207 protein-coding genes and 2 tRNA genes (1 of these 209 cut by a window edge) are annotated in these 230,686 nt (G+C 46.4%); 111 read left to right on the forward strand and 98 right to left on the reverse strand.

Annotation, left to right across the window (positions count from 1 at the left end; translation table 11 throughout):
- Positions 1-180: 180 nt before the first annotated feature.
- Positions 181-951, reverse strand: coding sequence for a superoxide dismutase (locus L0U89_RS00005; RefSeq protein ID WP_234859641.1), 771 nt, complete (start codon positions 949-951; stop codon positions 181-183).
- A 182-nt stretch (positions 952-1,133) separates the two neighbouring features.
- Between L0U89_RS00005 and dapF the strand changes: the two genes are divergently transcribed.
- The 8 genes from dapF (at position 1,134) to L0U89_RS00045 (ending at position 10,367) form a co-directional block, all read left to right on the forward strand.
- Entirely contained in the window at positions 1,134-1,910 is a 777-nt protein-coding gene (gene dapF / locus L0U89_RS00010; protein ID WP_234859642.1) for a diaminopimelate epimerase, read from the forward strand.
- Positions 1,911-2,054: 144 nt separating this feature from the next.
- The gene (gene secA, locus L0U89_RS00015) at positions 2,055-5,435 is read left to right on the forward strand and encodes a preprotein translocase subunit SecA (protein WP_234859643.1); all 3,381 of its coding nucleotides are present in this window, start codon (positions 2,055-2,057) and stop codon (positions 5,433-5,435) included.
- A 10-nt stretch (positions 5,436-5,445) separates the two neighbouring features.
- Positions 5,446-5,991: a hypothetical protein gene (locus L0U89_RS00020; RefSeq protein WP_234859644.1), complete on the forward strand. Its 546-nt coding sequence runs from the start codon at positions 5,446-5,448 to the stop codon at positions 5,989-5,991.
- Positions 5,978-7,165: a M20 metallopeptidase family protein gene (locus tag L0U89_RS00025; RefSeq protein ID WP_234859645.1), complete on the forward strand. Its 1,188-nt coding sequence runs from the start codon at positions 5,978-5,980 to the stop codon at positions 7,163-7,165. The genes L0U89_RS00020 and L0U89_RS00025 overlap by 14 nt, the downstream gene beginning before the upstream one ends.
- A gap of 33 nt (positions 7,166-7,198) precedes the next feature.
- Positions 7,199-7,978 carry a S1/P1 nuclease gene (locus tag L0U89_RS00030; protein WP_234859646.1) on the forward strand — a complete coding sequence of 260 codons (780 nt, stop codon included), beginning with the start codon at positions 7,199-7,201 and terminating at the stop codon, positions 7,976-7,978.
- 12 nt (positions 7,979-7,990) lie between these two features.
- Positions 7,991-8,845 carry a histidinol-phosphatase gene (locus L0U89_RS00035; RefSeq protein WP_234859647.1) on the forward strand — a complete coding sequence of 285 codons (855 nt, stop codon included), beginning with the start codon at positions 7,991-7,993 and terminating at the stop codon, positions 8,843-8,845.
- Positions 8,846-8,976: 131 nt separating this feature from the next.
- Positions 8,977-9,789, forward strand: coding sequence for a mechanosensitive ion channel family protein (locus L0U89_RS00040; protein WP_234859648.1), 813 nt, complete (start codon positions 8,977-8,979; stop codon positions 9,787-9,789).
- 137 nt (positions 9,790-9,926) lie between these two features.
- Entirely contained in the window at positions 9,927-10,367 is a 441-nt protein-coding gene (locus tag L0U89_RS00045; protein WP_234859649.1) for a hypothetical protein, read from the forward strand.
- 10 nt (positions 10,368-10,377) lie between these two features.
- Here L0U89_RS00045 and L0U89_RS00050 read toward each other — a convergent pair whose 3' ends face one another.
- Positions 10,378-12,192 (reverse strand): serine hydrolase, encoded by a 1,815-nt coding sequence (locus L0U89_RS00050; RefSeq protein WP_234859650.1) that lies wholly within the window; start codon positions 12,190-12,192, stop codon positions 10,378-10,380.
- A 204-nt stretch (positions 12,193-12,396) separates the two neighbouring features.
- On the opposite strand from L0U89_RS00050, the gene recG reads away from it, so the two are divergent.
- Positions 12,397-14,490, forward strand: coding sequence for an ATP-dependent DNA helicase RecG (gene recG / locus L0U89_RS00055; RefSeq protein ID WP_234859651.1), 2,094 nt, complete (start codon positions 12,397-12,399; stop codon positions 14,488-14,490).
- 78 nt (positions 14,491-14,568) lie between these two features.
- On the opposite strand, the gene L0U89_RS00060 is transcribed toward recG, so the two are convergent.
- Genes L0U89_RS00060 through L0U89_RS00070 form a run of 3 tightly spaced genes read right to left on the reverse strand, consistent with a single transcriptional unit; the run spans position 14,569 to position 17,242 of the window.
- Positions 14,569-15,414: a mechanosensitive ion channel family protein gene (locus tag L0U89_RS00060; RefSeq protein WP_234859652.1), complete on the reverse strand. Its 846-nt coding sequence runs from the start codon at positions 15,412-15,414 to the stop codon at positions 14,569-14,571.
- 44 nt (positions 15,415-15,458) lie between these two features.
- The gene (locus L0U89_RS00065; RefSeq protein ID WP_234859653.1) at positions 15,459-16,166 is read right to left on the reverse strand and encodes a methyltransferase domain-containing protein; all 708 of its coding nucleotides are present in this window, start codon (positions 16,164-16,166) and stop codon (positions 15,459-15,461) included.
- Positions 16,166-17,242, reverse strand: a complete 1,077-nt coding sequence (locus L0U89_RS00070) for a type III polyketide synthase (RefSeq protein WP_234859654.1) — start codon at positions 17,240-17,242, stop codon at positions 16,166-16,168. Before L0U89_RS00070 ends, L0U89_RS00065 begins: the two co-directional genes overlap by 1 nt.
- An 85-nt stretch (positions 17,243-17,327) precedes the next feature.
- Between L0U89_RS00070 and L0U89_RS00075 the strand changes: the two genes are divergently transcribed.
- Entirely contained in the window at positions 17,328-18,221 is an 894-nt protein-coding gene (locus L0U89_RS00075; protein ID WP_234859655.1) for a UbiA family prenyltransferase, read from the forward strand.
- 25 nt (positions 18,222-18,246) lie between these two features.
- On the opposite strand, the gene L0U89_RS00080 is transcribed toward L0U89_RS00075, so the two are convergent.
- On the reverse strand, positions 18,247-19,359 hold the full coding sequence (locus tag L0U89_RS00080) for an NAD(P)/FAD-dependent oxidoreductase (protein ID WP_234859656.1): 1,113 nt from the start codon (positions 19,357-19,359) through the stop codon (positions 18,247-18,249).
- Between the two features lie 253 nt (positions 19,360-19,612).
- On the opposite strand from L0U89_RS00080, the gene L0U89_RS00085 reads away from it, so the two are divergent.
- Positions 19,613-20,032 (forward strand): Fur family transcriptional regulator, encoded by a 420-nt coding sequence (locus L0U89_RS00085; protein ID WP_234859657.1) that lies wholly within the window; start codon positions 19,613-19,615, stop codon positions 20,030-20,032.
- Here L0U89_RS00085 and L0U89_RS00090 read toward each other — a convergent pair whose 3' ends face one another.
- Positions 20,033-20,263, reverse strand: a complete 231-nt coding sequence (locus L0U89_RS00090) for a hypothetical protein (protein WP_008624941.1) — start codon at positions 20,261-20,263, stop codon at positions 20,033-20,035. It abuts the gene before it with no gap.
- 168 nt (positions 20,264-20,431) lie between these two features.
- Here L0U89_RS00090 and L0U89_RS00095 point away from each other — a divergent pair, with 168 nt between their 5' ends.
- Positions 20,432-20,905 carry a YcxB family protein gene (locus L0U89_RS00095; protein WP_234859658.1) on the forward strand — a complete coding sequence of 158 codons (474 nt, stop codon included), beginning with the start codon at positions 20,432-20,434 and terminating at the stop codon, positions 20,903-20,905.
- A 53-nt stretch (positions 20,906-20,958) separates the two neighbouring features.
- On the opposite strand, the gene L0U89_RS00100 is transcribed toward L0U89_RS00095, so the two are convergent.
- Entirely contained in the window at positions 20,959-21,459 is a 501-nt protein-coding gene (locus L0U89_RS00100; protein WP_234859659.1) for a fasciclin domain-containing protein, read from the reverse strand.
- Positions 21,460-21,648: 189 nt separating this feature from the next.
- On the opposite strand from L0U89_RS00100, the gene rlmH reads away from it, so the two are divergent.
- The 4 genes from rlmH (at position 21,649) to L0U89_RS00120 (ending at position 28,144) form a co-directional block, all read left to right on the forward strand.
- Positions 21,649-22,122, forward strand: a complete 474-nt coding sequence (gene rlmH / locus L0U89_RS00105) for a 23S rRNA (pseudouridine(1915)-N(3))-methyltransferase RlmH (protein WP_234859660.1) — start codon at positions 21,649-21,651, stop codon at positions 22,120-22,122.
- 817 nt (positions 22,123-22,939) lie between these two features.
- Positions 22,940-24,352 carry a DUF1254 domain-containing protein gene (locus L0U89_RS00110; RefSeq protein ID WP_234859661.1) on the forward strand — a complete coding sequence of 471 codons (1,413 nt, stop codon included), beginning with the start codon at positions 22,940-22,942 and terminating at the stop codon, positions 24,350-24,352.
- A gap of 333 nt (positions 24,353-24,685) precedes the next feature.
- On the forward strand, positions 24,686-26,566 hold the full coding sequence (locus tag L0U89_RS00115) for a T9SS type B sorting domain-containing protein (RefSeq protein WP_234859662.1): 1,881 nt from the start codon (positions 24,686-24,688) through the stop codon (positions 26,564-26,566).
- 48 nt (positions 26,567-26,614) lie between these two features.
- A complete protein-coding gene (locus L0U89_RS00120) occupies positions 26,615-28,144 on the forward strand; it encodes a cryptochrome/photolyase family protein (protein ID WP_234859663.1) in 1,530 nt (509 codons plus the stop codon).
- 78 nt (positions 28,145-28,222) lie between these two features.
- Here the strand turns inward: L0U89_RS00120 and L0U89_RS00125 are convergent, their stop codons facing one another.
- From L0U89_RS00125 to L0U89_RS00135, 3 genes are read right to left on the reverse strand one after another with little or no spacing between them, the layout of a single operon-like run.
- Complete coding sequence (locus L0U89_RS00125; protein ID WP_234859664.1) at positions 28,223-28,642, reverse strand: DUF8192 domain-containing protein; 420 nt, start codon at positions 28,640-28,642, stop codon at positions 28,223-28,225.
- A gap of 35 nt (positions 28,643-28,677) precedes the next feature.
- Entirely contained in the window at positions 28,678-29,775 is a 1,098-nt protein-coding gene (locus L0U89_RS00130) for a DmpA family aminopeptidase (RefSeq protein ID WP_439651526.1), read from the reverse strand.
- A gap of 50 nt (positions 29,776-29,825) precedes the next feature.
- Complete coding sequence (locus tag L0U89_RS00135) at positions 29,826-31,262, reverse strand: aldehyde dehydrogenase family protein (protein ID WP_234859666.1); 1,437 nt, start codon at positions 31,260-31,262, stop codon at positions 29,826-29,828.
- A gap of 473 nt (positions 31,263-31,735) precedes the next feature.
- Between L0U89_RS00135 and L0U89_RS00140 the strand changes: the two genes are divergently transcribed.
- From L0U89_RS00140 to L0U89_RS00155, 4 genes are read left to right on the forward strand one after another with little or no spacing between them, the layout of a single operon-like run.
- Positions 31,736-32,257 carry a hypothetical protein gene (locus L0U89_RS00140; RefSeq protein ID WP_234859667.1) on the forward strand — a complete coding sequence of 174 codons (522 nt, stop codon included), beginning with the start codon at positions 31,736-31,738 and terminating at the stop codon, positions 32,255-32,257.
- A gap of 18 nt (positions 32,258-32,275) precedes the next feature.
- Positions 32,276-36,880, forward strand: coding sequence for a CLIPPER-2 domain-containing protein (locus L0U89_RS00145; RefSeq protein ID WP_234859668.1), 4,605 nt, complete (start codon positions 32,276-32,278; stop codon positions 36,878-36,880).
- Between the two features lie 12 nt (positions 36,881-36,892).
- Positions 36,893-37,867, forward strand: a complete 975-nt coding sequence (locus L0U89_RS00150) for a PorP/SprF family type IX secretion system membrane protein (protein WP_234859669.1) — start codon at positions 36,893-36,895, stop codon at positions 37,865-37,867.
- A 2-nt stretch (positions 37,868-37,869) separates the two neighbouring features.
- Complete coding sequence (locus tag L0U89_RS00155) at positions 37,870-40,224, forward strand: OmpA family protein (protein WP_234859670.1); 2,355 nt, start codon at positions 37,870-37,872, stop codon at positions 40,222-40,224.
- A gap of 246 nt (positions 40,225-40,470) precedes the next feature.
- Here L0U89_RS00155 and L0U89_RS00160 read toward each other — a convergent pair whose 3' ends face one another.
- Positions 40,471-41,751, reverse strand: a complete 1,281-nt coding sequence (locus L0U89_RS00160; protein ID WP_234859671.1) for a peptidoglycan DD-metalloendopeptidase family protein — start codon at positions 41,749-41,751, stop codon at positions 40,471-40,473.
- Positions 41,752-42,047: 296 nt separating this feature from the next.
- Here L0U89_RS00160 and aspS point away from each other — a divergent pair, with 296 nt between their 5' ends.
- From aspS to L0U89_RS00175, 3 genes are all read left to right on the forward strand, one after another.
- Complete coding sequence (aspS, locus tag L0U89_RS00165; protein ID WP_234859672.1) at positions 42,048-43,805, forward strand: aspartate--tRNA ligase; 1,758 nt, start codon at positions 42,048-42,050, stop codon at positions 43,803-43,805.
- A 208-nt stretch (positions 43,806-44,013) separates the two neighbouring features.
- A complete protein-coding gene (locus L0U89_RS00170) occupies positions 44,014-46,911 on the forward strand; it encodes an outer membrane beta-barrel protein (protein WP_234859673.1) in 2,898 nt (965 codons plus the stop codon).
- 327 nt (positions 46,912-47,238) lie between these two features.
- Positions 47,239-47,772: a dihydrofolate reductase family protein gene (locus tag L0U89_RS00175; protein ID WP_234859674.1), complete on the forward strand. Its 534-nt coding sequence runs from the start codon at positions 47,239-47,241 to the stop codon at positions 47,770-47,772.
- Positions 47,773-47,889: 117 nt separating this feature from the next.
- On the opposite strand, the gene L0U89_RS00180 is transcribed toward L0U89_RS00175, so the two are convergent.
- The 4 genes from L0U89_RS00180 to L0U89_RS00195 form a co-directional block, all read right to left on the reverse strand.
- Positions 47,890-49,215 (reverse strand): serine hydrolase domain-containing protein, encoded by a 1,326-nt coding sequence (locus tag L0U89_RS00180; protein ID WP_234859675.1) that lies wholly within the window; start codon positions 49,213-49,215, stop codon positions 47,890-47,892.
- 178 nt (positions 49,216-49,393) lie between these two features.
- Complete coding sequence (locus L0U89_RS00185; RefSeq protein ID WP_234859676.1) at positions 49,394-50,044, reverse strand: hypothetical protein; 651 nt, start codon at positions 50,042-50,044, stop codon at positions 49,394-49,396.
- A 90-nt stretch (positions 50,045-50,134) separates the two neighbouring features.
- Positions 50,135-50,932 carry a hypothetical protein gene (locus tag L0U89_RS00190; protein ID WP_234859677.1) on the reverse strand — a complete coding sequence of 266 codons (798 nt, stop codon included), beginning with the start codon at positions 50,930-50,932 and terminating at the stop codon, positions 50,135-50,137.
- A 77-nt stretch (positions 50,933-51,009) separates the two neighbouring features.
- On the reverse strand, positions 51,010-51,549 hold the full coding sequence (locus tag L0U89_RS00195) for a hypothetical protein (protein WP_234859678.1): 540 nt from the start codon (positions 51,547-51,549) through the stop codon (positions 51,010-51,012).
- Between the two features lie 379 nt (positions 51,550-51,928).
- On the opposite strand from L0U89_RS00195, the gene L0U89_RS00200 reads away from it, so the two are divergent.
- The gene (locus L0U89_RS00200) at positions 51,929-52,480 is read left to right on the forward strand and encodes a DUF2911 domain-containing protein (protein ID WP_234859679.1); all 552 of its coding nucleotides are present in this window, start codon (positions 51,929-51,931) and stop codon (positions 52,478-52,480) included.
- A gap of 224 nt (positions 52,481-52,704) precedes the next feature.
- Positions 52,705-54,429 carry an amidohydrolase gene (locus L0U89_RS00205; RefSeq protein ID WP_234859680.1) on the forward strand — a complete coding sequence of 575 codons (1,725 nt, stop codon included), beginning with the start codon at positions 52,705-52,707 and terminating at the stop codon, positions 54,427-54,429.
- Positions 54,430-54,508: 79 nt separating this feature from the next.
- Here L0U89_RS00205 and lysA read toward each other — a convergent pair whose 3' ends face one another.
- The gene (gene lysA, locus L0U89_RS00210; protein WP_234859681.1) at positions 54,509-55,741 is read right to left on the reverse strand and encodes a diaminopimelate decarboxylase; all 1,233 of its coding nucleotides are present in this window, start codon (positions 55,739-55,741) and stop codon (positions 54,509-54,511) included.
- 231 nt (positions 55,742-55,972) lie between these two features.
- Here lysA and L0U89_RS00215 point away from each other — a divergent pair, with 231 nt between their 5' ends.
- From L0U89_RS00215 to L0U89_RS00235, 5 genes are all read left to right on the forward strand, one after another.
- A complete protein-coding gene (locus tag L0U89_RS00215) occupies positions 55,973-57,682 on the forward strand; it encodes a sensor histidine kinase (protein ID WP_234859682.1) in 1,710 nt (569 codons plus the stop codon).
- Positions 57,679-58,371, forward strand: a complete 693-nt coding sequence (locus L0U89_RS00220) for a response regulator transcription factor (protein WP_008624882.1) — start codon at positions 57,679-57,681, stop codon at positions 58,369-58,371. Before L0U89_RS00215 ends, L0U89_RS00220 begins: the two co-directional genes overlap by 4 nt.
- Positions 58,368-59,606: an exo-alpha-sialidase gene (locus L0U89_RS00225; RefSeq protein ID WP_234859683.1), complete on the forward strand. Its 1,239-nt coding sequence runs from the start codon at positions 58,368-58,370 to the stop codon at positions 59,604-59,606. Before L0U89_RS00220 ends, L0U89_RS00225 begins: the two co-directional genes overlap by 4 nt.
- A 590-nt stretch (positions 59,607-60,196) precedes the next feature.
- Positions 60,197-60,466, forward strand: a complete 270-nt coding sequence (locus tag L0U89_RS00230) for a hypothetical protein (RefSeq protein WP_234859684.1) — start codon at positions 60,197-60,199, stop codon at positions 60,464-60,466.
- A gap of 355 nt (positions 60,467-60,821) precedes the next feature.
- Positions 60,822-61,325 carry a response regulator gene (locus tag L0U89_RS00235; RefSeq protein ID WP_234859685.1) on the forward strand — a complete coding sequence of 168 codons (504 nt, stop codon included), beginning with the start codon at positions 60,822-60,824 and terminating at the stop codon, positions 61,323-61,325.
- Between the two features lie 206 nt (positions 61,326-61,531).
- Here the strand turns inward: L0U89_RS00235 and L0U89_RS00240 are convergent, their stop codons facing one another.
- From L0U89_RS00240 to L0U89_RS00250, 3 genes are all read right to left on the reverse strand, one after another.
- Positions 61,532-63,025, reverse strand: a complete 1,494-nt coding sequence (locus L0U89_RS00240) for a S10 family peptidase (RefSeq protein WP_234859686.1) — start codon at positions 63,023-63,025, stop codon at positions 61,532-61,534.
- A 258-nt stretch (positions 63,026-63,283) separates the two neighbouring features.
- Entirely contained in the window at positions 63,284-64,738 is a 1,455-nt protein-coding gene (locus tag L0U89_RS00245; RefSeq protein ID WP_234859687.1) for an aldo/keto reductase, read from the reverse strand.
- An 11-nt stretch (positions 64,739-64,749) separates the two neighbouring features.
- Positions 64,750-66,240 carry an APC family permease gene (locus L0U89_RS00250; RefSeq protein ID WP_234859688.1) on the reverse strand — a complete coding sequence of 497 codons (1,491 nt, stop codon included), beginning with the start codon at positions 66,238-66,240 and terminating at the stop codon, positions 64,750-64,752.
- A gap of 442 nt (positions 66,241-66,682) precedes the next feature.
- Here L0U89_RS00250 and L0U89_RS00255 point away from each other — a divergent pair, with 442 nt between their 5' ends.
- The 3 genes from L0U89_RS00255 (at position 66,683) to L0U89_RS00265 (ending at position 71,541) form a co-directional block, all read left to right on the forward strand.
- Positions 66,683-69,610 (forward strand): DEAD/DEAH box helicase, encoded by a 2,928-nt coding sequence (locus L0U89_RS00255; RefSeq protein WP_234859689.1) that lies wholly within the window; start codon positions 66,683-66,685, stop codon positions 69,608-69,610.
- Positions 69,611-69,620: 10 nt separating this feature from the next.
- A complete protein-coding gene (gene purU, locus L0U89_RS00260; RefSeq protein WP_234859690.1) occupies positions 69,621-70,475 on the forward strand; it encodes a formyltetrahydrofolate deformylase in 855 nt (284 codons plus the stop codon).
- 457 nt (positions 70,476-70,932) lie between these two features.
- A complete protein-coding gene (locus L0U89_RS00265) occupies positions 70,933-71,541 on the forward strand; it encodes an outer membrane beta-barrel protein (protein WP_234859691.1) in 609 nt (202 codons plus the stop codon).
- Positions 71,542-71,572: 31 nt separating this feature from the next.
- Here L0U89_RS00265 and arsB read toward each other — a convergent pair whose 3' ends face one another.
- From arsB to L0U89_RS00285, 4 genes are all read right to left on the reverse strand, one after another.
- Complete coding sequence (gene arsB / locus L0U89_RS00270) at positions 71,573-72,604, reverse strand: ACR3 family arsenite efflux transporter (protein WP_234859692.1); 1,032 nt, start codon at positions 72,602-72,604, stop codon at positions 71,573-71,575.
- A complete protein-coding gene (locus tag L0U89_RS00275; protein WP_234859693.1) occupies positions 72,604-73,215 on the reverse strand; it encodes a low molecular weight phosphatase family protein in 612 nt (203 codons plus the stop codon). Before L0U89_RS00275 ends, arsB begins: the two co-directional genes overlap by 1 nt.
- A gap of 76 nt (positions 73,216-73,291) precedes the next feature.
- Positions 73,292-73,834: a DUF6428 family protein gene (locus L0U89_RS00280; RefSeq protein ID WP_234859694.1), complete on the reverse strand. Its 543-nt coding sequence runs from the start codon at positions 73,832-73,834 to the stop codon at positions 73,292-73,294.
- Between the two features lie 186 nt (positions 73,835-74,020).
- Positions 74,021-74,350 carry an ArsR/SmtB family transcription factor gene (locus tag L0U89_RS00285; RefSeq protein WP_234859695.1) on the reverse strand — a complete coding sequence of 110 codons (330 nt, stop codon included), beginning with the start codon at positions 74,348-74,350 and terminating at the stop codon, positions 74,021-74,023.
- Positions 74,351-74,401: 51 nt separating this feature from the next.
- Between L0U89_RS00285 and L0U89_RS00290 the strand changes: the two genes are divergently transcribed.
- From L0U89_RS00290 to L0U89_RS00320, 7 genes are all read left to right on the forward strand, one after another.
- On the forward strand, positions 74,402-74,992 hold the full coding sequence (locus L0U89_RS00290) for a DinB family protein (RefSeq protein ID WP_369413230.1): 591 nt from the start codon (positions 74,402-74,404) through the stop codon (positions 74,990-74,992).
- A 220-nt stretch (positions 74,993-75,212) separates the two neighbouring features.
- Positions 75,213-75,587: a DUF8478 family putative metalloprotein gene (locus L0U89_RS00295; protein ID WP_234859696.1), complete on the forward strand. Its 375-nt coding sequence runs from the start codon at positions 75,213-75,215 to the stop codon at positions 75,585-75,587.
- Positions 75,588-75,747: 160 nt separating this feature from the next.
- Positions 75,748-78,114, forward strand: coding sequence for a TonB-dependent receptor (locus L0U89_RS00300; protein WP_234859697.1), 2,367 nt, complete (start codon positions 75,748-75,750; stop codon positions 78,112-78,114).
- On the forward strand, positions 78,111-78,587 hold the full coding sequence (locus L0U89_RS00305) for a thioredoxin family protein (protein WP_234859698.1): 477 nt from the start codon (positions 78,111-78,113) through the stop codon (positions 78,585-78,587). Before L0U89_RS00300 ends, L0U89_RS00305 begins: the two co-directional genes overlap by 4 nt.
- A 175-nt stretch (positions 78,588-78,762) precedes the next feature.
- On the forward strand, positions 78,763-80,937 hold the full coding sequence (locus L0U89_RS00310) for an alpha-galactosidase (RefSeq protein WP_234859699.1): 2,175 nt from the start codon (positions 78,763-78,765) through the stop codon (positions 80,935-80,937).
- A gap of 145 nt (positions 80,938-81,082) precedes the next feature.
- Positions 81,083-81,928 carry a polyphosphate kinase 2 gene (gene ppk2, locus L0U89_RS00315; protein WP_234859700.1) on the forward strand — a complete coding sequence of 282 codons (846 nt, stop codon included), beginning with the start codon at positions 81,083-81,085 and terminating at the stop codon, positions 81,926-81,928.
- Positions 81,925-82,704, forward strand: a complete 780-nt coding sequence (locus L0U89_RS00320) for a polyphosphate kinase 2 family protein (protein WP_234859701.1) — start codon at positions 81,925-81,927, stop codon at positions 82,702-82,704. The genes ppk2 and L0U89_RS00320 overlap by 4 nt, the downstream gene beginning before the upstream one ends.
- 33 nt (positions 82,705-82,737) lie before the next feature.
- On the opposite strand, the gene L0U89_RS00325 is transcribed toward L0U89_RS00320, so the two are convergent.
- Entirely contained in the window at positions 82,738-84,237 is a 1,500-nt protein-coding gene (locus L0U89_RS00325; protein ID WP_234859702.1) for a pyruvate kinase, read from the reverse strand.
- 24 nt (positions 84,238-84,261) lie between these two features.
- Positions 84,262-85,719, reverse strand: coding sequence for a calcineurin-like phosphoesterase C-terminal domain-containing protein (locus tag L0U89_RS00330; protein WP_234859703.1), 1,458 nt, complete (start codon positions 85,717-85,719; stop codon positions 84,262-84,264).
- Between the two features lie 275 nt (positions 85,720-85,994).
- Between L0U89_RS00330 and L0U89_RS00335 the strand changes: the two genes are divergently transcribed.
- On the forward strand, positions 85,995-86,216 hold the full coding sequence (locus tag L0U89_RS00335; protein WP_234859704.1) for an addiction module protein: 222 nt from the start codon (positions 85,995-85,997) through the stop codon (positions 86,214-86,216).
- Positions 86,217-86,634: 418 nt separating this feature from the next.
- Here the strand turns inward: L0U89_RS00335 and L0U89_RS00340 are convergent, their stop codons facing one another.
- The 8 genes from L0U89_RS00340 to L0U89_RS00375 all read right to left on the reverse strand — a co-directional run bounded on the left by L0U89_RS00340 (position 86,635) and on the right by L0U89_RS00375 (position 93,821).
- On the reverse strand, positions 86,635-87,021 hold the full coding sequence (locus L0U89_RS00340; RefSeq protein WP_234859705.1) for a helix-turn-helix domain-containing protein: 387 nt from the start codon (positions 87,019-87,021) through the stop codon (positions 86,635-86,637).
- A gap of 10 nt (positions 87,022-87,031) precedes the next feature.
- On the reverse strand, positions 87,032-87,337 hold the full coding sequence (locus L0U89_RS00345) for a type II toxin-antitoxin system HigB family toxin (protein ID WP_234859706.1): 306 nt from the start codon (positions 87,335-87,337) through the stop codon (positions 87,032-87,034).
- Positions 87,338-87,577: 240 nt separating this feature from the next.
- Positions 87,578-88,105 carry a lipid-binding SYLF domain-containing protein gene (locus L0U89_RS00350; protein WP_234859707.1) on the reverse strand — a complete coding sequence of 176 codons (528 nt, stop codon included), beginning with the start codon at positions 88,103-88,105 and terminating at the stop codon, positions 87,578-87,580.
- 222 nt (positions 88,106-88,327) lie between these two features.
- Positions 88,328-89,464, reverse strand: coding sequence for a glycosyltransferase (locus L0U89_RS00355; protein WP_234859708.1), 1,137 nt, complete (start codon positions 89,462-89,464; stop codon positions 88,328-88,330).
- Entirely contained in the window at positions 89,457-90,596 is a 1,140-nt protein-coding gene (locus tag L0U89_RS00360) for a glycosyltransferase family 4 protein (protein ID WP_234859709.1), read from the reverse strand. Before L0U89_RS00360 ends, L0U89_RS00355 begins: the two co-directional genes overlap by 8 nt.
- A 1-nt stretch (position 90,597) precedes the next feature.
- Positions 90,598-91,314 (reverse strand): acyltransferase, encoded by a 717-nt coding sequence (locus L0U89_RS00365; RefSeq protein ID WP_234859710.1) that lies wholly within the window; start codon positions 91,312-91,314, stop codon positions 90,598-90,600.
- Positions 91,307-92,437, reverse strand: a complete 1,131-nt coding sequence (locus L0U89_RS00370; protein ID WP_234859711.1) for a glycosyltransferase family 4 protein — start codon at positions 92,435-92,437, stop codon at positions 91,307-91,309. The genes L0U89_RS00365 and L0U89_RS00370 overlap by 8 nt, the downstream gene beginning before the upstream one ends.
- The gene (locus tag L0U89_RS00375) at positions 92,424-93,821 is read right to left on the reverse strand and encodes an O-antigen ligase family protein (RefSeq protein WP_234859712.1); all 1,398 of its coding nucleotides are present in this window, start codon (positions 93,819-93,821) and stop codon (positions 92,424-92,426) included. The genes L0U89_RS00370 and L0U89_RS00375 overlap by 14 nt, the downstream gene beginning before the upstream one ends.
- Positions 93,822-94,068: 247 nt before the next feature.
- Between L0U89_RS00375 and L0U89_RS00380 the strand changes: the two genes are divergently transcribed.
- From L0U89_RS00380 to L0U89_RS00405, 6 genes are all read left to right on the forward strand, one after another.
- Entirely contained in the window at positions 94,069-94,614 is a 546-nt protein-coding gene (locus L0U89_RS00380) for a Yip1 family protein (RefSeq protein ID WP_234859713.1), read from the forward strand.
- 334 nt (positions 94,615-94,948) lie between these two features.
- Positions 94,949-95,413 carry a hypothetical protein gene (locus L0U89_RS00385; RefSeq protein ID WP_234859714.1) on the forward strand — a complete coding sequence of 155 codons (465 nt, stop codon included), beginning with the start codon at positions 94,949-94,951 and terminating at the stop codon, positions 95,411-95,413.
- Positions 95,414-95,719: 306 nt separating this feature from the next.
- Positions 95,720-96,157, forward strand: a complete 438-nt coding sequence (locus L0U89_RS00390) for a hypothetical protein (protein ID WP_234859715.1) — start codon at positions 95,720-95,722, stop codon at positions 96,155-96,157.
- A gap of 260 nt (positions 96,158-96,417) precedes the next feature.
- On the forward strand, positions 96,418-97,446 hold the full coding sequence (locus L0U89_RS00395; protein WP_234859716.1) for a phenylalanine--tRNA ligase subunit alpha: 1,029 nt from the start codon (positions 96,418-96,420) through the stop codon (positions 97,444-97,446).
- Between the two features lie 131 nt (positions 97,447-97,577).
- Positions 97,578-97,790 (forward strand): DUF8507 family protein, encoded by a 213-nt coding sequence (locus tag L0U89_RS00400; protein ID WP_008624813.1) that lies wholly within the window; start codon positions 97,578-97,580, stop codon positions 97,788-97,790.
- 6 nt (positions 97,791-97,796) lie between these two features.
- A complete protein-coding gene (locus L0U89_RS00405) occupies positions 97,797-98,213 on the forward strand; it encodes a putative toxin-antitoxin system toxin component, PIN family (RefSeq protein ID WP_040479057.1) in 417 nt (138 codons plus the stop codon).
- 11 nt (positions 98,214-98,224) lie between these two features.
- On the opposite strand, the gene L0U89_RS00410 is transcribed toward L0U89_RS00405, so the two are convergent.
- Genes L0U89_RS00410 through L0U89_RS00425 form a run of 4 tightly spaced genes read right to left on the reverse strand, consistent with a single transcriptional unit; the run spans position 98,225 to position 100,377 of the window.
- Complete coding sequence (locus tag L0U89_RS00410) at positions 98,225-98,995, reverse strand: phosphoglycerol geranylgeranyltransferase (RefSeq protein ID WP_234859717.1); 771 nt, start codon at positions 98,993-98,995, stop codon at positions 98,225-98,227.
- Positions 98,979-99,359, reverse strand: coding sequence for a hypothetical protein (locus L0U89_RS00415; protein ID WP_234859718.1), 381 nt, complete (start codon positions 99,357-99,359; stop codon positions 98,979-98,981). Before L0U89_RS00415 ends, L0U89_RS00410 begins: the two co-directional genes overlap by 17 nt.
- A gap of 5 nt (positions 99,360-99,364) precedes the next feature.
- A complete protein-coding gene (locus L0U89_RS00420) occupies positions 99,365-99,709 on the reverse strand; it encodes a phage holin family protein (protein WP_234859719.1) in 345 nt (114 codons plus the stop codon).
- A 56-nt stretch (positions 99,710-99,765) separates the two neighbouring features.
- A complete protein-coding gene (locus L0U89_RS00425) occupies positions 99,766-100,377 on the reverse strand; it encodes a YkgJ family cysteine cluster protein (RefSeq protein ID WP_234859721.1) in 612 nt (203 codons plus the stop codon).
- Between the two features lie 214 nt (positions 100,378-100,591).
- On the opposite strand from L0U89_RS00425, the gene L0U89_RS00430 reads away from it, so the two are divergent.
- From L0U89_RS00430 to L0U89_RS00455, 6 genes are all read left to right on the forward strand, one after another.
- On the forward strand, positions 100,592-101,539 hold the full coding sequence (locus L0U89_RS00430) for a lytic transglycosylase domain-containing protein (RefSeq protein ID WP_234859722.1): 948 nt from the start codon (positions 100,592-100,594) through the stop codon (positions 101,537-101,539).
- Positions 101,540-101,603: 64 nt separating this feature from the next.
- The gene (locus tag L0U89_RS00435; RefSeq protein ID WP_234859723.1) at positions 101,604-103,403 is read left to right on the forward strand and encodes a hypothetical protein; all 1,800 of its coding nucleotides are present in this window, start codon (positions 101,604-101,606) and stop codon (positions 103,401-103,403) included.
- Between the two features lie 155 nt (positions 103,404-103,558).
- On the forward strand, positions 103,559-106,393 hold the full coding sequence (gene uvrA / locus L0U89_RS00440) for an excinuclease ABC subunit UvrA (protein ID WP_234859724.1): 2,835 nt from the start codon (positions 103,559-103,561) through the stop codon (positions 106,391-106,393).
- Positions 106,394-106,482: 89 nt separating this feature from the next.
- A complete protein-coding gene (locus L0U89_RS00445; RefSeq protein WP_234859725.1) occupies positions 106,483-107,535 on the forward strand; it encodes a sensor histidine kinase in 1,053 nt (350 codons plus the stop codon).
- 11 nt (positions 107,536-107,546) lie between these two features.
- Positions 107,547-108,281, forward strand: a complete 735-nt coding sequence (locus L0U89_RS00450; RefSeq protein ID WP_008624797.1) for a LytR/AlgR family response regulator transcription factor — start codon at positions 107,547-107,549, stop codon at positions 108,279-108,281.
- A 142-nt stretch (positions 108,282-108,423) separates the two neighbouring features.
- Positions 108,424-109,179 carry a LytR/AlgR family response regulator transcription factor gene (locus L0U89_RS00455; RefSeq protein ID WP_008624796.1) on the forward strand — a complete coding sequence of 252 codons (756 nt, stop codon included), beginning with the start codon at positions 108,424-108,426 and terminating at the stop codon, positions 109,177-109,179.
- Between the two features lie 82 nt (positions 109,180-109,261).
- Here the strand turns inward: L0U89_RS00455 and L0U89_RS00460 are convergent, their stop codons facing one another.
- The 4 genes from L0U89_RS00460 to L0U89_RS00475 form a co-directional block, all read right to left on the reverse strand.
- Entirely contained in the window at positions 109,262-109,561 is a 300-nt protein-coding gene (locus tag L0U89_RS00460; protein ID WP_234859726.1) for a hypothetical protein, read from the reverse strand.
- A 463-nt stretch (positions 109,562-110,024) separates the two neighbouring features.
- On the reverse strand, positions 110,025-111,371 hold the full coding sequence (locus tag L0U89_RS00465) for a PhoH family protein (protein ID WP_234859727.1): 1,347 nt from the start codon (positions 111,369-111,371) through the stop codon (positions 110,025-110,027).
- Positions 111,372-111,631: 260 nt separating this feature from the next.
- Positions 111,632-112,261 (reverse strand): NAD(P)H-dependent oxidoreductase, encoded by a 630-nt coding sequence (locus L0U89_RS00470; protein WP_234859729.1) that lies wholly within the window; start codon positions 112,259-112,261, stop codon positions 111,632-111,634.
- A 66-nt stretch (positions 112,262-112,327) separates the two neighbouring features.
- Positions 112,328-112,981 carry a Tll0287-like domain-containing protein gene (locus tag L0U89_RS00475; protein ID WP_234859730.1) on the reverse strand — a complete coding sequence of 218 codons (654 nt, stop codon included), beginning with the start codon at positions 112,979-112,981 and terminating at the stop codon, positions 112,328-112,330.
- 175 nt (positions 112,982-113,156) lie between these two features.
- Between L0U89_RS00475 and L0U89_RS00480 the strand changes: the two genes are divergently transcribed.
- Entirely contained in the window at positions 113,157-115,967 is a 2,811-nt protein-coding gene (locus L0U89_RS00480) for a YCF48-related protein (RefSeq protein ID WP_234859731.1), read from the forward strand.
- Positions 115,968-116,183: 216 nt separating this feature from the next.
- On the forward strand, positions 116,184-117,434 hold the full coding sequence (locus L0U89_RS00485) for a cystathionine gamma-synthase family protein (RefSeq protein ID WP_234859732.1): 1,251 nt from the start codon (positions 116,184-116,186) through the stop codon (positions 117,432-117,434).
- Between the two features lie 111 nt (positions 117,435-117,545).
- On the opposite strand, the gene L0U89_RS00490 is transcribed toward L0U89_RS00485, so the two are convergent.
- Positions 117,546-117,995, reverse strand: a complete 450-nt coding sequence (locus tag L0U89_RS00490) for a hypothetical protein (protein ID WP_234859733.1) — start codon at positions 117,993-117,995, stop codon at positions 117,546-117,548.
- A 251-nt stretch (positions 117,996-118,246) separates the two neighbouring features.
- Between L0U89_RS00490 and L0U89_RS00495 the strand changes: the two genes are divergently transcribed.
- Positions 118,247-118,474 (forward strand): hypothetical protein, encoded by a 228-nt coding sequence (locus L0U89_RS00495; RefSeq protein ID WP_234859734.1) that lies wholly within the window; start codon positions 118,247-118,249, stop codon positions 118,472-118,474.
- Positions 118,464-118,883, forward strand: a complete 420-nt coding sequence (locus L0U89_RS00500; protein WP_234859735.1) for a putative toxin-antitoxin system toxin component, PIN family — start codon at positions 118,464-118,466, stop codon at positions 118,881-118,883. The genes L0U89_RS00495 and L0U89_RS00500 overlap by 11 nt, the downstream gene beginning before the upstream one ends.
- 121 nt (positions 118,884-119,004) lie before the next feature.
- Here the strand turns inward: L0U89_RS00500 and L0U89_RS00505 are convergent, their stop codons facing one another.
- The 6 genes from L0U89_RS00505 to L0U89_RS00530 all read right to left on the reverse strand — a co-directional run bounded on the left by L0U89_RS00505 (position 119,005) and on the right by L0U89_RS00530 (position 126,174).
- A complete protein-coding gene (locus L0U89_RS00505) occupies positions 119,005-120,390 on the reverse strand; it encodes a peptidylprolyl isomerase (RefSeq protein ID WP_439651527.1) in 1,386 nt (461 codons plus the stop codon).
- Positions 120,383-121,276 carry a peptidylprolyl isomerase gene (locus L0U89_RS00510; RefSeq protein WP_040479151.1) on the reverse strand — a complete coding sequence of 298 codons (894 nt, stop codon included), beginning with the start codon at positions 121,274-121,276 and terminating at the stop codon, positions 120,383-120,385. The genes L0U89_RS00505 and L0U89_RS00510 overlap by 8 nt, the downstream gene beginning before the upstream one ends.
- Positions 121,230-123,161, reverse strand: coding sequence for a peptidylprolyl isomerase (locus L0U89_RS00515; protein ID WP_234859737.1), 1,932 nt, complete (start codon positions 123,159-123,161; stop codon positions 121,230-121,232). The genes L0U89_RS00510 and L0U89_RS00515 overlap by 47 nt, the downstream gene beginning before the upstream one ends.
- A 165-nt stretch (positions 123,162-123,326) precedes the next feature.
- Positions 123,327-123,743, reverse strand: a complete 417-nt coding sequence (locus L0U89_RS00520) for an ATP-binding protein (RefSeq protein ID WP_439651528.1) — start codon at positions 123,741-123,743, stop codon at positions 123,327-123,329.
- Between the two features lie 3 nt (positions 123,744-123,746).
- Complete coding sequence (locus L0U89_RS00525) at positions 123,747-124,079, reverse strand: STAS domain-containing protein (RefSeq protein ID WP_234859739.1); 333 nt, start codon at positions 124,077-124,079, stop codon at positions 123,747-123,749.
- Positions 124,080-124,110: 31 nt separating this feature from the next.
- Positions 124,111-126,174, reverse strand: coding sequence for a GAF domain-containing SpoIIE family protein phosphatase (locus L0U89_RS00530; RefSeq protein ID WP_234860109.1), 2,064 nt, complete (start codon positions 126,172-126,174; stop codon positions 124,111-124,113).
- Between the two features lie 90 nt (positions 126,175-126,264).
- Here L0U89_RS00530 and L0U89_RS00535 point away from each other — a divergent pair, with 90 nt between their 5' ends.
- The gene (locus tag L0U89_RS00535) at positions 126,265-126,984 is read left to right on the forward strand and encodes a DUF4197 domain-containing protein (protein WP_234859740.1); all 720 of its coding nucleotides are present in this window, start codon (positions 126,265-126,267) and stop codon (positions 126,982-126,984) included.
- On the opposite strand, the gene L0U89_RS00540 is transcribed toward L0U89_RS00535, so the two are convergent.
- Both L0U89_RS00540 and hemW read right to left on the reverse strand, forming a co-directional pair.
- Positions 126,985-127,293, reverse strand: coding sequence for a DciA family protein (locus tag L0U89_RS00540; RefSeq protein WP_234859741.1), 309 nt, complete (start codon positions 127,291-127,293; stop codon positions 126,985-126,987).
- 19 nt (positions 127,294-127,312) lie between these two features.
- Positions 127,313-128,440, reverse strand: coding sequence for a radical SAM family heme chaperone HemW (gene hemW, locus L0U89_RS00545; protein ID WP_234860110.1), 1,128 nt, complete (start codon positions 128,438-128,440; stop codon positions 127,313-127,315).
- 45 nt (positions 128,441-128,485) lie between these two features.
- Here hemW and L0U89_RS00550 point away from each other — a divergent pair, with 45 nt between their 5' ends.
- From L0U89_RS00550 to porN, 8 genes are all read left to right on the forward strand, one after another.
- Positions 128,486-130,210: a BamA/TamA family outer membrane protein gene (locus L0U89_RS00550; protein WP_234859742.1), complete on the forward strand. Its 1,725-nt coding sequence runs from the start codon at positions 128,486-128,488 to the stop codon at positions 130,208-130,210.
- 9 nt (positions 130,211-130,219) lie between these two features.
- The gene (locus L0U89_RS00555) at positions 130,220-131,347 is read left to right on the forward strand and encodes a DUF4271 domain-containing protein (protein WP_234859743.1); all 1,128 of its coding nucleotides are present in this window, start codon (positions 130,220-130,222) and stop codon (positions 131,345-131,347) included.
- A gap of 33 nt (positions 131,348-131,380) precedes the next feature.
- Positions 131,381-132,154 (forward strand): uroporphyrinogen-III synthase, encoded by a 774-nt coding sequence (locus L0U89_RS00560; RefSeq protein ID WP_234859744.1) that lies wholly within the window; start codon positions 131,381-131,383, stop codon positions 132,152-132,154.
- Between the two features lie 74 nt (positions 132,155-132,228).
- Positions 132,229-133,200 carry a PorP/SprF family type IX secretion system membrane protein gene (locus L0U89_RS00565; RefSeq protein ID WP_234859745.1) on the forward strand — a complete coding sequence of 324 codons (972 nt, stop codon included), beginning with the start codon at positions 132,229-132,231 and terminating at the stop codon, positions 133,198-133,200.
- Positions 133,201-133,319: 119 nt separating this feature from the next.
- Positions 133,320-134,414: a T9SS ring complex lipoprotein PorK/GldK gene (porK, locus tag L0U89_RS00570; protein WP_040479019.1), complete on the forward strand. Its 1,095-nt coding sequence runs from the start codon at positions 133,320-133,322 to the stop codon at positions 134,412-134,414.
- A gap of 49 nt (positions 134,415-134,463) precedes the next feature.
- Positions 134,464-135,264 (forward strand): type IX secretion system motor protein PorL/GldL, encoded by an 801-nt coding sequence (gene porL, locus L0U89_RS00575; protein ID WP_008624752.1) that lies wholly within the window; start codon positions 134,464-134,466, stop codon positions 135,262-135,264.
- Between the two features lie 36 nt (positions 135,265-135,300).
- Positions 135,301-136,902: a type IX secretion system motor protein PorM/GldM gene (porM, locus tag L0U89_RS00580; RefSeq protein WP_234859746.1), complete on the forward strand. Its 1,602-nt coding sequence runs from the start codon at positions 135,301-135,303 to the stop codon at positions 136,900-136,902.
- A 37-nt stretch (positions 136,903-136,939) separates the two neighbouring features.
- Complete coding sequence (porN, locus tag L0U89_RS00585; RefSeq protein ID WP_234859747.1) at positions 136,940-137,746, forward strand: type IX secretion system ring subunit PorN/GldN; 807 nt, start codon at positions 136,940-136,942, stop codon at positions 137,744-137,746.
- Between the two features lie 21 nt (positions 137,747-137,767).
- On the opposite strand, the gene uvrC is transcribed toward porN, so the two are convergent.
- From uvrC to porW, 3 genes are all read right to left on the reverse strand, one after another.
- Entirely contained in the window at positions 137,768-139,579 is a 1,812-nt protein-coding gene (gene uvrC, locus L0U89_RS00590) for an excinuclease ABC subunit UvrC (protein WP_234859748.1), read from the reverse strand.
- Positions 139,580-139,643: 64 nt separating this feature from the next.
- The gene (locus tag L0U89_RS00595; RefSeq protein WP_234859749.1) at positions 139,644-141,929 is read right to left on the reverse strand and encodes a penicillin-binding protein 1A; all 2,286 of its coding nucleotides are present in this window, start codon (positions 141,927-141,929) and stop codon (positions 139,644-139,646) included.
- Between the two features lie 23 nt (positions 141,930-141,952).
- Positions 141,953-144,571, reverse strand: a complete 2,619-nt coding sequence (porW, locus tag L0U89_RS00600; protein ID WP_234859750.1) for a type IX secretion system periplasmic lipoprotein PorW/SprE — start codon at positions 144,569-144,571, stop codon at positions 141,953-141,955.
- Positions 144,572-144,678: 107 nt separating this feature from the next.
- On the opposite strand from porW, the gene L0U89_RS00605 reads away from it, so the two are divergent.
- From L0U89_RS00605 to L0U89_RS00655, 11 genes are all read left to right on the forward strand, one after another.
- Positions 144,679-145,551, forward strand: a complete 873-nt coding sequence (locus L0U89_RS00605) for a M23 family metallopeptidase (RefSeq protein WP_008624743.1) — start codon at positions 144,679-144,681, stop codon at positions 145,549-145,551.
- Between the two features lies 1 nt (position 145,552).
- The gene (locus L0U89_RS00610) at positions 145,553-145,978 is read left to right on the forward strand and encodes a bactofilin family protein (protein WP_008624741.1); all 426 of its coding nucleotides are present in this window, start codon (positions 145,553-145,555) and stop codon (positions 145,976-145,978) included.
- Complete coding sequence (locus tag L0U89_RS00615; protein ID WP_234859751.1) at positions 145,941-146,198, forward strand: AtpZ/AtpI family protein; 258 nt, start codon at positions 145,941-145,943, stop codon at positions 146,196-146,198. Before L0U89_RS00610 ends, L0U89_RS00615 begins: the two co-directional genes overlap by 38 nt.
- A 24-nt stretch (positions 146,199-146,222) precedes the next feature.
- Positions 146,223-146,609, forward strand: coding sequence for a hypothetical protein (locus tag L0U89_RS00620; RefSeq protein WP_008624738.1), 387 nt, complete (start codon positions 146,223-146,225; stop codon positions 146,607-146,609).
- 18 nt (positions 146,610-146,627) lie between these two features.
- Positions 146,628-147,656: a F0F1 ATP synthase subunit A gene (gene atpB / locus L0U89_RS00625; RefSeq protein ID WP_234859752.1), complete on the forward strand. Its 1,029-nt coding sequence runs from the start codon at positions 146,628-146,630 to the stop codon at positions 147,654-147,656.
- A 39-nt stretch (positions 147,657-147,695) separates the two neighbouring features.
- Positions 147,696-147,950: an ATP synthase F0 subunit C gene (gene atpE, locus L0U89_RS00630; protein WP_040479016.1), complete on the forward strand. Its 255-nt coding sequence runs from the start codon at positions 147,696-147,698 to the stop codon at positions 147,948-147,950.
- Positions 147,951-148,026: 76 nt separating this feature from the next.
- Positions 148,027-148,521, forward strand: a complete 495-nt coding sequence (gene atpF, locus L0U89_RS00635; RefSeq protein ID WP_008624731.1) for a F0F1 ATP synthase subunit B — start codon at positions 148,027-148,029, stop codon at positions 148,519-148,521.
- Between the two features lie 2 nt (positions 148,522-148,523).
- The gene (gene atpH, locus L0U89_RS00640; protein WP_040479014.1) at positions 148,524-149,084 is read left to right on the forward strand and encodes an ATP synthase F1 subunit delta; all 561 of its coding nucleotides are present in this window, start codon (positions 148,524-148,526) and stop codon (positions 149,082-149,084) included.
- 27 nt (positions 149,085-149,111) lie between these two features.
- On the forward strand, positions 149,112-150,692 hold the full coding sequence (atpA, locus tag L0U89_RS00645; protein WP_008624721.1) for a F0F1 ATP synthase subunit alpha: 1,581 nt from the start codon (positions 149,112-149,114) through the stop codon (positions 150,690-150,692).
- A gap of 71 nt (positions 150,693-150,763) precedes the next feature.
- A complete protein-coding gene (atpG, locus tag L0U89_RS00650; RefSeq protein WP_008624720.1) occupies positions 150,764-151,636 on the forward strand; it encodes an ATP synthase F1 subunit gamma in 873 nt (290 codons plus the stop codon).
- 189 nt (positions 151,637-151,825) lie between these two features.
- On the forward strand, positions 151,826-153,745 hold the full coding sequence (locus L0U89_RS00655; protein ID WP_234859753.1) for an SMP-30/gluconolactonase/LRE family protein: 1,920 nt from the start codon (positions 151,826-151,828) through the stop codon (positions 153,743-153,745).
- A gap of 73 nt (positions 153,746-153,818) precedes the next feature.
- On the opposite strand, the gene L0U89_RS00660 is transcribed toward L0U89_RS00655, so the two are convergent.
- The 4 genes from L0U89_RS00660 to L0U89_RS00675 form a co-directional block, all read right to left on the reverse strand.
- Complete coding sequence (locus L0U89_RS00660) at positions 153,819-154,739, reverse strand: RraA family protein (protein ID WP_234859754.1); 921 nt, start codon at positions 154,737-154,739, stop codon at positions 153,819-153,821.
- A gap of 30 nt (positions 154,740-154,769) precedes the next feature.
- A complete protein-coding gene (locus tag L0U89_RS00665) occupies positions 154,770-155,984 on the reverse strand; it encodes a cupin domain-containing protein (RefSeq protein ID WP_234859755.1) in 1,215 nt (404 codons plus the stop codon).
- A gap of 99 nt (positions 155,985-156,083) precedes the next feature.
- A complete protein-coding gene (locus L0U89_RS00670) occupies positions 156,084-158,336 on the reverse strand; it encodes an outer membrane protein assembly factor BamB family protein (protein ID WP_234859756.1) in 2,253 nt (750 codons plus the stop codon).
- Between the two features lie 227 nt (positions 158,337-158,563).
- The gene (locus L0U89_RS00675; RefSeq protein WP_234859757.1) at positions 158,564-159,196 is read right to left on the reverse strand and encodes a GDSL-type esterase/lipase family protein; all 633 of its coding nucleotides are present in this window, start codon (positions 159,194-159,196) and stop codon (positions 158,564-158,566) included.
- 89 nt (positions 159,197-159,285) lie between these two features.
- On the opposite strand from L0U89_RS00675, the gene L0U89_RS00680 reads away from it, so the two are divergent.
- On the forward strand, positions 159,286-160,128 hold the full coding sequence (locus L0U89_RS00680; RefSeq protein ID WP_234859758.1) for a UbiA prenyltransferase family protein: 843 nt from the start codon (positions 159,286-159,288) through the stop codon (positions 160,126-160,128).
- 25 nt (positions 160,129-160,153) lie between these two features.
- On the opposite strand, the gene L0U89_RS00685 is transcribed toward L0U89_RS00680, so the two are convergent.
- Both L0U89_RS00685 and L0U89_RS00690 read right to left on the reverse strand, forming a co-directional pair.
- Positions 160,154-161,506 carry a neutral/alkaline non-lysosomal ceramidase N-terminal domain-containing protein gene (locus tag L0U89_RS00685; protein ID WP_234859759.1) on the reverse strand — a complete coding sequence of 451 codons (1,353 nt, stop codon included), beginning with the start codon at positions 161,504-161,506 and terminating at the stop codon, positions 160,154-160,156.
- Positions 161,507-161,578: 72 nt separating this feature from the next.
- Complete coding sequence (locus L0U89_RS00690; protein WP_234859760.1) at positions 161,579-162,745, reverse strand: AIR synthase related protein; 1,167 nt, start codon at positions 162,743-162,745, stop codon at positions 161,579-161,581.
- 208 nt (positions 162,746-162,953) lie between these two features.
- On the opposite strand from L0U89_RS00690, the gene metK reads away from it, so the two are divergent.
- Positions 162,954-164,207, forward strand: coding sequence for a methionine adenosyltransferase (metK, locus tag L0U89_RS00695; RefSeq protein ID WP_234859761.1), 1,254 nt, complete (start codon positions 162,954-162,956; stop codon positions 164,205-164,207).
- A 180-nt stretch (positions 164,208-164,387) separates the two neighbouring features.
- Here the strand turns inward: metK and L0U89_RS00700 are convergent, their stop codons facing one another.
- The gene (locus L0U89_RS00700) at positions 164,388-164,984 is read right to left on the reverse strand and encodes a Crp/Fnr family transcriptional regulator (RefSeq protein ID WP_234859762.1); all 597 of its coding nucleotides are present in this window, start codon (positions 164,982-164,984) and stop codon (positions 164,388-164,390) included.
- A gap of 104 nt (positions 164,985-165,088) precedes the next feature.
- Here L0U89_RS00700 and L0U89_RS00705 point away from each other — a divergent pair, with 104 nt between their 5' ends.
- From L0U89_RS00705 to L0U89_RS00735, 7 genes are all read left to right on the forward strand, one after another.
- Positions 165,089-165,694 (forward strand): flavodoxin family protein, encoded by a 606-nt coding sequence (locus L0U89_RS00705; protein ID WP_234859763.1) that lies wholly within the window; start codon positions 165,089-165,091, stop codon positions 165,692-165,694.
- Between the two features lie 2 nt (positions 165,695-165,696).
- Positions 165,697-166,146: a DoxX family protein gene (locus tag L0U89_RS00710; protein ID WP_234859764.1), complete on the forward strand. Its 450-nt coding sequence runs from the start codon at positions 165,697-165,699 to the stop codon at positions 166,144-166,146.
- Complete coding sequence (locus L0U89_RS00715) at positions 166,143-166,763, forward strand: hypothetical protein (protein WP_234859765.1); 621 nt, start codon at positions 166,143-166,145, stop codon at positions 166,761-166,763. The genes L0U89_RS00710 and L0U89_RS00715 overlap by 4 nt, the downstream gene beginning before the upstream one ends.
- Positions 166,764-167,218: 455 nt before the next feature.
- Positions 167,219-167,662 (forward strand): DMT family transporter, encoded by a 444-nt coding sequence (locus L0U89_RS00720; RefSeq protein ID WP_040479000.1) that lies wholly within the window; start codon positions 167,219-167,221, stop codon positions 167,660-167,662.
- Between the two features lie 89 nt (positions 167,663-167,751).
- The gene (locus L0U89_RS00725; protein WP_234859766.1) at positions 167,752-170,061 is read left to right on the forward strand and encodes a T9SS type A sorting domain-containing protein; all 2,310 of its coding nucleotides are present in this window, start codon (positions 167,752-167,754) and stop codon (positions 170,059-170,061) included.
- Between the two features lie 216 nt (positions 170,062-170,277).
- Positions 170,278-171,855 (forward strand): phage tail sheath family protein, encoded by a 1,578-nt coding sequence (locus L0U89_RS00730; protein WP_234859767.1) that lies wholly within the window; start codon positions 170,278-170,280, stop codon positions 171,853-171,855.
- A 40-nt stretch (positions 171,856-171,895) separates the two neighbouring features.
- Positions 171,896-172,348: a phage tail protein gene (locus L0U89_RS00735; protein WP_234859768.1), complete on the forward strand. Its 453-nt coding sequence runs from the start codon at positions 171,896-171,898 to the stop codon at positions 172,346-172,348.
- 83 nt (positions 172,349-172,431) lie between these two features.
- Here the strand turns inward: L0U89_RS00735 and L0U89_RS00740 are convergent, their stop codons facing one another.
- Positions 172,432-173,427 (reverse strand): D-alanine--D-alanine ligase, encoded by a 996-nt coding sequence (locus L0U89_RS00740; protein ID WP_234859769.1) that lies wholly within the window; start codon positions 173,425-173,427, stop codon positions 172,432-172,434.
- A gap of 210 nt (positions 173,428-173,637) precedes the next feature.
- On the opposite strand from L0U89_RS00740, the gene L0U89_RS00745 reads away from it, so the two are divergent.
- Entirely contained in the window at positions 173,638-174,720 is a 1,083-nt protein-coding gene (locus L0U89_RS00745) for a metallophosphoesterase (RefSeq protein WP_234859770.1), read from the forward strand.
- A gap of 48 nt (positions 174,721-174,768) precedes the next feature.
- Here L0U89_RS00745 and radA read toward each other — a convergent pair whose 3' ends face one another.
- The 4 genes from radA to L0U89_RS00765 all read right to left on the reverse strand — a co-directional run bounded on the left by radA (position 174,769) and on the right by L0U89_RS00765 (position 183,096).
- Positions 174,769-176,145: a DNA repair protein RadA gene (gene radA / locus L0U89_RS00750; RefSeq protein WP_234859771.1), complete on the reverse strand. Its 1,377-nt coding sequence runs from the start codon at positions 176,143-176,145 to the stop codon at positions 174,769-174,771.
- Between the two features lie 546 nt (positions 176,146-176,691).
- Positions 176,692-178,035: an amidohydrolase family protein gene (locus L0U89_RS00755; protein ID WP_234859772.1), complete on the reverse strand. Its 1,344-nt coding sequence runs from the start codon at positions 178,033-178,035 to the stop codon at positions 176,692-176,694.
- Between the two features lie 1,007 nt (positions 178,036-179,042).
- Positions 179,043-181,568, reverse strand: a complete 2,526-nt coding sequence (locus tag L0U89_RS00760; protein ID WP_234859773.1) for a M14 family metallopeptidase — start codon at positions 181,566-181,568, stop codon at positions 179,043-179,045.
- Between the two features lie 820 nt (positions 181,569-182,388).
- The gene (locus tag L0U89_RS00765; RefSeq protein ID WP_008624658.1) at positions 182,389-183,096 is read right to left on the reverse strand and encodes a head GIN domain-containing protein; all 708 of its coding nucleotides are present in this window, start codon (positions 183,094-183,096) and stop codon (positions 182,389-182,391) included.
- Between the two features lie 204 nt (positions 183,097-183,300).
- Here L0U89_RS00765 and L0U89_RS00770 point away from each other — a divergent pair, with 204 nt between their 5' ends.
- The 6 genes from L0U89_RS00770 to L0U89_RS00795 all read left to right on the forward strand — a co-directional run bounded on the left by L0U89_RS00770 (position 183,301) and on the right by L0U89_RS00795 (position 189,067).
- Positions 183,301-184,365 carry an acyloxyacyl hydrolase gene (locus L0U89_RS00770; RefSeq protein ID WP_234859774.1) on the forward strand — a complete coding sequence of 355 codons (1,065 nt, stop codon included), beginning with the start codon at positions 183,301-183,303 and terminating at the stop codon, positions 184,363-184,365.
- Between the two features lie 133 nt (positions 184,366-184,498).
- Positions 184,499-184,780 (forward strand): peptidase associated/transthyretin-like domain-containing protein, encoded by a 282-nt coding sequence (locus L0U89_RS00775; protein WP_234859775.1) that lies wholly within the window; start codon positions 184,499-184,501, stop codon positions 184,778-184,780.
- A 66-nt stretch (positions 184,781-184,846) separates the two neighbouring features.
- Positions 184,847-185,230: a hypothetical protein gene (locus tag L0U89_RS00780; protein ID WP_234859776.1), complete on the forward strand. Its 384-nt coding sequence runs from the start codon at positions 184,847-184,849 to the stop codon at positions 185,228-185,230.
- 61 nt (positions 185,231-185,291) lie between these two features.
- On the forward strand, positions 185,292-186,362 hold the full coding sequence (locus L0U89_RS00785; RefSeq protein ID WP_234859777.1) for an alpha/beta fold hydrolase: 1,071 nt from the start codon (positions 185,292-185,294) through the stop codon (positions 186,360-186,362).
- A gap of 409 nt (positions 186,363-186,771) precedes the next feature.
- The gene (locus tag L0U89_RS00790; RefSeq protein ID WP_234859778.1) at positions 186,772-188,664 is read left to right on the forward strand and encodes a sulfatase-like hydrolase/transferase; all 1,893 of its coding nucleotides are present in this window, start codon (positions 186,772-186,774) and stop codon (positions 188,662-188,664) included.
- A 1-nt stretch (position 188,665) separates the two neighbouring features.
- Complete coding sequence (locus tag L0U89_RS00795; RefSeq protein ID WP_234859779.1) at positions 188,666-189,067, forward strand: hypothetical protein; 402 nt, start codon at positions 188,666-188,668, stop codon at positions 189,065-189,067.
- A 20-nt stretch (positions 189,068-189,087) separates the two neighbouring features.
- Here L0U89_RS00795 and L0U89_RS00800 read toward each other — a convergent pair whose 3' ends face one another.
- Genes L0U89_RS00800 through L0U89_RS00810 form a run of 3 tightly spaced genes read right to left on the reverse strand, consistent with a single transcriptional unit; the run spans position 189,088 to position 189,938 of the window.
- On the reverse strand, positions 189,088-189,495 hold the full coding sequence (locus L0U89_RS00800) for a hypothetical protein (protein ID WP_234859780.1): 408 nt from the start codon (positions 189,493-189,495) through the stop codon (positions 189,088-189,090).
- Positions 189,496-189,522: 27 nt separating this feature from the next.
- Entirely contained in the window at positions 189,523-189,669 is a 147-nt protein-coding gene (locus tag L0U89_RS00805) for a hypothetical protein (RefSeq protein WP_234859781.1), read from the reverse strand.
- Positions 189,670-189,674: 5 nt separating this feature from the next.
- Positions 189,675-189,938, reverse strand: coding sequence for a hypothetical protein (locus L0U89_RS00810; RefSeq protein WP_234859782.1), 264 nt, complete (start codon positions 189,936-189,938; stop codon positions 189,675-189,677).
- A gap of 152 nt (positions 189,939-190,090) precedes the next feature.
- On the opposite strand from L0U89_RS00810, the gene L0U89_RS00815 reads away from it, so the two are divergent.
- On the forward strand, positions 190,091-190,294 hold the full coding sequence (locus L0U89_RS00815) for a helix-turn-helix domain-containing protein (protein ID WP_234859783.1): 204 nt from the start codon (positions 190,091-190,093) through the stop codon (positions 190,292-190,294).
- Positions 190,295-190,565: 271 nt separating this feature from the next.
- Here the strand turns inward: L0U89_RS00815 and L0U89_RS00820 are convergent, their stop codons facing one another.
- The 8 genes from L0U89_RS00820 to L0U89_RS00855 all read right to left on the reverse strand — a co-directional run bounded on the left by L0U89_RS00820 (position 190,566) and on the right by L0U89_RS00855 (position 198,832).
- Positions 190,566-191,303: a DUF6339 family protein gene (locus tag L0U89_RS00820; RefSeq protein WP_234859784.1), complete on the reverse strand. Its 738-nt coding sequence runs from the start codon at positions 191,301-191,303 to the stop codon at positions 190,566-190,568.
- A 5-nt stretch (positions 191,304-191,308) separates the two neighbouring features.
- Entirely contained in the window at positions 191,309-192,172 is an 864-nt protein-coding gene (locus L0U89_RS00825; protein WP_234859785.1) for a hypothetical protein, read from the reverse strand.
- Complete coding sequence (locus L0U89_RS00830) at positions 192,159-194,108, reverse strand: hypothetical protein (protein WP_234859786.1); 1,950 nt, start codon at positions 194,106-194,108, stop codon at positions 192,159-192,161. The genes L0U89_RS00825 and L0U89_RS00830 overlap by 14 nt, the downstream gene beginning before the upstream one ends.
- A 16-nt stretch (positions 194,109-194,124) precedes the next feature.
- The gene (locus L0U89_RS00835; protein WP_234859787.1) at positions 194,125-194,355 is read right to left on the reverse strand and encodes a hypothetical protein; all 231 of its coding nucleotides are present in this window, start codon (positions 194,353-194,355) and stop codon (positions 194,125-194,127) included.
- A gap of 610 nt (positions 194,356-194,965) precedes the next feature.
- Positions 194,966-196,045, reverse strand: coding sequence for an HpaII family restriction endonuclease (locus L0U89_RS00840; protein WP_234859788.1), 1,080 nt, complete (start codon positions 196,043-196,045; stop codon positions 194,966-194,968).
- 9 nt (positions 196,046-196,054) lie between these two features.
- Positions 196,055-196,717: a hypothetical protein gene (locus L0U89_RS00845; protein WP_234859789.1), complete on the reverse strand. Its 663-nt coding sequence runs from the start codon at positions 196,715-196,717 to the stop codon at positions 196,055-196,057.
- A complete protein-coding gene (locus tag L0U89_RS00850) occupies positions 196,708-197,985 on the reverse strand; it encodes a DNA cytosine methyltransferase (protein ID WP_234859790.1) in 1,278 nt (425 codons plus the stop codon). Before L0U89_RS00850 ends, L0U89_RS00845 begins: the two co-directional genes overlap by 10 nt.
- Positions 197,986-198,106: 121 nt before the next feature.
- Positions 198,107-198,832 (reverse strand): hypothetical protein, encoded by a 726-nt coding sequence (locus L0U89_RS00855; RefSeq protein WP_234859791.1) that lies wholly within the window; start codon positions 198,830-198,832, stop codon positions 198,107-198,109.
- A 422-nt stretch (positions 198,833-199,254) separates the two neighbouring features.
- On the opposite strand from L0U89_RS00855, the gene L0U89_RS00860 reads away from it, so the two are divergent.
- On the forward strand, positions 199,255-200,196 hold the full coding sequence (locus tag L0U89_RS00860; protein WP_234859792.1) for a DUF4097 family beta strand repeat-containing protein: 942 nt from the start codon (positions 199,255-199,257) through the stop codon (positions 200,194-200,196).
- Between the two features lie 928 nt (positions 200,197-201,124).
- Here the strand turns inward: L0U89_RS00860 and L0U89_RS00865 are convergent.
- The 3 genes from L0U89_RS00865 to L0U89_RS00875 all read right to left on the reverse strand — a co-directional run bounded on the left by L0U89_RS00865 (position 201,125) and on the right by L0U89_RS00875 (position 202,322).
- Positions 201,125-201,199: transfer RNA gene (locus L0U89_RS00865), tRNA-Val, on the reverse strand.
- Between the two features lie 193 nt (positions 201,200-201,392).
- Positions 201,393-202,016 (reverse strand): recombination mediator RecR, encoded by a 624-nt coding sequence (gene recR, locus L0U89_RS00870; protein ID WP_008624625.1) that lies wholly within the window; start codon positions 202,014-202,016, stop codon positions 201,393-201,395.
- Between the two features lie 12 nt (positions 202,017-202,028).
- Positions 202,029-202,322, reverse strand: coding sequence for an ATP-dependent Clp protease adaptor ClpS (locus tag L0U89_RS00875; RefSeq protein ID WP_040478978.1), 294 nt, complete (start codon positions 202,320-202,322; stop codon positions 202,029-202,031).
- 53 nt (positions 202,323-202,375) lie between these two features.
- Here L0U89_RS00875 and L0U89_RS00880 point away from each other — a divergent pair, with 53 nt between their 5' ends.
- The gene (locus tag L0U89_RS00880; protein WP_234859793.1) at positions 202,376-203,818 is read left to right on the forward strand and encodes a sodium:solute symporter; all 1,443 of its coding nucleotides are present in this window, start codon (positions 202,376-202,378) and stop codon (positions 203,816-203,818) included.
- A 35-nt stretch (positions 203,819-203,853) separates the two neighbouring features.
- Here the strand turns inward: L0U89_RS00880 and L0U89_RS00885 are convergent, their stop codons facing one another.
- The 3 genes from L0U89_RS00885 to L0U89_RS00895 form a co-directional block, all read right to left on the reverse strand.
- Positions 203,854-204,222 carry a helix-turn-helix domain-containing protein gene (locus L0U89_RS00885; protein ID WP_008624622.1) on the reverse strand — a complete coding sequence of 123 codons (369 nt, stop codon included), beginning with the start codon at positions 204,220-204,222 and terminating at the stop codon, positions 203,854-203,856.
- 116 nt (positions 204,223-204,338) lie between these two features.
- Entirely contained in the window at positions 204,339-204,677 is a 339-nt protein-coding gene (locus tag L0U89_RS00890) for an MGMT family protein (protein ID WP_234859794.1), read from the reverse strand.
- On the reverse strand, positions 204,664-205,542 hold the full coding sequence (locus L0U89_RS00895; RefSeq protein WP_234859795.1) for a mechanosensitive ion channel family protein: 879 nt from the start codon (positions 205,540-205,542) through the stop codon (positions 204,664-204,666). The genes L0U89_RS00890 and L0U89_RS00895 overlap by 14 nt, the downstream gene beginning before the upstream one ends.
- Before the next feature lie 60 nt (positions 205,543-205,602).
- On the opposite strand from L0U89_RS00895, the gene L0U89_RS00900 reads away from it, so the two are divergent.
- Genes L0U89_RS00900 through L0U89_RS00910 form a run of 3 tightly spaced genes read left to right on the forward strand, consistent with a single transcriptional unit; the run spans position 205,603 to position 207,437 of the window.
- On the forward strand, positions 205,603-206,280 hold the full coding sequence (locus L0U89_RS00900) for an SDR family NAD(P)-dependent oxidoreductase (RefSeq protein ID WP_234859796.1): 678 nt from the start codon (positions 205,603-205,605) through the stop codon (positions 206,278-206,280).
- Between the two features lie 12 nt (positions 206,281-206,292).
- Positions 206,293-206,982: a head GIN domain-containing protein gene (locus L0U89_RS00905; RefSeq protein WP_234859797.1), complete on the forward strand. Its 690-nt coding sequence runs from the start codon at positions 206,293-206,295 to the stop codon at positions 206,980-206,982.
- Complete coding sequence (locus L0U89_RS00910; RefSeq protein ID WP_234859798.1) at positions 206,979-207,437, forward strand: nuclear transport factor 2 family protein; 459 nt, start codon at positions 206,979-206,981, stop codon at positions 207,435-207,437. Before L0U89_RS00905 ends, L0U89_RS00910 begins: the two co-directional genes overlap by 4 nt.
- A gap of 110 nt (positions 207,438-207,547) precedes the next feature.
- On the opposite strand, the gene L0U89_RS00915 is transcribed toward L0U89_RS00910, so the two are convergent.
- From L0U89_RS00915 to L0U89_RS00930, 4 genes are all read right to left on the reverse strand, one after another.
- Positions 207,548-209,473 carry a CHU_0125 family OmpA-like outer membrane integrity protein gene (locus L0U89_RS00915; RefSeq protein ID WP_234859799.1) on the reverse strand — a complete coding sequence of 642 codons (1,926 nt, stop codon included), beginning with the start codon at positions 209,471-209,473 and terminating at the stop codon, positions 207,548-207,550.
- Positions 209,474-209,516: 43 nt separating this feature from the next.
- Complete coding sequence (locus L0U89_RS00920; protein ID WP_234859800.1) at positions 209,517-210,008, reverse strand: hypothetical protein; 492 nt, start codon at positions 210,006-210,008, stop codon at positions 209,517-209,519.
- A gap of 171 nt (positions 210,009-210,179) precedes the next feature.
- A complete protein-coding gene (locus L0U89_RS00925) occupies positions 210,180-210,971 on the reverse strand; it encodes a (Fe-S)-binding protein (RefSeq protein ID WP_234859801.1) in 792 nt (263 codons plus the stop codon).
- Between the two features lie 126 nt (positions 210,972-211,097).
- On the reverse strand, positions 211,098-212,432 hold the full coding sequence (locus L0U89_RS00930; protein WP_234859802.1) for a 4Fe-4S dicluster domain-containing protein: 1,335 nt from the start codon (positions 212,430-212,432) through the stop codon (positions 211,098-211,100).
- 106 nt (positions 212,433-212,538) lie between these two features.
- On the opposite strand from L0U89_RS00930, the gene L0U89_RS00935 reads away from it, so the two are divergent.
- The 6 genes from L0U89_RS00935 (at position 212,539) to L0U89_RS00960 (ending at position 214,918) form a co-directional block, all read left to right on the forward strand.
- Positions 212,539-212,611: transfer RNA gene (locus L0U89_RS00935), tRNA-Phe, on the forward strand.
- A gap of 352 nt (positions 212,612-212,963) precedes the next feature.
- A complete protein-coding gene (locus L0U89_RS00940) occupies positions 212,964-213,212 on the forward strand; it encodes a DUF6364 family protein (RefSeq protein WP_234859803.1) in 249 nt (82 codons plus the stop codon).
- The gene (locus L0U89_RS00945; RefSeq protein ID WP_234859804.1) at positions 213,209-213,640 is read left to right on the forward strand and encodes a type II toxin-antitoxin system VapC family toxin; all 432 of its coding nucleotides are present in this window, start codon (positions 213,209-213,211) and stop codon (positions 213,638-213,640) included. The genes L0U89_RS00940 and L0U89_RS00945 overlap by 4 nt, the downstream gene beginning before the upstream one ends.
- 98 nt (positions 213,641-213,738) lie before the next feature.
- The gene (locus tag L0U89_RS00950; RefSeq protein WP_234859805.1) at positions 213,739-213,945 is read left to right on the forward strand and encodes a hypothetical protein; all 207 of its coding nucleotides are present in this window, start codon (positions 213,739-213,741) and stop codon (positions 213,943-213,945) included.
- 276 nt (positions 213,946-214,221) lie between these two features.
- Positions 214,222-214,449 (forward strand): UPF0175 family protein, encoded by a 228-nt coding sequence (locus tag L0U89_RS00955; RefSeq protein WP_234859806.1) that lies wholly within the window; start codon positions 214,222-214,224, stop codon positions 214,447-214,449.
- Positions 214,433-214,918 carry a PIN domain-containing protein gene (locus tag L0U89_RS00960; RefSeq protein WP_234859807.1) on the forward strand — a complete coding sequence of 162 codons (486 nt, stop codon included), beginning with the start codon at positions 214,433-214,435 and terminating at the stop codon, positions 214,916-214,918. Before L0U89_RS00955 ends, L0U89_RS00960 begins: the two co-directional genes overlap by 17 nt.
- 48 nt (positions 214,919-214,966) lie before the next feature.
- Here the strand turns inward: L0U89_RS00960 and L0U89_RS00965 are convergent, their stop codons facing one another.
- Positions 214,967-215,515, reverse strand: coding sequence for a tetratricopeptide repeat protein (locus tag L0U89_RS00965; protein WP_234859808.1), 549 nt, complete (start codon positions 215,513-215,515; stop codon positions 214,967-214,969).
- A 128-nt stretch (positions 215,516-215,643) separates the two neighbouring features.
- Positions 215,644-216,225 carry a hypothetical protein gene (locus L0U89_RS00970; protein WP_234859809.1) on the reverse strand — a complete coding sequence of 194 codons (582 nt, stop codon included), beginning with the start codon at positions 216,223-216,225 and terminating at the stop codon, positions 215,644-215,646.
- Between the two features lie 320 nt (positions 216,226-216,545).
- Between L0U89_RS00970 and L0U89_RS00975 the strand changes: the two genes are divergently transcribed.
- The 5 genes from L0U89_RS00975 (at position 216,546) to L0U89_RS00995 (ending at position 219,502) form a co-directional block, all read left to right on the forward strand.
- Positions 216,546-217,034: a GFO_1088 family ECF-type sigma factor gene (locus L0U89_RS00975; RefSeq protein WP_234859810.1), complete on the forward strand. Its 489-nt coding sequence runs from the start codon at positions 216,546-216,548 to the stop codon at positions 217,032-217,034.
- Positions 217,024-217,461: a hypothetical protein gene (locus L0U89_RS00980; protein ID WP_234859811.1), complete on the forward strand. Its 438-nt coding sequence runs from the start codon at positions 217,024-217,026 to the stop codon at positions 217,459-217,461. Before L0U89_RS00975 ends, L0U89_RS00980 begins: the two co-directional genes overlap by 11 nt.
- Complete coding sequence (locus L0U89_RS00985; protein ID WP_008624593.1) at positions 217,458-217,988, forward strand: DUF4252 domain-containing protein; 531 nt, start codon at positions 217,458-217,460, stop codon at positions 217,986-217,988. The genes L0U89_RS00980 and L0U89_RS00985 overlap by 4 nt, the downstream gene beginning before the upstream one ends.
- Before the next feature lie 15 nt (positions 217,989-218,003).
- Positions 218,004-218,483, forward strand: coding sequence for a DUF4252 domain-containing protein (locus L0U89_RS00990; protein ID WP_234859812.1), 480 nt, complete (start codon positions 218,004-218,006; stop codon positions 218,481-218,483).
- A gap of 428 nt (positions 218,484-218,911) precedes the next feature.
- Positions 218,912-219,502 carry a hypothetical protein gene (locus L0U89_RS00995; RefSeq protein ID WP_234859813.1) on the forward strand — a complete coding sequence of 197 codons (591 nt, stop codon included), beginning with the start codon at positions 218,912-218,914 and terminating at the stop codon, positions 219,500-219,502.
- Positions 219,503-219,562: 60 nt separating this feature from the next.
- Here L0U89_RS00995 and L0U89_RS20575 read toward each other — a convergent pair whose 3' ends face one another.
- From L0U89_RS20575 to accD, 7 genes are all read right to left on the reverse strand, one after another.
- Positions 219,563-221,401, reverse strand: coding sequence for a pseudouridine synthase (locus L0U89_RS20575; RefSeq protein WP_369413231.1), 1,839 nt, complete (start codon positions 221,399-221,401; stop codon positions 219,563-219,565).
- Between the two features lie 92 nt (positions 221,402-221,493).
- On the reverse strand, positions 221,494-222,309 hold the full coding sequence (gene murQ, locus L0U89_RS01005) for an N-acetylmuramic acid 6-phosphate etherase (protein WP_234859814.1): 816 nt from the start codon (positions 222,307-222,309) through the stop codon (positions 221,494-221,496).
- A complete protein-coding gene (locus L0U89_RS01010) occupies positions 222,306-223,148 on the reverse strand; it encodes an N-acetylglucosamine kinase (protein ID WP_234859815.1) in 843 nt (280 codons plus the stop codon). Before L0U89_RS01010 ends, murQ begins: the two co-directional genes overlap by 4 nt.
- Positions 223,145-223,378, reverse strand: a complete 234-nt coding sequence (locus L0U89_RS01015; protein ID WP_008624574.1) for a cytochrome b5 domain-containing protein — start codon at positions 223,376-223,378, stop codon at positions 223,145-223,147. The genes L0U89_RS01010 and L0U89_RS01015 overlap by 4 nt, the downstream gene beginning before the upstream one ends.
- Positions 223,379-224,530 (reverse strand): formimidoylglutamase, encoded by a 1,152-nt coding sequence (locus L0U89_RS01020; RefSeq protein WP_234859816.1) that lies wholly within the window; start codon positions 224,528-224,530, stop codon positions 223,379-223,381. It abuts the gene before it with no gap.
- Between the two features lie 91 nt (positions 224,531-224,621).
- Positions 224,622-225,923 (reverse strand): NADH:ubiquinone reductase (Na(+)-transporting) subunit F, encoded by a 1,302-nt coding sequence (gene nqrF / locus L0U89_RS01025; protein WP_008624570.1) that lies wholly within the window; start codon positions 225,921-225,923, stop codon positions 224,622-224,624.
- A gap of 137 nt (positions 225,924-226,060) precedes the next feature.
- On the reverse strand, positions 226,061-226,903 hold the full coding sequence (gene accD, locus L0U89_RS01030; protein ID WP_234859817.1) for an acetyl-CoA carboxylase, carboxyltransferase subunit beta: 843 nt from the start codon (positions 226,901-226,903) through the stop codon (positions 226,061-226,063).
- Between the two features lie 228 nt (positions 226,904-227,131).
- On the opposite strand from accD, the gene L0U89_RS01035 reads away from it, so the two are divergent.
- Positions 227,132-228,763: a carbon starvation CstA family protein gene (locus L0U89_RS01035; RefSeq protein WP_234859818.1), complete on the forward strand. Its 1,632-nt coding sequence runs from the start codon at positions 227,132-227,134 to the stop codon at positions 228,761-228,763.
- A gap of 34 nt (positions 228,764-228,797) precedes the next feature.
- Here the strand turns inward: L0U89_RS01035 and L0U89_RS01040 are convergent, their stop codons facing one another.
- Both L0U89_RS01040 and L0U89_RS01045 read right to left on the reverse strand, forming a co-directional pair.
- On the reverse strand, positions 228,798-229,925 hold the full coding sequence (locus L0U89_RS01040; protein WP_234859819.1) for a DUF3179 domain-containing (seleno)protein: 1,128 nt from the start codon (positions 229,923-229,925) through the stop codon (positions 228,798-228,800).
- 24 nt (positions 229,926-229,949) lie between these two features.
- Positions 229,950-230,686, reverse strand: partial view of a vanadium-dependent haloperoxidase gene (locus L0U89_RS01045; protein ID WP_234859820.1) — the final stretch only. The gene runs 805 nt beyond the window's last position; only the last 737 of its 1,542 coding nucleotides appear in the window; its start codon lies beyond the right edge, outside the window; the stop codon is at positions 229,950-229,952.

A 230,686-nucleotide genomic window follows, 5' to 3' on the forward strand; every position in this document is an offset into this window, starting at 1 on the left:
CCAGTTCCTGAACCTTAATCTTCTTGAATTCCTCAGAAAAACACCTGTGTCTCCTGATCTCCAATTTTGATGCTCGCTTTTTCATACGGTTGACGTTTTTTTGTCAACCTATATCAGGCATGCACACCTCGTACTTTGTACTTCGTACTTGGTACATCGTACATCCAACCCTCGTACTTCCTACTTCACTGCCATCTTATATCTCTCCGCCACCGCGTTCCAATCCACGAGATTCCAAAATGCCGTGATGTAGTCGGGCCTTCTGTTTTGGTATTTGAGGTAGTAGGCATGTTCCCATACGTCCAAGCCCAATATCGGCGTGCCCTTCACGTCGGCCACGTCCATCAGGGGATTGTCTTGGTTGGGTGTAGAGCTCACGACCAGCTTCTTGTTGGCATCGACAGAAAGCCATGCCCATCCTGAACCGAAGCGGGCTTTGGCTGCATCTTCAAACTTTGTCTTGAATGCCGCGAATGAACCGAAATCAGCAGCAATGGCCTTTGCCAAGTCCCCTGTGGGCTCGCCACCACCTTTGGGCGACATGATTTTCCAAAACAACTCGTGGTTGTAATGACCGCCCCCATTGTTCCGCATCTTGACGGAGTATTTGGAAATGTTCTTCATCACGTCCTCCAAAGGCTTGCTGGTATCCACCTTTTCGTCGCGCGCTGCATCTTTCAGGTTGTTGGCGTAGGCTGCGGCATGCTTGGTATAATGAATTTCCATGGTCATGGCATCTATATGCGGCTCAAGGGCATTGTAGGCATATGCCAAAGGCGTCTGCGCAAATCCCGTTTGGGCAAGGAACTTCGGACTTCTCCTTGGCTGATTGGCAATAGCAGAAACCGATGGAAGTCCAATCAATCCCGCACCTATCCCCAAAGCCAAGGTAGCCTTGGCGCCTTGGTCCAAAAATTTCCTTCTATTCGGGTCAAAAGATTTCTTTTTCATGGATTTGTAGTTCTTGTGTTTAAAATGGAAAGAGGCTCAAGTTAACCAAATCGTCCACATTATGAAACGGAAAGTCGGACAGAACGTCCTATTTCCTGACAACTTGGTTATGTTTGCAGAACAGTCAAATTGTTGGTTTGGTTTTTGAAAAAAGAAAAATCCTGCCGCAACAAGGTTTTCACATGGAAATTACTTTCTACAAATACCAAGGAACCGGAAACGATTTTGTCATGATCGACGATCGGTCCGAAGCCTTCCCCGAAAGGGATCTTGCCTTGGTGCAGCGCCTCTGCGACCGGAGGTTTGGCATCGGCGCGGACGGGCTGATCCTGATCCGAAACAAGCAAGACTACGACTTCGAAATGATATATTACAATGCTGACGGCTCGCAAAGCATGTGCGGCAATGGGGCGCGCTGTGCGGTTGCTTTCTCGAAATTTCTTGGGATCATCGATCAGCGTACTTCCTTTTGGGCCATCGATGGCGCCCATGATGCGCGCATGGCCGGAGATTGGGTGGAATTGGGCATGCGGGACGTCCTTAGCCTCAGCAATACAGGTGTCGATTTCTTTGTCAACACAGGCTCTCCGCACCATGTCCGCTATGTCGAGAATGTGGCGGATTATCCTGTGTTTGAAGAAGGCAGGAAAATCCGGTACGCCAGTGAGTATGCCCCGGGTGGCACCAATGTCAATTTCATCACACCGCTTTTGGGAGGCGAGCTGTTTGTCAGGACCTACGAACGGGGTGTGGAAAACGAGACACTTTCCTGTGGAACGGGCGTGACTGCCTGCGCCTTGGTCTATGGCTTCCAAAACCAACTCAATGAAGTCAACATCAAAACCCCCGGGGGAAATCTCCGTGTGAGATTTACAAAAGCGGCGGACGGGAGCTTCACTGATATCCTGCTGATCGGTCCTGCAGAGCAAGTGTTTGAGGGGAAAATCAGCGTGCAGTGATCAGTTGGCAGTTTTCTTAGATTGAATGCAGTATTTAACTCCAGGTTTTCCAGTCAGGATTTGATAGACGGGAAGCCGGGATTCGATTCCTAATTATTCATAAAAAGGGCGTAATTTTAGGCCCGCATTAGCTAGACAGAAATTATGTTAGAATTTGTCGCCAAGGGATTGGCAAAAATATTCGGAACCAAGTCGGAAAGAGATGTCAAGGAATTCAGTCCAAAAGTAGCTTTGATCAATCAGGCTTTCGAGAAACTCAAAAGTCTGAATGACGAGCAACTAAGGGCAAAAACAGCCGAAATCAAGGCTATCATCGACGCGGACCTCAAGTCAATCGACGAGAAAATTGCAGGCATCCGCGCACAGATTGCTGCCCTTGCACCGGAGAAGGTCCATGAAAAGGATGCCCTTTTCACAGAAATAGACAAAACGGAAAAATCCAGAGACGAGGCTTTGGAACTCGCACTTGACAAAGTGATGGTGGATGCCTTTGCCATTGTCAAGGAAACGGCAAGGAGGTTCAAGGAAAACGGCAAATTGGTGGTCAAGGCAACCTTGCGTGACCGCGAACTCGCTGCCAAAAAACCAAATATCGAGATCCAGGGAGAAGATGCCATTTGGCACAACAAGTGGATCGCCGCCGGCAATGAAGTGGTATGGGACATGGTCCACTACGACGTACAGCTTATCGGTGGTATGGTACTCCACAAGGGAAAAATCGCCGAGATGGCGACAGGTGAGGGTAAAACACTCGTTTCCACACTGCCAGCCTACCTCAATGCGCTTTCAGGCCGCGGTGTCCATATCGTCACCGTCAACGATTACCTCGCCAAAAGGGACTCCGAATGGAACGCCCCGCTTTTTGAGTTCCATGGCCTTACTGTCGACTGTATCGACAAGTACCCGCCAAACTCCGATCTCCGCAGGAAAGCTTATGCCTCCGATATCGTCTATGGTACCAACAACGAGTTTGGCTTCGATTACCTCCGGGACAATATGGCCCGTGACGCCAATGACCTTGTACAAGGTAAGCACCACTACGCGATGATTGACGAAGTGGACTCGGTTCTGATTGATGATGCGCGGACGCCTTTGATCATTTCCGGTCCGGTTCCCCGTGGCGACCAACACGAGTTTATGGACATGAAGCCAAGGGTTTCGACCTTGGTCGACGAACAGCGCAAGCTCGTTCAGGGCTACCTCAACACCGCCAAGAAACTCATCCAGGAAGGCAATGAAAAAGAGGCAGGTTTGCCGCTTTTCCGCGCTTACCGCGGTATGCCGAAATACAAGCCATTGATCAAGTACCTTTCCGAGCCTGGCATCAAGGTCATTCTCCAAAAAACAGAGAACTATTACCTCCAAGACAACAAGCGGATGATGCCTGAGGCTGACCAACCCTTGTTGTTTACCATTGACGAAAAAACAAACACCGTCGAGCTTACCGACAACGGCATCGAGGTCATCACCCAGAAAAACGAGAATCCCAACTTCTTCATCCTGCCGGATATCGGTACTGTGGTGGCCGAGTTGGAAAAAGATACCACCATCGATGATACCGAAAAGCTGATCCGCAAAGAGGAAATTATCAAAGACTATGGCGTCAAGGCGCAGCGTATCCATACGGTCAACCAATTGTTGAAGGCTTATTGCATGTTTGAGAAGGACACTGAGTACATCATTGTGGATGGAAAAGTGAAAATCGTCGACGAACAGACAGGCCGGGTGATGGAGGGAAGAAGGTATTCCGATGGTCTCCACCAAGCGATCGAAGCGAAGGAAAACGTTAAAGTCGAAGACGCGACCCAGACCTATGCGACGATTACCTTACAGAACTACTTTAGAATGTACCACAAACTTGCCGGTATGACCGGTACCGCAGAGACCGAAGCGGGTGAGTTTTGGACGATTTACAAGTTGGACGTGGTGGTCATCCCAACCAATAGGCCCATCATCAGAAAGGACAAGGAAGACAAAGTCTACAAAACCGTCCGCGAGAAGTTCAACGCCGTCGCTGACGAAATCAAGGAACTGACGGATGCCGGCAGACCAGTACTAGTAGGTACGACTTCGGTTGAAATATCGGAAGTACTCAGCCGAATGCTAACGTTGAGGAAGATTCCGCATCAAGTATTGAACGCCAAGCAGCATGCCCGTGAAGCCGATATCGTAGCCGAAGCGGGTAAGGCAGGGACGGTCACCATCGCCACCAACATGGCTGGTCGTGGTACGGATATCAAGTTGACGCCCGAATCCAGAAAAGCAGGTGGATTGGCGATTATCGGTACGGAAAGACACGAATCCAGACGTGTGGACAGGCAGCTGAGAGGTCGTTCCGGTCGTCAAGGAGACGTAGGTTCCTCACAGTTCTTTGTTTCCTTGGAAGACAACCTGATGCGTTTGTTTGGCTCCGATAGGATAGCCAAGTTGATGGATAGGATGGGATTGGAAGAGGGCGAAGTGATCCAGCACTCCATGATTACCAAGTCCATCGAACGTGCCCAAAAGAAAGTCGAAGAAAACAACTTCGGTGTCAGGAAGCGTCTCTTGGAGTACGATGACGTGATGAACTCCCAAAGGGAAGTCGTGTACCGCCGTCGTAGAAATGCCCTCAAGGGTGAGCGACTCGAGCTCGACATCCTCAATGTCATGTACGATGTCGCCTTTGACCTGGTCACCATGGGCAAGTCCACCTTGGATGCCGACAACCTCAGGGTCAATATTTACAGTTCCTTGGGTATCGACCATCCATTCACGGAGGATGAATTGAAAACCAAAGAGGCCAACGTGCTGACGCAGCAGTTGTTTGACGCGGCCTATGCGCATTATACCAACAAGAACCAGCGAATCCTCCAAAAAGCGCTCCCTGTACTCAGGGATGTGTATACCCAAAGAGGCGCTACGGTAAAAGAGATCATGGTACCCATTACCGATAATTTCAAGCAAATCGGCGTGGTGATCAACCTCGAATCCACCGTCCAAAACGAAGGCAGGGACTTGATCCGGGCGATTGAGAAGAATGTGACTTTGGCGATTATTGACCAGAACTGGAAGGAACACCTTCGCGATATGGACGACCTGAAGCAGTCGGTTCAAAATGCCGTCTATGAGCAGAAGGATCCGCTGTTGATCTACAAATTCGAAGCCTTCGAGATGTTTAAGCGCTTTGTAGGCAAGCTCAATGAGGACACGATTTCATTCATTTCCAAGGCAGATCTGCCTGCCCAAGATCCAAGCCAAGTAAAGGCAGCGCAGGCACCGAGAAGGGAAGAGCCCAAAATCCAGACTTCCAAGGAAGAAGTCCACAGCACTCTCAATCCAGGTGCAGCAAGGCAGGCGGCAGCCGCGGTCGCAAACAGGACTGCGCCTCCGCAAATCGTGGCACCAAGAAAATCTGAACGCTCATATGGACGCAACGACAAAGTGTCGGTACAGTATCCGGATGGCAAGGTTCTCAAGGACGTGAAGTTTAAAAGCGTCGAGCAAGATGTAGCTGCCGGCAAATGCGTTGTCCTCGAACATTAACAAAAACATCATGAAAGGACCACTTCTTCTATCTTTCATAGCCGTAATTTTATTGGGTTCCTGCAGCCTGCTCAAAAAGCCCGCAGCAACCGCCAATGAGTTTGGTTCCTATTCGGAAAGTTTGGATGAAACGCGAATCACATTTCCTGATTTGGAAGAGCAGCTTGCCAAGGACGTGGAGGAAGAGGTGAAGCCGAGTGGTTCTTTGGCGGTGGATGAGGAATTGGGAATTGCTTTGGATCGCTTGAAGCAAACCAACGAAGCGGAGATGTATTGGAGCGGATTCACGGTTTTGGTATTCAGTGGAGTGGACAGGGATTTGGCATTCAAGACCAGAAACGAGCTTTTCACCTATTTCCCCGAATTCAAGACCGACATGCAATACCAACAGCCCCGCTACTTAATTAAAGTCGGGAAGTTTGCCAACCGGATCGAAGCCCTGTCATTTTACCACCAACTCAAACCCCAATTCCCTTCGGCCAGAATTATCCAGGATAGGTTTGTGAGAGAGGGATATGTTCTACCAGAAGTCAAGCCAATCGATGGTAATCAATAGAATCAAAACCATAGCCCGGCAAATCAAGCAGGAGACGATTGAGTCTAGAAGACACTTACACGCTCACCCTGAGCTTTCATTCCAAGAACATCAGACGGTAGCATTTGTAGAGAAAAAGCTTCGCGCCTTTGGTATCAATCAATTGGAAAAAAAGGCTGAAACCGGTTTGGTGGCCTTGGTCGAGGGAAAAAACCCCGGGAAAAAGACCGTCGCGCTTCGGGCCGACATGGACGCACTTCCCATCATTGAACAAAACGAGGTTCCCTACAAATCCCAAAATCATGGGGTCATGCATGCCTGTGGGCATGATGTGCACACGGCCTCCTTGTTGGGTGCGGCGAAAATCCTTCATGAAATCCGGGATGAATTTGAGGGAACCGTGAAACTCATTTTTCAACCCGGAGAGGAATTGATCCCGGGTGGTGCTTCGCTCATGATCAAAGACAAAGCCTTGGAAAACCCCAAACCCTCGGGTATCATCGGACAGCACGTCATGCCGATGATTCCTGTTGGCAAAGTTGGCTTTAGAAAGGGCATGTACATGGCAAGCGCCGATGAATTGTACATTACGGTAAAGGGAAAAGGTGGACACGGTGCGATGCCAGAGACTTTGGTCGATCCTGTATTGATCGCCTCGCATATGATTGTGGCCCTGCAGCAAGTCGTCAGCAGAAATGCCTCCCCCAAGATCCCTTCTGTGTTGTCCTTTGGCCGCGTCGAAGCGCTCGGTGCTACCAATATCATTCCCAACGAGGTAAAAATCCAAGGCACTTTCCGTACCCTCAATGAAGACTGGCGGGCCAAAGCGCACCAACACATGCTACAAATTGCCCATGGCATTGTGGAAGGCATGGGTGGACAGCTCGATTTCGAAATCCGAAAGGGCTATCCTTTTCTCAAAAATGCCGATGCCTTGACGGAAAAAGCCCAGCAGGCAGCGATCGATTATTTGGGAGAAGACAATGTTTTGGACCTGGACATCTGGATGGCCGCGGAGGATTTTGCCTACTATACCCAAGAAATTGACGGCTGCTTCTACCGCCTCGGCACACGGAACGAATCCAAAGGAATTACCTCCGGAGTACATACGCCGACTTTCGATATCGATGAGGAAGCCTTGGAAATCGGCTCGGGCTTGATGGCCTTCATTGCCGTAAATGAACTCAAAAATTGATGCCTATCTCCTTTTCAAAAAGAAAGAAACACAATGCTCCTTAAAATCAAACAAATCGGATTCACCCTGTTACTGGTGCTCGGCCTTCAGATCAATTCCTTTGCCTGGGGACCTATCGGACACTATGTGATCGGGAAATTGGCGGAATGGCAAATGAAGCCAAAGACCGTGAAAAAAGTGGAGGCCGTCCTGCAGCAGGAGTCCATTTCCGGCGTCGGGGTATGGATGGACAATATCCGCTCGGACAGGAAATATGACTATACCAACACCTGGCATTGGGTCACTACAGCGGATGGAAACTATGATCCTGCGATTCAGGAACCGGCGGGAGATGCCTACAGTGCATTTTTGAAAATCAAGGAGACACTCAAAAAAGGTGGTCTAAGCCCTGAGGAAGAAAGAGACCAACTCCGCATGCTGATCCATATCGTCGGTGATTTGCACCAGCCATTCCACGTAGGCAAGCCGGGAGACCGTGGCGGAAACGACGTCAAGGTGACTTTTTTCAACAAAGAGACCAACATCCACGCGATTTGGGATTCTGACCTGATCGAGGGCAAAAAGATGAGCTACACCGAAATCGCCACAGAACTCCAAAAACGCATCACCCCAGCCAAAATTTCCCAATACCAATCCGCAGGTCCGCCGGAATGGCTGAAGGAAGCCGCAGCAATGAGGCCCGACATGTATGATATTCCAGAAAATGGGCGGATAGGGTATGAGTACATTTACAAGCACTACCACCACGTCGAGGAGCGACTCACTGCGGCGGGCATTCGTCTGGCGCAGGTTTTGGAAGAAATTTACGGTTAGAATCCCACACTTATGCCTTGGACCAATTACCACCACCACTGCAAATACTGCGACGGCGTGGGGGAATTGGAAGAACATGTGCAGGAGGCCATCAGGCAAAACATAGGGAGCCTAGGCTTCACTTCCCACAGTCCGGTGCCGTTTGATACGACGTGGTCGATGAAGGAAGCGGATTTTGCTGCGTATCTCCGGGATTTGGAAGCGGTAAAGTCCAAGTATTCGGACCGCATCGAAATCTACAAGGGACTGGAAGTAGACTTTTTGGAAAAGTGGCCGCGGCAAATCAAATCATGGACAGATAGGGGCAAACTGGATTTTACGGTCGGTTCAGTCCATTTCGTCAAGGAATTTGATGATGGCAAACCTTGGGAAATTGACGGCACCCTCGAGCTGTTCCAAAAAGGCCTCAGGGAGATTTTTGAAGGCAATGTCCAAAAGGCAATCAGTTCTTATTTTGCCCTGACCTGCCAAATGCTGGAGAGAGACAAGCCCACCATCCTTGGGCATGTGGATAAAATCAAGATGCACAACAGCAAGTTTCCATTTTTTAATGAAGCTGATCGATGGTATCGCGACAGACTTACGGAAACGCTTCAGCTGGCGAAGAAATCCGACGTTATCGTCGAAGTCAATACCCGAGGAATCTATAAAAAGCGCACTTCAGAGCCCTATCCCGGAATCATTGGCCTGAAAATCATGCGGGAATTGGATATCCCTGTTTGCCTCAATTCAGACGCCCACCACCCTTCGGAGATCACCAAGGAATTTGAACAGACCGTCAAGCTTCTATTGGAAATTGGATTCCGTGAACTCATGGTTCTGAAGCAAGGCCAATGGTGCTTTGTTCCGCTGAAAGGCCTTGTATGATAGGTTCTTCAAAAGGTTGCTAATTTTTAGCCAATAATTACAGGAGGCCTCCTAACACATGATTTTGTGTTGAAAATTCTTCATAAATTACAAGAATCAAAATTCAACCAAACACGCTAGATATTTTTAATATGGAAGAAGCATCAGGTTTCTTACAGAAGTTTTTGGAATGGGCGGAAGTTTTCGGTCCAAAGTTGATTGGAGCCATTATCGTTTTCGTAGTGGGTCTTTATATTGTCAATTACCTCTCCGGAATGGTTTCAAAAGTCCTCAACAAGCGGGGAATTGACGTCTCATTACAATCATTTTTCAGCAGTCTTGTCGGTGTCGGTCTTAAGGTGCTTTTGCTGATTTCCGTGGCGGGCATGTTGGGCATTCAGACCACCTCCTTTATTGCTGTGATTGGTGCCCTGGGTTTGGCGGTTGGCCTGGCACTGCAGGGTTCTTTGGCAAATTTTGCCGGAGGTGTGCTGATTTTGGTCTTCAAGCCCTTTAAGGTCGGAGACTTGATTGAATCAAACGGGCAAACCGGCGTGGTCACCGAGATTCAGATTTTCAACACCGTGCTACTTACCGCCGAAAACAAAACCGTAATCTTGGCCAACGGTGCGGTTTCCAACAATACAATTGTCAACTTCACCCGTCACGGAAACCTTCGCGTGGACATCACCATGGCTGTGGCACCGGACGCCGACTTGACGGCAGCGAAATCAGTAGCATTGAAAGTCCTGGAGGACCACGAATTTGTCTTGAAGGATCCGGCACCGAGCGTCAATGTCTTGAAGATCGCGGACGGCATGGTAACCTTGGCAATCAGGCCCTACGCAAGCCCAGACCATTATTGGGACGTGTTTTTCTCCATACAGGAACGAGTCAGGGACGCCTTTGCCAACAACAAAATCGCCGGACCTGTACCGACGAGGGTCATCATCAATAAGACTTAGTAGCGTATTTCTTTTGTCCAAGCTTGTTTTAGTTTAAAAACAGGCTTGGATTGTTGCATTTTTTAATTTTCATCATGTAATTCACGAAAAAATAGGGATTTAAAAATCTGAAAATCACCCATTTCCCTCAGAGACGTATGCAAATCAGAAAAGGGCTTTTTTCGATTAGAATGGTCATGGCATATCTGTGCCTTCTTTTTCTACCCGTCATCGCCTACAGCCAAACTGCCCCCGCAGGTATGGCTAAAATCAAGATGGGGCCTACTGAGGATTTTGAAATGTTCTACGCCCAGTTTTTCGCAGACAGTACTTTCCAAGCTTCTCGAATCTATTTTCCCCTCCAAGGTTCCTATATGAAGGGCAGCGACGAATTCCGCTGGAAAGACGACGAATGGACCATGCTAAAAACGCCTAAGGACAGTCTCGACCTGTCCATATACAAATCAAAACGCAAGCAAAAATCCTACACCGTAGACGAGAAGGCCTGGTCCAAAAAGGAGGGCATGCTTTGGGACAGAAGATTCGCACTTCTGGGAAACCGATGGTTTTTGGTCTACGCTTTTGAGCGGCTTGAGTAGGGATTTGCTGTTATTTTTTCTTTGCCCTGAAGGTGCCGTTGGGTTGGACAAACATGGCTTCTTGCGGTGTTCCAGCCTCATTTACCACAAATTCTACTTTGAATCCTTCCAGGTTTTTGATCAGAAACTTGTTTTCTTCGACCGCTACGAGTTCATATTCGGGCTGTCCGGGCACGGTCAAGTATAGAATCGGATTTCCCCCCTTGAGGTAGAATTTGGCCACCATCCCAGCCAATTCATATTCCCCTGCCAGTTTTTCCAAATCCGCTTTCTCCATCGCCATCGCTTTTGGTGTCCGCTTGAATTCGATTGGATCCGTAGTGGGTTCGAATTTGACAATGAGGGACGCAATTTCCCCTTGGTCATTGGTTCGGAAGTTGAAGAAAAGAGGGATGGCTTGGGTCGTATCGGGCTTGCCATCCGCAAACTGGTAGGGCGCAAAGATATCGTAATGGTGATGCCTGAGCCATATTTTCCTCGTTTTCATCTGCGCAAAAAGCGAGTCGTTTTTGGTATAAACGTCCATCTTCCCATAGCCAGGGTTTTCATAATCACCCGTAAATTCCACCAATAGATGAGATGGTTTGGTGCCTTTCTTTTGGCTGGAGGTTTTGGTGGCCAAGGCTTCCTTTTCGGCCGCTTTTGCTTTGTCCGCCCGGTCTTTGTAGTATTTGTTCCAGTCGGTTTTCGACTCCTTCAGCATCCGGTCCGATATGATATTACGGACTAGATTGGGAATGACGGATCCGTTTTGATTGGCCAATACGACAATACCGACACTATCGGTTGGGAAGAAACTGACATTCGCGGAAAAGCCGTCGATATTGCCGCCATGGTCCACGCGATAATGGCCCTTGTAGGAAGATACAAACCATCCATAGCCATAGTTGCCGAATTGGATATCGGGAAACTCAGCGTCAGGAATATCCGAATTGATGATCATTCGCGAGCCCATGGCCTCTTTGACGTAGGATTCAGGAAGGATTTGCTTTCCTTGGAACTTACCTCCGTTGATCCACGTGATCGCCCAGTTTGACATTTCCGTCACGCTACTGTTGATACTTCCGGCAGGGCCCATCGCGGCGATATCGTAGTAGTCCATCTTCTTGATGATGCTGTCACTTAGGACTTGATAGCCAAATGCCGCGTCCTTTCCATTCTTTAGCCCATCTATGACCGTAGTGGATGTAGTCATATTCAAGGGCGTAAAAAAGTGCTCCTTGATGTTCTCATCCCAAGATTTCCCGGTGATCTTCTCCGTAATCACTCCCTGTGCCAAAAACATGAAGTTGTTGTAGTACCACCTTTCCCGCACCTTGGCGAAAGGCTCTTGGTCTGCAATCCGCTGAATCAGGCTGTCCCTGGAATTGCTTGGAAACAGATACCAACTGAAATCATGCCTTGGAAGACCCGTGCTATGGGTCATTAGTTCCTTGATCGTGATGAGGTTGTTCATCTCATTTGTCTTGAACTTCAGTTCGGGAATATATTTTATTGGACTCTCTCCAAATTCAAGTTTCTTCTGTTCCCGCAGTATTCCCAACAGACTCGAAGTAAAGGCCTTGGAGCTTGACCCAATCGCAAAAAGTGTATTCTGCGTTACGGGTAGTCTGTTTTCATAATCCCGGTATCCAAAGCCCTTGGCATAAACAATCTTGTCCTTTTCCACCACAGCCACGGCAAAGCCGGCAGCTTTCCAGGTTTCGAGCAGGACTTGCAGTTCCGCATCCAATCCCTTCAGCCGTGTATCTTCGATGGGCTTGCGCTGGGCGAAGGCTACATGAAAAGAGAGAAAAGCAATGATGGTAAGGAGATGGGCTTTCATTTGGCGTTGGTTTTGGTAGACCATCAATTTACCTGCTTTTTGGCAAAAAAAGATTGAAATCTACTTTTTATCTCTGACAACTAACATCGCCATGTGTGTCCTTCGGAGGAAAACTCGAGGCTTCGAAAATGATGAACCGAAATACCAAAAAAATAGCTTATCAAATCTTCCCTTGTTAATTTGCCTTTTCAAAAAGCAAATTAATTGTCCACGTTTTTCGATACCAGAATTGAGTTTATCCGGGGCGTGGGGCCCCAAAAGGCTGCTTTGATCAACAAGGAGCTCAATATTTTTACCTATGGGGAAATGCTCCAACACTACCCTTTCCGCTACGAGGACCGCACCAAGTTCTACAAAATCCGGGAAATCAACGAGGATTTGGAAAACGTACAACTCATCGCGAAAATCCGCAAAATCGAAACTATCGGGGATGGCAGGAGAAAACGACTCGTCGCCACTATCGAGGACGAAACCGGGGAAATGGAGCTGACTTGGTTCCAAGGATTGCAGTGGGTGGTCAAAAAACTCGTCCCAGGTGTGCCGATGGTCTTTTATGGGAAACCCAACAGATATGGCCGGAAAATGAGCATCGCCCATCCCGAGATGGAACCGCTGAGTTCGCTTCAAGAACAAAGAAGCTTCTTCCAGCCCGTATACAATACCACCGAAAAGCTGCGCGCCAAGTTACTCGACTCACGGGGCATTTCCAAAATCATGGAAGTCCTGGTCCCTGCATCGCTGCCCCAAATCCAGGAAACGCTTCCCCCCGAAATCATCCAGCGGTTCAACCTGCTCGACAAAAAGGCTGCGATCCAACAAATCCATTTCCCATCGGGGCTGGAGCAGTTGAAACGGGCGCGGTTCAGGCTGAAGTTTGAGGAGTTTTTTTTCCTCCAACTGCGTCTGCTAAAGCTGAAGCTTACCCGCACAGAGAAGTCGCAGGGTCAGATACTGGGACAAACGGAATTGGTGAACATATTTTACAAGGAGCATCTGCCCTTTGAACTGACGGGTGCACAGAAACGGGTCATTCGGGAGGCTTTTACGGATATGAAATCCGGCAAACAGATGAACCGACTGATCCAGGGCGACGTGGGCAGCGGCAAGACGATGGTGGCGTTTATCTGTATGCTGATCGCGATCAGTTCGGGTGCACAAACCTGCCTGATGGCACCGACGGAGATTTTGGCCAACCAGCACTTCGAAGGCCTAAAACCTTACGCCAAATTGATGGGTCTTCGCATCGCGCTCCTGACCGGATCTACCAAGAAGTCCGAGCGGAAAATCATCCATGAACTGCTCCTGCAGGGTGAATTGCCCATTTTGATCGGAACGCATGCGCTGTTGGAAGATATAGTCCAGTTCAAAAACCTCGGCCTTGCGATTGTCGATGAACAGCATCGCTTTGGGGTAGCGCAGCGGGCAAAGCTTTGGGCGAAGAACGAGCGCTTTTGGCCGCATGTATTGGTGATGACGGCGACGCCGATTCCGCGAACCTTGGCCATGACGCTCTACGGGGATTTGGATATTTCGGTCATTGATGAGTTACCGGCGGGAAGGAAACCGATCGAGACCGTGCATCGGTATGACAAGGACCGCTTGAAGGTTTTTGGTTTTATGCGCCAGCAGATACTGGCGGGCAGGCAAGTCTACGTGGTCTATCCCCTCATCGAGGAGTCGGAGGTCATGGACCTCAAAAATCTTATGGATGGCTACGAGAGTATTTGTCGGGCTTTTCCGGAATTTCCCGTCAGTATCATCCACGGCAATATGAAGGCGGCGGATAAGGATTTCGAAATGCAGCGATTTGTAAAGGGCGAAACCAAAATCATGGTGGCTACCACGGTGATCGAAGTCGGTGTGAACGTGCCCAACGCCTCGGTGATGATCATCGAAAATGCCGAGCGTTTCGGTCTTTCGCAACTCCATCAGCTTCGTGGTAGGGTAGGTCGGGGCGCAGATCAAAGTTATTGCATCCTGATGTCAAAGTATGAATTGTCCAAAGACAGCCGTCTTCGCTTGGACACAATGGTTCGTACCAACAACGGATTTGAGATTGCCGACGTGGACCTGCGGCTGCGTGGTCCCGGTGACTTGATGGGTACACAGCAAAGTGGGTTGACGGATTTGCTGATCGCAGACCTCAGCAAGGATGCCCCGATACTTACCATGGCGCGGGATGCCGCGCAAAATCTCCTCCAGGAAGACCCGCTTTTTGAAAAACCGGAAAATGCGATGGTGCTCCGCCAAATCCAAGTGCAACGAAAACACGAAATGAACTGGAGCAGGATTTCTTAGGGTTTCAGGACAGATTGTAAAAGAAAATAGCCACCTAACAGGGTGGCTATTCCTGATAAAATGACATGGCAGATTCGTTTACTTTTTTCCCTCGGGATAAAGGTGATGCACCTCGCGCTGCGGAAATGGTATGCTAATTTGATTTTTTTCCAAAGCCTCTTTGATAGCTTCCATGTTTTCCCAATACACTGGCCATAGGTTGGCTGTTTCGGTCCAGCAGCGAATAATGAGGTCAAGTGAGCTTTCCCCGAAGTTGTTGAATAAAACCACTGCTACCGGTTCATGGTGGATACGCTCGTCCTTTTCCAGGATGTCTAGGATTATTTTTCTGACTTTTTTGATATCTGTGCCATAGGCAATGCCCACTTTCATGTCAACCCTTCTTGTTGATTTTTGGGAATAGTTCACAATCAGGTTATTGGCTAAAATCCCATTGGGAAGCGTGACGAGTTTGTTGTCGAAGTTCTTGATTTTGGTGTAGAGAATATCGATGCTCTCGACTTCTCCGGTTGTTCCTTGCGCTTCCACGGTATCGCCTACTTTGAAAGGCTTGAACAAGAGGATTAATACCCCTCCTGCAAAATTTGAAAGTGAGCCCTGCAACGCGAGACCTACGGCCAAGCCGGCAGCACCCAAAATGGCAATAAAAGAGGTCATTTGAACCCCCATTGTGGTCGCGATACTGATCAAAAGCAACACCCATAGCACCACTCGCGAAAAGCTCAGCAGAAAGGTGGCAAGGGAAGGATCGACTTCAGAACGATCAAAAGCCCTCCGCATGATCTTGTTTGCCATGCCTATGAGGTACTTTCCGATAAAAAATATGATCAGGCCCAACACGATTTTCGGCCCAACTTGGAAGGCCAAATCGATCAATTGCTGCTTGATCAAATCCAATGTTTTCAAATCCAAACTGTAATCCATGACTTTTTTACTTAGTTTAAAATTTTGATTTATCCCGCGCTAAATTAAGCAATCCAGGCCACTACCTGCCAACGAAAAGCCCATTTCCAGCGGATTTCGAATTTTTGGAAACCCGATTTTTGGAGCAATTCCTCCCATTCAGGTCTTCGAAATCCACGCAAAACTGAAAGTGGTCCGTCATTTTTGACCATGGGGGATTTGGAGAAAAATCTGGTCAAAATGCGGATGCTATGGTATGCAAACCAATGCCGGTGAAGGTCATTGATGACGATGCCGATGCGGGCTTTTCGCTTGAACGAGGCCAGCATTACGAGAAGCTGTTCGTGCGTAAAATGGTGGGTAAATAGCGTGCAGGTAAGAATGTCTACTTTTTCCTGCGGAAATTCCGGATCAAAGACATTTTGGACTTTGAAGGATACGTTTGATAGAGGTGCTAAATTCTGTGCAGCTCTTCGGATGATATTCGGGTTTGCGTCTACTCCGACAAAATGTGCCTTGATGCGGGTTGCTGTCGTCCATTCGTTCATGATGGCAATCATGTCTCCGCCGCCACAACCGATATCGGCAATAGTGATCCCTGATTGTGTATTATTTCCCAAAAATTTTTTCAACCCTTCTGTAGTGACCGCATTTCCGCCAAGAAGGCGGTTGATGGTTTTGAGTTCGCGCAAGGTCTGCTCCAGCACTTCACCCCCGACCTCCAGATCGTCCATGATCTCTTTTTGGTAGCTGCGCTGCGCAAATTTCCCCATCAGGCTTCCAACAATAAAGTCTCCAAGGTTAGACCGGGGCCAAAACCCATGGCAAGGATGTCTCCCTTTGCGGCGGGATTTTCGAGCCATTTCTTTAGGACAAAAAGAATCGTCGCCGAGGACATGTTGCCAAAGTCCTTCAGCACCTCGTGGGAGTATCGGTTGGATAGGCTTTGTATGCCAAAGGCCTCTTCGACTTTTGCCAGAATCTGCTTGCCTCCCGGATGGATCGCAAAGTTTCTGATCTTTGAAATCCCGAATTTCGATTCCAAGAAAGCCATGATTTCACCCAATCCCTTTTGCAGCAGCTCGGGGACGTATTTGCTGAGCTTCATCTCAAAGCCAAAATCCCCAATTCCCCAAGCCATATCCTGCTCGCCTTCCCGAAAGACGCGGCTGTTGTAATCCTTGATCTTCAAGCCACTTTCTTGGCGACTGACCAAGGCCGCGGCGGCCCCGTCACCAAAAATCGCATTTGCCAACAGGTTGTCTTCGGTATAGTCTTTTTGGAAATGAATGGTGCAGAGCTCCACGGATATGATCAAAACCTTGGCTTTTGGATCGCTGTCGCAAATCCGGTCGGCTAGCCGAATAGCGTTGAACGCCGCATAACAACCCATGAAATGGATCGCATAGCGCTCGACATCGGAAGAAAAGCCCATCTGGTGGATGATCTCCAACTCCAAGCCCGGGGCAAACATACCCGTACAGGAAACAAGCACAATATGGGTCACTTCAGCAGTGGATATACTACCTTTCTCCAGACATTCGCGGATGGCCATCATGGCCAAATCCATCGCCTTCATTTGAAAAAGCCCCATTCTTTTTTTGGTCGAAGGGAAAGGTTCAAAAGAAGGATCCTGTGGGAAAAAGCTGAATTTCTCCACATCCAAATGCCGAAAGTCATCGATTACCGAATACCTATTGTGAATTCCTGTCTGTCGGTAGACAAACTGCAGCTTCCGGTTTTCCTCATGATCCAAGCCATGCGCCAATTTCATAAAAGCCGCAATCTGCTGTTGGGAAACCGGAGGACCCGGATTCGAAGTACCGACACTGAGGATGTGGTTGTTCATCAAGGTAAGTTAATCTAAATTTTCTAACTTCATCGCTGCATTGATAACCAAAGCATCTCCCAAAAGTTACCCATAGACCTTATTTATGTTTGAGTCAGCCAGTTGGAAGCACCTCCGCATTCCGTTTTCTTTTTATCTCCTGCCGGTATTCCTGTTTGCCTTGGCACTTACACCTAATCTGAGTCCGGACCGGTTGCTGATTGTCCTGGTGACGCTGCACTTTTTTCTGTATCCGTCCAGCAATGGCTACAACAGCTATTTTGACAAAGATGAAAAAAGCATCGGTGGCCTCCGAAACCCTCCCAAAGTCACCAAGGGGCTTTATTACCTTTCGCTCGTATTTTTCCTAATTGCCTTGGCGCTTGGATTCCTCGTCAATTGGCAATTCAGCAGCATGCTATTGGTCTACAGCCTCGTGTCGATGGCCTACAGCCATCCAAGCGTCCGTCTCAAAAAGTACCCCTACGGCAGTTGGCTGGTCGCGGGGTTCTTTCAAGGGTGTTTCACCTTTGGAATGGCCTATGCGGGATTGAGCGATTTTGGCTGGGAGGTATTCGCGATGCCGCATGTGCTGGTTCCTGGCATGTTGACCAGTATCATGCTGTGGGGTTCCTATCCGCTGACCCAAATCTACCAGCATGAAGAGGATGCCAAGCGGGGCGATGTGACACTGAGTTTGAAGTTGGGGAAACAGGGCACCTTTCTTTTTTCCAGCGTGTGGTTTTTGTTGACGGGGATTTGCTTTGCTTGGTTTTTCTTGGGGAGAAATCAAGAAATGGCCCTTTTCGGCTTTTTGGCCGCCATGCTTCCCGTGATTTTGTTTTTCTTGATATGGTTTTCCTTTGTGCGCAGAGACGAGGAAAAGTACATCAACTACACTTGGGCGATGTGGATGAACCGTATCTCCGCCACTGCGCTCAATCTTTTCTTCGCTTGGTACTTCTTGGAAAATACACAGGTGATGCAGGTTTTTGAGTAATTGTGAAGTCCTCAATCTTCCAATCTCAAATCTCCTCCCCATGCGTCATCCTAATAATCTGTCTCGCCAGAAAAGGGGATTTTTTGATCAAACCAACCGAAAACTCAGAGACCCATTTGGCACCGAAAAGGGATTGGATTTGGCGTCCTATCCACAGGCGATTCTGGAAATGACTTTTCCATTCCTTTCGGTATTGGGCTTCGATGGCATTTCGGGCATTGTTCTGTAGCATCGCTTCTGTAGCCAATTTCGCGGTATGGATCGCGATGGCCATGCCGTTGCCACAAAGCGGCGTAATCAGCCCTGCCGCATCCCCAAGCATCAGGACGTGGTTTTCTACAGGCGACTTGGGCTCGAAATTGATCTCATTGATCACTTCGGGCTTGTCAAAGAGGAACTCTGAATTTTCGAAGATTTCCTTGAGAAAGGGGTTTTGGTACAGTACGGCCTTTTCCATGGCCGCGATGTTTCCATACTTCCGCAACTGCTTTTGGGAACCAAGGTAACAAAGGTTGTACACGCCGTTTTCCACCCGATTGACGCCACAGTAGCCTCCTTCGAAATTGTGTAAGGCAACAGTATGCGGATCAAAATCCGTTCGGATATGGTATTTGACGCCGATGTATGGACTGCGTCGATGGATAAAATCCCGGTCCAAGGTCTTGTCCAACTTGGACCGTTTGCCAAAGGCACCGAGGACGTATTTGGCACGCATTCGCCTTCCATCTGCCAAAACCGCTTCAAAACCGTCTCGAAGTTTGTCGTAGGCCAGCGATTCGACTTGGGTTTTTTCCAGAATTTGGGCGCCGGCAGCCTTTGCTTTTTCCATCAAAAACAAGTCCATTGCATAGCGGCTAAGCCCGAAGCCACCCATTTCGAGCGGAGTTTCGGCTCGGTTGCCATCCGTGGAAGTCAAGACAAATCGATTGATCTGAGCGGGTACAAGTGATTTTGGAAAAAGTCCGTTTTGCTCCAGAAATCCACGAACCTCATTGGAAACATATTCTCCACAAACCCGGTGAAAGGGATAGGCCTTTTTCTCGATCAGCAAAACCTCCCTTCCCGCCTTGGCCAAAAGATGTGCGGCCACCAATCCAGCCAATCCCCCGCCAACGATCAAAATCTCGGTTTCTTGCATGTTTGTTCAGGCCATAGTTTGGGCATATGCATCGCAAATTGCACAGGATTGGTGAAGTATGCTTATCCGTGGCATATTGCTTCTGAAATTTCTGAATTTAGTGAACACATAAATCCCAAAGAAGTTTATCAGGTGAAATTGCGTTTGTCTGGAAGTATTTCCATCGGCAGGCCATCATTTCCGTTGAGCAGTTTGCCAGTTCGTTCGCGGTTAGAGAATTATATTTATTTTTACACGGTTTCACGTTTAGATCATGGCACAAAACCCAACCCAAATCCTCCAAGAACACAAGCTGCGTATCACCGACTGCCGAAAGGAAGTTTTGAAAATATTCCTGAAAATGCAGGCGGCGCTTTCCCATGCGGATTTGGAGGAAAAACTCAACGCTGACTTTGATCGCGTGACCATCTATCGGACTTTGAAGACTTTTTTGGAAAGTGACCTGATTCACAAAGTGCTTGACGATAGCGGTGCCACGAAGTATGCACTTTGCAGCCATAGCCACACAGGTGGACATTCCCACGATCACGAACATGTGCATTTCAAATGCGAAAAATGCGGCAAGACAATCTGTATCGATGAAGTACAATTGCCAAAAATCGTGCTGCCCGCAGGCTACATCAATAAAGAGGTAAGCCTATTGGTACAGGGAATCTGCGACAAGTGCAATTGATCAAACCTCAACAGGTTTTCTGGGTGTTTTTTTCCTTGGGGCATCAGACGGCCAAATTACGCCCGGCGGCAGGTCGATTTTTGGCGGAGTAAAATCCTCCACACCACCATCTCCATCATCGTTGCTGCCTTTGTTGCGGCTAAGTTTATTCCTGGTCAAGGTGGCGATAAAATAAATCAGCACCACATAGGCCAACCCAACCAAAATAAGATCCACCACCAAGCTACTCATACTGAAACAATTTTCGGATAATTTACTACAAAACCATGTAGAAGTCAATGGATTAACTTTTCAGGGAAAAAATTGATTTGAGAATTTTCGATTTTCTCATTTGCTTTTGGGATTCATTTGTGAAATCAGGCACATAATCGGATATTTGCCCACTGAAATTTTCGACCGATGATTGTTAAGACTAAAAAATACCAACTCGAATCCAAAACCTACATCAAACTTGGGCTTACCAATATCCTCAAGGAACAATGGTGGGTGGCATTGATCGCCTTGGCAATTGCCTGTGGATACTTTTGGATTCCGTCTTGGTGGTGGATCAGCATGGCGATTTTGGCTTACTTGCTGTATTGGCTGTTTTGGCTAATCCAGTTTGCCGGAGTCAGCCAAATGGAGCAGAACAAGGCCATATTTGAAAAGATGTCCTATGAAATTGATAGCCGTCAAATCCTGATGAAACTCAACGCTACCCAAGGAATGCCTATCAAATGGGATATGATCAAAAAGGCCGAAGTCACCAAAGACGCATTTGTATTAACCATTTCCAAGGCACAATTTATACACTTGCCTTTCAAGATCTTCAATACGGAAAATGAAAAGAAATTCGTGGAAGCGATATTGAAACGAAAAGGCTATTTGGCATAAAAAAAAGGGCTCCTTCAACAGAAAGAGCCCTTTTCATTTCCAATTGCCTTGGATTACATCGGAGGAAGGATAACGGCATCAATTACGTGGACTACACCATTGGAAGCTTCGATATCAGCAGTAGTGACGTTGGCTTTGTTCACCATTGCTTTTCCGCCTTGAAGCGTGATCGTCACCTCGGAGCCTTGTACCGTCTTCGCCTTCATACCATTCTTCAAGTCCTTTGAATAAACTTTTCCAGGAACAACGTGGTAGGTCAGCACCTTCACAAGCTGCGCCTTGTTTTCAGGCTTCAGCAGGTTTTCTACGGTTCCAGCAGGCAACTTTGCAAACGCCTCGTTTGTGGGTGCAAATACAGTGAAAGGTCCCTCACCTTTCAAGACACCTGCTAAATCCCCCGCCTTGACAGCGGCTACGAGTGTGGACAGAAATTCGGTCTTCACGGCTAAGTCAACGATGTCAGCATCAGCATGCAAGCTGGCATTCTTGTTGGCTGTGAAAGATGAGGTCACCATTAACATGACCATGGCAAATACAATCGGTAATTTTTTCATGTGGTGTTGAAATTTGGTTTATGGATACAGAATCAATTTATACATGTGTTTGTTTTTCAATTAGTTATAAAAAATTGTTAAAAATTTTTGATACCTATAATGGGGCTTTTCATCTCAAGTATTAATCCGTTGATACGCATTTTTTGGGAAAAAAAATTCAGCTTGCTTCCCATCCATTACCTTCGCAGTATGCAAATCAAACTGATCGCGATCGGAAAGACAGACCATTCTGCCATTCAGCAGCTCTTGGATGAGTACATGAAGCGTTTGGGACATTATATTCGGTTTGAACTGGATATCATTCCCGATATCAAGCAGGCCAAAAATCTGAGTGAGACCGACCAAAAGGAAAAAGAAGGCGAATTGATTCTGAAGAAAGTCCTTCCTGCGGATGAGTTGGTACTGTTGGATGAAAGGGGCAAACAAATAGGTTCGGTGGAGTTTTCCGATTTTCTCCAGAAAAAAATGAATACAGGGCTGAAGCAATTGGTCTTTGTTGTCGGCGGGCCGTACGGGTTTTCTGAAGCCGTGTATCAACGCGCCAATGGAAAGTTATCCCTTTCCAAAATGACCTTTTCCCATCAGATGGTGCGGGTATTTTTTGTCGAGCAGCTCTACAGGGCGTTTACCATCCTCAGGAATGAGCCTTATCATCATGAGTGAGTTTATGAAACTCCAGTGAAATCTGGAAATGGGTATACACAAGCAATTTCATTTCTTCCTACGATCCTGCCTCAAAGACTCTTCCCAACACGCACTCCTCCAAAAAACAGGAAAAAACGCAGAGCTGTCCGAGTCAACAACATGTAAAAACCCCTCGAGGACTGAAGCCAGCTCGTAAATAAGAATCTGCTATACCCCTTTTGTTTACAAGTATCGAACTCAAATTTGGGAAGTTTGCCGGTACTTCTGATGAATTTTCCTACCGTGGCCGACGGCAAACCTACCCGCATTTCCCCGCAATACGGTAACCAGGGGGAAATGAATGGGACTTTTGAACTGGATATCATCTTGACCTTAGAGAATGCATTGTGGGTTTTTCAGCCGTCTTTTTTTGGATTTGCTTTTTCACCAACTCTCCAGCCAGATAAATATGTCGGAAGCGTTTACCGGCTTCAAAGTCCTTAACTTCCACTAGAACCTTTGCAGACACGCTCTGCAGCCGCCCAATTATTGGCCGAATATCCACTGTTATTTTTGGATCTATCGGGACTTTTTCCATTGATTCAAGCCTCTGGTCTAATATTGTACGGTGGCGTTTAGTATCACAGAATTCTTTTTCACAGATTTATAGGTTGGGATGTGATATGTGGCTTGGTAGCCAGCACGATTTGTTTTGGTTCTGCGAATCAGTTGTTGTTTGCGGGTATAAATCGTTGGATTATAATTGCCTTCTGCAAGTATGATAGCCGGAATTGACACCAAGAAAAAGACGGAAATCCAAACATCAATTTCGATCTTTACATTTAAAATATTTCAAATGAAAACCCTGAAAAACAATCCTTTCTTGGCTGCATTTTTGTCACTTTGGCTCCTTGCTCAATGTGCGCCAAAAGAGAAATCAGTCACACCAGAAGAAGCCCGTGCCATCGCCAAGGAAGCCTATATCTATGGCAATCCACTCGTGGACCACTATCGGATATTCTATTCCTACTTTGTGGATGAATCAGATCCGGAATTCAAAGCACATTTCAATCAAATCAAAAACATACCCAAAGTTTACACATCCGAAGACCGTGCAATCCAAACACCGAATTCAGACACGCCTTATTCCATGGGCGCACTTGATCTAAGGGCCGAACCGGTCGTGATTTCGATTCCTGAAATTGAAGAGGGACGTTATTTTTCGGTGCAGATGGTCGATGGATTTACGCATAATTTTCACTACATCGGTAGCCGGACCACCGGCAATAAGGGAGGAAAATTCCTTTTCATAGGCCCGGATTGGAAGGGGGAAAAACCGGAGGGTTTTGATGAGGTCATCCAGACGGAAACCAACCTCGTGTTTGCCTTTTTCAGGACACAGCTTTTTGCGCCGGAAGATTTGGAAAATGTAGCCAAAATCCAGTCTGGCTACCTCATACAGCCGCTTTCCGCCTACCTCGGCCAGCCAACGCCCAGCCAACCTGCAGCCATCGAGTTCCTGAAGCCCCTCGGCAGGGAGGAACAAAGGTCCAGCCTGCTCTTTTTCAACCAGCTGAATTTTTGGCTGCAATTCTGCACAGTGCATGCTTCCGAAAAGGAACTATTCGAACGCTTTGCCAAAATCGGTGTAGTGCCGGGTCAAACCTTTGAGCCTGGAACTCTTTCTCCTGAGATCAAGAAGGCTGTGGCTGCAGGTATCCAAGATGCCTGGAAGGAATTCGAAACATTCAACATTGAGGAGATCAAAACCGGGAAACTCAACAGCGGGGATGTATTTGGTACAAGGGAATACTTGCAAAACAACTACCTGCGCCGATTCGCAGGGGCGGTATTGGGGATTTATGGCAATTCGAAAGAGGAAGCTCTCTATCCCATTTATCAGACCGATGCTGATGGACAGCGCCTGGATGCCACGACCAACAAGTATACCCTAACGATGAAGGCCGATGAATTGCCCCCGGTGAATTCTTTTTGGTCGGTTACTATGTATGAATTGCCAGCCAGCTTGCTGGTTGCCAATCCGCTGAACCGCTATTTGATCAATTCGCCGATGCTGCCAAACCTCAAGCGCAACGCTGACGACAGCATCACGATCTATATCCAACATGAATCTCCCGGTAAAGACAAGGAGTCCAATTGGCTTCCCGCTCCAAAAGGGCCTTTTGTTTTGGTTATGCGTTTGTATTGGCCAAAAGAAGAAGCCATGAACGGCACATGGAAGCCTGCACCATTGGTGCGTGTGCAATAATCCAAGCTGCCTCAATTCAAACCCCCGAGCTTGTAATTCCAGTGATTCTGGGCTCGGGGGATTTTTTTGTGAAAACCGCTCCCGGTAGAAAACCGATTTCCAGATTTTCCAATTTTTCAATCTTTCAATCTTTCTATTTTCCAATCCCCTCTCGCTTGCTTTTTTGGAATAAAATACCTTTTATTAATCAAATCTATCTCTCTTCATTAATATCATTTTGTTTATTTCAAAAAGCATAAAATAATATTTCATTTCACCAAAAACACTTTTTTGTCCTTCAAGGGCAAAAAAACTTGGTGCAAAGAGGTATTCGGCTGCTGAAAATCCATGAAAATGGCCAGGCAAACATATCGGATTCTTGTTGTTGGAATGCTGATTCAGCTTTTTGCCCATTTTTCATTGGCCCAAAGGATCGAAGAGAAAGAAATTTCGGCGCCGGGCTACAGGAACCCATTTTCGGAGTTTGCACACCAGTACCGGGTTTCCAAGACTTTTTCCTACGGTGACGGCGAAACGGGTATGACCCTTATCGTTTCGGGTAAGTTGGCGCTGTGCAGTTCCTCCGACAAAGGCCATATCATCCTCAACGTGCTTGGGGGATTTCCTCCCTATACCTTCAAATGGAACAACCTCCAAACCGTTCAAAATCGCTACAATCTCAACGCCGGTACCTATACCGTTTGGGTAAAAGACAGCAAAGGAAATGGAATCATGGAACGGATTGTGGTGCAGCCGCCCTTTCCGCTTATCGTCGAAATGAAGGACATCCAGCCCGCCTCCTGCGGCAATACACCCAATGGCAAAGCGAGCATCAATATCAAATTCGGCCGCGGAGAGCCCTACACGATCGAGTGGAGCCATGGTTTGAAAAATGCCCTCGAAGCCACAGACCTCGCACCGGGCACATACTCCGTAAAAGTCTCCGATTTTTACCAGTGTTTTCAAACGCTCTCGTTCGAAATACCCGCGGGCGCGGAGGGTATGACGATCAAAGAAGACATCGTGCCGATCTCCTGCAGCCAGGAAAAAGCTTCCATCTCTGTCAGCATAGCTGGGGGAAAAGCGCCATTCTCTTTCCTTTGGTCCAATGGAAAAACCACCGAAAAAATCGAAGGCTTGGAAGCAGGCAGTTATGAACTGACCGTCAAAGACGCCAATGGCTGCACAGTTTCCAAGTCCTATACGATCGATGCATTTGCAGCAATGGAAGTCAGCGCAGAAGCCAGTCTTGATCTTTCCTGTGCCGAGTCGGCTGATGGCTATGTCAATCTGGAGGTGCAGGGTGGAAAAGCCCCTTACACTTTCTCTTGGAGCAATGGCGCAACAACACAGGATTTGGCTGGATTGTCCGCCGGATTGTATGTGGTCACGGTGAACGACGCCGATGGCTGCAGCATCGAAAAGTCCATTGAAATCAGTGCCCCCGAAAAACTACAGGCCCGCATAGAGACGATGCTGGACGTGGATTGCAGCAGTGGCGAGGCCAAAGGTGTAGCCTGGGTCAGTGTCCAAGGCGGTAAGGCCCCCTACACGATCAAATGGCTCAACGGAAAGCAAACCGGCAATGAGATCGAGTTTTTGGAAGAAAATGAAATCAGCGTAGAAATCACAGATGCCAATGGCTGTAAAGTAACCGAAACCAAATCCGTCAACTACGGGCAGGTACTTTCCGCAGATCGTTTGGCATTTGAATACAAAAAACTCCGTAAGGTCAACGGAACTGAAATCGAAGTCTTGGATCCGCTCCAGTTCGAAAGCTTGGCATCCGAGGAATTCATCGCTTGGGAATGGGATTTCGGCGACGGTACGGTTTCTCGTGAAAAAGACCCCATACACGTCTACGAAACTCCGGGACAGTTTGAGATCGTGCTCAAAGGCTATGACATTTTTGGTTGTTCATCTGTGCAGAAAGAGAAAATCAGCGTACAGGAATCCAGCGAAGTTATCTTGATTCCAAATGCCTTCACTCCAAACGGCGACGGTCTCAACGATACCTTTGAGCCCAAGTTGAAAGCTTACTCATTTTTCCGCATGGATATATTCAACACTTGGGGTGAGTTGATTTTTTCGAGTTCCCAATCCGAAAGAATTGGCTGGGACGGCCGTGTGATGGGTCAGGAAGCACCCTCCGGGAGCTATGTATTCAAGATCAGTTTGGTAACGGATGCCGGGGAAACGGTCCAAGAATCCGGTACGCTGACCTTGATACGCTAAACAAATTGGCTTGCAAATGCTTTTCCATGTTGGAAGATCCAATGCAACATGGCCAAAACCCTGCGCCTTATCCTTGGCGACCAACTCAATTCCCGACATTCCTGGTTTTCTGAAAAGAGCGGCGACGTGCTCTATCTCCTGATGGAAATGCGGCAGGAGACCGATTACGTCCGGCACCATATCCAAAAGGTTGTGGGTTTTTTCGCAGCGATGCGGGAGTTTACCAGGGAACTTCGGGAACAGGGCCACATGGTTTTGTATTGGCCACTCGACCATCCCGAACAGCAGGAAAGCCTTACGGCCAACCTGAATTGGATCATTGCTCAGCAGAAAATCGAGCGGTTCGAATACCAACTTCCGGACGAATATCGGTTGGACCAACAGCTTGTCGCATTTTGCAGCCAACTGGAAATTCCATCAAAAGCCTACGATACGGAGCATTTTTTGACTGAGCGGGGATTTCTGGCGGATTTTTTCAAGGGAAAAAAGACCTACCTCATGGAGAGCTTTTACCGGGAAATGCGCAAAAAATACCAAATCCTCATGGACGGTTCGCAGCCGTTGACAGGTCAGTGGAATTATGACCGTGACAACAGGAACAAGCTCAAAGACCCACTTTTGCTCAAGGAAGCCAAGACCTTCCCAAGGGACGTTTCCGATATCCTGACAATGATCGAGCAACAAGGCATAAAAACAATCGGGAAAATCGACCCTACAAACTTCCCCTGGCCTGTCACACGGCAGGAGTGTCTTGTTATGTTGGAATATTTCTGCGAAAAGCTGCTCCCGCATTTTGGGGAATACCAGGACGCGATGCTCAGGCAGGATCCGTTTCTTTTTCACAGCCGGCTGAGTTTTGGACTCAATACGAAGATGATTTCCCCACTCGAAGTCGTAGAATACGTGGAGAAATATTGGTATCGGCACCAGGACAGCATTGGGATAGCGCAGGTGGAGGGATTCATCAGGCAGATTATTGGTTGGAGGGAATACATGCGCGGCGTCTATTGGGCCAAAATGCCGGAGTACAAAGGGCTAAATTACTTTGCGCACGAGCGTCCACTGCCTGATTTTTTCTGGACCGGAAAGACCAAAATGAACTGCCTGCGCCATGCCATTGGGCAATCGCTAAAGCATGCCTATGCGCACCATATCCAACGGCTGATGGTGACGGGAAATTTCGCGTTGTTGGCGGGAATCCACCCCGATGCTGTGGACGAATGGTACTTGGGCATCTACATCGACGCTATCGAATGGGTCGAGATTACCAACACCCGGGGCATGAGCCAATTTGCGGATGGGGGCATCGTTGGTACCAAGCCTTATGTTTCCTCCGCCAACTATATCGACAAAATGGGGGATTACTGCAGCTCCTGTTTCTATAACAAAACCAAGAAAACTGGAGACCGCGCCTGTCCTTTCAACAGCCTCTATTGGCATTTTTACCATCGGCATGCCGATAAGCTTGCCACCAATCCCCGGATTGGAATGATGTACAGGACTTGGGAGAAAATGAAGGACCGACAGGCAATACTCGATCAGGCAGAGAAGTACTTGGGGGAGTTGGATGATTTGTAATTGGGACGATACTTGTTCAAGTCCCCCCTCCGTCAAAGGATGTTACAAATAACTACATCTATAAAAACAGCATTATTCTCAGAATTCAGATTTTGTTTTTACTTGCTCACTTAATAAAGAAATTAATCTCTCTCTATCACTCTTTGTAAAAATCTTCACTGGCGATAATACCACAGCATCAAAGCCACCTGAATTAGATTTTTCGTCAGGGCTAAAAACGATCAAACCTATTATTTTTTTGCCTTCGACTTCAATTATTGGGTTAACGTATCTATCAAAAAAAGGTGTTTTCTCCTCCAGCTGACTACCATGCACTCCACCTGAAAAAGCGACGATTTTCCCATTGAAATCAAAATCTTGTCTTTCCCTAAGAAAAACCGAATTCAACACTGTTGCTTCTTCGGAAGTTAACTTGAATGCAGAATACGAATCCGGATTAGTCTGTGAAGAGACTTTCCCACTTACTAGTCCAAACAGGATGACCAATAATATTCTCATAACTTGTGTTTGTCAGTTGTTTTCAACGATTGAAACTACTCAATCCTCCCATATTTCCGCATGATTTCGAGGACTTTTTCTTTGGGAAGGGCATTGATTTTTCTTCCATCTTTTCCCTCCATATCCTGCGCGGCAAACAGTGAATTGATGATAGCTTCCTCCGTTGCTTCTATGACCGCAAGGAAAAGTGCGCTCATGTCCTCATTCGCCAGCTCTTCATGATGGAGGGCTTTGAGTGTGGGGTTTTGGTGCGGGATACGGTTTTTTCCAAAAGTCGAAAACGCAATGACATAATCACCCGAACCGTTGGATGCGATACCGCCCGTTTTGGCGAGGCCCATCATGGCCCGCTGTGCCATCCGTTTCAGGTTTCTTTCCAATACAGGCGCATCGGTGGCGACGATGATCATGCAAGAACCATCAGCTGAGGTGATGTGCTCTGAAAATGAGTATTGTCCCAATTCGACGCCTACTGGAACCCCATCGATTTGCAGCACACCTCCAAAATTGCTTTGGACCAAGACGCCGACCGTGTAGCCACCTAAGGAGGCAGGGATTTGCCGGGAAGCAGTTCCTATCCCGCCTTTGAATCCGAAGCAGACCGTGCCCGTACCTGCGCCTACATTCCCCTCGGCTATGGGTCCCGACGAAGCGCTATGGATGGCAGTCAAGATATCGGCTTCGGTGATACTTCTTCCGCGGATATCGTTCAGGTATCCGTCATTCGTTTCGCCAACGACTGCGTTGACTGATTGGACGTTTTCATTTCCGGATTGGGAGAGCGTGTAGCTCACTATCCCTGTGATGCCTGCAGCGACGCTCAGTGTATTGGTCAGGATAATGGGAGACTCTAGGTTGCCGAGTTCCTCGATTTGGGTGACACCCGCCAGCTTTCCAAAGCCATTGCCGACGAAGACAGCGGCAGGTAACTTTTCTTGGAAAAGATTCTCTCCGTGCGGAAGAATAGCCGTGACACCGGTTCGGATATTGGTTCCTTCGATTTTTGTCAAATGCCCCACTTTGATGCCTGCGACATCGGTGATGGCGTTTTGGCTGCCCGTTGGCAATATGCCAATGCGGATGCCAAAATCCCTTGTGCGCCCTTGGGCCATAGCCTGGTTAATCATACCCATTGATAGAGTGAGGTACAACAGAATCTTGAAAGGGATGCCGCCTGTTTTCATCAGAACCATTTCAACAATCCCTCGATCATCTTTTTCTTGGCCATATTGTATGGTGGGAAAAGTGGCTTCGCTGCGGTGAAGCCAACCCTTTGTTCCAAGACAGCTTTCTGGTTGGAAAACTCCAGAAATCCGAAAACCCCATGCGATTTACCGATACCGGAATTGTTGACTCCGCCAAAGGGAAGCTCAGGATGCAAGAAATGTAACGCACAATCATTGGCTACGGAAGCGCCTGAGGAGGTCTGTTCAAAGATATGACGAATCGTCCGGGAACTGTCGGCGAATGCATAGAGAGCCAAAGGTTTTGGCATTTCGTTGACCAAGGCCAAGGCTTGTTCCAAGTTTTCGTACACCATTACGGGTAGAATTGGCCCAAAAATTTCCTCCTGCATGACCAGCATATCCGGATTTACGTCAACTAGGACCGTGGGCTCCAAGAAATTCTCCTCGGGAATACTTTTTCCCCCGATTTCAATTTTTCCCCCTTTTCCATTGGCGTCCTGAAGCAGGTGCATGATTCGGTTGAAGTGCCTTTCATTCACAATGCGTGAATAGTCAGGGCTTTTCTCGACGCCCTTTTTGCCACTTTTGAACATCTTATCTATCGCTTCCCGCACATATTGCAGAAAAGGATCACATTTGGAATGGTGAATGAGGGCATAATCCGGCGCAACACAAGTTTGGCCACAATTGAGAAACTTGGTAGCAGCAATTTTCTCCGCAGCATCTTTCAGGTCAGTATCTTCCGCAATAATGGCCGGTGACTTTCCTCCAAGTTCCAAGGTAACGGAAGTCAGGTGCTCGGCGGCGGCTTTCATGACGATTTTGCCGACAGCGGGACTGCCTGTAAAAAATATGTGGTCAAATGGCTTTGACAAAAGAACTTGACTAGCCTCCACGCCGCCTTCTACCACGGTGACCAATCGCTCATCAAACAGTTCGCCCACCATCCTCCTGATCAATGCCGAAGTATGGGGAGTCATTTCGGAAGGTTTGACGATAGCGGTACACCCCGCACCCAGGGCAGCAACGAGCGGACCGATGGCTAGATTGAATGGATAATTCCACGGAGCGATGATAAGACTGGCGCCTTTTGGTTCATAGTGGACTTGTGCCTTGGTACCCAAAAAGGTGAGGGGGGTGGGCATCCGCTTGGACTTCATCCAATGGGCCAAATTGTTGATATAATGTTTGGCTTCAGATAGAACCGGATAAATCTCCGTGATATCGGTCTCGGTGTAAGGCTTGCGATAGTCGGCAAAGAGCGCCTTTTGGATATCCTCCTTGTGGGACACCACCCATTCTCGGAGCCGCTTGATGTGGCCCAAGCGCTCATGAACCGTACTTTTCCGCAATGATATGGAATGCCTTTTCTGTAAATCGAAGAGCTTACCGATTTTGGATTCCAATAAATCGATTTCCTGGTTGAGTAACATGGTTTTTTGGATTTGAAATCAATTTCTAACAATGTGCCGAAATAACCAAATCCACGGAAAAACCGTTTGAGCAGTATCACCTTAATTCAGTAGCATATGCAGTGGAGCTTGGACAGGATTGTTCCTCAACTATTTCTGGGAGACAATCAGCGGCTGCGGGTTATCAAAGAATACCTTCAGCAATTAAAAAAAGAAAAACTTTCAAAAGTTAAAAAGGGCTAAAAAGCCCTTTTTTTATTGCAAAAATATAATTGATTAATCTAATTGTTGACTAAAAATTTAAAGTCAGGATAAATGCAAAAAAATGCATTTCATGAATTTTTTTTTGTAAAACGTTTGGAAATAAAAAACAATTAAGTGTATTTTTGGTGCAAATAAATGCTTAGACAACACCCTTTGTCATCCATTTAAAGTTAACGGCTCTAATCTATCTCAACTAGGCCACCCATTTTGATCCTTAATTACATCAAGTCATGATGAACTCTAACTATCTCGCGGATTCAGTGTCTCTACAAAAAACCCTCCTAAAGATTTTTGTATTGTCTGTGCTGTTCTTGGCAATTCCAGTATTTGTTTTTGCACAGGATGCTGTTGAACTAGGAAAATTTCTTGAGGAAGAAAACTCCAACAACTCTGAAGTCATCAGGGGTTTTGTTTTCGACAATGTGCCCACTGCGACTTGGAAGCAAGGCATGATAGTCGCTGATGCACCTCAAAATGCCCAGAAACTTGTCACCGACGTTGTGTCACTCACAATTCTGAAGGGTGAAAGTTCACAAAACCGTGCGGTGAAATTCCTCCAAATCAATCTTGAAAATGCTGATGAAAAAGGACGGGTAAGGTTAAACCCAAGCACTTTGGCCTCTTTCATAAATTTGCAATATGTTTTCATTCAATCCCAAGTGGACCTGACGCCTTCTGAAGTAAGCGCCATGGTCTCGGGGTATGAAGATGGCGATATCGTTTTATTGTTTCAGGTAGTCTCCAATTTTTAACACTAAACACGAAATCCCATGAAAACGCTTTATACAAATTCCGTCAAAAAATTCGGTTTTTTCGCTATCCTGCTTGTAGCCCAATTTATGCTCGTATCAGGTGCATTTGGCCAACAAGTGAATCGGGTTCCTTTCAAGCATCGTGTTGGCAATCCAGCGCCACAGAATAACATTTTTAAGATCAAGGGTGACTTCACCATCATAGGAAATACCAGCATGACTTTGTTGGACTATGAAAACAGGGTGGACAACTCCAACAATACCATGGTCTACGTAGACGTGGACAATGACGAAAGAACTGTAAACTCATCTTCGTCCACCTTGGTGTTTTCCCGTGAAAACGGCGCCGACCCGAATTGTTCAGAGATTATTTATGCGGGATTGTACTGGTCGGGCCGTGCAAAGCCTGGAATCGGTCAGACGTTTGAAGTGGTAGCGAGCACAAGGGATGGCGAACCCATCCAAGTCGAAAAACAGGACCATGTGGTGTACCACTCGTTCGATTTGCCCAATACCCATTACACATTGGTGATCGATAGAAATGGTGCTGAAGGATCCCGATATCCACGTTATTCTTTTATTTCCAAAAAAGGAGGCGATACCTACCAGTTTCAATTTTCCAATAACAACAACAATCCCGTCAGGTACAGGGTCGGTACTTCAGGTTCCTACACCTCGATTCCCAACCAAACCACAGCGATCAATGGTTCGCTGAGAACTTCAACTTTCGAACCTATTGTGATCCAAGATGGCAGCATGACCATCAAGATTGATCAGTTCCAAAGAAATACCAGGACAGAAGGAGTTACCGCTGATTTTCAGACTGAGGATTTTTCTGCCAGAATCACCGTCGAAGGGATATTTTATCCAATCGTTGAGAACAAAGTCACTTTGGATAAAGCCAAAGTGAAAATCAAAGGCCCAGGAGCCGATTCCTATTCCACAGTTTCAGCTTCAAATAATCAAATTCTTTTCCCGGTCAATGAGCTCCAAGAAATGTACGCAGGCTATGCGGACATTACACAATATGTCAAACTACATGGTATCGGCGAATACACCGTAGCCGACTTAGCCTTGGTGGAAGGCAATGGCGGTGCAGTTGGATACTTCGGTCATTGGGGCATCATCGTGGTTTACGAAAACTCCAAGATGAACTGGAGGGATGTGACCATTTTTGATGGCTATTCTTATATGAGGCCCACTTTCGAAGCCGAACCGGTAAGTCAGGAGTTTGTAATCAGTGGATTTCAGGCAGCAGACAATGGTGCTGTGAACCTTAAGCTTGGTGTGATGGTCGGTGAAGGCGATAGGGGACTGAGCGGGGATTTCTTCGAAGTCAGAAATGCTGCCAATACCGAATGGGTAAGACTACAGCATGCACTTAACAGCCCGAATAACTTTTTCAATTCATCCATTTATACACCCGTGTTGGATGAAAACAACAACTTGGTAGACAATCCACGTAATCCGTTTTTGGACAACAGCACCGGAATCGACATTGCGATGTGGAACGTGCCTAACCCGGATAACTCCATTATCGCCAATGGTCAGACTTCGACAACTTTTAGATACGGTTCCAACGAGGATACCTACAATATCTACACCATTGCTTTTGCTGTAGATGCTTATGTTCCCGAAATCCAAGGATTCAATCAAATAGAAGCCATCAATGGCGAAACTCCAGGTACCGAACTAACAGCTCAGCCTGGCCAAGAGATTGCATATTCCCTGGAGATCAAAAATTTGGGAACGGAGCATGTGCAAGACGGTAAAGTCATCATTCCGATTCCGTTTACCGCCACATTTGTGAGTGCTAGACATGAGATTTACTTTGAACCGACAACTGCCAAAGCTCCTTATTTTGATCCAAACTTGGGAGCAACAGGTGCGATAGTTTGGGAATTGGGAGAGTTGCCTTTGGCCGAAGATCTGAATACAGTTTTGGCCAAGTTGTTCTACACCCTCAAGACAACGGAAGATTGTTTTATACTATCTGAGGTCGATTGCGATCCATTCGTTTCAGTAAATGGCTTGATTTCAGGAAAAGGTGGGGTTTCCCAAACGCCTTTCGACGGAATCTCTTTGACACAAGGATTCTTGGATGGTGCCTGCGCAGGTGAGCCGATTCAGGAGGCCATCGTAGTGAAGATCTCCGGAGCTTCAGAGTGGGTTCTGGAGAACTGCTCAGAAACAGAACTTTTCCGGGACTTTAACTTTTGCAACGTTGATTCCGAAGCTGGTGTGCCCTTGAGTGAAATTAGAAGATCATTCCCTGTGGGCGTTCGGTTCTTTAAAGGACCAGATCGGACCCGTGATCAGGAAATTACAGAGGAAAACCCATTCCCTGCAATCAGCGGCACCTACTATGCGATCCCTGCAAATTCCAGCAACTGTGTGTATGAATTTAGGTTGCACGTGACCAATGTCAATACAGTTCCCAATGTTCCACAAGGATTTGGCTTGACTTTCTGCCAAGGAGCGACCATTCCATCACTCAAGAATCTTATTCACGCAAGTAACGCTGATAGCGAGGAAGCATTCACCGTGTTTTTCTTTGCTTCCGAAACAGGTGGAGAGGCCTTGGAAGACTTCACTGTTGATGGTTCTGTCCTTGGAACAACCCAAGTTTGGGTTGCCGAAGGTCCATCTGCTGACTGCCTTGGAAAAAGGGCTCTCGTGACTATCTCAGTAAATACCTGCGGGCTTGAGTTGGAGAAAAAGGGCTCGCTTGTTGATGTCGATGAAAATGGAAAGACCAACGTCGGGGACAAAATTGCCTACACCTTTATTATCAAAAATACAGGCACTGTACCAGTTGAGAACATCACTTTGACTGACCCTATAGTTACTGTCGTTGGAGGTCCACTCGCGATTCTTGGTCCAGGTGAAACTGACAGCACCACTTTTTCCGCTGAGCATATTTTGACACAGGATGATATTGACGCAGGTTCTTTTACCAACGTGGCAACCATTTCGGGTACCGTGAATGGTGATGAAGTTTCTGCTTCCGATGACGATGTACAGGTTTTTGTTACCAACCCCGGAATCAGCATTGTCAAGGTAGCGGACAAGAGCACAGTGAGCCAAGTCGGTGAGGTGATAACTTATACATTGACTATCACAAATACAGGAGATGTCACACTGTTCGGAATTGTGGTCCGTGATCCTTTGACGGATTTGGATTCTACGATTGTGAGCCTTGCCCCGGGCGCTATTTCCAACATCATAACTTCCTACACCGTCAGCCAAGCTGATATAGATGCCGGCGGCATCCTCAACGTCGCGGTTGCTACAGCAGGAGAGCTCGAGGAAGAAGGAAGTGTGGAAGTTCCAGCTGAATTCAATAGTGCAATTGCGGTGGAGAAAACTGCGAACGTTACCGAATTCACAGCGGTGGGTCAAGTTGTAACCTACACAATTACAGTAACCAATACGGGAAATACGACCCTTACCAACGTTCTCGTCAAAGATCCTTTGACTGGCTTGGAAGAGCCTATCGAAAAATTAACACCTGGACAGTCCGTGACCTTCCAGACTAACTACACAGTCACTTTGGAAGATATCGAAAGGGGTTCAGTTTTGAATACCGTGTTTGTCACCGCTGAAGATTCAAAAGGAGACACAGTCGAAAATACCGACACAGCGACTGTCAATGCAGGTAAAAAAGAAATCATTGCGAATGATGATAATTTCGGTGAATTCCCGGTAGTGTACGGAGGCGTGTTGGGTAATATCCTTGCCAATGACCTATTGGATGGCAAGGCCGTCAATTGGGAAGATGTCAACTTTGAGATCGTTGACTTGGATGGTATCCTCGGATTGATTCTGGATGAAAAGGGCGAGTTGAGCTTGATTCCTGGCCTCAACGAGGCAAGGGAATACCGACTGAGATATGTCCTGTCAGAAGCCTTGAATCCAACCAATACCGACGACGCCATCATAACGTTCCGATTGGTAAGCTCTGATGTGGACTTGAGTGTGACAAAGACTTCCAACGGTGTGGAGATTTTTGAGGGAGATGAGTTTGAATATGAGATCCTGGTCAGAAACGTCGGCGGAACGCCCGCAACCAATGTGGTCGTCGAAGACAAACTACCAGGTGGCGTGACCTATGTCAGCAGCAGGTTTGAAAGCAATCCGAACGGAATTCAGGTCAACCAAGAGCTCTCAGGATCGACATTGAAATACACGATACCTTCAATGCCCGCAAGCGCGATCGTGACAATCTATGTAAAAGTTAAAGCCAATCAGCTTAATGGTTCTGCTTCCAATACAATCGTCAACCGGGTAAATGTAGAGGCAGAAGAAAACGATGTAAATCCGGAAGATAATACCGCTGAAGATGTAAACACCGTGAAACAGTTCTTTATACCAAATGTGATCACGCCAAACAATGATGGTAAAAACGACAGATTTGTTATCCAAGGCTTGAATAAGTTTGCATCCAACGAGATTGTGATCCTCAACAGGTACGGAGACCACGTGTACGAGCAAAGAAACTACGACAACAATTGGACGGCTGATGGATTGGTAGCAGGGACCTATTTCTTCGTGTTACGTGGTACTGACAGCAATGGTCAGGTTCAAGAGTTCAAAGGTTGGATTCAAGTCATCAAAGATTAATCGATAGAGGGGATGAAAAAATCAGCAATTCACATTTACTTCAGCTTGGTTGTGGTGGCGATGACTGCCTTGTCAGCTTCTGCGCAACAATTGCCGCAATTCAGCCAGTATATCTTCAATGGATTGCACATCAACCCAGGATATGCGGGGTACAAAAACCAAGGCTACATACAAAGTACGTTCAGAAAGCAATGGATGAATTTCCCGGGTGCACCACAGACCTTTACGGTCACGGCGGACTTGAGTGCGAATGAGGGAATGATGGGTTTTGGGGCTTCGATCTTGACAGACCAATTGGGCCCGACGAGGACGACGACCGGACTTTTGACTTATTCCTATAGAATACAGACGGGTCACGATTCGTATCTGGCACTCGGTGCGAGTGCGGGGGTTTCGGAATACCAGCTCAACAGTGACAAAATGAATCCAATAGATGAGGGTGATATTTTGATTCCCGAAGGAATTACCAATATGTTTACCCCGAACATGAACATGGGTTTGTTTTTCCACAACAATCGGTTTTATGGTGGATTGAGTGCCTTTAATTTGATCGGCCGTAATACACTCGAGCGGGAGGATATAGCGCTTTCGATGCATGACTTCCATATTTTCTTGACAGCGGGCGGAATTTTCCCCATTACGGACGCAATTCAGATCAAGCCCTCATTTCTGATCAAGGAAGTAAAAGGATCACCAACAAATGTCGACCTGAACGGCATGGTGCTTTTTTCTGAACGAATCTGGGTCGGCGCATCCTACAGGACCAATATGCATGTCGGAAATGATGATTTGGAAAGCTCTTTGAGTAGAAGAAATGCGATCGCCTTTATTGTGGAGGTTTTTGCTACAGAGAGTCTGAGGGTGGGATATGCCTACGACCAAAACCTCAATGTACTCCAAAATGCTAGGAATAATTCCCATGAGTTTTCGGTAGGGTACTATCTAACGCCAAGGAAGGTGACAATGAAAAATCCAAGATGGTTTTAAGCATGAAAAAATACGTTCTGATTTTTTCACTTCTGTGTACTTGGATGGTTTCACCGGTCCTAGGCCAAAACCGCCTGCTCAAATATGCCGACAAGCAGCTTGGACTTGAAAATTACGCCCATGCGGCTGAGGTGTACACCCAGGCATATCAGAGAAAACCAAAATATACCACGGCCAAAAATGCGGCCCAGGCATATACAACGATTCAGGACTACAACAATTCTTTCGAATGGTGGGAAAAAACAGTGGCATTCGCTGAGGCCGAGCGGACCGATTATTCAGCCTACCTTCAAGCTGCTTTGAAGCTCGGCAAACTTTCCGAAGTTGAGGATATCTTGTCCAAATCTGGATTCACTGAGGCGGATTTCCCAGAGTTGGATTTTGATTTGATCAGAAAGCTCCAAGCAGGAACGGCAAGGGTGGCCTTGCTTCCCGTCGATGGAGTAAACTCTGATGGTTCCGATCAAGGGCTGAAATTGGATGAAAGCGGCACGAAGTATTTCTCAAGCGATCGGGGGACCATCACTCCGACCCAGAAAAAGGGCATACGATTAGATGCGAAGAGCAGCTTGCCAAGTGGGGATAAAAGTAACTTCAATGAGCGTCCTTTCTTCCAAATCTATCAACAACGTGAAAATGGTGAAGCAACAACCCTGCAATCAGACTTGGCCGATGCTGCCCATGTGGCTGACTTCGCGCCGATGCCGAGTAAGGGCTTGTTATTCTACACTGTACTAAGAGATGTCAGGAAGATCAAAAAGAAACGGGCATACACAATCCAACCGGAAATCTTTTTCGGAACATTTGGAGACAATGGACAGATTTCGGGAAGCAAGCCGTTTCCCTTCAACAACTTCACGGTACATGGGATACAAAATCCCTTTGTAGACGAGCAAGCAGGCAGAATTTATTTTGCTTCGGATATGGCGGGCGGTGTTGGTGGATTTGACTTATATTACGTAACTTTTGACCAAGACCTGAATTTTGGATCACCTGTCAATTTGGGTCTTGGCGTTAACACCCTGGAAGACGAAAGTCATCCATTTATTAAGGCAGGAAAACTTTACTTTTCCTCAAAAGGTCATCCGGGTGTGGGCGGAATGGATATTTTCAGTGCAGACCAGAGCGGGGGAGTATTTTCAGATGTCCAAAATTTGGGTGTTCCCTTCAATTCTACGCGTGATGATTTCGCTTTCTACGTTGCGTCGGATGGGAAAAGGTATTTGAGTTCAGATCGGGAAGGTGGTTTGGGTATGGATGATATCTATTTCATTCAGGACCTTTACAAAATTTTGTTGGCCAAAGTTTTGGATTGTGACGGGGTGATAGTTGCAGAGGATCTCGATGTTAGGTTAGGTCAGGCAAATACCCGACAAATTGTTGAAACCCGCAGAATGGGAAATGGTGAAATATCCGCGGACTTGGAGCCTGAGCAGGATTTTTGGCTTCAAATTTCCAAGCCCGGATTCTTTTCCATCCAGGATAGTTCTTTGACTACAATCGGACTTGAGGGTGATACGCTTCGGCGGGAGTACCGTTTGACGCGGATTCCTTATGGTTTACAGGTTTGGTCGGACATCGTGTATTACGATCTCGACAAATCTTACCTCAAAACTCAGGCGGAGGATATCTTGGAAAAATTGGCTGACCTGATGTTGAAGCATGATTTTCTGAGTTTGAAAGTGGGATCCCATACGGATGCACGTGCCACGGATGAGTACAACAAAAAATTAAGTGAAAAAAGGGCGAAGGCAGTCAGTGATTTCCTTTTAGCCAAGGGAATTGCACCTGAGCGAATAACGCTTGCTTGGTTTGGTGAAGAGCAGCCGGTGAATGATTGTGGGGATGGTAAGCCATGTCCGGAAAATCTGCACCAACAAAACCGTCGCAGCGAGCTGACTTTGGAGGCTTTCTCGGACAAGAACAAGCAGTACAGTTTGCCTAGTGGATTTGAGTTGGAAGATCCTTGTGATTTAAGCCCCTTGACGGATTTGTTGTCAAAGGAATTGATCACGGTTCCGAATATCTACTTCGATTTCGATAGGGCTGCGATCAGACCGCAGCACCAGACGGACTTGGATCGCGTTAGCTATGTCATGAAAACGAAGGAAAATCTGCAACTTTACCTGGCAGGTCACACGGACCAAAGGGGAAATGAAGCATACAATATGAAGTTGGCGGAAAGGCGTGCAAAAGCAGTGATGGACTATTTGGTCAGGCAGGGAGTGGATGCATCGAGACTGCAATATGAATGGTTTGGAAAGTCGAGACCGATACATGATTGTGGCACAAAAGCCTGTACCGAAGCCATGCATCAGGAAAACAGAAGGACGGAACTGATCCTAAAAGGAAACTAAAGATATGTAAGAGTTTATTTTTTCAACTTGCGAGATAGATAAGTAAAAATGGCCTCCTTCTGGGAGGTCCTTTTTTTATGTCCAAACGAAGATGAATCCAAGTAACAAGTCTGCATCAAAAAAGGATACGCCCAAGTTGGCGCTTGATTATACTATTTCACTGGAAAGGCCGCAGGCTTTGGCTATGGGGGAACAAAAAAAGCATCCCGTTTCCGAAATGCTTTCCTTTTGGTAATGTAAAAACGACTATTGAATCGTGTTCTTTGCCAACAGGGCCCCATCAGCTTTGGAATATGGGATTGCGGCGATTTGCTGCATTTTCTCCATCTTGACCTGGTCAAAAGCCAGACGGTTATCTTTTGAAATCGGATCAGAAGGTGGGATTTTTTCCTTCAACCAGTCCTCCTGCTTCCCATTTTTCCAGAAGCGGAAGCAAAGGTGTGGGCCTGTGGCTAAACCTGTACTGCCGACAAACCCTATTACCTGCCCTTGTTTCACACGAGCACCAGGTTTCATGCCTGAGGCAATTTTGGACATATGGAGGTATTGGGTAGTGTAGGTTCCGTTGTGTTTGATTTTCACAAAGTTTCCATTGGCGCTGGTATACCTTGCTTCGACTACTGTCCCATCTCCCACAGACCTGATTTCAGTTCCGGTCGGAGCAGCGTAGTCTGTACCCAAATGTGCTTTGTAGCGCTTTTGCACTGGATGGAACCGATTGAGGTTGTAGCGGGAACTGATGCGGGTGTACTTTAGAGGATCTCTAAGGAAGGCCTTCTTAAAGCTGTTCCCATTTTGGTCGAAAAACGACTTTTCTCCGTTTTGCTCGAAAGGAATCGCGTGAAATGGTTCGCCCATGTGCTCGAAGTAGGCAGTTTCGATATCACCGATGCCGATGACCTGACCTTCGACCACCTTCTCTGAGAACACCACCTTGAACTTGTCGCCTTTCTGAAGTCTTTGGAAATCTACTACCCAGCCGTATAGATCAGCAAACTGGTCAATCAAATCCGGGCTGATGCCCAATTCCGTCATGTTGACATAGAGATTGCTGGAGATTTCACCACCGAGCTCGACCTTTCTCCACTCCACCGGCCTTTCTTCTTTGTAAACTTCCCCCTCATCCAACTTGAAAACCACAAACTCTGCCGGATTTGGCTCATAGATGAAAAACTGCGCAAGCGAGCTGTCTTTGTCTGTAAGAATGGTGAATTTTTTGTTGAAGGCGATTTTCCTGACATCGAAAATATCTTTGGATTTTCGGGCAATCTCGTCGATGATTTGGTAGGGCACATTGAATGGAGCCAAAATGCTCGCGAGGGTCTGGTTTTTTCCGACCACGCCTTCTACTACGTCCAAACCCTTGACATTGATGCCGTATACCAACTCTTCCTGTTCGACGATTTCGGGGAGCGGTTGTTCGGAAACAATCTCTTGTTCAGAAGACTTTTTTGGGAAAATATAAACTGAAAATACCGCCGCTAGGGAGATCACTGAAGCTGTAAAAATCCAATTCTTTCTAGTCATAATCTGGGTGAAATGAGGTGTTTTTTTCAAAGGAATTCAATTCAAGCCCAAAATCCAAATAAAAATCAAATTTTACAAGGTAAAGAATTTGATATCAGCGTCTTGAAAAAGAGCAATTTTAAACAAGAAAAATTCAAGGGCAAATTTGATGAAACAAGTTGCAAAAATCTGCTTGGGAAATGCATAGACCTTGAAGTACAGCGGCAGAAAAATCTTTTCTCATTGTCAGGGGCATTTTAGAATAGTCCTTTCGCTTTGTTTATCTTTGTCCACTTCAAAAAATACGATTCAAAAACATGTTGAGGACACATACTTGCGGAGAGTTAAGGATTTCAGATGCCAATAAGGAAGTGACGCTTGCCGGTTGGGTGCAGAAGGTGCGAAATAAAGGAGGCCTGATTTGGGTCGACTTGAGGGACAGATACGGTGTTACCCAATTGATTTTGGAGGAAGGCTCTACCGATAAGCAGCTGTTGGATAAAGCGGCTTCGCTCGGCCGGGAATTTGTCATTCAGGCAAAAGGAAAAGTCGTAGAGCGCGCCGCCAAAAACGACAAAATGCCTACCGGCGACATCGAGATCCGTGTGTCGGCTATCGAAATCCTGAATCCTGCCAAGGTTCCTCCATTTATCATTGAAGATGAGACAGACGGCGGGGATGAGCTCCGCATGAAATACCGGTATTTGGATCTCAGAAGAAACGTGGTCCGTGAAAAGCTGCAACTTCGTCACCGCATGATGCAGGAGACGCGGAAGTATATGGATGGGCAAAACTTCATCGAAGTAGAGACTCCCGTCTTGATCAAATCAACACCCGAAGGTGCCCGGGATTTTGTCGTCCCCAGCCGTGTCAATCCAGGTGAATTTTACGCCCTACCCCAATCCCCACAGACTTTCAAGCAGCTGTTGATGGTAAGTGGTTTTGACCGTTACTTTCAGATCGTCAAATGTTTCCGTGACGAAGACCTGCGTGCGGATAGGCAGCCGGAGTTTACTCAGATTGACTGCGAGATGTCCTTTGTGACACAAGAGGATATCCTGAATACTTTCGAAGGCTTGGTAAGGCATTTGTTCAGAAATGTAAAGGGCATCGAGCTCGAGGAGGTAAAACGGATGACCTTCGCAGACGCGATGAAATTTTATGGCAACGACAAACCTGATTTGCGCTTTGATATGAAGTTCGCGGAACTCAATTCTGTGGCAAAAGGCAAAGGATTTTCCATTTTTGACCAAGCGGAACTGATCGTAGGCATTTGTGCCAAAGGTGCGTCCGATTATACCCGCAAGCAATTGGACGAATTGACCGAATGGGTCAAAAGACCGCAGATCGGCGCCAAAGGCTTGGTCTATGTCAAATTCAACACAGATGGATCGCTGAAGTCGACTGTTGACAAGTTTTACTCCCAAGAAGACCTGAAAGCATGGGCAGACGTAATGGGCGCAGAGCCAGGCGACCTGATGTTGGTGCTGAGTGGGGAAGAAAAAGCGACCCGCAAGCAAATGTCCGAACTCAGGCTGAAGATGGGCGAAGACCTCGGCCTGCGTGACAAGTCGGTGTACAAGCCACTTTGGGTGGTTGATTTTCCATTGTTGGAATGGGACGAGGAGACCAAGCGCTTCCATGCCATGCACCATCCATTTACCTCGCCAAAAAGGGAAGACATCCCGATGCTGGAGACTGACCCGGGCGCCGTTAGGGCCAACGCCTACGATATGGTCATCAACGGGGTCGAAATCGGCGGTGGCTCAATTAGGATTCACGATCGGGCCACGCAGCAGTTGATGTTCAAGCATCTCGGTTTCACGGACGAGGAAGCCCAAAAGCAGTTTGGTTTCCTGATGGAGGCTTTTGAATACGGAGCTCCACCGCACGGCGGGATTGCCTTCGGTTTCGATCGTTTATGCGCGATTTTTGGCGGTTCGGATTCCATAAGGGATTATATCGCTTTCCCTAAAAACAACTCGGGAAGGGACGTGATGATCGATTCCCCAAGCACTATTGCCGAGGAGCAATTGAAGGAATTGTCGATTCAAGTTGCGATAGCTACCAAGTAAAGGCTCAAACCACCAATCTTTCTTCCCCCTTTTCATCTCCAATCAGTGGCGCGAAAAGGGGGTTTACTTTTCTGTCTTAGGAGTGAAGGTTTATATCAAGTGCCATCACCATTTAACCTAGTTTTAGTCCACTCACAATAACTGTTAAAATTCCTTAAACTTTTTGGGAGCTGGCTATGTCTAAACATGGATTGAAAAACAAAGAACCATGAGAGTTTCTACCATTAAGTTATTTTTCTTGTTTTTGGCATTTTTCTATGCCGCTGATTTGCAGGCACAAAGAGGAGAGGGCAGACAGCAAAATATTCTATTGAAAGGAAAGGTGGTCGAGGGACCCAACCAGCAGCCGATGATTGGCGCGGTGGTGCAGGTCAAGACAGTCACCGACTCCCTGTTGGTTTCCGCAGTCACGGGTGCTGATGGAACCTTTGAGGTCAGCAGACCATTCATTCCTACCGTAGTTGTAGAGATCACTTTTCTAGGCTATCAGAAGATCAGCAAAACCCACAACCGAGGAAATCCGCTGGATTTGGGAACACTCCTTTTGGTGGAGGACACCAAGTTGCTTGGCGAAGTCGTCATCGAGGGTCAGGTGCCAGTAGGTGAAGTCAAGGGAGACACGACTTCATTCAATGCCAATGCCTTCAAAACCCGTGAAAATGCAGACGCTGAAGACTTGGTCAGAAAATTGCCGGGAGTAACGATCCAAAACGGCGAGATCCAGGCAAAAGGCGAACAGGTGCAACGTGTATTGGTTGATGGCAGGGAGTTCTTCGGAAGCGATCCGTTTATGGCCTTGAGAAATCTGCCTGCTGACGTGGTAGACAGGGTCGAGATTTTGGACCAAAGGTCCGACCAGTCTAGGCTTACGGGCTTTGATGACGGCAATTATTCCCGTACGATCAATATCGTCACCAGACCTGACAAAAACAGCGGGCAGTTTGGAAGGATTTATGGTGGATATGGTACTGACGATAGGTATTCGGCAGGGGGTAACTACAACATCTTCAAAGGTGCCAGACGTATTTCGATAATCGGGATGTTCAACAACATCAACCAGCAGAATTTCTCCAGCCAGGATTTGGTGGGAGTGAATGCAGGAGCTTCCGGTGGAAACCGGGGCCCAGGTGGCGGTGGACCCGGCGGAGGAGGGGGTCGTCCTGGAGGCCAAGGCTGGGGAGGAGGCAACAACAACTTCCTCGTAGGCCAAGACCAAGGTATCATCACCACGAGCGCTTTGGGTCTTAACTATAGCGACAAGATTGGGCAGAAAATGAATCTCACCGGTAGCTATTTTTTCAATTCGACCAGAAACAACTTGAATAAACTTACCAATCGGGAGATTATTCTTTCTGAGACCAACAGGCAGTACTACGAAGAGGACCTCATCAATACGGTCAAAAACAACAACCACCGTGTCAATGCCAGGATTGAATATGACATCACTCCGAAGCATGCCATTATTGTCACGCCGTCTTTGAATTTTCAAAGCAATTCAACTTTCATCGACCGGGCAGGATTTAACTTCAATGTGAATAGGGAACCCTTGAGTTCGACACTTTCGAGGTCTAATGCCACCACCGATGGCTACGCGCTTTCCAACAATTTTGTCTACAGGTACAAATTCGACAAACAAGGCCGGACACTTTCCACGACTGTATTCACATCTTGGAACAAAAGGGACCAACTTTCTGACCTGATCGCTGCAAATAGGGATTATATCCGCGACATCAACGACACGATCAATCAGGAGACATTCGGACTTTCTGACGGATTCAATTACCGGGCAACGCTTCAATTCACGGAAGCTTTGAGCGATAAATCGCTCCTTACGCTTTCCTATCAGGTCGGGAACAACAAAACCTCGGCTGACCAAAGGACATTCAGCTTAATGCCGGAGATGGGTATTATGGTCTTGGATACTGCTCTGAGCAACGTTTTTGACAACAAGTTTATCGTCCAAAGACCGAGTGCTGGTATCAGCTACCGCTTGAAGGATTGGAATTTCAATGCCAACCTAGATTACCAATATGCGGTCCAAAACAATGAGAGCTTTTTCCCCTTGGAGCGGACTTTTAACCAAAGCTTCAGTAATTTTCTTCCCGGACTCAACGCCAATTACCGGAATCAGGAGAAAGGAACTTCCTTCCGCTTGCGGTACAGGACCAACACCCAAGAGCCTAGCGTCAACCAGCTGCAGAATGTGATCAACAACCAAAACCCGCTGCAGTTGTCGGTCGGTAACCCAAACTTGGGGCAGTCATTTAGTCACAACGTGTTCACCAATTTCTCCAAAATCAACCTTGCCAAGTCTAAAACCTTCTTCACCTTCCTGTTTGCAAACTACAACCAGGACTTTATCGGTACCAGTACCTTTGTGGCGCAGAGTGATACGCTGATCAACGGGGAAGTCTTGTTGCGCTCGGGAGGACAAATCAGCAGGCCGGAAAACCTGCAGGGGAACTTCAGATCCAGGTTGTTTGTGACCTACGGTACGCCCATCAAAAAGCTGAAGTCACAGTTCAACCTCAATTCAAGTATCGCCTACAACAGGACGCCGGGTATTATCAACCTGCAGAAAAATTTCAACAACAACATCGACCTCAGCCAAGGAATCACGCTCACGAGCAATATCAGCAAGGATCTGGATTTCACGGTATCAACGACTGGTACTTACACCATCGTGAACAGTACCCTACAGCCGACCTTGGATCAAAACTACTATATCCAAAACTCCAATATCCGCTTGTACTACTCTCCCAACCAAGGGAAGCTATTTATCTCCAATATCGTTAACAACTCACTGTACAGTGGTCTTTCCGCAAACTTAGACCAATCTGTATGGCTTTGGAATATCGAGGCGGGCTACAGGTTTATGAAAGACCGTAAGGGCGAATTGAAGATGACGGTCTTTGATTTGCTCAACCAAAACAACGCCATCGGGAGGACAGTGACCGACGTGGCAATCGAGGATACATTTACAGTCGTGCTGCAGCGCTATGCCATGCTTACATTCACTTATAACATCGGCAACTTCAAGCCCCAAACCCAACAAGAAAACCAAGGGGGTATGCCTTGGCGCGGTGGCGGAGGAAGGACTTGGTAGGTCCCGAAAAAAGGCGTCAATTGACGCTTTTTTGCTTTTTGGCAGCCCTTCTATTTTCTTTTTTCGATTTTTGGAAATCGAGACTTGTGCAATCCTTGATCGCGGATTTCTGCGACAGCTTGATCTTGACAAAGTCGGCATCTGAGAAATGTTTGATAGATAGTGTTTGCGACACGAATACTGGAATAAAGATTAACTACATTGCCACCCAAAAAAGACTTACTTACGGAATTATGTAGACTGTTTTGCTTGCCATTTGATTGAAAACCTTCCATTTACATGGCAATTTTTCGGATCCTTTGTCCGCAATTTGCATTACCGAACACCATGCCCAAACTCATCCTCTATATCGCCATTTCTTTGGATGGGAAGATCGCCCGCAGTGATGGCGGGCTGGATTGGTTGGAAAACCATCCCAACCCAAACGGACTGGACTACGGCTACGCCGATTTTCTCGCGGGTATCGGGACCACGATCATGGGTAGAAGAACCTATGAGGAGATTCTTGGCTTTGGGATCGATTGGCCCTATATCGGCCTGCAGTCCTATGTCGCATCAAGCGACCCGGCCTATCGCTGCACGACGCCTGATACTTTTCCGATCCATTCGGATTTGGGGGAATTGGTGAAAAATCTCAAAACCACGGCTGATAAGGATATTTGGCTGATCGGTGGAGGGAATCTTGTCAGCCATTTTTTGGAACAGGACCTTTTGGACGAGCTCATTTTGACCATTATTCCGACAATTCTCGGGGAGGGGATACCGCTATTTCCTGGAAATCAAATAGAATCCAACTGGCAGCTGAAGGATGCCAAATCCTTTAAAACGGGAGTGGTCAACCTTCATTATGTAAAAGGATAAATCTAAGATGCGGCGAAGATCTGCGGTCTGTTTGCATGCCAGCGACCAAAGGAAACCAAGATGGCCTGAGGGGCAAAAAACTCCCATCAGGCCATTTCTTCGGGCGATCCCGTAGGGTTATTCCTTTTTTCGTTCGAAAACAAACTCACCCCCTGACTGCTTGAATATCATTTTGCCCTCATCTGGAACAAAATCCAAGACTAGGCCTATCAGGTCGAATTTGAAGGTGTGGCCTTCGACATACTCCAAGGCAAACATGTGCCCGCCTCCCTCGGCGACGAGTTCACCGTTTTGCACATTGATGTTGAATTGGAAGGGGAAATTTTCGTTGGCATAGGATCCCGTGAATTTCTTCAAGTCCTTCTCTTCCAATCTGGGAAACAAAGGCAAGGTGTAATCCAAGTCAAACAATATGCGCAGCGCACCCGTGACGATATCAAACATGGGATACAGCACCGCATTTCCCGTAAACGCGAGGGATGTTGCTTCCTCCGGGAAGTAAGTGCCGTAGGCTTGGAAGCCGTCGACCCTGCCGCCGTGGCCAATTCCCTTGTGCCCTTCGAAAACAAATTCCTGGAAACCCAGACTATGTCCGTCCCTGAATGTGCTGATGAGTGGCAGGTATGCCGCATCTACCAGTTGACCGCCAAAAAGCGCCTTGAAAAACAGGTTGATATCTTGGGAAGTAGAAGAGATTGCCCCTGCGCCAAGCGTGACGGAGCTATGGGTTTCCTGATCCAATTCCCAACCTAGCAGTTTCACATAGGAAAATGCTTCGTTTTTATTGGGATCGATTTTTTCACCAATGTAGGTATTCCTCATGTCGGCAGGCTGTAAAACGTACTTTTGGAGTAGTGTCGAATAGTCCATACCAGATACCTCCTCTGCGATGTAGGAGAGCAGTAGGAAATTGGTGTTGGAATATTCGAACCGCTCGTCCGGGGCAAAGTTGCTGGGCAGGGCTTGGATTCTTTCCAGCATTTCAGCTCTTGTCTGGGCGTTGTTTTTCCAAGCACCGTAGTCTGGAAGATCGGTGAAGTTGGGAATTCCACTGCGGTGTGCCAACAACTGTTCAACCGTGATTTGATCTGCATTGGCAACATTTGGGAAGTACTTCCCCAATTTGGTGTCCAAGGATACGCGATTTTCCGCAACTTGATTCAGAATAATTACGCCAGTAAACATTTTGGTCATCGATCCTATGCGGTATTTCGTCTCGCTATTTGGGCGAAGGCTGTCCTTCAGGCTGCGGAAACCATAATAATGAGAGTAGATTTCTTGTCCATTTTTGAAAATCGAAATCCCACCCATGCCTTTGCGATTGGACTCGATAAGCCCAAACAAACTATCCAGTTTTTCTCTCTGCGCTGGATTCAATTCCTGACCGATCGCCACTAGCTGTGCGGAAAACAGGAATAGAAGGAGGAATAATGTACTTTTCATGGTTGGTGGTAGTTGTGGATGTGAGGAATTATTTTGGAAACTCGGGAAAATACGGGCTTGGCGTCAAACCCAATGTAGGATGTGAATGATGAAAGGAAGTTTATGGTATCCGTCAGATTCAACCGCCGACGGATACCTGAAAGGGAAACATTGTTTTCAAGGGAGAAAAAATGTCCCCTCACTGCCTTTGGCCAGCCTTGATAGCTTGATTTGGCTTTGCGTTGAAGGCGTACTCCTGGACAAAAACAGCGTGTGACTCCCTATCTGCGAGGAGTTTCACCCAACCGTAGTGGTATTCGCCATCGACCCTAATGCTGACCCCGGCATAGAAGTCTTTGTCTGGAGCCCAAGGCCCGGACCATTGGTCAGGTTGGTTTTCGGTAACGATCCTTACCATCAGGGCACCTGTGAAGATACTCCACTTGGAGACCTCGGAGGCGGTTTCAGGGCCGATCGCAGTGCCAGATGATAAGGGAGTTATTTCTTCCTCCGACAGCATCACCCGTGCATCCCGATTGGACTGGATCTGGAAGTAGTTTCTTACCCCCCTGTCGAATCCAACAGACATTACATTGATCGAAAAGTCCTGGATTCCATCCTCGTTGAGATCGAGCAGATAAGCGTTCAGGTTCATCACCGGAAACGGTTCCTCCAGCACCTTGTGGTTGATTGATGAAGGAATTGGTTTCAAGTCATCATCCTGTTGGCACGAGAAAAATGCGCTGATAGAGATCACAATTGCGATCATCCATTTCATTCTGGCGGAAAACGCAAATCCCATTTTGGAAGTCGCATCATCCTTTTTGTGGTTTAAAGCAGTTGGTTTCATTTTTTGGCTAGTTTTGATGGATAGTCACGAGAATCTTCATTTCCAATGCCTTTATGGCGAGGTTGCGGTTTTGCCTGTTTTCCTAGCGATTTAGCCGATTACCTCCTGCAGCAGCAAAGCTGTGCAGATATTGGCCATCAGGAATCTTTCCTCCCGATCGAGACCTTGGGCCAGATAGACTTGACCCTTTTCGGCCAAGTTGACCGCGGCAAGCGGGCGACCTGTGGCGTCCCTGATCTCAAGTCCCATCGCGCCAAAAGGCATTTGGAGCGCTTGGCCATTTTTGCCAAGCACACTCGAAACCGGGAAAATCGTGTAGTAATCCCCATTGCTTCTTGAAATCGTGCCCGCACAATCCCGTGGCTGGCGCTGCACCCGATCGTTGTTGAGGATGAGTTGCCATGGCTCAGCAGCAGTAGGTGTGTAGATCTGGGCAAAAAACAGACTCGAGGAATTTCCCTTCTTGAGCTCCAGGAGGTCTATTCCCACGGAAAGAAGCCCGCGATCATCTCCAATAAGCAGGTTTGAAGCTTGGAACTTGGAAACACAGAACACCGAGGACCCCAAGTCAGCGCCATCGGAAAGGTCAAATCGGATCGTCTGTTTCCTGTCAATGTATTCTCGGCCGATGATGTTCAGGTATTCCCCCGTGCCATAGTTCCCAAAACCAATCCCGGAATACCCATTTGGGCCCTTGGTCCAAGACCGACGGACATCCAAGGTTTGGTATTCGCCGAAGGCAAGTTTCTGGTTGACTAGAATTCCCGTGCGCCCGCTTACGGCGAGCATATCGTGTCCTTCCCAATCCTCACCCTGCAGCGCAAGGTTCATGGGACTACAGGCTGCCAAAACGGCAATACAAATGCAAATGAAGAAATTGCGCTTCATGGTCTTCACATTAACAGTTCGTAAGTGATTGATTTTTAAATCCTCAGACTTTGGCTATTGACTGCGGAAACAGTGGATTAAAGCACGATTTCCACTTTTGCCCTCGGAAAGTCCCTGGGGACGATTTCGCTCTCTGCCGCTGCCCAAGTGGTATTGTTGCGATCAAAGTAGCGGGTGCTGTTGGAAAGGCGGAGCGCCTCATGGGCAGCTGCGATGCGCGAAATGTCTTTTTTGATGACCAAAGGGGCATCCGGTGCTGGGAATTCCCTGAGATGGCGGAGACTGAACACCGTGTCCCAAAGAATCGTGTTGCTGCCGTTGCGTAGATCCTCGATCGAAATCGTCAGATTGAGTTCAGCTTTTGCCTCGTCATATATGGATTCGTTGTATTCCTTGGCCTTGGCGATGCTGAATTCGATTCGGTGTTCCATTTTGTCGTTGGCTGGAGGTGCGACGTCTTCATCCGGACTGCAGGCCGATAGCAGCGTAAGCCCCATCAAGGGTAAAGCCAGGAAAAGTCGTCCAAAACGGCGTGCTCCTGCACTTGGCTTGGCGAATGATTCGATCCGGTCTGAAAAAGCACCGGCGTGATGTTGAGGTGAAACAGTTGGTTTCATGGTTTTGATTTGTTTAAGTTGGTTTAGTATCATCATGCCTTCGAAAGAAAGGACTTCAGCACACGTCCAAATTGCGCGCCCATATTTTTAAAGTATTGATTTTCAATACGTTATTTTTCATTTTAAATTGTAAGCGATGTACGAATTTGGACAATTGTGTTTCATGATTGGAAGATGTTGATAGATGTATCCAGGTTGCATCAGTCGGGGAAAATATTTTTGGGACAAGAACGACTTTCTCATTGGCTGTGAATCTATCTACCCGATGACGATTCCAATGTCCATCAAGCCGTTCGTATGGTCTCCACACTATAACTTGGTACGTTGTCACAACCGCTTTTAATTCGTACATTTCCCTACACTTCAAACACAAAACGTCATGTTGAAAAAGGTACTCATTGGACTTGGAATTTTGGTTGTGGCGCTTACAGCCTTGTTTTTTTATGCCAACCATCGCAACCGAACCCTAAGTCCTCCGGGCACAGCGGAATTGGACGTAGATGGATTGCAAATCGCTGTCAGCTACAGCCGTCCTTCGGTCAGGGGTCGGGTGATTTTTGGTACCGAGGAAGAAGAAGCGCTGCAACCTTATGGGAGCTATTGGCGCTTGGGTGCCAATGAGTCTACCGAGATTACCTTTAGCAAAGATGTGACTTTCAATGGTGTACCACTAAAGGCTGGTACCTACAGCATGTATGCGATTCCCGGCGCAGAATCTTTCAAAGTCGGCTTGAATTCCGCATTGGGAAACTGGGGTGCTTGGGAGCCCGACTACAGCAAGGATGTCCTGGTGACGGAAGTCCCCGTTGCCCGGCCAGTGGTTCCCGTGGAGCAGTTTACCACCCGCATCGAAGCTGGACCTGATGGAGGTGCGCTGCTGTATTTTGAATGGAGCAACGTGCAGCTGGTTATCCCAATCGGCGCTAGTTGAGTGTCAAAAACAGTTGCTTACCAAGTTTTTCAAAAACGAGATCTGTTTCCGTGCAGCGTGGATGGGTTGGGATATGTTTTTTTGGAGTATTTGAAAAAGGTGCTCTTCTGGAAGTAATTTTAGAATACTGTTGAAACATTGGGAAGCGGCATTTGCGCTTCGGAGTGGGTTGAATTTGAGTTTTTTTCGCGTAAAGTTTAGCTAGACATTAATTGGCAAATGATATGAAAAATGGCTTAATCAATTTTTTGGCGGTGGTTTCGATGGCAATCGCCGGCTGCAGCAGCCCTTCAGGAACGGAAGGTGAATCAAACATGGCAGATGCAATCTACTTCGGAGGGGACATCCTGACGATGGAAGGAGATACTGCTTCCTATACGGAGGCCATGGCGGTTCGGGATGGTAAAATTATTTTCCTCGGGGAAATGTCGAAGGCAATGGAAATGAAAGGTGACAGTACCGAGATGAAGGATCTGGGCGGGAAAACCTTGCTTCCAGGCTTTTTGGATGCCCACAGCCATTACATCAATTCTCTCTCGATCGCCAACCAGTTGAATCTGTATCCGCCACCCGCAGGACCAGGAAAGGATGTTGAGACAATCATTGAACAACTCAAACGTTTCAAATCGGAGAATAATATTCCTGATGGAGAATTGATCCAAGCCTATGGCTACGACGACTCCGTGATGCCGGAGGGACGCCTGCTGAATAGGGATGACCTGGATCGGGCCTTGCCCAACAATCCGGTGCTGGTCAACCATGTATCCATGCATGGGGGTGTGCTGAATTCGCTTGCTATGGAAAATTGGGGAATCAGCGCAAAAACGGAAACCGCTCCAGGTGGCGTAATCGTACGCAAACCGGGAACAAACGAGCCCTATGGTTTGATCATGGAAACCGCGTTCCTGCCGATTTTCGGGGCGCTTCCTTCTCCAAATGAGTCTCAAGAAATCGAATGGACCATTGCCGCACAGAAGATGTACGCGGCTAACGGCATCACTACCGCACACGATGGTGCGACGCATTTGAAAGACATACGGGTGATATCGCGCGTAACGAAAGCGGATAAAAACATCATCGATGTCATTGTATATCCATTTATCACTGAACTGGACTCGATACTTGCCGAATTCCCGGTCAGTAGCTGGGGAAGCTATTCGAATAAACTCAAAATCGGCGGCGTCAAAGTTACCATTGACGGCTCTCCGCAAGGTCGCACGGCCGCGTTCACTACCCGCTACCTTAAAGGTGGTCCTGCAGGCGAAAAAGATTGGCTTGGCAAGCTGACTTTTCCACAGAAGTTCATCAATGATTTTGTGAAGAAAGTCTATGATCTTGACGTTCCTCTCAACCTGCATGCCAACGGCGACGGTGCGATCGATGCATTCCTAAGGGCACATGAGACAGTGGCAGCGGGAGATCTTACCAAAGACCGGCATATCACGCTCATTCATGGTCAGTTTGCACGCAAGGACCAACTCCCCAAATTTGTGGAATACAAGATCACACCCTCCTTTTACACCTTGCATACCTATTATTTCGCGGATGCACACATTGAAAACCGGGGCTTGGAACAGGCGAGTTACATCAGTCCCATGCGTGACGCTATTGACGCAGGACTGAAGCCGACCAACCATACTGATTTTGTGGTGGCACCGTTGGACCAGATGTTTATGCTTTGGTCTGCGGTGAACAGGGTGTCCCGAAGTGGTGAGGTCATTGGCGCTGGACAAAGGATCAGCCCCTATGAAGCGCTGCAAGCGATGACGATCAATGTCGCCCGCCAGTATCAAGAGGAGGATGCAAAGGGAAGTCTAGCCGTAGGCAAACGCGCCGATTTGGTCATTTTGGACAAAAACCCACTCAAAGTAGCACCCGATTCCATCAAGGATATCCTCATTTTGGAAACGCTCAAAGAAGGCAAAACCATCTTCCAACGGACAGAATAAACAGGATCAAACGGTAAGAATCTGGTCGAATTTGCTTGGAACTCCCGAGTTAAACCTGACGAATTGAAATCGAAGTCACTCAAATCCCCACATCGATCTGGTGCCTCAGGATATCATCGAAGGTTTCACGGTCGCGGATAAGACGGGCCTTGCCATCGAGTATCAATACTTCCGCCGGTCTGAGCCTTGAATTGTAATTGGAGGACATGGTAAAGCCATAGGCGCCCGCGTTTTTGATGGCGAGGATGTCCCCTTCTTCGACTTCCTTCAGTCTACGATCAGCGGCAATGGTATCCGTCTCGCAAATATATCCGACGATCGTGTACACATGCTCAGGGCCTTCGGTTTTGGAGACGTTGACGACACTGTGGTAGGCATCGTACATCATCGGGCGAATCAGGTGGTTGAGACCGGAGTCCACGCCTACAAAAGTGGAAGCTGGTGTGGATTTCACCACATTGGCGCGGACAAGGAGATAACCGCTTTCAGACACGAGGAACTTGCCCGGCTCGAACCAAATCTCCAATTCCCTGCCATACTGTCGACAAAAATCCTTGAATGCCGCTGAGACTTTTTCCCCCACGTCCAATATGTCGGTGGCGATATCGCCGGGTTTGTAAGCCACTTTGAATCCACCTCCAAAGTCCAAAAACTTGAGGTCCTTGAAATCCATCGCGGCTTCAAACAGAATTTCAGCACCCTTCAGAAACACCTCCGCGTCCAGGATATCCGAACCCGTGTGAACGTGGAGGCCTGTCACCTGAATGCCATAGGCTTCGACCACTTTGTGCACACTTTTGAGTTGCAGGATCGAAATCCCAAACTTGCTGTCGATATGTCCTACGGAGATTTTGGCGTTGCCTCCGGCCAAAATGTGGGGATTCAGGCGAATGCAGACGGGCACCTGCCCACCGTAGTAGGCGCCAAACTGCTCCAACATCGGAATGTTGTCGATATTGATCATCACGCCGAAGTCAACTGCCTGCTGGATTTCGGCAAAGGAAACCATATTGGGCGTGTACATGATTTCATGAGGTTGGAAACCAACATGGAGGCAAAGCTTTACTTCCTCGATCGATACGGCGTCGGCGCCAGTGCCTGCTTTTTTGAGCAGCTTGAGGATGTTGATGTTGGAAAGCGCTTTCGTGGCGAACTTGATACGTAAGCTGACACTTGAAAAAGCCTGCTGCAAAAGGGAGACCTTTTGAAGGATTTTTTCCCCATCATATACATACAAAGGAGTGCCATAAGTTGCTGCCAAATCTGTCAGGGCTATTCCCTGAATCCTGTATTGCTCGTGCTGAATTTCCATCTGATCGAAGATTGAGCGGCAAAGATAGGAAATGGTGGCGAAACAGACGCGAGAAGGGAGATTTGAGATTTGAGACCGGGAAATAGTACAAATTATGATGTACCAAGAAACAGTCCACCGCGATATCAGGTCTTGTGTATTGATTCTTGTGTCTCAAATCTCCTGTCTATACTGCCGTTAAAAATTGTTAACCCAACGGGCGGCCTTTTGAATAAGCCGTAAATTTGACCCATGTCAAGCACCCAAATGAAATTGATTATCCTATTGATGTCCATAGCCAGCATTGGCTTATTGGGCTTTCAGTACTATTGGGTGCGCAATGCGCTTCGGATCAATGAGGAGCGCTTTGAGCAAATGGTCTACCAATCCATGGCCAATACCGTGGCGCAGTTGGAAAAGGGAGAAACGAGCGATATTTTTTTGAGCTATTTGGCTACAGATACCCTTTTGCAACAGTCTTTGTTCCAAAGGATCGAACCCATCGTGGTTCAGGTAAGGCAGCGGCCCGCCAATCCAAGAAGGCCTTCGATTCGGGATTCTCTCCTGCAGCAGCAAATCCCCCAAGTTAGCCAACGATTTAGAAGGCTGATAGAGGCAAGGGGCATCGATGTGAGTGTTCTCAACGACTTGGACAACTTCTTTACCAACCTGACCCCGGAGGTGGCTTCGTCGATGTTTACTCCGGACGAAATGGAAATTCTACTTCAAGAGCGCGAGCGGCAGCTCCAATACCTCAGTCAGGCCGAGGGTAGCTTCAGGAGTAGGTATGGGTTTTTCTCTCCTGACATCATAGAGGAATACAATATCCCAAGGGATGCACTGGAGAAAATCCGAAATGCCAATATCAAAATCGAGCTGATGAATCGGGCTTGGGAGGAAATGTTGGAAGGACAGCGGGACATTCTTTCTCGGATGGACACAGGAGTTGTGCGAAAGTTGCTGCAAAATAACCTCAAGGAGAGAGGCATTGTCCAGGATTTTGATTTGGGAGTATTGAGCGATGAAGGACAGATCATACCGATCACGCAGACTGATTTTCCTGAGAAACTGCTGAGTGAAGGTGTACAGGCACGGCTTTTTCCTGGGGATATTTTGGGCAAAGAAAACTTCCTGATGGTACATTTCCCCAATAAAAACGCATTCATCCTCCGCCAAATTTGGCTTCCGGTTTTGAGTTCGCTGTTTTTTATCGGGATTGTGATTTTTTGCTTTGTCTATGCGATCAAAGTCATCATTCGTCAGAAGAATCTCTCGGATATCAAAAACGACTTCATCAACAACATGACGCATGAGTTTAAGACGCCGATTGCAACGGTCAGCCTGGCAGTGGAGGCCCTTCAGGATCCCGATCTGATGAATCAAGAGGCGTTTCGAAAAAGGTATATTTCCGTCATCAAGGATGAGAACAAGCGCTTGGGTTCGCAGGTAGAAAAGGTCCTCCAAGCTGCTACCTTGGATAAAAAGGAATTCAAGCTCAAATTGGAGGAGATAAACTTAGAGGAAATCTTGGACGGGGCCCGCAGGCAGTTTGAATTACAGGTCGAAAACAAGGGTGGGGAAATCACCTTCGAGAGTGAATTGGGATACCCCTTGATTAGGGCTGATGCTTTCCATTTGAGCCATATTTTCAATAATCTTCTTGACAACGCCAATAAGTATTGTAAAGAAAAACCTGTGATCCGCATCAAGGCTTGGGAAGAGGGGGAGCATGCATTTATATCTATTCAAGACAACGGCATCGGTATGAACAAAGATGCCCAAAGAAAGATTTTCGACAAATTTTACCGCGTTCCTACCGGAAACCTACACGATGTGAAGGGATTTGGCTTGGGACTTTCCTATGTAAAAACCATGCTGGAAGCCCACAAGGGTGAAATCAACGTACAGTCCGAACCCGGAAAAGGAAGTATATTTACCATCAAACTCCCCAAAAACTTATGAGCAAAGCAAAACTTTTGGTAGTAGAGGATGATCCCAATTTGGGCGATATCCTGCAGGAATACCTCATCATGAAAGGCTACGAAAGTACGCTCTGCCGGGACGGGGAAGAAGGCTGGGCAAAATTCAAGAAGGACAAGTACGATATGGCCATCCTAGATATTATGATGCCGAAAAAGGATGGATTCACCCTCGGAAAGGAAATCAAGAAGGTGCAGGAAGACCTGCCCATCATCTACCTCACTGCCAAAAACCTCAAAGAAGACATCATCGAGGGTCTCAAAATCGGTGCTGATGACTATATCACTAAGCCATTCAGCATGGAGGAGTTGCTGCTACGCATCGCTGCGATTTTGAAACGCACCCAAAAGTCTGAAGAAGTACAAGCGCTGAAGATTTACAAGTTTGGGTCCTTTGAACTACACTATGACGAGCAGTTTATCAAAGGTCCAAGCGGCGACCATAAATTGACTTCCAAGGAAAATGAATTGATTCGTTTGTTGGCTTCCGAGATCAACAAGCTCGTTAACCGCAGCCATGCTTTGAAGCAGATTTGGGGAGATGATTCTTATTTCAATGCCCGAAGCATGGACGTGTACCTCAGCAAAATCCGCAAAATCCTCAAAGACGACCCGAAGGTACAGATCATCACGGTACACGGTGAAGGCTTCAAAATGGTTGTTTCGGAATGAAAACCAAGGGGAAACGACAGTTTACATTCCAAGTGTTTTGTGTGTTGGTCTCCTGCACAATGCTTTCCTGCAAGGAGAGAGTAAAGAAGAACCTGCCAAGCTTGTCGGAGCCCCGGGAAATAGTCGCCCTTGGAAAGCATATCGAGGAACCCTATCTTTTCACCTCGCCCTCAGGTGAGGTCTTTTTGTCTTGGATCGAAAAGTCCGATAGCCTAAGCACACTTTTTTATGCAAAATGGGAGGAGAATAATTGGACTGGTCCTCAACTGATCGCATCTGGCAAGGATTGGTTTGTGAATTGGGCGGATTATCCCCAAATGGAGATGCTGTCCGATGGCACGCTCGTAGCGGTATTTCTACAGAAAAGTGGTCCCGGGACATTTTCCTATGACGTAATGCTCACATTCTCCAAGGATGGCCGCGAATGGACTGAACCAACCGTTCTGCACGATGATGGCACCCTAACCGAACATGGGTTCGTTTCGATGATTCCTTGGGAAAATGACCTTTTGATCGCATGGCTGGACGGACGAAATACAGGCGGCACAGACCATACCGCGGACACCCACGACCATGGCCACCATGGCCAAATGACTTTGCGCGCCGCTCGGTTGGATTCCAATGGCAACAAACTGGCCGAGTGGGAACTCGACGACCGGGTCTGCGATTGTTGCCAGACAAGTGTGGCAATGGGCTCTGAGGGTCCGATGGTCATATTCCGGGATCGATCGGAAAGCGAGGTCAGGGATATCGGAATCGTCCGATGGACTGGGGAAGCTTGGACGCAGACGATGCCCGTCCATGCGGATTTTTGGGAAATCGCAGCCTGTCCGGTCAATGGGCCGAGAATTGATTCGAGATCGGGGCTAACGGCGGTGGCCTGGTACACAGGTGCCCAGGATAAGCCCAGGGTTCAACTCGTTTTTTCAAATAATGGGGGGAAGGATTTTGGAAAGCCGATTCCCGTGGATTTGGGGAAAACAATCGGGAGGGTAGCTATAGCGCTGGATGACAAAGGCAAAGCTTGGGTTGCATGGATGGAAGAAGGCGCCATCTACCTACGCTGGGTCGGTCAAGATGGCAAAAAAGGTGACCCGATGCTGGTCTCTGTGAGTTCTGGTAAGCGTGGCAGTGGTTTTCCCCAACTTACAGCTATGGCCGAGGGCTTGATGCTTGCTTGGACTGATGATGGGGAATGGAGAAAGATCAAATCTAAATCCGTAGCTTGGGATTGATAGAAATCGTTTTTTTCACTTGGATTTCCTCAATTTTTTCTTTTGAATTAACTGATTAGGGGGCAACCTTTGACTTCATTGGGTAGATGCTGGCTGCATAGCGGTTTTGCCTATTTTTTATTCTTACCCATAGAAAAGAGATGTTTTCATTCCAGATCAGTTAAAAAAATGAGATTTTTTTTTGTTCAATTCATTATTGGAAAAAAACTACATCAGGGGCAATCATTTAATTTTTCTAATAAAAATAGCAAAAAAGCAATATGATGATATAAAATTCGTTTTTTGGTGATTTGACAATTAAAGTATACTGCAAACATTTTAAAAATCTTGAAGTTATTTTGTTTACACAGTTGTTTGGTTTCGTTTAACACAATTTCAGAGTAGCAATGGCGGAAATAAGTGGCCTATCAAGATTGGAGCGTGTTGTATTAATCGGTGAGGACGAGGTGCTCAATTCGGTGAACAAACGGGTGCTCGAGCTTATTGGTTTTGGGGGCGCCATTCACGTCATCCGGAATCTGGACGAAGCCTTCGGATTTTTTTCGCAACTTTTCGCGCAAACAAATAATCCGAGCGAACCCTCGGGCAATTTGGTTTTCATCGATATGAATTTTCCAAGGCAAGGTGTATTTGATTTGCTTGAGTTTCTTTCAATCTCACCTATCCCGTATCGCGAAAGCCTGCTTGCAATATTGATGGTGGAAGATTGCGCAGAAGGTCAATTGATGGCGTATCAAAAACTGGATATAAGGATAGAAGCAGTATCTAAACCAATTACCAGATCTTTGATATCAGATTTATTGGACCGCTGTTTTTTGCGAAAAGGTCCTGACAACCCAGATTTTGGTTTTCTGGATTAGTATTTAGCGATTCAGTCTTGTTAAGTGGTTCATTATCATCGATTTTTTTCCTTTCGCTTGTACCAATTCGACGTATGCCAGACGGTTCTCGATGTTCGAATTTCCCGTTCATGTAAAAACGACTAAAGCGCAGCACATTGGTTTCCTATAGTTTTTTGTTAAAAAAAGACATTTTTGTCGGCTGAGTTACCATTTTATTTTATTAAATGACTAAATAAGTTTTTAAAATTTATCCATAAATATTGTTTATGATTTTTCTGTAAAAATTAGGTTTTCAAAAAGTTAGCGCTGAACGAAATTTGCATTCATACCAGTCCTTGGTTAAATACAATTTCAAACCTATCCTGTCTCGCTTATGTATGCGACTAATCTTTCAAAATGGGACACCACAGTCCTGATTGAGAATGACCCTGTTCTCAATTTTGTCAACAAAAGAGTTTTACAACTCATTGGTTTTAAAGGGGATATCCAGTTGTTTTCGGATGCAAAACAAGCTGCTGATTTTTTGGACCGGCATTTCGACGATTTGGCAAAAGAACCAGAGACGCGTGGGAAGACAATGATTTTTGTGGACAGTGACCTTCCCGATATCGATGCGATGGATCTGTTGGGAAAGATGGATTGCCTAAATCCAGAAAAGCGGAGTAAAGTAATTCCTGTTTTGATGGTGGCGGGACATCCTTGTGACGAGACATGCTCCTGCAGAAAACAAAGAGAAGGCTTAGAGGTGGTCACTAAGCCACTGATCGGTTCTGTCCTGAAAAGATTAATCAAAAACCGGTTGGGAAAGACCTTGCGCCGGGCCAGAAAAACCATTGTTCCAAAGACGAAGGGTTTTTTGAGATTTGGGAAGAATTAGAAAAATCCACCACGGTTGATGGAATCTTCCTCAATCCCTTCGTGTGATGGTGATTGACTTTTCTTTCCTCTCCGAATGCAATAGGAAGACCAAAGAAGAAGTGAAACAAGGCAGTTTTCTTGATCTGGGATAGTCCTCGAATAAATTTCACCCTTGTGTTTGTTTCTGCTGGAATTTGGAACATTAGCATGGATTGCCTGCAGGGGCTATTTGCCAAGAAATTCCCGGATATCCTTGACCAATTTTTCGAAATCCGGTCTGTGGTTGTACATCATATGGCCACCTTCGTAGTATTGCATTTGTATCCTTTCCATCGGGATGTCGTGTCGCGCAAAGGTGTATTCGGCATCCAAAAACGGCGTGATCAGGTCATAGTAGCCATTTGCGACCATTACTTTGAGGTCCTTGTTGCGGCGCATGGATTCGCCAAGGCTGCGGGCCACGTTGACGTAGGAAGGCTCCCAATATGCCCCCTGCGGTACGGGTCTCCAGTTCCATTTCCCACCGATTTTGCCATTGGATGTCAGGTAGGGCCGATCGGATTTGATTTTCAGTTCGCGGGAAAGGTAGTCGTTGAGTGCGGCGGTATAGGCTGCGTCGATCCCATAGTTGGAGGGGTCGCCGAGTGTTGGCCGATCGGCGGTTTGATCGCCTTCAGTGCCGAGATAGCGCCCGTCTAGCGTGCCGATGGTTTTTCCCTCCGCGCGCAGCAATTCCTTTTTGAACCTGCCGGTAAGGATCCGATTGTCGGATAGGAGGATGTAGGATTTCTCCAAACCGAGGAAATAGGCAAGCCGCTCGGCAATTTTTTCCTTTTCGGTTTGGGGCAGTTGGTTGCCTTTGTACAGTGCAGGCAGGTATTCATTGTAGGCAAATTGACGGACTTCTTCCACAAAAGCTGCAAGCGATTTTCCCTGACCAGCCCTTTCATGGTACCAAGCTGTGGCGGCCATGGTGGGCAAATAGGTGAAATAGGAAGCAATATTGTCGTGCACCGAGGTGGACCCTTGGTAGTCCAATGCCTGGGAAATCAGTACTAGGCCGTTGACTGCCATGGCTTGGCCGCCGCCTTCCAAGGCCGCGGTGACAGCAGCGGCACGGGTCGTTCCGAAACTCTCGCCGATAATGTACTTAGGAGACGGCCAGCGTTGGTTTTGGGAAATCCACGTCCGCATAAACTGGGCAATTGAGCGGGCATCCTCGGTCAGACCCCAAAAATCTTCCTCCTTCCCTTTTCCAATCACCCGGCTGTATCCCGTTCCGATGGGATCGACAAAAACCAAGTCAGCAATATCCAAAAGACAGAGCTCATTGTTTTTGACTGCAAATGGTGCTGCGCCATCGTCCTGTTTCGCATCTGAGTCCACTTGGACCACTTTCGGTCCAAACACGCCCATGTGCAGCCAAACCGAAGCGGAGCCGGGTCCGCCATTAAATATGAATAGTACAGGCCGCTTGGATGGGTCTGCCTCATCCTTGATGTAGGCCGTTGACCAAAGCGTTGCCACAGGTTCGCCGGATTCGTTCTTAAGGTGGGTTTCCCCCGAAACCGCCTTGTAGGCAATGTTTTTTCCATGAAAGCTGCCCTGATGCGAGCTCGTGAAAACTACAGGGTCAGGAATTGGGGCTTCTTTTTCTTGGGCGAAAAGCCAAATCGATTGAAGGAACAAAAGGGCAACCAGCGGGATGAATCTTTTCATGGATTTTTTGGTCTTGGAGGATGGGAACAAGATACAAAACAGCAACATCTATTTGCTGCAAATTGGATTTTTGCGTCGTAGAAAGAGTTAACACTACATAAATCCTCTGTGTAAATCTGCGCATTCTGCAATAAAGAAATTCGAACCACAGATTACACCGATGGGCAATGATCTTTTCTTATATTATCAATCAAATACTGTGAGACAGAGGAATGTGGTAACCTTCTAGCCTTCCCAACCTTTTTACTTCCTCACTCCCTACCCTTCCACTATGGCCTCAGCTTCTATTTCGACCTTGTAGCCTTCGCCGACGAGCCGGGCTTCGACGAGGGTATTGGCGGGCTGGATGGAACCAAAGCGCTTGCCATGCGCTCGGGCTACAGGTTCCCAGTCATTGATATTGTTGACAAAAATCCGGGTGCGGACGATATCCTCCAGCTTTCCCCCAAGTGAAGTGACCGCTGCCTCGATCTTGTCGAGTACAAAATGTGCTTGGGCTTCGGCATCTTCTCCGCCTATCATCTTGTCCCCGTGCGTGGCTGTGGTTCCAGAGACATGGATTGTGTTCCTTTTGCGCACTGCCCGGCAGTAGCCTGCCATCCCTTCCCAAGGCGTACCGCTGAACACTTTGAGGCTTCCGTCGGGATATTGTACCGCTTCGTAAGGTTTTGGCATGTTTTCCAAATGGTGGCTCAAGTCACCGGATGCCGTCAGAAATGGCGGCTTGCGGTATTCGTCGCCACAATCTCCAGGGATTTTATGCAAGATCGACAGGGATTTCTGAATGTTGGACAAATCAGAATCGTCTAAGTCAAAACCGTAAAGTTCCAAGGTTTCCTCTACGTGGACGCTTTGTCCCAATCTTGCCCCGATAATCACCCCAGCGACATGCGGCTGCTCCAGGATGTATTTAGTTGCGATATTGGCAATGGAAACGCCATGTTTGATGGCGATTGCATGCAGTGTCTTCAACAATTCCTGAAACACACCCCAGCCACCGGCAACATCGATGAAGCGTTTGTATTTCATTTGGGACCAAGTGGCACCGTTTTCCAGCGAAGGTTCTGCTTGTCCCAGCCATCGATCTGATAGAAATCCCCCCGCCAAGGTGCCAAAGGCCAAAAGCTTGACGCCATATTGCTCGCAAACGTGAAGCATGTCCCCTGCGGCCCTTTGGTCGAGGAGGGAAAAGCAAACCTGATTGGTCAGGATCGGGATTCCGCTCGCACAGGCGATTCGCAGGTGTGCCGCATCAAAATTGGTCAGGCCGATATGTTTGATCCAGCCCTCCTGCTGTAGTTCCTTGAGCCAGTACAACTGGTCCAACCAAACCGGGTCGGGATAATTCCAGGCGTGAAACTGCATCAAATCAATGCTTCCCACCTGCAACCTGTCCATGGCCATTTGGACGGCGGCTTTCGTTTCGGCAAAAGAGGATTTTCCCGGCTTGGGGACCCATTTGGTCAGCATTTGGGACTGGGAGCCAAGAGGATGCGTTTTCCGAAACGTCCCTGCAATCACCTCCGCCGAGCCATAGTGGTCGGCCATATCAAAAGTCGTCAGCCCTGCTTCGACATAAGGGGTCATCGCAGGTGCCGTTTTTAGGGGATTGAGGGTATTTCCATCCCTTTCCATATCGGCTATCTGCCATAGCCCTGTGAGGACCGTAGAAATCCTAAATCCCGGCGCTAGTTCTATATATCTATCTTTCATTTTTTCATCGGTTAGTTGATTTGGGTTTTTCCATTTTCCACAGGCAGACGCTGAAACCTTTTATTGGCATCTATTCCACGCTTTTTCATTTGCTGCATTTGAAAGAAAAATATCAAGGATCCGATTGCCATGACCGCCAGCCAAACCCATGTGGAATGGAAATACCAAGCCTCACGCGTGGCTTGCAGATCCTTGGCGGTATGGATGCCAAGGAAAAACAGCATCACCACAACACCTGTCCACCCGATGAATTTGCGGGATTTTGGGTTGTTGAGAAACTTGATTTCCTTTGCCAATGCAGGGTTTTTCTGCCCGATCACCGCTAGCGTGAGGCAAATCAACAGGAAGTTGACCATCATGGAGGTCACCATAATATCAATCCCGAGAAAGAAATCCCCAGCGAAATGACTTCCCAAAATTCCGATACTCGCAATTAGGCCACTAGCCCATAATGCCACGACCGGGCTTTGGTAGCGAGGATGGATGGTGGAGATTTTTTTGGGAAAAATACCATCCTCTGCCCAAGCAAACATTAACCTTGAGACCGACAGCAGCATGGCAGGCAGGTCATTGAGCAAGGCAACGGCTGCGCCAGTCAAAATCAGTATGGTCCAACCGGCGGGAAGTATGTATCCCATCAGTCCGGGGGCCGTGATGTCAGCCGAGATCGCCTGTTCGGCCACAAAAGCCCATGGTACCGCATGATAGACCGCCGCGGTAAACAGCAGATAAAAAGCACCCACCACCAAGATCGTCAGGCCAATGGCCAAAGGAAGTTTTTTGCTTGGGTTTTTGGCTTCGCCGCCAGCTTGGGCAATGCTATCAAAGCCGATAAAACTCGCAAAAAGAATCGCTCCGGCAGAAAAAAATGTGGACCAGCTAAAAGTTGCCGTAGTATCATTTGTCCAAGACGCTCCATGCCGTTCCTGGTATGCCGCTAGGAAATCCTCTTGGGAACTACCAAATCCCGCCACGATCACGATCGCGCCCAAAGCAAACATCAAAAACATCATGGGCAACACCGCCTTTTCGTAGGATTTGGTGCCCAGGATATTTACCCAAACAAAAAGCCACAGAAACGTCAAAGCCAACACGACCCGTACCCAACCCAAATCAAGTGCCTGTGCCAATTGCTCCCATGCCATGGCAGCAGCGACGTCCCGCAAAAACGGAACCGTCACATAAGCCACCACGCCGATGACGATCGACAGGCCAAACCACTGCGAAAAACTCGCCACAAATCCCCAATAAGGATGCAGGCCGCGACTGGCATACAGGTAGCTTCCACCAGCCCTCGGCATTGCAGTCGCAAGCGAAGCATAAGCCAAGGCCGCCAAGATTGCCGGCAAAGCAGCAAAAACAAAAGCCCAAAGCACATATGGACCAATGCCCGGAACATGCCGCTGAATCATAAAGGGTACGACATGGATGGATGCCCCAATCATGGAACAGACCCCCGTTGCGACGAGACCAGCCAAACCCATTTGTCTGCTTAAAGCCATACTTGCAATGTTAGGAATAAATCCAAAATTCAAGATTCACCAAAATTTGGGGAAATCAAAGGTGGATTTTATTTCATGGAGGCTTTGTCCTTTCGTGCTAAAAATCCCAATACAAAATTGGCTTGGCGAGTGGTTTCCAGGTTCATTGTTCGAAGAGATGAATATTTCGTTTTTGAGTTAAAATCCAACCAATCCGAATCTAGGAGAAGAAGAAAAACACAATAGCTCCAAAAAAAAATTTTTGAATCAAGCAGTTTTTCCCCTACCCGATTTTTTCCTTCAAATATGCTTTTTTTGATTTTGTGACACGGACTAAAAATTGATCGAAAATAGCGCTAAATGAAGTTTTCAAATCCCGATTTTATCTGTATTTTTCGAACTAGTTTATTTAGGAAAAATGTGTTTTGTTGACGGATTTGGTTCGTTTCTTTCAGAATAGCAAATGATTGTATCCCCTGAGCAGCCTTTTCAGATCGTTTATGCCATTTTCAGCCACGAATTTTTGGGGTTGTTGTTTGAATCGTTTGTGATCCAACTTGACGAAAAAGGAAGGCTCTCTTTTGCCCACCAAAACATCTCCCACCTTAACGCCAAGGAGTTTGACGCGGGCTTGGATGAGACTGACTACAAGCTGATCAAATGGATGGATGAAATGCAGCAGGAAGCTGTGATCAAGAAGTACAATCCCAAAAAGCTCAAGCCGAAGGAATTTCTTCGTAAAATCTACGATCCTAAATCCGGGAACAAACCTGTACAGGAACTTTTGGAGACGAGGCTTGAAAATCTACGTGCCAAGATTTTGGAGAACCTCGCTGGCAAGCGATTATTTGAGATGGGTAATGACGGCAATCCAATCTGGCGCGAAATCCACATCATGCCGGAGAAGGCCACGGTTTTGTTTCATTTCAGAAAGAACGAAGACAATACGCACTATTTCCCAACGATCAAATATGGTGGGGAAAAGCTCGAATGGCAATACAAAAACGCCTATCTGATCTGCCATGAGCCTGCTTGGCTGATCGTAGATAGCTGCCTATACAGTTTCACCAAAGGTGTCGACGGCAAAAAGCTCCAACCTTTTCTCAACAAAAAGTTTATTGTTATTCCCCAGAAAGTAGAAAAGGAATACTACAAAAAGTTCGTGACCCAATTGGTGGCCTCTTTTGATGTGTACGCGGTGGGCTTTGATATTAAGGTCGAGCACTCGCAACCGAAGCCGCTTCTTGTATTGACAGAGTTGCCCTCGCAACCGAAGACGGATCTTTTTGGGAATGCTTTGGAGGAAAATGTGGAAGACCAAATGGTGTTTGATCTGCAATTCCAATACGGCGATTACACGTTTAGGGCCGAGAACAGAATTGAAAACAATGTCGAACTTGAGGAACGGGGCGACCAATATGTTTTTCATAAAGTGGTACGCGATCTGTCAAGGGAAAAATTCTACGCAAACTACCTCCAAAATCTTAGGTTGGAGATCTCCAACGGAAAGATTGCCTTGGCCAAGTCCAAGGCTTTTGGCTGGATCAGCAGCTACAAGGAGAATCTTGAAGATATCGGGGTTAAAATAGTGCAGCAGACTTCGAGCAAAGGGAAAAAGTACTTCATCGGCCATGCCGCGATTTCGGTTGAGATCAAGGAAAACATCGACTGGTTTGATGTACATGCGGTGATCCGGTTCGGACCGTATGAAATTTCGTTTCAAAAAATTCGAAAGCTACTTTTACAAGGGAAAAGTGAATTTGAACTTCCCAATGGGGAATTGGCGGTGATACCCAATTCCTGGTTTGTGAATTACTCGGAAATGTTTGCCTTTATGGAGGAGCAGGAATCTGAGGAAAACGCCCTTGTTCTCAAAAAACACCACATCGCGCTCGCCCAAGAGCTCCAATCCAACAACCTCCTGCAACTGACCCTAAGTCGAAAACTCGAAAAGCTGAAGGATTTTAGTCAGATAGATGATTATGCAATGCCGGTTTCCTTCCATGGAACCCTACGTCCCTACCAAAAGGCCGGCTACAATTGGCTGCGGTTTTTGGCGGAATATAAGTTTGGCGGATGCTTGGCGGACGATATGGGTTTGGGAAAAACCGTGCAGACACTCGCGCTGCTGGCCCATGAGAAAGAACAGTTTCCAGAGTCCACTTCGCTTTTGGTCATGCCGACGTCGCTGATCTACAACTGGGAATTGGAGGCGCGGAAGTTTACACCCAAGCTCCGCATACTCGTCTACACAGGCGGTCAACGCATCAAGGAAAGTGCACAGTTTGCCAATTATGATCTGGTGCTCACTTCATATGGGATCACAAGGTTGGACTTGGATGTTTTGAAGGATTTTCGTTTCAATTATGTGATTTTGGACGAATCGCAGGCAATCAAAAATCCAGGTAGCATTATCGCCAAAGCTGTCAACGAGTTGAATTGCAGGCAAAGGCTGATCCTCACAGGCACACCGGTCGAAAACGGAACGATGGACCTTTGGTCCCAAATGAATTTTATCAATCGCGGTCTTTTGGGAAACCAGAATACCTTCAAGCGACAGTTTCTGTTGCCGATAGAAAAGATGAATGACAAGGACAAGGCCGCAAAGCTCCACGCGATGATTAAGCCCTTTATATTGCGTAGGCTTAAGAGTCAAGTGGCCACCGAGCTTCCAGAAAAGGTCATTAATGTGAAGTATTCTACCATGACCGAGGCTCAGGAAAAGGCCTATGAGCAAGTGAAGGGTTATTACCGCGAGAAAATTGTGAGCGAGCTGGGTGTCCCTGGCATGAAAAACCAACAGTTCACCTTGTTGCGTGGTTTGACGCAGCTCCGGCAGATGGCCAACCATCCGAAGCTTACCGATAAAGACTACACAAGCGATTCGGGGAAACTGGAAGATATCACCCATATGATCAAAGCCACTGTCAGCGAAGGGCACAAGGTGTTGGTATTTAGCCAGTTTGTGCGGCATTTGGCGATTGTGAAAGAATTTTTGCAGGAGGAGAATATCCAATATGCCTACCTGGATGGCGCTACCAAAGACAGGCAAGGACAGGTCAAGGCATTTCAGGAGAATCCAGACATCAAATTGTTTCTCATTTCCCTCAAGGCCGGCGGCGTTGGCCTCAACCTGACCCGGGCGGAGTATGTTTTTCTCCTTGATCCGTGGTGGAATCCCGCGGTCGAAGCGCAGGCTATTGACCGTGCACACCGGATTGGTCAGGAAAACAAAGTCATCATTTACAAATTCATCACCCGAAATACCGTCGAAGAGAAAATCATGGCATTGCAAGAACGCAAGATGGCCTTGGCGGGAGAATTGATCAGTACCGAAGAAAGTTTTGTAAAAAGCCTCAGCAAAGAAGATATTGAGGCATTGTTGGAATAAATTTTAGTTTATGAAAAAAGCGATTTTGATTATTCAATGCAAGGATCAGAAAGGGATCGTTGCCAGAGTGTCCGATTTTTTGTTTTCCTATCACGGAAACATCCTTGAGATTGACCAACATGTAGACCAGGAGATAGGTATGTTTTTTATGCGGGTGTCTTGGGAACTCGATTCCTTTGCCCTGAAAAAAGAGGAAATCGAACCTGTCTTCGAGGCCAAGGTAGCCAAGGTATTCGACATGGAGTTTGATTTGTTTTTCAATTATCGGAAACCAAGGATGGCCATCTTTGTGTCCAAGCTTTCCCACTGCCTGATCGATATCCTGAGCAGGTACTATTCAGGGCAGTTTGAAGTCGAGATTCCTTTGGTTATCTCCAACCATCCCGATCACAAAAAGGTGGTTGAAGCTTTTGGGATACCCTTTCATTACCTACCCGTCGAAAAGGCCAACAAAGAAGATGCCGAGGAAAGACAGCTTGAGCTACTCAATGAGCATCGGGTTGACTTTGTCGTTCTTGCACGGTATATGCAGATCCTCAGCGGGGAATTTATCCGTAACTACCCCAATAAGATCATCAACATCCACCATTCCTTTTTGCCAGCATTTGTGGGGGCCAAGCCTTACCATGCGGCCTACGAACGGGGTGTAAAGATCATCGGTGCGACTGCCCACTATGTAACCGAGGAACTGGATGCGGGACCTATCATCGAGCAGGAGGTCGCCCGTGTCCGCCACCACAACTCACCTGCCGACTTGGTCCAAATCGGCCAAGATGTGGAGAAAGTCGTCCTTTCCAAAGCCATCAAGTACCATCTCGAACGGAAGGTATTGGCTTACAGGAACAAGACGGTGATTTTTTATTGATAAGTAGACCTTTTCCAAAGTTTAAAAACTAAGGAAAAGTAAAATAGTATCTTAAAAGGAAATCACTTGAATCTAACTCAATTGCGGTCATTTTTTTTGATTTGATGAAGAACTTTCCCAAAGTCAAAAACTTTGGGAAAGTTTCTGAATTATCAGAAACCCCGAATGAATATTGGCATTTAGACACGAGACCTTTTTCCAATTTTATGTCATGTGTATTTGCTTAATCTACCCAAAAATACCACTAGTCTTCCTATCATACCGAAAACTGGAGACTTTTTTGACCGGGTCATTAAAAAAATGAAGTAACGAATGAGCAAATCGTTTCCTGCCAACTTGATGCCATAGTTTTTAATTCAGCTTATTTAACAAATGCTTAGTTAAAAAATCTAAATTTAGTTTTCCGGATAATTAAGTTTTCTGACATTTGAAATTCAAACTTTAATTGGTACTTATTATGAAAACAAATCTACGGTTTCTCCCCCTTTTCTTTTTGGGTTTTGCGCCTATAGTCTCTTCGGCTCAAACAGAAAAACCAAAATTTCAATACTCGATCGGAGGCGGCGTCTCTGTTGATAGAAGCAACAAGCTTTGGGGTTTGAATATGACCAATGAGGTCAATTATAGATTGGGGAAAAGAACTTCCCTGAATGCCGGAATTTCATTTTATCAATCTCTAGGAAATCTGGAAAACAAAGAAGTCTTCCCTGGCGAAAAAAGTATGGATCAATCTTCTGGTATTTTTATTACTCCCATGCTTAAATATGATATCCTCCAGCGTGATTCCGGTTTTAAATTGGCTTTTGCCGCCGGCCCCTCCCTGCAGTTAGGCGGACAATCAGTTCTTTTCAATTATGATTACACTGATCCTGAAAATCCTGATTCTTTTATTTTACACAATAAATACCAGCGAATAGGCCTGATGATGGAACTTGAAGCTGAGTGGAAAACAAAAAATCCTAACATAAGAAATGCAGCCAGTATTTCAGCTTATGGAGCAGACAATGATTTTCCTTTATTCATCAATGTCAATTATAAATTACGATTCAATTTCGGTAAGAAATGAAAATCTAAAAGGTAGACAATCAAATCTCGATTCAATACCTCCACTTATTCGCCAAAGCCACCAAGCTCAGCATCACTGGCACCTCTACCAAAACTCCGACTACCGTGACCAATGCCGCGGGACTCTGCAATCCAAATAAGGCAATTGCGACTGCAACTGCCAGTTCGAAGAAATTGCTCGCTCCGATCATGGCCGCTGGCGCGCAGATTGGGTGTGCCAGCTTGAGTTTCCTGCCCCCATACCATGCCAAGAAAAAGATGAAGTAGGTTTGGATGATAAGTGGAACTGCAATCAGCACAATGATAAGTGGGTTGTTTAGAATGTTTGGTCCTTGGAAAGCGAATAGTAAAACCAATGTCAATAAAAGGGCAATGATACTGACAGGCTTAAACTTTGGGAGGAATTCGTTTTTGAACCATTCTTCTCCTTTTTGTCGAATCAGCGATTTGTTGGTAATCACGCCGGCCAACAGCGGTATTACTACAAAAATCACCACCGAGGACACCAAGGTTTCATAGGGAATCGTTACGTTGGTAATGCCCAGTAGCAGTCCAACCAATGGCACAAAAGCCACCAAAATGATCAAGTCATTGACCGAAACCTGAACCAAGGTGTAATTCGGATCTCCATCAGTTAGGTAGGACCAGACAAACACCATTGCCGTGCAAGGTGCCACGCCTAGCAGAATTGCACCCGCGATGTATTCCCCGGCCATTTGCGGGTGGATGTAAGCGGAGTACAGTTTTTCAAAAAAAATCCAAGCGAAGAATGCCATCGTGAAGGGCTTGACCAGCCAATTGATAACGACCGTCCACATGAGACCTTTGGGAGCTTTGCCCACGTCCCTGACCGATCCAAAGTCTATTTGAAGCATCATGGGATAGATCATCAGCCAGATCAAAATGGCGATCGGAATATTGACGCTGTAGATTTCCATTTTCGCCAATATGCCCATCGTATCCCCGGCAAAATGGCCGATAGCGACTCCCGCACCGATGCACAAGGCAACCCAAAGTGAGAGGAACCGCTCGAAAAAGGCGATCTGCTTTTTGTTGGTATTCATTACTTTTTGATACGGGAAAAAACATACAACATCTCCGAAGCAATCTGTAAAGACCGCTCGTCGTATTTCTCTGCTTCCAGGGCCGTATCGTCAAATGCTTTTGGGTCCTCATAGCGCACCGGAATTCTGGCCTCGGCACCCGGAATGAAAGGACAGTTTTCGTCGGCATGGGAGCAAGTCATCACGGCGGCAAACCGTGCAGGCGCATTGGCCGGGTCGTCGTATACTTTGCTGAACGCGACGATAGGGTCCTCGTCGTTGGAGTAAAACACAAAATACTTGGGATTGCCTTCTCCTTCTTTGCTCACTTTGAAACCAAAGCGCTGGATGGATGATACGGCCCTTTCATTGAAGGCTGTGACTTCCACACCACCCGAAAATGAATTGACCTCAATGCCATGATAGGCTGCCGCCACTTTTCCCCAAATCTGGGAGAATTGGCTCCGGCGGGAGTTGTGGGTACAAATGAAGTTCAAGTTGATTTCCTTGCCTTTGTCGATTTTTTCTTGGACGTAATCGATTAGGACTTGGAGAATTTCTGTGCGCTCTTCGGGAATCGGAAGGTTTTTGGCCTTCTCAATGCTGGCTGCGAGTTGTGGGTATAGGGTCATGATCGTGTTTTTTTAGGTACCATGTACCAAGTACGAAGTACCAAGATTACACCATTCTTGGTACATGGTACAATGATTAACAGCATCCCGATCCAGGTTCACAGCTGTTCGCTGCCTGGAGGGAAGCAAGGGAAATCCTGATTTTTGGTTTTTCGGTCACAGGCGCACAGCAGGCGGCTGCTTTTTCCTCCGGGGTAGTTGCCCGGTCCTTCGCCTTGCAGGTGGTTTGGTCAGGTACCAATTGGACGATCAAAGCATTGCCGGTATCCTTGATTTGGTGGATGGGCAAAATTGCCGTCGGAAACTTGGAATTGCCGTATTCAAACTTGATTTCGGAGGCTGGATACGTTTCCCGGACGCGGTTGACCACTTCAAATATTTTCAGTGCCTTCGCTGTGTCTACCGCATGGTTGGGCTCCGGGATTTCATTTTCCCACAATTGGACATGTACTTCTGACCATTGGTTACGTACGCCGCCACAGTCCACCGTATCGAAGTTGACATTCTTGATTTCCGTGATGTGAAAGTCCGGCCGCACATACTGGCCAGCTTGGTATTCGAAGAAAAGCGCCTTTTCGGGGTTTTCTTGAAGGATATTGGTGAATTCGTTTGTTTTCATTTTCAATAGATTTTGGATTTTAGACGCAAGACACTAGACTGCTCGAATTTTAGATCTAGACTAATCTGAATAGGTGAACTTATATAAGAATGCTCTCTTTAATTTACTTTCATTTTTAAAGACATAAACCTTAAGACTACAAGGATACTAGTCTTGAATCTTGTGTCTAATGTCTTGCGTCTCAAACTAACAGCAGCCCGGAACCTTCGGAAAGCCCTCAAACAATCCTTGGAAAAGGTTTTGGACCTCGGCCCAGCGGATCGGATCAATGCAATAGTTGACAGAGACTCCTTCAATACTGCCTTTGATGATTCCGATTTCCTTGAGTTCGCGCAGGTGCTGCGAAATGGTCGCCTGTGCCAGCCCAATCTCCTGTACCAAATCCCCATTGATGCAGGAATTTGCTTGAATCAGGTGTTGGAGGATTGCGATTCTGGCAGGATGTCCCAATACCTTGGAGACTTTGGCCAGTTCGTTTTGCTGTTCGGTGAAGAGATCTGTTTTTGTGACACCCATTTTTCAGACTTTAGAGGCGAGAGGTTAGACTGTTTGGAAATTGGTTGGGATATGTTCATCAAACCAAATATTTGGCTCCATCTGAATTTTCCCTGCATGCTGGTTTTTATTTTCTCACGCAGTGAGTATCATTTAAATATATTGCAATATTACGATGAATATCTTTCCGACCAAATTATTCCGGCGGATTTTGTACATTCGGATATGAGACAACTCGTAGAACTCTGGAAAGAAGGGCGTACCCGATTCACCAATCAGCTGGCCAACATCAAGCCTGAAGACCTCCCAAAAAAACTCGGCGGCAGCCCCAATTCGGCGGGTTTCCTCATTCGCCATGTGGCGGAGGTGGAGCTGCTTTTTGCCAAGAATGTATTCGGGAATTTGGAAGTGAAAGTCGATGCCCAGACACTCAAAGCCGGAAGAGATACGGGAGAATGGACCGATTTGGATTCCTTGACCGCCTTGGTACAGGAAGCAGGTATCCAACTTCAAAAGGCGATTGAAAACCAATCCGATTGGGAGTCAATCATCGAAACCAAAGAATTTGGAAAAAAGACCAAAGCCGAAGCACTCGGCAGAATCACCACGCATACCGCTTACCATGCCGGTCAATTGGCCTTGGTCTTGAAGTACGGCGTTTGAGTTGAAAGTAACTTGCGGTTCGTGCTATGTCCCCCCAGGGCAAGGGTGAAGGATTTTTGATCAGATTGCAACTTTGTTTCACTTTTGCAATATTTGCTGCGCTGATTGCCAATCCTTTTGGCAGTGGGAGTCAAATCAACGGTCTGAAGTTGATTTGTTTTCTGTGGGATTGAAAACAAAAGCGGGCATTTCAAGTTACTGAGTCAAAACTGTTTCGGCGTTGGAGAGCATTTTTCAAAAAATCAGGCGGGTTGGCTTCGGCATGTTCATGCTGTTGCACTTGCTTTTGCTTTTCAACAAAATCATCTTTTTTCACTCGCACTGGTACAATGGACATTTGGTCGCCGTACACGCCCACCCTTACGAGTTCAATTCCGAAAGTCCCAGTGGCCAAGACGATGGTTCCCATAGCAAGGAAGAACTGGAACTCTACGATTTGATTTCCAATACCCCCAGGCTGGAATTGGAATTTTTTGAATTCGTATTGAGTCCGTTCCATGCGGAATCAAATGATTCAATCGCCTCGATTCTTTTCAAATACGAAGACAATTCCGGTTCAGCTTGGCACATTCGTGGCCCACCTTCTTTTTCTTGACATTTATGCTTTGCGGAATCAGTTAATGACTACCGCGTCCCGATTCTAATCCAAAGTGAGTTCTGTTAACCCCGAATCCGCGGGATCGTGTGTCTGTGTTGCACATTCACTCAATCCTCATTCGGGTGTATTTATCCTTTTTTATTAAACCCTTGAAAACATGAAAAAGAGCATACTATTGATACATATACTTTTCCTGATTGTCAACCCGCTGATGGGCCAACAAATGGGATCTATACAAGGCAGTTTGACTAGTGTGGACGGCCCTCTGGTGCAGGCGACGGTATTGGTCCAAGGTACAAATCTCGGTGCCGTATCGGATTTTGATGGCAAATTCAGTATACCAAATGTACCCGTCGGAAGCTACAGGCTTCAGGTTCGGGCGGTAGGTTACGCTACTTCTGTATTCGATGTAAACGTCGAGGCGGGCAAAACCACCGAGTTTGCCCAACAAATCAATGAAGACAGGATTGGATTGAACGAGGTCGTAGTCAGTAGCAGCCGCTACGAGCTCAACAGAGAGGATGCGCCGAACCTCGTCTCTGTGGTCGGTTCCAAAATCCTCAACGCCACCCAATCAGTATCGATGGTCGAGGGCTTGAGCTTCCAGCCGGGAATCAGGGTGGAAAATAACTGCCAGAACTGTGGTTTCACCCAATTGCGGATGAATGGCTTGGACGGACCATACTCCCAGATTTTGGTCAACAGCAGGCCGATCTTCAGTTCGCTGACCGGTGTCTATGGCTTGGAAATGATTCCCGCCAATATGATCGAACGCGTTGAAGTAGTCAGGAGTGGGGGTTCCGCGCTTTTTGGCTCCAATGCGATCGCCGGCACAGTGAATATCATCACCAAGGAACCAGTGGAAAACACTTGGCAAATTGGCTCCAACTTTGGACTGATGCGAGGAGATGTTCCTGACAATACCCTCAGCTTCAATGGATCGGTCGTGAGCGAGGACCTGAAGAGTGGGGTGACATTTTATGGAATGAAAAGAGACCGGGGAGGTTTCGATGCTGATGGGGATGGATTTACGGAAATTGTGCAGTTGAATAACCTGACATTTGGTGCGAAGGCATTTTACAAACCGACCGAGCTAAGTAAGATTACCCTCGATCTCAACGCCATCGATGAGTTTCGCCGGGGTGGTGATCAGCTATCCCTGCCGCCGCATATGACCGATATCGCTGAGCAGCTCGACCACAACATCCTGAATGTGGGATTGACCTATGATCAGTTCAGCAAGGATCGAAGGACAAAGGTATCCACCTACGGAAGTTTGCTTTCGGGCGTGAGGCGGAGTTTCTACGGAGGCCTTGGAGGTGGGCGTACCTTGGCGGACAGTGTGGCGGCAGCCAGTGCCTATGGCTTGACCAATGATTTGGCTGGCGTATTGGGGAGCCAGTTTACCCACAATTTCAAAGGAAGAAATGTATTCGTCGGCGGGATCGAGTACCAAGGCAACTCGGTACAGGACGAGATTACAGGTTATGAAAAGTTGATCGACCAACAGGTAAACACCCTCGGATTCTATGGTCAGTTTGAATGGAAAGCAGCGGATAAATTGACGCTCTTCATGGGCACACGCTACGACATCGTCACAGTGGACGGTGTCTATGAACTTGGCGATATCAATCGCGCGGTTGATTTCAACAACGGCGTGCTGAGTCCCCGATTTACACTTCTGTATGACCTCATGCCGGGAGCCCAGCTTCGTGGCGGATATGCGAGGGGCTTCAGGGCACCGCAGGCCTTTGACGAAGATCTACACATTTCTTCTGTAAGTGGGGAGCAAAAGTTTGTCATCCTTGCCGAAGACTTGCAAATGGAAACCTCCGATGCATTCACGGCTTCGCTGAATTTCGGTAAAAACACGGGTATTGTCCAAAGTAACTTCTTGATCGAGGGCTTTTACACCCGGCTCAACAACCAATTCCAACGCGTCAGCATTGGGCAGCAGGAAAACGGCGCTTTTTTGGAAGAAAAGCGCAACGGAAGCGGGGCGACCGTATCTGGAGTCAACCTTGAGTATAATTTCTCGCCCTCGCGGTTTTTCTCCTTCCAAGCCGGGGGAACCATCCAACGTGCCCTTTACAATGAAGACGAGGTGCTCTTCGAACCTGAAGAAGGAACGACGGAATTTCCCCAAATCACTGTCTCGGAATTTATCCGTACGCCAAATACCTACGGTTTCCTTGGCGGTAGCTGGACTCCCAACAAGAAGCTTTCTTTGGACTTGACAGGTTTGTATACCGGGTCCATGGTCGTACCCCTGATTGTCAATGACGTGGAGTTTATCGAGTTGGTCAATACGCCCGCCTTTTACGACGTAAACCTGCGACTTGCTTACCGTGTCGAGACCAAAGGTAAGTTCAACGTGGAATTCAGCGGCGGCGTCCAAAACATTTTTGACAGCTATCAGCGCGAGTTTGACACAGGACCGACGCGGGATGCAGGATTTATTTACGGGCCATTGAGACCCAGGACCTTCTTCATGGGTATCAAGATTGGCCACTTCCACCGATGAAATCAATTGTTGCCCTGGTAATAGTACTTTTCCTGAGCGGGAATTGCCCCGCTCAGGAATCAAACACGGACTTTTGGTTGACGTTTGAGCAGTTGGAAGACTCCTTGCGTGTCAACCCCAAGCCCGTTTTTCTTTATTTTCATACCGATTGGTGCACGTATTGCCGCAAAATGGAGGCCGAGGTGTTTAAAAAACCGCGTGTCGTCGAACAGTTTTCGACGCAATTTTACGCTGTGAAGTTTGATGCAGAATATCCGGGAGACGTTGATTTCGATGGGCGGATTTTTTCCAATGGACAATTGAAAACAAGCAGAAATCCATTGCACGATCTGGCGTTGCTGTTCAATGGCCAAAACAACACATTCGCCCCACCTTTGATGGTGTTTTTGGATGGTGATTTTGTCTTGAAAAAACGCGTCAACCAATACATGGATTCCAAGGCATTGGTTGAGACGCTTGAGTCCCTTTTTTAGGTTATCCAACTTGTTCGCAATGGTCTGGATTTCCGATGTGCCGCCGATAACTTCTTCGCTTCCCGAGCCCGGCATCATCACCCGATGCCAGATTTCGGGGATTTGATCTTTTGTCCTACAATGCCTTTTCCGTGCATTTTTATAAATTGTAGACAGCAAAACATCTGCCCTCTCCATGCACACTTCGACCACATCGCATTTTTCACTGTTTGGAATTGTCTTAACGATCGTCATTTTTTGGGTCTGTGGGTCTGTAGGGGCACAAACCGAAAACGCCGATTGGTTGGTGGACGGCAACAGTAGAAGGGCGGAAATCACCGTTTTGGAGGCGAAGGAAATCCATTTGGACAACGGCCTAATCCGCAGGAGTTTTGTTTTGACACCCAATCTGGCATGTTTTGATTTCACGAACTTGATGACTGGCGAGCAAATGCTCAGGACCGTCATGCCAGAGGCCCGGATTATACTCAATGGGAAAACTTACCGCATTGGAGGGCTCATCGGTCAAGAGGAGCGGGGATATTTTCGCAAAGAATGGTTGGACGACATGAAATCCTCTCCTGAAGATTTCCAATACCAGTCCTACGAAATCGGTGAGATTACCCCACATTTTCCTACCAAAACAGTTTTCTGGACAGGCCATAAAAAGGATGCCACAGGCAAGAAAGTGAGTTTTTCCTATACCCATCCGGATTTCGAAAACCTCCTATTGAAAGTCCATTATGAGCTCTTCGATGACATTCCGCTCATGGGCAAATACCTCACCCTTGAAAACAGGGGTCGGAAAAATATCCGTATTGATCAGGTTGTCAATGAAATTCTTGGAATCGTGGAGGAAGAATCCGCCGTGGTCGGGAGTACGGAGAAGATGAAGAAGCCGTACCAACTGTATATCGAAAACAACTTCGCCTTCAACAACGCCATGCATGCCGAACTCAGCAGTCAGGCCACGCATTGGAAGCCGGATTCCAGCTACACTTCCCAGGTCAATTACGAATTGCGGACACCAAGCATCCTCGAAGTCTACCCCGAAAGAGGAATTGGAATTGACCTAATGCCTGGAGAAAATTTCCAGTCTATCCGTACTTATGAATTGGTTTTGGACAGTTATGACCGGGAACGGAATGGTTTGGCGAGGAGGAAAATGTACCGGGCTTTGGCTCCTTGGACTTTGCAGAATCCCATTTTCATGCATTTGGTGAGCAAAAACGACGCTGAGGTTAGGACGGCCATCGACCAATGTGTGGCCACAGGATATGAAGCCTTGATACTGAGCTTTGGAAGCCATATCAACATGGAGGATATTTCTCCGGAAAATATTGCCCGCTGGAAAGGCCTGGCAGATTATGCCCATCAAAAGGGGATCAAAATCGGGGGTTATTCCCTTTTCAGTTCGAGGAAAATCAGCGACGAGCATGACGTCATCAGTCCGCTCACGCTCAGGCCAGGAGGAGCTTTTTTTGGAAATGCACCCTGTATGGCCAGTCAATGGGGCTTGGAGTATTTGGGCAAGTTGAAGTTTTTCTTCGAAAATACCGGTTTTGATATTTTCGAAAACGACGGGCCCTATCCTGGCGATGTCTGTGCTTCGACTTCCCATCCCGGTCACAAGGGTCTGCACGATTCGCAGTGGGTACAGATCAATCTCCAAAAGGGACTTTACCAATGGATGAATGCACGGGGAATCTATATCAATGCGCCGGATTGGTACTTTTTGGATGGGACACACAAGATCGCTTTGGGCTATCGTGAGGTGAATTTTTCCCTGCCGAGAGAGCGACAAAAAATCTTGAATAGGCAAAACATCCACGACGGTACCTGGGAAAAGACGCCTTCGATGGGTTGGGGATTCGTGCCCTTGACAGCATATCACGGTGGAGGGCCAGAAGCGGTATTGGAGCCGCTGAGCGAGCATTTGGATGATTACAAGCAACTGATGATGCAATACTATGGTGCAGGTGTACAAGCTTGCTACCGGGGACCGAGATTGTATGATACCGAGGAAACCAAAGCAATGGTCATTTCGGTGATCGATTGGTACAAGAAGTACCGTGATATCCTCAATGCCGACATCATCCGACTCCGCCGTGCAGACGGAAGGGATTGGGACGGTTGGATGCACGTGGATCCCCAAGGCAGGGAAAAGGCCTTCGTCATGCTCTTCAACCCTTCAAAGGAACCGATGTCCAAGGATATGGTGATCCCACTATACTATTCGGGACTCAAGAAACAAGCCGAAGTCAGTATTGAGGATAAGGGGTTCCAGGGTTTTCCCCTCAACGAGCGGCAGGAGCTTAGGCTCAGGATCGAAATTCCGGCCGACGGCTACACTTGGATCGTTATCAAGTAAAAAAAGCCAAAATCAAAACAGCCTGTGTTAGGAAAAGGGTATCTCAAGTGACCGAGGCGGCTGCAAGTCGCCGAAAAAGAAGAAAACCTTTGTTAACTGACGGCAAATCATTACCTTTTATTGAAATAGAAAAACAGCACAATCCATGTTTTTAGCAGAACAATTAGTAGGCATAAAAACCCGAAAGCAATTGGTCGAACTGGCCAAGGAGATCGGCGTAGATGTCAAAAAGCCCCTCAAACGTGCCAAATACGAGGAGGAGCTTCTTCTCTTGCAAACAGAGCTCGCACTGCTCACCGAATACATCGCCAAGAAAAAACTCCGTGTTGCCGTCCTTTTCGAGGGCCGTGATGCTGCAGGCAAGGGCGGTTCCATCAAACGCTTCGTCGAGCACCTCAACCCCAACGCCAGTGGAGTGGTAGCGCTCTCCAAACCCACCGAGATCGAGAAAGGACAATGGTATTTTCAGCGGTACATCGAGGTACTTCCCAATCCCGGCCAAATCAAGTTCTTCGATAGAAGCTGGTACAATAGGGCAGTCGTGGAACCAGTGATGGGTTTTTGCAATGACAAACAGTACGAGATATTCATGCGGCAAGTCACCAACTTCGAGCACATGCTCTATGAAGATGGTATCACAGTGATCAAGTTTTGGTTTGATATTACCCGGGAGGAGCAGCAGAAGCGCTTCGATGCGCGCCGGGGAAATCCGCTGAAGGAATGGAAATTCAGTCCAGTTGATCTCAAGGGTCAGGAACTTTGGGATCACTTCACGGACTACAAGGAGGCGATGTTTCTGGAAACACACACCAGTTTCAGCCCTTGGGTAATCGTGGACACCAACAACAAAGAGGAAGCCCGATTGGAAAGCCTTCGCTATGTCCTTTCGCGGTTCAAGTATCCGGGCAAAGGAAAGACAAAAGTCAGTCTGAAGTTTGACCCAAACGTTGTCTTCAAGTATTACAGAAAAAACGAAAAATTTGATTTATGAGCAAAATAGCGCTTACGGCCGAGGATATGGAGGTGTTGAATTCCAAAATTGGTCTCAAACACCTCCTCGCCAACAAAAAAATCAAGTTGGAAAAAGTGCTCAAAAATGCCCGCCATGAATTGAAGTTTCGGGCGATACAAGAGGAACTGGTCAAGTTACAGCTTTGGGTCATTGCCAACAATAAGCGGGTTTTGGTGCTTTTCCACGGCGGGGACTCTTCCGAGAAAAGTACGATTATCCGGAAGATTCTTTCCCACAACAACCCACGTCACTTCCGCATAGAGGTAAACCTTCCCAAGAAGGACGGTGAGGTAAAGGATGACTATTACTTCAGGAAGTTCATCGAAAAACTGCCAAGGGCCGGTGAAATGGTTTTTTGGGATCGGAGTTGGTACAATCGGGCCCTTTTTGAGCCGATTGGTGGGCTATGCACGCAGGAGGAGTATGAGCGGTTTATGGAACAGGTCAATAACTTCGACAAAATGCTCGTCGATTCCGGTATCATTTTGCTCAAGTTTTACTTTACGGTAAGTCCCGACGAACAGGAAGATCGGTTTGAAGAACTGACCAAGTCCCCGCTGCACAGATGGAAGGCCGAGAGGTGGACTTCCGCATCCCCGAAGATGTTCAAAAAATACATGCAGCACAAAGCCGCGATGTTTGAAAAGACAAGTACTGATTTCGCACCTTGGGTAGAAATAGACAAAGACACACGGGAAGAGGAATTGATTGCTGCAGCCGAACACATTCTCAATCATATTCCCTACAAAAAGTAATCATCCCTTGAAAAAAAAAATCAAAAGGCCGAGTTACGCTTGGCCTTTTTCTTTTTCCTGCGACTCAAAAAACCTTTGGGCTATCTGAAGTGGCCGGAATGTATAGCGTTTTTTGATCCTGTGGCTGGCAGTCCGCAAGAGGATATCCTTGAGCGTTTCCATCACTTCGACCGTATGGTCGCCCTTATTGATCATGACGCAGTCGGCTTGGGCTGCGTTGGCGGCGTCGGTGATTTCTGAACGGGTAGCCATGCCCGATTTGTTGAGACTTTCCAATACCTGTGTCGCCCAAACGACGGGAACATGTCCGGCTTCGCAAATCCACAGGATTTCCTCCTGGATTTCACCCATTCTCTCGAATCCTATCTCCACGGCAAGGTCTCCCCGGGCAATCATGACACCGAAATAGGGATCGATCATTCCCTCCATCAGGAGAAATGGGAGGTTTCTGACTGCTTCGGGCGTTTCAATTTTGATGATCATGGAAGGTGGATTCTCGGTAATACCTTTCATGGCCTCTCTCAAGTCCCGGATGTCCTGGGCCGTTTTCACAAATGAATACCCCACCAAGTCGGCATGCTCGCAGATGTAGGGAAGTGAGGCACGATCAAAGGCCGTTAAGGAAGCAATCTGCAAGGGAGTGTCAGGGAAGTTGATGCCTTTGCCGTTTTTGATTTGTTTCTTTTCCGTCGAGATCCGCGTGATCCGGATACCGACACGGTCGGATTTGATTTTTTCCACCAAAGCCCTGATCACCCCGTCGTCCAAATATACCCGATCGCCTTTTTTCAAAGATGGAATAATTCCTTCCACATTTGGGCTGATGACGACATCCTCTTTTTTAAAATCTTTGTCGTTTTCGGCGAGCCAAACCAGCTGTCCCTCTTCCACTTTAACCCTGCCCTTGGTTTTTCCTTTGGCGAGGAGTTTTGTTCGGATTTTTGGTCCTGCAAGATCCATGTAGACCTTGCATTCCAACCCAGTATTGCGGCAGGCTTTTTTGAGCTTGTTGATCATGCGGGACCAAGTAGCTTCGTCGTCGTGGGCGCAATTGATACGGGCCACGTTCATGCCATTTTGGAGCAGACTTTTTATCAAGGCATAATTATCGGCAAAACCCGAATCGAATGTCACCATCAGGGACGGTATCCGCTCCTCTGGTTTCGGACCAAAGAGCTTCTTGCTTTTTTCCTTGATGGACGATTTGCAAAATCTGTAGGTGCAGGTGTCGAGTTGCGATTCGACGTATTTTTTACCAAGGCGTTCTTGAATCGCTTGGATTTGTCTCCTGATATGTCCCTCAGAACTCGCCAATGAGGAGAGCCCATGGATATGAAGCTCATCCTGAAGGTTTCTCAAATCCTCCGCCCGAGTGGTCAAATACTCCAAGAGGTTTTTCCCGGCCTGATATTGCGATGGGTGGAGGGAATTCAGCAGCGTGCTGTTATTCTTTACCTCTCGGTCCATCTTTTTTTCCAAACCCTCCAAAGAATCCCTGATTTCCTGGATTTTCGGGTTTATTCCATCGCTCATGAAAGTTCGAATTTGAATGAAAAGTTAGGAAATAACTTCCTCATAAACATTCCCGAACCTGTCCTTTACGCGAATTTTAATTTTGGTCCTAGGATCGATTTTCTTGAAGGCAAACATGTGTCCATTGACCTGGGGGCTGATCCAAGGGTGGTTTTTGGGTTTGTCGGGGGCATAGATATCCGCTGCCATTGGGTCGACGGTTTCCACGGGGGTCGGCGAACCTGCGACCCGATCGTTTTCGGTCCATTGGATTTCCCAAGCTGGATCCCAATTCCAAACGTTGACCAAATAATGGTCGGGATATTTGTCGCTTTTTCCCGGAGGATAAACCCTCAACTGAAAATCCTTGGTTTTGCCTACACTCTTGTAATGCCAAGACATTTCTCCTGAATTGGATTGGTAGACCCCGTAGCCTTTTGGTGTGCCGTCATAGCAGATTCCCGACCACCAGGCGCCCGAGATGGCGGCGGTATTGTGTTCAAAGATGTTTCCTTCCTCCCGATTTTCGTTCCAATGCACGTGACCGGAGATCAGATGCGCTTTGTAGGGTTTGAGGATTTCATACAAGGCAGCCCGGTTGACGATAGATTCTTTGTTGGCATCCCGGCCGGGATTGAGCCGCACGATATCCGAGAAGGAGGGGATATGTAGAAATACAACGATTTCTGAGCCTTTTTCCACTCCTTCCAAATCCTGCTCCAGCCAACCCAGTTGTGTTTCGGATAGGTAGCCGTAGTATTGCCGATTGCCCATGAAATAGACGTCGCAAAGCACGACATAATGCGTCTTGCCGCGGTTGAAGGAATAGTACGGAGGACCGTATTGCGCCAAATAGGGAGCTTGCGCCGATTCGTTGGAGCGTGCCTGTAGGTCGATGTCGTGGTTTCCCAAGACTTGGAAAAAAGGAATCCCGGTGGATTTCAGCGCGCGGTTATAGGAATCAAACAATTCGAAGCGATCAAAAACCAAATCCCCGCAACCTACGCCAAAGAGGTTTGGATCGGCGATTTCTGATTTGGTTTGGATCATGTCGGCACAAGATTCCGTTCGGAAAAGATCCGCCTCTTCATCGTTTTGCACTTGCGGATCGGCTAGGACGATGAAATGGTGCCGGTCGTCTGACTGTCCCAATGGCAGCAAGTCAAAGTCGAGCGATTGGTTTTGTCGGCTTCTGTCCAGTTTTCTGAAAAAATCCACAGAGCCGTTTTCCAGCAAGTTGAAAGCGTAACCCGCAGGATAGGAGAGGAAAACAAAATCACGATCTGTTTGGAATTCGAAATTACCCTTGCTATCGGTTACAAACACAAACTTGCCATCCGAAATCCGGACACCTGAAAGCCCTTTACCTCCGCTTCTGACACGTCCGGACACGGAAATCCAAGCAGACTCTTTGACTGGCTGCTGCGCTTGTACAAATCCCCATGAACCAAGTGCTGCGGCTGCCAGGGCTGTTCTTTTGACAAAAAGTCTCCTTCCATTCATACTAGTAGCCTATTTGAAATGCGGAAATGTAGCAAAAAATGGGGGTGTTTTGATCAGGATTTCTGCGAAGCTTGCTTGGCGCAAAACTATTGGACTACCCTTTCCCGGTCCAATTCATAGGGTTGGATCAATACGTCCACAGGCAGTCCCAGCAATTCGGATAGATTTCGGATCATGTCTATCGGTGGGATTGTTTGCCTGTCCAAGTCTCACGATGCTATCCGTTGTCTTGTTGGCGTTAAATCCCTAGCTTTAATCATTCATTTCAAAATTCCATGGACATTCACGCAGCAAAGATCGACCTTATCCATTGGCTTACAGAGCTTCAGGATTATAGTACGCTCAAGCAGTTACTCGCTCTCAAAGACCAACATCAAAGCCATTTATCTGAGGCCCATAAGACGCTGTTGGACGACAGAATCGCTTCTTATCATGCGGATCCAACAAAAGCCTTGGATTGGAATGATGTTGTGAAAGAGCTGGAGAAGAATTTATGAACTATAGGCTGAAAGTTCTTCCGGAAGCGAAAATTGACATCTCTGAAGTTATAGAATATGTGTATCCCAATGTTTGCAAGCGGGAAAACATTTTTTTGTGGATTTAGCCAAGCCAACTTTGAATGTATACTTATTGGCAAAATGACCCAAACTTTGAAGAGCAAGTGGCGCAGATTCTTTACTTTCGGCGAAACGGACAGAATAACAGGAACCACAAAAGGTAAAAGAGATAACAAAAGACCTGAATCACCAGCATCCTTTTGTCTCTTTTGTGGTTGAAAAAATTGTCAGCAATGAGACGAGTGATCCAGACCAGTAGAAATCCGAAGATTTGGAAAAACAAGCGATGATTGTCCAGCAAAATCAGCCATGTTTGATTTCAAACTGAGGTCAATTTTGAAATAGATCTATCTGATTTCTATTGCAATACCCGTTCCCGATCCAGTTCATAGGGTTGGATCAATACCTCCACAGGCAGTCCCAGCAATTCGGAGAGATTTCGAATCATGTCGATGGTCAGAGCCCTTTTTTTATTCAGGATGAGGCTTACGGTCGTTTTGCTTCCGATAGCGAGGATAAGGTCTTTATCTTTCAACCCCCTTTTTTCCATTGTTTCTTGTATCGCTATGATGGGATGCGGCAGTGCAATTGGATAGTGTTGCTTTTCATATTTTTCGATGAGCGTGACGAGCAATTCGGCCTCCATTCCCTCCGCACTGCCTGGATGGGTATCAAAAATTTCTGTCAGCCTCGCCAATGCCAAATTGTACTCCGATTCCGTTGTGATGATTTTATCCCATTTCATAGGCTTCGAATTAAAACTGTTCAATTGTATTCGCATCAATCTTGTCGTAGGCGGCATGTGTCCCAATAAACTTGATGAAGACCCATTGTCTCTCATAACTGATCTGGGCGACTAGCCGATACTTGTTTCTTGTGATGTTGAACACTACCCGATTATTTTTCACCGGATCCGCATCGGGGAATGAAGCCACAACATCCGATGGTTTTTGCCATGAGGCGTTTTTGGTGATGGCTAGCCATGTTTCAATGCTCGCCTTGGCATCAGGATGCTTGAGGTAAAACAAGACTAGGTTTCTGACCGCAATGATGTTTTTCAAGTTGTATTTAGTAACGCATAAATTTAGCAAAAAGTTTTCAATTTGAAAACAAAATGCTCCTGCTTTTGACCCAAAAAATAGCCGTCCGGGTTCCCTAGTCCCTTCCATGCAAAAAACGCCAACTGCTATTCCACTACTGGATAGACTTTGTCACTAGGCTGCGGCTCTTCAAAAAGCCGTATGCTTGACGAAATTTTTCATTTCCGAAGATCCCAGATTAAGATCCTGATAAATTCGCGTCTACTTTGCTGTATAGCTGAACTTTTGACCGCCCAGGGAAGCCTCATACATCAGCCCCCCCTTGCTCTGCGTAAATACCAATACGCCGTTCAAGTACTTCGCACCCACCGATGCTTGTGGCTTAATCGCAACCGCCGAGACTTCCGCTCCAAACTCGATCTTATTGCTCGTAAATCTGTCAAAAGCTTCCTTGTTCTGGAAAAATATCACCTCGCTGTACCCTTGGCCACCTGCCTGGAAGCCAAGTGTTAATTGGGTCATTTTCGCATAACCTACTAGTTGGCCTTTCTCCCATACAACCCCGTTGCCTGTGGCTCCTCCCACTCCAAGTCCACCTTTTCCGATATTCGGGAAGATTACATAACCGTGTGAACTCTCGAATAGGGTTTGGAGATGAGGATCGGTTTCAAGAAATGCGGCTTTGGCTTCATTTGCATCTTTGGTTATTTTATCCAGTTTTTTGATCGACTGACCATTGGCAAAAGAGGAAATGAAGAGAAAGAGGAGGAAAATTGATAAGTTTTTCATATCGAATAGTATTTGTGATGATTCCTAGGTGTATTGGCGCGAGAGTGTCTAATGTTCTTAGAAATGTTTTTCCAATGGTTACATATGCCAAAAATGAAGACTATCAGACCACGGTGAACTTGATTCTCTCCGATACATATGTGATTCAAATTATCAAAAATTACTGAGTGTTCTAGGAAGAAGACATGAAAAAGAAATAATTACACCCTGTTATTTTTCAGATTACACTTTTTTGATTCTTTTCCCCAACTCCCTAAAAACCTCCAAATACTGCTCTGCAACGGTATCCCATTGGTAGCGGGATGTCAAGCCTTCGCGGGCGGTGCTGCGGAATCGGGATAGGACATCCGGGGAAGTTTCCGCCCGATGGATGGTATCGGTCACGGATGCCGCGGTCTTGGCGAAGTACCAGCCGTGCTTGCCGTTTTGCAACATCTCTTGGTTGAAGCGGGTATCCAAAGCCAAAATCGCACAGCCATAGCCCAGGGCTTTCAGCATGGCCGGGTTGGTACCACCGTATTCATGTCCATGGAAATAGGCGTAGCAGTGATGGTACAGCGACTTGAGCTCCTCAGGATCTGTGACATAACCCGTAAAGAGCAGCCGTTCATCCTTCATATTTTTTAGCCGGCTGGCATACGCATCCTGAAAAGGCACATCACCCACCACGACCAGCTTGCGCTTGGATTTTGAAGCCAAAAACCCTTCGATGATCAGGTCGGCGTTGTTGTCAGGCACAAGTCGGCCCACAATCAGAAAGTAGCTTTCCCGCTCGAGTCCCCATTTGCGGATTTTTTCGGGATCGGCGCTCAGGGAGATATTGGCGCCATAAGCGATCACCTTGGATGGGGTTTGGAACATTTCGAGGTAGATGTCCCGCATTGCGTCCGAGTCGTTGATGATTTGGTCGTACCACTTGGTAGCCATCCGGGAAGCCCAAAGGAAATACTTCGCACCGAGTCCTTTCCATTTGGGTCGCAGCCATTCCAATCCATCGACGTTGATGGCGGTGGGTTTACGGAAAAGTCGGGAAATGATGCCAAAAGGCCCATTTCCACTGTTGACCACAAAAATCACGTCCACATCCGAGAGGCAGGCATGGACCATCGAAATGAAGGAATGGCTGAGTTGGGTGAGGCTTTTGGTCTCGATCGCAGGAGTGTAAATCAAGCGGACACCGTTCACTTCCTTCGGTTTTTCCTTGAAAAGCGAACGGTGGCAATACACCCTGACCTCGACATCCTTTTTGACGAGGCGTTCGGAGAGCTCTTTGACCAAAGTCTCGTAGCCGCCATAGACATAGGGGTAGCCCTTGCTCCCGAGGATGCAGACTTTCAGCTTTTTTCCTTTATCAATCATCTTCAAAAAACTTGACAAACCTCCTTTCGAAGGCTTCGGTGGAAAATTTTTCCAACACCCGCTCCCTTCCTTTTTCACCCATAAGCGGCAATCTCACTGGGTTTTGAAGCATGGATTGGATCAGCGCTGCGGCTTTTTCGGCATTGTCCCAAGGGATCAAAATGCCCGTTTCGCCGTGCAGCAGCATCTCGCAGGCACCGCCATGGGCTGTAGCCGCGACAGGCTTTCCCGATGCCATCGCTTCCAAAATCACTGTCGGAAATGGATCGGGTAAAATCGAGGGCAACACAAACAAATCCAAGGATTGCATCAGGGCTGCGATATCATTCCTGAAACCCAAATAGCTTACGTTTTCGTCCAAACCCAAATCCCTGATTTTTTGGAGCATTTCCCCGACCAAATTTTCCATGCCGGGAAATGCATCCCCAGCGATGATGAAGTGCAGCTTTGGGTTTTGCTTCAAAAGTTTCGCCGCAATCTCCAAGAAGTATCCTTGGCCTTTCCAGGTATTGATACGGCCAATCATGCCGATTCGGAGGCTTTCTGTGGGGATTTTCAGGTCGCGCAGCACATCAGGATGGTTTTCCAGATAGGCTTCGTAGTCAATGCCGTTGTACAAAAGGTGGATTTTGGAAGGATCTATGAAGGGCTGCCAATGGTCTTTCACCGCTTGGGATACCGCCAGGACCGTATCCGCGGACCTGCCGACAATCTTGCCCATGAGTCTGGCAAACCAAGCGGGTTGGACGAGGATTTCGTGCAGGTGCCAAATATGCTTTGCGCCGATGCGTTTGGCCACCAGTGCGCCGACCAATACGGCCGACGTGTTGGAATATATATGGGTAACCTGCTTTTCCCTCCCCAGTTTTTCCAGAAAAGTCCTGGCTTTTCGCAGCGCCAAGACGCGATTGGCCAGTCCAGGGAGGTTGAAGTATTTTCTGCGAAGGATGCCGAGTCGATGGATATGAACTTCGAGGCCTTTTTGTCTTAGATTTTGTACCAAAGGTCCCTCTTCGGACAGCACAACCGTCACCCGATGGCCTGCGGCTTGGAGGGCGGCGGCGGATTGGAGGAAGATTTTGCTCGCCCCATACAAATCCGAAGAACCATGCAACATCAGGATCGAAGCCATGTCAGGGTTGTGGTTCTGTGCGGAATTTGATCACTTTGGCTGGATTGCCTGCGACGATGGCGTAGGGCGGAACATCCTTGGTCACCACGCTCCCCGCGGCGACAATGGCCCCTTTGCCCACCGTCACACCTGCCAAAATCAGGCTGTTGGCAGCCAGCCAACAATCATCTTCGATTTTGACAAATGAGCGGGTGACGCCCTGTTCGATCATGGGTTGGTCGGTATTGGAAAAATTATGGTTTTCCGAGTAAATGCTCACCCGCGGCGACATCATGACGTTGTTGCCGATTTCGATATAGCCCGAGCAACCGATGTAGCAATACGGGCCAATGCTGCTGTTGTCGCCGACTTTCAATCCCACACCAGCCTCGCCGCCATAAAGATTGGTAGGACGGATGATCGCATAGCTGCCGATGGTGACTTTGTCCCCAAATTCAAGGCCTTTTTGTGAAAGGCCGTTGATCTCGCAGTGGTCTTGGGCGATGAAGTTTCGCCCGACGCGGATGTACGATGCCTGTCGGATGGTGACGCCTTTTCCGATCAGAAACAATCCCTTTGCCTTTCCGAATCGCCAGCGTACGAAAAAGCCCCGCAGCATCCACCAAGCCATTCTCGCCAATGCTCCCAAAGTCGAAACACCATCCCAATCCGAACCAAAACGGTTGCGAAAGTCTTTGCCTGTCAGCTTGGAAATGGTGTTTCCGAGAAAACTACCCATGGAGGATCTTTTTAAAAGTGTGGTCCAAAGATAGGAAAAACTTCTCCGTACCGAATTCCTGCAGGCGCTTTTGGCCTTTTTGCCGCATGTCGCTCATGAGATCGTAATGTCGGTCCAGGTGGACGATCGCAGATTTCAAGGACTTCGGAGTGTCGGATTCCAAAACCCAGGCCGCATCGCCGGCTACTTCTTTGAGTGCGCCTTGGTTGGAAATGATCACTGGAAGCCCAAAGGAAAAAGCCTCCAGCACCGGCAATCCAAATCCTTCATTGGCCGAGGGAAAGACGTAAATCCTGGCTTGGGAAAAATAGGCCGCGAGCATTTGCTCGGAGACGTATCCTGCAAACAGGACTTTTTCCTTCAATCCCAAACTTAAAACCAATGCCTGAAGGCGGTCAAAATCATCCAAGGTCTTTCTGGGGCCGCGCTGTCCGACGAGGATAAGTTTCCAATCTGCATATGCCGGGTCCCGCGCAAGCAACGCAAACGCTTCAATTAGCAGGCTGAGGTTTTTCCTTTTTTCCAATACCCCTACGTGCAGGATGTATGGGAAATCCAAAACCTGCATTTTGTCGGCAGTGTTTGTGCTCAGCGAAATTCCCGATGCCGGATATACGCGATGCACGGGTATCTTTTCAAATCCCGGCAATTGCTGAATCCTGTTTTTGGAAAAGTCAGTAACGGTGATGATTCGGCCGCGACGCCTGAGGCCTTTTTCCAAAAAGTACAGGTAATATTTTCGCCACAGGGGGTGGTAATGCTCGGGATTGTCCCAGAAAAAGGTATCGTGCAGCACGGAGACCTTGATTCCCCGACCCCATAACGGCACCATGATATCCGGGCAAAAAACCACATCCGCCCGGTGAACATAAGAAAGCAGCGGAAGCACGACTTGCTTTCTCCAAAAGTAAAGCACTTGAAAAAGGAGGTTTTTCCATTTGGAAGTCTTGCCCTTGAAGAATGAATTTTCCTTGATCTTCCGAAAATCGGGGGAAATGATGTAGTCGCACTCAGAATTTTCATGCCGCAAGATCTCTTCGCAGACCGTCACCATGTAGGTTTTGATCCCTGTTTGGGCTACGTGCAGGTAATAGGCATCCACCAATATCCTAGGCTTTCCCATCGACGACTTTCGGTTTTTGGTTGAGGGCATAGCCAATCATCCACCAGGATATCCAACTCACGTAGGCGTACATTTCGGCATTGGCAGTAAAGAGTGGCAGCAGCAGTCCGGCTTTGACCGCAGCGCCCGTGAAGGCCACCCGTGCCGTCATGACATTGTCACTGCTGCGAAAGACGCGGATGGAAAGTTTGATGCCGAGGTACAGCATCACGATATAGAGCAGCATGCCAGGAATACCCATCTGCACGCCATAGATCAGAAATTGGTTTTCCCCGCCCACGCGCACATCGTCCGTGACGCTGCCCATATTGCCACTCATGGCGAGGCCGATGCCGAGGGGATTGGCAATCATGGAATCCAGGGCAACCAGCCACTCAATCAGGTGGCCCATACTGGAGGCATTTTCAAAGGTAATCGTGTCCAAGACAAAGAAATAAAAATCCTCCGAGGCAAAGAAGATGACAAACACCACGAACAGCACGCCCATGCTTGCCCCAAAAAGGATGAGTTTGTACAGCCGGAAGATGATCGCCACAAAAAAGAGCATGATGAAAAATGCCCCAAATGCAGCCCGTGAGGAGGCGAGAAACAAACTTGCCAACGCACACAGCATCACGATGAGGTAGGGGACGGAGTCTTCCCTTTTTGTTGTCAGGTACCAAATAAGTCCCGCGGCAAAGCCCAAGAGCACCGAACTCGCCAACTCCAAGGGGTCGGAAAAGAGCGAACCCAAGCGCTTGGTGACCGCCTGCGTTTCAAAGGTCCAAGTCAGGCCAAAATTACCCGAGGGCGCTACGTCGTTGATGGCTTGGTTGAAATTGGCGTAGCCTGTCAGGGTTTGGAAATGGGTGTCCAATGCGATTTCCGCCAGATTGACCAAAAAGGCGGCGATCACGACACCGAAGATGATGCGAAAAACCCACTTGATTTCCCCGTCCGCAAAGCGGGTATTCCGGCCCATCGTGTACACCAAAGCCGGGATGAGGAGTCCCTTCAGATAAAATGCCTTGTTGACAAAGGAAGCTTCTCCCACCGGAAGGAAAAGAAAGACAACGGCCAGGAAAATAAAGGCCAAATAGGCCTTGTCCAGCGCATTGAGCTTGAAGGGATATGCCCAAAAATCCCGCTGGTACAGGACAAATGCCCCGATCGCAAACAGGACGATCAGGTCCTTGTACAACTGTAAGCCCTTGACTACAGGCACCGAAGCCGTCACGCCGTAGGCCACACTTAGGTACACCGTATACACCGGAAAATACAGCAGCAGGATATAGATGCAGTATTCCCATTTTCCAAAAAGCAGGGTCTGCTTCACTGCCCAGTAGCTTACCGTCAGGAACAACAATGACAGGGATGCAAAAAGGATGAGTTGGACCGGAAACATCAGGGGCCAATATTAAGGTATTTTGCGCCGATATCCGAAAAATGGGGGATTTGGGGGGATTTCTGGAAGAGTTGGAAAATGATCAGCTTTACAGAAAAGTGTTTAACCCTTTGATGATGTTTAATAATTCCATAGTTTTAATAAACCCTGATAAATACGGCCAGGGAATAAGGCTTAGCAGCCAAAAATCGGTATCCTAGGCCTGAAAGTCGTCAGGGTTTACAAGTTATAGCGCATATAATAAAACATGGATCTATACAAAAGCATTTGGCTTAAACCTACAGCTACTTTTGAAGAATTAGCAGATAGAGAAAAGCAACCATTATTGGTTTTGCCGATTATAGCAACCGGTTTAATTTTCGGGCTGGATGCATATCCAGATATAGCCTCTATTTTTGATGAAGGAGAAAGAGTGTGGGCTTTCTTTCTAGCATTGCCTTCAGGTATTGGATTATCTTTCTTGATGCTTGGCGTAATTATCCCTGGACTTATTAAGTTATTTGGAAAGATTTGGATGGGAAAATCCACATTAAGAAAAATGGTCAATGTTTGCTCCCTTTCGTTATTCCCGTTATGTCTAGTCCTAATTTATCAAATTTCAATTTTTGTGTTCGGACTTGAACCAAGTCTTGAAAATCTTAATTACGGGATCATTTATTTGCTCTGGCTTTGGTCCTTTTGTCTGCTAATTATCGGAGTAGCTAAAATTCAAAGATTTAAGTATAGCATAGCTTTGTTAAATATTCTGTTAAGTTATTTACCGATTTTAATTTTTGGATTGTTAAGAAATTGAAAACAGGCAAAAGGAGATAAGTATCTACCATAAGAGCAATTAGCGGAATTGGTAGATAACAAGAGAACCTACATTTCAAGAGTTGAAAACAATGGAAGTAATTCAAGACTAAATACCTTTTATGAAATTGTGGGAAAGAGTCTAGGTGGGAAGGCGAAAATCTCCATTCAAATCTGAAAAATGAAATACGCGCTATAACATCACCTTGGAAGACAGCGGGCGGTTTAAGGTAAATTGAAAGTTTGCTATCTTTAAGAAGTTAGGAGTAGGCTTGATTAGAACGGCTCCGAAAGCCCGCCTTCTCCAAGCTGAATCACGTTGATGATAATTTGAAATGAAAAAACACCAAGCCATATATTCTAAGATTAAGGAACTTTTGAAAAACCATTTCGGAAGTGACTTAAGAGAATATGAAGACGGTGACCACCTATCAATTGGTGAAACAGGAATATGGATTTGTTGTGACGAAAGAGAATTGACAGTTGGATATGGTTTGGTACACCAACATTTTGACCCAGAATATGATGACATTCAAAATGCAATTGATAGATTTTTCAATCTGCTGACTAAAAGAAAGCGAATAACTAGATATTACAAGGGCAGCTTTCCATATAAAAGCAAGACTGAACTTATACTAAGCGACTCAGAATTTGAGAATTTAGGAACGGTAATGACTTGGTTGTTTCCCTATTGGAAAAAAACTAAGAAAGAAACAAAATTTGAAGAGAAATTAGTTGATCTTTCGGCAATTGAAAAAGACGTTAAAGAAATAAAGAACTATGCAAAACAACGCATATAGCTAATGGCGGGCAAATGGCTTTCAGCAAGGCTTTCGCTCTGCAGCCAGCTTTGGTTTCGGTGGACAGTAAAGTGCTTCGAATCCGCTACTTTACATACACACATACCGTTGGCAAACATTAACATGAAGACAGTTTTCTACATACTATTTACTTTCATTTCGACCGTCTCGTATGGACAAATCAGTGAAACCGACAGCGACAAAGCCGATTTGCTAATTGACAATTTCCAAAATCATGTCGACTCTACTAACCAATTGACCAATGGAGCCAAGATTTTCTATATCAGTGACACCTTATTCAAAGGAATGATATTGACCCTGAAAAATGGGAACAAAATCGAACTCGACCTTCGATACAAAGACAACTTTCGCGGCTATACAGAATTAGGTGCTGACTTTGAAAACTACGTACTCGTGAAGCATCGTGGCGACGGATCAGGAAACCCTGAGGAACTCCAAGTAATCAACAAAAAGACAGGTAAAGACAAATGGCTTGGAAACTATCCATTCTACATTGACAAGGAAAATGAAATTGGAGTCTACGAAGCTTACACGGATTTATCTTCAAAAATTGTAGTTCACGACTTCTCGAAAGACGAAACAGAAACATATCCGACACCAGACACTAAATGTATATGCTGCGGATGTTTTGAAATTACTCAATTTGACAATGAAAGTTTCACAATAAAATTTGATGACCCTGAGGACAAAGAGACAGAATTGAAAGTGAAAAGAAAAAAATAATGTTTGCCAGCATCGCCTAAAGCAAATGCGGGCTGGCCCCCATTAGCATAGATTGGCGCAGACGCTAAGCTTATTCCGATGTCTTTCGAGGATGTGACTACGCTTTTCTATTTTTTTGGAATTTGTAATTCCACCCAGTCATCGGCGAAAGCTTATACTAAACTGAGAAGTGGAACCCTCTGCCATTCAAATTTCCCCCTGATTTACCTCCATATCCTGCCAATTATTTTAGCTTTGTGGCTTCGAAAAACCAGATTCCCATGCATCAGGAAAAAATCGAAGCCATCAAATCCGCCATTGCCGCAGCCAGTGCTGCCACCGAGGAGGAATTGGAAGCTTACAGGATGAAGTTCATCAGCAAAAAGAGCGTGGTCGGCGAACTCTTCGCTGCCATGAAGGATATCCCCAATGACCAAAAACGTGCCTATGGCCAATTGGTCAATGAGGTGAAGGACTTGGCCGAGGAGAAATTCAAATCCCTGATCGAAACCGTCAACCAATCCAAAAAACAATCCAAGTCCAAGGATTTGGACCTGACGCTGCCTGCTGTCCTGACGCCTGCGGGCGGGATTCACCCCCTGACCGCGACCCGGCAGCGCATCATCGAGATATTTGAGCGCATCGGCTTCAACCTTTCCGAAGGACCCGAAATCGAAGACGATTGGCATAACTTCACGGCCTTGAATTTTCCCGAAAACCATCCTGCGCGCGAGATGCAGGACACTTTCTTTTTGGAAAAAAATCCCGATATCGCCCTGCGCACCCACACTTCATCCGTGCAGGTGCGCGTGATGGAAAACCAAAAACCACCGATTCGCACGCTTTCCCCGGGCCGGGTGTACCGCAACGAGGCCATTTCGGCCCGTGCACATTGCATCTTTCACCAAGTGGAGGGACTGTATGTGGATGAGAATGTCGGTTTTGCGGATTTGAAAAATACGCTGTACCACTTTGCCAAGGAAATGTTTGGCAAGGAAACCAAGGTGCGGTTCAGGCCTTCGTTTTTCCCGTTCACCGAACCGAGTGCCGAGATCGATATTTCCTGCCTGATTTGTGGCGGCAAAGGCTGCAACGTCTGCAAGGGCACAGGTTGGGTGGAAATTGGCGGTTCCGGGATGGTCGACCCGAATGTCTTGGAGAACTGCGGGATAGATTCAAAAAAATATACCGGCTTCGCCTTTGGGATGGGTATCGAGCGTATCGCCATGCTGAAGTACCAAATCCGCGACCTGCGCTTGTTTACCGAAAACGACGTGCGTTTCCTGCGGCAGTTTCGGCCCCTACTGTAGACAAGATTCCAGCGCCTCCAAAATGGGGGCGTTTTTTTTGTCATTCCACCAAGTGCATACACTCGAATCAAGAATCCCGCTAGATTTGCTAAATTAGCGGTGTATTCCGTTACCAGAAATTAATCATTGCCATGCCAAACTCCCTAAATGAAGCTCAACTGGAAATCCTGAGGCTTTTTGGCCACGAACAATCAGAAGAAGATTTACAGGAATTGAAATCATTGCTGATAACTTACCTTGCAGATAAGGTGGTCAGGGAAGCTGACAAGGCTTTCGATAAACAGCATGAGCCGCAGGCTATTTTCGAAAAATGGAAAAAGGAGCATTTTCGAAAACAGGCTTAGCCAGATATGGTCATTGTAATTGACTGCAACATATTGGTGATGTGCTTGACTTCAAGGTCTCCATATCATTTGGTTTTTCAGTCCTTGGTGAAACGTAAATTCGACTTGGCAGTCACTGAAGAGATTTTGCTGGAGTATGAAGAAATCATCCAACTGAAATATGGGGTACGAACATCTGGCAGCTTTATCTCATTGCTTAGGGAGCTCCCAAACGTTCATTATGCCAACACCTATTTCAAATGGAATCTGATAGCGGCGGATCCTGAAGACAATAAGTATGTCGATTGTGCGATCGCGTCACGGGCCGCATTTATTGTTACTGAAGACAGGCATTTTTCAGTATTGGCTTCAATACAATTCCCGAGTGTCTCAGTTTTATCTTTAGATGGGTTTATGAATCTGCTGGAGGAGGGGAATCGATAGTTTTTTCATCCTCAATTCGCCATCACCCGCAGTGATTCCACAAAGGCTTTGGCTTCAGCGAGCAGCTCTGGGTTTTTTCCGATCCCGTTGCCGACCACGACCAAGTCAGCTCCTGCAAAAAATGCGTTTTTGATCTTTTCGAGGCTATTGAGTCCCCCACCGACAATCAGCGGCTCCGTCATTCGCTTCTTGAAAGCCTTGATCAATTCCATCGAAACGGGCTGTGGTGCCCCACTGCCCGCGTCCAAATAAAAATACCTCAGCCCCAGAAACTTCCCAGCCAAGGCAGTCGCCACCGTCAAGTCCGGATGATGGTTGGGCAAAGGGATCGTTTGGCTGATGTAATGCACGCTGGTTTTTTCTCCCCCATCCACGAGCATGTAGCCGGTCGGCAGGATTTCGATATCCGATTTCTCCAGCAAAGGAGCGATTTGAACATGCTGCCCAATGAGAAGGTCCGGATTTCTTCCGGAAATCAGGGACAGAAACAACAGTGCATCTGCCTTTGGAGAAAACTGAAGGGCATTTCCAGGAAAAAGTACGGTGGGGATTTCCGGGCACAGCAAAGCCAAATGGGAAAGAATCTGGTCCACATGATTGCGCTGCAGGATACTGCCGCCCACAAAAAGCAAATCAACTTTTGCCCGTATGGCGGCTTCTGCTGCATTTTCCAAATCCTCGGTCGTCCTGATATCATCTGGGTCGATGAGCCAGGCAATTCCCTTTTTGGCGGAGTTGGCCAGTTCTTCCAAAAAAGTCCCAACTCTATTTTTGCGGTTCATCGGATTTCTTGGTAGCGGATTCCTGCAGTTTGCTGAGTAGTTGCTCTTTGCCATAATTCAAAGCCATCGGGAGCAAAGCTATCCCCACTCTTCCAAGCAATCCAGGTTCTGCTTTTTGAGTCAGTTTTTTCTTAATCTCGGCATCCAGCAGGCCTTCTTTTGCCAGGGTTTCCATGACCTTTTTGGTCTTTTTCTTTTCCTTGTTTTTGCCGAATATTTGGTAAAGTCCAAATGCAAGCAAGCCGCTCGCCAAAGCTACGGCGCCTATCTTGACCCATTCCTCAGATTCTTTTTTGGCTACTTCCAGCTGCATTTGCAGCGTCTGTTCCAACTCTTTGGATTTCCTTTCTAGCTCTTCTTTCATGATCATTAGCTGTTTTTTCCACCAAACAGAAATTGGGTAAGGATAAAGTGGATTCCACCGATCAATCTTTTTGAATTGCGCATCATGTAAAGGCCGACCAATACCAACACGTACAGCAGTGATACCACCAAGAATCCCATGTACGGCGTCCTTGCCCACTCGCTGATCAAGTAGGCCAAGGTGAAGCTGGCAAAAATCAAAATGAGCAACAGCACCAGACCAATGAAAAACAGGAGGAATATCCGTGCCAGGACGGCTGCCAATTGTTGGTTGATTTCCTCTTTGATCATCTGGATGCGGACATCGATGAGCTGTCGGACCGTTTGTATGATTTCGGAAATGTTCAGCATGGTCTTGTTGTTTGGGGAATAAGAATTTACATACAATATACGGCAAAAAGCCTATTTTATAAACTTTCGCTGGGATCTTGCTGCTCCATGTCCCGGTAGTAGCAATAGTTCAAAACCAGCTCAAGGGCCTTGCGAATCGCTTGGTTGATCGGCATTTGGTCATTGGTCAGTTGGAAATCGATATTGTACAATTGCGCATAAGTACCTGAGCTCGAAGGTATCGGCATATCGATATTGACTTGCTCAGCGGCGGTTTCAAAAAGCTCCGGGTTGGCCGATTTGATTTTTTTGCATGTGATGATTTCTTTTCTTCCGGCTTTGTTGGTCCGGTAGGAAGAGCTAAAGAGTCTACAAATCAGTCCCCGGTTTTGATAGTCCGAGCAGAAGCCTTTTTCGCCATCTGCTGAGGTCGCCTTGTAAATGATGCACCAGTCCGAATCGGATTTGGATTCAAGCAATTCGAGGGCTTTTTCCGCTTTTCCTTTTTCGTACAAGTCAAAAGCCAAAGGCAAAAACTCAAGCACCGAGGCGCTTACTTTGGGATTGGAACAGCAGAATCCACAACCCGGAAGGCAGGTGAGTTGGCTGGCTCCCAGGAATGCCTTGATTTCTCGGTCAAGTTCCTGAAACACCCGTCTGACTTCCTTCGATTTTTCCTCCAGATTCATATTGTCTTGCGAAAAGCCAACGAAGGTAAATAGACTTGCGGAGTCCCGCAAATACACTTCATTCGGGACATGGATTGCCCAAAACGGAATTTGGGTTTTGAATACCCAGTTTAAGCCCTATTTTGGGCTTCGTTATGACAGCTGGCGGTAGGCGAGCCAAGATGCCGGTGATTCATGCGCATCAATCGTATTCACATACTTCAGGAAAGGGACATTGAAACAGCTTCATTTGATCGTACTCTATGGATTGGTCGGGATATTGTTGGCCTGGGCAATTTGGAAAGAACTGAAGGGCAATCCAGAAGCCAACCAGGAGGAAATCCTCATCCAAACGGCGGAGGGCGAATCATTGCGTTTTACGATGCCCGAACCGAAGGCCAGGATTTTCGAGATACCCGCAACGTTGACTTTCGCCGGTGAGGAGGTACCCATGAAATTACCGGACGTGAGGGAGCGCTTTGAGCGCGAGCTTTACGTCAATGTATATTGGCAATCCAACATGATTTTGTTGATGAAAAGGTCGGGGAAATACCTGCCGACGATTGAGAAAATATTGGCGGAACAGGGAATCCCGGATGACTTTAAATACTTGGCGATGGCCGAATCGGGTTTGATGAACGTGGTCTCGCCGGCCGATGCACGGGGATTTTGGCAAATTCTGAAGGGAACGGCTAAAGACTATGGCCTTGAAGTCAGTGATGAGGTGGACGAGCGCTACCATTTGGAAAAATCGACCAAGGCCGCTTGCCAATATCTCAAGTCAGCTTATGCAAAGTTTGGGAATTGGACCTCGGTGGCTGCAAGCTACAATGCCGGAATCGCAGGTATCCGTAAGCGAAAAGAAGAGCAGCACAAAAACAATTACTTTGACCTGCATTTGGTGGAAGAGACCAGCCGGTATTTGTTCAGAATTTTGGCATTCAAGGAAATATTCGAAAATCCGGAAAAATACGGTTTTGAATTGGGTGAAAAGGACTTCTACCACATGCCTGTTTTTCGGGAGTTGGCAGTAGACCAGGACATTCCTGATCTTGCTGCTTGGGCGATTCGCCACGGCTCCAATTACAAGGAGCTGAAAATGTACAATCCATGGCTACGTGATAGGAAACTTCCCGTAAGGCGCGGTAGGCGCTACCTCATCAAACTTCCTGTCGAAAATTGAAAAATCCCCCAAACCAAATGGATATGTCCATTTTTTGATAACTTAATCGGGTATTGCCGATTTTATGAAAAAAGTCCTTTATGTTTTTCTGTTTCTTGCTGTCCTGCTTGGATGTTTGGTATTGGGTCTGCCTTTTTTCATCAACAAGTACCTGAATGCCAATGCGTCGAGGATCCTCACTGAACTCATCACCCGGACCAGCAGTTTCAGCGGACATGAGGTGAGTTTTGGCAAAATTGAATTGAACTACGACCACTTTGGCACTTATCTCAGGATCGACAGCATTGTGGTAAGCCCTTCAAATGTATTGGGTGAGGATGATATCAAGATCAATCTTTTTGCGGAAAATCTCCATTTGACTGGATTCAAATGGCGTCCATTGATTTTTGACAATACGATTTCCATGGATTCGGCTTACCTGAACGGGATGGAGATCGTTTCTTCATTTCCGCCTTGGGATTCGCTTTTCACCGGCGCACCCCAACCAAAAAAGGAAAGGCCCAAGAAGGGGAAGGATTATGATCTGATAGAGGTCAAAGACGTCGTTTTGCAGGATTTCTCTGTCAGTGTCAAAAACAATCTCTACGATTCCCTAAGATTGGCTTTGGTGGACATGGATATCTCAGCCGAAGGTTTCCAATTAACAAAAAGTGATATCGATAACGCCAAATCCTTGTTTCACGTCGATGTGGTCCAAGGAAGTATACAGCAAGTCGAGTTTCATTTTGACCGTTTCAGACAATATGCCTTGGTCAACAATGTGATCTTGGATTCATATACCAATAAGCTAAGCGTGGGAAGTTTGAGTTTGCTCAATAAGCAGGGCAAATTGCAATACACCTCGCAGTTTCCACAGCGACAAACGTGGTTGCAAATTCGGGATGCGCAAATGGAGATGGGCGGGGTAAGATTTGGGAGTTATTTCAGAAATGGGGTCGTGGAGATGGATACCTTGAGGGCAAAAAACCTCAAACTTGAAGTATTCGTGGACAAGTTTAAGCCCGAAGACGTTAACAAAAGACCACAGATGGTGCATCAGGCCATCCAAAACTTGAAGCAAATCATCCATATCGAGAATGTGTTTGTTGAAGGAGCCCATGTGATGATCGAGGAAAGACCGGCAAACGCGTCAAATCGATTTGCCCACCTCTTTTTTTCTGATATGAATGCGCATATCACCAACGTGTCCAACTATCTCGAAAGACGGGGTAAAAACAGGACAATTTCAATAGATGCAGACGCCAAACTTATGGGTGAGGGCTTGCTCAAAGCGGCGATTCGCTATGACTTGGAAGATGAACAGGGTAAATTCACCATGAAAGGAACACTTGGCAAAATGGACCTTGGGAAGCTCAATACCATGATCGAACCCGAGGCAAAGGCAAGCATCAAATCCGGCACACTCAATCGGTTGGATTTTAACATCCTTGGCAATGACTACAGCGGTGAGGGAGAGTTGATCATCCGATATGATGACTTGAAGCTGGAATTGCTCAATAAGAACTACGAGCATGACAACAATCTCCTTAGGAAAATTGGGGCCTTTATGGCCAATACCATCGTCATTCGTTCCTCCAATCCCAAAAAGAATGGAAACCTGAACAAAGGAAGCATCTACTTTATCCGGGAAACCCACAAATCCATGTTTGCCTATTGGTGGAAGTTGATTTTTTCAGGTTTGAAGTCGACACTTTCGGGGGATGATTTGGCCGAATTGAAGAAAAAGGAGGCTGACAAACGTTCTGGAAAGGAGGAGGAAAAAAAGGGACTTCACTTGTTCAAAAAGAAGGATCCAAGTGAAAAGCCCACCAAAGAGGAAAAAAAAGCTGCCCGACAAGCAAAAAAGGAGGCAAAAGGTTCTTAATGTCACTTTGGGCTTTTGTAGAGAAAGGTACTGATTCAAATCACTTCACAATTCAAAACCTTCCTGCTGTCAGCCTGTTTTAAGCTCGGGCCTTTCTGGGAATCCCGCTCACAAGTTCGTATTTTTGCAAGCTTCACAAACCTACACCTCCCTCAATGTTGGACGCACAAGTTGATACCAAAGAAGAGACCATCGAAATCTTTGGTGCCAGGGAACACAACCTGAAAAATATCGACATTAGTATTCCCCGCAACAAACTTGTGGTCATCACCGGCTTGAGCGGCAGTGGGAAGAGTTCACTGGCATTTGATACGATCTATGCCGAGGGACAGCGCCGCTACATGGAGAGTTTTTCGGCTTATGCACGGTCTTTTCTGGGTGGCATGGAGCGCCCCGATGTGGACAAGATCAATGGGCTTTCACCCGTGATTTCGATCGAGCAAAAGACCACTTCCAAGAATCCCCGCTCGACGGTAGGTACTGTGACGGAAATTTATGATTTCATGCGTTTGCTTTATGCACGCGCAGGAGAAGCTTATTCCTACTTGAGTGGGCAAAGGATGATAAGGCAGACAGAGGACCAAATCATTGAGCAGCTTTTTGAAAAGTTCAAAGGACAAAAGCTTTATGTCCTTGCACCGATTGTCAAGGGGAGAAAAGGACATTACCGCGAGTTGTTTGAGCAGATCCGGAAAATGGGTTTTTCAAAAGTCCGCATCGACGGCGTGGTAATGGATGTGGTGCCCAAGATGCAGTTGGATCGCTACAAGATACACGATATTGAGATCGTGGTGGACCGGATAGTCGCAGACGAAGAAGACCGCTACCGAATCAGCCAATCCCTCAAGACCGCCCTGCACCACGGAAAAGGTGTCATCATGCTGCGGGATGAGGCTGGTGAAGTCCATCATTTCTCAAAATACCTCATGGATCCCCTGACGGGGCTTTCATACGATGAGCCTGCACCCAATACTTTCTCGTTCAACAGCCCCTACGGTGCCTGCCCGACTTGCAATGGCTTGGGAGTAATCGAGGAAATTACGATTGAAAACATCATTCCCGATCGCAGTCTGAGCATCAGCCGTGGTGGGATTGCGCCTTTGGGAGAGTACCGGGACGTTTGGATTTTTAAGAAGATCGAGGCGATCCTTAAGCATTACAAAGCCAGCATCACCACGCCCATCGAAAACCTTCCCGAGGAAGTCGTGCATGTCCTTTTGTATGGGGACAAGGTCGAAGTGGCCGTGGATTCTGTGAAGTATCCCGGAACGATGTGGAACACCACTTTCGAAGGAATTGTGAATTTTCTCCAAAAGCAACAGGAAGGCGGCACCGATAAGATCCAAGATTGGGTCAATGAATTCACCGAGACAAAAATCTGTCCTGATTGCGATGGATATCGACTGAAGAAAGAGGCGCTCCATTTCAAGATTGACAACCACCATATCGGGGAGCTGGCCATGATGGATATCGCTGCGTTGCGGACTTGGTTCCTTGGATTGGAGGATCGGATGAGTGAGCGACAGAATACGATCGCGCGGGAAGTTTTGAAGGAAATCCGAAAGCGAATCGGTTTCTTGATGGACATTGGTTTGGATTACCTGTCTCTCAATCGTCCCTTGAAAACCCTCTCGGGCGGGGAAGCGCAACGTATCCGCCTCGCTACCCAAATCGGTACCCAACTCGTCGGAGTGCTCTACATTTTGGACGAGCCGAGTATCGGACTGCATCAAAGGGACAATGTCAAGCTGATCAAGGCGCTCCAGGATCTGCGGGATTTGGGCAATTCGGTGCTTGTCGTCGAGCATGACAAGGATATGATGTTGGAGTCTGACTTCGTGGTGGACATTGGTCCGGGCGCAGGACGACATGGCGGTCAAATCGTGGCATTGGGCTCGCCCCAGGATTTTCTAAAAAGGAAAAGCATTACTGCCAAATACCTGGCAGGTGAGTTGAAAATTAAGGTACCAAAGCAAAGAAGAATCGGTAACGGAAAGTTTCTCGAAATAAAGGGTGCCAATGGAAACAACCTGAAGAACGTCGATCTCAAGCTCCCGCTTGGTACGATGATTTGTATCACCGGCGTATCAGGTAGTGGAAAAAGCACGCTGATTCATGAGACGCTTTATCCTATCCTGAACAAGCATTTTTTCAACGCAAAGAAAGAGCCGCTTCCCTACGATGCAGTGGAGGGACTGAAACATCTCGACAAGGTCATCGAAGTGGACCAATCACCGATCGGTCGCACACCACGCTCCAACCCTGCCACTTATACCGGTGTATTTTCGGACATTAGGACGCTATTTACCGAACTTCCAGAGGCTAAAATAAGGGGCTACAAGCCCGGCCGGTTCAGCTTCAACGTAAAAGGTGGCCGCTGTGAGGATTGTGAGGGGGCGGGTATGAAATTGATCGAAATGGATTTTCTCCCCGATGTCCACGTGCCCTGCGAGACCTGCAAGGGGAAGCGCTACAACAGGGAAACTTTGGAAGTGCGGTTCAAGGGCAAGTCGATTGCGGACGTATTGGACATGACCGTCGAGCAAGCAGTCGAGTTTTTCGAGAATCAGCCCAGCATCGTGAGAAAAATCAGAACGCTGAATGACGTCGGCTTGGGCTATGTCACTTTGGGACAGCATGCAACCACGCTTTCAGGCGGCGAAGCCCAGCGTGTGAAATTGGCGACGGAGCTTTCGAAAAAAGACACCGGAAAGACATTTTACATTTTGGATGAACCGACCACAGGGCTACATTTCCAGGATATTGAGCATCTACTGGAGGTTTTGAATCGCTTGGTGGACAAAGGGAATACCGTCCTGATTATTGAACACAACATGGATGTGATCAAAGTGTCGGACCATATTGTGGACCTGGGATTGGAAGGTGGGGACAAAGGCGGTACAATCATCGCGACGGGTATTCCAGAGCAGGTAGCCCTGCACCCAGAAAGCCATACTGCACGGTTTTTGAAGATGGAATTAAGTCTGTAACAGGATATAGCCTCATACGGACGGTAAATTACCCTTCCCAAAAAAAATATCCCCTCATGGAAGCCCCGTAGTATATTTGGCGCCTAACCATGAATAGAAAGCGATTATACTGGGTTTTGCAGATCTTGGGTTGGTCGGGCTATGCCCTTATCAACCTTTTTTTGGTTTCGCTCGACCGCAGGATTACGCTTATTCAAATTGGAGCCTACGTTTCCTTAGCGCTATTTTTCCTGGTTTCTACCCATGGCCTGCGCTTGGTTTTCAAGAAGTACGACTGGTTCAATTTGGGATTCCCCAACTTGTTGGCACGTACGCTACTGGCCTTGATGATTTTGGGTGTGCTCAACACCGGCGCCCAGTTTATCATCAACTGGATCTTCGGAACGCTTAATCCCGAAACAGATTTTCGATGGATTGTCGTCTCCGGCAATATTTTCGTTTCCTTTATATATTACTTACTGTGGGTGATGGTGTATTTCCTTTACCATTTTTTGGATAATTACAACCAATCGCTCAAGTATCAAGCGAAGATCAACGAAATCCAGCTCAATCATCTCAAAAGCCAACTTAACCCGCATTTTATCTTCAATGCACTCAATTCCGTGAGGGCGCTCGTCGACGAAGATCCCGGCAAGGCCAAGCTTGCCATTACGCAGCTCTCCAACATCTTGCGGTTTTCGCTCATGATGGATAGAAAAAGAACGATCGATTTTGAATCCGAAATCAATACGGTGAAGGACTACCTCAATTTGGAGACGATTCGCTTTGAGGAACGCCTGAAGGTCAAGTATGATATCGAGCCTTCAGCATTCGATTTCAAGATCCCTCCCATGATGCTGCAGACAATTGTCGAAAATGCAATCAAACACGGGATTTCAAATAGAGTAAGGGGAGGGCTGATCGAAATCAAATGCAGGGAGGGTCTTGCCGACGACTTGATCGTCCAGGTCAAAAACAGCGGGCAATTGAGAAATAATGCGTTTGGCAGAAAACGGGACGGTGAAGGCCATGGCATAAGCAATACCATCCAAAGGCTGAAACTAATCTACGGAGAAAAGGCTTCCTTTAAAATATACAATTCCGGGAACGATTTTGTAATAACTGAACTTAAAATTCCAAAACAAAACCTTACATTAGGTTAAAATTCATGCACATGAGAGCACTGATAATTGATGACGAAAGACTGGCGAGAAAGGAACTGATCACCTTGTTGTCCCAATACGAACAAGTTGAAATCGTGGGAGAAGCCAATAACGTGGACGATGCCAAAGAGAAAATAGAGGCGTTGGCGCCAGATGTTGTTTTCCTGGATATCCAAATGCCCGAAAAGACGGGCTTTGATCTCCTGGAAGAACTGGACAATGTCCCCCACGTCGTCTTTACCACAGCATATGACGAGTATGCGATCAAGGCCTTCCAGGTAAATGCCTTGGACTATCTGCTCAAGCCCATCGAGCCAAAAAGGCTCGGCGAAGCGGTAGAAAAACTTTCCAAAAAGCTCAATGAGAATCAGGATCGCACTGAGGAAATCGCCAATATGGCAAACAGAAAACTGACATTGGATGATCAGGTTTTTGTCAAGGACGGTGATCGGTGCTGGTTTGTCAAATTGTCCAATGTTCGCCTGTTCGAATCCGACGGGAATTATATCAAGGTATATTTCGACAACTTTAAACCCATGATCCATAAGTCACTCAATGCTTTGGATGAAAGATTGAGCGAAAAATCGTTTTTCCGCGCAAGCAGAAAGCATATCATCAACCTCAGCTGGGTGGAAGCGATCGAACCATGGTTCAATGGAGGACTGGTTGTTACACTCAAAGGGGGCGATCGGATTGAGGTAAGTAGGCGTCAGGCAGCAAGATTTAAGGATATGATGAGCCTGTAGTGAGCGGAATTATCGGCATGGCGAAAAATTGAGATAAATATTGATTCAGAAAACTAAAATTTGTAAATAGCCCAATAATCACTTCACTGCATCAAAAATTTATTTAATTGTCACTAAAACGCAATATTTCCCCATTTAACTTATGAAAGAGGAAAGAATTCTTATTGTTGAGGATGATGTCAACATTGCCGAGAATATAGAGGAGATTTTGGAGCTTTTGGGCTATGTCAATATCGATATTGCCAACTCCGCCAACCAAGCAGTCAAAGTTGTAAAGAAATACAAACCTGACTTGGTGTTCATGGATATCAAGCTCAAAGGTGACAAAGACGGTATTGAATTGGGTGAGATCATCAAGCAAATGGTAGAAGTACCTTTGGTTTACGTGACCTCCTATTCCGATCCTACCATCATCGAAAGGGCAAAAAGAATCAATCCTGCAGGCTTCATCGTAAAGCCTTTCAACACAAATGACATCCATGCGATTGTTGAGATTGTGCTTTACAACAAGCGCACAAAGCCGGCTGCCGAAGCAGTAACGGTCCGTGCAAAAGACGAAAGCCCATATCTCGTCACTGACGCAGTATTTATCAAAGCGGACAACGCGTACGAGCGCGTGCCCTACGAGGATATTTACTATGTGGAGGCAAATGGCAACATGGTGACCATTTATACAAAAGGAAGGAATTTCACCATCCGTAAATCCATGAAAGATATGGAAGAAAAGCTTCCTCCACATCTATTCCTCCGGGTGCAAAAATCATTTATCGTGCAGCTTTCCCAAATCGAAAGCTTCAATACAAAAGACATCAACCTGAGGATGGGTGCAGTTGTCCAAGTAGGGCGACAGTACTATAACAGCTTTCTAGCCAAATTGAACACCATTACGGAAAGTTGATGAGTCTGCTGATGGAGATAATAAAAAAAGGTGGACAAAATCCACCTTTTTGCTTATTCAAAAAACCAAACAATCAACTAAACTATCTTACGAGGTAAAACTCCTGTTTTCCTACTGTCGTCAAGAAATCACCGTTGTCGATTACCTCTTTGAATCTTTTTTCAAGTTCTGTTTTGCTTCCATAGAATTCGGCCACTACCTCTCCATATTTGTTTATCAAAGTAACGGTTGGGAATTCCCTGATGTCAGAAAGGTCCAATTCAAAAGCGGGAACTTCTTCTTTTATCCCTTCTACACGCTCGATGGAATCCATCGGCATGACCACGCTGACAATGTCAGACTTCGCCTCGACCTTAGCGGCCCACAAGATGGTAAGTGCCATGATCAAACTTAAAAAGGCACATACATTTTTCTGAGTTAAAATAGTTGGTTTCATAATCTTATGTAATTAATAATAGTTGGTTTCTTTTTCCGTCCGCCCTGTTCGGCAGATGTATGCTTTATGCCAAATTCTGCTCCAATTTTGTAAATAACTGATAATCAATACAATATAATTTTGAATGCCAAACAAGTGTGTACGATACCGTACATATTGTTGCGTGGATTGATACAGTTTGATAACTCTTTTTGGGGGGTGAAAGGTTACACGGGAACGTTAAAAAAAGGTTAAAATGTCAAAATAATCCGAATTATATTCTGAATTGAATTAAAAAGAAGGAAAAATACAGTAATAAATTTCGTATTGCCCTAAAATGAAAAATTCTCCCGAATCTTTTCTCCAAAACACAGAACAAAATCCTGAATTTGGCGAGAAAACGCAATCGGGAGAATTAATCAGCTTTTGTTTACAACAAATCGTTGGCAAGATTGGCCAATTCGGACCGCTCACCTTTTTCCAACTTGATATGGGCATACAACGGATGGTCCTTTACCCGATCAATAAGGTAGGAGAGACCGTTGCTTTGGCTATCCAAGTACGGCGTATCAATCTGGAAAATATCGCCTGTGAAGATGATTTTGGTATTTTCTCCCGCACGGCTGATGATGGTCTTAATTTCGTGTGGAGTCAGGTTTTGGGCCTCGTCCACGATGAAGAAAATGTTGGAAAGCGAGCGTCCACGGATGTAGGCCAAGGGCTGAATCACCAATTTCTCCTGATTGACCATCTCGGTGATTTTTTGGTATTCCTTGTCGGATTCTTTGAATTGGTTTTGGATGAACTTCAAATTGTCCCAAAGTGGCTCCATGTAAGGATTCAGCTTTGACTTGATATCGCCAGGAAGATAGCCGATATCCTTGTTGCTGAGCGGGACGATTGGCCTAGCCAGGAATATTTGCTTGTAATCCCTACGCTGTTCCAATGCTCCAGCCAAAGCCAACAAGGTTTTTCCGGTACCAGCCACTCCTTGTATCGACACCAATTTTACCCTAGGGTTAAGAATTGCATGCATTGCGAAAGTCTGCTCCGCATTTTTCGGTTTGATGTTGTAAGCCAACTTCTTGTCCACCCTTTCCATGGTGTTGTCCTCAGCGTTGTAGTATGCCAAAACCGAGTTTTTCTCGCTTTTCAGAATGTAGTAAGCGTTTGCCTTTCGTTTCCTTGTACCCAAGACATGCTTGGCCTCGACGGAATTGTATTCATAAATTTGGTTGATGACCTCTTGGCCGATTCCTTCCAGGACATATTTGCCGGTATTTTCGAGCTCCTCGAGGTTTTTGATTTTTCCAGTCTCATAGTCTTCAGCGTGGATATCAAGCGATTTTGCTTTGAGTCGAAGGTTGATGTCTTTGGAGACCAAGATGACCCGTCTGTCTTTCTCCGTTTGTTTCAGATGCAGGGCTGCATTGAGGATCTTATGGTCATTTTTTTCCTCCCCAAAGATCACATTCGCGTTCATCGAATTTTCCGGATTCATCAGCACTTTAAAAAACCCTCGGGTTTTCCCATTGAGCGGTGTCCAGTGGTGGATCATTTGGTCCTTTGACAGAGTATCCAACAATCGGATAAACTCCCGCGCTTCGAAATTCTTGGTATCGTTCCCCTTTTTGAACTGATCGAGCTCTTCCAATACAGTAATCGGGATGACTACATCATGCTCTGCAAAGTTCATGATGGAGTTGTGTGCATATAGGATCACGGAAGTATCCAGCACAAAGATTTTACGGTCTTTATCGGATTTTGCTCTTGGCATAGAATGGAAATTTACTAGGTCTTAATTAGGAAAAAGATAAAGAAATAAAAATTAGATTACCATTTTATATAGGAAAAATCGGGTTCTCTGATGATACTTTCAATGTAGCCGATTGATTGTCAGGAGGAAATATTTCGGATAACGATCAGTCGAATACATCAGGATGAAAAACCAAGTTTCGAGCGAGATGGGGTGCAGTGAAATAAGGTCTCCTGAATAGCAGTTTCCAAGGTTTCTTGTTTCGCCAACCATTCTTTTCATTAAAACCAAGTGTCCACCATCATGTCCACTTCTTGAAGCACCTGCTTGAGTTCCTCATAGCTTTTTCCGGAAACTCCCATCAAAAACTCGTGGTGGACGACCTCCATTCCGCAAAATCCAAAAATGCCGGTAGAGAAAAGTTTCTTTACCGCTTCGTCCATTTCTTCGGATTTGACAAATTCCTCATCCGCCCCCGTGGTTTGTATGATACTGACCTTTTTCCCATTAAGTGGGGAGACTTTTGGGATTCCATTTTCATCAAAAGCGAACGCGAAATTTGGCGTAAACACACGGTCCAAGTAGCCTTTCAAAATCGCAGGCGGAGACCACCACCATGTAGGAAAAACCAACACCAAATGGTCCGCCCAAAGAATTGCCTCCTGTTCGGCCAAGATATCTTGAGCATGTTTAAAATCGCCGTTTTCGTAGTTTTTCAATTCCTCCAAAGACAAAACCGGATCAAAACCCAGTTGGTACAAGTCCCGTGTCTTCACCTCATAGCCTTTATTGGAAAGCCTTCTTGAGACGGTCTTGCTGACTGCATGATTGAAACTCTCGACATTGGGATGTGCCAATATGATGAGTACTTTTCCAGACACAATCACATTGTCTGAAACCGCATAGGACATGGACCCCATTAAAAAGTAGAGGAAACATATCAAAAAGTATTTTTTGAAAGGTTTATTCATAGCGCTCTACATTCTCTTGACTACTTCTTTTTTGGGAATCCTGATGCTCCACATTCCCCGGAGGTCGCCGACCTTGTGGCCTGTCGCTTTGTCCTCAGGATATTTTAGGTCCAGTGCGGCCTGGGTTTCGGGTTTGATATCCTCACCCTTTTTTCCGTGGCAGTTCAGGCAAAGGGCGTTAGGGATTTGGATGGCTTTGGTGTAAAGCAGTACATCACCATTTTCCAATTTCTGAATGTTCGGTTCGTTGGGGATTTGGTTTTCGATATTGTAAGTGTAGGCATCCAAAATGGCTTTTTCAGCTTCATCCGGCATATCAAGTGGGTTACGGTAAGCGAACGATGCTCTTTTTATCTGGACCCCATATTTGTCGGAGACATCTTTCAGGATGGGAAGCGCCTGTGTGTGACAGACCTCGATAGCCGCCGGAACACCCTTTTCTGAAATGGTCGTTTGCAGTACCGTGAGCAACTGCTGCTGGGCTTCAGTACTGATTTCGTCGCCCCATTTCATCGCCTCACGCACGATGTCTGCTTCGCTGATTTTCTTGACTTCCATGCTCTTGGTGGCTTCCTCAAAAACCTCCTTACTGACCCTTTCATTTGAGCCACAGGCCATTAACATGCTGATTGGAATCAAAAATTTTAAGATTTTTTTCATTTTTTTCTGGCTTGGCACTTCTAAAAATAGCAGTAAAAGATGAATTCATGAAATCAATATTGTCGTTTGTGGGTGATGTCGGATAAGGTGTTAGGTAATAGGCGCGGGGGCGATTCCTAAAGTCTTTCATTTTTGGTATTTCCTCCTAATTTTGTATGCTCTCAATCACCAATTCATGAACAGAAGTTTTTTTTTCTCTCTCATTTTTGTGCTATTCCATGTCGCCGTGCAAGCCCAATCCTGGAAAAGGGTCGGAGCCTGGGGCAATCGGCTTACAGGCATTGACTGGGTGACCGAACAGATTGGCTTTGTATCAGGCGATCAAATCATACTCAAGACAATCGACGGTGGCTTAAGTTGGACAGAACAACTGGCGCCGGTCAAAACCCATATGCATGGGCTTGATTTTTTCAATGAGAACCTCGGATTGATGGTGGGAGAAAATGGGCAGGTATTCCGGACTACAAATGGCGGCGAAACCTGGTCTTTGATCAAACTTCCGACAGATAAGACCCTGAAAAGCGTTCAGTTTCTCAACCAAACCCGTGTCTATATTGTCGGCGAATCCGGTGAAGTATATCGTTCGACCAACAGCGGGTCTAGCTGGGCCAAACAATCCGTTGGATCTACGGTAAATCTCAATGGTATGCATTTCGCCAATGCCGATACAGGCTATGTCGCGGCTGCCGATGGCCGAATCCTGAGGACTTTCAATAGTGGTAACAACTGGGCATTTGTAAATACCGGCCAATCCAATGGCTTGAACGATGTGTATTTTACGAATGCAAAAAACGGATACGCCATCGGACAGCTCGGCACGATTTTGCGCAGCACTGATGCCGGGCAGACCTGGACACAAGTCACTTCTGGTACCGAACGAAACCTCAACACAGTTGCGTTCAATCGGACAAATCCTTTGTTGGGAGTTGTTTTGGGTGATACGGGGACGATACTCCGAACGATCAATGGTGGCACCACTTTCGATGGCATCAACATCAACAATACCCAGAGCTTCCTTTCGGTTGATTTTCGGTTTACCTCCAATATAGTGTATGCCGTGGGCACCAATGGGGTAATTGTTTCCTCTACCAATTCGGGGGGGAGTTGGACGGTCAGGCTGAGCGGTTTTGCGAAAGATTACACAGCGACACAATTTCGAACCGGGGTACTCGGGTATATAATAGGTGAAGATGGGTTGGTACTTGTAACATCCAATGGAGGAACCTCGCTGATGGATCGCACAAGACCACTTTCGGCGACGTTCCGGGATATTGCCTTTACCACAAATGCTTTTGGTTACATATCAGGTGATGAGGGCACAATTTTGCGGACTTCCAATTCGGGTGCCAATTGGACCTCGCTCAATCCTGGAACAACGGATCCAATCCTCGGCCTTTTCTTCTTCAACAACACCAACGGATTTGCAGTCGGCAATAATGGTTTTATGGCGAGGACTGTAGATTCTGGAGTGAGCTGGCAAAAGATATCCGTCAACAATACCACCCGCCTACTTCGGGATGTTCATTTCTTCGATCTGAATGAGGGATTTGTTTTTGGGGAAAATGGTTTCATTGCTTGGACAAACGACGGGGGCTTAACTTGGCAGAATGCGGTGAATCCAATCGCCCAAAATCTCAGGGGATTTGCTGTTTTGGATGCCCAAACCGCCATGGTCGTAGGCGACAACGGCACAGTTCTTAAATCAACAGACAGGGGAAAAACCTGGTCGGAGCTCAATATTGGCGAAACCACCAATTTGAGAACAGCACACTTTTTGGACGAGTCCATTGGATTTTTAGCTGGGGAAAATGGGCTGATGATGAATTCCCGCGATGGAGGACAAACTTGGCAAAAGATGCCAACAGGCACTTTCCAACACATCAATCGCATCAGTTTTGGGGATTTGAGCAGCGGATATGCGGTGGGCGACAACGGTACTTTGCTCAATTACAGTTGCCAGGTGCCGGATACGCCGACCTTGATATTCGGGGAATCAAATGTTTGTCTGGGTGAGTATGAATACCAAATCCAGGAACCCATGGTAGCAGATATTGCTTATGAATGGCGTGTGGATGGTGGGACGATTTTGTCTGGACAAGGTACTACCAAAATTCGAGTACGCTGGGATACGCCTGGACGCAACGCTGTTCTCGTGCGTGGCACCAATAATTGTGGAAATGGTGGAACCCAAGGGCTGGAGGTTGTCGTCTCGACCCTTCCGCAGAGTATTTCCCAAGTCGAAGGTGACGGCGTGGTTTGTATCAATGGCAGTATGGATTATTCGGTAAATAGCGTTCCGGGGACAATTTACGTGTGGGAAGTCACCGGCGGCACTATCCTCCAAGGGCAGGGTACGGCAAGCGTTCGGGTGCAGTGGAACGAGCTTGCCAGCCAAAACCTATCAGTGACGCCAAGCAACCCTTGCGGGGAAGGACAAAAATTCAACAGAACGATATCGGTGATTTCTCCACCCGAAAAACCCTCAGATATCTCCGGTCCTAATCGCGTCGCATTGACAGAAGAGACCTATTCTGTGACTGCAGTAGCGGGAGTCAATTTCCAATGGTCTGTTTCCGGAGGTGGAGGAAGGATAATCAGTGGGCAAGGTACCAATAGTGTGAAGATACGCTGGGAACGGGAGGGAGATTTCAAAGTAACCGTTGTTCCAACAAACAGTTGCAATGCAGGCCCTTCGAGCACTTTTGATGTCAATGTCAACATCATCACAAGTTTGGGCAAAGAGATCAATCCCTCCAGAATCAAGCTATATCCAAATCCAAGCAATGGAGAAACCTGGGTAGATTTTGAAGGAATTGTGGGTGTACGTTCGATTCGGGCTGTAGACATGCTCGGCAAAGAGCGGCTCTCGGTATTACCCGAAGAAGGTCAAACCAAAGTCCGGATTGAGGGATTGACTCAGGGGATGTATATAATCTCGGTCAGCAGCCGTGAACAGGAATATTCTCTAAAACTGGTTGTGAAATAAGCGTTTTTGGTTTTTGCCCAATTTACTATTTTGAGAGAACTCCAAAATGCCTAGGCGGCGATATTTCATTTTACCAGAATGCAATTAGCCATATTTAATGTTGGATTCTAAGAATATTATTAATTTTTTATTCAATTTTTCAGAATATTATTTCATTGATTGGCTTGATTATTTCTTGCTTTTTGGTGTCATTTGGGCCAAATAGACCCAAATACCATGCAGAATCGCCAATTTCATCCGGAAAGTCTAATGATGACTTTCGGATACAAGCCGGAGCTTTCCGAAGGGGCCGTAAAATGCCCTATATTCCAAACCAGTACTTTTGTTTTCAAGACCGCGGAGGAAGGGAAAGCGTTTTTCCAAGTAGCCTACGGGCAGCGCGAAAAGCAACCCAACGAGGAACTCGGACTTATCTATAGCCGACTCAACAATCCTGATTTGCAGATTCTGGAGGAGAGGCTTTGTTTGTGGGATGAGGCGGAGGAATGTGCGGTGTTTGAAAGCGGGATGTCTGCAATATCTACCGTGATGTTGGAGTTTTTGAGACCGGGGGATGTGATTTTGTACAGCAAGCCTGTCTATGGAGGCACGGATCATTTTATCAACAAAGTTTTGCCGGAATATGGCATCCATGGGATAGGTTTTACCAATTCGCAGTCGGCAGAAGAAGTCATACAAATGGTGAAAGATGCTGGCTTGGCTTCTAAATTGAAGATGGTCTACGTCGAGACTCCCGCCAATCCCACCAATGCCTTGTTTGATTTTGGAATCTGCCGCGAAGTTGCCGACAATTTTTCTTCGGCGGAAAAGGAAGTCGTCGTCGTAGCTGACAATACCTACATGGGACCGCTTTGGCAGCATCCGCTCAAGCACGGCGTGGACTTGGTGGTCTATTCTGCCACCAAATATATCGGTGGACACTCGGACTTGATCGCAGGAGCGGTGTTGGGAAAATCCAAGCATATGAAAAGGGTCCGCACCCTCAGGACCTTCCTCGGCAATATGGCTGGCCCTTGGACTGGCTGGCTGCTGATGCGGAGCCTGGAGACGCTGAAAGTGCGCATGACCCAACAAGCTCGAAATGCGGTCGAAGTTGCCGGATTTCTGAAGTCACATCCGAAGGTTGGAAAGGTATTTTATCTCGGCCATTTGCAGCCCAGAGACGCGCAGTACGATATATTCAAAAAGCAGTTGAGCTGTGCAGGGGCGATGGTTTCCTTTGAGGTCAAAGGAGGAGAGGCTGAGGCTTTTGTCTTTCTCAATCACCTGCGTCTGATCAAGTTGGCAGTATCCTTGGGCAGTACTGAGTCTTTGGCCGAGCATCCCGCAACGATGACGCATTGTGATGTTTCAGAGGAAGACAGAAAAGAAATGGGTATTTCCGAGAGACTGATCCGGCTATCTATTGGCGTCGAACACCACGAGGATATCATTTGGGATATCTCGCAGGCTTTGGAGAGGGTGTGAGCAAAGGCGCTCATTTATGGTTTTTGAAGTTTGAATTCTAGGTTGGATATCGGTCTTTGATCAACCTGGCTTTTCCATTGTTGGAGAATCTATAGTTGCGAAAAAGTGTCACTATTTATTAACCTTGACCCCAAAAACCTCTAGGAAATCGATTATGTCTTTTAAGCTTTCTTGATTCTTTATTATTCTCAGCGTGTAAGTCTTTTCTTTTGTGTTGATTTTAATAATCGGAACCGATTTCAAGGAACCATAAAGAGAAATTGACCCAATCACTCCTAAAACAAGCACAACGATCAAGCCATGACCGAACAAATTGAAATACCGAATTGGCTTTTCATCAATCGAAAATGTCCCGGTAAGTATTGCCATTATTAGCAACGCAAGCAGTAAAGCGACAATGCCTAAAGAGAAAACAATCACCCAGTTTTTCACCGATTTGCCGATATTCAGACTAGCGCTATCGACTTCTGCATAGGGGATCAAAAAAAAGGTGAATCTGTTTCTGGTAAGGTGAATTCCGCCTGAAGTCAATTTGAAATTCGAATCGATGATTTCTTTCATACTTGGGGTTTTCGCTAAGTTAAAAGCATTTCTGTGATGAACCACGAAGAAGACAACTATTTTATCTTTCAACCCCATGTTTGTTGATATTGAAAGTGCTCGTTTTGGGAAACGGCACAACGATAGGCATCATTGAAAAATGCCAGATAATGCTGATTCATAATTTTTTGAATTTTGATTTGGTTTTCATCATTTAGACTGAACCCGTATATTTATCGTTGTTACTACAAATCTTTTGAATAAAAAACGCCATGGAAAAGATCAACATCAATGTGTCGGATGAATTGGCAAAGAAATGGGCCAAAACCTCAGGTGCGCAAAAAGCCAAAATCGAGAAATTTTTAGAGGCAAGTGTAAGTGACCTGCTGTTCAAAATCAACCAAAAGAATTTCGATGAGCTGCTCGAAAAAGCAAGGGAAGAGGCTGAAAGAAATGGATTGAGCGAAGAAATCCTCGAGAAGATACTGAATGAGGACTGAATTCATCGTTATTGACACGAATACATTGATCAGCGCTTTCTTGCTGGAAAAATCAGTTTCTAGAAGTGTTTATGAGAAAGCGAAAAACACTTTCAACCTGGCGGTAAGCCGCCAAACTTTTGCTGAACTGCAAGATGTATTGCTTCGATCAAAATTCGATAGATACCTTTCTCGGGAAATCAGGTTTGAGATTATCTCTGAATTTTCAAACCTCGTTACTTTTTTTGAGCCGGGCATCAAGATCGAACTTTCTAGGGATCCCGATGACGATAAATTTTTGGAACTTGCTTTGGAAGCGAAAGCCAAATATTTGGTCACAGGTGACAATGATCTTCTCGGGCTTAATCATTCATTTAAATTCTCGATCATCAAACCTGCCGATTTCGCCAACCTAGCTAATTTAAAGTGAATTTCGCCGACGAAATGCTTTATTTCGTTCAATATACAGTTTACCGCCAGTATCGTGAAGGCCACCGAGTAAGCCGCAAACATGAAACTATGAAAAAGTGGGTTTTTTCGATTTCTTTAACCTATTTCCCCTCAAGCACGTTGCAGCGGTCATAAGCTGGATCGACATCGATAAATACGTCTTCCTTTGCTGTGACAAACCACTTGCTCAGCATGCCTTCCTCTTTTCTCCTTCTCGCGGCTGTCTTCAGCTTTTCATAGTCATCTTCCAGATTGGCGCGGTGGGCGGGAAAGCGCTCTTTGTAGTAAAGGATCCTGACTTTGGTCCCTTCTCGCTCATCTTCGAAGCGGATGGGTGGAGTCATCGATCCGACTTTCATACTGTCCAAAGTAAAGTACAATACCGGATCTTCAAGCGTACGCAAAGTGAGTCGGTTCGAATTGGTCTGGGGGTCGGTAAAAAATCCACCATTGTCGGAAGTGGCGCGGTCGTCGGAGTGGTCTTTGGCTGCTTTTGCAAAGTCGATGCGTCCTGCTTGGATTTCTTTGCGCAGACTGTCCAGATACCGTTCCGCGTCGCGGATATCGGCTTCTGTAGCCTCCGGACGGATGAGGATGTGACGTGTGTTAAATGTATTTCCCCTACGCTCCAACAATTGGATCATATGCATCCCAAACATCGTCTCCACGGGATCGGAAATCTCTCCCAATTGCAGGCCCAAGGCTGTCGCTTCGTATTCTGGCGCCAATTCGCCCCTTCTGAAAAATCCCAAATCCCCACCCTGAATAGCCGAACCTGGATCTTGTGAATATTGCTTGGCGAGCCCTGCAAAGTCGGATTTTCCATCTAGGATCAATTGTTTGAATGATTTCAATCGGTTGGCAATAGAATCCTTGACGTGGCGGCTGACTTCCGGCTTTTTGACGATTTGTCCCACAACCACTTCGGCTGAGAAGAATGGAAGTGAATCTTTTGGTATTGAATTGTAGAATTTTCTTACATCCGCAGGTGAAATGGTCAATCCCTCTGTGATTTTTGCCTGCATCCTTTGGGCGATCATCTGCTCCTTCATGACGTCATGGATTTCGGCTTTGAGTTGTTCTGCCGTTTTTCCATATACTTCGACCAAAGTATTTTCATCGCCGCCAAACTGCTGCATCACCATCGCAAAGCGTTGGTCCGCTTGGAACGTCACTTCCACATCGGACACGATCACAGAGTCAATTTCCGCTTTGGCCACCATCAGCTTGTTGATCAAAAGGGATTCGAAAACATCGCATCGTGTCGGCGCTTCAAATCCTTGGCGCGAGCTTGCAATGGCTTCGATATAAGCTTTTTGGACTTCAGATTCCAAGAGAATATAGTTATTAACCTTGGCCACGATTTTGTCGAGGACTTGGCCGCTTGCCTTCGGCGCTTCTTGGGTCGCGGGTGTCTCTTGCGCCATCGTCGCAAAAGATACCATAATGCCGAAGAGGCTCATCCACACAAACTTGTGTTTATTCATAAACTGTAAACTCATTGTTGTCTTTGGCTCTGTTGTAAATTTCTTTTTGTAAATCTTCGACAAGGGAAATTCGCCTCTTGTTGATCAGGATTTTGGATATTTCATCCTTTACGAATTCCAACGGCGGAACTTGGTCCTGCAATTTGTAGTCCAAAATCCTAAAGTAGTAGCGAAAACCTTCATCCTCAGCAGAAATAGAGCGGTTGTTTCTCACCAATTCTACCTTATTGGGATGGGATGAAAGAGGCGTTCCGCCCAGGATTTCATCCAGCCTTACCCATGTGGAATCTTCCAGGAAATAATTGCTTGCATATTTTCCCGCCAGATCTTTCAATTCCTCCAGCCGTCCACTTGCCATTGCCCTTTCTACCTGCCTAATCTGTGGGGAAGATTTTTCCATCTTCAGGTAGTTGGTACGGACAATGATTTCCTTTAGGCTGAAATTTTGTTGGTTTTCCCGATAATAGCCTTCAATTTCCGCCTCGCTGATATCCCTGTCCAGATTTTCCTCAACGTATTTTTTTTCGAATTCGTACACCATCAGGGCATACCTGTAATCGAGAAGTTTCCTGTTGAGTTCAGCCTCATCGATTTCCAGGTTTTGTTCTGCCTCCCGAATCATGAGTTGTTTTCTGATCCAAGATTGGACATATCCCTCCGCAATATTTGTACTATCTTCCTTCGACCCTCCTTGGCTGCTTATAAACGAAAGGTCGGACTGTCTGAGAACCTGATCTCCCACGGAAGCAACAAGTGGATCTTCTCCTTCGCTGTCTAATGACCTGAATTTGAACAAATCACAGGAGCTGAGGAGCAGCGCCGAAACCAAAATCCAAATCCTATTTTCCAACGGCAGTCTGGTAAAGTTTCCTCTTTTCTTCCTCATTGATTTGGACACTGTAGGTTTCCCTTAGCCGGTCCACCAAGGATTTGTCCAAGAATTCCTGGTACTCCTGGATGACTTTTCCACGTGTTTCCTCAAATTTTTTCGGTCCCGGAGGTACCTTATCTCCGAAAACAACAAAATGTGTTTTCCCGTCCTGCGTCAGTTCATGGAAGTTTCTGCCGTTATCCAATTTTTTCAAAATCGGATGCTGCGCCCACTCGTAAACTCCCTCTTCGTAAGTGAAGGCAAGTGGATTGTTGATCAAAAAGGTGTTTTCCAACCTAGATGAAAGGTTTGGCAGGTATTTCTTGTCTGCCAAAAACCGACGAACTGACGGGATGCTCTCCGCTTTGCCCATAGTGATAATCAGAGCTTGGATACGCTCGCTCCACTGATATCTGTCGATATGCTCATTGTAGAACTTAACCTGACCGAGGCTATCCTCGATCGCTTTTTGCCAAACTTGCTCATTCATCAAAGAAAACAACAAGATGCCGTCGCGATATTCCTGAATGAGAAGCTTATATTCCTCATTGTTGGTCATGAGATCGTTGACTTCTGCATCTTGCAGAGTTGTCGATACATAGCGATCAAAAAGATTGGTGAAGCCACTTTTTTGGCTGCCCTTTACGGAAAGTTGCTCTGCATCCAAGAAATCCAGAAAATCCTTCACGGTTTTTGTTTCGCCACTCACCACAAACAGTGCCGATGAACCCAATCCACGCTCTTCGATCAGTTTTCTGGCCTCCGCTTGGGAATTGCCGTTGAAAATCTGATTTACAACCTCGACATTGGGCTCATTTTCTAGGAAACCATACCGTGATTTTTGTATCGCTATGACTTGGGATTGGATCAAGGTGGAGCGGGTGTCACGGAGAACCCGGGATTTGATCATTGGCTCCATCTCTTCATAGCTGGAAAGAGGGCGTCGCTCTTCCAGCCTGATGATATGATAGCCAAACGGCGTTCGCGTCGGGGCGGATATTTCACCTTCTTCTTGCAGGGAAAACGCTGACCTTTCAAATTCTGGAATCACGGTACCCAAGCTGATCCAAGGCAATGACCCACCGGAATTCTTTGTCCCCGGATCTTCGGAATACAGTGCACACAATTCCTCCCAAGAGCTTTCGGGTTTCTGCAGTTCGGTGTATATCTCACTCACTTTTCTCAGGGCTCTTTCCTCGGAAACTGGATCGGTACCCTGTGAGCGGACCAAAATATGGGAAACTTTGATCTCCCCCGGATTTGGCATGCGGTCCTCGAGTTTGATAATATGGTATCCATAATCCGTCAGAATCGGATCCGAGATCTGCCCGATCTGAAGATTGTAGGCTGCATCTTCAAATGCAGAAACCATCTGTAAGGCAGTGAAATAACCCAAACTGCCTCTGTTATCCTTGGCAGACGGGTCGTCAGAATGCTCTACCGCCAATTGGTTGAAGTCAGCTCCCGCCTCTGCTTCTTCTTTGAGCTTCAGCGCCATGCGTAGCACCGAGATCGTATCGGCTTGGGAGGCATTGGGTGGAAACTGTAAGAGAATATGGCTGGCTTTGATGACTTCTTTCATTCGGTTGTAAGCTTTCATCAACTCACCTTCCTGAAGGGAATTCTTAATCAAAAAAGGCTGGGTCAAGTCATCCTTGAACATCTCAAATTCCCGTGAAAACTCTTCCGTTTTGTCAAGTCCAAGATTGACTGCCTCTCGCACCTTTAGCTTGTAATTGATGAAAAGTTCGAGGTTGGTAAAAAAGTCTGCGGAGTCGATTTTTTGTTCCGCCGTCTTGAATTGCCGGTTTTTCGAGAGCATGTACAAAAACTCCTCACCGGGGATTTCCTCGTCTCCTACGGTTAGCAGCGGCTTTTTGATTACTTCCTGAGGTCCCACGGGTTGTATGGTCGTTTTCGGACTACAAGAAATGACTGCTATCAATAGAATTGAAAGAAAACGGTAATGATTGAACATAAATGAATTCCCGAAAATCACTGCAATGTTACAAATTAAATTGAAAAATGTGGGGCGAAGCCGGCAGTTTGATGGTCTTATTAACAATTATTTGGATTTCAGAATTTTATACAATCGGCATATATTTTTGTTTTGGAAAGACTCAAATTCAATTTTGTCCATAATCCTTTTCACCAGTATTATACCCAATCCACCCTTGCGTTTGGATTTTATGACTTCAGTGATATCGGGTTCTTGGTATTCGAGAATATTGAATTTTTCCCCTGAATCGATAATCTCAATCTTTAGGAGTTTTTTATCGCGGCTCACATTGATCTCGATGAATTCCTTGGGGTTGCAGTCGTGGGAATGAATAATCAGGTTGGCGGCCACTTCTTCTACCGCCAGGATGACTTGATGCTGTTCTACCTCAGACATGGTGGTGCCTGAAAGGATTCCCTGCAAGAAATCCCTCAATTCCACAAGTCGACCGGTATCACAATACAGTTTCATCGTCTTTTCCATTTTTCAGGACGCCAAGGCAGCGGATTTATCGGGTTTGATGCGGATCAATTGGTCAAGTCCAAGAATATGAAACACCTGGAACACTTTGTCCTTTAGCCCAAAAATGACCATTCCGATATTTTTTTCCTGAAATTCCTCCAAATAGGACATGAATACCCCCAGGCCCGCCGAGGAAATGTATTCCAGATCGGTACAATCCACCAACAGGTTGTTGGCCCCACTTTTAAGTAGTTCCTGTATGGCTGAATCCACATTCACTGAGTTACTGGCGTCGATTTCACCAGTCAGCTTCAGGATCCAATTGGGACTTTCGTGTGTTTTTTCGATTGTAAGCATGTGTTTAAAATACGCTTTTTCAGGTTAGTGGTTATGAATGAAACTTGATGACCATCATCGTGAAGTCGTCGTCTGGGATTCCCGTCTCCCCGACAAAATCAAATACTTGGCTGATGATGTATTGTTGGATTTCCGCGGCCGCGAGTCGATGCGAATCCTTTAGGACTGATTTCAGTCTTTCATAACCGAATTCCACCCCCATTTTGTTTTTTGCCTCGATGATACCGTCTGTGTACATCAGAAAGATGTCACCCGGTCCATACCCGATAGATGACTCGTGGATATAGCGCCCATATTGACTGTTGCGTAAGATGCCCAAGCCGAGGCCATCCGAACTCAGGTATTCCGCGTTTTCCGATTTGGCATTGTAATATAGCGTTGGGCAGTGGCCGGCACGGCAATACCGGAGTTCCTTCCTGTTGGTATCAAGGTGGCAGTACGTAGTCGTGATAAAATGGTTTTTTTCGAGACATCTGCCCAAAGCGACGTTGGCCTTTTCGATGAATTCAGTCGGATTGGGGTTTGTCTGTACCAAGCTGTGGAAAATACCCTTCATCTGTGACATATTGAATGCCGCTGAAGTACCCTTGCCCGATACATCACCGATGATGATGGCATACTGGCCTTTGTCCAATTCCTTGGTTTCGTAATAGTCTCCGCCGACTTCGTCCGCTGCCTGAGAAAAGCCGCAGATATCAAAAGTTTCGTCGTGATGCAAAACCCGCGGCAAAAGGCTTCGCTGTACCCTTTGGGCGATCTTCAATTCTTCCTTATACCGCTCCGTGCGGATGGCGTCGCTGAGCAAACGATAGTTTTCGACGGAAATACACGCCTGCCCCACGAAGGTGGTGATGATGTTCACCATTTCTTTGTTGAAACCGTCCTTGACTTCTTTGGCAAGAATGAGCCTGCCGATCGTTTGCTGGTTGACCACCAAAGGGACGATGAATGCTGACTGATAGATCGGATGTCGGAGTTTACCCAGGTATTTTTTCGAAAGGTTATCGGAATCCGACCATGAAAAATCCGAGAATGGCTTTGTACGCTCGATGAGTTCGGTGATTTCGGACCTGATTTGTGCATCAATGAAGCGCTCGTGCAGGATTTGTTTTTCATTTCCAGGCGCGACCATTTCCAGCCAGCCGGCATCCGCGTAAGAAGCACTCATGCTGGAATCCACCAAAATATCCAAGACTTGGTTTTCGTCCTGGCCTGGCTTGATTGATTGACTGAGACGCTGGAAATTGATCGCTTCGACGAGCTTCTGCTCAAAGACCGAGGAAGTCGGCAAATTGAACAAGGTGACAAGGAAGCTCGAAAGTGCGTAAAGGAACACAAAGGTGGAAAGCCCCATCAAAAATAGACTGTCCGTCAGGTTGACAAATGCAATATCCGAATCACTATAGGACAAAAGTTCCAAGAGTAGGTAACTCGTACTCGCTATGATGATGGAAAGGAAGAGGATCGATTTCCACTTTTCCTTGAAAGTCAGATAAGGTATCCACTTCAGATTGATGGAAAGCGTTGCCGAGAAAATGCCCAAGAATACCAGCCCGAAAAGGAAGCTGTAATCCATGACGTTGCCATTGATGTACACAAAAAACATACTGACCAACAGCAGCACTTCAAAGGCCTGCCACTGTTGGACGACTTTCTTGGTTTTCTGATAGAGGATCAAGTGACGCCACAGCAGGGCATTCGAAATCAGAAAGATTGAAACCAAAGCAAAAATCACGTGGTAGAAAAAGTTGGAAAGTAAGGGGTCTTGGGCCAGCCTGGTTTCTCCGAGCATTTTGTAAAACATATTGACCCCAAATGCAACTATCAAGGCCAACAGTCCCGTGGATGCGCCACGCCAAATCATGTTCAGGAAATCCGTATTCTCATTTTTCTGTAAGGAATCGTTGTAAAAAACGTAGACAAGGATAAAAAACAGGATCTCCAGTGTGTAGGAAATCTCGGGGGACATGGATGGCGCCATGCCGTTTACGAACTGGAAAATCCTCGTGATGTCCACAAACAGCAGCGACAGCCATGTCAGAATGGCTAGCAACAAACTTACTTTGCCAATATTTAGTCGCGGAAGGTTGAACATCATAGGTCGGAGACACAATAATAATTAAACTAACTTAATTATCGCGACCGCGTAAAATGCCATTTGTCCAATTAACTGTAAAAAGACCTTATGCGAGTTTATAGAATTGCCCTGCTTGCTCTCCTTGTTTTTGCTTCCAGCTGTGCTTCCGCCCAAATCAACAAGCTGCTCAAAGATGTCACTTCAGGTCAGATGTCCCTTTCCCAAGATGAAGTTGCCGCAGGTCTCAAAGAAGCGCTAGAGCAGGGAATCGTCAAGGGGACCGACTTGGCCTCCAAGACAGACGGGTATTTCGAAAATGACCTAATCAAAATATTGCTCCCCGAGGATGCCCAAAAAGTCGAAAAGACGCTGCGGCAAATGGGCTTGGGCGGGGAAGTGGACCGTGCCTTGTTAGCGATTAACCGTGGCGCGGAGCGTGCAGCCGTGGAGGCAAAGCCGATTTTTGTGAATGCAATCAAGCAAATGAATATCCAGGATGCCTTAGCCATATTGAAAGGAGAACCTACAGCTTCCACAGACTTTTTAAAAAGGACCACCAATGCCCAACTGGTAGAACTCTTCAAACCCAAAATCCAAGCTTCTTTGGATGAAGTGGGAGCGACGAAATACTATGGAGATTTGGCCAGCACCTATAACAAAATTCCCCTGACGAGGCAAAAAATCGATCCTGACTTGAATGCTTATGTGACCCAAAAGGCAATAGATGGATTATTTGTATTGATTGCAGAAGAAGAAAAAAATATCAGGCAAAATCCTTTGGGAAGGACGAGCGACTTGATGAAAAAGGTTTTTGCGCAGCAGGATTGATCAAAGGACCACGAAATCCTCTATTACCCCTTTTCCAAACTTGCTCTCAATCAGGGCCATCACCTTGGAGCGGTTCATATTGAGTTCGTTCTTGACCGGGCCAGAGCTGATCTTGACGAACAGCTTTTTGTCTTTGATGAAGATCCCCGAGGTCCGCTTTGCCACGGTCTGCCCCATCAGCTCGGGCCAAGCCTGAATCAGCAGCCTTTCATCGAACTTGTCCTTCAGTCGGTAGGCTTTCAGCAATTCTTCAAATGCCTCCTGAAGGGGTGCAGCGTCTTTTCTTCTACCGCTTCCTCTGTTTTCCATACTTCAAAATTACCTCAAATTATCCGATGAACAGTGACGCAGCGATACTGTCTGCCAAAAACTTTCCTTTTCTGGTCAGAAATAGGTGATTGTCTTTCAAGAGCACCAATTGTTCTGAATAAAGTTTGTCAAGCAGTTTTGCTTTTTTAGCCATAAAATCCACACCGGAAAGCGACGACACAAGATTGATGTCAAGGCCCCAAATCGTCCGAAGCGATGTCAATATATATTCATTGACCCTATCTGCACCAGCCAAAGTCTCTGCGGTATAGGGAGAAGGTCCATTTTCCATCCCTCTGATGTACCGGGCGTTGTTGGCAATGTTAGCACCTCGGTTTTTTCCGTCATAAGAATGCGCACTTGGGCCGATACCGAGGTAGGGGACAGATTTCCAATAGTTGGTATTGTGAAGGGCGAAATTCCCGGGCTTACCAAAATTGGAGATTTCGTATTGGATGTAGCCCGCGCCTTCCAGTCTATCCAGGAGGATTTCGAACTGCTCGGCAGCAAAATCCTCGGTCGCGGATTGGAATTTCCCTTTCATTTCCCAATTGCCCAGCACAGTTTTTGGCTCTACGGTCAGACAATAGCTACTTATATGTCCGGGGTCTTGTTCCAATGCAATGTCAAGGTCTGCAAGAAATATCCCATGGTCCATGGCGGGAAAGCCATAGATCAGATCGATCGACAATTTGCCAAAGCCGGCTGCCTTGGCACGCTGAATAGCGAGGAGAGATTCCTCTCGGGTATGCGCACGGTTATAAAATCGGAGCACATTTTCATCAAACGTTTGGATACCGATACTCAGCCGATCTATTCCGAGAGCCTTCCATTCTTCCAGATTTTTATCCGAAAGGTCGTCCGGATTGGCTTCCAAAGTCACTTCCTCCAAGTCAGTCTCATAGTAGGTGCTGATTTGCTGCATGATCTTTTTCAACAAATCAGTTGGAACCAGAGAGGGCGTCCCCCCGCCAAAGTAGACCGTTTTGATAATTTGGTCTGATCCAAGAAAATCCTTCCTCAACTCCAGTTCCTTGCAGATCGCCGAAACCATCACTTCCATTTGGCTCGAGTTGGTGCTAAAGTGGAAGTCACAGTAGTGACAGGCGCGCTTGCAAAAGGGAATATGGATGTAGATGCCGGACAATTTGTTTACTTTTAGCCCCAAAGATAGGTAAACCCTTCCTCCATTTTGAAAAGAGATTTCCTTCTGCGCTGCTGCCTGATTGTTGCTTGTATCCATTCGGCTTACGCCCAAAACCAAAAATGGCTGCGTTGGGAAGTGACCGGCGCGATGCAGGCAAAAGAGGAGCATTTTTTTAGGGATTCATTGGTTTTGAGCGATTTTGTAAAAAGCAAATACCAAGAATTGCATCAGGCTGGCTTTTTGGTTCCCCGGGAAAAAGTGGTCCGGAGTTCGGCGGATTCCCTTTGGCTTAGGGTGGATTCGGGCGATCGGTTTTCGTGGATAGAGTTGGGTATTGGAAATGTCGATCCTGTGCTCCTTGTAAAAGCAGGCGTGGACCTGAGAAGGTTTTCCAACAAGCCGCTGGATTATCGGCAAGTAGCACGGATGATGGAGTCGATTATTGCCGAATCAGAAAACCGTGGCTATCCTTTTGCAGCCCTGCGCCTTGACAGCCTCCGCAGATCGGGAACTGACTTCGCTGCGAGTCTGCACCTGGAGGAAGGACCCTTCATTAGTTTTGATTCGGTCAAAGTAACCGGAGACTCACGCATCAAACAAAAGTTTCTCTCCAATTTCCTTCAGATCAGATACGGCGAGCCTTTTTCCCAAAAGAAAGTTACGGAAGGGATCTCCCAAATCAAAACGCTGCCTTATTTGCGTTGGGAAGACACGCCGGAGCTCAGCTTTCAAAATGAACAAGCCACACTTTACCTCCCCCTTGCAGACAGAAAGATCAACTCCTTGGACGGTATCATAGGTTTCTTGCCCAACGAATTGGATGGAAACAAATTGCTCATCACGGGGCAGGTCGATATCGCCCTTTACAACGTCGGAGGCAGGGGCCGTAATTATGAGCTCCATTGGCAGCGATTCAACCAGCAGTCCCAATCCTTGCTTGTCTCCGGGTGGGAACCTTTGTTATTGGGAACGCCGATAGACATGGGCTTGAGTTTTTCACTCTTGAAGGAAGACACCACTTTTCTGAATAGGGATTTTAAATTGGAATTTGGATCCCGAATTCTGCGGGATGGGTACCTCAAGTTTTTCACACGAAGACAGGCAGGGGATTTGTTGGCTGTAAATGGACTGGAAAACTTGACGGAATTACCCAATTCGGGGGATTTCAGGTTCAATAATTATGGAGTGAACTACAGGCATCTGTTGCTCGATGATGTGTTTTTCCCCAGAAGGGGAATGGCAGCGGCCTTGGAGTTCTCGATTGGCAACAAAAATATCCTTCAGAACACCGCAATTCCTTCTGAGTTGTATGCCGACATCGAAATGAAGACCCTTCAGTATTATTTGACCGCCATGATTGAGAAACATTTTTATCTCAGGCCGCAATGGGGTATTTGGACAAGGCTATCGGGTGGGGTGGTAGATAACGAGAATCTATTCCTCAACGACCTATTTCGCCTTGGAGGCCTTCGTACGATCAGGGGTTTCAATGAAAACTTCTTTTTTGCGAATCAATACCTTTTCCTCAATGTAGAACCGCGTTTTTATTTTGATACCTATTCATATTTTATGATTTTTGCCGACCTTGGAAGTATGGAGAACGCGGTCTTGTCACTTCCCAGGGACAACACCTTTTCTGCTGGGATGGGTTTGAGTCTGGAGACCGGCAATGGCGTTTTCAATTTTGTGTACGCTCTGGGCAGATCAAATACGCAAGATTTCGCATTCAATCTTTCAAAAATTCACTTTGGATATACTGGCAGGTTTTGATTCATGGCAATGGCGCAAAAAATAGTGGCTGTTTTATGGGTGCTGATGATCGGATGCGGCGGAGCCTTTTCGCAGGTCCTGGAAAATTATGGGCCTAGGATTTTGGAGAACTATTCTGCCACTCGGATAGGTGCCTATGATCAAATCGAAGTCATGGTTGACCTCCGATCTTTTCCAAAATCCGATCTGAAGGTCGGGCTGCCAGAGGGCGCGGTTGTATTTTGGGAGGATCGACTCTGGATCATGGCAAAAAGTGACACGACGATCGTCCTGCCGGTGACGTTGGTTTCTGAATTTGTGGGCGAAAATTTGGCCTCCGAAAATAAGCTCACAATCATTAGCCCCGAAATCAACCCTGGAGCGGTTATTCTGCAAAAGGGGTATTTCTCAAATGAAGAACAGGCGGCGGCACCGGTATTGATCATGCCCCGAAAGGTAGATCCTCTACAGCCTGAGTACAGGATAAAGTCTGCGTTTCCCGATTTCTTTTTCGTTGCCCTGGTGAGTGTGTTGCTGCTCGTGGCCATTTACAAATTGATTTATCCATTCGTATTAGGTATGATTATCACCCCCACTTCGGTGGTGTCTGCGGAGGACTTTTCCGAAAGTACCGGATTACAAAAGTTCTTCTCCTTGGACGTCATATTCTTTTTGTTGATCATCAACATGGCCGCCTTTCTGTTGCTTATGCTGCTAGTCGATGTCACTGATAGGGAAAGTTTGCTTTTTATAGTAAGAGGCGATCTGAACCAGTTGTTCCTATATTGGCTGCTCGGGTCGCTTGTCATTACCGGGTTGGGTGTACTTAAGTTTTCATTTCTGCAGGCATTCGGGTTCCTGTTTGAACTCAAAAAAGTAGTTGTTCCCCATTTCTTTTATTTGCTTCGCATTATTTCCATAACAATATTCGTTATCGCTTTTGTTGTCGCTGTGATACATTTAAATAATTTCATCGATTTAGAAATTACCGTACAATATTCGTTATATGCCTTTTTTTGGATTTATTTGGTTGGTGTTTTTCTCCTGTATTGGATCATGAGCAATAGGGTGCCCTTTAAAAATTACCATTTATTTGTTTACATTTGCACCACCGAATTGGTGCCTCTTTTGGCAATTTCCAAGATTGTCATCGGCTGATTCGATGCAAACGTGTTAAAGGCTTAGTACATTATGACTAAATCTACCAAAGACAGATTGAATCCGGTCAGGAGTATTTTGGTGTCACAGCCGAAGCCAACCGACGAGAAGTCACCTTATTTTCAACTTGCGGAAAAGTACAACCTCAAGATAGATTTTAGGCCATTTATACAGGTCGAGCCGGTTTCCGTAAAGGATTTCCGAAAACAGAAGATCGATATACTCAAGCATACGGCGATTATCTTCACAAGCAGAAATGCGATAGATCATTTTTTCACGATCTGCAAGGAATTGAAGGTTGAGATGCCGCCTGAGATGAAGTACTTCTGTATTTCGGATCAGACAGCACATTATCTTCAGAAGTATATCGTCATCCGCAAGCGCAAGCTGTACGTGGGACAAAAGACTGCTGCGGATTTGTTTGATTATTTCAAAAAGCACAAATCCGAGAAATACCTGTTTCCATGTTCCGACATCAGGAAGGACGAGATTCCGGAATACATGGCAAAAAATAATATCGCCTACACAGAAGCGATCATTTACCATACCGTGGCGGCGGATTTGTCGGATTTGAGGGACATCAAATATGATATTTTGGCGTTCTTCTCTCCGTCGGGTATCAAATCCTTGAAGCAAAACTTCCCCGATTTCAAACAAAACAACACCAGGATCGCTGCCTTCGGCCCTACTACTGCCAACGAAGTGCGCGCCCAAGGATTGATATTGGATATCGAGGCACCCATGCCGAATGCGCCAAGTATGACCGGTGCCTTGGAATTGTATATCAAAAAGGCCAATAATTTGTGAAGTTTTTAATCTTTTCTGGTGAAAATGAGTTTAAATGTGTAGAATAGAGTTTTCACGAAGAGAATTATTCATTCATGAGTAAAATCCACAGTTTTTTGTCCACCGGTTTTTGGTTGCTTTTGGCAACAAATTTTTTGGCGGTTCTCGCACATGGGCAACAGGACGCACAGTTTACCCAATACATGTACAACGGCCTCTATTATAACCCTGCATTTGCGGGGAAGGATGGGGGCTATCGATTTTCGGCATTGCACAGGACCCAATGGTTGAATTATACAGGGACAAATGGTCCGGCGCCAATTACACAACTCCTTACTGGTTCGGCAAGGATCAATGATACCAAGCTGGGCCTTGGGATCAATTTCGTAAACGACAATATCGCAATTTCTACTAACCAAGAGCTCAATGTGTCATTGGCGTATCACATACGTCTACGACGCGGCCAACTCAGTTTTGGAGCTTCTGGAGGGATGTATTCAAGTACGATCAAATTTGATGAGCTTTTCTCGGTCAATCCAGATCCAAAAATCCCGCAAACCGGCAGCGAAACACAGATGAATATCAATTATGGAGCGGGTATATTCTTTGATAAGATAAAATATTACTTCGCCCTGGGTAGCCGACACATCAACCAGCCGGTGTTTGATTTCGCGGGCGGTGAAGTTGACAATCAACTTATGAACCACTCCTATCTATTGGCAGGGTATCGCATCAAGACCTTTGCACAATGGACCTTCGAACCGAGTGTCCTTGTGAAATCTGTCTCCTTCAATAATTTTTCCTATGATTTGAGCGTTATTGCCACGTACAACCAGAAAGTAAGCGCTGGTGTAGCATTCAGGGGAGAGGAATCGGTATCAATGTTGCTAGGTTATAGTATCCTTCGAGACAACTCCCTCCGTTTGGGATATGCCTTCGACTTGGTTGTCAGTGGGCAGCCTGCAAAGGCTCCGACGAGTCACGAGTTCATGTTATCCTATGTGCTTCCCGACGTGACCAGGGATTTCCAACGTACGATACAAAGGACTCCGAGGTTCCGGTTCTAAAAAAAAATCTTGGAAATTTGCCCAACTGATTTGTGTAATTCTAAGATTTTACTTTAATTTTCGCTCTTGTAGCTACTCAAAAAAGTGGTTAAAATTTGGTAAATGGTTTAATGTAATTTATGTCTAAAAAAATGAATTCACGCGTTTTGAGCATAATTTCGGCACTTTTGGTGGTAGGGTTACTACCAAGTTGCGGACTTTTGGGCAAGAAGGGATCTGCCAGTGAAAAAGCTAACCGAAGAGGTGAAGTCACGGGCGTACCAAAGCGAGTTGTGTGGCAACAACTCCTACCTATGGACATGGTGCCTATCAAGGCAGGGACTTTTTGGATGGGCCAAGCCGACGAGGACATTGCGTTTTCGCAGTCGTCTTTGAACAAGCAATTGACCATCTCCGAGTTTTACATGGATAAGTATGAAGTATCCAACAACAAGTACAGGCAATTTGTAGAGGCAGTTCGTGCCGGTGAGTATGCATATGCTACTCCAACGACTTTGAAGGACGCTCCGACCTTCGACCTCAACACCGTGTTGCCTGATACTACTGTATGGAACACGAGCTTCACCTACCACTATGGAGATCCGTTGATGGAGTTCTATTTTGACCATCCGGCATTTGACAACTATCCGGTAGTAGGCGTAAGCTGGGAGCAGGCACAAATGTACTGCCAGTGGAGAACCTATCACCTCAACGCAAACGACAAGTACGAATTTGACTATCCTGCATTCCGCTTGCCTTCAGAAGCCGAATGGGAATATGCGGCCAAAGGCGGAAAAGAAGTTGCCAAGTATCCTTGGGGTGGTCCATACCTGAAAAACAAGCGTGGATGCTTGATGGCAAACTTCAAGCCTGGAAGAGGTAACTACATCGACGATGGGTTTGCTTACACAGCACCTGTAGATGTATTTGCTCCAAATGGCTTTGGTTTGTACAACATGTCAGGAAACGTCGGCGAGTGGGTACTCGATGCCTACAGCCCTGTTGCAGGTGCCTTGACTTGGGATTTGGATCCTAGGTATGACAATGCCAACGAGAAAAGAAAAGTCGTTCGCGGCGGTTCTTGGAAAGACATTGCACACTATTTGGAAACCAGTACCCGTACTTATGAATTCCAAGACGTAAAGACTGCACACATCGGTTTCCGTACTGCCATGACCTATTTGGGCAGATCAGGTTCCATGGATGTAAGCAACAACAGAAGAAGAAAAAGATAAACTCTAAAGATACCTTAATCACTCTATCACCTTTTACTTTTACACAATTATGGCAAACAACAAACACTCCTTCAAACATCAATTCTACACCGTCATCATGCCAAAAATCTACGGTATCGGTGCAGCAGTTGTAATCCTCGGCGCAATGTTCAAAATCCTTGACTGGCCTTTCGCCAGCTTGATGATTGGTGTCGGTCTAACTACAGAAGCTTTGATTTTCTTCCTTTCTGCTTTCGAACCAAGGCACGAAGAGGTAGATTGGACAAAAGTCTATCCAGAGTTGGCTGGTGAAGAGCCCGCCCAACCAAAGGCATCCAAAGCTGCAGCAAAAGATCCACTCGCGGCTAAGTTTGACGAAATGCTCGCCAACGCCAAAGTTGGTCCGGAACTGATCGACAGCCTTGGAAAAGGAATCCAAAACTTAGCTAGCTCAGCTGAAAAAATGGGCACTATTGCAGACGCAGCAGTAGCTACAAATGAATATGCTACAAACGTAAAGACCGCTTCCAAAACCTTGGTTGATATCAATCAGTCTTACGGAAAGACAGCAATGGCATTGACAGAACTTTCATCCGCTTCTCAGGATGCGAAAGAATATCACAATCAAGTGGTCACTGTGACCAAAAACCTTTCTGCATTGAACAATGTGTACGAAATGGAGCTTTTGGATGCCCAAACACACCTCAAGACTTTGAATAAGTTTTATGCCAACGTGGCCACTGCAATGGAAGGCTTGACAGAAGCTGGAAAAGAAACAGAACAGTTTAAGAGCGAGTTGGCCAAATTGAATTCCAACGTGAGCTCTCTCAATAAAATCTATGGTGGCATGTTGACAGCCATGAAAGGCTAAGCCTGATTCATAATTCATCAAACGTATTTAGAAATTATGGCAGGAGGTAAAGAGACACCTAGACAGCGGATGATCGGGATGATGTACCTTGTATTGACAGCGTTGCTGGCATTGCAGGTAAGTAACCAGATTCTCCAGAAGTTTGTGCTTTTGAATGATGGAATGGAAAGGACTTCGAAAAACTTTATTGCGAAGAACGAGTCCACCGTAGCATCCATCGCAGGCGCAGTAGAACAGCAGGGCAACAACGTAAGAGACGTGCCCAAGGTAGAAGCGGCAAGAAAAGTCAGGGAAAAGACTTCAGAGGTCTATAAGTATTTGGAAGATCTGAAAACAGAATTGTTGACAGTGTCCGATGCGAAAAATGATCAAGGTCAATTCAAAAACTCCGCTTTGAAAAACGTGGACATTGCCGGCAACATTTTCAACAACAACCGCAAGGGTTTCGAGATGCAGGAGAAGTTGAATACGTATCCAAAGGAGATATCTGAAATTCTTAAAGGGTTGAATATCGAAATGTCTTTTAATGACATCGCGAAAGACGCCAAGGATATCGACATCTTCAAAAACGACCCTGATGTCAGGAACAAGAATTTCGTGTTCTTGAACTTTGTGAAGTCTCCAGTAGGTGCCGTAATGGCTTTGATTTCCCAATACCAAAATGAAGTTTTGAACATCGAAGCAGAGTCACTGAATGCAATTTTCGGTTCAATCGGTTCGTTCTACTACAAAGCAGATATCGTTGAGGCTAGAATCGCTGCACTCTCCAATGTGGTTGCAGCCGGTACCAAGTTTCAAGGTGACATGTTCATCGCATCTTCATCTTCATCAGCGACTCCAGTTATGCGTGTCAACGGCAGAGATGTTCCTGTAGAAAATGGATTTGGAAAAATTGAATTCACTGTTCCGCCTGCAAGTCAATATGACGACCGTGGATTGGCAAGATCAGTCTTGAAAGGCGAGATTGTGACAAACGTAGGCGGCGAAGACAAGGTATTGCCAATCGAATACGAATATTTCATCGCTCAGCCTGTCATCAAAGTTACTTCTGAAGTGGTAAACCAGCTTTATGCGGACTGCGCCAATGACCTGATGATTGATGTACCCGCTTTGGGAAATACCTACGCACCTGCCTTCACGATTAGCAACGGTACTTTTATCCAAGGAAGCAAACCAGGCCAAGTGACTGTAATTCCTGGAGCCTCCGGAAAAGTTACGATCGGCGTAAGCAGCGGTGGAAACAAAATAGGAAACGTTGACTACGATATCAAGCCAGTTCCTGCACCAACAGTAAGGTTGTTTGACGGCCGTGGACAAATCGACTTGAGCGTGGCTTATCCTGCACCAGGTCCTTCTACATTGATGGTAAGGGCAATCCCAGAAGCCAACTTTGGAAGAACCATGGCGAAAGATGCCAAGTTTGAAGTGACTGGCGGTGAGGTTATCCTATTGAGAAATGAAGTTCCTCGGGAAAAAGTGAACATCACGGGAGAAAACGTAGCGATTCGTAACCTGTTGGCATCTGCAAAAAGTGGTGACAACTTGGTGATAAGGGTAACGGAAGTAACAAGAACCAACTTCCGTGGCAACAAGATCAAGAGCAATCAACCTGAAATCTACAGGATAGCGATCAAATAATCACAGGCCGGAATGATCCGGCCAAAAATTCAGGAATATGAAAATTTATCCTAAAATCATCGGTCTATTTTCCTTGTTGCTCCTTGGTGTCGATGCCATGGGCCAAGGTGCTACCAGCGTGACTCCTTCGAGGGCTGGAGATAGGCAATTCAAGATGGATACTGTTTTTTCAGCCCATCCGATCCGCGAGGACGACAAAATGTACCAAATCTCTGTATGGAGAAGGATCGATCTGAGGGAAAAGTACAACCAGCCGTTGTACGGTTCAGGTGATACGAAAAATGACGGGATCATCAACCAAATCTACAAAGCAATCGTCGAAGACAATGCCTTGGAGGTATTCGCTGATGAAGAGTTTACCCGCCCGCTGTCCATTTCTGAATTCCAAGAGAATTTCTGGATTGCTGCCAATGGAGACAGTATTTTCGTGAAACAACTGTACTACTTGGATTTCATGGAGCATTTTGTTTTCGACAAGCATCATTCCCAAATCAAATTTGATGTCAAACACATCGAATTGGTGATGCCTTCACAGACAAATGCCAATGCTGGTCAGAAAACCATCGGCTTTATCCGGTTCAAGGATTTCTACAACCACTTCCAAGAACATCCGGAAGCTAGGTGGCTGATTTTCCAAAACTCCGCCAAAAACCTAACCTACGATCAGGTATTTGACCAAAGGCTGTTCAGGTCAGTAGTAAGGAGATACACGAATCCAGACAATGCTTACATTGCGGATATGGTCAATCCAAACCATCCGAATCCGGAACTGCAGGCCTATCTCAACTCTCTGGAGTTTGAGCACAAGCTACTCGACTTCGAGAATGGACTATGGGAATGGTAAAAAATCCAAAAGAAGAGCGGGCTAATCCCCGCTCTTTTTTTGTTGTATCGTGTTGAAGACTTTTTCCGCTTTGTCTGTCCCGATCACTGCTGCCAAGCTTTCCACATCGGCTTCTTTGATCTTTTTGACCGATTTGAAATGTTTCAAAAGCTTATTGGCCGTTGCTTCGCCGATCCCTTCGATGTCCGTGAGCGTGGTATTGAAAGCCTTCTTACTGCGTACCTGTCGGTGAAAGGTAATGGCAAAGCGGTGGGCTTCGTCTCGGATTTTTTGCAGGAGCCTGAGTGACTCAGATTTCTTGTCGATGTGAAGAGGATATTGATCTTCAGGGAAATAGATTTCCTCCAGGCGTTTGGCGATACCAATCACGGGCACTTTGCCATAAATCCCCAATTCCTTCATCGCTTCCACTGCTGAAGAGAGCTGTCCTTTTCCTCCGTCGATTACAATCAGGTTGGGCAGGTCTTTTTCCTCCTCCAATAGCCGACGGTAGCGACGACCCACGATTTCCGTCATGCTCGCAAAGTCATTGGGCCCTTCGACGGTCTTTACATGAAAGTGGCGGTATTCTTTTGTCGCGGGTTTTCCGTTGAGAAAGCAGACCATACTGGCTACCGGATTAGTGCCTTGGATATTGGAGTTGTCAAAGCACTCGATATGCCTGGGGATTTCCTTGAGGGAAAGGTCAGCCTGTAGTTGTTTGATGACTCTGTCTTTTTTGTCTTTGACTTCACCCGCGCTGAGGAGTTTTTCGGTTCGGTAATACCGCGCATTCTTTAGAGATAGTTCTACAAGTTTCTTCTTATCGCCAATTTTTGGAACTGTTACATTCATTCCCTCAAACTCCTCTTCCAAGGGGATATTCGCAATGATTTCCTCTGCGTCAGAATTAAACTGGTCTCTGAGTCGGATGATTGCCGTAAGTAAAAGTTCGCCTTCCGTTTCGTCCAGTCGCTTTTTCAGCTCAACGGTTTTGGTGATGATGATGGCTCCATTTTTGACCTTGAGGTAATTCACATAGGCGGATTTCTCATCGGATTCGATCCCAAAAACGTCCAAGTCCTGGATGGATGGGTTTGCTACCAAGGATTTGGCTTGGTATTTTTCGAGGAGGTCAAGTTTGTTTTTGAAATAATGTGCCCGTTCAAATGCCAATGATTCAGCCGCCTCCAGCATGTTTTTTTTGAGGAAGGTTTTCGCTGCGCCTAGGTTTCCTTTCAAAATATGCTTGGCATGCTCGATTTCTTTGAGGTAATCTTCTTCTTTTTGCAATCCCTCGCAAGGGCCGAGGCAGTTGCCAATATGGTATTCCAAACAGATCTTGAATTTTTTTGCTTGGATATTTTCAGCGCTGAGATCCAGTCTACAGGTGCGTATGGTAAAAATACTGCGGATCAGTTCCAATACGTTGTTCATCGCCTTTACGGATGCGAATGGTCCGAAATAGGTTCCGCGATTGGGTATCAGTTTGCGGGTCGGATAGATTCTGGGGAATGGCTCTTTGGTCAGAAGGAGGTATGGATAGGTCTTGTCGTCCTTTAGAAGGATATTGTACCTTGGCTGGGTTTTTTTGATCAGGTTGTTTTCCAACAAAAGCGCATCCAGCTCGTTTTCCACGATCGTGATTTCAATTTTCTGGATTTCCTTGACCATCCGTCTGGTCTTGTAATTCAGACCCGTGCCCTTTACAAAATAGCTACTGACCCTTTTTTTAAGGCTTTTTGCCTTGCCTACATAGATCAGTTCCTGTTCGGCATTGAAGTATTTATAAACCCCAGGCAAATCCGGTAGTGAATTGTAATCTGAAGCTTGGAACGACGAACTGGTCAACATAGCCTACAAATATAGAAAAACAGCCGGGTAGGCTGTTTTTGCAAATTCTTGAGATACGGTAGATTTAGAAATCGGTTTTCTTCGGATCGTAGTCAAAGTCCGTAAAGCCGCGATTTTCCAACTCATACTTAGCGCAGTCAATCTCAATGCTCAATGGTCTCTCCGGCAGTGGAAACGGTCCCCTTGTGTATCCCAAGGTCTCGTCGGCATAGACTTTGGCCATATATTTTACCCAAATAGGTCTCGCAGTTTGGCTACCTTGGCCTGAAATCCAGCTTCTGAAATGTATAGCCCGATCATCGCCGCCAACCCAAGCTCCAGAAACCAAGTCTTTGCTCATCCCGATATACCATCCATCGGAGGCATTTTGGGTTGTTCCAGTTTTTCCTCCCAATTGGTTGCCTTCACGAAGGGTCCAGGGCACTCCTTGGCTTGTCCCTTGGGATTCCTCAAACCCACCCCTCAGCATGTATGTCATCAGGTAAGCATGTTCCTCACTCATTGCGGGTCGTTTTTTCGGCGTAAACTGCTCGAGGACATTGCCATTTTTGTCCTCTATGCGGTCAATATAAAACGGAGTAATATGCTCTCCTTTATTCACAAAGGTGCCCATGGCACCTACCATTTCCAATACTGACACATCGCTTGTACCCAATGCAAGAGCCGGCACCTCTTCCAAGTCACTTGAAATACCCAATCGATGGGCTGTTTCCACAATGACTTTTGGTCCGAGTTTTTTCATCATAAATGCCGTCACGGAATTGATGGATTGGGCCATTGCCAAGCGAATGGTCATTTTTTCATAGGAGAATTTGCCGTCGGCGTTGCTTGGGCTCCAGGTCGGTTGTCCGGGAATATTGATTTCGACGGGTTGGTCAATGACCGTATAGCAAGGGCTGTAGCCATTTTCGATCGCAGCGGCATACACAAAGGCCTTGAAGGTAGAGCCTGGCTGACGCTTGCTGAGCCTGACATGGTCAAATTTGAAGTATTTGTAATTGATACCTCCGACCCAGGCCTTGATGTGACCAGTATGTGGATCCATGGAGACAAATCCCGTCTGGAGGTGTTTTTTGTAATATCTCAGTGAATCCATCGTACTCATCGTGGTATCGATTTCACCTTTTTGCCAGGAGAAAATACGCATCCGTTTTTTCTGGTTAAGAATGATTTGGATGGAATCGGACCCGGCACCGTATTGCTTTACCAAGTTTCTGTAAGCATCGGTACGCTTGACCGCGGTCTCTAAAAAATCGGGAATTACACGTCCGCCGTTGTCAATCCAAGGATCGCGCGTACCCATTTCCTTTTCAAATTTTTTCTGAAGCTCCCGCATATGTTCATCGACAGCTTCCTCGGCATAGCGCTGCATGCGACTGTCGATCGTCGTGTAGATCTTAAGGCCATCTCCAAATAGGTCGTAGGGAGTACCGTCTGGTTTGAGGTTTTCTTTGGTCCATTTGATCAAATCCGCCTTGATTACTTCCCTGAAATAAGTCGCCAAACCTTGGTTTTGGTTGAGGACTTTGTAATCCAACTCAATCGGCAGCTGAGTCAGCGAATCATGCGCTTGTTCAGAAATGAAATCATATTTTTCCATTTGACCCAAAACTGTATTTCTCCTTCGGATGGCATTCTCTGGATTGAAAACAGGACTGAATCGCGTAGGTGCCTGGAGCAGGCCGACCAAAATCGCCGATTCCTGGATATTCAAATCAATGGGTTCTTTGTTGAAAAAGGTTTTGGATGCCGTCTTGATACCATAGGCATTGCTTCCAAATTCTGAGGTGTTGAGGTACAAGGTCAGGATTTCATCCTTGGTATAGGACTTTTCGAGCTTCGCAGCCACGATCCATTCCTTGGTTTTGATGATGAGCATCCTCAGGCCGGGCACTCGGCTGAGAATCCCCTGACTGTCTTGGTTTCTGGTCTTAAAAAGATTTTTTGCAGTCTGTTGGCTGAGCGTACTTCCTCCGCCTGCCCCTTGCTGCAGGATGATGGATTTGAACAATACCCTTCCCATACTTTGGAAGTCAATTCCTGAATGGTCCTGGAAGCGTACGTCCTCGGTGGCTATCAGGGCATTGACCAAATTCGGCGAAAGTTCATAATAACTCACCGGGCTACGGTTTTCGCGGGCATAGTTTCCCAACAAGATTCCGTCGGAAGTGTAGAGCTCGGATGCAAGTTCGCTTTGGGGGTTTTCCAACTCCTTGAAATCGGGCAATTCACCAAAAAGGCCCAGAAAATTGGCGCTCACTGCCCAAACAAAGATGATGAAGCCCAATAATCCTGCTCCAAACGCTATCCAAATGTATTTGATGATTTTTTCGGTGGTGATATTCGCCATTGTAGAAAGTATCGGAAAGGTATTTAGTACGCCTTTTTGTAGAAATTTCTGTATTCGTCCAGGTTTTTCCTTCGGTTGAGTTCTTGGAAGTTCTCTATTGATATGAGAAAGCAGTTACCCTTTTCTTCATCTGAAAGGATGTTGGACTGGAAATCGGACATGAACTTGTCCCTGTAGGTAATCCCTTTTTCGGCATTACTGAAAGGGCTGATAATGAATATAACATTTTCCCTCCCCATGTTCATATTGCCGGTCCGCAGCTTGAAGCTTGCGAAATTTTGGCTGTGGAACAGTTCCAAGTCCCCCAAGAGGTTTTTGGATTCCCGCGCTTTCTCCGGGTCCATTGCGATCACAAATATATGGGTTTGGTTAGGATTATCTTTGTAAGGGCTTTCAGCTTCCTCGGCCTCAGTTTCGACGGGGACTTCTTCCTCGGTAGTTTCCGCAGACTGCTCTTCGGGCTCGCTTTCGCCTGCTTCTTGTTCGGCAGATTCCGGCCCAGTCAATAGTCCAAGCATATTTCTTGCCATATTTACCAAGGGCTCATCCTCCGAGGTTTGGATGAAGTTTTCCAATTTTTCTTGGTAGAGGTCTTTCGAGTCGATTTTGCCCGTGACCATGATATCCAACAGCAGCAGCCGATCGGTGTTTTTTGTCAAAGGAAACTGCTCAAGTGTCGAGCGGATTTTCTGTCTCGATTCGGTGTATTGCTTGTTTTGATAAAGCTCGTAGGCTTCTTTGTAACCACGGGAAGATTCCAGATACGCTTGGTTTCCCGATATTTTTTCGGGATTGTTGATCGAAAGTGTAAAGGGCGAGTTCGGGAATTCCCGATTTAGCCGCTGTGCATAGATGTCTGCATTTCCGCCGGTTTCCTTTTGGGCCAGATACAAGATGTAGTAGGCCTCGGGTTTTTTCACCGAATTTGGATATTTGGTGATCAGGCTTTCGAGGTTTTCGATTGCAATGAGCGGAACATTCAAATCGAAAAACAGGATCTTGCCAAGCTCAAAATAAGCCTCTTCGAGGTCCAGTCGCATTTGGTTGATTTGCTCGGGATTGCTCGGGATCTTGGAAAGCAGCGTCTCCAGTTCCGGAAGTTGGGAAAGAATGGGGTTTTCCGGCTCCGCTCCAAGACTGTCGGTTTGGCCAATCACATTGCCTTGGCTGGAAGTTGGAGTTTGGAAGCTTTGGCTCGCCCGTCGCCAATTGTCTTGCAGCGGCCTGTTGCCCCAGTTTCGCGAAAAATCTATGCTGCCTTGCTGTATGGCAAGGGCGTTTTCAAAATAAAATGACTGTCCAGAACCACGGCCGCTGAAGGCTAACAAATTATCGAAGATGCCGGTTGCCTTGGGCTGGTCTTTCTCCGCTGCCATCTTCAGCAGGCGCTCTTCTTCTGCTTTGATGAAGTCCTGGGCAATTCGTTCCTGCGCTTCGCGGCTGAGTTCGCTCAGCTGGAGAAGGCTGTCGTTTCTGCTGACCGTCAGGTAATTTTCCACATATCTATCCAAGACTTCCTTGCGGGCCATAATGTCCTCATACGGAGGGTCGACTGGGCGGAAATTTGTGGCGGCACTATCCAGGAAATATTTGGAAGTGACGAAATCGTTCCTGATTTCAAATGCAATATCCGCCAGTTTCGAATAGATATAACCTTTTTGTATTGGATTGTTGCCATCTTCCTTTGCAGCACGGATCAAGAGTCTCTCGGCTTCTTCGACATCACCCTGTTTCAATTCAAAAACCGCCTTCTCATAAAGGATCACATCACGCAACTCCTTGTTTTTGGTGTCCTTATAAAGATCGTCATAATAACTCCTGACGCGCTTTACGTCTTTGCCGCGGTTGAGGTCGGCAACCTGCTGCGCATACAACTGGGCAAAAAAGTACCGCTCATAAGGGGGATTTCCACGTAGGGATTTTTGGTAATAATCAAAAGCCAAAGAATTGAGCCCTTCCCGCTGGTAAAGCTGGGCAATGATGAAGTTGGTGCGGGACAACTCTTTCTTGTTCTTCGTGAAAGCAAGTGACCGGTCCAATGCCCCGAGTTTGCCATTGATTTCTCCCCTTTTGTCGTAATAGTATGCCAGGTTCTTGTACAGGTGGAACTTGTTGTCGGAGCTGATCCCTGTTTCCTTGGTGAGATAGTCGATGATATAATTTGCATCTTCGAAATTTCCCAAATCGGTGGAAATTCTAAGGAGTTGGATGAGGCTTCTGTGCCTGATTTTCTTCTTTTTTGAATTGACGTTGAGGTATTTGAATGTATTGGAAGCATCGTCAAATTGTGCCTCGTAATAGTCCGCCATGCCCAGGAGGAAATAGCTTGGATCTACCCATTTGGATATTCTGTGCCAGTCGACGGCCTTGGAAGCAAACCCTCGTGCATCCTTGAGCAGTTCTTTGTTTTCCTTGATAAAAGCACTGTCAATGCGATAGAAAACAGGAAGTACCTGTGTGAAATCCTCACGGTGATTGGCCTGGATGCCAGCCTCAAGTTCCTGGATTTTTGCGTTGGCATAATAATAGGCATTGTATTTTGCCGTTGTATTGTGGAAGGCCCGGTTCAAAAAAGTGTTCCGCTCAGAAGAGCAGGCCATCAAAAAAAGCAGAAATACAAACGGGGAAATCTTTTGCTTCATGGCTTAGCCGTAGACTTTGGGTTTCCAAATTACTGTAAATGGTGTAAATTAGTAAACGCTTCGGCGGAATATAATATTTTTACAGACTTTACCGAAATCTTGCAAGTGTGGGTTTAAGAGAAAAATGGGCCGATAGGCTCAATGAAAAATACTTGGTTGTCGTCCGGAAGAAACAGGATTTTTCTGTCTTGGGATCGGTCAATATATCGATTTTCAGGATTCTGATTTTGGGCGTACTTTCCTTTATCATCGTTTTTGGCCTTTCCCTGATTTTGGCAAGGACCTTTCTCAGGCAGTGGTTTGACCCGATGTTTATGGAAACGGAGAATACAGCCAAAGTACTGATGCTAACAGATATGGTGGATTCGCTGACCATGGCGGTGAGCCAAAAAGACACCTACCTCGCCAACCTCGAAAAGATCATGGAGGGCAACGTAACGGAAATGGAGGATCTTTCAGCCCCCAAAACGGAAGAAAGTTTACAAGTCGAAAAGCCAGAGGGATTGGTATATCAGCCTTCGGCAGGTACACAGAGTATTCTGGACGAGTTTCAGGGATTGCCCCTCGAGTCTACTCCCGTCGTTGGGGTGAGCAATAGCACGTTTATGGAGACTTACTTTTTTCCTCCAATCAAGGGCGTTTTGACGGCAGTTTTTTCCCCGAAAAATGACCACTTTGGAGTTGACGTCGTAGCTAAGGAAAATGAGCCTGTCAAGGCAATTGCAGGCGGAACGGTCATTTGGACATCTTGGACGCTGGAAACCGGGTATGTGATCAGCATCCAACATTCCAATGACTTAATTTCGATTTATAAACATAATTCGGTAATATTGAAACACACTGGTGATGTGGTGAGGGCAGGCGAAATCGTATCCGTGATAGGAAATACGGGCGAACTGACGACCGGGCCGCATCTCCACTTCGAATTGTGGTACAAAGGCACCCCCCTAAATCCAAAGGAGTTCATTACATTCGACTAGTATGTTCAACAAGTTAGAAGAAAAAAAATCGGCAACAGAGATGGTGAGTTCAACCAACGTGATTTCCAAAGAGACCAAAATAGTAGGTGATATCAGGGCAGCTGGGAATATCAGGATTGAAGGTCAATTGGAAGGCTTGGTAGAATCAAAAACCAAGATCGTCATAGGCGATTCGGCCACCATCAAGGGTAACCTCCAATCCCCCGAAATGGAAATCTCCGGCAAAGTGGAAGGCGAAGTCACCTGTTCGGGTACTTTGTACCTTACCAAGACGGCCGTCATCCTTGGAAATATCAGCACCCAAAAGCTGGTCATCGAAAATGGAGCTACCTTCAATGGCGACTGCAGGATGGATGCCAAAGCAGGCATGAATTCCAAATCGGGACCGCATGAAGAAAAATCCCAAAAACAGCTCGTCTCCGCATAGCCCACCTGTTTTTCTGAAGTATTTTGGGCTTTCTTTCCAGCTTTTTGCTGTGATTGGCCTCGGGACTTGGATAGGTTGGAAGATTCAGCAAAAAAGTGGCATGAAGTTTCCACTGTGGATACTTTTATTTTGTCTGCTATTTACGGTGATTGCATTCTACCAACTCTACGTAAGTCTGAAAAATGACGAGCGTGCTGAACAAAAGCACAAAAAAGACTAGCTTTGCGCCTTCACCCAAGCTTTCATGAAGGCAATCAAAATCCTTACCCTCAAATTGATACTTCTTTCACTGTTATTGGGAGGAGTGATTTACGTGATCCAGCAATACATAAAGCCTGCCTGGATCCATGAAAGCATGTGGACCATCATGGCATTTTTTATTATCCTGACTTGGATTACTGGGATGTTTACCCACTACCTTTTACAACTCAGCAAAGAAAATTCTGTGAGCATCCTGTTGGGCGGAATTGGACTGCGCCTCTTATCCAGTATTGGTTTCGTGGCAGTCATGTTAATGCTTGGTGTTGAAAATATTATTTTGTTCATCGTCAATTTCTTTATCGTTTATTTCCTTTACTTATTGTTTGATATATACATGCTTATAGCTAATTTGCGCCCGAATTCGAGATAGGCACTAAAGAATTATCTGATGCTCCGCAAATTTCTTTCAATAAGTCTTTTATTATCAGTCATTTTACTGAACGTTTCTTTTCCGGTTTTGGCCGCGGGGGATGGTGAAAGCAAGACAGGCTTTATCTTGCCCCACGTGATGGACAATTACGAGTGGCATTTTGCAACCATTGGCCACACCCATGTCACCTTGCCGCTTCCGGTGATTGTTTACTCTCCGGACCAAGGATTGGAAGTGTTTATGTCTTCACAGTTTCACGACCACGAGACCCACGAATTCAGCGAAAACGTAGTCGTCAACGGCTACTACATAGACAAGACATACAAGCTAAAAGCAGCAGATTCATCCAGGGTTTTTTATGATTTTTCGATTACCAAAAACGTGGCGATGATGTTCATCATCATGGCAGTGATTCTTTTCTTAATGCTTTCGGCGGCGAAACATTACCGCAACAGTCCTGGAACAGCTCCAAAGGGCATAGCGTCCTTCATTGAACCAATAGTAGTCTTTGTAAGGGATGAAATTGCGCTCCCAAACATCGGCCACAAGAAATACCTGAAATTCACGCCTTATCTGTTGACCTTGTTCTTTTTCATTTGGATAGGCAACCTGTTGGGTCTTTTTCCAGAGGCGGCGAATTTCACGGGCAACATTTCTCTGACGTTTACACTGGCGATCTTTACCTTCATCATCACCAACTTGAATGGTAACAAGGATTATTGGAAGCACGTGTTTGCGACACCTGGCGTACCGGCCCCACTGTTGTTGATCATCGTTCCGGTCGAAATCATTGGTTTGTTTACCAAGCCATTTGCCTTGATGGTCCGTCTTTTTGTGGCCATCACTGCGGGCCACATTGTGATCTTGAGCTTCATTGCGCTGATATTCGTTTTTGAATCTTACGCAGTTGGCGTGGCGAGTACAATCATGGTTGTATTTATCAACTTCATTGAACTATTGGTCGCCACCATTCAAGCATATGTGTTCACCCTTTTCTCTGCCATGTACATTGGATTGGCGGTAGCGGAGCATGAGCACCACCATTAATCAGGAATTTCTTTGTTCAATTTATAAAACCTAACACGTATGTTAACTTCAATCTTACTTACTGCCGGTTTTGCACTTATGGGTGCAGGCATCGGTGCCGGAATTGTCGCGATTGGCGCAGGTCTGGGTATTGGTCGAATCGGTGGGCAAGCTATGGAGGGCATCGCCCGTCAGCCTGAAGCAGCTGGTAAAATCCAGACTGCCATGCTGATCATCGCGGCTCTTATTGAGGTGGTTTCCCTGTTTGCAGTGGTAGTTTGTCTGCTGATTGCATTGGGTAATTACACTTTCTAAGCAAAGAAGCGGGGACTGACGCTAGGTTAGTCCCCTCCTTTCAACTATTGAACAAATCAGCATTAAATAATAAACTATGGGACTAATTACACCTGGCTTAGGTCTGATCTTTTGGTCTGCACTCGGATTTTTGATCGTTTTATTCCTTCTCAGCAAGTATGCTTGGAAGCCAATTTTGGCGGCCTTGGACGAACGTGAGAAGAGCATCGAGTCGGCTTTGAAGTCAGCCGAGCAAGCAAGGAATGAAATGGCTAACCTCAAGGCTGAAAACGAAAAAATTGTCCACGAGGCAAAGATCGAGCGCGACGAGATGCTGCACAGGGCCTCTGAGACAGCCAAGCAGATTATCGAGGAAGCTCGGGTAAAGGCTCAGGCAGATGCAGGGAAAATCCTGGAAAATGCCAAAGCGGCTATTGAAACTGAGAAGAGGGCAGCGCTTGAAGAAATGAAAGTGCAAGTAGGTATGCTTTCCCTTGAAGTCGCTGAAAAGCTCCTGAAGAAAAAGTTTGCCACGGATGCTGCACAGCAGGCCTTGGTGGATGAGTTGTTGAAAGACGTTAAGATGAACTGATTATGACTGCGATTAAAGTAGCGTCTAGATATGCAAAAGCGCTTTTGGAATTGGCAGTCGAGAGAAATGCACTCGAACCGGTTTTGAAGGATGTCAAAAAACTGATCACACTTTCGTCCGAAAATCGAGGCTTGGTGCTCATGTTTGAAAGTCCTATCGTAAATACCGAGAAAAAGGGCAATGTACTAAAGGCACTATTCGAAAAGGACGGACACCAGATCACGATGAATTTTTTTGATATCGTTACCCGGAAAAACAGATCCAATGTACTGTTGGCTACCGCCAAGGAATTTATCCGGCAATACAACCAGCATCTTGGGATCCAGATCGCGGAAGTGACTACCACAGTACCCCTAACTGCCGATCTTCGCTCCAAGTTCGTAGCCGTGGTGAAGGAAATTTCTGGTAAAGCCAAGGTTGAATTGGAGGAGAAAATCGATCCGAACCTGATTGGTGGTTTCGTCCTCAAAGTCGACGACAAAGTCTTGGATGATTCCCTGAGCGGCAAGTTAAGAGACCTGAGATTGGGATTTGCCCAACGGTATTTTGTCAAATTGTATTAATAACAGAAACAAATAATTGAAAATATAATGGCACAAGTAAGACCTGATGAAGTTTCAGCCATATTGAGAGAGCAGCTCTCCAATGTAAATACAGAAGCTGAACTCGAAGAAGTGGGAACCGTCCTTCAAGTTGGTGACGGTGTAGCCCGTATTTTTGGACTTTCCAAGGCACAAGCTGGTGAGTTGTTGGAGTTTTACAACGGCCTCAAGGCGATGGTACTCAACTTGGAAGAAGACAATGTGGGCGCCGTGCTTTTTGGTGACTCCAAACTCGTTAAAGAAGGAGACAACGTCAGAAGGACCAAGAAAATCGCTTCGATTAAAGTTGGCGATGGCATGTTGGGCCGTGTTGTTGATGGATTGGGAAATCCTATCGATGGCAAAGGAAAACTTACAGGAGAGCTTTATGAGATGCCGCTGGAAAGAAAAGCTCCAGGTGTAATCTACCGTCAGCCGGTCAATGAGCCACTTCAAACAGGTATCAAGGCGATCGATTCCATGATTCCGATCGGTAGGGGTCAAAGGGAATTGATCATCGGTGACCGTCAAACAGGCAAGACAGCCGTGGCTATCGATACTATCCTGAACCAGAAAGAATATTACGAGAAAGGCCAACCAGTCTATTGTATTTATGTGGCAATCGGACAGAAAGCTTCTACCGTAGCAGGTATCGTATCAGCTTTGGAAAAAGGTGGAGCCTTGCCATATTCTGTGGTTGTCTCTGCTTCTGCCTCTGACCCTGCACCACTTCAATTCTTTGCCCCGTTCGCAGGAGCATCTATCGGTGAATTCTTCCGTGACACCGGCCGACCTGCATTGATTATTTATGATGACTTGTCCAAGCAGGCCGTTGCATATAGGGAAGTTTCCCTCTTGTTGAGAAGACCTCCGGGACGTGAAGCGTATCCAGGTGACGTGTTCTATTTGCACTCAAGATTGTTGGAGAGAGCGGCTAAAATCAATAACTCCGACAAGATCGCCCAACAAATGAATGATCTTCCTGAGTCTATTCGTCATTTGGTGAAAGGGGGCGGCTCGCTAACGGCCCTCCCTATTATCGAAACGCAGGCAAGTGACGTTTCTGCCTATATTCCGACCAACGTAATTTCCATTACCGACGGACAGATTTTCTTGGAGTCCAACCTGTTCAACTCCGGTATCCGTCCTGCAATCAACGTGGGTATCTCCGTATCCAGGGTAGGTGGTAACGCGCAGATAAAATCAATGAAAAAAGTGGCAGGTACGCTCAAGTTGGACCAAGCGCAATTCCGTGAATTGGAAGCCTTTGCCAAGTTTGGTTCTGATTTGGATGCATCCACAAAGCGGACAATCGAAAGAGGTAGGAGGAACCAAGAGATACTTAAACAAGCTCAGTACTCTCCAGTTCCGGTCGAATACCAAGTAGCCATCATCTACGTATCTACAAAGGGTTTCTTGGATACCATTCCAGTGAATAAAGTTCGTCAGTTTGAAACTGAATTCTATAATCTGTTGAAAAGCAGCTACCCCGAAGCACTGGAATTGTTGCTCAAAAACGATCTCGACGCTGCAGGGAAAATCCTCGAAAAGGCTGCAAAAGATCTGACTGCAAAGTATACAAAACTCTAATTTGAATAAGTAGGTGCTGAAGGCCGGATTTGTTTCGGCTTTCGGTTATCCTTTTCGAACACAATTGAGCTATGGCTAACCTGAAGGAAGTAAAGCAAAGGATCAATTCTGTGGCCTCAACACAGCAGATCACTCGTGCCATGAAAATGGTTGCGGCTGCCAAATTGAGAAGGGCCCAGGAACGTATCCTGAAGATGCGTCCCTATTCCCAAAAACTAACCGCGATCTTGGATGAGGTGGTATCGTCCATGGGTGGAGAATTGGAAATCGCCTATGCCGAAAAGAGGCCGGTCCAAAAGGTCTTGATCGTAGCGATGACCTCGGATAAGGGACTTTGCGGTGCTTTTAATTCCAATATCCTTAAAACCACAAGTGGTTTGGTCAGCAATGAGTACAAGGGAAAAGACGTGACCGTCTTGCCTTTGGGTAAAAAGGCCTTTGAATTTTTCACGAGGAGAGATTTCAGGATCAATGGCGATTTCTTTGAGATTTTCAAGGATGTTTCCTACGAGGAAGTAAGGAAGATCGCCTCCTTCGCGATGGAAGGTTTTATCAAACGTGAATTCGATGAGGTTGTATTGGTTTACAACCACTTCCGCAACGTCGCGACTCAAGATATCACCGTGGAACAGTTTCTTCCCATGGGATCCCTGAATACTTCAGGAACCGAGGCGAAGCCGACGGATTATATCTTGGAACCATCCAAAGAATATGTGGTACAGGACTTGGTTCCTACCGCTTTGAAAACCCAATTCTACAAGGCTGTTTTGGAAAGCAATGCTTCTGAACACGGCGCCAGGATGACTTCGATGGACAAGGCAACCGAAAACGCCGCAGAACTGCTCAAGGAATTGAAGTTGATGTACAACAGAACCCGTCAGGCAGCCATCACAAGTGAAATCCTTGAAATCGTGGCCGGAGCCAACGCGCTTGAAGGCAATTAAGCATATTCAACAGAACAATTAAACCCAAAAAAGCCGCCGTCGAGCGGCTTTTTTCATTTCCAAAGCCTAGATTCGGCATCAAAAGTCCTACGTAAAAAGGAAGTGTTTCACCGCGATTTCGTATAAGTGGTTGATGTTCTGAATTTTTTATTGGTTAATTTTTGAGTGATAAACCTATCCAAATAACCTATGAACCGAAGAATTTGCCATCACCTTGTTGGATTACTAATTGTTGTTTTTTTTGGTTGTTCACCTTCAGGTCCCGAATGGGGAAAAAGAAACGCCGAACTGATCGAAAAGTATGGCCTTACGGTGAGACAGCCCATCGATGTTTCCGATACCAAGATTTCGGCGATGTTGGGAGATGGAAGGATTTCAAGTTTTGATTCAATGGGGGATTTTAGCCTACATCCCGGAGTAACTGGAAAGCTTCTTTGGGGCAAAGGGGCCATGCTGGCCGAACTAAGACTAGATCCAGAGGCAGTGATTCCTGAAAAAACGATTGAATCAGACCTGTTTGTGTTTCTGATCGATGGAGCGGCCACCATTCAGATCAATGGGAATTCAATGACCATGACCTCTAAGAAAAGGGAGGCTCCAACCGGAATCCATAACGGTACTCCTAGGATTGACTTTGTCTACCTGGAAAAGGGCAGCAAATATTCCATTCAAAGTGGCAGTGAAGGGGCGAAGGTTTTCGAGGTATGCAGCCCCTTGCGCTTGGACTACCTACAGCTTGCAGGTATAGAAAACCTTCCCTCAGATATTTCGGATATCGAAAATCCCCTTTCTCCAAATTTGGAACCTAACAAGATTTACGATCTCTACGACATTCAACTGACTGAACTTGCTCCTGGCGCGCATGCAAGGCTGATTTCGGGAAGGAATATGCTCTTGAGCTTTATTTCGATGGATCCGGATTCGAAATTTGGACATCATATCCATCCCGAAGAACAAATCATGTTTGTGCTGAGAGGTGCTGTGGATGAAATCCTTCTGGATGAAACCAAACGCATGGAAGCCCATGATGCGGTTCGGATTCCTGGCAATTTTGTGCATGGGGCCAACATCGGATCCTCTGGTGCGGATGCCTTGGATATTTTTTGGCCTTCCCGACCCGATTATTCGCAAAAGGCAAGCGAAAGCATGTCAAGATTTCGCGAGTTCATCCCTGAAGACGCCACGCTGGAATTGGTTATTGATGGCAAAAAAACAAAGCCCGAACTGTTTTTTTCCGAAGGGCCGAAGTGGATGAATGGCAAGCTTTACTTCTCCAATATGTACTTCGATAAAGATTACAATGGAGATCCGAAAAAAAGCTCCACTGTCGTGATGAATCCCGATGGCAGCTATCGAAATATTGTCCAAGGTCAGATGCAAACAAATGGGCTGTATCCCTACAAGAATGGCAACCTGATCGTGTGTGACATGATGGGCCATAGGGTAGTGGAAATGAATACAAATGGACAGGTGCTGCGCGTGCTTGCAGATCGGTATGAAGGGAAGCCCATTGATGGGCCAAATGACATCATCACTGATACAAAAGGCGGATTCTATTTCACCGATCCTCAATTCACGATGGAAGCTGAAAAATTCCAACCCGGCCGAGCGGTGTATTATGTTTCTCCAAAAGGCGAAATTTCAAGAATCACCAAACCCAACGAATTTGCCATGCCTAATGGAATACTGCTTTCTCCAGATGGCAAGACGCTTTATATAAACAATTGCTTCGACAAAGAAGAATGGTACCCTGTCAAAAGTGAAAAGGACAATTACATTTGGGCTTATGATGTCCAAGCCGATGGCAGCATCAGCAATGGACGGCAGTTTGCAAAGGTGCACCTAACCGAAGATGTGTTGGAAAGAGGGGGCAGATCCTCGGGAGCGGACGGTATGGCGATTGACCAAGAAGGCAACATCTATGTGGCGACCTATTACGGCGTGCAGATATTTGACAAAACAGGAAAATTTGTAGGGATGATCAACATGCCTTCCTTCCCAGTAAGCCTTTGCTTCGGGGATGAGGATATGAAGACCCTTTATATAGTCAGTTACAGCAAGGTGTTTAAAATCAGGACGAATAAGGAGGGATATGTGAATTATTTGTAGTTGGAGGAAAATGAGTAAGGATGGGATTGTTGACGTATTGTGATCTTTCCATCTAAAGGTGTGTGTGATATTCTCACCAGGTCCGCTTACTCATCATTTGGTCCAATTCCTGTCTTGTCATGGTACCGAGGTCGGGGCGTTTTTCCAGCCATTTGAGAAAGGCAGTCTTGATTTCGTCTGTCCATTGGCTGTCTATTTCTCCGGTGCTGTAGATATTGTTCCTCACCATTTCGAAGCCAAATTGGTCTTTCCTGACTACAAATTCGGCCACAGAGACGACCTGTTCTGCCAAATGCGCCGGAACAAAAAGCACACCTTCGACAGTGGCGATCACCAAATCACCAGGCAGCACGATCGCTCCTCCAATGCGTATCGGTGTATTGAGTCCCATCAACACCATCTCTTCCGTAAAGGACGGGTGGAAATCACGCACAAACGCATTGAATCCCTTCATATTCCTGATCTCCTGAAGATCCCTAGCCGCGCCATCGAAAACCACGCCGTTGCCTGATTTGCTGAATATGGAATTGGCCAAGGTAGAGCCCATGATCGGTCCACCCCCAATTTTGCCATAGGCATCCGCTACATACAGGTCCCCTGGCACAAGGGTATCGATGGGCCATGAATTGGTGTTGCCTTTTCTGCCCTGCCTGGCACCTCTCTCTTTGATGTTTCGTTCGACATCAGGCCTGCTTGGGAGATACATGGCGGTGACAGCACGTCCCGTCATCAAGGTTTCATTCACCATTTTCCAGCCACCTTCAAATTGATTGTAGTATCCCTCATTCCGCAAGGCGTTCCAGGCGTCGTCGATCATGATGCGCTTTGCCCTTTCCAACAAATCATCGGGGATTCTAGGTCTACCATCCGGGAAACGCTCTCCTTTCCATTCTGAGGTCAGGAAAATCATCTCTTCCTTCGATATGGTCTGTGCAGATAGCCATCCTGTAATCAGGACAAGATTGAAAAAGAGGATAAATGCTTTTGTATTCATGGTTATGGATATTTGTTTCAAATTCGGTCGTCAACGTTGGTCATCATCGCCCATCACGTCATAGCCTTTCCATTTAAATTCCTTGGCAAGCCCGGATGCCGCAGGCCAGGCAATATCATGTTGTTTGCTGGCGACCCATTTCCTCCTGTTTTCTTCTGTATCAAAAGAAATCATGATCTGGTAATTGTAAGTAGTCGGTTCTGCCTGGATTTCCTTGGATAAATTTTCATGGAATAAACGCAGTAACTTAGAACCCAAATACCCCTGCTGGACGACCATTGCCGGGACATAAATCGAATAATACATTTCCTCAAAGGCTTTGGCGTTTTCCTTATCAACCACAAACTCCATCTGCAGTACCATGGCTTTTGGGGCAATCAGTGGCTTCTCGATAGCAAGGCTCTTTTGCCTGGGTGCCGCAATGCCGATTACCAATAGTTCGAGATCCTCGGGCCCATCGTTTGAAAAACTCAAGCTCTCTCCCAATGCCCCCCAGAAAGCATCATGGGCTTTGTAAGTTCCGGTATCATTTCCGATGCTAACCTTTCCTTTCCCCTTGGTCACATAATATACCTCTTCAAAACCCTCAAGTTTCCGAGTGATTCCCCGCCCGCCCACAGGAATGACTACGTGGTCGACATGATGCCAATCGGTCGTAAATACTTCCGGCCCCAGAATCCTCCGGTACAGGACCCCTTCGCCAGAATAGGCTGGATTATTCGGCTTCAGCTTTTCTTTTTCCAGCCTACCATTGACAAAGGCGGGAACCGGGTCGAGGCTAGCACCCACACGGGTATCCCCAAGGTCAAAGGCATCCGTCTTGCCCTTCGTGCGACTGACGGCGAAGTTGAGCCAGGTCAGGTTTGCATCTGAAGAATTGTATATCGCATGGGAATCTCCCATTTTGCAGGGTACCACTGCGGGCGCTTTGATTTTGGAAGTACGGCCATTGACGGTAAACTCTGCTTCCCCGTCCAGGATGACAAACATTTCTTCTATCGAATGGTGAAAATGATGGCCAATCCCAGATTTTGCCTGGATTTGTCCCGCATGTAAATAGAGGAAATTCGTCGCCAAGTCATTTCGGCCAATCAATTGGGTGAAGCCCATTTTACCGGCACCTTGGTGTACTGCGGACAGTTCCCTGTATTTTGAGGGGTCATTCGGGATGATCCGCTCGCTGAGCTTTTGGGCCGCTGCCTGCAAACTGATACTCAGAAACAGTAAAATCAAGATCTTTTTCATAGGTCCTTTGGGTTTGGTTATATTTTTCAAAATTCCCAAAAACTACCCACTCGGTGCTTTTTGGGAGGTCACGCTCACACCTAACTTGACAAATTTTTATTATTTCTTAGCCGGCAAAGCATAGACTACATATCCCCTAGGCATTGCGCCCGGTTTTTTGGAATGGTTGTAGCTGTCTCTTGTGAAATTTGACGTTGCGTTGATGACAAGGTATTGCTTTCCGTCCAGCATGTACATGCTGGGTTGGGCATTGACTTCATGACTCATCGTTTGTTCCCACAATAACTCACCATTGTCGGCATCGAAAGCATATAATTTCCCCCCTTTTGCGGTAGCAAAGACCACTCCCGTCGAAGTGACGATCATCCCCTTCCTCAGGGTGCCGCCTGGGGCACCTTTGCTTTGGTCACCCTGCACGTAGAGCGAATCCTGACCGACAGGCCTTCTCCAAGCGATCTTACCGGTATTCAGGTCGTAGGCGACGATGGATGACCATGGTGGCGCGGCCAAGCCAGGCCAATCCAAACCGTAGTCAGTCGTGTACCTCTCCGCCGGATGTTCGATATCTTCAGGATAATCAGACATCGGCGCTACTTTGTTTTGATCAGGTTTGATCGTAGCGCCACCAGATGCCACCACTGGACCATCGGGGATTTTTGGCTCCAGGTTTCTCCGAAAATTCATTGTCGCCGGATTGCCGCCGATATACCGGTACATTGCCTTCAACGTTTCTTCATCCACATGGACAAACCCAGGCATTTGCCCCTTTCCGTTGATCACGGTGTTTCTAAAATCATCATAAAACAAATATTGTCCCGCATATCTAATGGCCGGCGCTGACCCCCCTGCCATGTCTTTCCCATGACAGGTCTGACAGGTTGAATTAAATAAAGTCTGAACCCTTTGGAGATCATTTGCAGACAAATCAACCTTGGGTGGTTCTACCTTGTTCAGTTTGTAGATAGACGCATGTTCCTGCGTCAAGATGTACATCATACCATTGGTCGGGTTGGACGCAGTATTGCCATAATTTGCTCCGCCCAACGCACCCGGCATCGCAATATTCTCGTGCTTATCTGACAGCGGGATATAAATTCCCGATTTTGCATTTTCCAACCTTTTTAACCAAACCTGCCGGATGCTGTCCGGGAAGTACGGATTCAAAGTCTCTTTGGTGACTTCCTGTTTGGTAAAAGTAGGTAGAGAGGGAATGGGTTGTGTAGGCCAAGCTTGTTCCCCAAGCATCTCGCTTGGAGGGAATGGCTTTTCTTCGATTGGAAAAAGGGGTTCACCCGTGACTCGGTCAAATACAAATACAAAGCCATGTTTGGTAGCAACTGCCACAGCATCTACATTTTTGCCCTGGTGATTTACTGTCAGCAACTGCGGTGCGGAGGCTATATCGTAGTCCCAAAGATCATGGTGCACGGTTTGGAAGTGCCATAATCTCTTTCCCGTTCTCGCATCCAGCGCCACAAGCGAATTACCAAAGAGGTTGGAGCCAATTCTATCAGCACCGTAGTAATCATAGGTGGGGGACCCAATTGGTAGATAAGCGATACCTCTTTGGGTATCAATAGAAATCTCGCTCCAAACGTTGGTACCTCCTACATATTTGTAGGCATCTTTTGGCCAGGTATCATAGCCAAATTCACCGGGCTGCGGCACGGTATGGAATATCCATTCCAAGTTTCCAGTCACTACATTGTAAGCCCTGACATGCCCAGGAGCGGAGAAGTAATTTTCTCCGGGTGCAGATCCAATGATAAGCAAGTCTTCAAAAATCACCCCCGGCATCATAGGCTGGATTCTTCGGATGGAACTTGGTTCACGTCCCAAGCCTTCCCTTAAATCCACATACCCATCCGTTCCAAAACCCAATATGGACTCTCCCGTTTCGGCGTTGATTGCCTGAATCGTGTTGCTGATCGTGAAGATGAGGCGTTTATCTTTTTTGTCTTTGCTTTCCCAGTAATTCAGGCCTCTCCGGGTAAGTCCATTCAAATTGGCATGGATCCAGATTTCCTTTCCGGTCCGGACATTCACAGCTATAAGAGAGGAGTGTTTTCCCATCACATACATGACTGAATCCACGATAATCGGGCTGAAAAAATAGGGGGTATCGTCTGCCGTAGGATAAAACCATGCGATTTCCAATTGGCTCACATTCTCTTTTGTGATCTCCCCTGCGTCAAAATATTTTGACTGGTCTGGACTTCCTCCATAGTGTGTCCATGTGTTATGGGGATTTTCCGGTTTTTCTTTTTGGCAGGCAGAGAAAAGGACTGCCATGCAACAAGCAACGACAATGTGTGCAACTAGATGTTGTGGTTTTTTTGGGTACTTTGACATGATTGCCTTGGTTCAATAGGTCTGTAGCAATGTAATCTCAAGCAGCAGAAGGACTTCCCGTTCAAGATTTTGATGATTTCAGTATTGAGAATCAGTCTCTTTGAAAAAAGACATCGAATAAAATTATAGCCCAAGCAAATTTTATTCAAGGCGATTGCAGGACAAATCAACCGTCCGTAATTTATTTCACCGCCTTGGCTTGAAAAAAGATCCTCAGATCAAAGAAATCAGTCCTTTATCGCTGCTGCCACTGTCTTGGCCATAATCCCCAGCCCCTCTTTGTTCGGGTGGACACCGTCTGGAAGTAAGGCTGATTTTCCTTCAAATGGCGAATAGAGATCTATGGTTTTGGACTTGGTCTTTTTGGCAATTTCTTGCAGCATGGGACGCATTTCATCCACCAATACACGCTCACGAATGCCAAAGTTGTCTTTGAACACCGGGACTGGAATACAGATATAGACCTTTCCTTTTTTGGGCATGTGCTTTTTGTACTCGGTGATCATGGCCACATAGTCATTGACGAAGTCATCCTTGTACTGCCAGTTTTGGGGCTTGGAGTCATTCGTGCCAAGTTTGATGACCAGAATATCAGGCTGAAAGGTCTTGACTTCTTCAAACTGTGGTTCGTTCCAGTATGGAAAATCGCCCTTCTTGAGCATGGTCCTACCGCTGACGCCAAAGTTTTTGACTTCATAGCCATCTCCCAAAATCGCTTGCATTTGTAGCGGGTAGCTATCTGCATTGTCCCTGCCGGGGCCTTGGGTGATGCTATTGCCGACACAGGCGACTTTTGTCTTGTTTTGGGCAAAAACAATCACCGACAATAAAAGCATGGGAATTAATAGGAGTTTTTTCATAGGTTTGAAAGGGTTTATTTTCTACCAATATAGAGAAAATCGGTTTGATCGGTGATTGGATTTTGCTGATCAGCCAATCAACTTGAACAATGGCATTTCTTCAAAGAACCTGGTTTTTGATCAACATACTTTCCTTGGATGTAGTCTTGGCAGCGATGGGCGGCATGTATTTTTTTGCCAGTTTCTTGGAAGTGGAGGTGCCAATTCCAGTGTACCTTGGACTGGGGCTAGTCGTATGGGGAATCTATATGCTTGATCATCTTTTGGACGCTCGGGCCTTGGACAACACGGATGAGGAGCCGAGAAGGAGCTTTTTCTTACGGCATTACAAAATCATTTGGCTTTCGTTGGGGCTTTGTGCAGCCATGGCATTGATCCTCGTGGGGTTTGACCAAACGCTTCAAGGATTTGTTCCTTACGCCGGCGCACTGGCCGGATTGGTAGCGGGGACCTCGCTTTTGGGCAAATACGCTGGTCGCTTTGGAGCTTGGGCAAAGGAAATCCTCATCGCGCTGGTTTATGTCGCGGGGATTTCAATTTTCCCGGTCTGGAAAAAGGGCTTTGAACTCTTGCCCAGCTTTGTTTCTTTCTACCTTCTTGGATTCTTTTTGTTGGCCTTGATCAATTTGTGGATACTATCGCTCTGGGACCGGGAAGCCGACATACGTCATGGATTTCACTCCATTGCCTCGGTAATTAGGCCTTACTACCTGGCAAGGGCCATCGTAGTATTGGGGATTTTGGTAAACGTTTTATTCTTCGGATTGCTGATGTTCCAACCATCCTTTTACCACATGCATGCGCTGGTCATTTTGCTGATTTCGCATATCCATATGGTGGTCTTTCTGAGATCAAACAGGGATACGCAGCTCAAACGGCAAATTTTGGAAGCTAGCTTTTTGATAACCTGGGTGCTGTTGTTGCTGGGGTGAGGGAAATCCTCTTAAAAAAATTCATTTAATCCTGTGCCATGCGGGAAATAGACTTCCTGATGATCTCATCAAAATAGGCGCCGTTGTAGGGGCCAAACCAGTTCATATCCCTTGTTTCATACAGTTCCATGTCATAATAGTCATCGGGGGTAATGTATCCGATGTACCCTCCGTTGAAACAGGTAACTATCAGATTTAGGCCATTTTCCAAGGCAAATGTCTCCCAGGCTTCCATCATTTCGCCTGAGATTTCCCCCGAGGAGCCGATCATCAGGACATTTCCAAGTAGGACCAAGTCAAAATGCGCGTTGGTTTCACCCAAAAGTTGGTTGAAAATCCAAGGTCTTACCCGGACATTCTTCCCCAACCTGAAGTGGGCTTTGCGCAATTGGACCGGCAGTACCGCCCATTTCATCCGTTGCGAACTTTCCAAAAAGACTTGTCCAGCATTTTCGCTCAACTGCCCGGCAAGTTCATCGGCAAATGCCTGCACATCTTCAGGCTGATCACCGGTAGAAAGTGGCCGCATACTGCCGACCGTTCCCGCGGCAAAGAGCGAGAAGTCGAAGCCAGCTTTTTCCAGACGATCATTGAAGTAATGCGGATAATCGCCCGATAGGCCAATGAACTTTGGGTGCAAAATCGTCGGATGGGCGCTGAAGGTAGTCATCAGGCCCTTGGATCCATTCCTTTTCTCCAAGATCAACTGCCGTGCGTATGGGTCGATCGGATTGCCTTCAATCAATCTGTTGGCCACCAAGCTATCGGTAGAGACTTTTCTAAAATGCACGGAAACGGTATCCATATTGGACAGGGCCATTTGCAGACTGTGCAGCGTCCTGTCTTCCAAAAGCTGTACGACGTTTTTATCAAAACTTCCCAAGGCAAGCTTTCCCATCAGCCCGGGAATAAATCCCCCCAAGCCACTGTGGGTATGTGTGGCGGTGAAATAGACCATGTCGACTGGGAAATGGAGCTCTTCCAGCCGAGACAAAACGCGCTCTTGGAGATAAGGGTGCACAATCATCAACTCATAATTGACAAAGGCGACTTTTTGTCTTCCATTGCCGACTATCAACGATCTGATATAGCTGCTGTCTTGAACAAAATCATAACGTCCCCTTGGTCGATAGCCAAGCAGCTTTGCGGGTGTTTGTGGTGTGGAATTGACTTTGGACCAGCCTGCAAGCCAGGCATTCCCCACGGTCGTATGCAGATTCAAAGTATCGAGATGACCCATCGTATGGAGGTAATATTCCTCCAATCGGTAGTCTTTCCTGTCCACTCTGGTAAAAAACAACAGTGCCAACACCACCAAGACACCCACCACCCAAGCAAAAACTTTGAAGATATTTTTTGGGAGTGAAGTGGTGGTCATGGGATTTATTGAAATTGGACAAACCTAAAGCTACAAAAATTTTCCCAAGCACATCAAGATTCAAACCTGATTTCAGGCATACTCAAACCTGCCATGTTGCCCAAGGATGCTGACCTTTTTGCCGGCATGTGCTTCCACGTGCCCGATGATTTTGGCGTCCACGCCAAATGACTCTGAAATATCGATCACTTCTTGGGCAAAGGCTTCCGGGAGATATACCTCTAGCCGGTGGCCCATATTGAATACCTTGTACATTTCTTTCCAATCGGTATTGCTCTCCTCTTGGATGATCGTAAAAAGCGGCGGTGTGTCAAAGAGGTTATCCTTGACAATATGGACGTTTTCAACAAAATGCAGCACTTTGGTTTGGGCGCCCCCGCTGCAGTGCACCAAGCCGTGGATTTCTTTACGTAGGTTTTTGAAAACCTCTACCATAATCGGCGCATAAGTTCGAGTTGGGGAAAGTACCAGTTTGCCCATATCCACTGCAAGTCCGTGGGCTTTGTCCGTCAAGTTGTATTTCCCGGCATATACCAATGCTTCGGGAACAGCGGGGTCAAAGCTTTCTGGGTATTTGGTTTTCAACACCTTCGCAAAAACATCATGCCTCGCCGAGGTCAGCCCGTTGCTGCCCATGCCGCCATTGTATTCTGTTTCATAATTTGCCTGACCAGAGGAAGCCAATCCGACGACTACATCGCCCGGTTGGATCGTATGGTTGGAAATCACTTCTGCTTGCGGCATTCTGCAGGTGACGGTACTGTCCACGATTACCGTCCGGACCAAGTCCCCCACGTCGGCTGTTTCGCCTCCCGTTAGGGTCACCTGTACGCCATGGTCCCGTAACATTTGGAGCACTTCCTCTGTCCCATTGATGATGGCGGCGATTACTTCACCCGGAATGAGGTTTTTGTTGCGACCAATCGTGGAAGAGACGAGGATATTGTTGATCGCCCCGACACACAGCAGGTCATCAATGTTCATGATGATCGCATCCTGGGCTATTCCCTTCCACACTCCCAAATCCCCGGTTTCTTTCCAATACATGTAGGCCAAGGAGGACTTGGTCCCTGCTCCGTCAGCATGCATGATATTGCAATAGGCGGGGTCATTGCCGAGGTGGTCTTCCACAATTTTGCAGAATGCCTGGGGAAAAAGCCCTTTGTCCAGCTTAGCGATGGCACGGTGAACATCCTCTTTGGCGGCAGAAACACCGCGCTGCATATACCTTTCGTTCATGGTGGGGAAAATCGGGGAATGGGGCAAAGTTAAGGATTCTTGCTGGAATGGGAGGGAGGAGTTTTTCTTCTGTCAAACGATATGTGAAGATTTTGTCAAATGCCTGTCTTAAATCCTATTGAATCAGTAGGGAAACTTGTCTCGTCTCCATTTTTTATTTCGCCCTGAAACCCTAATTTTACGAGCCGAATAAGAAAACTAACAGGATATGCCATATTTATTTACTTCAGAATCAGTATCTGAAGGACATCCGGACAAAATCGCCGACCAGATTTCGGATGCTTTGATCGATAACTTTTTAGCGTTTGATCCTCGTTCCAAAGTAGCCTGTGAGACCTTGGTCACCACAGGACAGGTGATTTTGGCGGGAGAGGTGAAGTCCGATACCTATTTGGACGTCCAATTGATCGCCCGTCAGGTGATCAACCGCATCGGCTACACAAAAGGAGAATACATGTTTGACGGCAATTCCTGTGGTGTGCTCTCCGCCATCCATGAGCAATCTCCCGATATCAACCAAGGTGTCGACCGCGCACATCCCGAGGAACAGGGCGCCGGTGATCAAGGGATGATGTTTGGCTACGCCACCAAAGAAACCGATAACTTCATGCCTTTGGCATTGGAGCTTTCCCACAGGATTTTGATCGAATTGGCCGCGCTGAGGCGTGAAAACAAGCATATCCAATACCTCCGTCCTGATGCCAAGTCGCAGGTAACGATCGAGTATTCTGATGATAATCAGCCACTCCGAATCGATACCATCGTGATTTCGACGCAGCATGATGACTTTGCAGAGGAAACCGCCATGCTTGCGAGAATCAAGGAAGACATGATCAGCATTTTGATCCCAAGATTGAAAGCCAAGCTGAAGCCTGAGATTCAGGCCCTCTTCGACGATAAGATTACCTACCATATCAACCCGACCGGGAAATTTGTAATCGGAGGCCCCCATGGGGATACCGGCTTGACAGGAAGAAAGATCATCGTGGATACCTACGGTGGCAAAGGTGCCCACGGGGGTGGTGCCTTCTCCGGCAAAGACCCCTCCAAAGTGGACCGTTCCGCAGCTTACGCAACCCGTCATATCGCCAAAAACATGGTGGCGGCAGGTGTGGCCGACGAAATGCTCGTGCAGGTTTCCTACGCCATCGGCGTTGCCAAGCCGATGGGCATCTACGTCAATACCTACGGTACTGCCAAGGTCAACATGACCGATGGCGAAATCGCCAAAAAAATCGGAGAGATCTTCGACATGAGGCCCTATGCGATCGAGCAGCGCCTGAAGTTGCGGAATCCCATCTATGAGGAAACCGCCGCCTATGGCCACATGGGACGCAAAAACGAGATTGTCACCAAAACCTTCCGGAATCCCTACGGTTCCACGAAGACCCTCGAAGTCGAACTCTTCACTTGGGAAAAGCTGGACTACGTCGACAAGGTCAAAAAGGAATTTGGATTGTAACAAACCAGTAAAGCGGCTCAGGCCGCTTTTTTGCTTTCTATCCGGCTTGTGTGAAAAATGCGATATACCTAACTACCACCTAGGGCCTATTCGATACCGAGAAGGGGTTTTGTTTTTTTGATGGATGTTGTCTATGGGTATTGCTTCAAGAATTGAAATACAATCAAGACTTACATGCCCCTATTTCAAATTATACTTTGACTCCTTTAGGCGCTTTTTAATTTTACTTAAAAATTCAGGTGAAATACCCAGGTAAGAAGCTACCAACCTCTGCGGAATCCTCACCTCAATTTTGGGATACTTTTTTACAAAGGACAAATACCTATCCTCGGCAGTCATACTGATGTTTTGAATAATCCTTTGCTGGAAAGCCACAAACGCCCTTTGTGTCAGGATCCTGAAATAGCGTTCCAATTTTGGGATTTTTTCATAAAGCAGTTCAAGGTTTTCATATGCCAATTCCAATACCGTGGAATCTTCGATTGCCTGTACATTGAACGTAGCGGGTACCTGCATGATAAAGCTGTTTAGGTCGCTGATCCACCATCCTTCGATAGCAAATTGTACAATATGTTCTTGTCCATTGAGATCAATAAAGTAGGTACGAATACTGCCTTCAATTACAAAGTTGGTGCAACGGCTGATAGCACCCTCATGTGACAAAAATTGGCCTTTCTTGATTTTCCGCTCCCTGACAAGGGAGACAATTAACTCTTTGTCAGTCTCAGAAAGCTTTATCTCTTTTTCTATGCTCTCAAATAGTAAATCTGCCTTCATCTTGAACTAGTTCAACTAAAAACGATAATCCAGTTTATTTCCCAGCCCTTCACCGCACTCTAATTTTGTATGGAACAAAAGGCGGAAAATCCGCACATAGAGACATGAAAGTAGCAATTATTTATCACAGTGGCTTTGGACACACCAAAATAGTGGCCGAGCGAATTGCAGAAGGTGCAAGAAAAAAGTTGAAGGATGTCATTTTGCTTGACAGCAAGATGGCGATACAGCAGCCCAAATTATTATTGGAATCTGACACCTTGGTTTTTGGCAGTCCAACATACTTCGGGAATGTGTCGGCCGAGTTCAAACTCTTTATGGAATCTACCGGTGGGGCCTGGGCCAACCAACTTTGGAAAGACAAATTGGCGGCAGGGTTCACTAATTCCTCCAGTACGAATGGGGATAAGCTCAATACGCTTACCAGTTTATCCATCTTCGCAGCCCAACACGGTATGCTATGGATTCCACTCGGCATAATGCCTAAATACGACAGCGCCGGTAAGCAGCTTCCCGAGCCAAACGGGATGGCCAGTTATTTAGGATTGATGACGCTGTCCAGCAATTCCCATGAGGAATTTTTTGAACCTGAAGACCTGCACACTGCAGAACTTTTTGGGCAACGCATAGCCGAGCTTACCAGGCAACTTAAATCGAAGTCCAAAGAGTACACCGAAAAAAAGAATTTACTCACTACAAAAACAATCTAAAAATGAAAACACAACTTTTGAACACAACTGAAAATTGGGGAGCAACAGCCATTCGTTTTGCTCTCGGAATTGTCCTTTTCTCTCATGGCGCCCAAAGTATGCTAGGGTGGTTTGGAGGGAGTGGATTACAGGCCACTATCAAGTTCCTATCAGACAATATGGGACTTCCGGCATTTATCGCAATTGCTGTCATCTGTATCCAATTCTTCGGGTCATTGATGCTAATTACCGGGGCGCTGACGCGGATTGCCGCATTGGGTGTATTTGGAATTTTTATCGGAATGGCCAGCTACCACTTAGATTACGGATTTCATATGAACTGGTCGGGCACCAATGCCGGCGAAGGATATGAATATCACGTGCTCGTTTTGTCGATGTGCGTGATGTTGTTCATTACTGGGGGAGGAGCACTGTCCTGGGATCGAAAAATGGTTAAAAATCATCCCTTATGATCCGATGGGTAGTCGTCTTGGTTGGGGTGTTCGCTGTTGCTGCCGTAAATGCACAAACCGCCACCATTGAGGCAATGCTGGGAAAACAGAATTTCTTCTACCAGCATACCATTTCAAAAAGTATGGGTAGTTCCCGGTTTGGGTTTATGCATACCTCTTCGCTTCACGCCTTTTATGAAGGGGAGGAGATGAATGAATTGATGAGCCAATCCTATATCACTTATTCTCTGACGGATTTTGTCAAGCTTGGCCTGGGCACATTTTACGCCAGCAAGCCGGGCATCTCGCCGTCTGCCTCCCTTCAATTCCGATATGCTAACCGTGATTTTAGGGCATTCCTAGTTCCAAGGGTTGATCTACAAAAAAGTGGATCAGTGGAAATGATGCTGTTGTTGGAGTATACGCCGGCTATTGCCGAAGGGGTCCGACTTTATTCCCGAGCCCAGCTGATGACCAACTATGGCCCCAATCATCACAACAGAAGTTTCCAAAATTTCCGTGCGGGGATGCTGCTTGGAAAAACAGCGGCGGGCATCGCCTTAAACATTGACGAACGGGGCAGCGAGGTTTCCACACTTTACAACCTTGGCGTCTTCCTCCGCCATGAATTGAATTAAATCGGACTGGGTAAGAAAGACCGTTTCCTGGAAGTGGTACTCTGCACTGCCTTATTGAATTCCTTTCTGTTAAAAATTTACTTCTCCACTATCGAATATTTTAAAACCATTTAAACTAAAAAAATCATGAAAACAATGATCTGCGTATTCCTTATCCTCATTTCTATTGAGACAAATAGCTTGCATGCATCGACTAGCCGTAACCTCCACATGCCTTCAAAGGGTTATTGGGTGGTAGAAAATGATCCTTTTAAGTGTGACCATGTCTTTGTCCACTATTATGACGTCAACGATAACATGCTTCATTCTGAACTCATCGTACTGCGTTCTGAAGATTTCCTTAACAATAGACTCAAAAGAAGATTCAATAAAAAGCTTAAACAAGTCCTATTCGAAGAGGAAATGACGAAAGCATCGGTTCTGGATAATCGATCGTTCTCAAAATCAAGATAGAAATGAACAAAATTTATTTAGTACTGGCCTTGGTAGCCGGGTTTGTCTTGCCGCTTCAAATTGCCTTCAACAATAAGCTGACATCTTTTTCGGGAAATGCCATCACGTCCTCGTTGATATCCTTTTCTGTGGGAACGATCGCCTTGGTTGTATATAGCATATCGAATCCTTCGGCAATGTACAAATCATTTTTGCAGATCGGTCAGTCCCCTCCTTATGCCTGGCTAGGGGGACTGGTCGGTGCATTTTATATCATTTCTACCATTGTTGCTTCACCAAGAATTGGGATCGCCGTGTTTTTGGGTCTCGTTGTTTGCGGTCAAATGGTGACCTCGCTTTTATTGGACCATTACGGCCTATTTGGAATGCCAGTAAAGCCATTCAATTGGGTAAAGGGGATAGGTCTCATTTTGGTGATTGCGGGAATCTTCCTGATCAAAAAATAACCAAGACCAATGGAGTTCTAAGTTGAAAATCGACCCGAATTTCCTTGAGGTTAAGTGAAATAGTGCAATTAGAAAATGGAATCAATATTATGAAGCTACTTTTTTTGACCGCAATCATACCGCTCGTTAGTGCATTTTCCCTGATGGCTCAAGAATTTTGGCATACCACAAGGGATTTTCCTGGTGGGGTCAAGACCTCGTTTGCAGCCAGAGAGGATTCAATATTGGTGGTGGGAACTGCCGATGGCATTTGGCTTTCGCGCAATGAAGGTTTTGAATGGGAGAAAAAATTAGCTTCATCCCACATTTCAAGCTTACTTTTTTCTTCTTCGGGGACTTTGATCGCAGGGGGAAATGGCAAGATCTTTTTTTCTGAAAACGAAGGATCAACTTGGGACTCGGTAGGAGTGGGTACTATTTATCCGATAAGGAAAATCATAGAGAACAAAGACCAAACGTATTTTTTTATTGCCAGTGGATTTACAAATGAGGAAGGATTTGTGGGAGATGGCGTTTTCTACAGTGGGGGTGATATCAAGACTTGGGAACCGCGAAATACAGGTCTGCCTACCGGATTGTTCGCAGCAGAACAACTCGCAGTCGATAAAAATGGCAGAGTCTATGTCAGCTTGCCGGATGAGAATACTTCTGGTAAAGGAGGATTATATTTTTCAGATGATATGGGCATGACATGGAGACAATCCGCTTTGTTGGTTGACAATCTCGGTATCATCAAAGTGTTGAATTCCTTTGGCATAAGCATTACCCCAGAGGATTCTGTAGTTGTAAGTGTGGCGGGGACCAATGTCAATTTTTCAACCAGGTTGAATTTGGTCAAGCATATCAATGATGTTTCTCAAGATTCCCCATGGAAGCCTTGGTCCGTCCGCAAAATTGGTAATTGGTGGGATGACCTCACATTAAATGAAATCCATTTCGCCAAAAACGGTGACTGGTATAGTTCTGTAAGTAGTTCTCGGAGTTCGGGAGGCTCCTTCTATTCCACAGATAAAGGCATGAATTGGGTAAAGAGGACAGAGGGAATGGGAATCAGCCAAACGGATCGGTTTGAGAGGAATTTTCACTATGAATCATCAGCAGGCAAAATATTTTTGGTTCAGCTTTTGGACGAGCGTGTATATTACACCAATCAGTCTCTAATGGCTCCGGTTATTCTTTCAGGAAAAGTCACCGATGATCAAGGCAAAGCATTGACCGGAGTGACTATTCAGGCAAAAAACAACATTGTACGCAGCAATTCAAATGGAGAATACGAGGTAGTGGTTCCCTCCGGTTGGTCCGGCAGGATCACCCCGACCTTGGGAAATTATGAGTTCAGTCCCGCATTTGTATCTATACAGGATGCCCGAAATCCGACCCAAAATATAAACTTTGTCGGCACCTACACGGGCACTTACTTCATTTCGGGCAAGGTAAGCGACGTCAGTAACCAACCTATTGCCCAGATTCCATTGTCAGGTTTTTCTGAGGTCGTGTATACCAATGATTTTGGATACTATGTCGGAGAAGTGCCGGCACGGTGGACAGGTACAATCACTCCCGAATTGACTGGCTACGAATCTAATCCCGGTTCGATGCTATACGTCGATGTGAGGTCTGACTTGGTAGACCAAAACTTCCTGATTCGAAAAATTGGCTCTGTATACATTATAGGGATAGTTAATGATGAAAACGGCCAATCTTTCCCAGGAGTCACATTAACGGGATTCCCTGAAACTACCAGAGTAGACCAGTCCGGAAAGTTTTTTGGTGAAGTACCTAAAGGTTGGACTGGGTCAATTACTCCTGTGGCGGAGGGATATACATTTGTTCCCAATAGTCTTCAGGTTACCAATCTTCAAAGTGATTTGGTCAATCAAGTTTTTGTGGCTATCAAAGAAACGGGGACATACCTTTTGTCAGGATATATCAAAGACGAACGGGAATCACCGGTCCACGATGTTCTGCTTACAGGTCTCCCAAGTGAAGTGAGGACCTTGGAAGACGGAAGTTATCGGATTGAATTACCCAAAGGTTGGACGGGCGTGATTACGCCAAAATCAGAAAAATACACCTTCGAGCCCGTTTCCATACCGATCAATGTACTTTCTGGCCAATTAGACAATCAGAGCTTTGTGGCAAACATTGTCACAGGAATTGAAGATGAAGAATTGGACCTTTTTGATGTTTATCCCAATCCTTCCAGGAGCAGAAGTATTCATATTCGGTCTGAATACATTGGAAATTTAACAGTTTTCGACTCAAGTGGCCGGAGAATATGGTCCGGCAATTCGAAAGATGCAATTGGGGCCGTCATTCATCTAAATTCGTCAGGAGTATTTTTTGTCAGCATGTCTTATATGAATCGCGTGCAGACAAGGAAAATAATAGTCTTTTAGGTTTGTGGAAAACAACAATGTTTGTCAAATAAAATGTTTGATATCATTGCCAGGATCCACCCAACCACCACCAAAGGACGATTCTTTGTCCAAAGGATTCGGGGGACTTTATCGTCCATTTTTATCCCGACCATCACCATCGCCGGAAAGGGAAATAACCTGATTTTAATCGTCTGATTTTTTGTAGCTTTTACAGCATGATTCCCCAAATGCATCATGGCACAAACCCAAAAAATTCCAGGCATTTATATAGAGGAGAAAAATGCTTTCCCGAATGCTGTTATAGAAGTCGCGACGGCGGTACCCGCATTTATCGGGTACACGGAAAAGGCTATGCACAACGGCAAATCCTTGCTTAACCGACCTACAAGAATTACATCTTTGTCGGATTATATGGCTTTTTTTGGGGCTGGATTTCACCCAACTTTCAAACTTGAATCTCCTCAAGAAAATGACAGCAAGAAGGGAATGTTGGGAGAAGCTGAAATGGCAATCAAATTTGCACCGCATAACCAACTTCTCTTTTTTGACAGCATCCGGCTGTTTTATGCCAATGGGGGAGGTTCTTGCTACATTGTCTCAGTCGGTACCTACGAGGGCAAAGACTCCTTGGAAATCCAAAAAGACCAACTTTTGGGTCATGGCAAGGACGAAAAAGGGAACCCTATTGACGGGGGTTTGCGCTCATTGGAAAAGGAACAGGAACCGACCTTGGTTGTTATCCCGGAGGCAGCCTTACTGGGGGAGGATTGCTATGAGGTGTACCGGGAGGTGTTGGCGCATTGTAATCAGATGCAAAACAGGATCGGGATTTTTGACCTCTTTGACGGGTTTAAAAATAAAGGCGGAGACGATCCGATAGATTTGTTCAGAGTGAGAATAGGGGCGGATTTTTTGAGCTACGGGACTGCCTATTATCCATGGTTACATACTACTATAGTCCAACAAGGGGAACTGAGTTTTAAAAACCTTGATCCTGAAATAGATTTGGAATCAATCCTTCAAGAGCCAAATGCCAAAAAATTGCTTAGGGAATTCCCGAAGGATGAAGCCCATTTTAGAACAGTATTTCAAAAAAAACAACCTCATATTTCGCAATCTGCGGAAGTCGATTTCGACGACTATTTAAATAGCAAGAAAGACGAGCTGAACAAGGGCTTGTTGGCAACCAGTCCAACTTATGCCTCCATCTTGGAAGAAATGAGAATCATGATGAATCTATTGCCCGCCGCTGCGGCGTTGGCAGGAATATACACCATGGTAGACAATAGCGTGGGAGTCTGGAAATCCCCAGCCAATATCTCCCTGAATGCCGTAATTCGGCCTGCCGTCGAGATTTCCCAGGAAGAACAAGAGGACCTAAATGTTCATATCTCAGGGATATCGATCAATGCCATCAGGACTTTTGCAGGAATAGGGACGCTGGTTTGGGGTGCAAGAACCCTCGATGGCAACAGCCTCGATTGGAGGTATATCAATGTCCGGCGAACGGTATTGATGTTCGAGCAATCCATCAAGCTTGCACTGGAAGCCTATGTGTTTGAACCCAATGAATCCAATACTTGGACTTCGGTAAAGAGTATGATTGTCAATTTCCTGACAAATAAATGGAAGCAAGGCGCACTTGCCGGCGCCTCGCCCGAGGAGGCTTTTGATGTTCAGATCGGATTGGGTGTTACCATGACGGGATTGGATGTGCTCGAAGGTAGGATGCTGGTTTCTGTCAAATTGGCCATCGTCAAACCTGCGGAATTCATCGTGCTTACTTTTGAACAACAAATGCAAAAACCCTAGAGAAAATGGGTAGCTTAGGCAATATTAATCCTTCGTGATCATGGCAGGAGAAACACAAGACAGCAATTGGCCTTTGCCAAAGTTTTACTTCAAAATAGATTTGGGCAGTTTCAAAGACGTTTCTTTTCAAGAAGTAAGTGGCCTGGAAGCGGAAGCCCAACCCATAGAATACAGAGGTGTAAACAGTCCAGTATTCTCTACGATCAAAATGCCCGGAATCGCCAAAATTGGTAATGTGACCATGAAAAAAGGCATATTCAAAAGCGACAATGCCTTTTGGGAATGGTACGGGGAGATCAAAATGAACACGATCGCACGTCAAAATGTGGTCATCAAATTGTGCGACGAAGGTGGAAACACAACCATGGTGTGGACATTGGCTAACGCATGGCCCACAAAAATCAGTTCCACAGACATAAATGCTGATGCCGGTGAAGTGGCTGTCGAAACCATCGAGTTTTCACATGAGGGGCTGACAATCAGCAACCAATAGATAATGACAGTATCAGGTTTTGTTTTGCCGAAAAAAGTCGCAGCCTGCACATACCCCTTGACAAAAGCGGAGGAACCGCAAGATCACTTCCCAGTCCCCAGCATCTCCTCAATCAACAGCGTATAGAAATCCGAAATCGCCATGCCCGTCGCCTTGACCTGTTGGGTAATCAAACTCGTCTCTGTTTGGCCGGGGACGGTATTGATCTCGATAAAATAGAAATCACCGCTGCCGTGTTCGAGGAAATAATCCACGCGCACCGAACCCTTGCAGTTGAGCTTTTGGTAGATTTTTTCAATAATGCGGTTGACGCGGGCGACTTCCTCGCCTGACATCCTGCCCGGCGTGATTTCCTCGGTAACTCCGGGCACATACTTGGCCTCAAAGTCAAAAAACTCCTTGCTACTGATTATCTCCGTGGCAGGAAGGACGGTAATGCAGCCTTTGGCTTTGTAGACACCAATCGAAAACTCCCGACCGGATACAAACTCTTCCACGAGGACTTGGGAATCTTCATGAAATGCCTTGTCCAATGCCTCCTGCAATGCAGAAGCCTCCTTGACCTTGCTCATTCCAATGCTGCTGCCGCCATTGTTGGGCTTGACGAAAAGGGGGAGTTTGAGGTTTTCCAAGATCTTTTCCGCCTGTCCGACCTGCTTCCCAAAAAGCTGCATGGACTTTGCCACGTGCAGTTCGGGAATGTCCTGCACAATAGCCTTGGTGTAGCCCTTGTTCATGGTAATCGCCGAAGTCAAGGCATCGCAGGTGGTGTAGGGAATTCCCAGCATGTCGAAATATCCCGCCAACTTTCCGTCCTCACCCGGTGAACCGTGGAGGATATTGAAGATCCCGTCAAATTTGATTTTTTCCCCGCCCAATAGGATCGAAAAATCGTTCAGGTCTACCGGGACTTTATCGCCGTTGCTGGTTTCATGATACCAATTCCCCGGATACACCAAAATTTTGAAGATGTCGTATCGGGCATGGTCGAGGTTCTTTTCGACGACGGCAGCACTCTTGAGGGATATCACCGATTCTCCGGTGAAGCCTCCGGTAACAAGGGCAATCTTTTTCTTCATAGCCCGTAAATGTAAAACGATTGCCGCAATCATGCATCGATCCAGCGCCGGGTATTGAAAAATTTTAGGCTTGGTTTGCTAGGTTTTTTCCGAATTTACTAATCCTAATCTACAGCAATACATCCAATTAAATCCATGAAGGAGGTTGATAAGCAAATATTTAGCACTAACTTGATTTCAGGTTGTTTTGGCCCTTAACCCAGTTTAGCCATGAAATTTTTCCCCGTTCCCAGTATTGTTTTCGCTTTCATGTTGGCTGTTCAAAGCCTGCTCGCTCAACAGGCGGATCAGCGTTTTTCCGAAGGGCCCTACCTCTACTTCAAAAACAATAAATTGCACGCCAAGTGGATTGAAGACGGACAGCTGAAATCGGCCGAAAACCTAAGCTCCGACAAACTCAAGACTTTATTCGGATGGGATTCTGGTATCGAAATCATCAAAAAGAAGATGAGGGAAAAACCGGAGCCTCAACAGCATTTTGCCAACGTCCAAAAAGTAGCTGTCATATCGGATGTCCACGGGCAATTTGGCCTCATGGTCAAGCTGCTGCGCCAACATGGCGTCATCGATGGCAATAATCGCTGGGCATTTGGCGAGGGGCATTTGGTGGTCAATGGCGATATCGCCGGGCGCGGCACCCAGGTTACGGAAGCGTTTTGGCTCGTGTATCATTTGGAGATTCAGGCAGCGGCGGCAGGAGGGAAAGTTCATTACCTGGCTGGCAATCACGAACAAATGCTCCTCAGTGGGGACAACCGATTTCTCCATGAAAAATACACCCAAAGTGCCCGCCTGATGGGCATCACCATCCAAGAGATGTATGGGAAAAACTCCGTCTTGGGGGATTGGCTACGCAATCGGCCCGCCATGGTCAAGATTGATGATTACCTGTTTGTCCATGCGGGCATCTCGCCGGAATACCTGGGCAGGGAATTGACGGATGAAAAAACCAACAAGTTGTTTTACAATTATATCCTTGGATCAAAACGACCCGCCCGCCAACTCAGCAACACGATCAGTTTTCTCAATGGGGAAAATGGCCCTATTTGGTACAGGGGCTATTTTGTGGAAGGTCAGGTAGATGGCAGCACGATTGACAGCATGTTGAAATACTTCGATGTACAACGGATCATCGTGGGACATACCTCGCTCCGCAGGGTCACCGCGATGCACCGAGCAAGAATCATTGCCGTGGATTCCAATATCAAGGAAGGAATCGACGGGGAAATATTGCTGATCGAAGGCGATAAATACTTTAGGGGCACGCAAAGCGGCGAGAAAATACCGCTCTAGAGAAAACCCTCCAAGGGTTCGAAACCCTTGGAGGGTTCCTTATCCTACTTACCCAAACATCCGCTGATATACTTCCTCCAGCTTGCTGACTTGCAGGATCTGTATTTTGAATTTTTTGAGATCCAAGCCCTTTACGGCATACTTGGAAACCATGATTTTTTTGAAGCCCAGCTTTTCCGCTTCGGCGATGCGGTTTTCGATACGATGGACGGCCCTGATTTCCCCTCCCAAGCCCACTTCGCCCGCAAAACACAGATCCCCTGGTACAGGGTGATCTTCATAGGAGGAAATCAGCGAGGCACAAACAGCCAAGTCCAAAGCCGGGTCATCTACCCGAAGACCTCCCGCGACATTGAGGAAAACATCCTGCTGTCCCAGGCGCATGCCCCCACGTTTTTCCAAAACGGCCAACAGCATGTTCAGCCTCTTGGAATCAAAACCGGTACTGCTGCGCTGGGGTGTACCGTAGGTCGCCGGACTGACGAGCGATTGGATCTCGATCAGCAGCGGGCGGTTCCCTTCCAACATGGCGCCGATGGCCACGCCATTGAGGATTTCCTCCCTTTGGGTCAGGAGGATTTCCGAGGGATTGGCGACGGGACGCAAGCCATCCGTCCGCATTTCATAAATCCCGAGCTCATTGGTCGAGCCAAAGCGGTTCTTGGAAGTCCTCAAAATCCGGTAGGACAAATGCCTGTCCCCCTCAAATTGCAGCACAGTGTCCACCATATGTTCCAATACCTTGGGCCCCGCAATTGAGCCGTCTTTGGTGATATGTCCAATCAGAAACACCGGCACGCCCGTCTCCTTCGCAAATTTCATCAGCTCCGCGGTACATTCCCGGACTTGGGAGACGGACCCTGCGGCGGATTCCACGTATTGGCTGTGCAGGGTTTGGATGGAATCGATCACCAAGAGGTCCGGTTCCAATAGCTCGATCTGCTGGAAAATCTGCTGGGTATTCGTCTCGGAGAGTACATAACAGTTGTCGGAAAACTGCTGCATCCGATCAGCCCGCATTTTGATTTGGGCCTCGCTTTCCTCGCCGGATACGTAGAGGACCTTCAATTGGGGCAAGGAAAGGGCAATCTGCAGCATCAGCGTAGATTTCCCGATTCCAGGTTCCCCGCCGATCAGCACCAAGGAACCCGGCACAATTCCCCCGCCCAAGACGCGATCCAATTCGGCGTCTTTGGTAACGGTCCTTGGTTGTTCCTCGAAATTGATCTCCTGCAGGCGCTTCGGCACGGCTGCCCTTTTCTCTTTGGCAGGACTCGCTTTCCATGTCCCCCGTCCAACTTCCTCCTTTTGGATCACCTCTTCCACATAGGTATTCCATTCCCCGCAGGAAGGGCATTTCCCGATCCATTTGGGACTCTGTGCTCCGCAGTTTTGACAAAAAAAAGTGGTCTTGATCTTGGCCATGGTAGGCGTTTAGTTAATGGTAATTTGTTATTGAGTTATTGGATAGTCCATAGTCGGCAGTCCATAGACCATAGCGATGGACTCGTTTTTTTTTGGTTATTGGATAGTCCATAGTCGACAGTCCAAAGACCATAGCGATGGACTCGTTTTTTTTTGGTTATTAGTTATTGAGTTATTGGTGTATTAGTGTTCCTGTGTTGGTATTATTCGACATTCATCACTCAGCGTTCGATATTCGTTATTCTTATAGTTGGTCGATAGTCCATAGACCCCGTCCCAGCATTCGTACTTCTAACTTCGTACTTCGTGATTTAGGTTATTAGTGTATTGCTGCTTCCACGGTGGCATCATTCGACATTCATCATTCGGAGTTCGAAGTTCGATATTGGTCCATAGTGGGAATAGTTCATAGCTCGTTATTTCGTATCATTTCCGATTACTCGAATTCAACATTCATCATTATTAATTCATCATCAATTACTTTAGAAGGTCTTCAAGTCCGCCATTTCTTGGTACTTCGTACTTGGTACATCGTACAATACTCTCCTACCTCACCCTCTTTCCATGCTTGATCACCATATCGACATTTTGCAGGAGGACGACATGGCGTAGTACATCTCCCCTGACGGTGATGATATCGGCGTATTTTCCTTCGGAAATAGTCCCATAGTCCTTGTCGACCTTCATGGCAACTGCGGGCCAATAGGTCGCCGCTTTGATTGCGAGCATCGGGTCATAGCCAAACTCGTTGACCCAGACGTCCAACTCGTTCCAGGTGCTTTGGCTGTGGAACTTCATCGGAATGCCGCTATCAGTTCCGATCAGCATAACCACCCCGGATTCTTTGAGTTGGTTGAACTTCTTCTCCAAAGTCGGCTTGCGCACAGGTGTAAGTTGGAAGTAGGGCATCCTGCCCGGGAAACGTAAAGATGCCCGGATATCGCGGATGATGGAATCCGGTAAACCCAAATGCCAAGAAGGATCGTCCAGTTTCTCGGGGTTGTTGCGGGTATACTCGTAGTTGAAAAGGCCCTCGACCGTGGGCGTCCAAAACAACGGCCCCATATTCATCTTGGCGGTCCTTTCCTTGATCATGGCCACGATATCGGCTGGATACTCGGGGGCAGATGCCAAACCCGTATGCTCAAAACAATCCACGCCGATCTTGAGGCCAATGCGGATTTCGTCCGGCCTGTGTGAATGGGCAATCACGGGCTTGCCATATTTGTGCGCTTCATCCACCACGGCCTTGGCTTCCTCAAAAGTCATCTCGTCATGGTCGATCAGTTTGATCACATCCACACCCGCATCCACGAGTTTCTTCACCTTGGCCCGGGCATCTGCGGCGCCGTTGATACCCCAGCGGAAAGCTTCCGTACCGGGATAGGGGGCCTTTTGGATAAATGGCCCAGAAACATAGATCGTCGGGCCGGGGATTTCGCCTTTGTTGATGCGGTCACGGACCTTGATGCTGGCTTCCAAAGGTGCGCCGAGGTCCCGGGCCGAGGTCACTCCCGCCATCAAGAGTTGATGCGCAGAGGAGGGCATAATGACTGATTCAAAAACGCCGATATAGGTACTGTCCCAATGGGTATAATTGCTGTGTCCATTGATCATAAGGTGCACGTGCATGTCCCAAAGCCCAGGCATAACGGACATACCTTCGGTGGAAATGATCTCCGCATTTTTCGGAATCTCGATGGAACCGACTTGGCCGATTTCCTTGATGCGTTCACCTTCGATGATAATGACGGAATTCCGCAACGGCGGCCCGCCGAAGCCGTCAATCAACGTGCCTCCGACGAGCGCTTTGGTGTTTTGCGCATACAAGGGAAAGGAAACCAAGAACAACAGAAAGACGATAGCAGGTAAATATCTGTAAGTTTTCATGGGATTGGTGGTTGGTGCTTGAATTTAGGAATAATAACCTTTCGGTAAATTTCCTTCTGTCAAAAATCAATCTCCCTGCTTTCGGGATTATCCACAACTTGTACGCTGAAAGCCTTCCTTTGTCATTCCGAGGCACGAGGAATCTATCGCAGTTCTTAGCAACCGAATGACCCCTCTCCACGATATCAATCGGGATCGGTGTGACAAAGGAAAGCCTATCCCCTGAACTCTACGCCAGAAAAAGGGTGAAACCTTCCTTTGTCATTCCGAGTTTTTAAAATTTGGCATTTACAGAAAGGAGATGACAACAGACTCAAACCCCCAACGGGGGTTGAACCTTGAATAGCCCCGGGTTTTTCCCGATAATTATCGTGGACCGGGGTAGCGTTTGATGCGAATTTGGATCAACCCCAAAGGGGTTGAACTATTGATGTTGGGATTCTTGTCATTGGTAGGCACGAGGAATCTATTCTGACTGGTGTAATAGCCCCCTCTGCCGATAGCTATCGGCACTAGGGTGACAAATTGAGGCCTGTTTTTAACGTGAGGCCTAACTGGGGCTGAGGTGATCAATTCTTCAAACTGCACAAATTACCTCAATCGATCGCGCGGAGGAATGAAAGTCCACCGGGCCGGCTAGGGCCTTGCGCGATAGCCTAGGATTGGACTTTCTTGTCCTTTTTTGGTTACTTTTTTTGACAAGAAAAAAAGTAACAAGAGAAAGAGAGAATGGTAATCCCGTCCGGATCGGAGAGTGAGTAATGGTATTGAGCCAATTGCAAATTGGCAGAGATAGGATGGCAGGCAATGACAGCTGCGTCCTATCACTCCGTTTCCGAAAACCATTCAAAAAAATCGGGGAAGAATAGGTTCGCCCCATCCTTCCCCGACAATTCTTGTTGATAAAACTTTTGGATATTCGATCCTCAAAATACCTGAAGGCTATCTCTACATCAACTCCAACCCAATAACCTTATAACTTAATAACTTTTTAACCTTCTCATCCCCTACTGCCCTACCAAAAACACGGCATTGGCTACCAGCAATTTTCCATTTTCCCAGAATGCCCGGAAAATCGGATTGTCCGAGAAATAGATCACCTGTCCACGGCCATGGTTTTCCACCCCGAAGGTCATGGATTTTGGCATTTTGGGCTTGAGCTTGTTGCCGATATAGCCGAAGCGATAAGCCTCGGCATCGGGAATGATACCTACGTTGACACCCTTGTCCAAATAAGCAAACCGGCTGCCGTTGTTTTTCAAAGTATAGAATTTATCCCCCAATCCAAATCCAAGCGGATGGGTAGGGTCAATTTTCACTTGGTAAACGGCGCCCGCCGCAGTCGTGGCGATGCCCATGCGTTCACGGTCCTGATAAGGCTCCAACCTTTCCACATTTTGGATATCCTTCTCGGTCTTTTCGGCGGCCTTTTTCTCCTCTTCTGTATCGTACCTGCTGAGGTCAAAGCCTTCCTTGTCGGCAAAGGCGTTCATGGCGTTTTCGAAGGCGATGATGCGACCGCCTGCACGAACCCATTCCATCACCTTTTTCAGGTTGTTGTCGGAAAGTGAACCTCCCCAAGACGAGGGCACAATCAAGACTTGGTACTTGCTAAGGTCTGCACCGCCCAAACTTCCCGCATCCAATACAGTCAAAGGATACTTGAGCTCCTGCTCAAAGAAATACCAAATTTCCCCAAAATTGAGGGAGGAAACCCCTGCACCGGAAAGAAGGGCAACTTTTGGTGCGGTGATCGGCCTGACTTCGGGTGAACCAAAGTCCTTGCCTTTTTCCACATATGCCGATACTGTGCTCTCTAGACTGATTTCAAATTTGTTGGCTATGTCCGTGACTTTCTTGTCGAAGTCGGGCACATATTGGTTGCCATTTCGGTGGATGATCAAGGTACCGGATGGGTAATTCTTGCCATTGATGGTAAATGCCTTCTCGGCATATCTCACGCGTACTTTCGCCTGCAGCAAAGCCGCCAAAAACTTCGCATGTTGGGTGGCATGCCAAGGTGCCAAATAGGCCACGGGTGTTCCGTTCACCTGATTGGGGGTAAACGCGGGTTTTTCAAATTTTTTCCCCGCATCCAGCCTTGTCTCCAAGGCATAGGCTTGTAGGCCGTAGGCATAGGGCAAAGCCCAGCTTGTGATATCGTAGGTAATGCTATCCTGGAGTTTTGCCTCTGGCTCGAAGAGCACCTGGGTCAGGACCGACTTTGCCTGATAGGCGTTGAGCACGATATCCTTGTCGGTGGCGGCAAAAGTGGCGGTCTTGCCTGTATTGTAATCCAATCCTTTGAGACCGGAAGCTGCCTTGGCATAGCCGTATTGGATATGGTTTTTGTCCAAAAGTGCCAAAAGCGCCTTCAGCCTTTCGGGTTTTTGGTCACCTTTGATGACGAAGCTTTTGTACTTGCCACGCGGGTTGCTGCGGTTGGATTGGAAATACTTCGCAAACTCATCTGTAAGCCTCGCTGCATTCAGCGCCGTCACTTCCACGGCGGAGATGCCCGCCGTATGTTGATGGGCAATCCGTTCCTTCAATGTCACTGTGTCGCCAAGGGCATTAAGCATCCCAACACCCGCACGTCCTGAACCGCCTTTTTCGATCGTCATCCCAATTGCGCCATTGTACATGGGATAGGTGTCGCCGTAGGAAGGATACAGCAAGTCAAAGCGCTCCTTGGTGAAATACAGCCAGCCGTTTTGGTCAAAATGCTTGGCGGTGTTTTTACCATAAATATCTTGGAACTCATGCTGGAAAGCCGAAAGCTGCTCGTGCAAAGGCTGCGCCGCCGGGGCAAAATAGAAGGGCTCGTTGATACCTTGCTCGTGGTAGTCCACAAACAAGTGTGGCATCCACTGATGGTAAAGTGCCAAACGCTGTTGGGTCTCCTGTTGCGTCTGCCAAGCCCAATCCCGGTTGAGGTCAAGCAGGTAATGGTTGGGTCTGCCGCCTGGCCAAGGTTCCGCATGTTCCATGGACTGCGGGTCCGGCTGCATAATGCTGTTCTGCTTTTGGTTGTACCACATCGTATACCGGTCCTTGCCGTCAGGGTTGGCACAAGGGTCGATAATGAGAACCTGGTTTTTCAACCATTCCTTTGACTGCGCATTTTTTGGATCTGCGACCTGCCAAAAGGTCGTCATCGCAGCTTCCGTGGCCACAGCCTCATTGCCGTGGACATTGTATTGCATCCAGTTGATGGCAACCTGCGTAGCAGGACTGCCTTCGACCATTCCGGTCCGCTTGAGGTTGTCGAGGCGGATATTTTCCAAATTGGCCATGTTTTCAGGGCTGGAAACAATCGCTACAAAAAGCGGCCGATGCTCGTAGGTCTCTCCATAATAAACCAACTTCACGTTGGGTAGGGTGGCCGCGAGGTGCTCAAAATAGGCCACCACCCGATGGTGCGGCGTGAAGCGATCGCCCATTTTGTAGCCCAAGAATTCCTCAGGGCTCTTCTGTGCCATGGCCGTTCCAGCAAGGAAAAACGCCATTATCAGCAACCATTTGTTTCTCATAAAGTCTTTTCGGATTTAGAAGGCGGCAAGATAAGCGGAATTGAAGAAGCCTGCAAAGGGAGAGCGACCGGGAAAAAGCTAAAAGGTTTGGATGGCGATGGAAGGGGAGGAAAGTCGGCAGTCGCAGAGATCAGTTGGCAGACTTTCAGTTATTGGTGGATTGGACCTTCCCGTCGGAGGTCATTCGATATTCATCATTCGACATTCATTATTCGTTATTCTTATAGTTGGTCCATAGACCATAGTCGATAGTCCATGGACGTGGCTCCCGTACCTTTTCACCCTCCCCAACCCTCCCTTGAGGGAGGGAGAATCCCACAGCTTTTGGGTTCCCCTACTTGGTACTTCGTACTTGGTACATTGTACAAATCCCCTCGTCCTCCCCCGTCATACTTCTAACTTCTACCTTCGTACTTTCCCCTACTTGGTACTTCGTACTTAGTACTTGGTACAACCCCCTCGTACTTCGTTATTTGGTTATTGGTTATTAAGTTATTGGTGTATTGCTGGGTTCTGCTAGGCACTGTTCGACGTTCATCATTCGTTATTCTTATAGTTGGTCCATAGACCATAGTCGATAGTCCATGGATGTGGCTCCCGTACCTTTTCAACCTCCCCAACCCTCCCTTGAGGGAGGGAGAATCCCACAGCTTTTGGGTTCCCCTACTTGGTACTTCGTACTTGGTACATTGTACAAATCCCCTCGTCCTCCCCCGTCGTACTTCTAACTTCTTACCTCGTACTTGGTACTTTGTTCTTGGTACAATTTCATTCGTCCCTCCCCCCTCGTACTTCCAACTTCGTACTTCGTACTTATCCCTCATTTCCTCGTCACCTTCCCAATCCCATCCACCTTTTCGTTGACGGTCTTGGGATTGCCGGAGTATTCCACGGCCCCGATGCCGTTGACTTCGATGGACAGATCCTCTTCGCAATGCACCGAAACCCTTCCGATTCCCGAGCTCTTGAGGCTCAGGGTCTGCGCTATCAGCCCGGAAGCATCCACATTGCCGATGCCCTCATTCACCAAAAGCACGTCCGTGGCTTTGCCTTTGAGCTCCATATTGCCCAGGAGGTTAAACTCCGCATCGATACTTTCTGCCTCGATGTCCAGCTTGATATTGCCCACGCCTTTGCCTCTGATGAGGATATTGTCCAAGGTCAGGGCCTCTTCGGTCTTGATATTGCCGACGCCCTCAAAGGTAAATTCCTCCAAATCAGCCACAGCGAGGTGAACAGTCAGTGATTTGTTCTGGAAAAAACTCGTTTCCCCCTCCTCCATGCTCAGTTCGAGCAGGTCCCCGTTTTGCTTGACCTGAAGTTTATCGGCCATTTCCTTGTCGCCCTCGATACGCAGGGAAGCTTGGTCCGATTGGGAAAGGACGAGGCTAAACACCCCATTGATCTTCAGGCGGGATACCCCATCCAGATCACGGGTTTCACTTATTTGTTCGCCAGTATGTTTGTTGCCCGAATTACAGGAAAACATCCATGCGGCGAGGAGGATACCCAGAAATAGTCTTTTCATAATGCTGTGGTTTGGTCTTTGAATTTAAGGAATTGGCACGAGAATGCGGCAGTTTCCCTGCAAAAAGCACATGATACACAGCCAGCTTTTGGTTTCAGACAAAGCGGGCTAACCACTTGGCCATCCTTTCGTTAGCAATCTCCGACGGTGGTTGAAAAAAAAGAATGAAGCTGCTTTACTTTACGCAAACAAAATTGCCTGATTTTGGATCATAAGGTAGGATTGACAGGTATGGGAAAACGCTTACTATTTCTGGCAGCACTTTTTCTTTGGGCGGAATCAAATGCCCAGAGCGTCAAACGCTTCTCGCTGGAAGGACAATATGGCTTTATCATTCCCCATTCTCCCGAACTGAAGCCCCTATCCGAATCGAATCCCTACGGCTTCAACCTGCATTACCAGGTCCTTAAAACCGACAAAACCAATTGGGATGCCTGCGCTTGTTTCCACTTCCTCGGCGTACAGCTTTCCCATTACAATTTTGCCAATCCCGCTGTTTTGGGTTCCGCTACGAGCATCACGGGGACCTTTGAGCCCATCCTTTGGCAAAACAATCGCCTGCGGATCTCCCTCCTCACCGGGGTCGGCGTGAGCTATCTGACCGAATATTTCGATGCCATCGAAAATCCGGACAACATCTTCTTCTCTTCTCCGATTAGTTTCTTGGGCTTTGTCAGTCCAAAATTGGAATACCGTTTTTCGGACACTTGGTCCGCCCACCTGTCCTTTGCCTACAACCATATCTCCAACGGCGGCCAACGCCAACCCAACAAGGGCATGAATTTTCCCCTCCTGGGCTTAGGAATAAATTCCTATCTCCAAAATCCGGAATTGCCCAGCCATGAAAAAGCACCCATTTCCAAAAATTGGGTAGGCTACATCGACGCGGGTTTTACCACGAGTGAAGTGACGGGTTCTACGGCCAGAAAGCCGGTTTTGGGCTTGGCGCTGGGGGCGTACCGTTCCGTCTCCCGGATCAATGCCCTCGGTGGAGGCTTGGATATCGTGGGGGATTATGCGGTCAGCAACGAATCGCCCGCCCTGATGCCGGCCGTTTTTGTTGCCAACCATTTCCTGTTCGGAAAATTCGACTTCAGCCAGCGCATGGCCCTGTATCTCCACAAACCCGACAACTACCAAACGGCGGCTTTCTACCAACGCTACCTGTTGATGTACCGCGCGTTCCGCAACGTGTCCCTGGGTGTCTCCATGAAAGCCCACGGTCATGTGGCCGAACACATGGACCTGCGGATCGGCTATCGGTTTTGAGCGCAAAGGGGGATAGAAACCTTGCCCGGTTTTGGAATTTAACTGTATTTACCTCACCTAATTGAGAAATTTTATTGGGTGTTTTATGGGTAGAAAAGAACTTCATACTTTTATAAGTTATTTATGAAAAATTATGATTAAAACGATTAAATCCTCTCTTGCCTACCTAGTGTTACTTGGCTTTTTGGTTTCATGCGGTTCCGACACGCTTGATCCAGCTCCGACTTCGGGTACAATCTCAGGCTCAGTTTTGTTGTTTGACGAAGGATCAACCAGACAGGAAGACGCCGGTATGAAAGTCACCGTCGAAAATTCGAGCCCGGCGATTTCGGCTGTAACCGACGCCGCTGGAAAATTCCAGCTCTCCAATGTCCCCTTTGGCAACTATGTCTTGGTGTATGAAAAAACCGGCTAGGGCACGTTCAAGAAAAAGGTAGCCGACCACAAGGCGGCTTCCACACCGATTACCGACACGCCCTCTTTGGGTAAAGTGTCCACCACGACCATCACCGCCGTGGAACTCGGTATCACCGGAGGCAACCTGGTCACGGCCGTCACCACCTCACCTGCAGGCAACAGCAGCAACAGGCGCTATATCCGTTATTTTTTCAGTGATACGCCGGATGTTTCCAATACCAATTACAAGGGCTTTTCCCCTACCTATGTCGTACAGGATGCCCCTTACAGCAAGACATTCACCCCAGCCGAGTTGACCTCGTTTGGCGTCAGCGCCACGGGAACACTCCACGTCCGTGTCTATGGTGACTCCTTTTTCACCAACGACTACGTAGATCCGGTGTCCAACAAAAGGGTTTTCCCCAACCTGAATGCGACGACCGTGGCCTCAAAGTCCGTGACCTTCTAGCCTTTGAAAATAAGCCTCCGATAAAACGGAGGTTTTTTTATTTTAGGAAAAAATGCTACACATGATTCGAATTCTCCCAATAGTCTTTCTTCTTTCAATTTCCACCGCCTTCGCCCAAGTTCTTGACGAGATGTCCCCGGCAAAGGACTTGATCCAAGAACTGCGCCGTATCCATACACCCAAGGGAATCGAGACCCTGGAGCAAATCAACCTCAACGGCAGCCAACAATGGATCAGCATCCGCGGCAAGGACCGCGACAATCCCATCCTACTTTTCCTGCACGGGGGACCCGCCTCTCCGATGATGCCGACGGCTTGGGCATTTCAGGGGCCCTGGGAAGACTATTTCACCGTGGTGCAATGGGACCAGCGTGCTGCTGGGAAGAATTGGGTGGGTACCGATACTACTCTTATCGCAGAACAGCTTAAGTTCGGTACATTGATTCAGGATGCTTACCAACTTGTGGAACACCTGAGGCTTCGCTTTGGGCAGGAGAAAATATTCCTGATGGGCTATTCTTATGGAGCCGGCATTGGGGTCAGGATGGCGGCACGGATTCCCGACAAGCTGCATGCCTATATCGGAATAGGTCAAATGGCTCCGGGAAATCCCGAGGCGGTCATTTACCAAACCCTGCTCCGCTTGGCCCAAGATGCTCAAAACACCGAAGCCCTCGAGGAGTTAAAATCGCTGGCCCCCTATCCGAATCCCAATGGACAGACTCCTGTAGGCAAACTATTGGCCGTACGCAAATGGTCCAGGAAATTTAATGGTGGATGGTATGGAAAATCCGATTTTGAACTTTTATTTGCGCTCCCTTCGCTATCTCCTGAGTATACGATTGAAGATATTGACAACCTCGCCAAAAGTACGCCATGGATAAGCCGGAGGATCCTTTCCAATGGAGGGGCTCCTGATTTTCCACAAAGCTTCGACATACCCATGATCCTCATGATGGGAAGGCATGACCTGCATACACCCTATGAATCCGCCATAAAATACTGGGAGAGTATCGCTGCTCCTTCTAAGCAGGTCATTACTTTTGACTACAGTGGGCATGTTCCTTTTTTGGAAGAACCGGGAAAATTCTTGGTAGAACTGGTCAATAAGGTAAAACCCCTTGCTGATTGATGTAATGGTATTTGCTATTTTTTTTTAAGGTAGTTAAATGGATTTGTTACCTTATAGTAGAATAACCATGTAATGAATTGATTACCGGACTTCAAGCATGTGCCAAAGCATGCAAAAATTGTCAGGAAGCCCATCTGTCCTATCTGAACAATTAAACAATAAATGAATGCCTGACCCTTTATGTGATCAGGCTTGTGTATGTCTTTTTTCGACCCCACAAGTTGAACCAAAACACCCTAAACTGTTTCAAATTCCAAGCCTGACAAACTAAGAAAGGTTTTTATGTTGTCATTTGAGGGCTTAAGTAAAAATTTGCATATTCATTCGTTGTAACCGGTCGATCAAATGAGGATCGAAACATGAAGGCTTGTTTTTGCATTAAGTACCTCGACTTTAACGATAAGGCACCATGAGAATCCTACTTCCTTTTTTTCTTTTAGCTGCGCTGATTTTCTTTTCCTGCAATTCTGAAAGCCAAAAAGATCTCCCCCCGCCCAACATCCTGTGGATCTCCACCGAGGACATTGATCCGGCTTGGGGAGGTTATGGTGATGAATACGCTGCTACACCCAATATCGACGGGCTGGCAGCGGATGGCTTTATCTTTACAAGGGCAAGCGCTAACTCCCCCATCTGTGCCCCGGCCCGCTCTACGCTGATTACCGGCATGTATGCCACTTCCTTGGGAACCCAACACCTACGTTCCGATGTGCCCCTCCCCAATGACCTGAAAATCCTCCCCGAAATCCTCCGGGAACATGGCTATTATACCTCCAACAATGTCAAAACAGACTATAACTTCAGTGCCGAAGGCCGTTGGGATGATAGCAGCAAAGATGCCCATTGGCGAAACAGGAAAGAAGGTCAACCGTTTTTCTCGGTAGTCAATTTTATGATCACCCACGAAGGCCCCACCAACAACGACGACCCGGAATCGGTAAAAAAGGACCTCAAGCTGAGACATGACCCCGCAAAAGCACCTATTCCACCCTATTTTCCCGATACCCCAAAAATGCGGGAAATCATCGCGCATGCCTATGACCTGATCAGCATATTTGACCAAGGAGTAGGGGAGCTTGTCCAACAGCTCAAGGACGACGGGCTGTATGACAATACCATCATTTTTGTCTTTTCCGACCATGGCTTTGGCCTTCCCCGACACAAGCGCTGGCTTACCAACTCTGGATTACACATTCCCCTCGTCCTTCATGTACCGGAAAAATACCGACACCTGGTATCCAATCTGGAAACCCAACAGGTGGATGACCTGGTGGGTTTTGTGGATTTTGCTCCTACTGTCTTGGGCTTGGCAGGCATAGCCCCTTCGTCCTATATGGAAGGCAATAATTTCCTTGGACCAAATGCAGTGAAAAACCAGTACAATTTTGGCTTCCGAAGCCGTGCGGACGATTGTCATGAGATGTCGCGGTCGGTTTCTGATGGGCGATACTTATATATCCGCCATTACCTGCCCCAACTTCCCTACATTCAAAATGCCATCATCTTCACCCAAGGCAAACAGGCCATGGAGGAAATCTACCGGGCAAGAAATGAAAAGACCTTGCCTAATCACATGGAACAATACTTTCATCCCAAAATGACCATTGAATTATATGACCTGGAAGAAGATCCTTATGAATTGAATAACCTGGCGATGAAACCTGAGCATCAGGAACGTATCGGTTTATTCCAAAAAGAACTGGATCAATGGATGGTAAAGCACAGGGATTCTGGAATGCTCAATGAATCTGAATATATGCTCCGGGCAAAAGGAAGTTCCGTCTATGAAATCTTAAGGGATGACACCCAATTTGATCCGGAAAAAACTCTTGAGGCAATGAACCTGGTAGGGCAGATAGATGGCGCTTCAACCCTAAAACGGATGCAGGATCAGGATCCCCTTGTCCGATATTGGGGCTTGATTGCTTTGGAATATGCCGGGTTGAATTCCAGCTTGTTAATTCAGGAACTGGAAAACATGTTGGATGACCCTTCTCCAATCAATGCCATTCAGAGTGCCAAAATGCTCATCCAAATCAAGGAAGATCCCAAAGCCTATCAAACATTGGGGAAATACCTTCAAGCGGAAGAGGAAACCACCGTCCTCCATGCAGCCATTGCCCTAAGACTCCTGGAAGAGAAAGCCCAACCGCTGATCCCTTTGGTCGTAGATGAAATCTATCCTAAATATGCAGGTGAGGTATGGGGCAGGTACAAAAGTTGGAGCTACCCCATGTTTATCGGCATGGCTTTGGACCAAGCCCGCATCAATTGTGGGGAAGAAATTCGAGTGAGGAATTAAGATGCCTAAAAAGCCAATGCCTGCCATCCCCAAACCCTATCCCTTACCCAAAATCTGTGAGGAAAACGGTTTCTATGCCACCAAGCAACGGTCATACAACATGTCCCAAAGCAATGCCCCCGATTTCCCCTACCAATTCGATATCCCGATCTACTTCATGATGGGCGTTTATGACTTGCATTATGGCCCGGCAAAGGAATACCTAGAAGCCTTGAATGCCCCCAAAAAGCAAATTTCAGCTTTGAACACAGTGGTCATTTCCCCATGCTCAAGGAACCGGGACGATTTTTGGTCACCTTGGTCAATGGGGTTTTGGAGGGGACGAAAAAATACCGGAAGGCAAATTTCGGCAGGAACAAAGATCAGTGCCCGAAGAAAGGAAGATATAGGAGAGGAAGTTTAGCATAACCCTTCATGCAAACCTTAAAAGTGAACTTCCAGTCGGCCCTGATGGATCTCGCCATTGTGATCCTTAAGGGTCACATCGATATTGGTGTTCACGCTTGCTTTTTCCTTGCTGAGTTCTACAAAGAGTTTCTGCTTAGCTACATGGATTATTCTTCCGTCGATTTTCTTTCCGGAATCATCTCGGATGGCTGCACGATATCCGATCAAGTCCGAGGTATCCACTTCGGCAAGTTCCAAGTCGTCTAGCAACACTGAATTGATTGGTGGGAAACTCAGACCTGTATTCAAGGCAAGAATCAATGCTTTTGCTGGCCTCCCATCTTCGTAATCCATCACTTCTTCCAGTAGATAAAGCTGTTCGGGGTTTTCATCTGGATAGGGCGTATGAAATCTAACAATTTGCCCTTCTTTGGTTGTTTTCATGGTCGAGTTGGTTTGAGTTATTGCCTGTCACCATTGTGGTTCTGTTGTCAGAATAATGGACCAAGAATTTTTAGTGACCACGACAAGGGTTCCACGATACCGCACTGTGGTAGCTCCCCTGCGCTTTTCTTCTTCCAGCGCTTTGATGACATTATCAATGCTTGTTTCTTTCATGGTATTTAAGTTTGAGGGTTAAGTTTCGAAATCAAGATTTCATACCCGATGGAGTATATCTCGGTACCAGCCTGCTCACAGACCTCGAAGCACCTTTCCATCATTCGGTTTCTGAGTTCCGCTTCTTCCTTTGAGTAGGATGGAAGTCCCGTATCGATATGGATATAGTTTTCAAACCGCTCGTCTGGATGGAAATTCAAGCTTTCGACTTCAACCAAATGTTTGAAGAAGGCGCTGACATCAGCAACGGTGGAAATATTCTCTTTCATAGCACTTTACTTTCGTCGTACGATTTCTGTTCGGATGGTTCAAAACATAAGGTTGATTTGCCACCTGGATTTTCTCTAAATTGTCTCCAAATCAGATAACTAAAGATACGAAAAGTTTTAAAAATGTTTACAATAGTAAACAAAATTATTTCATGGATATCAAGGAAAAATTTGGGCAAAGGGTAAAAACCCTCAGAAAGGAAAAAGGAATGTCACAGGAGGAACTTGCTGAAAAATCCGGCCTCAACCGCCCCTATATTTCCGCCATCGAGCAGGGAAAAAGAAATGTCTCACTCGAGGTGATGGAGAAGTTGGCGGAGGCTCTGCAAATGGATATCAAGAAATTTTTTGAATAATGAACTTTGCACAATTCTCTATTCTAAATGGGACTTACTGAGAGAAAATTAACCGCACAATGCTCTCTACGGTGCCAAGGGGGACAATGCGGCCAAGAAGTTTCACAGGGTTCGCTTTCGATGGACCACGAGTGGGTTTGACTCGTTTGACATCAGGTTTGATGATTCTTGACATTAGCCTAAAATAGAATTGAACAGTCTATCCAAACAGCAATGAAATAGTGACTCTCAAAATTCGCCAGACTTGGATCGAACCTAACAGGTTAAGTTTTTAGATTTCCTCATTAGTGATGGGGAATTTTTTGAATAAAATTGATTTTACTTCATCCCTGCTAAATATCGAAAGGGGTTTTGCTCCTCCTAACCTATTAAGAAATTCAGTAATATCTTGGTGTTCTTTTTCAAAGTTTCCGAAATTGCTTTTCCCTCTTTCCAAACAATATTCCAAAAATCCCATTATTATCTCTTTTTTCCTGGCCAATTGATACGTACCCATTGTTCTGGTTCTTAGAGTCTGATTCCAAAACAAAACCTTAGTTAACCAATATTTGTCCTCAGAATTTTTTTCATCTACTGACAAGTAAACGGACCACCACATGCCTGATAACCAATTTCTTAATAACTGACTGCTTTTTTCCAAAAGGAAATGTTCCATTATATATCCTTCTTCATTCGTCCCCTCTTTCCGTTTATAAACGTTGGGCCATCTTTCTCTCAAATAGGGATATAAATCAATTATTGCGAGATAATTCCAAAATCTAGGGTCTGCTGCTTCAATAGGGGTTAATTTATCGTATGCTTCAAATAGGGCAAATGCAGCCTCAAAATCATTCTCCGCACTCATTCTACCCAATAAGCCCAGCGGCTTTTTCAAATGAGGCATAATAAGTGTGTTTTTATCATCTATTTGAAATTCGCTGTTTCTGAATAAGTGAACCCATTCCCCGGATTTTATTCCTGATATCAGGGTATCCATATATCTTTTTCTTAAGATTCTTTGTAGCTCCATAATTTTCAATCAGTTTGATTTACAATCGACAATTTCTCCAACTGTTCAATCATTCGCTTATTCGGATTTCCCAAGAGTTTCTGAACTAGGTCTGGAATATTATTAGGGTCAACATGGTCAGAACAGTTGTTTAATTCGGGTTCACTTAAAAGTCGATGTTGAATTGAGACAGCCCATACATTTTCTCTTTCAAGATGTTCTTTAAAATTGAACAAGGCTATTGTAAGTGCATTTTGAACAAGAGAGGCGTGGATGATATCAGCAAACTCCCTTTTTTTTCCGATGTAATCTTGTTTGTATTTTTCATAAAGGGCTTTTGGCAATTTGACCTGGATTTTGCTGTCATCCAGAACAAATTTTGTGAATTCTTCATCTCCCTCATTTGGAATAATCTGCAAAAAGGAAGAAGCGGCTTTTAGTTTATGATACTGGACGTCAGCATTAAATCGGAATGCTCCAAAAACACCTAATAAATCTGCTTTTTCAAGCTCAAAAATGAAACCTGAAAAATCTGGATGAGCGGTTGGATTATAATAATTTGGAATGTCTTCCAATGCCAAACAAAAGACTTGAAAATCAACTCTTTTTCGAAGTGATGTTCGGGGAATTTCGAAACCAAATCTAGGGTCTTTTGATGTAAAAATTTCCCTGAAAAGAGTTCCCGCACAATTTACTTCACAACAATATATTGCCTTATTGACTCTTACCAGGTCAGCTATCGTACCGTTATCATGTTCAATTTCAAATTCAATTTGATAGGTGGACTGTTTTATATCAATTGTGGGAGACTCTTTGAATCCAAATGAACTGTTTATGTCATCCGCCTGGCCTAATACTGGATGTGGCAATAATAAATTATTTAGCTTCATATGCGGATAATTTTAAAGTATGTTTTATTCCATCATCAAATCGAACCTTAATAATGTTTTTCCCTTTTGCAAGGCTTAATCCTGAAATACTACTTCCATAATATTTTCCTTGATCTGCTTCTATGATAGCTAGAGGTAAATCATCACCATTATCCGATCCTGATTTGAGATCTAGGACAACTCCTGAATGAGCTTGGTCAGCTTGAATGATCAAGTTATGCACTATGCCTTTTTCATCTTTTGTAGCAGCCGGTCTGAAACGTACAGAAATTGGAGTTTTTCCTTTTCCTATTTCAGAAAAAGCTCCATTTTCCAATTGATTACCTCTTTTTTCGGATGGTTGGGGATTTGGATTAGATTCCTCGTTTGATTCACCCCCTCCGACGAATACAATTTCCTCACCTGAACCCTTTTCTGCACTATCAGCGACAGAACTAGTGGTTGAAGAATAGGCCTTGACTTTTATTTTGGTATTTATTGAAGTAATTAGGGCAGTTTCTTCCAAAGATTTGTTTTCAGACGATATTCCATCCCTGGTACTTTCAGCCATTCCAGGAACAGCTTCTTCCTCGTCTAACAACTCTTCGGGAATAGATAAAAAATCCGCCAAACCAATAACTTCCATTTTGCTCGAATTACCCACCCCCGAAATTGACTTCAGTTTTTCCGTCACGTATTTATTAATTTGATTGTAGGCCTCTTTGTATTTGTGCATTTCTTCGGATGCAACAAATCGAACATTCTCAGGTTTCCATTCATTGTGTGCAGCATTCTCCATCTGTCTCAAAATTTCATTACCCTCCTCATTATCACAAATAAATACTGCAGCATATCCGGAAAGGATATTTCGGGTGGTTTTATAAACAGTCATTGCCGGTTTTCGCATATATGATGTCCTGTTCTGCAATCCTTCATTTCTGTAAACATAAAAACGGACAGGGCCGATAACAGGTAATTCATCCTTGTCAAATAGAATAAAATCATCTGATAACCCTGCATACTTCACTGCCTTGTAATAAGCTTTCGGATTCCATTGATCTAGTTCACTAATAGAGCCATACTCGTTTTCTTCTGGAAAATATTCATTCATGATTTCCTCTAGATTTGTTTCATCAAAATGAACATTCACATCGTCTGTCTTGATTACAACATCAAGTCGGTTCTCATGAATTGCAAGCCAAAAATTATTGAGAACTGATTTCACCATTTCTCTACCGCTATTCGGGTCATTTCTCATTCCCAGAATAAAGACATCCGTGCCACGCTCCTTTCTTCTGAACATCACACCGATATCATTAACATCGGTGATTGGTCCACTCTCTTCAATCTTGAAGACACCGTCTTTTCCTTTGATCTCATCTCCGATTTTGTGAGAAGCCAATCTTGTCCTTCCTTGAAAAAAAACTTGATCTCCTTCGATCATAGTAGAGACCAAAATGGTTCTTAATTCACTCGGTACATAATAGGCTCCTTTCCCGAAACCGAATGATCCGCCTGAACCTGATGATTTGGAACTTATGCCCTCTCCCATAAAGGAGGTAAATGGACATTGATAATTATAAGGATCATAATGCATTCCCTTAGTGTTATAATCGCCCACCTTTAGGATTTTAATGGAATTATTTTCATTAAGGTATTTCAGCATACCTGTATAAAGATCCCTAGCTTGCTTGTTATCCTTGTGGAATTCCAAGCAACTTTCAATATGCTCTCGCAGAGAGAATAACTCGGGATGTTCGGCCTGATTTATTGAAATAATTTCAAATCTTACCTCAACAGGCTTAGAATGGTCTAAACAAACATCCAAGCTATTTTGAATTGATTCACGCACCAGGGAATAATATGGGTTTGCGCGAAATGTTTCGTGAATGGGGTCATTAGCCCCACTAAAAGTATTTTTTGTAGTTTCAAAAAACCATTTAATTTTTTCAGCCATATAAAACTTCGTTCACTTATTTGAATTTGAATTTTCTCTGCTCGTTTCTAACGAATTCACTCTCAAATTTGGATTGAGTGTCTTTCAAAGCTCTACGGATTTCATCAAACATGTAATCCACATCGTCCTTTGTAAATTCATAATTGTTCCTATTGGAGCAATTCCCAAGCAGACGTAAACCATCCAGAATCTTTTCGACTCTGTTTTCCGCCACTTTTTCGAATCTTTTTCGCTTATCGGATTTCATACAATTTTTATATTTTTTGTAAATTAAATAATTATATTACATAAAAGCAAAATATGTAATACAAAAAAATAATGTATTTAAAAATATCTATATAATATATCCATTTAACCTAATAATAAACAAAAAAACCATTTTTGGGAATTATAATGTCAATTTGTGATTAATGGGAAGCTATTTATTTCCCTTTTGAGGGGGAAGTTCTTTTTGATTAAGAAGAGAGAATTTAGAAGGATGATATAAGCTCTGCCAAAGATTGGCTATTTCAAAGTTGTTTTGAAAACTTCAACTTTAAATAGTCACTATGAAGAAGGCGAGAATGAAATAAATGCGGACCGTCAAGGCGATTTTTTTCTTGAAGAGGCTGACCGAATACTAAAAGAAGTCTGCTGTTGTAAAATGGACGTCAGAACTTTCACTTTTTACAAGTTGAAACAACATTTTATTGGAATTTAAGCTATTAAAATCAATATGTTTATGGAATGGGATTAAGTGATTTTCGTTCCCAATGGAGAATTTCTTAGTAATCAACGACAATAGAATGATTTCGGTACATTTTGGGCAGATAACGAGTCTAACCAGGTTATCAAACAGTAGTTCTGGAATCTTTGTCTTATCTCAAAAATCTAATTTGCAAATTCAATTTAAAGAAATTGGCATTTCCTTCAGAGTAAATAGTTCCAAATTCATGTCGTGTACTACTCGCAGTTTCCAGCTTTGTATTGTTAAGTAGATAATCTTCAAACTCGTTTCTGTTGTAAATGTGGTAACAAAGAACTTCCCCATCTTCCTTTACTACTAGATACCCGCCTGTTGCGTCCAGTTCTCCAGTCCAAACTTTTGAGGGCATCATACCAAGCGCAATATCCGTGAGGAACCGCTTCACTTTATACTTATAAAAAGGGTGATTCAGATTTTGATCATATCCTATTGGGTTTCTTTTCGTCAGTTCATCAACCAGGTCTCTCATTTTGGAATAACCGGATGTAAAGAAAAGATACACGATTTCAGCTAAAATCATTGGTAAAGCACTATCGATTAGCGTAAGGTTATTGCCAAAAATCGGGCTTTCTGTTTTCACAAATTTCAAAGCGCCAGACCTAGCCTCAATTTCTTCGATTCTATCCTTTATTTTGCTGGAGGAGTCTATCGCATTGATTACTGCGATTTCGCTATAAGTAAGATTTAGGTTTTCTATTTTGAATACAAAATTTGTGGTTCTTCCAGCATTCAAAAGCGTAGAGGCGTTTCCCAATTGGGACTTGATACTGAACCCAAGTTCAGGAGTAGTACCCGTCCTCAAATCATGAATCACTACCTTGATGTCAGTTTTTGCAGATGATTTTGCCTTTAATGAAACACAATTGAATGACTTCATGAAGGTTTCTGTCTCTTGGATTTGAAACGACGAACTTGAATTCCTTTTGATTGCCGTCAAAAGGCGTTTAGCCTGACTTTGGAATTCGTCAATTGGGATTCGATATTCCTCGCCGTTTCCAGTAACGAAAACCAAGTCATCGAGAACGCCATATTCGAAAGTGCCGTTACTTTGGTCCCTGATAATTTTGATAATTGGGAACAAAAGATTTTCAATCCTTTTCAAATCGCTGTCACCCGCTACTAATGAACGGTCGCTTACAATCTTAAAAAGCGTATAAATTTCACTCCATTCGCCTTTGTTTCCAGTGAGCATAGCTGTAATCTATTTTGGAATTCGATCTATAAGAATTTTTATGTGTTCGGGAGTCAAGAGATATATAGATCCGAAAGATTTTAATGTCGAAAATTCGACATTGAACTCAATTTCATTCACTTCTGTATAATCATGCCTAGTCCTCTTTCTTGCTTTGTAGTATGTCCCACGTGCGGAATCAATAAATAATGAAACAAAATAGTCTTTTTGACTATATCTTACTTTTATATCTAGGCCGTTATAAAAATCCTTATGCATAGAGTACTCCACTTCTTCGAAAAGCCCAGATTCCTCCAAAAGATAAAGAAAGTGCAAATCTCTTAAAAGCGACGGATAAGTTCGCTTCATTCGATAGATTACTGGATCTAAATCATATGTTTCTCCATCAATTACCACCTTTCCATTTAACGATCCGCCAATCAATTCAAGGTAGTAATCACAAAATTCCTTTTCGGTTGGAATTCTTAGACTTTTGAAAAACAAGTAATAAAATGACTGAATGAAAGGGGGAAGAGGGGCATTTTCAACCTGTGGTGTCTTTGGATTTCTTTCTCCTGAAAATTGAAGTTTACTAATTTGATCCTCCAGCTCCCTTGTTGAAATATTTGCCTCCCTGCTAACAGAAATGGTTTTTCGTGAGATTTTGACGTCAATGATTTTTTTCAGAAACATCCCAAAACTTTTAATAGCTGTTCTGCTGTGGCCCTAATTGCGGGTACCGCAACTGAATTCCCAAATTGCTTATATGCTGAAGCATCGGAAACTACATCAATGATATAATTGTCGGGGAAGCCTTGCAATCTTGCCCATTCCCTTGGAGTCATTTTTCTAATTCCGAGCCGGTTCACTTCTCCTTTGATATGGGTGATTGGAGTGAAATCCTCCAATCGATCATCATAGACAAGGTTTCTTTCACGTCCCATTCCCCCACAAACTACGGCGTTTGCAATACCATCATCACGGATCACTTCATATCCAAACCCATTGCCTTTCGATAGATGTCTGTTTTTATGTTCCTCCAGTGTCTTCAAATATTGGGTAGAGAGATAATACTTGACCGATACTGGTTTTTTCTCTTTGACATCTTCAAATGCGACAACCTCTTCAAGTGGTTCAGGATACTCGAAAGCATTTATTCCTAGATCACCTCTAAAGCCAACTATAAAAATCCTTTCCCGATTTTGTGGTACTCCAAAATCTTTCGCGTTCATGATTTTTGGTTCTGGGACAAAATACCCCAAGTCTTCCCTTAGTACATTTAAAATCGTAGCTAGGGTCCGTCCACCGTCGTGGTTGACTAGACCTTTTACATTTTCAAGAAAGAACGCTTTTGGGCGTTTTCTCCTGATAATTTCGGCAACATCAAAAAATAGGGTCCCCCGTGTATCCTCAAAACCGCCCCGTCGTCCTGCAATGGAGAATGCCTGACATGGAAAACCAGCGCAAAGAACATCAAAGCCATCTGGTATAAAACTCTTTGTTTCTTCTTTTGTAATATCACCAAACGGGATTTCCCCAAAATTTGCGAAGTAAGTCTTTTTAGCTTGTTCGTCCCATTCACTGGTGAAAACACATTTTCCACCAAGCTGCTGAAAAGCGAGCCTGAATCCACCGATTCCCGCAAAGAGGTCAATAAACTTGAATTTTGGATTTGGATTTTCAGGAAATGGTATCTTTTCCTTATGCTCAAAAAGTGAATACTGAATAGCCTCAAGTGCATCGTTCCAGGTTATCTCAGACGAGTCCTTTTCCTCCAATAAAGTCTTGTAGAATTTTATGGCACTATTCTCGAAAACCTTTGCTTCGGGGTCATCAATCACATTTAGGTAATGGGTAAATGCAGCCTTTTCCACATCTTCTTCAACCAATTTGATTTTGAACTTCTTTCCAAAAAATTCTTCAATAGAAATTCGTTCCTTCAATTCTAAGTTGTTTTCCATAGCCCAATCCTGATTTTAGCGCAATCTATTAAAGATATCAAAAGTATCCACTCGCTGTTTTTTGAAAACCAAATAAATTCAAGAAAAGACAGTTTTGGACTTGCCGACGAGACAAAGGTTGTCACACTTTCTCCACCACCCTCACCGCTACCCCCTCGGTCAAAGGATAGCTGCCTTGGACCAAGGATTGGAAATACCGCGTACCGAGGACGAGTAGCAGGGGTGTTTCGGCCGGGACAGTGGGAATGGGGATCGCAAGTTGGCCCATCTCGCTGAGGGGTTTGTCCAAGGGCAGCGGCTCGGAAAAATGCCACTCGGGCCAGGAATCGGCTTTTTCTTCCAAGGCGACAAGGCCTCCGACCACCTGCACATACTGTGCCCCCGCCACGCGCTTGACCGTACCCAGACCAGCGAAGTCAAGTTGCACCTCATCCCCAGCGGATACCTTGGGAAGGCCGCGCAGCTGTCCGGTGACATGGTAATCGTCCCCAAACTCAAAATCCCGCAGCAGTTCAAGGTTCCCACTCAGGACTTTCCGTTCGCCCTTGCCGTGGATGGGGTCCGCCAGCAGTACCTGACGGAATTTGGCAGTGAGCCGCCCATTCAGCGACTGACTGCGTATCGGGTACAGGATGGGCCATACCGCCCGCCTTAGCTTCCCAGCATACCGCGAAGCCTCGCCAAACTCCGCCGATGCCCGACGGGAGTTTTCAAACGCTTTCGAATGCTTCACCTGCTGCCGCGAAGGACCGCCCTTTTGTCGGGCCAACATGCCGTCTTTGGTCTTGTAGATAGTAAGATTCCCCACCGTCCCCACAAATAGCGGTATTCCAATCACCTTTGCCATAACCTTGCTCTATTCTAAATCTATGCTTGTCCTAATGATGTCTCTATACCCAGTTAGTGGTATTCCGTGTATCAGCTAAGGATATTCCGTGTATCACCTAACCATATTCCGTGTATACGGAAGGGGTGACCTATTACTAAGGCGTACCATAAGGGGTACCTAGCGGCATTTGACTCGGCACCAACAGGGTGATGACGATAAATATAGTGAATTGATAACTAATTCCAAATTATTCAGGCAGAGTTTTTTGGATTGCGGCGGTTTGTGCAGGCAATTCCCCAACGTCCGCCTGCGGTCAAAAATTGATGGCTTCGAACAGGCGGTGATGGGAAAACAGCCTCAGCAAGCCAATTTGGGGCATAACGTTCTTGGCACCGCTTTGGAATAAGGAACGATGTAACCAACGCTTTTTCGACATTGCCATGAAAACCATCAAGTTTGTACTCGCAGCCTACCTTTTGACCATGCCCCTGATGACCTGGGGATTCGAAGCCTTTGACAAATTCCAAGACCCTTACTTGGCCAAGGAGTTTGCCGGCAAGGGCGTCCAGCAACTCGATATCCAATCCGCTGGCTCCAGCATGAATGTCTCTGCTTGGGAGCAGGATAAAGTCTATGTGGAGGTCTTTGTCCGCCAAAACGGCAAGACAGTTGACCATATGGACGCAACCATTCAGGAAAAGCTCGCCGATTACGAAGTCGATGCGGTCCAAAACGGCGCGACCGTCTACGTCTCCATCAAGTCCAGGAAATCCAACATGGGCAACTGGAAAAACAACCTCCAGTTTGACCTGCAGGTCAAGGTTCCCAAAAACATGTCTACCAGCTTCCAAAGCAGCGGAGGCTCCATCGCCTTGTCCGGAGTGTCGGGCGAACATACCCTCCGAAGCAGCGGCGGCAGTATCAAAATCAGCGACTGCGGCGGTAGCATGACGGCCAAAAGCTCGGGGGGAAGTTTCTCCGCCAGCAATTTTCAGGGAGATTTGACCTTGGACAGCTCCGGTGGGTCCGTAAAGGTGGAGCAAATTTCCGGCAGCCTGCAGGTAAACTCCTCGGGTGGCAGCATCACGCTAACCGAGGTGTCTGGAAAGTTGGTGGCCAATTCAAGTGGGGGGAGTATCAAGGCATCCTTGTTGGCGCTCTCCGATGAGGTTTCGATGAAGGCAAGCGGGGGTAGTATCTCCGTTTCCCTACCAGCAGGCCAAGGCATGCAATTGGAAGTCAAAGGGGGCAGCGTCTCCTCTCAGCTTGCAAATTTTGAGGGAGTCCGTACTGACGGTTCCATTCGTGGCACGGTCAAGGGAGGCGGCGTGCCCGTAACCTTGGAGACTTCCGGCGGATCGATCAAGATAGAGAGTAGATAAGAATTTTAGCGTTTGCACCGCTCGCAAAGAAAAATAAGGGGCAAAGGGTGCTGATGGACTGATGCACGTCAAGTCGCCAAGACGCGAATATCGCCAAGATATCCCTGCCAACTTCTACAGCCAACTGCCATTGCGTGGTTTTAAAATTTGGCATTTACGGAGAGGAGATTAGCCTGCGTCCCGTCATGCTGAACCGTAGCCTGCGGATCCCGACAGCCGTACGGGAGAAGCATCTCCTAAATTGAGGAGACCCTTCGTTCCTCAGGGTGACGAATCACCAGTATATCAATGGTAGAAAAAATAGCCACGGATGCACGAATAAATGTCACCTTGAATGCTTGCCAACTGCTACTGCCAACTGATCGCTGACCCTTTGCGTTCTCTGCCCCTTTGCTGTCTTTGCGAGAAAACTATTGCACGCCAAGTCGCCAAGACGCGAATAATGCCAAGATCTCCCTGCCAACTGCCATTGCGTGGTTTTAAAATTTGGCATTTACGGAGAGGAGATTAGCCTGCGTCCCGTCATGCTGAACCGTAGCCTGCGGATCCCGACAGCCGTACGGGAGAAGCATCTCCTAAATTGAGGAGACCCTTCGTTCCTCAGGGTGACGAATCACCAGTATATCAATGGTAGAAAAAATAGCCACGGATGCACGAATAAATGTCACCTTGAATGCTTGCCAACTGCTACTGCCAACTGATCGCTGACCCTTTGCGTTCTTCGCTCCTTCGCTGTCTTTGCGAGAGAAAAATGATGCACGCGAATGCCGCCAAGCGTTATTTGCCAACTGCTACTTCCAACTGATCGCTGACCCTTTGCGTTCTTTCCGCCTTTGCTGTCTTTGCGAGAAAAAATGTGGGATCTAAGGGATTCGTCCCGATAGCCATCGTGGACCATGATCTCTGCTCTGTCAAAGCAGTAAGAAAGTGGGATCTAAGGGATTCGAACCCATGACCTCTGCTCTGTCAAAGCAGCGCTCTAAACCAACTGAGCTAAGATCCCAATAAAGAAATAAACCCGCAGCGCCCTAAACCTCCCGATAGCTATCGTGGATGAGCTAAGATCCCAATAAAGAAAGAAACCCACAGCGCTCTAAACCTCCCGATAGCTATCGTGGATGAGCTAAGATCCCAATGACTGTTTCCGAATGGGAGTCCAAATATAGAAACCTGTTTTGTTTGCACAAAGGCTTTTTTCAATCCAGGGAATAATTTACCCTAGTCAAAATACTCCTTCCCAAGGTAACCTCATCGGTATACTCCAATTCGCCTCCGACAGGAATCCCACGGGCAATCGTGCTGACCTTGATGCCGGTTTCTTTGAGACGACGGGTGATAAAAAACGCAGTCGTATCGCCTTCCATGGTGGCAGGCAAGGCCAATATCACTTCCTGGACCGCTTCTCCGCTTGATTGGGATTCAAACACCCTTTTGATCAGGGACTCTATCTTGAGATCATCTGGACCAACGCCCTGTATCGGGGAAATCACCCCGCCAAGGATATGGTAAAGGCCTTGAAATTGTCCCGTATTTTCGATTGCCATCACATCCGGGAGGTCTTCCACGACACAAATGATCGACTTGTCACGTCGGTGGCTTTTACAGATATCGCAGATTTCCCCTTCGGCCACATTGTGGCACACCTGGCAATACCTGACCTTGGTCCGCAAAGCGATCAGTGAATCGGCCAACTCAATAGTCGTGTTTTCCTTCTGCTTCAGCAAGTGCAGGACAAGCCGCAGTGCAGTCTTCTTCCCTATACCGGGCAGACGGCTGATTTCATTCACGGCATTTTCGATAAGCTTGGAGGGGAAATTCACTGAGGATAGTCTTTAGATAATCGCAGCCTGAATGCCCGCATCCAGAATAGCCTGGCACATGGGTTTCAATTTGGTCTTGCTGCCTTTTTTCACGGTACACTTGCCTTTGTAGTGGATGATCAATGTGCACTGTTCTGCCTGCTCGGGAGTATGTTGGCAGACCCTGACCAATACCTTGGCGACATGCTCAAAGGTATTGATGTCGTCATTGAATACCACCAACTCGCACTCATCCGTATCGATAAGCTCTTCGAGCAACAACTCGACTTCCTCTAGCATTGGATAGGTTTCAACAGATTGGCTCATTTTGCAAAGTTAATTATTATGGACAATTTAGCGCAATCGACTCCCCGCCCAAAATGGACTCCACAACGGTTTTGATTGTCATTGGCGTGTATTTCGCCATGCTTTTTCTGATTTCGATCCTCACTTCGCGCAATATCTCGAAGGATACCTTCTTTACCGGTGATCGTCAGTCCCCTTGGTTTTTGGTGGCCTTCGGAATGATTGGTGCCTCACTTTCCGGCGTCACATTCATTTCCGTACCCGGGGAAGTCGGCAACACAAGTTTTCACTATTTCCAAATAGTCATCGGCTATACACTCGGCTACTTTGTGATTGCCAAGGTGCTGCTGCCATTGTATTACCGCCTCAACCTGGTCTCGATCTATTCCTATTTGGAAGATAGGTTCGGGTTTTGGTCCTACAAGACGGGTGCTTTTTTCTTCATCCTTTCCCGGACTTTGGGCTCCTCCATCCGGGTATTCCTCGTGGCAGGGGTACTTCAATTGATTCTATTTGACAACTTCGGAATCCCCTTCTGGGTTTCGGTCCTGATCACGGTTTCTTTGATTTGGCTGTATACGCATCGCGGTGGCATCAAGACGGTGGTGTGGACAGATACCCTGCAGACCCTTTTCATGCTCTTGGCGGTAGTCATCAGTATCTATTTGATTGGAAAGGAAATCGGAATTTCCAGCTTTGGCGGGTTTTTGGAGGCTGTTGTATCCGACCCCAGGTCAGAGGTTTTCAACTGGGATTGGCGCTCAAGTACCAACTTCTTCAAGCAGTTTGCATCGGGTGCGTTCATAACGATTGTCATGACCGGTCTCGACCAAGACATGATGCAAAAGAACCTGACTTGCCGCAATATCGGCGATGCACAGAAAAATATGTTTTGGTTTACCGTCATACTGGTGATCGTCAACCTGCTTTTCCTATCGCTTGGCGTACTCTTGTACCAATACGCCGAAGTAAAAGGTATTCCGATCCCCTCTAAGACGGATGATCTGTATCCGATGCTTGCCACCCAGTATTTTTCTGCTTTTGTGGGAATCGTATTTGTCCTGGGCATCATTGCGGCCGCCTATTCCAGTGCGGATTCCACCTTGACAGCCCTGACGACCTCGTTTTGTTTTGATTTTCTCGAGATAGAGAAAAGGTATCCAAAGGAAAAACAGGTTGCCGTGCGCAAGCGGGTGCATATCGGATTTACGGCGCTGATGTTTTTTGCCATCCTATTTTTCCGCTGGATCAATGACCAAAGCGTCATCAACGCGGTATTTGTGATTGCGGGCTATACGTATGGGCCGTTATTGGGTTTGTATGCCTTTGGCTTGTTTACCAAAATGCAGGTGAAGGACAAATGGGTTCCCTACTTGGCGGTTGCTGCACCCCTGATCGCCTACATCATTTCAAAAAACTCCCAAGAATGGCTTTGGGGATACAAATTTGGCTTTGAGGTCCTTATTCTAAATGGCCTTTTGATGTTCTTTGGACTCTATCTCGCGAGAAAGCGATAGCCTACTTTTTCCGGTCGAATTTTCCTCCTCCCTGATCAAATCTCCTGCTTCGCAATCAGGTCATTGATTTTCTTGAGGCGCTGGATATGGCTGTCCAACTTGTCGCTTGTGCCGTCCAAATCCACCAACACCGAAACCATGCCGCTTGGTTTTTTGCCGTTTTCGCCGTTGTGGTGGTTGACCGATGGACTGACGGAGATCAATTCCTGCACATCCACTTCATACAGATCCGCCAACTTGATCGCATCTTCCATCTTGAGGTTGGAGCGGCCCTGCTCGTAGCGGGAATAAGCCGTATAGTCCTTTTTGCCCAAAAATTCGGCGATGTACTCTTGGGTATAACCTCTTAGCACCCGGTGCTTGCGCAGGTTTTCGGCAATATGGCTTTTGAGCGCGTAATCCATAATCAGACTGTTTTTTACGGATTCTTACAAAAAGCATACACTTTTTAAACAATCGGGCCAAAAAGTGTTGAAAAAATCAGGTTTTTATGACCAGGGGCCAAAAAAGGAGGTTTTTTTCAGTCTAACGTCAAAGTATTGGGATCCCAAAAAACCTTTTCAAAATCGAGAATCTTGTCGTTTTCCACTTTCACACCCTCGGCTTCCAAGCTTTCCTGCATTTGGGTGGGAGTAGCAAAATGATGCTTGCCCGTCAAAACGCCCACACGGTTGACGACCCTGTGTGCCGGGACATCCAAATGGGCATGGGCTGCGTTCATCGCGTAGCCCACCATCCTTGCCCCGCTCTTGATACCAAGATAGTTGGCGATGGCGCCGTATGATGTCACGCGCCCCCGGGGAATCAGGCGTACAACTTGGTACACCAAATCGAAGTAGTTTTCCTTAGTACCCGCCATGACTCAGTTTCAATAAAAATTCCTGAAGCTGGCTTTCAACGGATGGATCCTGGTCCATGGGTACTTCCAGGGTGACTTTGATCTTGCTGAAGTCCTTCTGTATTTCCATCAGCTTGGGTTTGATCGTCAATATCTTCCCATCTTTGATCGCCTGTTCAAACCTTTTTTCAAGTAATTCCTGCAGCCGCTCCACTTCCAGTTTTTTGTCATGGGTTATGTCCATGACAAACTCTATGTTTTTGTGGTCGAGTTGGCCCAAATTGGTCACTTGGGTGTTGAGGATAAGGTTGTTGGGTACAATGTGACGCTGTCCGTCGTCTTTCTTGATCACAACGTTAAGTAAAGTGATATCATCGATGATGCCGGTTTGATCGCCGATTTTGATCGTGTCTCCCAGGGAAAACTGGTCGGTAAACATCAGTATCAACCCATTGATGACGTTTGTAAAGTAGTCCTTCGTCAGGATCGCTATCGCCGCCGCGACGATGGTCAGCCCGGTCAGGAACTCCAACGGCTGGATGTCGAAGGCCAGCATGATGGAGATCAAAATGATGACGGAATTCAGTATATTGGAAATCCAGGCGATTCCTAGCAGGAAATTGCCGTGGGTCCGTTCGTCCTTTGCCTTGCGCATGTAGAACCTGACGACGGAAATCCTCGCCAAGGAAATCAGGATATTGCCGCCAAGCAGAAACAGGATAGCGCCGTGGAGGCTGCTGATTCCGGTAAATTTGTCCAAAAGCTCCTGATAGGCGGGGATTGACCTGGCAGCAACCAACAGTGTCAGGTAAAGAATCAGCTTGATAACGAAGTTGCGTTTTTTCCTGGATTCAATCAGTTGAAAAGGTGAACTCGAAATCTGCATCGGAAATTTGAAAATGACTTTGGACTAGGAATGTTAATTTTGGGTAAAAATAAGTGAAATATGGAAAGGAACATCATCATCACAGGGGGTGCAGGTAATCTTGGGAAGGCCGTGGTGCAAAAATTCAAACGTGAAGGTTACAAAGTGATAGCGACGGTACTTCCGGAATCGGAGGATATCGTGGAAGATGCCGACGATACCTACGCGGTAGATGTAAGCGATGAAAGCTCGGTGAGGGATTTTGCCGCCGAATACAATTCCCAATATGGGGAACTCGACGCCGTTGCCTTGTTGGTGGGCGGTTTTGCAATGGGAAAGATCGAGGAAACATCCCAAGCTGACATTGAGAAAATGATCCGCCTCAATTTTTTCTCTGCTTACAATATGGTACGGTTTTTTCTACCCTTGATGAAAAAGGCAGATGCAGGGACATTTCTGTTGGTAGGGGCAAGGCCTGCTTTGGAACCCGCTGCGGGGAAATCCTCAGTGGCCTATTCCTTGAGCAAAGGCCTGGTGATAGAGCTCGCCTCTTTGATAGCGGAAGAAACCAAAGAGAGCAAAATCCGTGTACATGTCTTTGTTCCGAGTATCATCGACACCGAACCCAACAGAAAGGCCATGCCGGATGCGGATTTCAGCAGATGGGTCAGCCCTGCGGAAATTGCGGAAACCATGCACTTTGCGACCAACAATCCTGCGATCAGAAACACAACCTTTAAACTATACGGAGGCGTTTAACCCCAACTAAAAATGAAGACAAAAACCAATCTACTTGCAATCATTCTCTTCCTGATGTCAGGCGTATTCGCTTTGGCACAAACCCAGAAAGACACACGGAACCTTGGCAATTTTGACGCGGTAAAAGTATCCAACTCCATCAAGGTCGAATTGGTCAAAGGGGAAGAAAACAAGGCCGAAGTCAGTGCCTCGGGCATTGATGTCGGCAACGTCGAGACCTCGATCGTGGGTGGGACCTTGGAAGTAAGACTTGCCCGCGGCAACTTCAAGAACTTCAACGTGAGGGTCGTGGTAACTTACAAGGATATCCAAGGAATCGAGTCCCACACTTCTTCTCATGTAGTGGCGAAAAGCAAAATCGTAGCCGAATCAGCGTATCTATTTGCCGCTACGAGTGGGTTTATTGATGCAGAGATCGAAGCAACAGAACTCAGCGTCGAAGCCGCAACCAGCTCAAAAATCATGGTTCGTGGCAGCGTCGACCAAGTCGAGGCAAAATCATTTACCAGTGCGGAAATCGACGGTACACGCTTGGAGGTAAGTGATGCGACCGTTCAAGCCAATACTGCGGCTACGATCCGACTGCACGTGACCGATGCCATCACCGGTTCGGCGGCCACTGCAGCGAAAATCTTCTATGGCGGAGATCCAGGTACCATAGATGTCAAGACCGGAACGGGAGGTACCGTACAAAAGAAATGAGATACCTGAAGACAATCCTCCCAGCATTCTTTTTGGTTTCGCTGGCAGCGCCTGCCTACGCCCAGGAAGAGAAGGAAGTCGAGAAAGTCATTGCTTCGCTGTTTGAGGGGATGAAGACCAAAAACACGGAGCTACTCCAAGCTGCATTCCATCCGGAAGCCAGCATGCAGACAGTTATCGCGGGAGAAGAGGGGGCAAAGCTGGGATCAAATTCTGTCCAGGATTTCGTCAACCGTATTTCAAATACACCCGCAACCACCCAATTGGATGAGCGGATTTTGGAATATCAGGTCAAAATCGACGGGGACATGGCGGCAGCTTGGACGCCGTACAGGTTTTACGTCAACGATAACTTCAGCCATTGCGGCGTCAATTCTTTCCAATTGATCAAGACCGCTGAAGGCTGGAAGATCACTTACATCATCGATACCCGACGTAAACAAGGCTGTGATTAGGGTCTTGTCAATAAAAACATAATAAAAAAGGAGGCCGAAACCTCCTTTTTTTTTATTGCTGAATGCTGGCCAGAAATGAATTCTAGCGAAGTGAATATTTCACATAATCATTACTCTTTGATCTCGATCACCTTGAATTCGGTCCTTCTGTTGACCTGGTGCTCTTCCTCAGTCTGGGCATTTTGTATGATCAACTGGCGTTCGCCATAGCCCTTGGCCACGAGCCTGCTGGCATCTATACCTTGTGACACAATATAGGCGACTGCTGATTCTGCCCTTCTTTGGGAAAGGTTATCGTTATATGCATCGCTCGAGCGTGAATCTGTATGTGAAGAAAGCTCAATGCGGATACTAGGGTTGTCCTTCAGGATTTTGACCAATTTGTCCAACTCAATAGCCGCATCCGGACGGATATCCGCTTTGTCGAGGTCGTAATAGATATTGTCAAGAACGATTGCTTTTTCCAAGATCAACTTGTCCAGCACAATCGTGGTATCCAGCATGACGTTGGTGACGTCCTGAACGAGGTCTTCTACCCGAGGTGTCTTGCCCAAAGTAGAATAGGTGATGCTCTTGGAAAAATATCCGCTCTTGGATGCGATGATCGAGAAGTTCTCATTGGGTGCCAAAGTGAATCGAAGGCGGCCATTTTGGTTGGAGAAATCACCCCCAATGTTCTTGTTGCTGGAGTCATACAACACCACCCTGGTTTGTGGCAAAACCGCTTCTGTCCCGTCTTCCTTTCCTTCCTTGGTAGTCACGTTGAGAAATACGTTGACGATCTTGGGCTTGGGGGATTTGTCTTCAAAGAAGTAGATATCGTCATCGCCCAAGCCCCCCTCACGATTGGAGGATAGGAAGCCTTCAATAGGGTATTTGGTGAAGAAAATTCCAAAATCATCTGCCACGGTATTGATGTTGGGGCCCAGGTTTTTCACTTCCCAGCCTTTGTCCGTGCGCTCCGCGACAAAAAGGTCCATTTTTCCGAATCCGGGATGCCCATCAGACGCGAAAAACAATTTGCCATCGGGTGCCACGTAGGGAAAATGCTCATTGCCAGGTGTATTGATTTGTGCACCCATGTTCACCGCATTGCCGAAATCTCCATTGGCCAACTTAGTAGCCCGGTACAAGTCCAATCCGCCCTGACCATCCGGCCTGATGGAGGCAAAGTAAAGTTCATTGCCATCGGGACTGAAAGCAGCTGTCTGATTGGCATAAAACTCATCTTCGTTGATAGGCATCCAAATCGGCATCGTGAATCCTCCGCCTCTGAAGTAGGAGGCAAATAAGTGTGTATCCGGCAAATCTTTTTTGCTTCCTGAATTGGCCCTGGAATAAATCATCGTATTCCCGTCAGGACTGAGCACCAAGGAGCCCTGGTTAAGGTTTTCCTCATTGCGGAACTCCGGCAGCGGCTGAATGCTTTGTACATCGACCTTGATACCATCGGCTTTGGTTCGGAATAGCTTCATGACCGGAGTGCCAGTTGCATTGTATATCGTGCTTGATTGTCTATTGCTGGTAAAATACAAATAGCCTTTGTGAACGACTGGAGAATATTCTGCAAGTGGCGTGTTGAGTAGTTTGTAGTTTTCTACCTGCATGTAAGGATAATAATCGGTGATTTCGGTGACTTTTTGCATCCCTGCTATTTCCCTTTCCGCCAGTCTGATGTAGCCATCATCCAATGTCAACCCTTTGGCTTTGGTGAATGATTCCTTGGCAGCTGCGTATTCACCTTGACTTTTTTGGGCTTGGCCCAACTTATAGTAGGTATCAAACGTCTCTTCTAATGATGCAGCCTTTTTATAATAATCTAATGATTTTTCAATCCTGTTGCTCAGGCGATAGCTCTCAGCCACATACAAATTAGCCTGCTTATTGTCTGGGTCTTTCTCCAACACCTTGGAAAATGTACCGATAGCAACTTGATATTCGCCCGATTGGAACTGTCCCTGCCCCTTCTGTATCAGACTCGTACAGCCGGCGAGCCAAACGGAAAAGGCAAGCAACAATATCGAAATTCGCTTCATGGTCTACAGAAATCTGAACTTTAAATATAGAACATTAATCAAATTAATTCTGAAAGAATTTCCCAAGCCAGGAATCCTTCGCCTTGGTAATCCAGACGGAGTCCAAATCTGATTTCCTTGCTACGGCTGGATTGAGTACCAAGGATTCCGATTGGATTGCCCCCGCGGCTACCCGAGACTTTATACCTGAAAACGGCAACACCTCAAGTTGGTTGTCGGATTTGAAAAATGAAACCTTCCCTTGGTCGAGCAGATTTAAATGCAGGGTTTGTTCCAAGTCCCTGAGCGTCCGCACGGAGGAGTCGATCGAGCAGCCACTTGCGCCGAGTTGGCTTTCGTCTACTGCCAAGATGAGTATCTGACCAAACCGTATGTCAAAAGAGGTCGGCATTCCTGCGCCATGCGTATTCCACTGTCCGCAGAAACGCTCCAAGGTCCGCTTGACCGTCGTCAACTCATCTTCGTTCAACTTCCGGTCTGCTTGATAAACCCACACGCGGGCATGCGCAGGCATCTGATCAAATGGAATGTACATATTAATTGCTTTTGTCTATCTTCCAAATATCCGAATTGGGCGAAAGGTTCCGAATGGATAACGGAAAATATGCGGAAGTGTATGTAGGAATGTGTGAAAATCTGTTCCAAAAACGGAAAATGTCTCCCAGCATATGGCCAGAAGACATTTTCACCAGCATTGGGTTTACATTCAAATTCCCATATCCTTGGCCAGCAATTCGGCCAAATCCAGGACTTGGACTTCGGATTCTTTTTCTTTGTTTTTCACACCATCCGTCATCATCGTGAGACAGAAAGGACAGCCGACGGCGATGGCTGAGGCACCAGTGGCCAATGCTTCCTCGGTGCGCTCGATGTTGATGTCTTTTTTGCCATGCTCGGGTTCCTTGAACATCTGCGCACCTCCTGCACCGCAGCAGAGGCCTTTGGTTTTGCAGCGCTTCATCTCTACCAACTCCACATCGAGGGCTTTGATGACCTCGCGTGGTGCCTCATAGACGTCGTTGGCGCGGCCCAGGTAGCAGGAATCGTGGAAGGTGATCCTTTTACCTTTGAACCCGCCGCCGCCTTTGAGCACGATCTTGCCTTCGTTGATCAGCTGCTGGAGAAACTGTGAATGGTGGATGACCTCATAGTTGCCGCCTAACTGCGGGTATTCGTTTTTGATCGTATTGAAGCAATGGGGGCAGGCGGTGACGATCTTTTTGACCTCATACCCATTGAGTACCTGGATGTTGTTGATGGCCATCATTTGGAACAAAAACTCATTCCCGGCCCTTCTGGCAGGATCGCCCGTGCAGGACTCTTCAGGTCCGAGGACAGCAAACTTGACGCCGACTTTGTTCAATATCTTGGTAAAAGCGACCGTGACGGCCTTGTACCGTTCGTCAAAAGAACCGGCACAACCAACCCAAAACAATACTTCAGGGCTCTCTCCTTGGGAGAGCATTTCGGCCATGGTAGGGACTGTGTATGTTGACATGTTTGGAGATTTGAGATGGGAGATTTGAGATTTGGGACGGGACGCGAGAGAAATAGCAAAGAACCAAGATATGATAGGCTAGCATGGGCTGTGGTATTCTTGCATCTTGATTCTTTTGTCTTGCGTCTATTTAATTTCTTCATTCTTAACCTTTTCTGCCCAGTTGAAGCGATCCGAAGGGGAAAATTTCCAAGGCGAGAAAGACGTTTCGATATTTTGAAACATGGCATTCCACTGTGCCGGGGTGCCCGATTCCTCCATGGCCACATACCTGCGGAGTTGGAGGATGATGGAAAGCGGGTCGATATTGACCGGGCAGGCTTCAACGCAGGCATTGCAGGAAGTGCAGGCGTTGATCTCTTCCTTGCTGATATAATCGCCCAAAAGCGATTTGCCATCTTCCAAGCCTTTACCTCCAGTATCCAGACTTTTGCCCACTTCCTCGGCACGGTCGCGGACATCCATCATGATTTTTCGGGGGGAAAGTTTCTTGCCCGTCAGGTTGGCAGGACATTCCGAAGTACATCTTCCACACTCGGTGCAGCTGTAGGCATTGAGGATATTGACCCAGGTGAGGTCATTGATGTCCTTGGCACCAAACCTCCCGACTTCGGCAGGTGCCTCGCTGCCGCCATCCGTTGCCAAACCCAACATGAGGTTGACCTCCTTGGTGACGGCAGGCATGTTTTCGATTTCACCTTTGGGCTTCAGGTTGGAATACCAGGTGTTGGGGAACGCGAGGAAAATATGCAAGTGCTTGGAATAGGTCACATAGACCGCGAAGGCGAGAATCCCCACAATATGGAACCACCAGGCGAAACGTTCGATAGCCACCAAAGCCCCGTCGCCCATTCCTTGGAATATTGGCTGAATCAATCCGCTGAAGAAAAGCCCATCCAACAAAACATACTGCGGATGGTTTCTTTGGGCAAGGATTTGGTCGGTGGCGTTCATGCTGAGTATGGCAACCATCAAGATGATCTCTATGACCAAAATCAGGTTGGCATCCATGGCCGGCCATCCCTTCAGTTCGGGCTTCACGAAGCGCTCGACTTTCATGACATTCCTCCGGACCAAAAAGGCCACGCAGGAAACCAATACTGCTACTGCCAAAAACTCAAAGGCATTCATGGCAACGGTGTAGGCTTTGCCTAGCACCGGATGGAAGATGCGGTGGGTGCCAAATATCCCGTCGATGACAAACTCGAGGACTTCCAGATTGATGATGAGGAAGCCCACATAGATCAATAGGTGAAGGAATGCGGGAACCATGCGCTTGAACATTTTCTGCTGTCCAAAAGCCACAAGCAACATGGTTTTCCATCGCTTCTCGGCTTGGTCATTGCGGGTTTCTCCCTTTCCGAGGAGGATATTCCTACGGAGAAATGCGATGCGCTTGGACAAAATGTAGCCTGCAATCCCAAGGACCAGAATAAATGCCAGCTGGGGTAATATGCTCATATTGTTAGAATTAAGCGTTTTTGATGGGTATCGACTTACTTTTTTTGATCAAATACCTTGCATGAATGTTTCAAATATCTACCTTTGCAACACTTTTAACGGAAACGGTGATGTAGCTCAGTTGGTAGAGCATCGGACTGAAAATCCGTGAGTCGGTGGTTCGAGTCCACTCATCACCACAAGTCCCGAGGATCTCGGGACTTTTTTTATGCCCTTTGGTGAACGCTTTGGCGGTATTTCCTTGACCTTTCATCCAATTTTTTTGACAGTGCAAAATATAAAATAGTAGGCATGCATACTATTTTTTCCGATAATTTAGATTGAGTCTAAGGAGGGGGCGCCAGTTCGATATTCGATGTTGGGAGTTTGAAATTCGATATTCAAGTAAATTCAGAATATTGAACGCCGATTAATGAATCGTGAAGTGGGCCTCAGTTCAATATTGGCGTGGGCGGCAATTCGGCATCATGGGTGGGATAGTTTACATTTTTCCAATATATACGTATCTTTATAAACTCAACTACACGTGTTATGACAACTAAATTGACGCTTACAATAGACGATTCCGTGATCGCTACAGCGAAGGAATTTGCAAAGAACAATGGAAAGAGCCTCTCACAAATTGTTGAGAATTACCTGGTAACCTTGACTGCACCAGACAAAATGCAAGAGGAAATCTCTCCTAGGATTTTGAAACTGATGGGCGCGATTGAATTGCCGGAAGATTTCGATTACAAAAAGTCACTTACTGAAGCCCTTTCAAAAAAATATAAATTATGAGGCATTTGTTTTTAGATACCAATGTGCTGATTGACTTTTTGGCAGACAGAAAGCCCTTTTCCATCGATGCGGCAAAACTGTTCAATCATGCGCTCAACAAAAAAGCCACCATTTATCTCGCCACAGTTTCTTACAACAACATTTACTACATCATCAGACAGACCAGTTCGCATGCTGACGCAATAAATATACTTTCTGAACTACAAGACTGGACCGAGGCCATTGACGTTTCAAAAGAAGTAATCAGACAAGCTCTGAAATCCGACTTTAAAGATTTTGAAGATGCGATCCAATATCATTGTGCCAAAGCATTACCAATTATCGACTGTATTGTCACGCGCGACACCAAGGATTTTAGGACAAGCTCAATACCAACAATGACTCCGAGGGAAGCGCTCACATTGATAGATAATACCAGCCAAACGTAGCCTGGCGAGAATTTTTTTGATAGATTACTCCTGAGTATGCGCCTTTGTTAGGCAAGTGTCCACATCACATAAGAATTGACAAACGATCCCAGTAATCAATGAGCAAATACAATCCCCTATGGGAGTTTGTCCAAAAGGAGGGAAAATCCCAAATGAAACTGAGTTTTGATGAAATACGCGAGATCCTCGGGATGGATATCGACCATTCATTTTTGAATTGCAAAAAGGAACTTGCCCAGTTCGGGTATCAAGTCGGAAAAATATCAATGAAGGAGAAGACGGTGATCTTCAAAAAATTTGAATAGGGGTTGAGATCGAAAGACCGATTAGTCTGTCCTCGAAATTCGACCCCAAGGTTTATCATGGATTCGAGGAGCGTAGTCTAAGGGTTGAACATACTTTGTTGTGCGTTCGGTTTTGGACATTCAAAATTCGATATCCAAGTAAATTCAGAATCAAAAATATTGTACGCCGAATAATGAATCGTGAGGTGGGATAACGTTCGACATTTGTTGGAGGATAGAAGTTATTCGTTTTTCAAAAAGAGATCACCGAGGTATTTTTATTAAATTTGACCTATTATGAAACATATGACATTGACAGTGCCGGACCATCTAAACCTCAACGAGACGGAAACCAAGAGATTTCTCGCTGCCAAATTGTATGAATCAGGCAAACTCTCCTTGGGTCAGGCAGCAGAGTTAGCTGGTCTTTCGAAAATTGCTTTTTCAGAAATTTTATCTGATTATGGAGTGTCATTAGTGAATTATCCGCCTACAGATGTGAAAAAAGATGCCGCTCAATTCTGAGATCGTCATTTCCGACACGAGTTGCCTAATCTTATTGGCCAAAATTGGGGAATTGGACCTTTTAAGGAGAATTGGGAAAAGGGTTTTAGTTACACCAGAGATAAAGCAAGAATTTGGCATGAGCTTACCTGATTGGATAATTGTAAAGGAACCAGCAGATAGGCATTTCCAAAATTTGCTTGAACGGGAAGTTGACAAAGGGGAAGCCAGTGCCATTATCCTTGCATTAGAAACATTTGGTTCTGTTCTGCTGATTGATGATCTCAAAGGCAGAAGAGTGGCTTTCGATTTGGGGTTGAAGCATTCAGGAACTTTTGGGTTAATATTAAGGGCAAAACAGGAAGGACTTATAAAAAGTATCCAACCAATAATTGAGAAAATCAGAAATACAAACTTTAGGTTTAGCGAACAGCTACTTCGATCAGTCCTTGACCAAGCGGGTGAATTGAATAGTCGCAGCTCTGAGTAAGTTGGATGTTGACAGGAGTAAATCAGGATTGGGATTATCGCTAAAATCCTAATGGGCAGGTCTTTTTGAAGTAGAATAATAAATCAAATTTGATTGTGCATCCTTTAAATCCTGGTTGTTCGGGTATTGTAAAAGACCTTGGTTAACTACCTGAAGAGCAGATTCTGGATCTTCCATGTCCATATAAACGCCAACCATTTCAATGTATCCATTTACAAAGTCAGGATTTCTACTTAGTAGATCGTTGAGTTTTTCTATGGCCAAACCGTATTTCCTTTGAAGCCGAAAAATGTTTGCGATTCTTAATTCAACGTCCCGGCTGTATTCCTCCATGAGCTTGGGGAATCGGTTTTTCTTCTGATTACAATAGGCTGTCTCCATGTCAGACAGAGCTTCCTGAAAGAATTTGAGCTTGAGATAGCATAGACCTCGGTAGTAATATCCAAAAAAATCATTTTCTATCAATTCAATCATCAGATGGCAGTTGGAAATGCAATTCAGATAGGCCTTGGATGCGTATTGTTTTTGGACAACCCTAAGGATTTGACCGTGTTTGTAGACTTTTTTGAGCTTGCGTATATATTGAATCACTCTCATTTCTTTTCGGTGGTGGATCAACCCCTAGTCCTATCGGCAATTACTGGCAGTTTTGCGGAAATACATATTTTTTAAGCTTCGAATTGATAGTCAAATAAATAATTTCCAAGCCCCCGGGTTGCTTCTACCTAAGTTACACAAACGCTGATTACGACTGTTTTTCCATCGTCCAAGAATCCGATGTACAAATTTTCATCTCCCGATGTATAGCGGACAAACCCTTGTACGATTTGGTCAGTACTAAGCGTGTCCATTGCTGCTGTAAATTCAAATGAACCCAGGTAATCACCCTTTGCCATTTTTGAAAATCGTTGGTCATCACCCAAATCATCCAATAGGTTTCGGTAATCTTCTTCAGTTAGCAGCAAAAGAGCTGCCGAGCAATAATCTCCATGAAAGTCGGGATATGACGCTTCCTTTCTGACTACCACGGCTGATAATGGTGTTTCTCTAAGTGTCACAAGTTCAAATTCATTAAAGAAATAATCGTCTGTAGGATAAATTGCTGTGTAAACTGAATAGAGCAAGAAAACGGTGTAGCCAATTGCCAGTGTCGGCCCAATATGTCGTAAGCCTTTTGATCTTAGCCAATCATGGAGCAGGTAAAGGAGAAAATAGGGTGCGAGAAGCACGAGAAATGCAAAAATCCCCACGAAAAAAAGTAGGAAAAACAATTGAAAATCGATTTTCAGAATGTAGGCTACGTCCATGCGAAAAAACCTTGCCGTATCTCAAGTAACGAGATATAAATATCCAGTTAGTTGAACGAATTTCCTATCATTTATCCTGCTTTTTTGCCTACAACTGGTTCAGGGTTTTTGCGCCTTATAAAATCTCCCTACGAGGCGTTGCAATGTAACCAAACCCGCGAACTGAGCCCCCAACAAGCAATTCTACGCCTTCGCCCAATAACCAATAACTCAATAACGAATCACCAATAACCCAACAACCAATCCCCCAATCACAAATTCCCTCCATTTTTTTCCCAACTTGCTGTAACATTTCGATTTTCCCTGCATCATCTACGCGAATGAAGACATTTTTTGAAGCAAGTATCTGGCCGCTCAAAAACAAGCTGTTCCGCATGGCGTACCTCTGGGTCAAGGACCGGGATGTCGCACAGGACCTGTTGCAGACAGTTTTCGAGAAATCGTGGCGGTACCAAGAGCAGCTTCAAAACATGGAAAACCCGACCGGTTGGCTGGTCCGGAGTCTCAAAAACGAGAGCCTGCAGCATTTCAGAAAAGCCCAGCGCATCGAACCGCTTGGGAATCTGGAACCCGAGGCGATCGAAACCAGAGAAGAAGGGCGATCCGAGGAAGTGAAGCAGGTGTTCGCCTTTTTGGAATCCCTACCCGAAAAGCAACGAGAGATCTTCCAACTCCGGGAAGTGGAGGGACTTACCTACGAGGAGATCGCCGAGTACCTGGAGATTTCCATGGAGCAGGTAAAAGTCAACCTCCACAGGGCCAGGAAATCATTGAGAAACTATTTGAACCAACACGCACATGAGCGATAGATTGGAAAAATTATTGGAAAAGTACTGGGAAGCGGAGACCGACTTGGCAGAAGAAGCTGAGCTCAAAACGCTGCTCCGCAAGGCCGAGGGCTATGCAGAAGAGAAGAAATTCTTCCTCGGGCTCGAGTCCATCGCGGCCATGAAACCTTCCGAAATGACGATGCCGAAGCAGGAAGTTTGGCTCTGGGCCAATTGGAAGAAAATTGCCGCTTCACTCCTTGTCCTGCTCGTGGCCGGGGCGGCCTATCTGCGCTATGAAACCAAAAAGGCAGAGCGTGAAGCCTATGAACAGGTCATGCAGGCCTTGGCCCTGATCCAGGAAAATATGCAGAAGGGGACTTCCTCCATGCAGATCATGCAAGAAATGAAACATCTCAACACCACGCAGGAAATCTTCCAGATTCCTGCCAAAACCGATACCCCATGAAAAAGTACCTGATTTTACTGGCGTTTGTCTTTTCGGTGGGTGCCGCCCACGGACAGGATGATGCGATCGTGAAGTTTTTTTCCAAATACATGGAAGACGACAACTTCTCGCGGGTCTACATCAGCCCCAAAATGATGCAGATGGCCGGGGGATTTCTCAAATCCGCCGCGACCTCGGATAATGACAAGGAAGCCGAGGAACTAGGCGTTCTGATATCCAAGGTGAAAGGAATCAGAATCCTTTCCACGGAAAGTGGCAACGGCAAATCCTTGTACAACGAAGCCATGGGTACGCTAACCAAAAACAAATACGAGGACCTGATGGACGTGGCCGACAAGGGCTCCAATACGAAGTTTATGGTGCGGGAGGAAAACGGCATGGTCAAGGAGCTCCTCATGATTTCGGGTTCGGGCGAGAGCTTCACCCTCCTCAGCATGCTGGGTAATTTTACCTACCAAGACCTGAATATCCTCGCCGAAAAAACCAATATGCCCGGCATGAACGAATACCAAAAAGGAAAAAAATAAACCAACCTCTATACCATGAAAAAGCTCATCCTCATTCTCAGCCTGTCCCTCGTTGGACAATTTGCCTTCGCCCAAAGTAAAAGCGTCGATGCACTATACCAAAAATACAAAGCCAACGATGATTTCTTCCACATGGACATCGGCGGCAACTTTATGAACTTTGCGGAGGGCTTCAACGTGAAGCTTGACGAGGCAAACATGGAGGGAATCGTGAAATCCCTTGAAAAAGTGAAGCTTTTCAAACTTCCGGAGAACGTGGGCTCAGCAGAAACCGAATTCAAAGCCCTTCAGAAATCCTTGGAAAAGGAGCGCTATGAACTTCTGATGGAGACGCGGGACAAAGGCAACAGCGTATTGATTTTCACCAAAGGCAACAATGTCATCAGCGATGTCGTTGTAATGGTCAATGACAAAGAAGGCGATATGATCGTCGTCGAATTGCTCGGGTCTTTTGATTCCAAAACCTTGGCCGATGCCGGAAAGGGTTTGAAGTAACGCAGATATTCCCTAAACCAACTTACCACTTTTAAGAAAAGGACAGGCTTCAGGCCGGGTCCTTTTTTTATTTTCCGGAACTTTGGGAGGCAGGATCAAATACAGCCAGAAGATATTCAAGAAAAAATATTATTTGGCCAGATCCCTCGAAATCAGATGATCCAGTTCTTTGCGATCGATTCCGATAGAATATTTGACAAATGTAAATATGATATCAAAATAGTTATTTTGTTGTATAATTTGTAATAGATATTAATTTTCATTAAAATATTTGCAATAAAGAATCTCGTATTCTATGTTTGTCCCGAAGTCAATCGACTGGCCCACTTGATCCGCCCCCAAATAGCCCCCCGATGATTGTTTGGAAACTCAGTTTCCCAGGGGTTAGCAAAAGTTAGAATTCTCAAACCTATTAACTATTTATTACCATGAAAAAGTTACAAGCTTTTATCCTTGCCCTTGGCGTGTCGGCGACCGCCATGGCAAATGTCTCAGGTTCTGTCGATCCTGATCGTGCGAGTGTTACTGTCAGAAAAGTGGACAACACCAAGGTTCAACTGATCTACAGTATGAATCCTGTGGCACCTGTCACCGTGAAAATCTACGATGCCAACAAGTTTTTGGTACAGAAGGACAAGATTGTCGCGGACAAGCCATTTGCAAAGGCTTATGATTTTGTCAACCTTGTTCCCGGCAAATACGCAGTCGAAATCCTTGAAAACAACCAAGTGATCGATCAGTATGTGCTCGATATGGGCACCCCTGTAAGCAAGCCAATCGCATTCTCCATGGTGGAGAAAGTCGAAAACAACAAGTTCAAATTGTTGTACAACGGGTTGTCAGCGGTCAACCTCGAGATTTTGGTTTTCGAAAACGACAAACTGATCCATGAGGAACACGTTTCTGATGTCAATGGCTTCCAGAAGCTCTACAAAATGGAAGGCGTAAGCCCAAGAGCGAAGCTTGAGTTCTTTGTGAAGACAGACGAAGGGTTCACGCAACTCTTGGCTGTGAAGTAATTGCTCAAGGGGCGGAAAAAATGAAGGCTGTTTCGGGTTCGAAACAGCCTTTTTCTTTTGCTATTTGTTGAGGAACTTGAGGCGAATTACCTCCTGTTCGGACAGAAATCTATACCTTCCACGTGGCAGGTCCTTTTTGTCCAGACCCGCATACAGGACACGGTCAAGCGCTATGACGTCATATCCGAAATGTGCAAAAATTCTTCTCACAATCCGGTTTCTGCCCAAGTGGATTTCAAGGCCTAGGATGGTCCGGTCTTTTGAAAGCACCTGCATGTCGTTGACATTGACAGGGCCATCTTCGAGGGTGAAGCCTTCTAAGATTTCCTCCTCATGCTTGTGGCTCAGCGGTTTATCCAAGGTTACTTGGTAAATCTTCTTTACCTCATTTGATGGATGCGATAGCTTATCTGCCAGTTCACCATCGTTGGTAAACAGCAACAGGCCAGTCGTATTCCGATCTAGTCTTCCTACGGGGAAGACCCTTTCTTCGCAAGCATTTTCGATCAATTGCATGACCGTTTTGCGCTCCATGGGATCATCCGTTGTGGTGATAAAATCCTTGGGTTTGTTGAGGAGAATATAGACAGGCTTTTCGGGACGGATGAGTTTTCCCCTGAAGGTCACCTTGTCGGAACGCAGCACCTTATGGCCCATTTCAGTTACTACTTCGCCGTTTACCATTACCTCGCCCTTTTTGATCAGTTCGTCCGCTTCACGTCTGGAGCAGATCCCTGAATTGGAGATATACTTGTTGAGACGGAAAACCTCATCATCTTTGCCTTTTTTGCCCTTTTGAAGATTTTCCAAATTGTACGTTGGCCGCTCTTCGGGTGCTTCAGCTGAATATGCTTTTTTGGAAGACCGTTCTGTTCGGTCTTCTATTTCCGATTTTGGAACTCTGGCATACACAGGCTTTTCATCCTTACCTCTACCTCGGTAGACAGTTTTGAAATCTCCCTCTTCCGCCTCATCCTTGTCTGCTTTGGGGAATTTTCGGGGTTTGTCTTCTTGATCTCCAGCGCCAAACTTGCTGAAGTCCGGCTTTGCCAGTTTTTCTTTGGGAAGTTCCTCATCTTCCTTGAAGAACCGCTTGATGCGTTTCTCTTCGAAACTACCTTTCCGCTCAGTTCTATCCTCTCCGCGGGACTCTTTCCATTCAGGCTTTGGCTTGTCTTCATACCGTTTTGGACGGTCGCCCTCACCAGAATCGCGGTATCTATCTCCTGACTTTCCGTAGGATTTTGGTTTGTCAAAATCCTTTTTGTCTTCCCAGGATCGCTTGCCGCTTTCGCGGTTATCAGACCTAAATGACTTCTTCTCCGGTCCTTCCTCTCTTCCTCGCCCTCTCGCCGGTCTTTCTTCATCTTTTCGGAATCGTGGCTTTTTGTCTTCCCAATCCCTTTTTCTTCCTTCCCGATCATCGGATCTGGAAAATTTCTTTTCACCCGATTCGTCTCTGCTGCGGCCTTTGTTTGGCCTTTCTTCGTCTTTGCCGAATCTAGGTTTTTTGTCTTCCCAAGTACGCTTGGAGCCTTCGCGGTCGTCAGATTTGAAAAACCGCTTTTCCCCCGAATCATCTCTTCCACGACCTCTACTTGGTCTTTCATCGCTTTTTCCAAAGCGTGGCTTTTTGTCTTCCCAATCCCGCTTTTTACCTTCTCCGCCCTCAAACTTTGAAAGCCATTTTTCCGCATTGTCTCCGCCTTTCGAGTCGGTGCGGCCTTTGCCGAATCCTGATTTTTTATCTGACCAGCTGTCTCCCTTACCCCCTGAGAATTTTGACTTTCCAAAGGAATCATCCTTGGAAAATCCCTTCTTTTTGTCGGATTTTCCTTTGCCTGAATCCTTCGAGCCAAAATCTTTTTTTGAACCGTAATTTCTATCGTCTTTTCTCATTGTAATTGCAGCATCGCTGCTGTATCTGTATTGTTTTTAATTCCCTGATTTTAAAAGGGATGCAAAGTTACCCAAAGTTTCGGATTAATATGTCAGCCCTTGAAAGTATTGGAATATGCTTCCACCGCCTTTCGTACCGAGCCATGTTCCAGCAAAAGGGAGTTGGCATGCTCAGCATCCAAACCTGTGGCCTCCATGATCATCTTGGTCCCCCTTTTTACCAGTTTCGCGTTGGACAGCTGCATGTCCACCATCTTATTTCCTTTTACCCTACCTAGCTTGATCATCGTCGTAGTAGAGATCATGTTCAGGACGAGTTTTTGGGCCGTGCCTGCTTTCATCCGCGTACTTCCCGTGACAAATTCGGGCCCAACCACTACCTCGATCGGATATTCCACGGCTGCCGCAAGCGGTGTATTGCTATTGCAGGTAATGCAACCAGTCAAGAGACCTGCTTCCCTGGCCGCCTTTACACCGCCGATGACATAGGGAGTGGTGCCTGAAGCTGCGATACCGATTACGGTGTCATTTTCATCAAAACCAAAGGCCTGGATATCCTGCCAAGCTTGGTTTGGGTCGTCTTCGGCATTTTCGACTGCCTTCCGAATCGCCTGATCACCACCCGCGATAATGCCCACCACCCAGTCGAACGGGACGCCATAGGTGGGAGGGCATTCGGATGCATCCAGGATTCCTAGCCTTCCACTTGTACCTGCGCCGATATAGAAGAGTCTGCCACCTTTTTCCATCCTTGGAACGATGTGGGAGACCAAGGTCTCGATTGCTTTTAGCTGCCCTTCGACAGCATGTGCGACTTTCTTATCTTCCTCGTTGATATGGTGCAAAAGGGTACCGACATCCATCTTTTCGAGGTTGTCGTAGAGTGAGGAACTTTCGGTAGTGCTCATAATAATTCTTGGTGGTAAAGCGTCAGCCCTTCGATGGGACTTTCGATAATCAAATTTACGTGGATGTCCACATCGTAGGAGGCATTTCTCAGGATGTCACTGTTATAAAAGGCAATGGAGCCCACGAAGTTGACTTCCTTCTTTTTATAGTCGTCATATTTCATGACATGCTTTCTGAAAAAGTCCTGAAACGATTGGTAATAAAGCATGTAGCAATAGGGGTCGTTGATATGCTCGGTAATAAAGCGGCAAAAGCTCGCCATGTAACGCCCCGGGAATGGCTTTTGGTAGACATGCTCGATGATTGTCTGGTTGTCGAGCTGGAACTTCTCGAGGACCTTTTCCCGGATTTTCTTGGGCATTTCCTCATGGATAAAATCCTGCAGAAATTTCCGTCCGATGTAGGCGCCACCTCCCTCATCGCCCAAAATATAACCTGGTGCCGGACGCTTGGCTATGATGTATTCACCGTCATAATCACAGCTGTTGGAACCAGTGCCCAAGATGCAGGCAATTCCAGCATGGTGCCCGCAGGTCGCCCTTGCAGCCGCCATCATATCATGGTCGACATTTATTTCAGCCCTTTTGAAAATCCTGCGAAGCGCATGTTCAACTTGAGAGCGGTTTTTGGGGAAAGTGCAGCCAGCACCATAGAAATAGATCGTTTCGATATCGTCTTGGGCCTTGAGCAGGAATTCATCCTGCAACTCATTGGACATTTCCTCGGCGGTCTGGTAGTTGGGGTTAAAGCCAATTCCCCTATGCTGTCCGACAACGCCTTTATCCGAAAGAATCCGCCAATCAGTTTTGCTGGCTCCGCTGTCTGCGATGAGTATCATGGTTCGATTAGGTGGCCTATTGCTTTGAATCTTTTAAAAACTTCTTCTGTGTGGGGAGCGTCTTTCAGCTCCTCGGTAAGGTCTTGCCCTGCCCAATGTTCATAATGCTTGCCGTTTTTCCAGAGTCGGGACTTGGTCACGTCGTAGATGGTCCCTTTGTAGGCGATCCAGATCTCGGGTTTGTCCTGCCCATTTCTCAGGGCCAACTGCTGCCTCGTGACGGGTTTCATTTACAAAAGCTTGATTTGGGCATTGATCCATCGATCGGGAACCTCTCCTGCTTGGGCCATCTGATAATCCTGGTAACTGCAGGGAATAATGCTGGCCCGGTCAAACTTATCGGCATCCTGTTTGGGGATTTCCATCCACCATTTCTCGCTGCGTTTGCTTTTGTAAAACACCAAAATGGAGGGTTTGGAGTCCAAAGATACGGTATATTTGACATAATCGCTCCCCTTGAATGATAGCGAATCCTTCCTATCATAGAATCCCTCGATGAAGTACCAGATCATCGTTGCGATGACGGAAGCGGTCTTATTGCGGCTATCGTCATAGTAAGGTTGATAGCCATAAATGCCCATCGAGGACAGTTTTTCATTCAAACCGGCAAACCTACAAATCTGGCAAGCTTCCTCTCCAGTCAAGCCAAACGGCTGCGCATCTGCGGCACCGGGTGCATCCGAGGATTGGATAGCGCACACGTCGAAACTCATCAAATCGGCATTGCGGACTATGGGCTCGATTTCCTTGAAATGGCCCTTGGTCTGTCCGAGCCTGACGTGTTCGAAATAAAGCTTTTCCAAAGCCCCCAATAGGTCTTTATCCACGAGAAAGCTTTGATAGGCTAAATGGCTGTAATTGAAAAGGAAATTTGGCTGATGGAGAATGATGTCTTGGGAATGTTTCTCAAAGGGCAGACCTTCTTCTTCCATATCGATCTTAGCATCGACAGTAACCAAGGATACAAGTTTCTCTATGTTTTCGTAGGCCAGGTATTGCCCCAAGTCAAGGTCATGGGATCCACCGAAGAAAATTGGAAGAATTTGCCTCTTCAGCAAGGCCTCACCCACCTCTTGAATCAAACGAATGGAATCCTCATAGCTCTCGCCACGTTTGAGATTACCTAGGTCGACGATCTTATACAATCCGTGCCCTTTCTTGAGGTGGTAGAGTTTTTCCCTGATCTCCAAGGCAGCCCGTTCCATGCTCTCCGGCTGCTTCATACCCCTAGTTTCTGTCAAACCGATCAGAGCAATCTGCACGCCCTTCAAGTCTGGGAATGTCTCTCCATAGTAGTGGATAAAGTTGAAAAATGAGTTGTGGCTGAAGGTTTGTTGAAAAAGAAAATCCGGGACAGGCTCAAAATAGGATTTGATATTCATAGAGGATAGGCAAATGCTATCCAAAAATAGTCAAAAAATCCAGAGGGAAATAAAAAAGTCCCGCAGTTGGCGGGACTCTTTTTGGGGTGGATCAACCACCGAAGTCGTCAAATCTGATGTTTTCTTTTGGAATTCCCATATCATCAAGGAGCTTCAGAACCGCCGCGTTCATCAATGGAGGACCGCAAAGGTAGTACTCGATTTCGTCTGGCTCGGGATGGTTTTTCAAGTAGTTGTCATACAATACCTGGTGGATAAAGCCCACGTAGCCGTCGCCTTCGCCGTCCAATGACTGCTTGATTTTCCAATTGTCTTCAGGAAGTGGCTCGGACAAACCGATGTAGAACTTGAAGTTCGGGAAGTCTTTTTCGATGTTCCTGAAATGAGGCACATAGAAGAGTTCTTTTTTGGATCTACCACCATACCAATAGGAGACCTTTCTGGAGGATTTCTCTGTATGGAAAAGGTGGAAGATGTGTGATCTCAATGGAGCCATGCCGGCACCACCACCGATGTAGATCATTTCTCTCTGTGTTGGGTTGATGTGGAATTCACCATAGGGACCCGAAATGGTTACTTTGTCGCCGGGTTTTCGGGAGAAAACGTAGGAAGAACAAACGCCTGGATTTACATCCATCCACTTGTTGTTTGCTCTGTCCCATGGCGGAGTAGCAATTCTGATGGTCAACATGATGATGTTTCCTTCCGCAGGGTGGTTTGCCATGGAGTAAGCCCTGAAGAGCTCCTCGTCATTTTTCATCACTAAGGACCAAAGGCCAAACTTGTCCCAATCACTCTTATAAACATCTGCAGGGTGTCCCAACTCAGGATGTGGTGTAATGTCCATATCCTTGAAGTTGACCGTGATGGCAGGAACGTCGATTTGGATATAGCCGCCGGACTCGAAATGAAGAGTCTCGCCTTCTGGGAGTTTTACCTTAAATTCCTTGATGAATGTAGAAACGTTGTAGTTGGAAACGACTTCGCATTCCCATTTCTTGATACCGAAGATTTCCTCAGGAATTCTGATCTTCATGTCCTGCTTCACTTTTACCTGGCAGGATAGTCTCACATTCCCTTGTTTTTCTGCCCGGCTCAAGTGACCTTCTTCGGTCGGAAGTACTTCACCGCCACCTTCTTCGATTACGCACTTGCACATGGCACAGGTACCCCCACCACCACATGCAGAAGGGAGGAAGATTTTTTTGTTGCCAAGCGTGCTCAGCAGGGATGATCCTGCAGAAGTGACAATTGGATTGCTTTCGTCGCCGTTGATGATGATTTTTACATCACCTGAAGCCACCAACTTGGACTGGGCAAACAACAGGATAAAAACGAGTAGCAGGATAATCACCGTAAACGCTACTATCGATGTAATAATTACTGAACCCATTTAATGATAAATTTACTTTTGATTTTCGGTACAGGTGCCCGCTTGGGCTCACAAATATATTTATTAATCCATACAAACGGCCAAAGCAAACTTGAATTTTGACAAAGGGCGTGGATGTATATAGAAAAGGATAACTTCTAATTCTTCAGAAGGTTTAGCAGTATCGTCAATCTGTTTTTCAACTGACGTCTGTCGATGATAAAATCAAGGAAACCGTGTTCCAACACAAACTCGGCACTTTGGAAGCCCTTGGGCAGGTCTTTGCCAATTGTTTCACGTATTACCCGTGGCCCCGCAAACCCGATCAACGATCCTGGTTCAGCAATGTTGAAATCGCCCAACATGGCATAGGAGGCAGTGACTCCCCCAGTCGTAGGATCTGTGAGTAAGGATATATAAGGAATACCCGCCTTATCCAACAGCGCCAACTTGGCAGAAGTCTTGGCCATCTGCATCAAGCTGAATCCTGCCTCCATCATCCGCGCACCCCCAGACTTGGAAATCATCAGGAAGGGAATATTGTACTTTAGCGAATGGTCGATCGCCCGGGCAATTTTTTCCCCAACAACAGAACCCATCGATCCTCCGATAAAGTTGAAATCCATACAGGCCACCACCAAATCGATCTTGTTCATTTTCCCAACCGCTGTTCTTACCGCATCGTTGAGTTCAGTTTTCTTGATGGTATCAGCAATTCTGCTTTTATAGGATTTGGTATCGTAAAAATTCAAGGGGTCACCAGACTTCACGTTGGCATCCAATTCCTCAAATTGATTATCGTCAAAAAGTAATTCGAAATATTCCTTGGACCCGATTTTGACATGATAGTCATCGTCTGGACATACAAAGGCGTTGTTTTTGAGTTCGCGGGTATGGATGATGTTTCCTTGTGGTGTCTTGAACCAAAGCCCATCCGGGGTATCCTTTTTTTCCTGCGTGGAGGTTTTGATTCCTTTATCAGTCCTTTTGAACCAAGCCATAGTAAGTTGTTTTTGCTGAAAGGTTTCTTTCGGGGTGTACAAATTTAGAGGTATTCTCCATTAAATAAAATCTGAGGGTAAACTTGCGGCCGAGTGCTCGAGCTGAGCCCAAAAGTCGAGTTTTGCGCTGGGCTACATCCATTATTCCTACATTTCGGGGATTCTTGAAATATTCATTTGCAAATTGGAAGATTAGCAGGAAATTCAGGTTCCAAAATATCCAATGGCATGGCATTAACTACGCTACTTATACTTGCTGGTATCATCCTGATTGGCGCTTATTTCAGCTACGGCAATCTCGTCTACAAAAGGTTTGGCCTCAACAATGCCAGAAAAGCGCCTTCGCATGAGTTTTCGGATGGGGTGGATTATGTTCCAAGCAGGCCCATCGTTGTGCTTGGCCATCACTTTGCATCTATAGCGGGCGCCGGTCCGATCGTGGGGCCAATCATTGCAGTGACGTTTGGGTGGATTCCGGCGGTAATATGGATTTTGGTCGGGGGTATATTCTTCGGCGCGGTGCATGACTTGGGCAGTATGGCGGCTTCGTTGAGAAACCAAGGGAAGTCCATCGGGGTCATTATCCAAAGAAATATCGGCTACCGGGGAAAGCAGTTGTTTATTCTTTTTAGCTTTTCCACGCTAATACTGGTGATCGGTGTCTTCACAGACATTATCGCCAAGACTTTTGTGACCAACGCGGGCGTGGCATCTGCCTCGATATTATTCATGTTTTTGGCAATCGCATTTGGCTTTGTAAGCAAGATTACCGGCAGCAACAAAACAGCCTTTGTGATCAATTCCGTTGTTGGAGTTGTACTGATGTACTATTTCGTTTACCTCGGTATGCAACTTCCTTTCGCCTTGGATTACCAAGTTTGGGTGTACCTGTTGTTGGGCTATGCGTTTTTTGCATCCGTGACGCCGGTTTCGTTTTTGCTTCAGCCCAGGGACTACCTCAACAGCTTCCTATTGTATGGTCTGATCATTTTTGCGGTAGTCGGTATTTTCATTTCCAACCCAGAAATCAAAATGGAAACCACTGTCCATATCAGTGCTGAGAATTTGGGATACCTGTTTCCGGTATTGTTCGTGACCATCGCCTGTGGTGCGATATCCGGATTTCATTCCCTGGTGGCCTCAGGTACAACTTCGAAGCAATTGGACAAGGAGGGCGATGCAAAAATTGTGGGATTTGGGGGAATGCTTATAGAATCTTTCTTGGCCATCATTTCAGTCGGCGCAGTGGTTATTTTGACAAGGTCTGAATATGTGAGCAGGTTATCGGTCGAGGGGCCCGTGGCGTTATTTTCCACAGGCTTGGGCAATATGATTGCCTCAACCGGTATTTCGGAACAATTCGCCGTTGGCTTTGTCGCACTGACGGTTTCCGCTTTTGCGCTGACGACTTTGGATACCTGCACGCGTTTGGCAAGGTTTACTTTGCAGGAATATTTTGAGGATGTAAAGAGCCCCGTTGGGATCAAGATTTCCCAAAATAGGTATGTATCTACCACGGTGGTTGTCATTCTTTCGATCTTGCTTTTGGCTTCCGGAAGCTTTGCGACCTTATGGCCCATATTTGGATCGGCGAATCAGTTGTTGGCGGCCTTGGCCTTGCTGGCGATCGCGGTTTGGTTGAGCAAACAAAATATCAAAAACACCTTCGTGACGATCCCCATGTTCTTCATGTTTGCCGTTACATTGAGTTCGCTGGGACTTTTTGCTTGGAAAAACTTTCAGCAGGAGGTGTATGTACTCTCTATAATTGCGGCGCTGCTTTTTGCACTTTCGATTGCATTGATTGTATTGGCGTCAAAGAGCTTGAAAAAGGAAATCGAAAGCCCAGTAAGGGTTTGAAAAAAGCTCAACATGTAGTCAAGCTTTTTTAAATTCAAGGAACATATATTTCTGTTTGTGGATTGAAGGTCCTCCAGCTGTGCCAAAATTCTTGGTAGGCGTAGATGGGATAAAGGACCTGCTCGCCAGTATGGATGCTGGCGCCTCGAAAGTCAAGCGTGTCCTTTCCGACCGACAGGAAGTCTCCCGGTAGTCTTTCAATGGATTGAGTCACATCGGTTCTTAGGAAAGCCTTGAAGCTTTGTTGGTCTTCAGATAGGATTAACGCCACGGGTTGTCCAGCGACTACATCGAGAATGGTTCCGATAGACTTCAGGTCATTCCAGTCATAGGCTTTGGATTTTTCCCGTACCCTGATGCCTACCACCCAAGACTTTTCTTTCCAAGATAGACTATCTGTTCCCGTGAGTTTGCTTTTGCTTTTTCCAAACTCATACTTGCCAAGACTGTCATATTTCGATAGAAAACTTGGGTCGGCATCCATCACTTTCCCTTGCGGAAAAAGCTCAAAGAACTTCCCCAAAGTAAGTTGATAGGAGTCTAGCTCTGGCAATTGGGAACCCTTGGATGGGCCTGCAATTGCTTCCCCATTGGCTTGCTGCCACCAAGAACCCGTACGACTGTCTTCAAACATTGCGTTGAAATGGTCCATTCCGACTAGTCTAAAGGTTTCCGGATGTCCATCGACAGTCGGGTCAAAAACCCGTCCTGTCCGACAAACACTGCAGTAGGTGACCATGATCTCCTTCCCTGCAATCTGGTCCCGCACTTGATGGTGATAAGCAATAAAGCGGATGGGATATGCCTTCGCTTCTCCCCCATGGGCGACTGCAATCACCAAGCTGCTGTCGGAGAGGGATTTTGAGTTTAGGGAAAGGAAATTGAGTTGGCTGGGTTCCAGAAACATCCTCTCCGCTGTCATGCGGAAGTTGAACAGGTACACAACCCCAAGGACGACCAAAGACAAAATCAAAGAAGGCCATTTGGAAGAAGAAAACGCCGGCTTTGCACCAAGCAGGATGAATCCAAGGAAAACGATTCGTCCCACCCATCGGTACGAATGGAGAAAGTAGGCCAATGCCAAGGAATCCCAATGTTGACTCCCCGGCATTGGCATGATGAGGTACACTCTTGCTATCTCCAGCAAAGCCAGTCCAATCAATCCTATGAAGAAATATTTTGCCACTTACTGTGCGCCGTCGGCTTTAGCCCTGTTTACTGCATAGCTACCTACATTTCTGCCTTGCGTGGTTCCCACTTCCGCGTCAAATCGGTAGTGGATCCCGCCATAAAGCCTTGAAACAGCCGCTTCTTCCGCCCAAGCCCTAAACTGTGCTGCCTCACTTGGGAAGAAGTAGGCAAGTACTTCCGCTCCAGCTGCCGAGAATGTGCTGTGTCCAGAAGTGTAGGCCGGGAAATTAGGTGTTCCCAGAATCGTCTTGAATCCTGGAATAGTCTCAATTGGTCGTGGATAATGGTAATAGTACTTGGTATCCCAACAGGCAACGCCCGCATCCATGATGGCGGTGTTCATATAGGCGAAAACCCTTGCCGAACGTAGGGGATTCAGCTTATGTCGCACGATAGCCTCTTTTGCAAACTTGTTCCAATGCCCCGGCGGTGTGTAGGAGCCCAAGCCATCCTCCCACCAATTGGCAATCTTCCGCTGTTGGATGGTCATGTGGGAAGCGAATTTCTTGAGTTCCTCGGCGTCCCGGTTGAAATCGGCGGAACCCGGTGCTGGTGGAGGCCCTGGCCTTACTTCCTCCACAGTTGGCACATTCCACATTTTGACTTTTCCAAACAGGGGCGTCAATCCGACCGGCCTTTGGGGAGTTTCCATGTTTTGCCATTTCCATCCAAAGCGCTCAAATGCAGCGTTTGCAATGGAATCAGAAACGGGTTTTGGCGTTTGGGCTTTTG

The organism is Mariniradius sediminis, from assembly GCF_021491425.1.
GTDB classification, from domain to species: Bacteria; Bacteroidota; Bacteroidia; order Cytophagales; family Cyclobacteriaceae; genus Mariniradius; species Mariniradius saccharolyticus.

Bases quoted from the DNA above. Each gene is read 5' to 3' on its own strand.
- L0U89_RS00005 (WP_234859641.1), bottom strand. From the start codon at position 951: ATGAAAAAGAAATCTTTTGACCCGAATAGAAGGAAATTTTTGGACCAA.
- dapF (WP_234859642.1), top strand. From the start codon at position 1,134: ATGGAAATTACTTTCTACAAATACCAAGGAACCGGAAACGATTTTGTC.
- secA (WP_234859643.1), top strand. From the start codon at position 2,055: ATGTTAGAATTTGTCGCCAAGGGATTGGCAAAAATATTCGGAACCAAG.
- L0U89_RS00020 (WP_234859644.1), top strand. From the start codon at position 5,446: ATGAAAGGACCACTTCTTCTATCTTTCATAGCCGTAATTTTATTGGGT.
- L0U89_RS00025 (WP_234859645.1), top strand. From the start codon at position 5,978: ATGGTAATCAATAGAATCAAAACCATAGCCCGGCAAATCAAGCAGGAG.
- L0U89_RS00030 (WP_234859646.1), top strand. From the start codon at position 7,199: ATGCTCCTTAAAATCAAACAAATCGGATTCACCCTGTTACTGGTGCTC.
- L0U89_RS00035 (WP_234859647.1), top strand. From the start codon at position 7,991: ATGCCTTGGACCAATTACCACCACCACTGCAAATACTGCGACGGCGTG.
- L0U89_RS00040 (WP_234859648.1), top strand. From the start codon at position 8,977: ATGGAAGAAGCATCAGGTTTCTTACAGAAGTTTTTGGAATGGGCGGAA.
- L0U89_RS00045 (WP_234859649.1), top strand. From the start codon at position 9,927: ATGCAAATCAGAAAAGGGCTTTTTTCGATTAGAATGGTCATGGCATAT.
- L0U89_RS00050 (WP_234859650.1), bottom strand. From the start codon at position 12,192: ATGAAAGCCCATCTCCTTACCATCATTGCTTTTCTCTCTTTTCATGTA.
- L0U89_RS00060 (WP_234859652.1), bottom strand. From the start codon at position 15,414: ATGGATTACAGTTTGGATTTGAAAACATTGGATTTGATCAAGCAGCAA.
- L0U89_RS00065 (WP_234859653.1), bottom strand. From the start codon at position 16,166: ATGGGGAAATTTGCGCAGCGCAGCTACCAAAAAGAGATCATGGACGAT.
- L0U89_RS00070 (WP_234859654.1), bottom strand. From the start codon at position 17,242: ATGAACAACCACATCCTCAGTGTCGGTACTTCGAATCCGGGTCCTCCG.
- L0U89_RS00075 (WP_234859655.1), top strand. From the start codon at position 17,328: ATGTTTGAGTCAGCCAGTTGGAAGCACCTCCGCATTCCGTTTTCTTTT.
- L0U89_RS00080 (WP_234859656.1), bottom strand. From the start codon at position 19,359: ATGCAAGAAACCGAGATTTTGATCGTTGGCGGGGGATTGGCTGGATTG.
- L0U89_RS00085 (WP_234859657.1), top strand. From the start codon at position 19,613: ATGGCACAAAACCCAACCCAAATCCTCCAAGAACACAAGCTGCGTATC.
- L0U89_RS00090 (WP_008624941.1), bottom strand. From the start codon at position 20,263: ATGAGTAGCTTGGTGGTGGATCTTATTTTGGTTGGGTTGGCCTATGTG.
- L0U89_RS00095 (WP_234859658.1), top strand. From the start codon at position 20,432: ATGATTGTTAAGACTAAAAAATACCAACTCGAATCCAAAACCTACATC.
- L0U89_RS00100 (WP_234859659.1), bottom strand. From the start codon at position 21,459: ATGAAAAAATTACCGATTGTATTTGCCATGGTCATGTTAATGGTGACC.
- rlmH (WP_234859660.1), top strand. From the start codon at position 21,649: ATGCAAATCAAACTGATCGCGATCGGAAAGACAGACCATTCTGCCATT.
- L0U89_RS00110 (WP_234859661.1), top strand. From the start codon at position 22,940: ATGAAAACCCTGAAAAACAATCCTTTCTTGGCTGCATTTTTGTCACTT.
- L0U89_RS00115 (WP_234859662.1), top strand. From the start codon at position 24,686: ATGGCCAGGCAAACATATCGGATTCTTGTTGTTGGAATGCTGATTCAG.
- L0U89_RS00120 (WP_234859663.1), top strand. From the start codon at position 26,615: ATGGCCAAAACCCTGCGCCTTATCCTTGGCGACCAACTCAATTCCCGA.
- L0U89_RS00125 (WP_234859664.1), bottom strand. From the start codon at position 28,642: ATGAGAATATTATTGGTCATCCTGTTTGGACTAGTAAGTGGGAAAGTC.
- L0U89_RS00130 (WP_439651526.1), bottom strand. From the start codon at position 29,775: ATGGGTATGATTAACCAGGCTATGGCCCAAGGGCGCACAAGGGATTTT.
- L0U89_RS00135 (WP_234859666.1), bottom strand. From the start codon at position 31,262: ATGTTACTCAACCAGGAAATCGATTTATTGGAATCCAAAATCGGTAAG.
- L0U89_RS00140 (WP_234859667.1), top strand. From the start codon at position 31,736: ATGATGAACTCTAACTATCTCGCGGATTCAGTGTCTCTACAAAAAACC.
- L0U89_RS00145 (WP_234859668.1), top strand. From the start codon at position 32,276: ATGAAAACGCTTTATACAAATTCCGTCAAAAAATTCGGTTTTTTCGCT.
- L0U89_RS00150 (WP_234859669.1), top strand. From the start codon at position 36,893: ATGAAAAAATCAGCAATTCACATTTACTTCAGCTTGGTTGTGGTGGCG.
- L0U89_RS00155 (WP_234859670.1), top strand. From the start codon at position 37,870: ATGAAAAAATACGTTCTGATTTTTTCACTTCTGTGTACTTGGATGGTT.
- L0U89_RS00160 (WP_234859671.1), bottom strand. From the start codon at position 41,751: ATGACTAGAAAGAATTGGATTTTTACAGCTTCAGTGATCTCCCTAGCG.
- aspS (WP_234859672.1), top strand. From the start codon at position 42,048: ATGTTGAGGACACATACTTGCGGAGAGTTAAGGATTTCAGATGCCAAT.
- L0U89_RS00170 (WP_234859673.1), top strand. From the start codon at position 44,014: ATGAGAGTTTCTACCATTAAGTTATTTTTCTTGTTTTTGGCATTTTTC.
- L0U89_RS00175 (WP_234859674.1), top strand. From the start codon at position 47,239: ATGCCCAAACTCATCCTCTATATCGCCATTTCTTTGGATGGGAAGATC.
- L0U89_RS00180 (WP_234859675.1), bottom strand. From the start codon at position 49,215: ATGAAAAGTACATTATTCCTCCTTCTATTCCTGTTTTCCGCACAGCTA.
- L0U89_RS00185 (WP_234859676.1), bottom strand. From the start codon at position 50,044: ATGAAACCAACTGCTTTAAACCACAAAAAGGATGATGCGACTTCCAAA.
- L0U89_RS00190 (WP_234859677.1), bottom strand. From the start codon at position 50,932: ATGAAGCGCAATTTCTTCATTTGCATTTGTATTGCCGTTTTGGCAGCC.
- L0U89_RS00195 (WP_234859678.1), bottom strand. From the start codon at position 51,549: ATGAAACCAACTGTTTCACCTCAACATCACGCCGGTGCTTTTTCAGAC.
- L0U89_RS00200 (WP_234859679.1), top strand. From the start codon at position 51,929: ATGTTGAAAAAGGTACTCATTGGACTTGGAATTTTGGTTGTGGCGCTT.
- L0U89_RS00205 (WP_234859680.1), top strand. From the start codon at position 52,705: ATGAAAAATGGCTTAATCAATTTTTTGGCGGTGGTTTCGATGGCAATC.
- lysA (WP_234859681.1), bottom strand. From the start codon at position 55,741: ATGGAAATTCAGCACGAGCAATACAGGATTCAGGGAATAGCCCTGACA.
- L0U89_RS00215 (WP_234859682.1), top strand. From the start codon at position 55,973: ATGTCAAGCACCCAAATGAAATTGATTATCCTATTGATGTCCATAGCC.
- L0U89_RS00220 (WP_008624882.1), top strand. From the start codon at position 57,679: ATGAGCAAAGCAAAACTTTTGGTAGTAGAGGATGATCCCAATTTGGGC.
- L0U89_RS00225 (WP_234859683.1), top strand. From the start codon at position 58,368: ATGAAAACCAAGGGGAAACGACAGTTTACATTCCAAGTGTTTTGTGTG.
- L0U89_RS00235 (WP_234859685.1), top strand. From the start codon at position 60,822: ATGTATGCGACTAATCTTTCAAAATGGGACACCACAGTCCTGATTGAG.
- L0U89_RS00240 (WP_234859686.1), bottom strand. From the start codon at position 63,025: ATGAAAAGATTCATCCCGCTGGTTGCCCTTTTGTTCCTTCAATCGATT.
- L0U89_RS00245 (WP_234859687.1), bottom strand. From the start codon at position 64,738: ATGAAAGATAGATATATAGAACTAGCGCCGGGATTTAGGATTTCTACG.
- L0U89_RS00250 (WP_234859688.1), bottom strand. From the start codon at position 66,240: ATGGCTTTAAGCAGACAAATGGGTTTGGCTGGTCTCGTCGCAACGGGG.
- L0U89_RS00255 (WP_234859689.1), top strand. From the start codon at position 66,683: ATGATTGTATCCCCTGAGCAGCCTTTTCAGATCGTTTATGCCATTTTC.
- purU (WP_234859690.1), top strand. From the start codon at position 69,621: ATGAAAAAAGCGATTTTGATTATTCAATGCAAGGATCAGAAAGGGATC.
- L0U89_RS00265 (WP_234859691.1), top strand. From the start codon at position 70,933: ATGAAAACAAATCTACGGTTTCTCCCCCTTTTCTTTTTGGGTTTTGCG.
- arsB (WP_234859692.1), bottom strand. From the start codon at position 72,604: ATGAATACCAACAAAAAGCAGATCGCCTTTTTCGAGCGGTTCCTCTCA.
- L0U89_RS00275 (WP_234859693.1), bottom strand. From the start codon at position 73,215: ATGACCCTATACCCACAACTCGCAGCCAGCATTGAGAAGGCCAAAAAC.
- L0U89_RS00280 (WP_234859694.1), bottom strand. From the start codon at position 73,834: ATGAAAACAAACGAATTCACCAATATCCTTCAAGAAAACCCCGAAAAG.
- L0U89_RS00285 (WP_234859695.1), bottom strand. From the start codon at position 74,350: ATGGGTGTCACAAAAACAGATCTCTTCACCGAACAGCAAAACGAACTG.
- L0U89_RS00290 (WP_369413230.1), top strand. From the start codon at position 74,402: ATGTTCATCAAACCAAATATTTGGCTCCATCTGAATTTTCCCTGCATG.
- L0U89_RS00300 (WP_234859697.1), top strand. From the start codon at position 75,748: ATGAAAAAGAGCATACTATTGATACATATACTTTTCCTGATTGTCAAC.
- L0U89_RS00305 (WP_234859698.1), top strand. From the start codon at position 78,111: ATGAAATCAATTGTTGCCCTGGTAATAGTACTTTTCCTGAGCGGGAAT.
- L0U89_RS00310 (WP_234859699.1), top strand. From the start codon at position 78,763: ATGCACACTTCGACCACATCGCATTTTTCACTGTTTGGAATTGTCTTA.
- ppk2 (WP_234859700.1), top strand. From the start codon at position 81,083: ATGTTTTTAGCAGAACAATTAGTAGGCATAAAAACCCGAAAGCAATTG.
- L0U89_RS00320 (WP_234859701.1), top strand. From the start codon at position 81,925: ATGAGCAAAATAGCGCTTACGGCCGAGGATATGGAGGTGTTGAATTCC.
- L0U89_RS00325 (WP_234859702.1), bottom strand. From the start codon at position 84,237: ATGAGCGATGGAATAAACCCGAAAATCCAGGAAATCAGGGATTCTTTG.
- L0U89_RS00330 (WP_234859703.1), bottom strand. From the start codon at position 85,719: ATGAATGGAAGGAGACTTTTTGTCAAAAGAACAGCCCTGGCAGCCGCA.
- L0U89_RS00335 (WP_234859704.1), top strand. From the start codon at position 85,995: ATGGACATTCACGCAGCAAAGATCGACCTTATCCATTGGCTTACAGAG.
- L0U89_RS00340 (WP_234859705.1), bottom strand. From the start codon at position 87,021: ATGAAATGGGATAAAATCATCACAACGGAATCGGAGTACAATTTGGCA.
- L0U89_RS00350 (WP_234859707.1), bottom strand. From the start codon at position 88,105: ATGAAAAACTTATCAATTTTCCTCCTCTTTCTCTTCATTTCCTCTTTT.
- L0U89_RS00355 (WP_234859708.1), bottom strand. From the start codon at position 89,464: ATGATTGATAAAGGAAAAAAGCTGAAAGTCTGCATCCTCGGGAGCAAG.
- L0U89_RS00360 (WP_234859709.1), bottom strand. From the start codon at position 90,596: ATGGCTTCGATCCTGATGTTGCATGGTTCTTCGGATTTGTATGGGGCG.
- L0U89_RS00365 (WP_234859710.1), bottom strand. From the start codon at position 91,314: ATGGGTAGTTTTCTCGGAAACACCATTTCCAAGCTGACAGGCAAAGAC.
- L0U89_RS00370 (WP_234859711.1), bottom strand. From the start codon at position 92,437: ATGGGAAAGCCTAGGATATTGGTGGATGCCTATTACCTGCACGTAGCC.
- L0U89_RS00375 (WP_234859712.1), bottom strand. From the start codon at position 93,821: ATGTTTCCGGTCCAACTCATCCTTTTTGCATCCCTGTCATTGTTGTTC.
- L0U89_RS00380 (WP_234859713.1), top strand. From the start codon at position 94,069: ATGGATCTATACAAAAGCATTTGGCTTAAACCTACAGCTACTTTTGAA.
- L0U89_RS00385 (WP_234859714.1), top strand. From the start codon at position 94,949: ATGAAAAAACACCAAGCCATATATTCTAAGATTAAGGAACTTTTGAAA.
- L0U89_RS00390 (WP_234859715.1), top strand. From the start codon at position 95,720: ATGATATTGACCCTGAAAAATGGGAACAAAATCGAACTCGACCTTCGA.
- L0U89_RS00395 (WP_234859716.1), top strand. From the start codon at position 96,418: ATGCATCAGGAAAAAATCGAAGCCATCAAATCCGCCATTGCCGCAGCC.
- L0U89_RS00400 (WP_008624813.1), top strand. From the start codon at position 97,578: ATGCCAAACTCCCTAAATGAAGCTCAACTGGAAATCCTGAGGCTTTTT.
- L0U89_RS00405 (WP_040479057.1), top strand. From the start codon at position 97,797: ATGGTCATTGTAATTGACTGCAACATATTGGTGATGTGCTTGACTTCA.
- L0U89_RS00410 (WP_234859717.1), bottom strand. From the start codon at position 98,995: ATGAACCGCAAAAATAGAGTTGGGACTTTTTTGGAAGAACTGGCCAAC.
- L0U89_RS00415 (WP_234859718.1), bottom strand. From the start codon at position 99,359: ATGAAAGAAGAGCTAGAAAGGAAATCCAAAGAGTTGGAACAGACGCTG.
- L0U89_RS00420 (WP_234859719.1), bottom strand. From the start codon at position 99,709: ATGCTGAACATTTCCGAAATCATACAAACGGTCCGACAGCTCATCGAT.
- L0U89_RS00425 (WP_234859721.1), bottom strand. From the start codon at position 100,377: ATGAATCTGGAGGAAAAATCGAAGGAAGTCAGACGGGTGTTTCAGGAA.
- L0U89_RS00435 (WP_234859723.1), top strand. From the start codon at position 101,604: ATGAAAAAAGTCCTTTATGTTTTTCTGTTTCTTGCTGTCCTGCTTGGA.
- uvrA (WP_234859724.1), top strand. From the start codon at position 103,559: ATGTTGGACGCACAAGTTGATACCAAAGAAGAGACCATCGAAATCTTT.
- L0U89_RS00445 (WP_234859725.1), top strand. From the start codon at position 106,483: ATGAATAGAAAGCGATTATACTGGGTTTTGCAGATCTTGGGTTGGTCG.
- L0U89_RS00450 (WP_008624797.1), top strand. From the start codon at position 107,547: ATGAGAGCACTGATAATTGATGACGAAAGACTGGCGAGAAAGGAACTG.
- L0U89_RS00455 (WP_008624796.1), top strand. From the start codon at position 108,424: ATGAAAGAGGAAAGAATTCTTATTGTTGAGGATGATGTCAACATTGCC.
- L0U89_RS00460 (WP_234859726.1), bottom strand. From the start codon at position 109,561: ATGGCACTTACCATCTTGTGGGCCGCTAAGGTCGAGGCGAAGTCTGAC.
- L0U89_RS00465 (WP_234859727.1), bottom strand. From the start codon at position 111,371: ATGCCAAGAGCAAAATCCGATAAAGACCGTAAAATCTTTGTGCTGGAT.
- L0U89_RS00470 (WP_234859729.1), bottom strand. From the start codon at position 112,261: ATGTCCTATGCGGTTTCAGACAATGTGATTGTGTCTGGAAAAGTACTC.
- L0U89_RS00475 (WP_234859730.1), bottom strand. From the start codon at position 112,981: ATGAAAAAAATCTTAAAATTTTTGATTCCAATCAGCATGTTAATGGCC.
- L0U89_RS00480 (WP_234859731.1), top strand. From the start codon at position 113,157: ATGAACAGAAGTTTTTTTTTCTCTCTCATTTTTGTGCTATTCCATGTC.
- L0U89_RS00485 (WP_234859732.1), top strand. From the start codon at position 116,184: ATGCAGAATCGCCAATTTCATCCGGAAAGTCTAATGATGACTTTCGGA.
- L0U89_RS00490 (WP_234859733.1), bottom strand. From the start codon at position 117,995: ATGAAAGAAATCATCGATTCGAATTTCAAATTGACTTCAGGCGGAATT.
- L0U89_RS00495 (WP_234859734.1), top strand. From the start codon at position 118,247: ATGGAAAAGATCAACATCAATGTGTCGGATGAATTGGCAAAGAAATGG.
- L0U89_RS00500 (WP_234859735.1), top strand. From the start codon at position 118,464: ATGAGGACTGAATTCATCGTTATTGACACGAATACATTGATCAGCGCT.
- L0U89_RS00505 (WP_439651527.1), bottom strand. From the start codon at position 120,390: ATGAATAAACACAAGTTTGTGTGGATGAGCCTCTTCGGCATTATGGTA.
- L0U89_RS00510 (WP_040479151.1), bottom strand. From the start codon at position 121,276: ATGAGGAAGAAAAGAGGAAACTTTACCAGACTGCCGTTGGAAAATAGG.
- L0U89_RS00520 (WP_439651528.1), bottom strand. From the start codon at position 123,743: ATGGAAAAGACGATGAAACTGTATTGTGATACCGGTCGACTTGTGGAA.
- L0U89_RS00525 (WP_234859739.1), bottom strand. From the start codon at position 124,079: ATGCTTACAATCGAAAAAACACACGAAAGTCCCAATTGGATCCTGAAG.
- L0U89_RS00530 (WP_234860109.1), bottom strand. From the start codon at position 126,174: ATGTTCAACCTTCCGCGACTAAATATTGGCAAAGTAAGTTTGTTGCTA.
- L0U89_RS00535 (WP_234859740.1), top strand. From the start codon at position 126,265: ATGCGAGTTTATAGAATTGCCCTGCTTGCTCTCCTTGTTTTTGCTTCC.
- L0U89_RS00540 (WP_234859741.1), bottom strand. From the start codon at position 127,293: ATGGAAAACAGAGGAAGCGGTAGAAGAAAAGACGCTGCACCCCTTCAG.
- L0U89_RS00555 (WP_234859743.1), top strand. From the start codon at position 130,220: ATGGCGCAAAAAATAGTGGCTGTTTTATGGGTGCTGATGATCGGATGC.
- L0U89_RS00560 (WP_234859744.1), top strand. From the start codon at position 131,381: ATGACTAAATCTACCAAAGACAGATTGAATCCGGTCAGGAGTATTTTG.
- L0U89_RS00565 (WP_234859745.1), top strand. From the start codon at position 132,229: ATGAGTAAAATCCACAGTTTTTTGTCCACCGGTTTTTGGTTGCTTTTG.
- porK (WP_040479019.1), top strand. From the start codon at position 133,320: ATGTCTAAAAAAATGAATTCACGCGTTTTGAGCATAATTTCGGCACTT.
- porL (WP_008624752.1), top strand. From the start codon at position 134,464: ATGGCAAACAACAAACACTCCTTCAAACATCAATTCTACACCGTCATC.
- porM (WP_234859746.1), top strand. From the start codon at position 135,301: ATGGCAGGAGGTAAAGAGACACCTAGACAGCGGATGATCGGGATGATG.
- porN (WP_234859747.1), top strand. From the start codon at position 136,940: ATGAAAATTTATCCTAAAATCATCGGTCTATTTTCCTTGTTGCTCCTT.
- uvrC (WP_234859748.1), bottom strand. From the start codon at position 139,579: ATGTTGACCAGTTCGTCGTTCCAAGCTTCAGATTACAATTCACTACCG.
- L0U89_RS00595 (WP_234859749.1), bottom strand. From the start codon at position 141,929: ATGGCGAATATCACCACCGAAAAAATCATCAAATACATTTGGATAGCG.
- porW (WP_234859750.1), bottom strand. From the start codon at position 144,571: ATGAAGCAAAAGATTTCCCCGTTTGTATTTCTGCTTTTTTTGATGGCC.
- L0U89_RS00610 (WP_008624741.1), top strand. From the start codon at position 145,553: ATGTTCAACAAGTTAGAAGAAAAAAAATCGGCAACAGAGATGGTGAGT.
- L0U89_RS00615 (WP_234859751.1), top strand. From the start codon at position 145,941: ATGAAGAAAAATCCCAAAAACAGCTCGTCTCCGCATAGCCCACCTGTT.
- L0U89_RS00620 (WP_008624738.1), top strand. From the start codon at position 146,223: ATGAAGGCAATCAAAATCCTTACCCTCAAATTGATACTTCTTTCACTG.
- atpB (WP_234859752.1), top strand. From the start codon at position 146,628: ATGCTCCGCAAATTTCTTTCAATAAGTCTTTTATTATCAGTCATTTTA.
- atpE (WP_040479016.1), top strand. From the start codon at position 147,696: ATGTTAACTTCAATCTTACTTACTGCCGGTTTTGCACTTATGGGTGCA.
- atpF (WP_008624731.1), top strand. From the start codon at position 148,027: ATGGGACTAATTACACCTGGCTTAGGTCTGATCTTTTGGTCTGCACTC.
- atpH (WP_040479014.1), top strand. From the start codon at position 148,524: ATGACTGCGATTAAAGTAGCGTCTAGATATGCAAAAGCGCTTTTGGAA.
- atpA (WP_008624721.1), top strand. From the start codon at position 149,112: ATGGCACAAGTAAGACCTGATGAAGTTTCAGCCATATTGAGAGAGCAG.
- atpG (WP_008624720.1), top strand. From the start codon at position 150,764: ATGGCTAACCTGAAGGAAGTAAAGCAAAGGATCAATTCTGTGGCCTCA.
- L0U89_RS00655 (WP_234859753.1), top strand. From the start codon at position 151,826: ATGAACCGAAGAATTTGCCATCACCTTGTTGGATTACTAATTGTTGTT.
- L0U89_RS00660 (WP_234859754.1), bottom strand. From the start codon at position 154,739: ATGAATACAAAAGCATTTATCCTCTTTTTCAATCTTGTCCTGATTACA.
- L0U89_RS00665 (WP_234859755.1), bottom strand. From the start codon at position 155,984: ATGAAAAAGATCTTGATTTTACTGTTTCTGAGTATCAGTTTGCAGGCA.
- L0U89_RS00670 (WP_234859756.1), bottom strand. From the start codon at position 158,336: ATGTCAAAGTACCCAAAAAAACCACAACATCTAGTTGCACACATTGTC.
- L0U89_RS00675 (WP_234859757.1), bottom strand. From the start codon at position 159,196: ATGAAAAAACTCCTATTAATTCCCATGCTTTTATTGTCGGTGATTGTT.
- L0U89_RS00680 (WP_234859758.1), top strand. From the start codon at position 159,286: ATGGCATTTCTTCAAAGAACCTGGTTTTTGATCAACATACTTTCCTTG.
- L0U89_RS00685 (WP_234859759.1), bottom strand. From the start codon at position 161,506: ATGACCACCACTTCACTCCCAAAAAATATCTTCAAAGTTTTTGCTTGG.
- L0U89_RS00690 (WP_234859760.1), bottom strand. From the start codon at position 162,745: ATGAACGAAAGGTATATGCAGCGCGGTGTTTCTGCCGCCAAAGAGGAT.
- metK (WP_234859761.1), top strand. From the start codon at position 162,954: ATGCCATATTTATTTACTTCAGAATCAGTATCTGAAGGACATCCGGAC.
- L0U89_RS00700 (WP_234859762.1), bottom strand. From the start codon at position 164,984: ATGAAGGCAGATTTACTATTTGAGAGCATAGAAAAAGAGATAAAGCTT.
- L0U89_RS00705 (WP_234859763.1), top strand. From the start codon at position 165,089: ATGAAAGTAGCAATTATTTATCACAGTGGCTTTGGACACACCAAAATA.
- L0U89_RS00710 (WP_234859764.1), top strand. From the start codon at position 165,697: ATGAAAACACAACTTTTGAACACAACTGAAAATTGGGGAGCAACAGCC.
- L0U89_RS00715 (WP_234859765.1), top strand. From the start codon at position 166,143: ATGATCCGATGGGTAGTCGTCTTGGTTGGGGTGTTCGCTGTTGCTGCC.
- L0U89_RS00720 (WP_040479000.1), top strand. From the start codon at position 167,219: ATGAACAAAATTTATTTAGTACTGGCCTTGGTAGCCGGGTTTGTCTTG.
- L0U89_RS00725 (WP_234859766.1), top strand. From the start codon at position 167,752: ATGAAGCTACTTTTTTTGACCGCAATCATACCGCTCGTTAGTGCATTT.
- L0U89_RS00730 (WP_234859767.1), top strand. From the start codon at position 170,278: ATGGCACAAACCCAAAAAATTCCAGGCATTTATATAGAGGAGAAAAAT.
- L0U89_RS00735 (WP_234859768.1), top strand. From the start codon at position 171,896: ATGGCAGGAGAAACACAAGACAGCAATTGGCCTTTGCCAAAGTTTTAC.
- L0U89_RS00740 (WP_234859769.1), bottom strand. From the start codon at position 173,427: ATGAAGAAAAAGATTGCCCTTGTTACCGGAGGCTTCACCGGAGAATCG.
- L0U89_RS00745 (WP_234859770.1), top strand. From the start codon at position 173,638: ATGAAATTTTTCCCCGTTCCCAGTATTGTTTTCGCTTTCATGTTGGCT.
- radA (WP_234859771.1), bottom strand. From the start codon at position 176,145: ATGGCCAAGATCAAGACCACTTTTTTTTGTCAAAACTGCGGAGCACAG.
- L0U89_RS00755 (WP_234859772.1), bottom strand. From the start codon at position 178,035: ATGAAAACTTACAGATATTTACCTGCTATCGTCTTTCTGTTGTTCTTG.
- L0U89_RS00760 (WP_234859773.1), bottom strand. From the start codon at position 181,568: ATGAGAAACAAATGGTTGCTGATAATGGCGTTTTTCCTTGCTGGAACG.
- L0U89_RS00765 (WP_008624658.1), bottom strand. From the start codon at position 183,096: ATGAAAAGACTATTTCTGGGTATCCTCCTCGCCGCATGGATGTTTTCC.
- L0U89_RS00775 (WP_234859775.1), top strand. From the start codon at position 184,499: ATGATTAAAACGATTAAATCCTCTCTTGCCTACCTAGTGTTACTTGGC.
- L0U89_RS00785 (WP_234859777.1), top strand. From the start codon at position 185,292: ATGATTCGAATTCTCCCAATAGTCTTTCTTCTTTCAATTTCCACCGCC.
- L0U89_RS00790 (WP_234859778.1), top strand. From the start codon at position 186,772: ATGAGAATCCTACTTCCTTTTTTTCTTTTAGCTGCGCTGATTTTCTTT.
- L0U89_RS00795 (WP_234859779.1), top strand. From the start codon at position 188,666: ATGCCTAAAAAGCCAATGCCTGCCATCCCCAAACCCTATCCCTTACCC.
- L0U89_RS00800 (WP_234859780.1), bottom strand. From the start codon at position 189,495: ATGAAAACAACCAAAGAAGGGCAAATTGTTAGATTTCATACGCCCTAT.
- L0U89_RS00805 (WP_234859781.1), bottom strand. From the start codon at position 189,669: ATGAAAGAAACAAGCATTGATAATGTCATCAAAGCGCTGGAAGAAGAA.
- L0U89_RS00810 (WP_234859782.1), bottom strand. From the start codon at position 189,938: ATGAAAGAGAATATTTCCACCGTTGCTGATGTCAGCGCCTTCTTCAAA.
- L0U89_RS00815 (WP_234859783.1), top strand. From the start codon at position 190,091: ATGGATATCAAGGAAAAATTTGGGCAAAGGGTAAAAACCCTCAGAAAG.
- L0U89_RS00820 (WP_234859784.1), bottom strand. From the start codon at position 191,303: ATGGAGCTACAAAGAATCTTAAGAAAAAGATATATGGATACCCTGATA.
- L0U89_RS00825 (WP_234859785.1), bottom strand. From the start codon at position 192,172: ATGAAGCTAAATAATTTATTATTGCCACATCCAGTATTAGGCCAGGCG.
- L0U89_RS00830 (WP_234859786.1), bottom strand. From the start codon at position 194,108: ATGGCTGAAAAAATTAAATGGTTTTTTGAAACTACAAAAAATACTTTT.
- L0U89_RS00835 (WP_234859787.1), bottom strand. From the start codon at position 194,355: ATGAAATCCGATAAGCGAAAAAGATTCGAAAAAGTGGCGGAAAACAGA.
- L0U89_RS00840 (WP_234859788.1), bottom strand. From the start codon at position 196,045: ATGCTCACTGGAAACAAAGGCGAATGGAGTGAAATTTATACGCTTTTT.
- L0U89_RS00845 (WP_234859789.1), bottom strand. From the start codon at position 196,717: ATGTTTCTGAAAAAAATCATTGACGTCAAAATCTCACGAAAAACCATT.
- L0U89_RS00850 (WP_234859790.1), bottom strand. From the start codon at position 197,985: ATGGAAAACAACTTAGAATTGAAGGAACGAATTTCTATTGAAGAATTT.
- L0U89_RS00855 (WP_234859791.1), bottom strand. From the start codon at position 198,832: ATGGCAAAGGTGATTGGAATACCGCTATTTGTGGGGACGGTGGGGAAT.
- L0U89_RS00860 (WP_234859792.1), top strand. From the start codon at position 199,255: ATGAAAACCATCAAGTTTGTACTCGCAGCCTACCTTTTGACCATGCCC.
- L0U89_RS00875 (WP_040478978.1), bottom strand. From the start codon at position 202,322: ATGAGCCAATCTGTTGAAACCTATCCAATGCTAGAGGAAGTCGAGTTG.
- L0U89_RS00880 (WP_234859793.1), top strand. From the start codon at position 202,376: ATGGACTCCACAACGGTTTTGATTGTCATTGGCGTGTATTTCGCCATG.
- L0U89_RS00885 (WP_008624622.1), bottom strand. From the start codon at position 204,222: ATGGATTACGCGCTCAAAAGCCATATTGCCGAAAACCTGCGCAAGCAC.
- L0U89_RS00890 (WP_234859794.1), bottom strand. From the start codon at position 204,677: ATGGCGGGTACTAAGGAAAACTACTTCGATTTGGTGTACCAAGTTGTA.
- L0U89_RS00895 (WP_234859795.1), bottom strand. From the start codon at position 205,542: ATGCAGATTTCGAGTTCACCTTTTCAACTGATTGAATCCAGGAAAAAA.
- L0U89_RS00900 (WP_234859796.1), top strand. From the start codon at position 205,603: ATGGAAAGGAACATCATCATCACAGGGGGTGCAGGTAATCTTGGGAAG.
- L0U89_RS00905 (WP_234859797.1), top strand. From the start codon at position 206,293: ATGAAGACAAAAACCAATCTACTTGCAATCATTCTCTTCCTGATGTCA.
- L0U89_RS00910 (WP_234859798.1), top strand. From the start codon at position 206,979: ATGAGATACCTGAAGACAATCCTCCCAGCATTCTTTTTGGTTTCGCTG.
- L0U89_RS00915 (WP_234859799.1), bottom strand. From the start codon at position 209,473: ATGAAGCGAATTTCGATATTGTTGCTTGCCTTTTCCGTTTGGCTCGCC.
- L0U89_RS00920 (WP_234859800.1), bottom strand. From the start codon at position 210,008: ATGTACATTCCATTTGATCAGATGCCTGCGCATGCCCGCGTGTGGGTT.
- L0U89_RS00925 (WP_234859801.1), bottom strand. From the start codon at position 210,971: ATGTCAACATACACAGTCCCTACCATGGCCGAAATGCTCTCCCAAGGA.
- L0U89_RS00930 (WP_234859802.1), bottom strand. From the start codon at position 212,432: ATGAGCATATTACCCCAGCTGGCATTTATTCTGGTCCTTGGGATTGCA.
- L0U89_RS00940 (WP_234859803.1), top strand. From the start codon at position 212,964: ATGACAACTAAATTGACGCTTACAATAGACGATTCCGTGATCGCTACA.
- L0U89_RS00945 (WP_234859804.1), top strand. From the start codon at position 213,209: ATGAGGCATTTGTTTTTAGATACCAATGTGCTGATTGACTTTTTGGCA.
- L0U89_RS00950 (WP_234859805.1), top strand. From the start codon at position 213,739: ATGAGCAAATACAATCCCCTATGGGAGTTTGTCCAAAAGGAGGGAAAA.
- L0U89_RS00955 (WP_234859806.1), top strand. From the start codon at position 214,222: ATGAAACATATGACATTGACAGTGCCGGACCATCTAAACCTCAACGAG.
- L0U89_RS00960 (WP_234859807.1), top strand. From the start codon at position 214,433: ATGCCGCTCAATTCTGAGATCGTCATTTCCGACACGAGTTGCCTAATC.
- L0U89_RS00965 (WP_234859808.1), bottom strand. From the start codon at position 215,515: ATGAGAGTGATTCAATATATACGCAAGCTCAAAAAAGTCTACAAACAC.
- L0U89_RS00970 (WP_234859809.1), bottom strand. From the start codon at position 216,225: ATGGACGTAGCCTACATTCTGAAAATCGATTTTCAATTGTTTTTCCTA.
- L0U89_RS00975 (WP_234859810.1), top strand. From the start codon at position 216,546: ATGAAGACATTTTTTGAAGCAAGTATCTGGCCGCTCAAAAACAAGCTG.
- L0U89_RS00980 (WP_234859811.1), top strand. From the start codon at position 217,024: ATGAGCGATAGATTGGAAAAATTATTGGAAAAGTACTGGGAAGCGGAG.
- L0U89_RS00985 (WP_008624593.1), top strand. From the start codon at position 217,458: ATGAAAAAGTACCTGATTTTACTGGCGTTTGTCTTTTCGGTGGGTGCC.
- L0U89_RS00990 (WP_234859812.1), top strand. From the start codon at position 218,004: ATGAAAAAGCTCATCCTCATTCTCAGCCTGTCCCTCGTTGGACAATTT.
- L0U89_RS00995 (WP_234859813.1), top strand. From the start codon at position 218,912: ATGAAAAAGTTACAAGCTTTTATCCTTGCCCTTGGCGTGTCGGCGACC.
- L0U89_RS20575 (WP_369413231.1), bottom strand. From the start codon at position 221,401: ATGAGAAAAGACGATAGAAATTACGGTTCAAAAAAAGATTTTGGCTCG.
- murQ (WP_234859814.1), bottom strand. From the start codon at position 222,309: ATGAGCACTACCGAAAGTTCCTCACTCTACGACAACCTCGAAAAGATG.
- L0U89_RS01010 (WP_234859815.1), bottom strand. From the start codon at position 223,148: ATGATACTCATCGCAGACAGCGGAGCCAGCAAAACTGATTGGCGGATT.
- L0U89_RS01015 (WP_008624574.1), bottom strand. From the start codon at position 223,378: ATGAAACCCGTCACGAGGCAGCAGTTGGCCCTGAGAAATGGGCAGGAC.
- L0U89_RS01020 (WP_234859816.1), bottom strand. From the start codon at position 224,530: ATGAATATCAAATCCTATTTTGAGCCTGTCCCGGATTTTCTTTTTCAA.
- nqrF (WP_008624570.1), bottom strand. From the start codon at position 225,923: ATGGGTTCAGTAATTATTACATCGATAGTAGCGTTTACGGTGATTATC.
- accD (WP_234859817.1), bottom strand. From the start codon at position 226,903: ATGGCTTGGTTCAAAAGGACTGATAAAGGAATCAAAACCTCCACGCAG.
- L0U89_RS01035 (WP_234859818.1), top strand. From the start codon at position 227,132: ATGGCATTAACTACGCTACTTATACTTGCTGGTATCATCCTGATTGGC.